At 61.3% G+C, this 223755-nt stretch carries 211 protein-coding genes, 1 other RNA gene and 4 pseudogenes (2 of these 216 running past the window's edge); 114 read left to right on the forward strand and 102 right to left on the reverse strand.

All coding sequences use genetic code 11. The annotated features are described in order from the left end of the window. From C4Q27_RS11720 to C4Q27_RS11730, 3 genes are all read left to right on the forward strand, one after another. Positions 1-286: the final stretch of an efflux RND transporter permease subunit gene (locus C4Q27_RS11720; RefSeq protein WP_104886860.1), read on the forward strand. Its footprint begins 2873 nt before the window's first position; the window shows 286 of its 3159 coding nt (coding positions 2874-3159); its start codon lies beyond the left edge, outside the window; its stop codon occupies positions 284-286. Then, positions 283-636 (forward strand): copper-binding protein, encoded by a 354-nt coding sequence (locus C4Q27_RS11725; protein WP_104886861.1) that lies wholly within the window; start codon positions 283-285, stop codon positions 634-636. Before C4Q27_RS11720 ends, C4Q27_RS11725 begins: the two co-directional genes overlap by 4 nt. Positions 637-795: 159 nt before the next feature. Next, positions 796-1122, forward strand: a complete 327-nt coding sequence (locus C4Q27_RS11730; RefSeq protein ID WP_104886862.1) for a four-helix bundle copper-binding protein — start codon at positions 796-798, stop codon at positions 1120-1122. Positions 1123-2293: 1171 nt separating this feature from the next. Here the strand turns inward: C4Q27_RS11730 and C4Q27_RS11740 are convergent. Next, on the reverse strand, positions 2294-2968 hold the full coding sequence (locus C4Q27_RS11740) for a heavy metal response regulator transcription factor (protein ID WP_013974882.1): 675 nt from the start codon (positions 2966-2968) through the stop codon (positions 2294-2296). A gap of 490 nt (positions 2969-3458) precedes the next feature. Then, positions 3459-4802 carry an OprD family porin gene (locus C4Q27_RS11745; RefSeq protein WP_013974881.1) on the reverse strand — a complete coding sequence of 448 codons (1344 nt, stop codon included), beginning with the start codon at positions 4800-4802 and terminating at the stop codon, positions 3459-3461. 402 nt (positions 4803-5204) lie between these two features. On the opposite strand from C4Q27_RS11745, the gene C4Q27_RS11750 reads away from it, so the two are divergent. From C4Q27_RS11750 to C4Q27_RS30000, 6 genes and pseudogenes are all read left to right on the forward strand, one after another. Further along, positions 5205-6476 carry a TolC family protein gene (locus C4Q27_RS11750; protein WP_080563836.1) on the forward strand — a complete coding sequence of 424 codons (1272 nt, stop codon included), beginning with the start codon at positions 5205-5207 and terminating at the stop codon, positions 6474-6476. Between the two features lie 69 nt (positions 6477-6545). Next, positions 6546-7826, forward strand: coding sequence for an efflux RND transporter periplasmic adaptor subunit (locus tag C4Q27_RS11755; RefSeq protein WP_013974879.1), 1281 nt, complete (start codon positions 6546-6548; stop codon positions 7824-7826). A gap of 24 nt (positions 7827-7850) precedes the next feature. Then, the gene (locus tag C4Q27_RS11760; RefSeq protein WP_104886863.1) at positions 7851-11012 is read left to right on the forward strand and encodes a CusA/CzcA family heavy metal efflux RND transporter; all 3162 of its coding nucleotides are present in this window, start codon (positions 7851-7853) and stop codon (positions 11010-11012) included. 160 nt (positions 11013-11172) lie between these two features. Then, on the forward strand, positions 11173-11496 hold the full coding sequence (locus tag C4Q27_RS11765) for a DUF2790 domain-containing protein (RefSeq protein ID WP_013974877.1): 324 nt from the start codon (positions 11173-11175) through the stop codon (positions 11494-11496). Positions 11497-11702: 206 nt separating this feature from the next. Next, positions 11703-11891, forward strand: a pseudogene (locus tag C4Q27_RS11770) (hypothetical protein); the annotation flags it as partial. Further along, positions 11879-12351, forward strand: a pseudogene (locus tag C4Q27_RS30000) (phospholipid carrier-dependent glycosyltransferase); the annotation flags it as partial. The pseudogenes C4Q27_RS11770 and C4Q27_RS30000, both read left to right, overlap by 13 nt. 86 nt (positions 12352-12437) lie before the next feature. On the opposite strand, the gene C4Q27_RS11780 reads toward C4Q27_RS30000, so the two are convergent. Beyond that, a complete protein-coding gene (locus C4Q27_RS11780; protein ID WP_104886864.1) occupies positions 12438-12659 on the reverse strand; it encodes a hypothetical protein in 222 nt (73 codons plus the stop codon). Positions 12660-12917: 258 nt separating this feature from the next. Between C4Q27_RS11780 and C4Q27_RS29420 the strand changes: the two genes are divergently transcribed. Next, positions 12918-13241 (forward strand): hypothetical protein, encoded by a 324-nt coding sequence (locus tag C4Q27_RS29420; RefSeq protein ID WP_177410001.1) that lies wholly within the window; start codon positions 12918-12920, stop codon positions 13239-13241. A gap of 2 nt (positions 13242-13243) precedes the next feature. Then, entirely contained in the window at positions 13244-13393 is a 150-nt protein-coding gene (locus tag C4Q27_RS29425) for a hypothetical protein (RefSeq protein ID WP_177410002.1), read from the forward strand. A gap of 167 nt (positions 13394-13560) precedes the next feature. Here C4Q27_RS29425 and C4Q27_RS11790 read toward each other — a convergent pair whose 3' ends face one another. From C4Q27_RS11790 to C4Q27_RS29780, 5 genes are all read right to left on the reverse strand, one after another. Further along, positions 13561-14952, reverse strand: a complete 1392-nt coding sequence (locus tag C4Q27_RS11790) for a heavy metal sensor histidine kinase (RefSeq protein WP_104886865.1) — start codon at positions 14950-14952, stop codon at positions 13561-13563. Further along, complete coding sequence (locus C4Q27_RS11795) at positions 14949-15623, reverse strand: heavy metal response regulator transcription factor (protein ID WP_104886866.1); 675 nt, start codon at positions 15621-15623, stop codon at positions 14949-14951. Before C4Q27_RS11795 ends, C4Q27_RS11790 begins: the two co-directional genes overlap by 4 nt. Positions 15624-16581: 958 nt before the next feature. After that, on the reverse strand, positions 16582-16932 hold the full coding sequence (locus C4Q27_RS11805; RefSeq protein WP_104886867.1) for a DUF3147 family protein: 351 nt from the start codon (positions 16930-16932) through the stop codon (positions 16582-16584). Positions 16933-17089: 157 nt separating this feature from the next. Continuing rightward, entirely contained in the window at positions 17090-17995 is a 906-nt protein-coding gene (locus C4Q27_RS11810) for a cation diffusion facilitator family transporter (RefSeq protein ID WP_104886868.1), read from the reverse strand. A gap of 55 nt (positions 17996-18050) precedes the next feature. Then, positions 18051-18251, reverse strand: a complete 201-nt coding sequence (locus C4Q27_RS29780) for a zinc ribbon domain-containing protein (RefSeq protein WP_241799402.1) — start codon at positions 18249-18251, stop codon at positions 18051-18053. Here C4Q27_RS29780 and C4Q27_RS29785 point away from each other — a divergent pair. Both C4Q27_RS29785 and C4Q27_RS11820 read left to right on the forward strand, forming a co-directional pair. Next, on the forward strand, positions 18189-18380 hold the full coding sequence (locus C4Q27_RS29785) for a hypothetical protein (protein WP_241799404.1): 192 nt from the start codon (positions 18189-18191) through the stop codon (positions 18378-18380). The genes C4Q27_RS29780 and C4Q27_RS29785 overlap by 63 nt on opposite strands. Positions 18381-18882: 502 nt before the next feature. Beyond that, on the forward strand, positions 18883-20577 hold the full coding sequence (locus tag C4Q27_RS11820; RefSeq protein ID WP_104886870.1) for a phosphoethanolamine transferase: 1695 nt from the start codon (positions 18883-18885) through the stop codon (positions 20575-20577). A 209-nt stretch (positions 20578-20786) separates the two neighbouring features. On the opposite strand, the gene C4Q27_RS11825 is transcribed toward C4Q27_RS11820, so the two are convergent. Both C4Q27_RS11825 and C4Q27_RS11830 read right to left on the reverse strand, forming a co-directional pair. Continuing rightward, positions 20787-21329, reverse strand: a complete 543-nt coding sequence (locus tag C4Q27_RS11825) for an NAD(P)/FAD-dependent oxidoreductase (RefSeq protein ID WP_231386153.1) — start codon at positions 21327-21329, stop codon at positions 20787-20789. A gap of 42 nt (positions 21330-21371) precedes the next feature. Next, positions 21372-21710 carry a helix-turn-helix transcriptional regulator gene (locus C4Q27_RS11830; RefSeq protein ID WP_013974863.1) on the reverse strand — a complete coding sequence of 113 codons (339 nt, stop codon included), beginning with the start codon at positions 21708-21710 and terminating at the stop codon, positions 21372-21374. A gap of 115 nt (positions 21711-21825) precedes the next feature. Here C4Q27_RS11830 and C4Q27_RS11835 point away from each other — a divergent pair, with 115 nt between their 5' ends. The 8 genes from C4Q27_RS11835 to arsJ are packed head-to-tail and all read left to right on the forward strand — an operon-like array spanning position 21826 to position 27689. Beyond that, positions 21826-22239: an arsenate reductase ArsC gene (locus C4Q27_RS11835; protein ID WP_104886871.1), complete on the forward strand. Its 414-nt coding sequence runs from the start codon at positions 21826-21828 to the stop codon at positions 22237-22239. A gap of 8 nt (positions 22240-22247) precedes the next feature. Next, positions 22248-22604 carry a metalloregulator ArsR/SmtB family transcription factor gene (locus tag C4Q27_RS11840; protein ID WP_104886872.1) on the forward strand — a complete coding sequence of 119 codons (357 nt, stop codon included), beginning with the start codon at positions 22248-22250 and terminating at the stop codon, positions 22602-22604. Between the two features lie 19 nt (positions 22605-22623). Next, positions 22624-23094: an arsenate reductase ArsC gene (locus C4Q27_RS11845; protein ID WP_104886873.1), complete on the forward strand. Its 471-nt coding sequence runs from the start codon at positions 22624-22626 to the stop codon at positions 23092-23094. Positions 23095-23112: 18 nt separating this feature from the next. Further along, positions 23113-24174 (forward strand): ACR3 family arsenite efflux transporter, encoded by a 1062-nt coding sequence (arsB, locus tag C4Q27_RS11850; RefSeq protein WP_104886874.1) that lies wholly within the window; start codon positions 23113-23115, stop codon positions 24172-24174. Positions 24175-24177: 3 nt separating this feature from the next. Then, a complete protein-coding gene (gene arsH / locus C4Q27_RS11855) occupies positions 24178-24894 on the forward strand; it encodes an arsenical resistance protein ArsH (RefSeq protein WP_013974858.1) in 717 nt (238 codons plus the stop codon). Between the two features lie 12 nt (positions 24895-24906). Beyond that, positions 24907-25410, forward strand: a complete 504-nt coding sequence (locus C4Q27_RS11860) for a cyclin-dependent kinase inhibitor 3 family protein (RefSeq protein ID WP_013974857.1) — start codon at positions 24907-24909, stop codon at positions 25408-25410. 32 nt (positions 25411-25442) lie between these two features. Further along, positions 25443-26447: an ArsJ-associated glyceraldehyde-3-phosphate dehydrogenase gene (locus C4Q27_RS11865; protein ID WP_104886875.1), complete on the forward strand. Its 1005-nt coding sequence runs from the start codon at positions 25443-25445 to the stop codon at positions 26445-26447. Positions 26448-26456: 9 nt separating this feature from the next. Next, complete coding sequence (gene arsJ, locus C4Q27_RS11870; RefSeq protein ID WP_104887857.1) at positions 26457-27689, forward strand: organoarsenical effux MFS transporter ArsJ; 1233 nt, start codon at positions 26457-26459, stop codon at positions 27687-27689. A 23-nt stretch (positions 27690-27712) separates the two neighbouring features. Here the strand turns inward: arsJ and C4Q27_RS11875 are convergent, their stop codons facing one another. Beyond that, positions 27713-28789, reverse strand: coding sequence for an ArsO family NAD(P)H-dependent flavin-containing monooxygenase (locus C4Q27_RS11875; protein ID WP_104886876.1), 1077 nt, complete (start codon positions 28787-28789; stop codon positions 27713-27715). 555 nt (positions 28790-29344) lie between these two features. On the opposite strand from C4Q27_RS11875, the gene C4Q27_RS11885 reads away from it, so the two are divergent. From C4Q27_RS11885 to C4Q27_RS11895, 3 genes are all read left to right on the forward strand, one after another. Continuing rightward, entirely contained in the window at positions 29345-29677 is a 333-nt protein-coding gene (locus C4Q27_RS11885) for a transposase (protein ID WP_104886878.1), read from the forward strand. Continuing rightward, positions 29674-30009 carry an IS66 family insertion sequence element accessory protein TnpB gene (gene tnpB, locus C4Q27_RS29790; protein WP_146050519.1) on the forward strand — a complete coding sequence of 112 codons (336 nt, stop codon included), beginning with the start codon at positions 29674-29676 and terminating at the stop codon, positions 30007-30009. Before C4Q27_RS11885 ends, tnpB begins: the two co-directional genes overlap by 4 nt. Positions 30010-30070: 61 nt before the next feature. Next, on the forward strand, positions 30071-31606 hold the full coding sequence (locus tag C4Q27_RS11895; RefSeq protein ID WP_104886879.1) for an IS66 family transposase: 1536 nt from the start codon (positions 30071-30073) through the stop codon (positions 31604-31606). A gap of 33 nt (positions 31607-31639) precedes the next feature. Here C4Q27_RS11895 and C4Q27_RS11900 read toward each other — a convergent pair whose 3' ends face one another. The 3 genes from C4Q27_RS11900 to C4Q27_RS11910 form a co-directional block, all read right to left on the reverse strand. Continuing rightward, entirely contained in the window at positions 31640-32173 is a 534-nt protein-coding gene (locus C4Q27_RS11900; protein WP_104886880.1) for an NUDIX hydrolase, read from the reverse strand. 91 nt (positions 32174-32264) lie between these two features. Beyond that, a complete protein-coding gene (locus C4Q27_RS11905) occupies positions 32265-33116 on the reverse strand; it encodes a universal stress protein (protein WP_104886881.1) in 852 nt (283 codons plus the stop codon). Positions 33117-33127: 11 nt separating this feature from the next. After that, positions 33128-34615: a SulP family inorganic anion transporter gene (locus C4Q27_RS11910; RefSeq protein WP_034133707.1), complete on the reverse strand. Its 1488-nt coding sequence runs from the start codon at positions 34613-34615 to the stop codon at positions 33128-33130. A gap of 428 nt (positions 34616-35043) precedes the next feature. Between C4Q27_RS11910 and C4Q27_RS11920 the strand changes: the two genes are divergently transcribed. Both C4Q27_RS11920 and C4Q27_RS29795 read left to right on the forward strand, forming a co-directional pair. Continuing rightward, positions 35044-35439, forward strand: coding sequence for a response regulator (locus C4Q27_RS11920; protein ID WP_104886882.1), 396 nt, complete (start codon positions 35044-35046; stop codon positions 35437-35439). A 303-nt stretch (positions 35440-35742) separates the two neighbouring features. Next, positions 35743-35994 carry a hypothetical protein gene (locus C4Q27_RS29795; protein ID WP_104886883.1) on the forward strand — a complete coding sequence of 84 codons (252 nt, stop codon included), beginning with the start codon at positions 35743-35745 and terminating at the stop codon, positions 35992-35994. Between the two features lie 288 nt (positions 35995-36282). Here C4Q27_RS29795 and C4Q27_RS11930 read toward each other — a convergent pair whose 3' ends face one another. The 3 genes from C4Q27_RS11930 to C4Q27_RS11940 all read right to left on the reverse strand — a co-directional run bounded on the left by C4Q27_RS11930 (position 36283) and on the right by C4Q27_RS11940 (position 38308). Beyond that, positions 36283-36606 (reverse strand): hypothetical protein, encoded by a 324-nt coding sequence (locus tag C4Q27_RS11930; RefSeq protein ID WP_104886884.1) that lies wholly within the window; start codon positions 36604-36606, stop codon positions 36283-36285. Continuing rightward, positions 36603-36824 (reverse strand): hypothetical protein, encoded by a 222-nt coding sequence (locus tag C4Q27_RS11935; protein WP_177410003.1) that lies wholly within the window; start codon positions 36822-36824, stop codon positions 36603-36605. The genes C4Q27_RS11930 and C4Q27_RS11935 overlap by 4 nt, the downstream gene beginning before the upstream one ends. Before the next feature lie 566 nt (positions 36825-37390). Next, positions 37391-38308: a LysR substrate-binding domain-containing protein gene (locus C4Q27_RS11940; RefSeq protein WP_104886885.1), complete on the reverse strand. Its 918-nt coding sequence runs from the start codon at positions 38306-38308 to the stop codon at positions 37391-37393. Between the two features lie 195 nt (positions 38309-38503). On the opposite strand from C4Q27_RS11940, the gene C4Q27_RS11945 reads away from it, so the two are divergent. From C4Q27_RS11945 to C4Q27_RS11960, 4 genes are all read left to right on the forward strand, one after another. Then, entirely contained in the window at positions 38504-39253 is a 750-nt protein-coding gene (locus C4Q27_RS11945; RefSeq protein ID WP_014754902.1) for an SDR family NAD(P)-dependent oxidoreductase, read from the forward strand. Between the two features lie 67 nt (positions 39254-39320). Further along, positions 39321-40622, forward strand: a complete 1302-nt coding sequence (locus tag C4Q27_RS11950; RefSeq protein WP_104886886.1) for an MFS transporter — start codon at positions 39321-39323, stop codon at positions 40620-40622. An 18-nt stretch (positions 40623-40640) separates the two neighbouring features. Then, complete coding sequence (locus C4Q27_RS11955; protein WP_064491863.1) at positions 40641-41489, forward strand: transketolase; 849 nt, start codon at positions 40641-40643, stop codon at positions 41487-41489. After that, positions 41486-42493 carry a transketolase family protein gene (locus tag C4Q27_RS11960; RefSeq protein WP_064491864.1) on the forward strand — a complete coding sequence of 336 codons (1008 nt, stop codon included), beginning with the start codon at positions 41486-41488 and terminating at the stop codon, positions 42491-42493. Before C4Q27_RS11955 ends, C4Q27_RS11960 begins: the two co-directional genes overlap by 4 nt. 111 nt (positions 42494-42604) lie before the next feature. Here the strand turns inward: C4Q27_RS11960 and lpdA are convergent, their stop codons facing one another. Then, on the reverse strand, positions 42605-44005 hold the full coding sequence (gene lpdA / locus C4Q27_RS11965; RefSeq protein WP_014589177.1) for a dihydrolipoyl dehydrogenase: 1401 nt from the start codon (positions 44003-44005) through the stop codon (positions 42605-42607). A 207-nt stretch (positions 44006-44212) separates the two neighbouring features. Here lpdA and cfaB point away from each other — a divergent pair, with 207 nt between their 5' ends. Then, positions 44213-45397, forward strand: a complete 1185-nt coding sequence (cfaB, locus tag C4Q27_RS11970; RefSeq protein WP_104886887.1) for a C17 cyclopropane fatty acid synthase CfaB — start codon at positions 44213-44215, stop codon at positions 45395-45397. A gap of 87 nt (positions 45398-45484) precedes the next feature. Here the strand turns inward: cfaB and cls are convergent, their stop codons facing one another. Beyond that, positions 45485-46924, reverse strand: coding sequence for a cardiolipin synthase (gene cls / locus C4Q27_RS11975; protein WP_064491866.1), 1440 nt, complete (start codon positions 46922-46924; stop codon positions 45485-45487). Between the two features lie 132 nt (positions 46925-47056). Here cls and C4Q27_RS11980 point away from each other — a divergent pair, with 132 nt between their 5' ends. Further along, on the forward strand, positions 47057-47584 hold the full coding sequence (locus C4Q27_RS11980) for a DUF3617 domain-containing protein (protein ID WP_064491867.1): 528 nt from the start codon (positions 47057-47059) through the stop codon (positions 47582-47584). Positions 47585-47796: 212 nt separating this feature from the next. On the opposite strand, the gene C4Q27_RS11985 is transcribed toward C4Q27_RS11980, so the two are convergent. After that, the gene (locus C4Q27_RS11985) at positions 47797-48177 is read right to left on the reverse strand and encodes a glutamine synthetase (protein WP_104886888.1); all 381 of its coding nucleotides are present in this window, start codon (positions 48175-48177) and stop codon (positions 47797-47799) included. Between the two features lie 114 nt (positions 48178-48291). Here C4Q27_RS11985 and zigA point away from each other — a divergent pair, with 114 nt between their 5' ends. From zigA to C4Q27_RS12000, 3 genes are read left to right on the forward strand one after another with little or no spacing between them, the layout of a single operon-like run. After that, a complete protein-coding gene (zigA, locus tag C4Q27_RS11990) occupies positions 48292-49500 on the forward strand; it encodes a zinc metallochaperone GTPase ZigA (protein WP_064491869.1) in 1209 nt (402 codons plus the stop codon). Beyond that, the gene (locus C4Q27_RS11995) at positions 49497-50123 is read left to right on the forward strand and encodes a DUF1826 domain-containing protein (protein WP_104886889.1); all 627 of its coding nucleotides are present in this window, start codon (positions 49497-49499) and stop codon (positions 50121-50123) included. Before zigA ends, C4Q27_RS11995 begins: the two co-directional genes overlap by 4 nt. A gap of 40 nt (positions 50124-50163) precedes the next feature. Continuing rightward, a complete protein-coding gene (locus tag C4Q27_RS12000; RefSeq protein WP_104886890.1) occupies positions 50164-51135 on the forward strand; it encodes a GTP-binding protein in 972 nt (323 codons plus the stop codon). Here C4Q27_RS12000 and C4Q27_RS12005 read toward each other — a convergent pair whose 3' ends face one another. Beyond that, a complete protein-coding gene (locus C4Q27_RS12005; protein ID WP_003253259.1) occupies positions 51136-51528 on the reverse strand; it encodes a DUF3301 domain-containing protein in 393 nt (130 codons plus the stop codon). Between the two features lie 120 nt (positions 51529-51648). Here C4Q27_RS12005 and pdxY point away from each other — a divergent pair, with 120 nt between their 5' ends. Next, positions 51649-52521: a pyridoxal kinase PdxY gene (pdxY, locus tag C4Q27_RS12010; RefSeq protein WP_003253261.1), complete on the forward strand. Its 873-nt coding sequence runs from the start codon at positions 51649-51651 to the stop codon at positions 52519-52521. On the opposite strand, the gene C4Q27_RS12015 is transcribed toward pdxY, so the two are convergent. Further along, the gene (locus C4Q27_RS12015) at positions 52518-53003 is read right to left on the reverse strand and encodes an acyl-CoA thioesterase (RefSeq protein ID WP_003253263.1); all 486 of its coding nucleotides are present in this window, start codon (positions 53001-53003) and stop codon (positions 52518-52520) included. The two genes, pdxY and C4Q27_RS12015, sit on opposite strands and share 4 nt — an antisense overlap. Before the next feature lie 339 nt (positions 53004-53342). On the opposite strand from C4Q27_RS12015, the gene C4Q27_RS12020 reads away from it, so the two are divergent. Further along, the gene (locus tag C4Q27_RS12020; protein WP_104886891.1) at positions 53343-55103 is read left to right on the forward strand and encodes a cation:proton antiporter; all 1761 of its coding nucleotides are present in this window, start codon (positions 53343-53345) and stop codon (positions 55101-55103) included. A 154-nt stretch (positions 55104-55257) separates the two neighbouring features. On the opposite strand, the gene C4Q27_RS12025 is transcribed toward C4Q27_RS12020, so the two are convergent. The 4 genes from C4Q27_RS12025 to zwf form a co-directional block, all read right to left on the reverse strand. Next, entirely contained in the window at positions 55258-55665 is a 408-nt protein-coding gene (locus C4Q27_RS12025) for an SMI1/KNR4 family protein (RefSeq protein ID WP_010955839.1), read from the reverse strand. Positions 55666-55778: 113 nt separating this feature from the next. Continuing rightward, the gene (locus C4Q27_RS12030) at positions 55779-56633 is read right to left on the reverse strand and encodes a Tim44 domain-containing protein (RefSeq protein ID WP_104886892.1); all 855 of its coding nucleotides are present in this window, start codon (positions 56631-56633) and stop codon (positions 55779-55781) included. Positions 56634-56765: 132 nt separating this feature from the next. Next, on the reverse strand, positions 56766-58952 hold the full coding sequence (uvrD, locus tag C4Q27_RS12035) for a DNA helicase II (RefSeq protein ID WP_010955837.1): 2187 nt from the start codon (positions 58950-58952) through the stop codon (positions 56766-56768). A gap of 213 nt (positions 58953-59165) precedes the next feature. Further along, a complete protein-coding gene (zwf, locus tag C4Q27_RS12040) occupies positions 59166-60608 on the reverse strand; it encodes a glucose-6-phosphate dehydrogenase (protein WP_003253271.1) in 1443 nt (480 codons plus the stop codon). A 103-nt stretch (positions 60609-60711) separates the two neighbouring features. Here zwf and hexR point away from each other — a divergent pair, with 103 nt between their 5' ends. Both hexR and C4Q27_RS12050 read left to right on the forward strand, forming a co-directional pair. Beyond that, positions 60712-61578 carry a transcriptional regulator HexR gene (gene hexR, locus C4Q27_RS12045; protein ID WP_003253273.1) on the forward strand — a complete coding sequence of 289 codons (867 nt, stop codon included), beginning with the start codon at positions 60712-60714 and terminating at the stop codon, positions 61576-61578. A gap of 212 nt (positions 61579-61790) precedes the next feature. Beyond that, positions 61791-62009, forward strand: a complete 219-nt coding sequence (locus C4Q27_RS12050) for a PA3496 family putative envelope integrity protein (protein WP_061405728.1) — start codon at positions 61791-61793, stop codon at positions 62007-62009. On the opposite strand, the gene C4Q27_RS12055 is transcribed toward C4Q27_RS12050, so the two are convergent. Beyond that, on the reverse strand, positions 61951-62913 hold the full coding sequence (locus C4Q27_RS12055; RefSeq protein WP_104886893.1) for a LysR family transcriptional regulator: 963 nt from the start codon (positions 62911-62913) through the stop codon (positions 61951-61953). The genes C4Q27_RS12050 and C4Q27_RS12055 overlap by 59 nt on opposite strands. Before the next feature lie 189 nt (positions 62914-63102). Here C4Q27_RS12055 and C4Q27_RS12060 point away from each other — a divergent pair, with 189 nt between their 5' ends. Then, the gene (locus C4Q27_RS12060) at positions 63103-64518 is read left to right on the forward strand and encodes an acetyl-CoA carboxylase biotin carboxylase subunit (protein WP_003253279.1); all 1416 of its coding nucleotides are present in this window, start codon (positions 63103-63105) and stop codon (positions 64516-64518) included. A gap of 11 nt (positions 64519-64529) precedes the next feature. Beyond that, positions 64530-66338, forward strand: coding sequence for a sodium-extruding oxaloacetate decarboxylase subunit alpha (oadA, locus tag C4Q27_RS12065; RefSeq protein WP_020191103.1), 1809 nt, complete (start codon positions 64530-64532; stop codon positions 66336-66338). A 121-nt stretch (positions 66339-66459) separates the two neighbouring features. Here oadA and C4Q27_RS12070 read toward each other — a convergent pair whose 3' ends face one another. The 3 genes from C4Q27_RS12070 to C4Q27_RS12080 are packed head-to-tail and all read right to left on the reverse strand — an operon-like array spanning position 66460 to position 68226. Continuing rightward, positions 66460-67131 (reverse strand): GNAT family N-acetyltransferase, encoded by a 672-nt coding sequence (locus tag C4Q27_RS12070; protein WP_104886894.1) that lies wholly within the window; start codon positions 67129-67131, stop codon positions 66460-66462. Between the two features lie 7 nt (positions 67132-67138). Beyond that, positions 67139-67585 (reverse strand): GNAT family N-acetyltransferase, encoded by a 447-nt coding sequence (locus C4Q27_RS12075; protein WP_003253286.1) that lies wholly within the window; start codon positions 67583-67585, stop codon positions 67139-67141. A gap of 11 nt (positions 67586-67596) precedes the next feature. Further along, positions 67597-68226, reverse strand: a complete 630-nt coding sequence (locus C4Q27_RS12080) for an FMN-binding negative transcriptional regulator (RefSeq protein ID WP_010955832.1) — start codon at positions 68224-68226, stop codon at positions 67597-67599. Positions 68227-68315: 89 nt separating this feature from the next. On the opposite strand from C4Q27_RS12080, the gene C4Q27_RS12085 reads away from it, so the two are divergent. Further along, positions 68316-69845, forward strand: a complete 1530-nt coding sequence (locus tag C4Q27_RS12085; protein ID WP_104886895.1) for a PLP-dependent aminotransferase family protein — start codon at positions 68316-68318, stop codon at positions 69843-69845. A 32-nt stretch (positions 69846-69877) separates the two neighbouring features. Here C4Q27_RS12085 and C4Q27_RS12090 read toward each other — a convergent pair whose 3' ends face one another. The 4 genes from C4Q27_RS12090 to aspA form a co-directional block, all read right to left on the reverse strand. Next, entirely contained in the window at positions 69878-70981 is a 1104-nt protein-coding gene (locus C4Q27_RS12090) for a polyamine ABC transporter substrate-binding protein (protein WP_010955830.1), read from the reverse strand. Continuing rightward, positions 70981-72024, reverse strand: a complete 1044-nt coding sequence (locus C4Q27_RS12095; protein ID WP_064491875.1) for a histone deacetylase family protein — start codon at positions 72022-72024, stop codon at positions 70981-70983. Before C4Q27_RS12095 ends, C4Q27_RS12090 begins: the two co-directional genes overlap by 1 nt. 295 nt (positions 72025-72319) lie before the next feature. Beyond that, positions 72320-73312: an AraC family transcriptional regulator gene (locus C4Q27_RS12100; RefSeq protein WP_020191297.1), complete on the reverse strand. Its 993-nt coding sequence runs from the start codon at positions 73310-73312 to the stop codon at positions 72320-72322. Positions 73313-73541: 229 nt separating this feature from the next. Continuing rightward, complete coding sequence (gene aspA, locus C4Q27_RS12105; protein ID WP_029380744.1) at positions 73542-74966, reverse strand: aspartate ammonia-lyase; 1425 nt, start codon at positions 74964-74966, stop codon at positions 73542-73544. 182 nt (positions 74967-75148) lie between these two features. On the opposite strand from aspA, the gene C4Q27_RS12110 reads away from it, so the two are divergent. Next, positions 75149-76066, forward strand: coding sequence for a LysR substrate-binding domain-containing protein (locus C4Q27_RS12110; RefSeq protein WP_003253299.1), 918 nt, complete (start codon positions 75149-75151; stop codon positions 76064-76066). Here the strand turns inward: C4Q27_RS12110 and C4Q27_RS12115 are convergent. Beyond that, the gene (locus C4Q27_RS12115; protein ID WP_003253301.1) at positions 76058-76684 is read right to left on the reverse strand and encodes a zinc-dependent metalloprotease family protein; all 627 of its coding nucleotides are present in this window, start codon (positions 76682-76684) and stop codon (positions 76058-76060) included. The two genes, C4Q27_RS12110 and C4Q27_RS12115, sit on opposite strands and share 9 nt — an antisense overlap. A gap of 270 nt (positions 76685-76954) precedes the next feature. Here C4Q27_RS12115 and purE point away from each other — a divergent pair, with 270 nt between their 5' ends. The 4 genes from purE (at position 76955) to C4Q27_RS12135 (ending at position 79475) form a co-directional block, all read left to right on the forward strand. After that, positions 76955-77446, forward strand: a complete 492-nt coding sequence (purE, locus tag C4Q27_RS12120) for a 5-(carboxyamino)imidazole ribonucleotide mutase (protein WP_003253304.1) — start codon at positions 76955-76957, stop codon at positions 77444-77446. 10 nt (positions 77447-77456) lie between these two features. Then, a complete protein-coding gene (locus tag C4Q27_RS12125) occupies positions 77457-78539 on the forward strand; it encodes a 5-(carboxyamino)imidazole ribonucleotide synthase (RefSeq protein ID WP_104886896.1) in 1083 nt (360 codons plus the stop codon). A 108-nt stretch (positions 78540-78647) separates the two neighbouring features. Next, positions 78648-78893, forward strand: coding sequence for a GlsB/YeaQ/YmgE family stress response membrane protein (locus C4Q27_RS12130; RefSeq protein WP_003253308.1), 246 nt, complete (start codon positions 78648-78650; stop codon positions 78891-78893). Between the two features lie 48 nt (positions 78894-78941). Further along, positions 78942-79475 (forward strand): DUF3299 domain-containing protein, encoded by a 534-nt coding sequence (locus C4Q27_RS12135; protein WP_177410004.1) that lies wholly within the window; start codon positions 78942-78944, stop codon positions 79473-79475. Positions 79476-79597: 122 nt separating this feature from the next. Here C4Q27_RS12135 and C4Q27_RS12140 read toward each other — a convergent pair whose 3' ends face one another. Together C4Q27_RS12140 and C4Q27_RS12145 are read right to left on the reverse strand one after the other, a co-directional pair. Continuing rightward, the gene (locus C4Q27_RS12140) at positions 79598-80494 is read right to left on the reverse strand and encodes a D-hexose-6-phosphate mutarotase (protein ID WP_104886897.1); all 897 of its coding nucleotides are present in this window, start codon (positions 80492-80494) and stop codon (positions 79598-79600) included. Between the two features lie 71 nt (positions 80495-80565). Then, complete coding sequence (locus tag C4Q27_RS12145) at positions 80566-80964, reverse strand: acyl-CoA thioesterase (RefSeq protein ID WP_003253317.1); 399 nt, start codon at positions 80962-80964, stop codon at positions 80566-80568. A 361-nt stretch (positions 80965-81325) separates the two neighbouring features. Here C4Q27_RS12145 and C4Q27_RS12150 point away from each other — a divergent pair, with 361 nt between their 5' ends. The 8 genes from C4Q27_RS12150 (at position 81326) to C4Q27_RS12185 (ending at position 91839) form a co-directional block, all read left to right on the forward strand. Continuing rightward, the gene (locus tag C4Q27_RS12150; protein WP_014592874.1) at positions 81326-82615 is read left to right on the forward strand and encodes an MFS transporter; all 1290 of its coding nucleotides are present in this window, start codon (positions 81326-81328) and stop codon (positions 82613-82615) included. A gap of 236 nt (positions 82616-82851) precedes the next feature. Then, positions 82852-83850 (forward strand): phosphate ABC transporter substrate-binding protein PstS, encoded by a 999-nt coding sequence (locus tag C4Q27_RS12155; RefSeq protein ID WP_010955820.1) that lies wholly within the window; start codon positions 82852-82854, stop codon positions 83848-83850. 138 nt (positions 83851-83988) lie between these two features. Further along, on the forward strand, positions 83989-86277 hold the full coding sequence (locus tag C4Q27_RS12160; RefSeq protein WP_104886898.1) for an ABC transporter permease subunit: 2289 nt from the start codon (positions 83989-83991) through the stop codon (positions 86275-86277). Between the two features lie 71 nt (positions 86278-86348). Beyond that, entirely contained in the window at positions 86349-87965 is a 1617-nt protein-coding gene (pstA, locus tag C4Q27_RS12165) for a phosphate ABC transporter permease PstA (protein WP_177410036.1), read from the forward strand. 72 nt (positions 87966-88037) lie between these two features. Next, positions 88038-88871: a phosphate ABC transporter ATP-binding protein PstB gene (pstB, locus tag C4Q27_RS12170; protein ID WP_003253327.1), complete on the forward strand. Its 834-nt coding sequence runs from the start codon at positions 88038-88040 to the stop codon at positions 88869-88871. A 101-nt stretch (positions 88872-88972) separates the two neighbouring features. Next, positions 88973-89743 (forward strand): phosphate signaling complex protein PhoU, encoded by a 771-nt coding sequence (gene phoU / locus C4Q27_RS12175; RefSeq protein WP_003253329.1) that lies wholly within the window; start codon positions 88973-88975, stop codon positions 89741-89743. A 162-nt stretch (positions 89744-89905) separates the two neighbouring features. Next, positions 89906-90796 carry a response regulator gene (locus C4Q27_RS12180; RefSeq protein WP_010955816.1) on the forward strand — a complete coding sequence of 297 codons (891 nt, stop codon included), beginning with the start codon at positions 89906-89908 and terminating at the stop codon, positions 90794-90796. A gap of 146 nt (positions 90797-90942) precedes the next feature. After that, the gene (locus tag C4Q27_RS12185; RefSeq protein WP_010955815.1) at positions 90943-91839 is read left to right on the forward strand and encodes a peptidoglycan DD-metalloendopeptidase family protein; all 897 of its coding nucleotides are present in this window, start codon (positions 90943-90945) and stop codon (positions 91837-91839) included. Between the two features lie 12 nt (positions 91840-91851). Here the strand turns inward: C4Q27_RS12185 and C4Q27_RS12190 are convergent, their stop codons facing one another. The 3 genes from C4Q27_RS12190 to phoB all read right to left on the reverse strand — a co-directional run bounded on the left by C4Q27_RS12190 (position 91852) and on the right by phoB (position 95411). After that, complete coding sequence (locus C4Q27_RS12190; RefSeq protein ID WP_104886899.1) at positions 91852-93192, reverse strand: hemolysin family protein; 1341 nt, start codon at positions 93190-93192, stop codon at positions 91852-91854. A gap of 173 nt (positions 93193-93365) precedes the next feature. Continuing rightward, positions 93366-94673 carry a phosphate regulon sensor histidine kinase PhoR gene (gene phoR, locus C4Q27_RS12195; RefSeq protein ID WP_020190122.1) on the reverse strand — a complete coding sequence of 436 codons (1308 nt, stop codon included), beginning with the start codon at positions 94671-94673 and terminating at the stop codon, positions 93366-93368. 48 nt (positions 94674-94721) lie between these two features. Then, on the reverse strand, positions 94722-95411 hold the full coding sequence (phoB, locus tag C4Q27_RS12200; protein ID WP_003253341.1) for a phosphate regulon transcriptional regulator PhoB: 690 nt from the start codon (positions 95409-95411) through the stop codon (positions 94722-94724). A gap of 174 nt (positions 95412-95585) precedes the next feature. On the opposite strand from phoB, the gene C4Q27_RS12205 reads away from it, so the two are divergent. Beyond that, positions 95586-95957, forward strand: a complete 372-nt coding sequence (locus C4Q27_RS12205; protein ID WP_020190123.1) for a hypothetical protein — start codon at positions 95586-95588, stop codon at positions 95955-95957. 120 nt (positions 95958-96077) lie between these two features. Here the strand turns inward: C4Q27_RS12205 and ubiA are convergent, their stop codons facing one another. Beyond that, a complete protein-coding gene (gene ubiA, locus C4Q27_RS12210; protein WP_064491882.1) occupies positions 96078-96968 on the reverse strand; it encodes a 4-hydroxybenzoate octaprenyltransferase in 891 nt (296 codons plus the stop codon). Further along, positions 96968-97525, reverse strand: a complete 558-nt coding sequence (locus C4Q27_RS12215; protein WP_104886900.1) for a chorismate lyase — start codon at positions 97523-97525, stop codon at positions 96968-96970. The genes ubiA and C4Q27_RS12215 overlap by 1 nt, the downstream gene beginning before the upstream one ends. A 224-nt stretch (positions 97526-97749) precedes the next feature. On the opposite strand from C4Q27_RS12215, the gene C4Q27_RS12220 reads away from it, so the two are divergent. The 4 genes from C4Q27_RS12220 (at position 97750) to C4Q27_RS12235 (ending at position 100092) form a co-directional block, all read left to right on the forward strand. Then, positions 97750-97917, forward strand: a complete 168-nt coding sequence (locus tag C4Q27_RS12220; protein ID WP_003253349.1) for a rubredoxin — start codon at positions 97750-97752, stop codon at positions 97915-97917. A gap of 16 nt (positions 97918-97933) precedes the next feature. Next, entirely contained in the window at positions 97934-99082 is a 1149-nt protein-coding gene (locus tag C4Q27_RS12225; RefSeq protein ID WP_104886901.1) for an NAD(P)/FAD-dependent oxidoreductase, read from the forward strand. Positions 99083-99269: 187 nt separating this feature from the next. Then, positions 99270-99569: an HU family DNA-binding protein gene (locus C4Q27_RS12230; RefSeq protein ID WP_003253355.1), complete on the forward strand. Its 300-nt coding sequence runs from the start codon at positions 99270-99272 to the stop codon at positions 99567-99569. 148 nt (positions 99570-99717) lie between these two features. Next, positions 99718-100092 carry an SCP2 sterol-binding domain-containing protein gene (locus C4Q27_RS12235; RefSeq protein WP_010955807.1) on the forward strand — a complete coding sequence of 125 codons (375 nt, stop codon included), beginning with the start codon at positions 99718-99720 and terminating at the stop codon, positions 100090-100092. A 178-nt stretch (positions 100093-100270) separates the two neighbouring features. On the opposite strand, the gene C4Q27_RS12245 is transcribed toward C4Q27_RS12235, so the two are convergent. The 6 genes from C4Q27_RS12245 to exbB all read right to left on the reverse strand — a co-directional run bounded on the left by C4Q27_RS12245 (position 100271) and on the right by exbB (position 106978). Further along, entirely contained in the window at positions 100271-101674 is a 1404-nt protein-coding gene (locus C4Q27_RS12245; RefSeq protein ID WP_010955806.1) for an aminoacyl-tRNA deacylase and HDOD domain-containing protein, read from the reverse strand. A 78-nt stretch (positions 101675-101752) separates the two neighbouring features. After that, positions 101753-103831 carry an ATP-dependent DNA helicase RecG gene (gene recG / locus C4Q27_RS12250; RefSeq protein WP_064493087.1) on the reverse strand — a complete coding sequence of 693 codons (2079 nt, stop codon included), beginning with the start codon at positions 103829-103831 and terminating at the stop codon, positions 101753-101755. Between the two features lie 3 nt (positions 103832-103834). Continuing rightward, complete coding sequence (locus C4Q27_RS12255) at positions 103835-104761, reverse strand: hydrogen peroxide-inducible genes activator (RefSeq protein WP_003253362.1); 927 nt, start codon at positions 104759-104761, stop codon at positions 103835-103837. A gap of 94 nt (positions 104762-104855) precedes the next feature. Beyond that, positions 104856-105587, reverse strand: a complete 732-nt coding sequence (locus C4Q27_RS12260) for an energy transducer TonB (protein ID WP_010955804.1) — start codon at positions 105585-105587, stop codon at positions 104856-104858. After that, on the reverse strand, positions 105584-106012 hold the full coding sequence (gene exbD, locus C4Q27_RS12265; protein WP_003253367.1) for a TonB system transport protein ExbD: 429 nt from the start codon (positions 106010-106012) through the stop codon (positions 105584-105586). The genes C4Q27_RS12260 and exbD overlap by 4 nt, the downstream gene beginning before the upstream one ends. A 3-nt stretch (positions 106013-106015) precedes the next feature. Further along, on the reverse strand, positions 106016-106978 hold the full coding sequence (gene exbB, locus C4Q27_RS12270) for a tonB-system energizer ExbB (protein WP_020192139.1): 963 nt from the start codon (positions 106976-106978) through the stop codon (positions 106016-106018). A gap of 189 nt (positions 106979-107167) precedes the next feature. Between exbB and C4Q27_RS12275 the strand changes: the two genes are divergently transcribed. Beyond that, positions 107168-108025 (forward strand): NAD-dependent epimerase/dehydratase family protein, encoded by an 858-nt coding sequence (locus C4Q27_RS12275; RefSeq protein WP_104886903.1) that lies wholly within the window; start codon positions 107168-107170, stop codon positions 108023-108025. A 169-nt stretch (positions 108026-108194) separates the two neighbouring features. On the opposite strand, the gene C4Q27_RS12280 is transcribed toward C4Q27_RS12275, so the two are convergent. From C4Q27_RS12280 to C4Q27_RS12300, 5 genes are all read right to left on the reverse strand, one after another. Further along, entirely contained in the window at positions 108195-108926 is a 732-nt protein-coding gene (locus C4Q27_RS12280) for a lipoprotein (RefSeq protein WP_010955801.1), read from the reverse strand. 56 nt (positions 108927-108982) lie between these two features. Next, positions 108983-109363: a RidA family protein gene (locus C4Q27_RS12285; RefSeq protein ID WP_009684531.1), complete on the reverse strand. Its 381-nt coding sequence runs from the start codon at positions 109361-109363 to the stop codon at positions 108983-108985. Between the two features lie 23 nt (positions 109364-109386). Next, positions 109387-111495, reverse strand: a complete 2109-nt coding sequence (spoT, locus tag C4Q27_RS12290; RefSeq protein WP_010955800.1) for a bifunctional GTP diphosphokinase/guanosine-3',5'-bis pyrophosphate 3'-pyrophosphohydrolase — start codon at positions 111493-111495, stop codon at positions 109387-109389. Positions 111496-111554: 59 nt separating this feature from the next. Further along, on the reverse strand, positions 111555-111818 hold the full coding sequence (gene rpoZ / locus C4Q27_RS12295; RefSeq protein WP_003253383.1) for a DNA-directed RNA polymerase subunit omega: 264 nt from the start codon (positions 111816-111818) through the stop codon (positions 111555-111557). A gap of 240 nt (positions 111819-112058) precedes the next feature. Beyond that, complete coding sequence (locus tag C4Q27_RS12300; RefSeq protein WP_003253385.1) at positions 112059-112931, reverse strand: LysR family transcriptional regulator; 873 nt, start codon at positions 112929-112931, stop codon at positions 112059-112061. Positions 112932-113136: 205 nt separating this feature from the next. On the opposite strand from C4Q27_RS12300, the gene C4Q27_RS12305 reads away from it, so the two are divergent. The 3 genes from C4Q27_RS12305 (at position 113137) to C4Q27_RS12315 (ending at position 116952) form a co-directional block, all read left to right on the forward strand. Continuing rightward, entirely contained in the window at positions 113137-114519 is a 1383-nt protein-coding gene (locus tag C4Q27_RS12305) for a glutamine synthetase family protein (RefSeq protein ID WP_064493085.1), read from the forward strand. Between the two features lie 4 nt (positions 114520-114523). After that, positions 114524-115291 (forward strand): gamma-glutamyl-gamma-aminobutyrate hydrolase family protein, encoded by a 768-nt coding sequence (locus C4Q27_RS12310; RefSeq protein WP_020192234.1) that lies wholly within the window; start codon positions 114524-114526, stop codon positions 115289-115291. A 119-nt stretch (positions 115292-115410) separates the two neighbouring features. Then, the gene (locus C4Q27_RS12315) at positions 115411-116952 is read left to right on the forward strand and encodes an APC family permease (RefSeq protein ID WP_014592854.1); all 1542 of its coding nucleotides are present in this window, start codon (positions 115411-115413) and stop codon (positions 116950-116952) included. 131 nt (positions 116953-117083) lie between these two features. On the opposite strand, the gene gmk is transcribed toward C4Q27_RS12315, so the two are convergent. Next, positions 117084-117704, reverse strand: coding sequence for a guanylate kinase (gmk, locus tag C4Q27_RS12320; protein ID WP_010955795.1), 621 nt, complete (start codon positions 117702-117704; stop codon positions 117084-117086). 13 nt (positions 117705-117717) lie between these two features. After that, complete coding sequence (locus C4Q27_RS12325; protein WP_064493084.1) at positions 117718-118581, reverse strand: YicC/YloC family endoribonuclease; 864 nt, start codon at positions 118579-118581, stop codon at positions 117718-117720. A 227-nt stretch (positions 118582-118808) separates the two neighbouring features. Between C4Q27_RS12325 and rph the strand changes: the two genes are divergently transcribed. Next, entirely contained in the window at positions 118809-119531 is a 723-nt protein-coding gene (gene rph, locus C4Q27_RS12330; RefSeq protein WP_003253397.1) for a ribonuclease PH, read from the forward strand. 23 nt (positions 119532-119554) lie between these two features. Next, positions 119555-119923: a DUF4870 domain-containing protein gene (locus tag C4Q27_RS12335; protein ID WP_003253399.1), complete on the forward strand. Its 369-nt coding sequence runs from the start codon at positions 119555-119557 to the stop codon at positions 119921-119923. A 33-nt stretch (positions 119924-119956) separates the two neighbouring features. Here C4Q27_RS12335 and C4Q27_RS12340 read toward each other — a convergent pair whose 3' ends face one another. Further along, positions 119957-120736, reverse strand: coding sequence for an exodeoxyribonuclease III (locus C4Q27_RS12340; protein WP_003253401.1), 780 nt, complete (start codon positions 120734-120736; stop codon positions 119957-119959). Positions 120737-120816: 80 nt separating this feature from the next. Between C4Q27_RS12340 and pyrE the strand changes: the two genes are divergently transcribed. Then, the gene (gene pyrE / locus C4Q27_RS12345) at positions 120817-121458 is read left to right on the forward strand and encodes an orotate phosphoribosyltransferase (RefSeq protein ID WP_003253405.1); all 642 of its coding nucleotides are present in this window, start codon (positions 120817-120819) and stop codon (positions 121456-121458) included. Positions 121459-121617: 159 nt separating this feature from the next. On the opposite strand, the gene argB is transcribed toward pyrE, so the two are convergent. The 4 genes and pseudogenes from argB to coaBC form a co-directional block, all read right to left on the reverse strand. After that, a complete protein-coding gene (gene argB, locus C4Q27_RS12350; RefSeq protein WP_004575216.1) occupies positions 121618-122523 on the reverse strand; it encodes an acetylglutamate kinase in 906 nt (301 codons plus the stop codon). A 30-nt stretch (positions 122524-122553) separates the two neighbouring features. Beyond that, positions 122554-123921: pseudogene (locus C4Q27_RS12355) on the reverse strand (phosphomannomutase/phosphoglucomutase); the annotation flags it as partial. 144 nt (positions 123922-124065) lie between these two features. Continuing rightward, positions 124066-124521 (reverse strand): dUTP diphosphatase, encoded by a 456-nt coding sequence (gene dut, locus C4Q27_RS12360; protein WP_064493082.1) that lies wholly within the window; start codon positions 124519-124521, stop codon positions 124066-124068. 5 nt (positions 124522-124526) lie between these two features. Beyond that, positions 124527-125738 (reverse strand): bifunctional phosphopantothenoylcysteine decarboxylase/phosphopantothenate--cysteine ligase CoaBC, encoded by a 1212-nt coding sequence (gene coaBC, locus C4Q27_RS12365; protein WP_003253409.1) that lies wholly within the window; start codon positions 125736-125738, stop codon positions 124527-124529. Between the two features lie 125 nt (positions 125739-125863). Between coaBC and radC the strand changes: the two genes are divergently transcribed. Further along, positions 125864-126544: a DNA repair protein RadC gene (gene radC / locus C4Q27_RS12370; RefSeq protein ID WP_064493081.1), complete on the forward strand. Its 681-nt coding sequence runs from the start codon at positions 125864-125866 to the stop codon at positions 126542-126544. Positions 126545-126678: 134 nt separating this feature from the next. On the opposite strand, the gene C4Q27_RS12375 is transcribed toward radC, so the two are convergent. After that, complete coding sequence (locus tag C4Q27_RS12375; RefSeq protein ID WP_064493080.1) at positions 126679-128268, reverse strand: ABC transporter substrate-binding protein; 1590 nt, start codon at positions 128266-128268, stop codon at positions 126679-126681. A gap of 361 nt (positions 128269-128629) precedes the next feature. Between C4Q27_RS12375 and rpmB the strand changes: the two genes are divergently transcribed. Together rpmB and rpmG are read left to right on the forward strand one after the other, a co-directional pair. After that, a complete protein-coding gene (gene rpmB / locus C4Q27_RS12380; protein WP_003253504.1) occupies positions 128630-128866 on the forward strand; it encodes a 50S ribosomal protein L28 in 237 nt (78 codons plus the stop codon). Positions 128867-128877: 11 nt separating this feature from the next. Then, positions 128878-129033, forward strand: coding sequence for a 50S ribosomal protein L33 (rpmG, locus tag C4Q27_RS12385; RefSeq protein ID WP_003253507.1), 156 nt, complete (start codon positions 128878-128880; stop codon positions 129031-129033). Between the two features lie 67 nt (positions 129034-129100). Here the strand turns inward: rpmG and C4Q27_RS12390 are convergent, their stop codons facing one another. Together C4Q27_RS12390 and C4Q27_RS12395 are read right to left on the reverse strand one after the other, a co-directional pair. Continuing rightward, a complete protein-coding gene (locus C4Q27_RS12390; protein ID WP_064493079.1) occupies positions 129101-129304 on the reverse strand; it encodes a hypothetical protein in 204 nt (67 codons plus the stop codon). Between the two features lie 83 nt (positions 129305-129387). Continuing rightward, positions 129388-129747: a cupin domain-containing protein gene (locus tag C4Q27_RS12395; RefSeq protein WP_051096395.1), complete on the reverse strand. Its 360-nt coding sequence runs from the start codon at positions 129745-129747 to the stop codon at positions 129388-129390. A gap of 196 nt (positions 129748-129943) precedes the next feature. On the opposite strand from C4Q27_RS12395, the gene C4Q27_RS12400 reads away from it, so the two are divergent. Both C4Q27_RS12400 and C4Q27_RS12405 read left to right on the forward strand, forming a co-directional pair. Beyond that, entirely contained in the window at positions 129944-131437 is a 1494-nt protein-coding gene (locus tag C4Q27_RS12400) for an aldehyde dehydrogenase (protein ID WP_010955785.1), read from the forward strand. A gap of 110 nt (positions 131438-131547) precedes the next feature. After that, positions 131548-132687, forward strand: coding sequence for an MFS transporter (locus tag C4Q27_RS12405; RefSeq protein WP_064493078.1), 1140 nt, complete (start codon positions 131548-131550; stop codon positions 132685-132687). A 34-nt stretch (positions 132688-132721) separates the two neighbouring features. Here C4Q27_RS12405 and C4Q27_RS12410 read toward each other — a convergent pair whose 3' ends face one another. After that, the gene (locus tag C4Q27_RS12410) at positions 132722-134275 is read right to left on the reverse strand and encodes a phospholipase D family protein (protein WP_104886905.1); all 1554 of its coding nucleotides are present in this window, start codon (positions 134273-134275) and stop codon (positions 132722-132724) included. Between the two features lie 61 nt (positions 134276-134336). Beyond that, positions 134337-135767, reverse strand: coding sequence for a PLP-dependent aminotransferase family protein (locus tag C4Q27_RS12415; protein ID WP_162497232.1), 1431 nt, complete (start codon positions 135765-135767; stop codon positions 134337-134339). A gap of 178 nt (positions 135768-135945) precedes the next feature. On the opposite strand from C4Q27_RS12415, the gene C4Q27_RS12420 reads away from it, so the two are divergent. Next, positions 135946-136176 (forward strand): DUF1127 domain-containing protein, encoded by a 231-nt coding sequence (locus C4Q27_RS12420; RefSeq protein WP_017148026.1) that lies wholly within the window; start codon positions 135946-135948, stop codon positions 136174-136176. A gap of 200 nt (positions 136177-136376) precedes the next feature. On the opposite strand, the gene C4Q27_RS12425 is transcribed toward C4Q27_RS12420, so the two are convergent. Next, positions 136377-137669: an FAD-binding oxidoreductase gene (locus C4Q27_RS12425; protein WP_104886907.1), complete on the reverse strand. Its 1293-nt coding sequence runs from the start codon at positions 137667-137669 to the stop codon at positions 136377-136379. 143 nt (positions 137670-137812) lie between these two features. On the opposite strand from C4Q27_RS12425, the gene C4Q27_RS12430 reads away from it, so the two are divergent. Beyond that, the gene (locus C4Q27_RS12430) at positions 137813-138166 is read left to right on the forward strand and encodes a YkgJ family cysteine cluster protein (protein ID WP_003253518.1); all 354 of its coding nucleotides are present in this window, start codon (positions 137813-137815) and stop codon (positions 138164-138166) included. 2 nt (positions 138167-138168) lie between these two features. Here C4Q27_RS12430 and C4Q27_RS12435 read toward each other — a convergent pair whose 3' ends face one another. Continuing rightward, a complete protein-coding gene (locus C4Q27_RS12435; RefSeq protein WP_003253520.1) occupies positions 138169-138657 on the reverse strand; it encodes an Lrp/AsnC ligand binding domain-containing protein in 489 nt (162 codons plus the stop codon). A 156-nt stretch (positions 138658-138813) separates the two neighbouring features. On the opposite strand from C4Q27_RS12435, the gene dadA reads away from it, so the two are divergent. The 5 genes from dadA to C4Q27_RS12465 all read left to right on the forward strand — a co-directional run bounded on the left by dadA (position 138814) and on the right by C4Q27_RS12465 (position 144637). After that, the gene (gene dadA / locus C4Q27_RS12440) at positions 138814-140118 is read left to right on the forward strand and encodes a D-amino acid dehydrogenase (RefSeq protein ID WP_064493073.1); all 1305 of its coding nucleotides are present in this window, start codon (positions 138814-138816) and stop codon (positions 140116-140118) included. 144 nt (positions 140119-140262) lie between these two features. Next, complete coding sequence (alr, locus tag C4Q27_RS12445) at positions 140263-141336, forward strand: alanine racemase (protein WP_064493072.1); 1074 nt, start codon at positions 140263-140265, stop codon at positions 141334-141336. Between the two features lie 107 nt (positions 141337-141443). Further along, entirely contained in the window at positions 141444-141992 is a 549-nt protein-coding gene (locus C4Q27_RS12450) for a cupin domain-containing protein (RefSeq protein ID WP_003253526.1), read from the forward strand. Between the two features lie 154 nt (positions 141993-142146). Continuing rightward, on the forward strand, positions 142147-142551 hold the full coding sequence (locus C4Q27_RS12455; RefSeq protein ID WP_033723760.1) for a cytochrome c5 family protein: 405 nt from the start codon (positions 142147-142149) through the stop codon (positions 142549-142551). Between the two features lie 226 nt (positions 142552-142777). Then, positions 142778-144637, forward strand: coding sequence for an acetyl-CoA hydrolase/transferase C-terminal domain-containing protein (locus C4Q27_RS12465; protein WP_064493071.1), 1860 nt, complete (start codon positions 142778-142780; stop codon positions 144635-144637). 110 nt (positions 144638-144747) lie between these two features. On the opposite strand, the gene C4Q27_RS12470 is transcribed toward C4Q27_RS12465, so the two are convergent. Further along, the gene (locus tag C4Q27_RS12470; protein WP_003253535.1) at positions 144748-145320 is read right to left on the reverse strand and encodes a xanthine phosphoribosyltransferase; all 573 of its coding nucleotides are present in this window, start codon (positions 145318-145320) and stop codon (positions 144748-144750) included. 111 nt (positions 145321-145431) lie between these two features. Beyond that, positions 145432-147441, reverse strand: a complete 2010-nt coding sequence (gene rep, locus C4Q27_RS12475; protein ID WP_104886908.1) for a DNA helicase Rep — start codon at positions 147439-147441, stop codon at positions 145432-145434. A 296-nt stretch (positions 147442-147737) separates the two neighbouring features. Between rep and C4Q27_RS12480 the strand changes: the two genes are divergently transcribed. After that, positions 147738-149405: a bifunctional diguanylate cyclase/phosphodiesterase gene (locus C4Q27_RS12480; RefSeq protein WP_014592838.1), complete on the forward strand. Its 1668-nt coding sequence runs from the start codon at positions 147738-147740 to the stop codon at positions 149403-149405. Positions 149406-149557: 152 nt separating this feature from the next. Here C4Q27_RS12480 and C4Q27_RS12485 read toward each other — a convergent pair whose 3' ends face one another. Continuing rightward, entirely contained in the window at positions 149558-150946 is a 1389-nt protein-coding gene (locus tag C4Q27_RS12485) for a NorM family multidrug efflux MATE transporter (RefSeq protein WP_014592837.1), read from the reverse strand. A gap of 157 nt (positions 150947-151103) precedes the next feature. Here C4Q27_RS12485 and C4Q27_RS12490 point away from each other — a divergent pair, with 157 nt between their 5' ends. Further along, positions 151104-152030 carry a LysR substrate-binding domain-containing protein gene (locus C4Q27_RS12490; protein ID WP_020193762.1) on the forward strand — a complete coding sequence of 309 codons (927 nt, stop codon included), beginning with the start codon at positions 151104-151106 and terminating at the stop codon, positions 152028-152030. 98 nt (positions 152031-152128) lie between these two features. On the opposite strand, the gene C4Q27_RS12495 is transcribed toward C4Q27_RS12490, so the two are convergent. Together C4Q27_RS12495 and C4Q27_RS12500 are read right to left on the reverse strand one after the other, a co-directional pair. Further along, positions 152129-153523 carry a VOC family protein gene (locus C4Q27_RS12495; RefSeq protein WP_019436536.1) on the reverse strand — a complete coding sequence of 465 codons (1395 nt, stop codon included), beginning with the start codon at positions 153521-153523 and terminating at the stop codon, positions 152129-152131. A gap of 175 nt (positions 153524-153698) precedes the next feature. Further along, complete coding sequence (locus C4Q27_RS12500) at positions 153699-154589, reverse strand: LysR family transcriptional regulator (protein ID WP_010955772.1); 891 nt, start codon at positions 154587-154589, stop codon at positions 153699-153701. A gap of 135 nt (positions 154590-154724) precedes the next feature. Between C4Q27_RS12500 and C4Q27_RS12505 the strand changes: the two genes are divergently transcribed. Then, entirely contained in the window at positions 154725-156215 is a 1491-nt protein-coding gene (locus tag C4Q27_RS12505) for an aldehyde dehydrogenase family protein (RefSeq protein ID WP_003253547.1), read from the forward strand. 157 nt (positions 156216-156372) lie between these two features. Continuing rightward, the gene (locus C4Q27_RS12510; RefSeq protein WP_004575229.1) at positions 156373-157659 is read left to right on the forward strand and encodes an FAD-binding oxidoreductase; all 1287 of its coding nucleotides are present in this window, start codon (positions 156373-156375) and stop codon (positions 157657-157659) included. Between the two features lie 108 nt (positions 157660-157767). On the opposite strand, the gene C4Q27_RS12515 is transcribed toward C4Q27_RS12510, so the two are convergent. Beyond that, entirely contained in the window at positions 157768-159195 is a 1428-nt protein-coding gene (locus tag C4Q27_RS12515) for a mechanosensitive ion channel family protein (RefSeq protein ID WP_064491284.1), read from the reverse strand. Positions 159196-159515: 320 nt separating this feature from the next. Between C4Q27_RS12515 and ycaC (C4Q27_RS12520) the strand changes: the two genes are divergently transcribed. From ycaC (C4Q27_RS12520) to C4Q27_RS12535, 4 genes are all read left to right on the forward strand, one after another. After that, positions 159516-160145: an isochorismate family cysteine hydrolase YcaC gene (ycaC, locus tag C4Q27_RS12520; RefSeq protein WP_003253552.1), complete on the forward strand. Its 630-nt coding sequence runs from the start codon at positions 159516-159518 to the stop codon at positions 160143-160145. A gap of 117 nt (positions 160146-160262) precedes the next feature. Then, complete coding sequence (locus C4Q27_RS12525; protein WP_020193757.1) at positions 160263-160571, forward strand: hypothetical protein; 309 nt, start codon at positions 160263-160265, stop codon at positions 160569-160571. A 40-nt stretch (positions 160572-160611) separates the two neighbouring features. Continuing rightward, positions 160612-161430: an alpha/beta fold hydrolase gene (locus tag C4Q27_RS12530; RefSeq protein ID WP_010955768.1), complete on the forward strand. Its 819-nt coding sequence runs from the start codon at positions 160612-160614 to the stop codon at positions 161428-161430. Positions 161431-161770: 340 nt separating this feature from the next. Next, entirely contained in the window at positions 161771-163612 is a 1842-nt protein-coding gene (locus tag C4Q27_RS12535; protein ID WP_177410037.1) for an amidohydrolase, read from the forward strand. 177 nt (positions 163613-163789) lie between these two features. Here C4Q27_RS12535 and C4Q27_RS12540 read toward each other — a convergent pair whose 3' ends face one another. The 3 genes from C4Q27_RS12540 to C4Q27_RS12550 all read right to left on the reverse strand — a co-directional run bounded on the left by C4Q27_RS12540 (position 163790) and on the right by C4Q27_RS12550 (position 167767). Then, positions 163790-165388, reverse strand: coding sequence for an MFS transporter (locus C4Q27_RS12540; RefSeq protein WP_104886910.1), 1599 nt, complete (start codon positions 165386-165388; stop codon positions 163790-163792). Between the two features lies 1 nt (position 165389). Further along, positions 165390-166652, reverse strand: coding sequence for an OprD family porin (locus C4Q27_RS12545; protein WP_104886911.1), 1263 nt, complete (start codon positions 166650-166652; stop codon positions 165390-165392). Positions 166653-166855: 203 nt separating this feature from the next. After that, a complete protein-coding gene (locus tag C4Q27_RS12550; RefSeq protein WP_010955764.1) occupies positions 166856-167767 on the reverse strand; it encodes a LysR substrate-binding domain-containing protein in 912 nt (303 codons plus the stop codon). A gap of 229 nt (positions 167768-167996) precedes the next feature. On the opposite strand from C4Q27_RS12550, the gene ycaC (C4Q27_RS12555) reads away from it, so the two are divergent. Then, positions 167997-168626 carry an isochorismate family cysteine hydrolase YcaC gene (ycaC, locus tag C4Q27_RS12555; RefSeq protein WP_010955763.1) on the forward strand — a complete coding sequence of 210 codons (630 nt, stop codon included), beginning with the start codon at positions 167997-167999 and terminating at the stop codon, positions 168624-168626. Between the two features lie 176 nt (positions 168627-168802). On the opposite strand, the gene C4Q27_RS12560 is transcribed toward ycaC (C4Q27_RS12555), so the two are convergent. The 3 genes from C4Q27_RS12560 to C4Q27_RS12580 all read right to left on the reverse strand — a co-directional run bounded on the left by C4Q27_RS12560 (position 168803) and on the right by C4Q27_RS12580 (position 172758). Next, on the reverse strand, positions 168803-169096 hold the full coding sequence (locus C4Q27_RS12560) for a hypothetical protein (protein WP_019437354.1): 294 nt from the start codon (positions 169094-169096) through the stop codon (positions 168803-168805). A gap of 690 nt (positions 169097-169786) precedes the next feature. Continuing rightward, entirely contained in the window at positions 169787-171574 is a 1788-nt protein-coding gene (locus tag C4Q27_RS12575; RefSeq protein ID WP_020192889.1) for a monovalent cation:proton antiporter-2 (CPA2) family protein, read from the reverse strand. Between the two features lie 197 nt (positions 171575-171771). Next, positions 171772-172758 carry a GlxA family transcriptional regulator gene (locus C4Q27_RS12580; RefSeq protein ID WP_014592824.1) on the reverse strand — a complete coding sequence of 329 codons (987 nt, stop codon included), beginning with the start codon at positions 172756-172758 and terminating at the stop codon, positions 171772-171774. A gap of 180 nt (positions 172759-172938) precedes the next feature. On the opposite strand from C4Q27_RS12580, the gene C4Q27_RS12585 reads away from it, so the two are divergent. Then, the gene (locus C4Q27_RS12585) at positions 172939-173301 is read left to right on the forward strand and encodes an AraC family transcriptional regulator (RefSeq protein WP_064491278.1); all 363 of its coding nucleotides are present in this window, start codon (positions 172939-172941) and stop codon (positions 173299-173301) included. Positions 173302-173374: 73 nt separating this feature from the next. Further along, positions 173375-174001: an isochorismate family cysteine hydrolase YcaC gene (ycaC, locus tag C4Q27_RS12590; RefSeq protein WP_003253573.1), complete on the forward strand. Its 627-nt coding sequence runs from the start codon at positions 173375-173377 to the stop codon at positions 173999-174001. Positions 174002-174094: 93 nt separating this feature from the next. Here the strand turns inward: ycaC (C4Q27_RS12590) and C4Q27_RS12595 are convergent, their stop codons facing one another. Continuing rightward, positions 174095-179143 (reverse strand): ATP-binding sensor histidine kinase, encoded by a 5049-nt coding sequence (locus tag C4Q27_RS12595; RefSeq protein WP_104886912.1) that lies wholly within the window; start codon positions 179141-179143, stop codon positions 174095-174097. 239 nt (positions 179144-179382) lie between these two features. On the opposite strand from C4Q27_RS12595, the gene C4Q27_RS12600 reads away from it, so the two are divergent. Further along, entirely contained in the window at positions 179383-180375 is a 993-nt protein-coding gene (locus C4Q27_RS12600) for a response regulator (RefSeq protein WP_104886913.1), read from the forward strand. Next, the gene (locus C4Q27_RS12605; protein ID WP_177410005.1) at positions 180372-180740 is read left to right on the forward strand and encodes a response regulator transcription factor; all 369 of its coding nucleotides are present in this window, start codon (positions 180372-180374) and stop codon (positions 180738-180740) included. The genes C4Q27_RS12600 and C4Q27_RS12605 overlap by 4 nt, the downstream gene beginning before the upstream one ends. Before the next feature lie 68 nt (positions 180741-180808). Here C4Q27_RS12605 and C4Q27_RS12610 read toward each other — a convergent pair whose 3' ends face one another. Then, positions 180809-182299 carry a YifB family Mg chelatase-like AAA ATPase gene (locus C4Q27_RS12610; RefSeq protein ID WP_064491287.1) on the reverse strand — a complete coding sequence of 497 codons (1491 nt, stop codon included), beginning with the start codon at positions 182297-182299 and terminating at the stop codon, positions 180809-180811. 262 nt (positions 182300-182561) lie between these two features. Here C4Q27_RS12610 and C4Q27_RS12615 point away from each other — a divergent pair, with 262 nt between their 5' ends. Beyond that, positions 182562-184631 carry a DUF4034 domain-containing protein gene (locus tag C4Q27_RS12615; RefSeq protein WP_081273160.1) on the forward strand — a complete coding sequence of 690 codons (2070 nt, stop codon included), beginning with the start codon at positions 182562-182564 and terminating at the stop codon, positions 184629-184631. Here C4Q27_RS12615 and C4Q27_RS12620 read toward each other — a convergent pair. Together C4Q27_RS12620 and C4Q27_RS12625 are read right to left on the reverse strand one after the other, a co-directional pair. Then, positions 184585-184938 carry a gamma-glutamylcyclotransferase family protein gene (locus C4Q27_RS12620; protein WP_020190994.1) on the reverse strand — a complete coding sequence of 118 codons (354 nt, stop codon included), beginning with the start codon at positions 184936-184938 and terminating at the stop codon, positions 184585-184587. The genes C4Q27_RS12615 and C4Q27_RS12620 overlap by 47 nt on opposite strands. Continuing rightward, entirely contained in the window at positions 184939-185205 is a 267-nt protein-coding gene (locus C4Q27_RS12625; RefSeq protein WP_014592818.1) for an accessory factor UbiK family protein, read from the reverse strand. Positions 185206-185741: 536 nt separating this feature from the next. Here C4Q27_RS12625 and glnK point away from each other — a divergent pair. The 3 genes from glnK to sutA all read left to right on the forward strand — a co-directional run bounded on the left by glnK (position 185742) and on the right by sutA (position 188217). Beyond that, complete coding sequence (gene glnK, locus C4Q27_RS12630) at positions 185742-186080, forward strand: P-II family nitrogen regulator (RefSeq protein ID WP_002555808.1); 339 nt, start codon at positions 185742-185744, stop codon at positions 186078-186080. 46 nt (positions 186081-186126) lie between these two features. Continuing rightward, entirely contained in the window at positions 186127-187458 is a 1332-nt protein-coding gene (locus tag C4Q27_RS12635; RefSeq protein ID WP_003253642.1) for an ammonium transporter, read from the forward strand. A 429-nt stretch (positions 187459-187887) separates the two neighbouring features. Beyond that, the gene (gene sutA, locus C4Q27_RS12640; RefSeq protein WP_003253643.1) at positions 187888-188217 is read left to right on the forward strand and encodes a transcriptional regulator SutA; all 330 of its coding nucleotides are present in this window, start codon (positions 187888-187890) and stop codon (positions 188215-188217) included. A gap of 181 nt (positions 188218-188398) precedes the next feature. Here sutA and C4Q27_RS12650 read toward each other — a convergent pair whose 3' ends face one another. The 6 genes from C4Q27_RS12650 to C4Q27_RS12675 are packed head-to-tail and all read right to left on the reverse strand — an operon-like array spanning position 188399 to position 193024. Further along, entirely contained in the window at positions 188399-189094 is a 696-nt protein-coding gene (locus C4Q27_RS12650; protein WP_010955750.1) for an HAD family hydrolase, read from the reverse strand. Continuing rightward, positions 189091-189990, reverse strand: a complete 900-nt coding sequence (gene xerC / locus C4Q27_RS12655) for a tyrosine recombinase XerC (protein ID WP_064491273.1) — start codon at positions 189988-189990, stop codon at positions 189091-189093. Before xerC ends, C4Q27_RS12650 begins: the two co-directional genes overlap by 4 nt. Further along, positions 189990-190700 (reverse strand): DUF484 family protein, encoded by a 711-nt coding sequence (locus tag C4Q27_RS12660; RefSeq protein ID WP_014592815.1) that lies wholly within the window; start codon positions 190698-190700, stop codon positions 189990-189992. Before C4Q27_RS12660 ends, xerC begins: the two co-directional genes overlap by 1 nt. A 13-nt stretch (positions 190701-190713) precedes the next feature. Next, complete coding sequence (gene dapF, locus C4Q27_RS12665; RefSeq protein ID WP_014592814.1) at positions 190714-191544, reverse strand: diaminopimelate epimerase; 831 nt, start codon at positions 191542-191544, stop codon at positions 190714-190716. 4 nt (positions 191545-191548) lie between these two features. Further along, positions 191549-192796 (reverse strand): diaminopimelate decarboxylase, encoded by a 1248-nt coding sequence (lysA, locus tag C4Q27_RS12670; RefSeq protein WP_010955746.1) that lies wholly within the window; start codon positions 192794-192796, stop codon positions 191549-191551. A 9-nt stretch (positions 192797-192805) separates the two neighbouring features. Continuing rightward, on the reverse strand, positions 192806-193024 hold the full coding sequence (locus C4Q27_RS12675) for a lipoprotein (RefSeq protein ID WP_010955745.1): 219 nt from the start codon (positions 193022-193024) through the stop codon (positions 192806-192808). 239 nt (positions 193025-193263) lie between these two features. On the opposite strand from C4Q27_RS12675, the gene cyaY reads away from it, so the two are divergent. From cyaY to rnk, 3 genes are all read left to right on the forward strand, one after another. Then, positions 193264-193596 carry an iron donor protein CyaY gene (cyaY, locus tag C4Q27_RS12680; RefSeq protein WP_004575827.1) on the forward strand — a complete coding sequence of 111 codons (333 nt, stop codon included), beginning with the start codon at positions 193264-193266 and terminating at the stop codon, positions 193594-193596. A 1-nt stretch (position 193597) separates the two neighbouring features. Then, entirely contained in the window at positions 193598-193822 is a 225-nt protein-coding gene (locus tag C4Q27_RS12685) for a DUF1289 domain-containing protein (RefSeq protein WP_064491272.1), read from the forward strand. A gap of 146 nt (positions 193823-193968) precedes the next feature. Further along, positions 193969-194379, forward strand: a complete 411-nt coding sequence (rnk, locus tag C4Q27_RS12690; RefSeq protein ID WP_003253652.1) for a nucleoside diphosphate kinase regulator — start codon at positions 193969-193971, stop codon at positions 194377-194379. 69 nt (positions 194380-194448) lie between these two features. Here the strand turns inward: rnk and C4Q27_RS12695 are convergent, their stop codons facing one another. Beyond that, the gene (locus tag C4Q27_RS12695; protein ID WP_104886914.1) at positions 194449-197304 is read right to left on the reverse strand and encodes a class I adenylate cyclase; all 2856 of its coding nucleotides are present in this window, start codon (positions 197302-197304) and stop codon (positions 194449-194451) included. Between the two features lie 166 nt (positions 197305-197470). On the opposite strand from C4Q27_RS12695, the gene C4Q27_RS12700 reads away from it, so the two are divergent. After that, the gene (locus C4Q27_RS12700; RefSeq protein WP_014592810.1) at positions 197471-197923 is read left to right on the forward strand and encodes a YaiI/YqxD family protein; all 453 of its coding nucleotides are present in this window, start codon (positions 197471-197473) and stop codon (positions 197921-197923) included. A 203-nt stretch (positions 197924-198126) separates the two neighbouring features. On the opposite strand, the gene elbB is transcribed toward C4Q27_RS12700, so the two are convergent. Next, entirely contained in the window at positions 198127-198786 is a 660-nt protein-coding gene (gene elbB / locus C4Q27_RS12705) for an isoprenoid biosynthesis glyoxalase ElbB (RefSeq protein WP_104886915.1), read from the reverse strand. Between the two features lie 112 nt (positions 198787-198898). On the opposite strand from elbB, the pseudogene C4Q27_RS29800 reads away from it, so the two are divergent. After that, positions 198899-199477, forward strand: a pseudogene (locus C4Q27_RS29800) (sterol desaturase family protein); the annotation flags it as partial. 549 nt (positions 199478-200026) lie between these two features. Here the strand turns inward: C4Q27_RS29800 and C4Q27_RS12715 are convergent. Beyond that, the gene (locus C4Q27_RS12715) at positions 200027-200671 is read right to left on the reverse strand and encodes a DedA family protein (protein ID WP_177410006.1); all 645 of its coding nucleotides are present in this window, start codon (positions 200669-200671) and stop codon (positions 200027-200029) included. 213 nt (positions 200672-200884) lie between these two features. Here C4Q27_RS12715 and ppk1 point away from each other — a divergent pair, with 213 nt between their 5' ends. Then, positions 200885-203128 carry a polyphosphate kinase 1 gene (ppk1, locus tag C4Q27_RS12720; RefSeq protein WP_064491269.1) on the forward strand — a complete coding sequence of 748 codons (2244 nt, stop codon included), beginning with the start codon at positions 200885-200887 and terminating at the stop codon, positions 203126-203128. On the opposite strand, the gene ppx is transcribed toward ppk1, so the two are convergent. After that, entirely contained in the window at positions 203115-204617 is a 1503-nt protein-coding gene (ppx, locus tag C4Q27_RS12725; protein ID WP_104886916.1) for an exopolyphosphatase, read from the reverse strand. The genes ppk1 and ppx overlap by 14 nt on opposite strands. 253 nt (positions 204618-204870) lie before the next feature. On the opposite strand from ppx, the gene trxA reads away from it, so the two are divergent. The 5 genes from trxA to C4Q27_RS12755 all read left to right on the forward strand — a co-directional run bounded on the left by trxA (position 204871) and on the right by C4Q27_RS12755 (position 210222). Beyond that, positions 204871-205200, forward strand: a complete 330-nt coding sequence (gene trxA / locus C4Q27_RS12730) for a thioredoxin TrxA (protein ID WP_003253660.1) — start codon at positions 204871-204873, stop codon at positions 205198-205200. Between the two features lie 227 nt (positions 205201-205427). Beyond that, a complete protein-coding gene (gene rho, locus C4Q27_RS12735) occupies positions 205428-206687 on the forward strand; it encodes a transcription termination factor Rho (protein ID WP_003253661.1) in 1260 nt (419 codons plus the stop codon). A 203-nt stretch (positions 206688-206890) separates the two neighbouring features. Then, positions 206891-208357: a 4-hydroxy-3-polyprenylbenzoate decarboxylase gene (gene ubiD / locus C4Q27_RS12745; protein ID WP_020192776.1), complete on the forward strand. Its 1467-nt coding sequence runs from the start codon at positions 206891-206893 to the stop codon at positions 208355-208357. Then, the gene (locus tag C4Q27_RS12750; RefSeq protein ID WP_003253665.1) at positions 208357-209325 is read left to right on the forward strand and encodes a CDP-6-deoxy-delta-3,4-glucoseen reductase; all 969 of its coding nucleotides are present in this window, start codon (positions 208357-208359) and stop codon (positions 209323-209325) included. Before ubiD ends, C4Q27_RS12750 begins: the two co-directional genes overlap by 1 nt. A gap of 246 nt (positions 209326-209571) precedes the next feature. Next, the gene (locus tag C4Q27_RS12755) at positions 209572-210222 is read left to right on the forward strand and encodes a gamma-glutamylcyclotransferase (RefSeq protein WP_012054059.1); all 651 of its coding nucleotides are present in this window, start codon (positions 209572-209574) and stop codon (positions 210220-210222) included. A gap of 165 nt (positions 210223-210387) precedes the next feature. Here C4Q27_RS12755 and C4Q27_RS12760 read toward each other — a convergent pair whose 3' ends face one another. Then, positions 210388-211365, reverse strand: a complete 978-nt coding sequence (locus tag C4Q27_RS12760) for an NADPH:quinone oxidoreductase family protein (RefSeq protein ID WP_012054058.1) — start codon at positions 211363-211365, stop codon at positions 210388-210390. 157 nt (positions 211366-211522) lie between these two features. Between C4Q27_RS12760 and C4Q27_RS12765 the strand changes: the two genes are divergently transcribed. Next, the gene (locus tag C4Q27_RS12765) at positions 211523-211927 is read left to right on the forward strand and encodes a flagellar basal body-associated protein FliL (RefSeq protein ID WP_003253671.1); all 405 of its coding nucleotides are present in this window, start codon (positions 211523-211525) and stop codon (positions 211925-211927) included. Positions 211928-211982: 55 nt separating this feature from the next. On the opposite strand, the gene C4Q27_RS12770 is transcribed toward C4Q27_RS12765, so the two are convergent. The 4 genes from C4Q27_RS12770 to C4Q27_RS12785 form a co-directional block, all read right to left on the reverse strand. Continuing rightward, complete coding sequence (locus C4Q27_RS12770) at positions 211983-213095, reverse strand: ABC transporter permease (RefSeq protein WP_064491267.1); 1113 nt, start codon at positions 213093-213095, stop codon at positions 211983-211985. A gap of 1 nt (position 213096) precedes the next feature. Beyond that, positions 213097-215817 (reverse strand): ribosome-associated ATPase/putative transporter RbbA, encoded by a 2721-nt coding sequence (gene rbbA, locus C4Q27_RS12775; RefSeq protein ID WP_104886918.1) that lies wholly within the window; start codon positions 215815-215817, stop codon positions 213097-213099. Then, positions 215814-216773 carry an HlyD family secretion protein gene (locus C4Q27_RS12780; protein ID WP_064491265.1) on the reverse strand — a complete coding sequence of 320 codons (960 nt, stop codon included), beginning with the start codon at positions 216771-216773 and terminating at the stop codon, positions 215814-215816. The genes rbbA and C4Q27_RS12780 overlap by 4 nt, the downstream gene beginning before the upstream one ends. 95 nt (positions 216774-216868) lie before the next feature. Next, the gene (locus C4Q27_RS12785) at positions 216869-217318 is read right to left on the reverse strand and encodes an EVE domain-containing protein (RefSeq protein WP_010955729.1); all 450 of its coding nucleotides are present in this window, start codon (positions 217316-217318) and stop codon (positions 216869-216871) included. A 178-nt stretch (positions 217319-217496) separates the two neighbouring features. Between C4Q27_RS12785 and C4Q27_RS29430 the strand changes: the two genes are divergently transcribed. After that, positions 217497-217649 carry a hypothetical protein gene (locus tag C4Q27_RS29430; RefSeq protein ID WP_003253683.1) on the forward strand — a complete coding sequence of 51 codons (153 nt, stop codon included), beginning with the start codon at positions 217497-217499 and terminating at the stop codon, positions 217647-217649. Between the two features lie 20 nt (positions 217650-217669). Here the strand turns inward: C4Q27_RS29430 and C4Q27_RS12790 are convergent, their stop codons facing one another. From C4Q27_RS12790 to C4Q27_RS12805, 4 genes are all read right to left on the reverse strand, one after another. Beyond that, entirely contained in the window at positions 217670-218278 is a 609-nt protein-coding gene (locus tag C4Q27_RS12790; RefSeq protein WP_010955727.1) for a 5-formyltetrahydrofolate cyclo-ligase, read from the reverse strand. Between the two features lie 125 nt (positions 218279-218403). Next, positions 218404-218583, reverse strand: a non-coding RNA gene (gene ssrS / locus C4Q27_RS12795) — 6S RNA. A 17-nt stretch (positions 218584-218600) separates the two neighbouring features. Continuing rightward, positions 218601-218921, reverse strand: coding sequence for a cell division protein ZapA (locus C4Q27_RS12800; protein WP_010955726.1), 321 nt, complete (start codon positions 218919-218921; stop codon positions 218601-218603). After that, a complete protein-coding gene (locus tag C4Q27_RS12805) occupies positions 218918-219100 on the reverse strand; it encodes a TIGR02449 family protein (RefSeq protein ID WP_029886233.1) in 183 nt (60 codons plus the stop codon). Before C4Q27_RS12805 ends, C4Q27_RS12800 begins: the two co-directional genes overlap by 4 nt. 181 nt (positions 219101-219281) lie before the next feature. Here C4Q27_RS12805 and C4Q27_RS12810 point away from each other — a divergent pair, with 181 nt between their 5' ends. The 5 genes in view from C4Q27_RS12810 to C4Q27_RS12830 are tightly spaced (at most 21 nt apart) and all read left to right on the forward strand, a layout consistent with a single transcriptional unit that may run on beyond the window. Continuing rightward, the gene (locus C4Q27_RS12810; RefSeq protein ID WP_010955725.1) at positions 219282-219836 is read left to right on the forward strand and encodes a YecA family protein; all 555 of its coding nucleotides are present in this window, start codon (positions 219282-219284) and stop codon (positions 219834-219836) included. A 21-nt stretch (positions 219837-219857) separates the two neighbouring features. Beyond that, on the forward strand, positions 219858-221192 hold the full coding sequence (pepP, locus tag C4Q27_RS12815; protein WP_003253692.1) for a Xaa-Pro aminopeptidase: 1335 nt from the start codon (positions 219858-219860) through the stop codon (positions 221190-221192). Beyond that, entirely contained in the window at positions 221189-222388 is a 1200-nt protein-coding gene (ubiH, locus tag C4Q27_RS12820; protein ID WP_014592796.1) for a 2-octaprenyl-6-methoxyphenyl hydroxylase, read from the forward strand. Before pepP ends, ubiH begins: the two co-directional genes overlap by 4 nt. Beyond that, positions 222385-222867: a DUF4442 domain-containing protein gene (locus C4Q27_RS12825; protein ID WP_010955722.1), complete on the forward strand. Its 483-nt coding sequence runs from the start codon at positions 222385-222387 to the stop codon at positions 222865-222867. The genes ubiH and C4Q27_RS12825 overlap by 4 nt, the downstream gene beginning before the upstream one ends. A 9-nt stretch (positions 222868-222876) precedes the next feature. Continuing rightward, positions 222877-223755, forward strand: the 5' portion of a protein-coding gene (locus C4Q27_RS12830; RefSeq protein ID WP_177410038.1) for a 2-octaprenyl-3-methyl-6-methoxy-1,4-benzoquinol hydroxylase. 339 nt of this gene lie beyond the right edge of the window; 879 of the gene's 1218 nt are visible here — the first part of the coding sequence; it begins with the start codon at positions 222877-222879; its stop codon lies beyond the right edge, outside the window.

Raw genomic sequence — 223755 nt, forward strand, 5'->3', positions numbered from 1 at the left:
AGGCGAAACCACACGAACAGCGCTGCTCGACGCGATCCGTGAGGGCGCGGTGCAACGCATCAGGCCCAAGGCAATGACTGTGGCGGTCATCGTTGCAGGCCTGCTGCCCATCCTCTGGAGCAGCGGTACCGGCAGCGAGGTCATGAGCCGCATCGCGGTGCCCATGGTGGGCGGCATGCTCACCGCCCCCTTGCTTTCACTTTTTGTAATCCCTGCGGCGTACTGGCTGATCCGTCGCCGCGAACTTGCTGTAACTACCCCCAACCTCTCAGGAGAAATCCAATGAAAAAGCTAATTGTCATCGCAGGCCTGGTCACAGCTTTCGCCGCCAGTGTGCATGCCCAGGACATGGATGGTATGGACATGAAGAAAATGCCAGCCTCCGCCGAGGGTGACCAAGGCAGCCAGGCGGCACCCATTGCGCATGCTGAGGGGACAATAAAGGCGCTGGATCCTCAAAGCGGGAAAATCACCTTGGCGCACGGCCCGGTAGCAGAGCTCAAATGGCCGGCAATGACCATGGGTTTCCAAGCTGAACCTGCGCATCTGAAGGGCTTGAACGTAGGAGACAAGGTGAAATTTGGGTTCCGTATGGAAGGAAGCACCGCGAGGATCGTGAGCATCCAGGAACAATGACTCTCCAGCCTTGAATGATTGGGCAGGCCTTCACACGAGATGATTCGGACAAGCTTACAGAAATGTAATCAATCTTCAGGAACCCGTCAGGTCGAACGCTACATACCGTCATGAGACGGTGCATTGGCATCACATCGACCCGATACCGGAGATATGACCATGACCAGTCGCTTTGAAGAATGCATCTCGGAATGCCTGCGCTGTGCGCTGGCCTGTGAAGGCTGCGCGGCAGCCTGCCTGCAAGAACAAGATGTAAAAATGATGGCTGACTGCATCAAGCTGGACAGGGATTGCGCAGATATGTGCAAGCTGGCGGCTACCTTGATGGCACGAGAAAGCATGCTCGCCAACGAATTTTGTGCACTTTGCGCCAGGATTTGCCGCGCTTGCGGGGAGGAGTGCGGTAAGCATAAGGCAGACCACTGTCAGCATTGCGCACAGGCCTGTATGGCCTGTGCAGCATCCTGCGAAGCAATGGCTGCGTAAGCATATCTCGCCCAGTCTCCCGTCGGGCTAAGGAGACGTGTAGACCGCTGGTGATGAGCATGCGCTCTGGCGGAGCCTAGCTTGGGCAGCTGCCAACAAAGGCGCTGCCTTACGGATCTGGTAACAAGAAGCCCGCCTCGGCGGCGGGCTATCAGATGTCTCCAAGGGGAGGCTGTAGGCCAACAAGTCTCGGAGCAAGCATTTGTAGGATACGCCTCTTGGCTCACGCCCACCAGCCAGCTTCGGCCGGAGCGAATGGTTCTACGTCGAGGGCATTAGAAACGGCTTATGTAGGCCCCGTCAATTGGCAGGGCAATCCGCAAAGACAAAGCAGGCCGATTATCCCCTGGCGGTATACCCCCAGGCAGAGTCAAAGGCAAAGCTAGGGGGGAAATCTAGCGGGCACCCCGATTTGAGGGCAGAATCACCAGCTTCACCTACGTTGCACTGGGTTGAGGGGCAGTTTGAAACTGCTATCTAGCGCGACAGCGACCATCGCCGCCATGAGCAAGAGCACAGGTGCGCCTTGAGTACTCAGCACAAAGGCCGTAGCAAACGGCCCCGTGGCCTGCGCCAAGACCATTGGGCGAGCTAATGCTCCCATGCGTGCGCGATACCCTTGCCAAACAGCACCAGAGGCAAGATGACTCTGGCAATAGTGAGAATCCCGATGCCGGCGCCCTACAGCGCTGCTGCAGGGAATGCCAGCCAAGGCACGCGAGGAATGAATAAGCAGATGCCGATGAAGCTCACCAACACGCCGGCACGGCCGACCAGGTTGGGTGAAGATGCCGAGCAAGCGAGAACTCCAATACTCTTGCCACCACCTGGGCCGGCCCAAGGACCATCCCCACCGCCAACACCGTGACCGTTGGAAGGCCAAGTTCCTTGAGCGAGGTGAGAAGATGCACAGAGAGGGTGGCCATGACGAAGGCAATGACCGTGAGTAGCCCTGCAACGAACCAGAAAAGCCGGCGGGCGCCATCATCGTTGAGCGGCGACTGAGCCTGCTTGGTGCTGTAGTCGGGAGGTTAACCTCATCGCCGGCGCACCTTATGTCCAGCACACCTCATACGTTTAGTGAGGAAACGCGCGCTAAGGGTCAAAAACAGTATGGCTCGACTTACATGCATGATCCCTGGCTCTGTTTTCATGACTAAGTAGCGGGCGATCAACGCTTCTCAAGCACATAGCCCACACCGCGAAGCGTATGGATCAGCTTCGTCTCGAAAGGGTCATCGATCTTGGCTCTAAGTCTTCGAATCGACACTTCTACAACGTTTGTATCGCAGTCGAAGTTCATATCCCAGACCTGTGAGATGATCTGTGTGCGGCTGAGCACCACGCCGGTATTGCGCATTAGGTAGTGCAGAAGTGCAAACTCTTTCGTCGTCAGATCAATACGCTGGCCGTCCCTGAAGGCCCTGTGACGGCTCTGGTCTAGCTCCAGGTCAGCGACACGAATGATCTCCACAGATGCAGGGTGTTCAGACCTGCGCATTAAGGCGCGAACCCGGGCTAGCAGTTCTGGGAACTCAAATGGTTTGATCAGGTAGTCATCTGCACCGTTCTCCAAACCCCGGACCTTATCTGCCAAACGACTTCTCGCCGTGAGCATCATGATGCGGGAGGGGCAATTTTTACGCCTCAAAAGCTCAAGTACCTGCCACCCATCCATTTCTGGCAGATTGATATCAAGAATAATCAACTCGTATTCGTGTTGCTTGGCTAGGAATAGCCCATCTGACCCGGTATGCACGCAATCGACGACATAACCGCATTCTGTAAGGCCTTGACGCACATATTCCGCAGTTTTTACTTCGTCCTCAATTACCAGAATTCGCATGGGATTGTGTCTCGATATCACTGAGCAATTAACCGCGCACGCGCGCCGGCATTATTGAAAGGAATGGTAAATCAAAATGAGCTGGGCGGGGCCTAAATGACGGATTTGTAATTTCCAGGTAATATGATTGATAGTCTGGAGGTATATCTTTTCGCGGTTTGGGTTTGACAGGTGCGGGCCCTCTCTCCAATAGGTAATTTGACCTTATGAAGTATGTGGTTGTTTTCTTCTTTGTGTTGACTTTGTTCCGTTCAGATGACGGCGAAGTTACTCATGTCGAGGAAACTGGTCATTGGTGCAGCCATGAGTTTCACCGGCATGCAATGCGTACACTCGAACGGTTGATTGAATTTTAGGTAAAAAAAAGGCGCCCAAAGGGCGCCAAATATCCACCTTTTACCAAAGGAGCACTTAAGCCACTCAAGGTGAATTCGTAATGCACATTTTTCTGAAGAGACCAGTTTACGAATAAACTGATCCCCTTAGAGAATCACAGGATCGAAAGCGGGTACTCAATGATCACACGAGTTTCATCCAGATCCGATTCGAATGCAGTGGCACGCGTGGTGGCCTGGCGCAACCGGAAGGACAGGTCTTTTGCTGGACCAGTTTGCACGACATATTTAACCTCTACGTCACGCTCCCAACGTTTCTGATTGGTGAGCGGATCACCGTTGGCGTCGGTGCGCATGTAGAACTGGTTGGCGTTCGAGTAGTCTGCGCCCGAGCCTCTGGCGTAGCGGGTCATGAACGTCAGACCAGGAATGCCGTAGCTGGTGAAGTTCAGGTCGTAGCGCAGCATCCAGGAACGCTCTTTCGGCGAGTTGAAGTCGCTGTACTGGATAGAGTTGTCGACGAAAATCGAGTCTGACTGACGCAGGTAGTCGAAATCATCGTCGCCGTTGTTGCGTTGGTGCGACAGGGCCAGGGTGTGAGCGCCGTAACGGACCCCGACCTTGGCACTCCAGATATCGTTGTCAAACTCGCCTAGGCGCTGCTTCCCTTCATCCACGGCTTTGTAATAGTTGAAGCCGCCAATCAGCGCAAGGTCGTCATTCAGTGGATAGGCGAAGCTGGTGCCAGCGTAGTACTGGTTCCAGACTTCTTTCAACTGACTGGCGTATACGCTCACGGTCCAGTTATCGTTGATCGCGTAATCACCGCCACCGTAGCCTACCCAAGGCGAGTTAACCGGGCCACCGTAGAAAGTTGCGAAGTTATCATTCAGATTGCTGGAGACCGGCTGGCTCATCGCATGCAGTCGGCCACCCTGCAGGGTGAGGCCCTGGATGCTGGTGTTCTCAACGGTCACACCGCGGAAGCTTTCAGGCAACAGGCGCGAGTCGCCTGATGCAACAACTGGCGTCGACGGGAAAACATCACCCACTTTCACGACCGTATCAAACAAGCGAACTTTAGCCGCCCCGCCAACCTTGGTGTATTCGTCGCGAGCTTCGCCTTTGTTATCAACAGGCATGACGTCGAATGAACTACGACCGCCGTTGCGCCCGTCACCAGTATCGAGCTTAAGCCCTATCATGGCAAAGGCATCAACACCAACGCCGACCGTCCCTTGGGTAAAACCAGAGTTGAATTTGGTGATGATCCCGTGCGCCCAGGCCTCGGAGTAGCCATTGGTGTTGCCCTTGCCGCTGTTGTAAGTGGGAGCTGAGCTGTCGCGGTTATCACGATTGAAATAGAAGTTGCGGTTGAGCACTGTAAGGCTGCTACCTTCGATGAAACCTTCGGGCTTATCTTCAGCTTGAGCAGTAACTGCATAGCTTCCAGACAGCGCCGAAACTGCCGCCAAATACAGTGGTACTTTGATTTTCATCCGATGCTCCTTTGATTTACGGCAGTTTTTATTATGTTTTCCGGCGCGGGTGTCGTTATAAGTTCTGAGCCGGCGGCGCGCCTCGCGTAGCGCCGAGCTCATATTTGCAGGCGGAAGATAACGGGATGGTGATAGGAAAATTACAATTTCGTCATCTGGTCGTTATTTTGGTCATTGACGCCGCATGCTAGCCATCTCTCGCGTTCGCAATGAAATTCGGTGGTTCGACTGTGTCATCAGCGTTTTCGGGCATTACAAGCTTTTCTTACGAAATTGTAATTTTCTAGCCACCCCTCTGATAGCTACCGCTCTTTAGAGTGCCATCACCTAATCCAGTGGGGCTTGGCAGCTATTTCGGCGTTCTGGCCAAGCTAACGAAGTTTGTGCACGAGGACCAAGAAAGTGCTCCGGTATAACCGCAATGTCTTATCCAAGACCTACGTCTCACCGTGGAAAATTGCCGCTCTCTGTGCGGTGATTTCCGGGTTGCTGGCACCCACCGCATTTGCCCAAAGCATCAGCTTGCCCCAAGCGCTGTCGACGGCAATGGATGCCAACCCAGACCTCGCGGCGGCACGTCAGGAAATCGGCATCGCGGACGGTGCGCGCAAGCAAGCCGGGCTGATTCCAAACCCCGAAATCTCGTATGAGATGGAGGACACACGGCGTAACACCAGCACAACGACCGTTACGCTAAGTCAGACCTTGGAGCTCGGTGGTAAGCGGGGAGCCCGCGTAGATGTCGCCACATACGGCCAGAGTGTTGCACAACTGGAACTGGACCGACGCGTGAATGGTCTGCGTGCAGACGTCGTGCAGGCGTTTTACGCTGCATTACGAGCCCAAACCGGACTCGACCTCGCTAAACAATCCCTTGAACTTACTGAGCGCGGCCTTCGCATTGTCGATGGTCGAGTTCGCGCAGGTAAATCTTCACCTGTGGAGGCTACCCGCGCCCAGGTTCAACTGGCTGAAGCCCGGTTGCAGGTCCGTCGCGCCGAAACGGAAAAAGCGAATGCTTACCAGCAACTCGCCCAAGTCACGGGGAGTTCTGTGACCATATTCGATCGCCTTGAATCACCAACCTTGTCTCCTGGCTTGCCGCCGCGCACTGAAGAGTTGCTGGCAAAGCTCGATCAGACTCCGGAAATGCGGCAGGCAGTGGTGGAGATTGATAAGAGCGATGCCTCGCTTGGCGCAGAAAAAGCTCAGCGTATTCCAAACCTCACGGTAAGCGTGGGTAGCCAGTACGACCGCTCGGTGCGCGAGCGAGTCAATGTCGTTGGTCTGTCCATGCCTTTGCCGCTGTTTGATCGTAACCAAGGCAACATTCTTTCCGCTTCTCGACGTGCCGATCAGGCCCGCGACCTGCGTAACGCTGTCGAGTTGAGACTGCGCGCCCAAACCCAAACCGCGCTGAACCAGTGGTCCACCGCCATGCAAGAAGTTGAGTCCTACGACAAGACCATTCTGCCCTCAGCCCAGCAGGCCGTGGATACCGCAACCCGCGGATTCGAGATGGGGAAATTCGGCTTTATCGAAGTACTGGACGCCCAGCGCACCTTGATCCTTGCTCGTGGCCAGTATCTCGACTCGCTGGCAGCGGCGACCAATGCGCGTGCGCAAGTAGAAAGGGTTTATGGCGAAGTAGGCTCGACCGCCGGCGCACGCTGAACGGGGCATACATTTTTCTCGGCACTCGGCGTTTAAACCTGCCGGTGCCTACGATCAGCAGGAGTAGCAATGGAAAACAAACGCAAGATCGCCCTCGCGGTAGCCGCTGTGGCAATCCTTGGATTTGGCAGCCTCGCCTGGAACAGCAGTTCCGATCAACAAGCGGCGACTAACGCAGAACATGGTGCTGACGATGGTCATGGCCATGACAAGAAGGCCGGATCAGCTAACAAAGAGAACAGTGAAGCGGAGCATAGTGAAGATGGGCACGGTGAAGAAGGTCATGGCGAGGAGGGCCACAGTGAAGAGGGCGGTGAGGAAGAAGGTAAGCTAACCCTTAGTGCTGAACAGATCAAAGCAGCTGGCGTGACTCTGGAATCGGCAGCGCCTCGTGATTTGGGAACCGTCGTGAGCTTCCCGGGTGAGATTCGTTTTGACGAGGACCGCACTGCGCACGTTGTTCCTCGCGTTCCAGGCGTTGTCGAAACAGTCCAGGCGAATTTGGGTGAGTCCGTCAAGAAGGGTCAAGTCCTTGCGGTGATTGCCAGCCAGCAGATCTCTGACCTGCGCAGCGAGCAACAAGCCGCTCAGCGTCGTGTCGAACTTGCGCGCGTGACTTTTAGCCGAGAGAAGCAGCTCTGGCAGGACAAGATTTCTGCGGAGCAGGACTACCTCCAGGCTCGCCAGGCGCTGCAGGAAGCCGAAATCTCTCTGGCCAACGCCAAGCAAAAAGTCAGCGCGATCGGTGCCTCGGTCAATTCGGTAGGCGGTAACCGTTACGAACTCAGGGCTCCCTTTGACGCCGTAGTGGTGGAGAAACACTTGACCGTCGGGGAAGTCGTCAGCGAGGCGACTAACGCCTTTATTCTGTCCGACCTTAACCAAGTTTGGGCCACTTTCGCTGTACCGCCTACCGATTTGGCCAAGGTCACTACCGGCCGCGCCGTGAAGGTTTCCTCACCTGACATGAACGTGGAGGTCGAGGGCAAGGTGGGTTATGTCGGCAGCCTGTTGGGCGAGCAAAACCGAGCAGCGACCGTCCGCGTTACGTTGACCAATCCCAACGGGGCCTGGCGTCCTGGTCTTTTCGTGAACATCGCAGTCACGTCCCAGACTGATCGCGTGGCGGTGGCTGTCCCGGAACACGCCGTGCAGACCGTTGAGGACAAACCATCGGTCTTCGTACGCACCGCCGAGGGCTTCGACACCCGCCCAGTAAAGCTGGGCCGCCGTGACAGTGGGTACGTGGAAATCACGGACGGCATCGAAGCGGGCGCTCAAGTGGCTACCAATGGCAGCTTCACACTCAAGTCTGAGCTCGGCAAAGCCTCTGCCGAGCACAGTCACTGATGCGAACTGACAGGATGATTTCTCATGTTTGAACGTATCATCAGATTTGCCATTGAACAGCGGATCGTTGTGATGATCGCTGTCCTGATCATGGCCGGTATCGGCATCTACAGCTACCAGAAACTGCCGATCGATGCCGTTCCTGACATCACCAACGTCCAGGTGCAGATCAATACTGCAGCGCCTGGCTATTCCCCATTGGAAACTGAGCAGCGGATCACGTTTCCAGTTGAAACAGCCATGGCTGGTCTTCCAGGCCTTCAGCAGACCCGTTCCCTGTCTCGCTCTGGCCTGTCTCAGGTCACCGTGATCTTCAAGGATGGCACCGACATTTTCTTTGCCCGCCAGCTGATTAACGAGCGGCTGCAGGTTGCCAAGGAACAGCTGCCAGAGGGTGTAGAAGCTGTCATGGGGCCGGTATCCACCGGGCTCGGGGAGATCTTCCTGTGGACCGTAGAAGCCGAAGATGGCGCGGTCAAAGAAGACGGTACGCCCTACACGCCCACCGACCTGCGGGTGATCCAGGACTGGATCATCAAGCCTCAGCTGCGCAACGTACCCGGCGTTGCAGAGATCAACACCATCGGTGGCTTTGCCAAACAGTTCCTTGTTGCCCCGGATCCGAAGCGCCTGGCTACCTACAAGCTGACCCTGAATGATTTGGTCGCAGCGTTGGAAAGCAACAACGCCAACGTCGGCGCCGGTTACATCGAGCGTAATGGCGAGCAGCTGCTCATCCGTGCACCTGGCCAAGTCCGCGATATCGAAGACATCGCCAGCATCGTAATCACCAGTGTGGATGGTGCACCGATTCGCATCAGCAATGTTGCCGACGTCAGTATCGGTAAAGAGCTCCGTACGGGTGCTGCTACCGAGAATGGCCGCGAGGTCGTGCTCGGTACCGTGTTTATGCTTATCGGTGAGAACAGCCGTACTGTGTCCCAAGCTGTCGCCGCGAAGCTCGCGGATATCAACCGTACCCTGCCAAAGGGCGTGGTTGCCGTCACCGTTTACGACCGTACCAACTTGGTTGAAAAAGCCATTGCGACGGTGAAGAAGAACCTGGTGGAAGGCGCGATCCTGGTTATCGCCATCCTCTTCCTGTTCCTCGGCAACATCCGTGCTGCGCTGATTACCGCGATGGTCATCCCACTCTCCATGCTGTTCACCTTCACTGGCATGTTCAACAACAAGGTCAGTGCCAACCTGATGAGTCTGGGAGCACTCGACTTCGGCATCATCGTAGATGGGGCCGTGGTTATCGTGGAGAACGCGATCCGTCGATTGGCCCATGCGCAGCACAAACATGGCCGTATGCTCACCAAAACCGAACGCTTCCATGAGGTCTTTGCCGCTGCCCGCGAAGCGCGTCGGCCACTGATCTTCGGGCAGCTGATCATTATGGTGGTGTACCTGCCCATCTTCGCCCTCACCGGCGTGGAGGGCAAAATGTTCCACCCCATGGCATTCACCGTTGTGATGGCGCTATTGGGTGCAATGATCCTCTCCGTTACCTTCGTGCCGGCAGCGATCGCCATGTTCGTCACTGGCAAGGTCAAGGAGGAAGAGGGCGTTGTTATGCGCACTGCGCGGCTGCGTTATGAGCCTGTGCTGCAGTGGGTGCTTGGGCATCGGAATATCGCTTTCTCCGCCGCACTAGCACTGGTCGTTCTCAGCGGTGTACTTGCCAGTCGCATGGGGAGCGAGTTCATCCCAAGTCTCAGTGAGGGGGACTTCGCTCTTCAAGCCTTGCGCGTACCTGGTACTAGCCTCAGCCAGTCGGTGGACATGCAGGAGCGTTTGGAAAAAGCAGTCATCGAGCAGGTACCGGAAGTTGAGCGTATGTTCGGCCGAACCGGTACGGCTGAAATCGCCTCTGACCCAATGCCACCGAATATCTCCGATGCTTACGTCATGCTCAAACCAAAGGACCAATGGGCCGATCCCGACAAGTCGCGGGAGGAGCTCATTGCCGAGGTTCAAAAGGCGGCAGCCAGTGTCCCGGGCAGTAACTATGAACTCTCCCAGCCTATCCAGCTTCGTTTCAACGAACTGATCTCCGGGGTGCGCAGCGATGTTGCGGTGAAGGTTTATGGTGACGACATGGATGTGCTCAACAGCACGGCCAATAAGATCGCCGCAGCGCTCAAAGCGGTACCAGGCTCCTCGGAGGTCAAGGTTGAGCAGACCACAGGTCTGCCAGTGCTGACCATTAACATCGACCGGGAAAAAGCAGCACGCTACGGCCTGAACATTGCGGACGTGCAGAATTCGATCGCGATTGCTGTGGGTGGTCGTACAGCGGGAACGTTGTACGAGGGTGATCGCCGATTCGACATGGTGGTGCGCCTGCCTGAGGCCGTACGTACCGACGTCGCGGGTATGTCTAGCTTGTTGATTCCTGTGCCTGCCAATGCGGCTCAGGGCGCCAATCAGATCGGTTTCATTCCACTTTCGCAGGTCGCTAAGCTGGACTTGCAGTTGGGCCCGAACCAGATCAGCCGCGAGAACGGTAAGCGCTTGGTTATTGTAAGCGCCAACGTTCGGGGCCGTGACCTTGGGTCGTTCGTTGATGAGGCGGCATCTACCCTGTCAACGAAAGTGGAAATCCCAGCAGGTTACTGGACCAGTTGGGGCGGCCAGTTCGAGCAGTTGCAGTCTGCAGCCAAGCGCCTGCAGATTGTGGTACCAGTAGCCTTGCTGCTGGTAATGACCTTGCTGTTCTTGATGTTCAACAACCTGAAGGACGGCATGCTGGTCTTCACCGGTATTCCATTCGCTCTCACTGGCGGGGTCGTGGCCCTTTGGCTGCGTGATATCCCGCTCTCGATCTCGGCAGGGGTAGGCTTCATCGCTCTCTCCGGCGTCGCGGTACTGAACGGCCTGGTGATGATTGCCTTCATTCGCGGGTTGCGAGAAGAGGGACGAACGCTCAGGCAGGCCGTTGACGAAGGAGCTCTGACCCGACTGCGACCTGTGCTGATGACTGCGCTGGTGGCTTCCCTGGGCTTCATTCCGATGGCCTTGGCCACCGGTACAGGTGCCGAGGTTCAACGGCCGCTGGCAACGGTGGTGATTGGCGGGATTCTGTCCTCCACCGCGTTGACCTTGCTGGTACTGCCTGCTCTGTATCATTGGGCACATCGCAAGGATGAAGACGGCGACGAGGCAGAAGCCGTAAGCTGATTCCCCCAGATACAAAAAACCCACAACACGCGTTGTGGGTTTTTTGTTTTATATGAAATAGATGCACTTACCTTTCAAAATTGTAAGTTTCTCGTCATGCCGGTGATGCCTCTGCGTTGCTAAAGTTACGCCCGAGATGATTTGAATTTGAGAGGTTCCTATGAAAAAGCTAATTGTTGCTGCTGCACTTGTTATGTTCTCGATGGCTTCGCAGGCTTATACTTACTCTGAAAGCAAGCAGCTGCAATACATCAAGGAGCATCAGACTGCTGTAGCGAATTATGCCGAGAGAAATGGCAAACCGATGCCGGAGATCCAGGACTACAATTACGGCATGAAGATCGATGTTGCGAAATTCGTGCGTCAGTCCCAAGACCCGCGCACCTGCCAAGTTTACCCGCGATTGATGACCTTTGAGGACTCTCAGGGTACGCTTAAGACGGTTCGCTACTCCATGTACTCGCAATGCATCAACAACAAGTAGTAATTGCTGTGAGTAGAATACTTAGAGAATTCATAAATGCCAGGCAGTGCCTGGCATTTTTTATTGAGCTCGATGAACGTCATTTAGGCTAGATGCTTTAATGACTGCCCCTGGGTTAGCTGGGAAATAAATCTCAACTACACAACAGTAATGTCTTCCAACTGCATAGGGCAGTTTATAGTCTTGCCCCCCAGAAGGGACGAGTTATGAAAAGTTCGCTTGAACGCCCAGATGACCAAGCAGAGCATGAAGGGCTGAGCCATGAGCACGACGGCATCTTTGGCATGAACACCGAGCTGGTTTTCGCGCTGATCTGTGGTGCCCTGCTCGGAGCCGGAGCGCTCGCAGGAAAACTAGGGCTGATCGACTGGCTGCCGCTGGTTCTGTACCTGTCTCGGCGTTGCTCCTGTCCGGTCGGATCAATGAGGTTGGCCGAAGGATCACCAGGGCGCCGCCGCGAGCGTTGATACTGCCAATCATCGGCGTCGACATCATCTATGCCGGGGTGTTGATGCAGAGGCCTCAGAACCAGCGAGATGTCGTTCAGGCCTGGTTGAATGTGCTCAATCGGCCCCTCTGATCTACCCTGGTCGCCGCTCGAATTCCTCGGAGTTCTACAGCAGCGGGAAGTCCGAAAACATCCAGTACCCAGCAAAGTGGCCTCGTGACAGCTCATTCTACCTGTCCCGGCGCTTACTCGACAGCAATGCTGAGCTGCCTGCCAACCTGGGCTGTGTCGAGATCACCGAAGCGAACGCCAGTCAGCTGTTGCTGTGCCGTTGGAAAGACGCCAGGCAAGGTACCGAAGGTCTGGTCGGAGACAGTAATGCGGAAACGCCTCGTACAAACGAAGGTAAGATTCCAGACACAAAAAAAACCAGGTTTTACCCTGGCTTTTTTGTCGATTGCTTTCGTCATTTAAAGTCCTATTTAATCGCCGTTTAGTTATCAGCTTTTTCCTTACCATTCTTGCTTTCTTTCTTTTGCTCTTGGGCAATTTGTTGTTTGTTCTGATCCGAAGAGTCATCGCTCCATAGGCGAGCCTGTTCATTTCGGAAGTTTTCCTGGAACTGTTTCGCTCGCTCGTAACCACCTTCAGCGTAAGCGGTACTCACGAGACCAAGCAGCAGGCTGCCAATAGCGATAGATTTAGCAAATTTCATTGTGTGCCTCGGTTCTCACTAGGCCTACCTGACTGGCGGCCTTTGTTGGTTTGTAGTTTAGGAGCGCGAAGCTAACGACAAGGTGAGTCAAGAATTACAATTCCGTAATTTAGGCGGCTGGCGAGATGCGCCAAATCTGCAAACCTGGAAGGATCATGTCTATCTCGCTTGTGTCGAGGGTCACGTTGATATCTAAACAAATAAACCACTGCGGCGTTACCGGCCGCTCGGGGAGATAGCCATGAATGAGATTGAGCCTTGGCTGTTGCCATCGGTGACTTCCGTCGAAGCACTGAAAAACTCACCTTTCAGCTCGATGAGCTGGCTTCCCAAACCAGGGCTTGCAGCGCCGTTCTGGAAAAGTCGAGTGAGCTTGTGGAGGAGGTTGATCTCGTCAGTAGGCAGATTCAGGAGGAGGTGCGAAAGGCTGAGAAAGCCTGGTCCAATGCCGAAGAGGTCGCCATACGCGCTGCTGCAGAGGCATATTCCGCTGCCGCTCGTGGCGTCGAGACCGCCATCCAACCGCTGATTTCGGAGCTTACTGTCGCGACAAATCAGCGGATGCCTCGATCCTGGAGCTAACGGTGCTGGCTAAGCGTTATGTCATGGTAGTGGCGACAGCATTCTTCATACTGGCACTGATCTATGTGTACTCGACCATGCAGTCCATAGAGGCCGCCGGCAGTGTGAGCGCTCAGGAAAAAGTGAATGCCCAATACTTCTCCCACCTGTGAAGAAACGCTAATCCAGAAGAGCAAAAGATTATAAAGTCGGTAATTCTGCGGTCGCCCATGGACCCTGTGGTGCTTAGGCATTGATGCATTGCATCAGACAAAAGGCCCGTCGATTGACGGGCCTTTGCAAGTGAGCGCGGTTCAATCAGCGGTCATTGTTGGCTGCTTTAGCTGAGCTTCGGGAAGTGGAGGTGGAACCAGGTGAAATTTTCCTCGGTCACTTCCACGCTCGCCGAGCCTTGATGTAGGCCCATGATCGACTGCACGATGGCAAGGCCAAGACCGGTCCCCCCTTCGCTTCGTGCTCGGCTCTTATCCACGCGGTAGAACCGTTCAAACAAATGCGCATGGTGTTCCTTGGCGATCCCGCGGCCCGGGTTGCCAACACTCAAGGTCGTGCCGCTACCACCGTGTTGCACTTTCACATAGACCGTACGACCGCGAGGGCAGTAGCGAATCGCATTCGACACCAGATTCGAGACGGCGCGTTGAATCATCAGGCGGTTCCCGCGCACCACGTCATCACTGCCAGAGATCTGCAGCTGGATCTCGCCTTCCTCTGCCGAAATGCTGAAGAGATCGCACACTCGCTTAACCTCGTCGACTAGGGACACGGGTTCAAACTCCACCATGGATGCCGGATGACTGACCTGAGCAAGGAACAGCATGTCGGAAACCATGCGGCTCATGCGGTCCAGCTCTTCTGTGCACGACTCCAGCACCTCCCTGTACTCGGAAAGCGATCGTTCTCTGGTTAGCGCAACTTGGGCTTTACCCATCAGGTTGGAAAGCGGCGCTCGCAGTTCGTGAGCAAGGTCGTCAGAAAACTGCGAGAGCTGCTGAACTCCGTCATCCAGGCGAGCCAGCATGATGTTGATACCGTCGGCGAGCTCTTTGAGTTCTGCCGGCATCCCATTAGTCGGCAGACGATGGTCAAGGCTCTCGGTGGAGATCTTCGAAGCGACCTTCAGGAACTTGGTCAGAGGCAGCAGACTTCTGCGGACTGTCCACCAGCCGATTGCGAGGATCAGCGCGATGATGAGCGGGGAAATCATCAGGGCCCAGGTGAGCAATGCATCAAGCAGCGCTTCATTGGACGACTGGTCCATGGTCATGTAGACACTGACTTCGGTTCCGTCGCCCAAACTCATGGTGCGAGAAGCTGTCAGCAAGGGGCGGTCCTGGGTGTCGCGCCACTCATGCTCCTTCGGCTGTGCGGATGGTTGGAACTTGTGCACCTCCACGTTCACCTGCTTCGAGCCGATCGAGAGAAGAGGCGTTTCACTCTGCGCCGACTCGAAGATGCTGACGTACAGGTTGTTGTGGCCCATCACCAGATCCACAAGCTGATGTGCGTCTGCGTTGACGCCTGAGATGTCGGAGATCATAGACAGGTTGTGAGCCATGCCCGCCATCTTGACTTCCAGGTCACTGCGAGCATTACGCTCTAGCGCCTGGCCTACCATCAGATACCCGAAGGTGGCGAATAGAAGCAGCAACGCTGCGCTCATCAACCCCACTTTTAATCCCAGCTTTGCAGCCAGGCTGAAAGGCCTCATGCGCGTTCCTCAAAAACGTACCCTACGCCACGAAGCGTGTGAATGAGCTTGGTTTCAAACGGGTCATCGATCTTTGAGCGAAGGCGCCGGATAGCGACATCGATGACGTTGGTATCGCAGTCAAAATTCATGTCCCAGACCAACGAAATGATCTGAGAACGAGTCAGCGCTTCGCCCGTCCTGCTCATCAGCAGGTGCAGGAGCGTAAATTCCTTTGTGGTGAGATCGATGCGTGTGCCAGCGCGGAAAACGCGATGGCGCACTGAGTCGAGTTCTAAATCGGCAATTTTTAGCGATCTCTTCTCGACTAATTCATCACCACGCCGCTGCAGCGAACGGATACGAGCGAGCAGCTCTGGGAATTCAAAGGGTTTGACAAGGTAGTCGTCAGCGCCGCCATCCAAGCCTTTGAGCTTGTCGTTGATGCGACCGCGGGCGGTTAGCATGATGATGCGGACCCGGCTGGTTTTCCTGATGGTTTCCAAAAGGTCCCAACCGTCGATGCCTGGAAGGTTGACGTCCAGCAGAACCAATGAATAGACGTTAGTATTGAACAAGTGCAGGGCGTCGACACCATTGTGCACGATATCTACGACATACCCGCTTTCGGATAAGCCCTGCTGAAGATATTCGGCAGTTTTAATTTCGTCTTCCACAACTAGAACGCGCATAACTTATCTCAAGGTGTGAGGAAGGATTTGCCTAATCCGTCAAGACTATGGTTGGAGGCAGTTTGAAGGTTCGGCTGATATGCATGGCATCTGGAAGTCGCTACCTTTGTCCATACGCCGGGGTCACCTGAGGACGCTTGAATCTTAACGCGAAGACGCTGGCCGCGGCGAAATCCTACAAATTTGTAATGTAGCCGCAAGATTGCTGACAGTCATGACGGCTCTCCCTAGTGAGCTTAGCGGATTCTGTGGCCTTCAGCGGTTTGCAGCCTTCACGCCTGACAAGCGAATTCGGCCGAGAGGGGTGGTGTTTCTGCCAAGCTGCTCTGCTTTGTGGCGTTTAATCCTTCAAGCTCAAGCTACGAGTGATGACAAGCCACCGATCATTCTACCCATTGAAACGGGCTTCAACCGGCGATCATGCTTGGCTTTTCATCTTACTTGAGCAAGGATAATTACTTTACAAACTATTACATGTCCAAATTGTAATTTCACAATCATCTTATCGTTAGCCGCTTTTGCTAGTTTAACAACAGCACACAGGCAGCGCTGCTTTGGGCCAGTCTCATCTGAAGCAGCATGGCGGGAGTAACGGAACCCTGCTCACGCCAATGCATTCACCTTGGAACCATACGCTCCTTTGGTAAGGTGAATTTTAGCGCCCCGCCATGGGCGCTTTTTTATTAATGGACTTCTCATGAAAGCAACTATATCGGCTATTGCTGCGTTCATGCTTTCTCTGCACTGCCGAAAAATGCCCAAAGTAGCGTTCAGATCAACGACGATCTTGAGCAGTCTGCCAGAAAGGCCAGAAAGGCTACAGAACGCTATGCTCAGAGCGTGAAGAAACCCATTCCCGAGCTTTAAGACTAAGGGCGAACTGCACATGGTTCGCTACCTCGTAAGGTGAGTGCATCAACAACCGGTAAGCGGACACCGATTGCTTTCTGCACCCGGGTTATAGCAACTCGATGCCAAAACGCCTTAGGAGCAGGGCAAATCCTCCGAAGCTTGCCATAGTGATGAGGATGCTGGTGATAAGTGTCGGCCAGAAGCCCAACTTGGGCAGCAGTGCCGGAAATGCGATAAACATCGGCAGCGTTGGAATCACATACCAGAACGTGTACCACGCATGGTTGGAAATCTTCTCCATGCTTTGGTTGTCCAAGTAAAGCCAGATGAGCGTCAATACGGTGACCAATGGCAGGGCGGCAACCAAGCCGCCCAGCTTGTCACTGCGCTTTGCCAGCTCAGACACGAGCACCACTATTGCGGCAGTGACTAAGTATTTCGTGATGATCCAAGACATCGCTGAACCTACTTGAGCTAGTGGAATGGGTCTGCCGGGATCATTCACCAGGCACTCATGAAGTGCTTCTGCTATCGCCAATCCATCCTTACCTCATCCTCGACCACACTACCCCCGACGTTGAAGGCGGTGTGTTGATCAGGTGTCTACCGGCCGATCAATGCGACGGCGAAGGGACGTTCTCGTGGAAAGCTGCGCGCTCGATCTGAATGGTGCAGTGATGGATTTCGAACGCGTCGCTGACTGCATCCACGACGGCCGCTAGCACAGCATCTCCATCTGCTGCGTCTCGGACGACCACGTGCGACGTCATCACGTTGCTTCCGCTGCTGACGGCCCAAACGTGCAAGTCATGGACATCCGTGACGCCGTCGACCTTGAGGATCGTGGCCTCGATTGCCGCCACGTTGAGTCCCCGGGGTACACCTTCCATAAGAATTCCCAAGCTCTCTCGAAGCAATTGCCAAGTCCGCGGCAATACCCAAAGGCCGATCGCTACGGCGACAACCGTGTCGACCCAGGTCCAGCCGGTAAAGCGGATAATGAGGGCGGCGATGATCACACCCAACGATCCGAGCATGTCGCTCCAGACTTCGAGGTAGGCGCCTTTGACGTTGAGGCTCTCGTTGCTGGCAGATGCCAGCAGTCGCATTGAAATCAGGTTGATGATCAGGCCGGCAATCGCGATCCACATCATTGTCCCGGTGGCGATCTCCGCTGGCATGAAGAAGCGCTGGTAGGCCTCGTACAAGATGTACATCGCCACCAGGAAGAGCAGCACGGCGTTGAACGTGGAGGCTAGGATCTCCAACCGCGCATAGCCAAAGGTTCTTTTCTGATCCGCCGGCCGCTTGGCGATCTGAAGCGCAATCAACGAAATTGCCAAAGCGGCTGTGTCGGTGAACATGTGAGACGCATCCGACAGCAACGCCAGGCTGCCGGTAATCCATGCGCCGATCACTTCAGCGATCATGAAACTACCGGTCAGGACCAATGCCATGACTAGTTTCTTCTGATGCCCCTCACGAACCGCGGCGCTGCCATGATCATGATTCGATCCCACGTATTTCTCCTTCCACAGGGTGGTGGTCGCGTTGGATTTCCAGTGTGGCCAAGCGCTAAGGGGTTGCCTGGCCGCACTGGCTGCAGAATTTTGCTCCTGCTGTCAGGGACGAGCCGCAGGCCGTGCAATCACTCGATAGTGGTGTTCCGCAGTTTAGACAAAAGCGTGCAGACGGGGCGTTCGCGGTCCGGCAGTGCTTGCAAGTCTGCAGATCTTTGACTGGGGCTTGAGCTATTGCGCGCCCACCCCCAATCACCTGGTCATTACCGTCGCAGGTTTGCTGCTGCTCATAACGACCATGCCGGTCATGTCGATCACTCCAGTGCCCACTACCGTGGTGCTTGCCACCGCCGTGGGTTCCGCGGCCGTGGTGGCCCCCCAGTAAATTTTTGAGAAAACTCATGGTATTCGTCCCTCATCGACAGGTGACATCAGCACGGGCAAAGGTGAAAGAAATGTTCTGCTCGCTAGAATGACTTTTAAGTTAAAGTAAAGGTTCAAAATTAGCGTATGGCAAAACGTAGCTGGTTTGTTTGTGAATTTTAATTTAATTAATCGGGCGGCATTAACCACCCAAAGAGTCAGACCTATCCATTTTTTATCATAGCCTGGGCAGTTCCAATCAAAAAAGTCATTATCGCGATCATGTCAGCATTGTAATCGCGAAGTCATCATGACGTTATCGTGTAGCGGAAATAATGCGCCTGGCGAGAGTTTATTTCTCATCAATCCCATGCCTCACACATCTTAAGCGTCCTCAGGCTAAAGGGACCAAGGTCTCAGACCTTCTCTACGCCCTGATTCGCTATGTCTGTCGGAGGCTTGCCATTTAGCTCCCGGCTATTCATGACCAGCGCCATGGATGAGCAGCTTCTTAGAGTTTGATAATGACACCTTCTAAATCCATTCATACCCTGTTCAGTAAATGGATCCATGCTATTCGCAATGTTAGACAGGAAGGCATCAGCACCAACTTACTCATCGCGCTAGTAACTTTCTGGTTGTTGCTATTCGCGAACGCTGAGTTTTGGCGTGTGCTCTGGCGCCTGGCATTCAACACCGAGGAAGTAAACTGGCCGCTCGCCGCCAGCCTGCCAGTCGTGGTATTCGTTTGGGTGTTCACCGTACTTAGCTTGGGGTCATGGTCAAGATTCGCAAAACCTATGCTATGTCTAGTGCTGATCAGCGCGGCGTTAGCCAGCTACTTCATGAGTGCTTACGGAATTGTCATTGATTACACGATGTTCACCAACGTCGTGGAGACCGACGTCAGTGAGGTATCTGAGCTACTGAACTGGAAACTTGGCCTTTGGGTGGCAATGGTAGGGGTATTGCCCGTCTACCTGATCTGTCTGGTGCCCCTGCGACGCAAGCCCTGGACCAACGCGTTGGGTAGCAGACTCATCGTCCTGGCGCTCGCACTGGTAGCCCTTGCTGGTATCGTGCTGAGCCAGTACCAATCTTATGCCTCCCTCCTACGCAACAACCGGGAGATCCGGCTCATTCTGGTTCCCACCAATTTGTTTGCTGCCGGTCATGGTTACCTGAAACGCAAGCTGGCCACACCGAAAGCGCTGACCTCCATCGGTACCGACGCCGTGGTGACCAGGCAGGGAGCGGCTCGTAAACCCAAGCTGCTGGTACTGGCAGTCGGGGAGACCGCACGTTCCGCCAACTTCTCCCTGAATGGCTACTCCCGCGATACCAATCCTGAGCTGGAAAAGCGCAATGTCATCAGCTTCTCGAATGTGAGTTCTTGCGGCACCGCCACCGCGGTTTCGCTGCCATGCATGTTCTTGGACGTCGGTAGGGATGATTACAAGGACGGGTTGGCCAAGAGCCGCGAAGGGCTGCTCGATGTGCTTCAGCGCGCAGGCATCAGTATCATGTGGGCTGATAACAATTCGGGCTGCAAAGGGGTCTGTGATCGGGTGCCAAACCACAAGGCTACCCAACACGCAGATGCTCAGCTGTGCAGTAGCGACGAGTGCAAGGACGGTGTATTGCTCTCTGAGATGGAGGGCTTCATCAAGCGTCAGGAAGGCGATGCAGTCCTGGTGCTCCACTACAAGGGTAGTCACGGCCCGGCCTACTACAAGCGCTACCCCACGCAGTTCGAGAAATTCGGGCCGGTTTGCGAGACCAATGAGCTCGACAAATGTGAGCAGCAGGAAGTGATCAATGCCTATGACAATTCGATCCTCTACACCGACTACGTCACGGCTGGGCTGATCGATATTCTGGCCGCGAACAGCAAATTCGACACTGCGCTGATGTACGTTTCGGACCACGGGGAGTCACTGGGAGAGGGTGGTCTTTACCTGCATGGGCTGCCCTATGCGATGGCCCCAGATGAGCAAACCAAGGTGCCATTGGTGCTCTGGATGTCTGATTCTCTCGCGAAAAGCGAACGCCTCAATGTGGGCTGCTTGAAAGCACAGACGAGCTCGCCACTGAGCCACGACAACCTGTTCCACACCGTACTCGGGATGATGAACGTCCAGACATCCTCGTATCGCTCAGCTCTTGATTTTACTGCCCCTTGCAAGACTTTGACCGGAAGCACCTACTCAGGCCTCTAATGCTGCAACAGGCTGAACACGTGAGGTCGATAGCGATTCCACATCGAGCTGCTTTGACAGCAGCCAGAAGCTCGACTAACTACATAGCAGTACTCAACAACCCAAGCGGAAAAGGAAATTTGCATGAGCATCAAGCCAGGCCCTAAACGCACCAACGAAGATGGCACTCCGGACAAGAGGCAGCGGGTCACGCCTGAGAAGCAGAAGGATCACCCAGACCTGAAACCCCACAAGCATAAAAAGGGGGAGTAGGGCAGAAAAGCAGCTCTTCGGAGCTGCTTTTTTATCTGCAGACAGTGTCCTGAAAAGCTCTCTAGCCCAGGAATGTCAGGCATGAAAGGACGGCTGAAGCCACCTGATGCCACTACCACAGCACGCGTAGTGAAATTCGCTCCGTTGGCGGTGCGAACCTCAAATGCCTTGCCCTTCTGTACGACCGCCACCACTCGGGTACCGCCCTGAAAAGGGAGCTGAAACTCGGCGGCGTATGCCTCCAGGTACTGCACCACTTCATTTCGCACCGGGTAGTCCTTGGGATCGCCAAGAAACGCTCGCCCCGGCAGCGCTGAGTACTCCGATGGTGAGAACAACTGCAAGCTTTCGTAGTAGTTACGCCAGTTACCGCCCGGGGATGTCTGCTCATCCAAGATGAGGTAATCCAAGCCGTGCTGCTGTAAATGCCAGCCAGTCGCCAAACCTGCTTGCCCACCACCGATAACGACCACATCCAGAACGCGATCCAACTCATTCATATATGCGCACTCATGCATATTTAAAGGCAAAAAAAGGCCGGACTACGGACAGCAGATCGATACTAGACCTTTGGTTCGCTGGAGCAGGCCCTCCAGTCGCTCGACGATCGACCCACCATTTACTTCATAGAACACCTGCCGACCCACCTTGGTGGCCTTCACGATCTTGGCGTCATGCAATACCTGCAGGTGCCTGGAGATCACCGAGCGCTCCTGTGGCAGCTCTTTGGCGATTTCGCCGACATCCGCCCGGCCGAGCAAAAGTACGCGCTTGAAAACCGCGACTCTGGAAGGCTCGCAAAGCGCTTTGAAGAAGGTCTCGTCTAGCGACTCGATGGCGGCTTCGATGGCTTGAGCACGGAGATTTTGGTTGGTCGTCATGCAGCCAATATATGTGCATGAACGCGCACATGTAAAGCCACCCATCATCGAGGGGTTGCGACACATTCGAAAAAGCGTATATTCGAAAAACCATATACACTCAGGGTACCAAGTGATGACTGGCAAGACCCGCGTTCTGCTTGTTTGCACCGCAAACGCCGCTCGCTCCCAGCTCGCCGAAGCTTTGCTCCGGCACACAGACCCTGTGCATTTCGAAGCTTTTAGCGCAGGTACCCAGCCTGGCCAAGTCGATCCGCGCACCTATGACGCCCTCGAATATCTCGATATCGATACCAAGGCTCTACGCAGCAAGTCCATCGACGAGTTTGCAGGGGAACGGTTCGACTACTTGATTACGCTCTGCGACAAGGCAGCCCAAGAGTGCCTTACTTTGCCTGCCCTCGGCGAGGTTCTGGCGTGGAACTTCGAAGACCCTGTTACCAGTGACCAACACGATGCCTTCCGACGCAAGCTTCACAAGATTCATGAGCGCATCAAAATGTTCGTCCTCGTGAAAACTAAACACTGAGAATTGCTATGACTGACTCGCTGACACCTACCAAGGTTTTCAAATGCCTCGCCGACGAGAACCGCATTCGGATGATGCTGCTGATCGCTCGCGAGGTAGAACTCTGCGTCTGTGAACTGACCTGCGCGCTGGAAGAAAGCCAGCCCAAGGTTTCCCGCCACCTGGCGCAACTGCGCACGTGTGACCTGCTGGAAGACCGGCGTCAGGGCCAGTGGGTTTATTACCGCCTGCATCCATCGCTTCCCGGCTGGGTACGTGAGGTCCTGGCGACGACGCTGGAGGCCAACCGCGAATGGCTGAGTGCTAGCACTAAACGACTGGACACAATGGGTGACCGCCCTCAACGCGTCGCCTCCTGCTGCTGATCATTGCCGAGAAAAACCGATGAAAGTTCTGTTCCTCTGCACCGCCAATAGCTGCCGCAGCATCCTCTCCGAGGCTGTTTTCAATCATCTGGCCCCGGCCGGCATGAAGGCCTACAGCGCCGGCAGCCAGCCAAAGGGTGGTGTGCACCCGCTGTCCATCACCGCGCTGCAGCGTGCTGGTATCTCCACCGAGGGCCTCAGCAGCAAGTCAAGTGACGCGCATGCCGAGCTGGCACCGGACTTTGTCATCACCGTCTGCGACAAGGCCGCTGGCGAAGCCTGCCCCGTGTTCTTCGGACCAGCAGTGAAAGCCCACTGGGGGCTTTCTGACCCTTCTGACCAGCAGGGCAACACCGCCGAACTGGACGCAGCGTTCGACGTCACGCTTGAGCAGATCAAACGACGCCTCAATGCATTCCTCGCGCTGCCTTTCGAACAATTGGATGCCGCCCAGCTTAAGGCCGAGCTGGCCCGTATCGGAACGCTCTGACGTTTAGGGAGATCCACCATGAGCAAAAGCCGACTTTCCTTTCTAGACCGCTACCTGACGGTGTGGATCTTTCTGGCCATGGGCCTGGGCATTGGTCTGGGCAGCCTGTTCCAGGGATTGCCTGCGTGGCTGAATAGCCTGTCGGTAGGCTCGACAAACATCCCCATCGCCATTGGCCTCATCGTAATGATGTACCCACCTCTGGCGAAGGTGAAATACGAGGAGTTGCCACAGGTATTCAAGGACAAGCGCATCCTTGCCCTGTCGCTGATCCAGAACTGGGTGATCGGCCCGGTCCTGATGTTCGGGCTGGCCGTTGTCTTCCTTTCCGACAAGCCTGAGTACATGACCGGCCTGATCCTCATCGGCTTGGCACGCTGCATCGCCATGGTGCTGGTGTGGAACCAGATCGCCGGTGGCAACAACCAGTACGTGGCGGGTCTGGTCGCCTTCAACAGCATTTTCCAGATCCTGTTCTTTAGCGTGTACGCCTGGATCTTCCTGGGGCTGTTGCCGCCGCTGTTTGGCCTTGAAGGTAGCGTCATTGAGACCAGCTTCCTCGATATCGCCCAATCGGTGCTGATCTACCTGGGCATCCCGTTCCTGGCTGGTTTCCTGACCCGCAAGATCCTGATCAGCAGCAAGGGCGAGACCTGGTACCTGGAGCGATTCATCCCGAAGATCAGCCCGCTGACCCTCGTGGCGTTGCTGCTGACCATCGTCGCCATGTTCAGCCTGAAAGGCGACATGGTGCTGCAACTGCCGCTGGATGTGCTGCGCATCGCTATCCCGCTGACCATCTACTTTGTGGTGATGTTCTTCATCAGCTTCTGGATGGGCAAGCTGTTGGAAGCTGACTACCCACGTACCACTGCGCTGGCGTTCACTGCAGCGAGCAACAATTTCGAACTGGCCATTGCCGTGGCCATCGCCACCTTCGGCCTTGCCTCGCCGGTCGCGTTTGCCACCGTCATCGGGCCCTTGGTGGAAGTGCCGGTACTGATCTCCCTGGTGGGCGTGGCCTTGTGGCTCAAGCGCCGCTGGTTCGATCAGCCATCTGGCGCCTTGACTCAGGAGTAAATCATGACCGAACACCATATCCCGAATATCGACAACGATCTGGTCGACCTGCCGACAGCAGACAAACTGGCAGTCGAGCAAAAGTCCACCCATAACCCTCGCATCCTGCTGCTGTACGGATCGACCCGCGAACGCTCGTTCAGCCGCCTGCTGACGGAAGAAGCGGCACGCCTGCTGGAGCACTTCGGTGCCGAGACGCGGATCTTCAATCCGACCGGGCTGCCACTGGCGGATGACGTGCCCGATGACCACCCCATAGTCAAGGAGCTGCGCGACCTGGTGCTGTGGTCGGAAGGCATGGTCTGGTGCTCGCCAGAGCGCCACGGCGCGATGACTGGCGTGTTCAAGTCGCAGATCGACTGGATTCCACTGAGCATGGGCGCCGTGCGCCCCACTCAAGGCAAAACCCTCGCGGTGATGCAGGTCTGCGGCGGCTCGCAGTCTTTCAACGTGGTCAACCAGCTGCGCGTCCTCGGCCGCTGGATGCGCATGTTCACCATCCCTAACCAGTCGTCCGTGCCGAAGGCCTATCTGGAATTCGACGAGGCGGGTCGCATGAAACCCTCTTCGTACTACGACCGTGTTGTCGACGTAATGGAGGAGCTGGTGAAGTTCACCCTGCTGCTTCGTGATCGCTCCGACTACCTGGTCGATCGCTACTCCGAACGTAAAGAGTCGGCTGAAGAACTATCCAAGCGTGTCAATCAACGATCCATTTGAGGCTTTGTGAGCATGCAATTGCACCCGTATTCAGTGTTGGCTAATTCCGAACTGGTCGGCCAGCTGATCTTCACTCCGTGCCCAGGTACCAAGGAGACATCGGTATCTCAGGCTCTGGCAACGTTGCACGATGCCGGCGCAAGCGCGCTGGTAACCCTGATGCCGAGTGAAGAACTGCTGCAGAACGAGATCGATCTGCTTCCCGAGGAGTGCCAACTGCTGGGCCTCGAATGGTTCCACCTGCCGGTCGAGGATGACGAAGCGCCCGGTGAGCCGTTTGCGGCCGCCTGGAAGGCTCACCGGGAACGCCTGAAAGAGCTGGTGATGACCGGTAAGACGATCGCCATTCACTGCAAGGGCGGCTCTGGCCGCACCGGCCTGTTTGCCGCCCGCCTGATGATCGAGTGCGGCATCCCTGTGCAGGAAGCTGTTTCCCAGGTCCAGGCCCTGCGTCCACGTGCGATCCAGAACCCTGCGCACGTTGGGTATATCAACCAGTTCAGCGACACCCTCTGACCTTTCGCTAATCGCGATTCGAGAACAAGAACATGGCTATCAAAGTAGGTATCAATGGGTTTGGCCGTATTGGTCGCTTGGGGCTTCGCGCCTCCTGGGACTGGCCGGAATTCGAGTTTGTGCAGATCAATGACCCGGCCGGTGACGCCGAGACCCATGCCCATCTGATCAACTTCGATTCGATCCACGGACGCTGGCACCGTGAAGCCCGCGCAGAGGGCGACGCGGTAGTGATCGAGGGCAAGCGCATCAAGGTCACCGCCAACAAGACCATCGCGGACACCGACTGGTCGGGCTGCGACTTGGTCATCGAGGCCAGCGGCAAGATGAAGTCGGTAGCCGTACTCCAGGCCTACCTGGATCAAGGCGTCAAACGTGTGGTCGTCTGCGCTCCAGTGAAGGAGAAAGGCGCACTGAACGTGGTGATGGGCGTCAACCAGCACCTATTCGACCCGGCGCAGCATCGTATCGTCACCGCCGCTTCCTGCACCACTAACTGCCTGGCCCCGGTGGTCAAGGTGATTCACGAGAACCTGGGCATACGCCACGGCTCGATCACCACCATTCACGACCTCACCAATACCCAGAGCATTCTGGATACACCGCACAAGGACCTGCGTCGCGCCCGAGCCTCGGGCATGAGCCTGATCCCGACCACCACGGGATCTGCCACCGCAATCGCCGAGATCTTCCCCGAGCTACGCGGCAAGCTGAATGGTCACGCCGTACGTGTACCACTGGCCAACGCCTCGCTGACCGACTGCGTGTTCGAAGTGGAACGTGAGACAACGGCTGAAGAGGTCAACGCGCTGCTGAAAGCCGCAACCGAAGGACCGCTGAAGGACATCCTGGGCTACGAAGAACGCCCCTTGGTGTCCATCGACTACCGCACCGATCCGCGGTCCTCGATCATCGATGCGCTGTCCACCCTCGTAGTCAACGGTACCCAAGTGAAGATCTACGCCTGGTACGACAACGAGTGGGGCTACGCCAACCGTGCGGTTGAACTAGCACGCCTGGTCGGCGCAGCGGAGTAAATGGCGATCATGAAGGCGTTGTCAGCCCTGTCTGCGGAAGTGCGTCAGTACCTGCTGGTTACCGGCAATTACTGGGCCTTCACCCTTACCGACGGCGCTTTGCGCATGCTGGTGGTACTGCACTTCCATTCGCTGGGCTACACCCCGTTGCAGATCGCGGCGCTGTTCCTGTTCTACGAAGTGTTCGGCGTGATCACCAACCTCGTGGGCGGCTACCTCGGCGCCCGCCTGGGGCTCAACCGCACCATGAACATCGGTCTTGGCATGCAGGTTGTCGCCCTGCTGATGCTCACGGTACCAGCAGCCTCGCTAACGGTGCCGTGGGTGATGGCCGCCCAGGCGCTCTCCGGCATCGCCAAGGACCTGAACAAGATGAGCGCCAAGAGCTCCATCAAGCTCCTGGTACCGGACAGCCAGCAAGGCACCCTCTACAAATGGGTGGCCATCCTAACGGGCTCGAAAAACGCCCTCAAAGGTGTGGGTTTCTTCCTCGGGGGAGCATTGCTAGCGCTGCTCGGTTTCACCCTGGCGGTGCTGGCCATGGCAGCAGCCTTGGCCCTCATTTGGATCTGCAGCTTGATCCTGCTGAAAAAGGACTTGGGCAAAGCCAAGGCCAAACCGAAGTTCCGCGACATGCTGTCCAAGAGCCGGGCGATCAACATTCTCTCGGCCGCACGGCTGTTTTTGTTCGGTGCGCGGGATGTCTGGTTTGTTGTGGCACTGCCGGTGTACCTGAGCTCTACGTTTGGCTGGGACTTCTGGCTGGTCGGCGGTTTCTTGGCCGCGTGGGTCATCGGCTACGGCATCGTCCAGTCGTTTGCTCCACATATCACCGGTAAGAAGCGCGGACATGTCCCCGATGGTCGAGCAGCCTTCATCTGGGCAATCGCCCTGGCCGGGCTGCCTGCGCTCATTGCCGTGGGCCTGGCGGCAGGCTGGTCAGCGCAGGTAGTCTTGCTCGGCGGGTTGATGCTGTTCGGCGTGCTGTTCGCCGTGAACTCATCGCTGCACAGCTACCTGATCGTCAGTTACGCCAAGGAAGACGGCGTGTCCTTGGATGTGGGCTTCTACTACATGTCCAACGCCCTCGGGCGCTTGGTCGGCACGCTGCTGTCAGGTTGGGTATTCCAAGCCTATGGGTTGGAAGCTTGTTTGTGGGTCTCCAGCATCCTCGTATTGGCTGCCGCGCTCATCTCGATCGCACTGCCCAGGCACAGCGAAATGGCACAGCAGACGCACTGATCCGTGAGGAAATGCGGAGGCCATCAGGCCTCCGCTTTCACCACAAACTGCTCGATCTCAGTTGCACTACTGCGGGCAGTGCGGGTCACCCCGATCAAGGTTGCTGATGCAGAACCTGTCCACTCGCCATAGCCCACCAACCAAAGTCTCGGCTCACTCACAGATCGGGTCCCTTCGACCTCTACACGTCCTTGCTCAGTAACAACCCCAAGGCTGGCGAGGTGTCCCAAGGCGGGTTTGAACCCGGTGCACCAGATCACTGCATCCACTGCGGTTTCCGAGCCGTCTGCCCAGACCACGCCGTTAGGGGTGAAACGAACGAAGGGTCTCACCGCGTGCAGAACGTCTCGCTCACGCGCCTCCACCACAGGCGGGACCATTACCACATCGCCCAACCCGCCGACCGGCTGCTCAATTACACGCCCCTCCACCTGCGCTTTCCAGCGCTCTGTGGCCCGCTCGAACAGCACTCGGCCATCTACATCATCAGGTAGGAAAACTGGATCGGTAGGGGTTACCCAGGTCGCAGCAGCTACTTTGGAAACCTCTGCGAGAATCTGAGCGCCGGAGTTGCCGCCGCCGACGACTAGCACGCGCTTGCCCGAGAAGGCCTGCGGTTCAACGTAGTGAGCCGAATGCAGCTGCTGGCCACGGAACAGCTCAGCGTCGGGGTAGGCAGGTATGTTCGGATTGCTCCAAGTGCCTGTGGCACTGACCACAGCTTTGGCATCCCAATGGCCAGACACTGAATGGACACGTAACGCGCCCGCTACGCGCTCGACTGAGGTGACACGTACCGGCCGTTTAATCGGAAACTGATAGCGCGCCTCATACTGGGTGAGGTAGTCGATGACATGTTCGCGAGACGGATAGCCATCCTGAGCAGGCGGCATCATCCAACCGGGAATGGAGCTCCAGGTGGCTGGCGAGAACAGCCGCAGCGAATCCCAGCCGTGTCGCCAAGCCCCGCCGGCGCCCTGCTCGGCATCGAGGATGATGAGCGAGAGATCTGTCCGGCGCAGGAAGTACGCCGTTGCCAGGGCGGCTTGTCCTCCGCCAATGATGACTACATCCCACAAGCGCTCTGCATGGGCTTTCATTTCACTCCCTCCGGCCATGGTCAGGCCCCATTTTCTCAGGTGCTGCGGTAAGTGACTTGATGTAGGTCGTCTGAAGCCAGAGTCTGACAAAGAGCTGGACGTACTAGCAGGGGAGTATGTACTGCTTGTCGACCGAGCAACATGTCATGCTGACCGAACGCCTGGCCACCGATACCTTTCTGCGACTAGCCGTGGATGGCTTTCTCCGGCCTATCTCCAATTGATATGCGTATGCTCTCCAAAAGCGAGGAACTCTATACTCAAACTAGGAGTCAAAATGCCATTACAGCGCGCTGTGGTGCGTCAGGTAACAGTCATCTCTTGAAGGGAGGCTGGTTGAGGCCTAGCGCGTCAACGTATGGTGCTCGCTCCGTCATGGTCGTCATTGGCACCCCGGTGCTGCTTGCCACTGCTAGCTCAAGAGCCAAAAACATGAAATCGGAACACGAAATGTAACCGTCCGGCCAACTCATCTTCCTGACCCCGACGCCAAAGGCGATGGTGTCCACCTAATTTAAGTGGACACCATTTCTAGCCTTTTAAGCGGGTCTTTCCATGCAGTCACAACGTCGTTCCTATTCAAAATACTTCAAGGCCCAAGTTGTCCAAGAGTGCGCCCAGCCCGGCGCCTCGATTGCCAGCGTCGCGCAGAAGCACAGCCTTAACGCGAACCTCGTCCATAAATGGATTAGGGTGCTCACGAACAAAACCATGGCGCTGCAACCTGCTTTCATTCCAGTGCCCTTGCCGCTAGCCGGAGGACATTCGCAGGCAGCTTCATCAAGTATCTGCATTGAAATCCAGCACCCGCGTGGCACCGTCAAAGTGAACTGGCCGACCGAAAGCGCTGTCGCCTGTGCCGCCTTTCTGCGAGACCTGTTGGTATGATTCGGATCGATGCCATCTGGCTTGCCACCGAGCCTATGGACATGCGCGCCGGTACCGAGACCGCGCTGGCCAGGGTGATCGCGGTATTCGGTGTGGCGAAGCCGCACTGCGCATACCTCTTCGCTAATCGCCGTGCCAACCGAATGAAAGTCTTGGTGCATGACGGTGTGGGCATTTGGCTGGCAGCGCGACGATTGAACCAAGGCAAATTTCATTGGCCCGGCATCCGGCACGGATCGGAAGTCGAACTTGATAACGAGCAACTTCAAGCCTTGATACTGGGTTTGCCGTGGCAGCGGGTCGGCGCAGGCAGCGCGATCACAGTGCTTTAGCTCCTGCCATTAGCCCATCGGTTTATCGCTGTTGACGACCTGCTCTGACACAATCAGCGGCATGACTTCCTCGCCCAATCTCGACCAGATGACACCGGAACAGCTGCGCGGCTTGGCCGAACAGGCTATGCAGTTGCTGTCCCAGGTCGACTCCATGAGCCAGAAAATCCAACGCCTCGAAACGGTCAACGAGCAACTGGCTCATGAAATCGCCATCCTCAAGCGACACAAGTTCGCCAAGCGCAGCGAGCAACTGAGCCCCGATCAAGGCAGTCTGCTCGATGATCTGCTCGATACCGATATCGCAGCTATCGAAGCCGAGTTGAAGGCAGCCAATCCGCCGGCCGCACCGGCCGAGCCACGTAATAAGCCCAAGCGTGCACCACTGCCGCCGCAGTTTCCGCGAACCGTGATCCGTCACGAGCCAGCGAATACTCAGTGCGTGTGCGGCTGCCAGCTTCAGCGAATCGGCGAAGACGTCAGCGAGAAGCTCGATTACACTCCGGGCGTGTTCACCATTGAGCAGCATGTGCGTGGAAAGTGGACGTGCCGTCAGTGTGAAACACTGATCCAGGCGCCTGTACCGGCCCAAGTGATCGACAAAGGCATCCCGACCGCAGGCCTGTTGGCCCACGTGATGGTGGCGAAGTTCGCCGACCATTTACCGCTGTACCGGCAGGAGAAGATTTTTGGCCGGGCCGGACTGGCAATTGCTCGCTCGACACTGGCGCAATGGGTCGGACAGACCGGTGTGCAACTCCAGCCTCTGGTCGATGCGCTACGTAAGCAAGTGTTGGCCCAGGGCGTGATCCACGCCGATGAGACCCCGGTTCAGATGCTCGCACCAGGCGAAAAGAAAACGCACCGCGCTTACGTGTGGGCCTATAGCACCACGCCTTTCTCGGCTCTAAAGGCCGTGGTCTACGACTTCAGCCCCAGCCGTGCCGGCGAACATGCGCGTAACTTCCTGGGCAAGTGGAACGGTAAGCTGGTCTGTGATGATTTCGCCGGCTACAAGGCCAGCTTCGAGCTGGGCATCACCGAAATCGGCTGCATGGCCCATGCACGCCGCAAATTCTTTGACCTGCATGCAGCCAATAAAAGCCAGTTGGCGGAGCAGGCGCTTCACTCGATTGGCGGGTTGTATGAAGTCGAGCGACACGCCAAGGAAATGAGCGACGAAGACCGCTGGCGATTACGTCAGGAAGCAGCGGTGCCCATCGCTGAAAAACTGTATGAGTGGATGTTGGCCCAACGCGAACTTGTGCCCGAGGGTTCGGCCACGGCCAAGGCCCTGGATTACAGCCTTAAACGCTGGGTAGCGCTGACGCGCTACCTGGAAGATGGTGCTGTGCCCATCGACAATAACCAGATCGAGAATTTGATCCGACCCTGGGCGCTTGGGCGCTCGAACTGGTTATTTGCCGGGTCGCTGCGCAGTGGAAAAAGGGCAGCGGCAATCATGAGCCTGATCCAGTCGGCGCGTATGAATGGGCACGATCCATATGCCTATCTCAAGGATGTGCTGATGCGGCTGCCGACACAGCGGGCGAGCGAAATCACGCAATTACTCCCGCAGCATTGGGTGCTTGCCTGAGACAGACTAAGTGGACTTCGCCAAATAGTCAGCTCAAATGCTGATGGGAATCAACAATTCGGAAGCGACTTTTCTCAGCATGTAGGTTTCGCGCAGAATTGATTGCCCCATCGAAGACTCGTGACGCTGCATGACGGCTTCATTGTGCGTGATGGCTTCATGCAGGTTGATCCAGACAGGCCGCATACCATTAGCGATTTCGTGGCTTTCCATTCTCACGGGCTCTAGCTGGGGCGCTACTTCGCATTGATAAACATGCGAGGTCATGTGCATCAGGTCGTACTGTGGTTTCCAGTAGGGTCGGTACTCCTCGATGTAACCGTAATGCTGGAGCACCTGTATCTCACGAGCACCAGTCTCTTCCTCAAGCTCACGCTTCAGGCCTGTGACAATGTCCTCGCCACCATCAAGGCCGCCTCCAGGAAAGCTGAAGTCGTTATAGCGCTCGGTGAACAGCAACAGGATCTGTTCACCCCGCATCACGATGCCGCGTGCGGCATGTCGAGGGAATACTCTGCCCTGCTTGGATTTCAGCTCGGGGTGAACAATTTCAGTTATGAGTCGCATATGGTCTCGTTACGGCAAGATCAGTTAGTCATCGTCCAGGGTGGCCACGGCATTTCCGCAGTTCTGGAAATATGTGGCCAGTGGAACTGGCTCAGCGAAGCAGCAATACGGGTACAGTGGATGTACGCAGCATCGTCGTGGTCGTGCTGCCTATCAGAAACTGCCTAATGCGTGAGTGCCCGTACGCTCCCATGACCAAGAGGTCAATGCCGTGCTCTGCCTGATACGCATGCAGTGTCGACTCTACTTCGCCTGGGCGGATCTCGGTATGCACCCGCGAGCCAGAAGAGGCAAGCGTGGTTCGTGCTTTCTCCAGCGCGTTCTGGTTGTCTTCAGAATCCGTTCCAACCATGACGATATGAATTGGCAGGCCTTTGCACAGCGGGCTTGAAGCAAGGGTCTGCACAGTCTTGCGGCCTGTCGCGCTGCCGTCAAATGCCACCATGACCGTTTCTGGCTTCTTAAAGTGGCTGGTTGTAATCAAGATGGGACGGTGGATGGTTCGGACTACCGCTTCAATCTGGCTGCCAAGGCTCTGGGGTTTGCGCGTGCTGTCCTCACCGACTCTCCCAATCACCAATAATCGAATATCCTCTTGCAGGTCGCTCAGGCTCTCGACGAGATGGCCATGGCGCTGCTTCAGATCAGGTGACATGGCGCCAGAGATGACTGTACGCTCGCGAGCTTTTTCAAGCATGTGCTGCCCATGCTCCAGGGCCAGTTTTGCCCGCTGCGCATCCAGCTTAGCCAACTCTTCCAGTAGATGTTCTCTGCTACCGAGACCGATATTGCCACTGAGGTCAGCGGATGCAGGAAATTTCTCCCTATCCAGTACATGAAGCAGGGTCAGGGGAGCGCTGAGTCGTTGCGAGGCCCATGCTGCGTAATCGCAGACCGCCAATGAGGATTGTGAGTTATCAATGCATGCCATTACGTGGGTCATTGTCGTTCTCCTTAGTGGCTCATGAGCTTGTCGATGGCACCGGGTTTGTCATGCACGCCGAAGCGGTCAACGATTGTTGCGCTGGCTTCATTAAGACCGAGCACTTCAACCTCAGCGCCTTCACGGCGGAACTTGATCACGACCTTATCCAGCGCTGCGACCGCGGTGATATCCCAGAAATGCGCCTGCGTGAGATCGATGGTGACCTTGTTGAGCGCTTCCTTGAAGTCAAAAACCTCAGTGAACTTGTCTGCAGAGCTAAAGAACACTTGGCCCACGACGTGGTAAGTCCGATGCGATTTTGACTCTTCCAGAGTGCTCTTGATATCCAGGTAGTGCCCGACCTTGTTTGCGAAGAACAGGGAGGCCAGCAGCACACCTACCAGTACGCCGTAGGCCAGGTTATGAGTGGCCACGACGACCACGACGGTCGCCACCATGACGAGGTTGGTCGACAGCGGATGCTCTTTCAGATTACGCAAAGAATCCCAGCTAAAGGTGCCGATGGACACCATGATCATCACAGCCACGAGTGCCGCCATAGGGATTTTGGAGAGCCATTCGCCAAGAAATACCACCATCAGCAGCAGGAAAACCCCGGCACACAATGTCGAGAGACGGGTGCGGCCACCAGATTTCACGTTGATGATCGACTGGCCGATCATGGCGCAACCTGCCATGCCGCCAAGCATGCCGGCAGCGATGTTGGCCACACCCTGGCCTTTGCACTCGCGGTTTTTGTTGCTGGTGGTATCGGTAAGATCGTCGACGATGGTCGCGGTCATCATTGATTCGAGTAGACCCACTACTGCCAACGCAGCCGAATACGGGAAAATGATGCGTAGGGTTTCAAAATTCAGCGGAACTTCAGGCCAGAGGAAGATCGGGAGCGTATCAGGCAGTTGGCCCATGTCACCGACGGTGCGGATATCCAAACCGAGGTAAATGGCGATGGCAGTCAGCGTCAGAATGCACACCAATGGAGAGGGGATCAGCTTGCCGATTTTCGGTACATACGGAAACAGGTAGATGATTCCCAGGCCCGCAGCGGTCATGGCATAGACATGCCAGGTGACATTGGTCAGCTCAGGCAATTGCGCCATAAAAATCAGAATCGCCAATGCGTTTACGAAGCCGGTGACTACCGAGCGTGAAACAAAGCGCATCAACGAGCCAAGCTTCAGGTAGCCGGCAAGGATTTGAAGTACGCCACATAGTAGAGTCGCGGCCAGCAGGTACTGGAGTCCATGCTCTCTTACCAGCGTAACCATCAACAGTGCCATGGCGCCTGTCGCCGCCGAGATCATTCCGGGGCGTCCGCCGACAAAGGCGATGACAGCACAGATACAGAAGGAGGCGTAGAGACCGACTTTGGGATCTACCCCGGCGATGATGGAAAAGGCGATGGCTTCCGGGATCAGCGCGAGTGCGACCACCAGTCCCGCAAGCACGTCGCCACGGACGTTGGAAAACCACGTTTGTCTAAGTTTTTGCAGCATAGAAAATATCCAAGGCAAAGCATCGCGCACGCCAAGGGAATGGCGAGCGAATCGATACAAATTCAAATTTTGAGGATTTTTTGCTGTGTGCTTAAGGTGTAAAACCAGGCGTACAGCAGTGCGCACCCGCGAGCGAGGCTAGCGGAAGCAGGGTGTTGCGAGGGGGCGTAGCGCTAAGGCGGCGTAGGCTGCCAGTAGATCGTTTGGAGTACAGTCATACTGATGTTCCTGTAGCTCAAGGGGTATGCGGAGCAGAAGTATACAACGAAGCCATCGTCTATTGCGACCCGCTGCCAAGCTCAGCATGGGCTAAGTCAGATACAGGCTTATTCAATGGGTATACCTGCGGCCAAGGCTTTTTTTCCACTCGCTCTTGTTTGAGCTGGTCTGTGTGCTGAGGGGTGAGTTGGCCAGACGGTTACCACGAAATGCTCGGACTCCTCCTGATCGTCGAGGACGAGCCAATTCTGCGATCAATGATTGTTGAGGTACTGCAGGATTCGGGCTTTCTACTTCTCGCCGTAGCTACAGCAGACGAAGGTTTGGAGATACTCAAACGAACACCAGTGACCATGCTCATTACTGATGTAGAAACGCCCGGACAAATGAATGGCTGGGAACTTGCTCAGATCGCTAGCCAGCAGGATCCCAAAACCTCGATAGTCATTTCTAGCGGATGCGTCAGACATGAAACGGACCTCATACCCGAAGGCGCTCAGTTCCTCGCGAAGCCATGGTCAATTGACCTACTCCTGAGCCTAGTGACCGAACACCGGCAGCTCCTTTTGCAAAAATCAACCTCGGGAGAGCATGGGGACTCATAGCCGCATTCCCATAGGCCAACCATGCCAACGTGTCGAGCGAAGGCAAAACGGCTAGAGAGACTGCTGGACATCATCTTGAAGTGCCCGTTGCCAAGGTACCGGTAAGGTGCATACACAATATCAAAGCCTTGACGGCTCCACCTCAAGCACGGTCAGAAAGAAAGCCCCACATCATCCTGCGTCATTTCTTGTGATAGTGATACTTCGAGGCACTAAGCGTCATTGATTCGTCTCGATGAGTCATATTGATGCTTTTCAATCTTGGGACTAAGACTAAGGTATATGCTTGGAGAGACACGCGCCATGCAAAAGAGATTTGTTATCGTTCCGGCTGTGCCGATCGACAAAGAATGCTTCCAATCTGGTTCTCGATACTATGCCGCTACCGTATCAGGCGGATTCGACATTTACGACAATCAGGAAAAATTACGATTGAAGCCAAGCTACTCCACGAGGTCGCTCGCAGAAGCCACCTGTGAGGAGTTGAACGGGGAATGCGGCAATCCAGACGAACTTTTTCCATTCTTGCGGGTGGACTGCTCTCCCAATGAATAGTGATGTGGGCTGGCGACTGTGGGCGCTCACAACATAGTTTGACACAAGCAGACAGGAGTCCGATCTTGTTCATTACGGAGTACGATATTCGGTGAAGCCACCCTCGAGCCGACCTCTATGAGTCAGCCATTACGTATGACAGTGAAATGCTAGGACCCTGGGGACACGGCTAAGGAGATTTCATCGTCGAGCTACCTCCGGAAGTCCTGAGGTAGCTCGGTGTCACAGTTGGTGACCAGAGCATCGAACTCATCGCTGGCGTAATTGTCCTGAAGCCAGTCTATATAGCTACTCCTGAGTAGCTGCTGGCTCTTGCTGACTGATTTCACTGAGTGGGGTCTGGGCACGAACCTCTATCATTTCGATCAGCTCCAAATGCTTGGGGAACTCACGCTTCAGCCAATCGCTGGGCACAAAGTGATGATCTAGGTGCACCGCCGTGCTCTGTCCGTCATCGCAAGCACAGAGCATTACGTTCATCTCCGTCTCATCACCCGCCATTGCTGCAGGTACAAATATAGTACCGCTGTCACTGACGCCAAACGACCGGCGCCACTCGGGAAAGCGCTTGCCGTCTGGGTTGGAAACCGCGAACCAATTGATCTTGTTCATTTGTCATTCTCGAATGGAATTAGAGTGGAGTACGGAAGCTCTTCGTCTTCGACCGCAGCAAACACCTGATCCAGCACTGCAGTTGGGGCATCAAAAGCTCCAAGGATCACGTATAGCTCGCACATGAGGTTAGCCTTGGCCTGCCGGTCAAAACCAGCATCACCGGCTACCTTTTCAGCCGAGTCGAATGCCTGGCTTACTGACGTTTCTGCGATCAAGTAGCGAGCACCGCAGTCACACAGCAACGGGTGGTTTGATCGAGGGGCAGTGCTCGCAGGAGCGGAGGAGAGAGGCCTCACCGGCTCCTGCGACAGTTTTAATTCTCTAAATCCAACGATGCAAGAGCGCCCACACGGGTTACCCATCCCAAAAAGATACCATCATAATTTTTTTGGGGGTTTTGCACGGTACATTCCTGCGATTTTTCTGTGGCTGAACCTTTGCTGTGACAACCTTTATTGTTGTGACAACCTTTATTAAACGAAAAACCCCGAGAATTTTTGAAAAGCTATGCTTTGTGACAACCTTTATTTTCTCTTCCCCAGTATCAATCTCCCCGCTAGGCCGCGAATTTCAAGAGGTTTTGGGACAAAGTTTATTAATCAGCAACATCAGCTTGTGGATTTAGAGAATTAAAGCTGACGCAGGATAATTAAAACTGTCGCAGGAGGCGGTGAGTCCACCGCACCGCCGCCTGCAATGTTCCTGCTCCTTGAAGTTGCCTCACTCGTTCGACGCTGGCTTTTGGGCAATGACGTCAACATGCACGCGATCATCCGCATGCCTAAAACACGAAGCCATGCCCGAGCTCTCGCTCCATCCACGCCAAGAAACGCCTGACCCGTTCGAACCCGGAATGCGCTTTCGGAAACACCAGATGATGGGCCGCCACAGGCGCGCTGAAGATGTGTGGCACGACTTCCACCAGTGTTCCGGTTGCAAGGTACTTCTGCGCTAACAACGTACTTTCGAGTGCAAAACCCAGCCCGTGACTGGCGGCCTCCAGGGACATGTAGGAACGATCGAAGCTCAACGCGTAGGGCTTTTCCGGGCGGGCGAGACCGTGTCGAGCGAACCAGGCCGGCCATTTCAACAATGTGGCTTCGGAGAGAATCAAGTCCCGACGCAGTAGATCCGACGCGTCGTCGATCCTATGCCGGGCCAGCAGTTTCGGTGAGGCCAGCACGGCAAATGCCTCATTGCCTAAAGTGCGCACCTCGTAGCTAGGCCAATTGGGTTCGCCATGGCGAATGTCTACGTCAATCTTGTCTCGACTGAAATGCAGAGATTCATAAGAGCACGACAAGTTGATCTGGATATCCGGGTGCGCCATCCGAAATGCTTCCAGCCTTGGCATTAGCCACAGCAGGCCGAAACTCGGTGACGAATGCAAACGCAGGCAATCGAGGCTGACGTCGCTGCTGGCCCGTTCTGCGGCGACGGAAAGACTGTGCAGAATGCCGGAAACGTCTTTCAGATACTGCTCGCCAACGGGGGTCAGGCTGACGCCTCGCGCCGCGCGAAAGAACAGTTGTCGACCAATCATTGCTTCGAGCTTGGCCAATTGATGACTGACAGCCGAAGGGGTGAGGTCTAGCACTTCCGCTGCGCGGGCAACATTACCGAAGCGAGCAGTTTGCTCAAAGGCCTGAATCGCTCTCAGGGGTGGAAGGGCCGGCGCGGTATCGTCAACAGATCGCATATCAGTCACTTCGCTCGCAGCGCATATTTTTATTGGGGACCTTCATTCAATCATTTAGCAATCAGGGTGACGAGTGCTGAATTTTTTTCAGCACCCAATGATTTTTGCGTTATTGCTCAGGGCCTGGGCCGAGACCAAAGTAGGCCCATCGATTCCGCTGAATCGACCCTATAAAAACAATCAGAGGTCACACCCATGCTTCTTCAAGGCAAAGTCGCAATCATCACTGGCGCCGCATCGGCACGCGGGATCGGCCGGGCAACTGCGGCCACATTCGCTGCTCAAGGTGCCCGCGTGGTGATCCTCGATCTGGATGAAGCCGCTGCCCGCGATGCCGCAGCGTCTCTTGGCGAAGGACATCTCGGCCTGGCCGCCAACGTCGCCGATCAGGCACAGGTAAACCAGGCCGTTGCGCAGATCATCGAGCACTTTGGCCGCATCGACGTGCTGGTCAACAACGCTGGCATCACCCAACCCCTCAAGACCCTGGACATCAAGCACAGCGACTACGACAAGGTGCTCGACGTCAGCCTGCGCGGCACTCTGCTGATGTCTCAGGCCGTCATTCCCCTGATGCGCGAGCAGCGTTCGGGCAGCATTGTCTGCATGTCCTCGGTATCGGCACAGCGTGGCGGCGGCATCTTCGGTGGCCCGCACTACAGCGCAGCGAAAGCCGGGGTACTGGGCCTGGCCAAGGCCATGGCACGAGAGCTGGGGCCGGATAACGTGCGCGTGAACGCCATCGCCCCGGGTCTGATTCACACGGACATCACTGGCGGTTTGATGCAGGACGATCGTCGCCACGCAATCATCGACGGTATTCCACTGGGCCGTCTGGGCGAAGCGCAAGACGTCGCTAACGCCGCTTTGTTCCTGGCCAGCGATCTGTCGACCTACCTGACCGGAATCACCCTGGATGTAAACGGCGGCATGCTCATTCACTGATGCACATTGCGTCAGCCCGTGCGGCTGACGCTGTTCTGAATCGATAAAAACAAGAGATCAGACCATCATGATTACCACCCTGTCATTGGACGCGGTTTCGGCCGTGCGCTCCAACGCATACCGCAAGACTGCCTGGCGACTGATGCCGTTCCTGATGCTGTGCTACCTGTGTGCCTATCTGGACCGGGTGAACGTGGGCTTCGCCAAGTTGCAGATGATGAGCGACCTGTCCCTAAGCGAGGCCGTTTATGGCCTGGGCGCCGGCATGTTCTTCATTGGCTACTTTCTCTGCGAAGTGCCCAGCAATCTGATCCTGCACAGGGTCGGCGCACGCCGCTGGATCGCCCGGATCATGATTTCCTGGGGGATCATTTCCGCCCTCTTTGCCTTCGTTGAAACCGCCTGGCAGTTTTATGCCCTGCGTTTTCTGCTTGGCATCGCTGAAGCGGGTCTGGCTCCGGGCCTGTTGTTGTACCTGACCTACTGGTTCCCGTCCTACCGTCGCGCAAAGATGACCGTGCTTTGGTTCGTCGCGATTCCATTGTCGGGGATGATTGGCGGCCCACTGTCAGGTTGGATCATGAATCAGTTCGCAGGTTTTCATGGCTGGGCGGGCTGGCAGTGGATGTTCGTCATCGAGGCAATTCCAACCGTCATCGTCGGCTTGTTGGTACTGACCTATCTCAAAGATGGCGTGCATCAGGCCACCTGGCTGACCGATGAAGAAAAGGAACTGGTTACCAAGGAGCTCGCCGAGGACAACGCCCACAAGGTCACTCATGCCTCACCTCGGGAATTCATCCGCGATCGCCGCCTATGGCTGCTGGCCTGCATCTACTTCTGTGTAGTCATGGGCCAGTACGCGATTACCTTCTGGCTGCCGACCCTGATCCGCAATGCCGGGGTATCGGACCCACTGCACATCGGCATGCTGACCAGCCTGCCTTACATGTGCGCCATCGTCGCCATGCTGCTGATGGGCCGTAGCGGCGACAAGCATCGCGAACGTCGCTGGCACCTGGTTGCCCCGATGATCGCAGGCGCCATCGGCCTGACACTGGCGGCGCTGCTGGGTGGCAACCTGCTGCTGTCGGTACTCAGCCTGTGCCTTGCAGCAGCTGGCGTGCTCTCGGCTTCCTCACTGTTCTGGATGCTGCCCACTACGCTGCTCGGCGGTGTGTCAGCCGCAGCAGGTATCGCCGGTATCAACAGTTTCGCCAACCTTGCCGGGTTCTGCTCGCCTTACCTGATCGGTTGGATCACCACTTCCACCGGTTCCAGTGCCATCGGCATGTACCTGATCACCGCAGTGCTGCTCGCGGGGGCCACGTTGGTCCTGCGCATTCCCGCCGCATCGGTCAATCGTTAACTCGCTGGAGTAGTCACCATGACTGTCAACGCACCCGACACTTCGCTCTCGGCGCTCGCCGAACGCGCGTACAACATTCGCCGCCATGCCCTGCGCATGGGGCAGGTCCAGGGCCAGGGTTATGTCGGCCAGGCCCTCGGCGCCGCTGACTTGCTGGCCGTGTCGTACTTCCATGCGCTGCGCTATCAGCCCCACAACCCCGAATGGGAGCAACGCGACCGCTTTTACCTGTCCATCGGTCACTACGCCATCGCCCTGTATGCAGCGCTGATCGAAGCCGGCGTGATCCCCCTGGAGGAACTGGAAACCTATGGTTCGGACGACAGCCGCCTGCCGATGTCGGGCATGGCCGCCTACACGCCGGGCATGGAAATAACCGGGGGGTCGCTCGGCCACGGCTTGGGCATAGCGGTCGGCGCTTGCCTGGGCCTGAAACGCAAGAACTCGGGTTCGTTTGTCTACAACCTGCTTTCGGACGGCGAATTGAACGAAGGATCAACCTGGGAAGCCGCGATGTCGGCCTCACATTGGAAACTGAACAACCTCATCGCAATCATCGACGTCAACAACCAGCAAGCCGACGGCTACTCCAGCGAAGTGCTGACATTCGAGCCCATCGTTGACCGTTGGCAGGCGTTTGGCTGGTTTACCCAGCGCGTGGACGGCAACGACATCGGCGCCCTGGTCGCCGCGTTCGACGCCGCACGCAACCATCAAGGGGCACAGCCGCGGGTCATCATCTGCGATACCAAGATGGGCAAGGGTGTGGACTTTCTCGAGTCACGTGAAAAAACCCACTTCATCCGCGTCGATGAAAACGAGTGGGATCTGGCATTGCAAAACCTTCAGGTCGGGAGAATCGTATGAGCCGCGTAAACACCACCGAAACCGGCAAGAAGCGCCTGACAACCTCGGCCATGATCGCTTCGATCGCTGCCGAGGGCCAGGCCACCCGCTCAGCGCCGTTCGGTCATGCGTTGGCGGCACTGGCCGAACAGCGTTCGGACATCGTTGGCCTGTCGGCGGACCTGTCCAAGTACACCGATCTGCATATTTTCGCGAAGGCGCACCCGGACCGTTTCTATCAGATGGGCATGGCCGAGCAATTGCTGATGAGTGCAGCCGCTGGCCTGGCACGCGAAGGCTGCGTGCCGTTCGCCACCACGTACGCGGTATTCGCTTCGCGTAGGGCCTATGATTTTATCTGCATGGCCATTGCCGAGGAGAACCTCAACGTCAAGATCGTCTGCGGGTTGCCGGGCTTGACCACCGGTTACGGCCCCAGCCACCAGGCTACGGATGATCTGGCAATCTTCCGCGCCATGCCGAACCTGATGATCGTCGACCCATGCGACGCTCTGGAGATCGAGCAGGCGGTGCCCGCTATCGCCGCCCATCAGGGACCGGTGTACATGCGCCTGCTGCGCGGCAACGTGCCGCTGGTATTGGACGAATATGGCTACAAGTTCGAGATCGGCAAGGCCAAGACCCTGCGCACCGGAAAGGACGTGGTGATCATCTCCACCGGTCTGATGACCATGCGCTCGCTAGAGGCCGCAGCGCAGTTGCAGAAGGATGGCGTCGATGTGGCAGTACTACACGTACCCACCATCAAGCCACTGGACGAACAGACGATTCTGGCTGAGGCACGCAAGTCTGGACGGCTGGTGGTCACCGCCGAAAACCATTCGATCATCGGCGGCCTGGGCGAGGCGGTGGCGGGACTGCTGCTGCGCAACGGGGTAACGCCGACATTCCGCCAGATCGCTTTGCCCGATGCCTTCCTCGATGCCGGCGCCCTGCCGACGCTGCATGACCGCTACGGCATCTCCACCGATGCAGTGAGCGCGCAGATCAAGGCTTGGCTGTGACGTGATACCTGAAGATAGAGCCGGCCGGAATTAAAGGCGGCTCTATCCCTGTATGCCCGCCAAGCGAATGCCGAAGGCAAGGGCATGGCCTGACGCAGCGAATGGGGCTCGTCAGATTTGCATGGCCATGCCATCCACATTCATCGCCGCCTGGCGCAGGGCCTCGGAGCGCGTCGGGTGCGGGTGGCAGGTGAGGGCGATATCTTCCGCCGAGGCCGAGAACTCCATAGCCACGCAGAACTCACCAATCATCTCGCTGACGCTTGGGCCCACCAGGTGCACACCCAGTACTTCATCGGTTTCGGCATCGGCGATGACCTTGGCGAAGCCTTCGGTCTCGTGGTTGATCTTGGCACGGCTGTTGGCGGTGAAGGGGAACTTGCCAACCTTGTAGGCACGTCCTTCGGCCTTGAGCTGCTCTTCGGTCTTGCCCACGGTGGCCATCTCCGGGCGGGTATAGATCACGCCAGGGATGAGGTTGTAGTTGACCTCGTGGGGCTTGCCGGCGATGCGTTCAATACAGGCCACTGCTTCGTCTTCGGCCTTGTGCGCCAGCATCGGGCCCGAAGTGACGTCGCCAATCACCCAGACACCCGGCACCGAGGTACGGTGGTGCTCGTTGCCGAGCATGCCGCGCTTGTCGGCTTCCAGGCCCACGCTTTCCAGGTTCAGCCCTTTGGTATAAGGGCGGCGGCCGATAGCCACCAGCACGTAATCGGCTTGCAGCGATTCTGCGGTACCACCGGCGGCAGGCTCCAGCGTCAGGCTGACGCCATCGGCACCTGCGGTAGCCTGAGTCACTTTACTGCCCAGCTTGAACACCATGCCTTGCTTGGCGAGAGCCTTCTGCAGGGTCTTGGCCGTTTCCGTGTCAGTGCCTGGGCAGATGCGGTCCAGGTATTCGATGACAGTGACCTGGCTACCCAGGCGGCGCCAGACCGAACCCAGCTCAAGACCGATCACGCCAGCACCGATGACGACCAGGTGCTTGGGCACTTGCGGCAGCGACAGCGCGCCGGTCGAGTCAATGATGCGCTGGTTGTCGACGGTCACACCTGGCAGAGGGGTGGGCTCAGAGCCGGTGGCAATGACGATGTCCTTGGCCTGCAACGCGGTTTCGCTACCGTCTTCGGCCTTGACCACGACCTTGCCGATGCCATCCAGGCGGCCCCAGCCTTTGATCCACTCGACCTTGTTCTTGCGAAACAGGTATTCGATGCCCTTGGTCAGGCCTGTCACGCTCTCATCCTTCTGTTTCATCATCTGGGCGAGGTTGAGGGTGGGCTTTACTTCGATACCGAGGTGGGCGAACTCGTCACCGCTGGCAGCTTCGTAAAGCTCCGAAGCATGCAGCAGCGCCTTGGATGGCATGCAGCCGACGTTCAGGCAGGTACCGCCCAAGGTCGAGCGGCCTTCCACGCAGGCAACGCTCAGGCCCAACTGGCCAGCACGGATGGCTGCGTTGTAGCCGCCAGGGCCACCGCCGATGATCACCACGTCATAGGATTTCATGGGTTCAACTCCAGGATGTAGAAGCGCGAGAGGGCACAAGGTTAAGCTGAGATGCAGTGATTGTATACAATCTGCTGTGTGGATAAGATCAGTTGGTTCTAGACCATGGTCTTGCTTAGAGGAAACATCCTACAGATGAACTACTCTGATCCGGTGACGTTCGAAATATTAGGCGTCGTGGCCAATTAAGGACAGGAGGGGTGTTTCATGCTTGCTCAACTTCCACCTGCATTGCAGAGCTTGCATCTGCCGCTGAGGCTGAAGCTGTGGGACGGTAACCAGTTTGATCTTGGGCCTAGTCCTCAGGTCACCATTCTGGTGAAGGAGCCGCAGCTGATCAGCCAGTTGACCCACCCAAGCATGGACCAGCTAGGCACCGCATTCGTCGAAGGCAAGCTGGAGCTGGAAGGCGATATCGGTGAGGCCATCCGCGTGTGCGACGAGCTGAGCGAAGCGCTGCTGGCGGATGAGGATGAAACGCCGCCGCCACGTGTGTCTCATGACAAGAGCACCGACGCCGAGGCAATCTCCTACCACTATGACGTGTCCAACGCGTTCTACCAGCTTTGGCTGGACCAGGACATGGCCTATTCCTGCGCCTACTTCCGTGAGCCGGACAATACGCTCGACCAGGCGCAGCAGGACAAGTTCGACCACCTGTGCCGCAAGCTGCGTCTGGATGCCGGTGACTACCTGCTCGATGTTGGCTGTGGCTGGGGCGGGCTGGCGCGGTTCGCTGCCCGTGAATATGGCGCCAAGGTGTTCGGCATTACCCTGAGCAAGGAGCAATTGAAGCTCGGCCGCAAGCGTGTGCAAGCGGAAGGGCTTGCCGACAAGGTCGAGCTGCAGATTCTCGATTATCGCGATCTGCCCCAGGATGGTCGCTTCGACAAGGTTGTCAGCGTGGGTATGTTCGAGCATGTCGGGCATGCCAACCTGGCGCTGTACTGCCAGAAGCTGTTCGGGGCGGTGAGGGAAGGGGGGCTGGTGATGAACCACGGCATCACTGCCAAGCACGTCGATGGCCGACCGGTCGGGCGTGGGGCGGGTGAGTTCATCGATCGCTATGTATTCCCCCACGGCGAGCTGCCGCACCTGTCGATGATCAGCGCCAGTATCTGTGAAGCCGGGCTGGAGGTGGTGGACGTGGAGAGCCTGCGCCTGCACTACGCTAAAACCTTGCACCACTGGAGCGAGAACCTGGAGAACCAGTTGCACAAGGCGGCAGCGCTGGTGCCTGAGAAGACCCTGCGGATCTGGCGTTTGTACTTGGCCGGGTGCGCCTACGCCTTTCAGAAGGGCTGGATCAACCTGCACCAGATATTGGCCGTGAAGCCATACGCCGACGGGCATCATGACCTGCCTTGGACGCGGGAAGACCTGTACCGTTGAAATCGTAAGTGTCACCGCCCTGATAGGGCGGGCTGCGCAGGAGCGGCCTTTAGCGCGAAAAGGCCGCTTTCAACGGGTGTGCTCACCCTAAAGAATCGGCGATATCAGCCGCGCAATCCGCATCCCCAATTGCTGCAGTCGATGGGTATCTTGGGTGTCTTCTGCAGTAATTTCCCGCGCTTGTTCGAAGTCTTCCTGGAGCATGTGCTCGACCTGGTCGGCGAAGCCGCGATCGACTGTCAGCAGGGTAATCTCGAAGTTCAGGCGGAACGATCGGTTGTCCAGGTTGGCACTCCCAATCGCGCTGACGTCATCATCCACCAGCACCACCTTCTGATGCAGAAACCCGGGTTGGTAACGGAACATACGTACCCCCGCGCGCACCGCTTCGAAGGCAAACAGGCTGGAGGCAGCGTAGACGATGCGGTGGTCCGGCCGTGACGGGATGAGCACCCGCACATCGACTCCTCGTAGTACCGCCAGCCGCAAGGCGGCGAACACGGCCTCGTCAGGGATGAAGTAGGGGCTGGTGATCCACACCCTGCGGGTGGCCGAATGAATCGCCTCAAGGAAGAACAGCGAGCAGGTTTCTTGTGGGTCTGCCGGGCCGCTGGCCAGGGCCTGACACAGTACGCCGTTATCCGGGTACGTATCGGGCAGGATCAGCGGCGGTAGCTGGCGCGTGGCCCAGTACCAGTCCTCAGCGAACGACTCTTGCAAGCAGGCCAGCACCGGTCCGCTGATCTGTACGTGGGTGTCACGCCAGGGGGAAAGCTGTGGATGTTCACCCAGGTACTCGTCTCCCACATTGTGGCCGCCGATGAAGCCGAGCAACCCATCCACCACCACAATCTTGCGATGGTTGCGGAAGTTCACCTGGAAGCGATTGAACCAGCCGCGACGGGTGGCGAATGCGTGGATCTGTACACCGCCGTCACGCAGCACCTGGCTGTAGCTGGACGGCAAGGCATGGCTACCGACACGGTCGTACAGCATGAACACCTGCACGCCTTCGGCGGCTTTGCGTAGCAAGAGTTGCTGCAGTGCCTTGCCGAGGGTGTCGTCATGAATGATGAAGAACTGTACCAATACCACATCGCGTGCTTTTTCGATGGCTGCGAAGATGGCATCGAAGGTGGCCTTGCCATTGATCAGCAGTTTTACCTGGTTATTTGCCAGGCATGGCATGCGACCCAGCTTGGGCATCGCTCGCAACGCGGCGTAGCTTTCGGACTCGCGGGCGGTAAGGGCTTCTTCAACCCAAGGTCGCCAGTTGAGGTTGGCCATGGCCACGTGCATTTCCTGGTTGGCCTGACGCCGAGCCTTGATGTAGGCGTAGAACGAGCGGGCGCCGAAGATCAGGTAGGGGATCAAGGTGAGGTAGGGGATGAAGAGCAAGGGCATCGCCCACGCAATGGCACCCTGAGCTGTCCGCACGGTGAACAGCGCATGCAGTGCGGCGACAATACCCAGCAGATGGATCAGGCCGAGTAGGTAACCAAAGAAGTAGGGGCTGTGGTAATCCATATGCATCCTGCTTGCCGAGTACACTTGAGGTAACAGAACACGTTCCCGGTCCGCCTGCAACCCGCAGGCGGATTTGGCGTCTAAGGCTCAGTCCGGCCCGTTTGACCGGCTTTTTTCCAGGAGCGTTCGTCCATGAAGATTCGTCTGCCACTGTTGGCGTTGGCCCTAGGCATGAGCAGTCCACTGGTACAAGCCCAGATGCTGCAACCGGGGTTGTGGGAGCTGACCACCAGCAACATGCAGGTCGATGGCAAGCCGCTACCCGACATGGAATTCATGCTCGGCCAGTTGAAGAACCTGCCGCCAGAGCAGCGTGCAATGATGGAAGGGGTGTTGGCCAAACAAGGGGTCAGTGTAGGTGGTAAGGGGGTGCGTTCGTGCCTGACGCCGGAACAGGTGGCAACGAATGACATTCCGCTGCAGGACCCGAAATCGGGCTGCACGCAGAAGATTACCGACCGTACCGGTAACGTGTGGAAATTCCAGTTCAGTTGCCCGAAAGCACAGGGTAATGGCCAGGCTACATTCCTCAGTGATCGGGAATTCACCACCCAGGTCAGTGGCACGTTCAACGCTTCGGGTGTGCAGCAGCAAGGCAGCATGAACACGCGTGCGGTGTGGCTAGGCAATGACTGCGGGACGGTCAAACCGCGCAGCTGAAATTCACACTGGTGAGTGGCAACCGCGTCGTGGGCATGCAGGCTCGGATAGTTCCACGTGGAACATTTCATTTCGATCCTTGCCTCGACGCGGTTACGGCATAGCTTTTCGGTCTGACAAAGGGCTGGTCAAGGCTGGTGTTTTCAGCGCGTGCTCGAAGCTGACTTACAAAATAGGCAGCAGAGAAAAAGCGTTCAAAATGAAAGGAGGCGTCAACGGCACCCCTCGATCAAGCTGCAATGCAGCTTGAAGCGCTCCCCGCTGGAACTGGATACGCGGTTCAAGGTGGTCCAGCCTACGCGGCGGCTGTAACCCACCCAGGCCTCACCATCGCTGGCCAGGCCGGTAAAAAAAGTCAATGTGCCATAGCGGCTGTTGGTTTGTGCCCACAGCCGACGGCTGCTGAAGTCGTAGCCGCGAAGGTAGAAGGTGCTGCCTTCAGTACGCACACTGTAGTAAGTGCCTTTGCCGTCCTGGCAAGCGAGCAGCGTCGCACTTCGCGTACAAAGGACCAGTGTTTGGTTTTGTGGCATGGCCAACTGCGAAGCAGGCATGGTGAGTAACAGCAATGCCATGACGCGTGGCAAATTCATTTTTCATCCTCTGTGAGCACTCGTCCGTCGAGAACCACTTGGCGAAAGTGTATTGTTATCTTATAACATTATGCAATGCATCGTTTCGAATGCGTCTGCCTGAAGAGGTTCGCCATGTCCAATCGTCTTCCCGTCACCGTGCTGTCCGGCTTTCTGGGCGCCGGCAAGAGCACGCTGCTCAACCATGTGCTGCGCAACCGCGACAACCTGCGGGTGGCGGTAATCGTCAACGATATGAGTGAAATCAACATCGATGCCAGTGAGGTGCAGCGCAATGTCAGCCTCAACCGCGCTGAAGAGAAACTGGTCGAGATGAGCAACGGCTGCATTTGCTGCACGTTGCGCGAAGACCTGCTTGAGGAGGTTGCGCGACTGGCCGAAGAGGGGCGTTTCGATTATTTGCTGATCGAGTCCACCGGTATCTCTGAGCCACTGCCAGTGGCTGAGACTTTCACTTTCCGCGACGAGCAGGGTCGCAGTCTGTCCGATATGGCGCGACTGGACACCATGGTCACCGTGGTCGATGGCTTGAACTTCCTGCGCGACTATCAAGCAGCAGACAGCCTAGCCAGCCGCGGCGAAACGTTGGGCGAAGAAGACGAGCGGTCGATCAGTGATTTGCTGATCGAGCAGGTCGAGTTCGCAGATGTGCTGCTGCTGAGCAAGATCGACCTGATCAGCCAACATGAGCGCGAAGAACTCATCGCTATTTTGCGCAGTCTCAATGCCCGAGCGCAGATCGTACCCATGGTCATGGGCCAAGTGCCGTTGGCACGTATCCTCAACACCGGGCTGTTCGACTTCGATCAGGCGGCCCAGGCACCAGGCTGGTTGCAGGAGCTGCGCGGTGAACATGTACCAGAAACCGAAGAGTACGGTATCGCGGCCATGACCTGGCAGGCCCGACGCCCGCTTCATCCACAGCGCTTTTACGACTTTATCCACAAGGACTGGGAAAACGGAAGGCTGCTGCGTTCCAAAGGCTTTTTCTGGTTGGCCAGCAAATATCAGGAAGCTGGCAGCTGGTCGCAAGCGGGCGGCATGATGCGCCATGGTCTGGCTGGCCGCTGGTGGCGCTTCGTGCCACGCGAGCAGTGGCCACAGGATGTGGATAACACGAATGCGATCTTGAAACACTGGACCGCCGACACCGGTGACTGCCGACAGGAGTTGGTGTTTATCGGGCAGAATATCGACTTCGAAAAATTATCCACAGCCCTCGATGCATGCCTGTTGACGGATCAAGAAATGGACTTGGGCCACATGGGCTGGTTGCGCCTACCTGACCCATTTGGCCCATGGCATGAGGAGGCGGCAGCATGAACCTGGCGCACCGACCTGTGGATATCTTTCAGGTGTTTGGCGAGACGCCCCAGGTGCTGGCCGAAGTGCTGCAGGATGGCGTGAACCTGGCCGTATGGCGGCGGCGCTTGCCGGCCCAACTGGAGGACTTTGCCGCACTGGTGATCAGCCTTGGCCAGCCCTTGGCTGATCAGCGGGTAATTGATGTGGACGAGGAACAGAAGCCGGTATTGCCAGATCTGCTGCGTGAAGCGGCGGATTTGCATGGATATGAAGCTTTCGTTGCTGATGTGACCTGGTTGGTGGCGGCTTATACCTGCCTGGTTGGCGCACGTCGGGTCGGTTTGCGCTTGCGCGTTCTGGACGGTCCCATGTGTCCACGCTTCCATGTGGATAACGTACCTTTGCGCCTGCTCACCACCTACGTCGGCCCAGGTAGCGAATGGTTGCAAGAACGGGATAGCGGTCGTGGTGAGTTACACACAGCTAAACCATCTGTGGATAACATCCAGCAACTGCAAGCCGGTGAGGTGGCGATACTCAAAGGTGAAAAATGGCAGGGTAATGAAGGGGCAGGCCTGGTTCATCGGTCCCCTTCGGCACAGCAGGGGCGTTTGCTGCTCAGCCTTGACTGGCTGGCCTGACAGCGCATAGTGAGGCATCACCGCCGCCTGAAGCCACGCCATGTTGCAGAACATTCCCACCCATGTAATTGCTGGCCCGCTGGGTGCTGGCAAGACCACTTTGATCCGTCAACTGCTGGCCCAGCGACCCGCAAACGAGCGCTGGGCGGTATTGATCAACGAGTTCGGCCTTGTCGGCCTGGATGCAGCCTTACTTAGCCGTGACGAGGACGGCATCGCCATCGGCGAGGTTGCAGGCGGCTGCCTGTGCTGCGTCAACGGCATGCCGTTCCAGGTGGGCCTGGGCCGATTGCTACGCAAATCGCGGCCTGACCGGCTGTTTATCGAACCTTCCGGCCTGGGCCATCCGTTGCAGCTGCTGGCTCAGTTGCAACAAGCGCCTTGGGTTGGAGTGCTGACAATTCAGCCACTCTTGATGGTTGTGGATGCCCAGGCCATGGCTCGAAACAAGCCGCTTCCAGAGGCTCAACAGCAGGCTTTCAATGCCTCTGAACACGTGGTTTTCAATAAATCAGAGGCTGTGGATGAACAACATAAGTTGTTGATAACTAATAAATTTAAAGAAAAGAGCATCATGTGGACCGTGCAAGGGCAACTGCCGCTGTCCGGCCTCCCGACGGCATCTCCACAGATTGTTGACAGCTCATTACTGGAAAACCAGATTGTCGACAATCTTGGAATAGCCCCCGCAGTATTGTGGACAGACCCCCGTCAGCCTATCTGCCTTGCCCAGCAAGGGGAGGGCGGTTGGAGTATTGGCTGGCGGTGGCACCCTGGCCAAGAGTTTTATCCACAGCGGCTGAAAGCTTTCTTGTCTGCTTTGCCATGGCGACGGGCCAAGGGAGTTATCCACAGCATGGAGGGCTGGTGGTCATTCAATGGGCTGAATGGGGATATGCCCGCTTGGCAGCCCAGTGACTGGCGCAGGGACAGCCGTATCGAGCTGATTTTCGATCAGCCGCAACCGCAACCCGCGTTGCAAGCCGGGTTGAATGAATGTCGCGTCAGTTGATCAGTTGCGCCAGCGGTTGTGCTCCTGGCGCCATTGCTGCATCTCTATGACGTTGTCGGCGCGTGGTGGGGTCTTGATTTCGAACGGGTAGGGCGCCAGTTCGATCTGCACGCTGTGGGCGCCGAACTGGGTCGCGGTGCCGGGGTGACGTTGCTCACCCGTGACGGTGAATTCGAAGGCATAGACGCGTGCCAGGCGCTTGCGGCCATTGGCATCCCGGACAAAGGCGATGCGCTTGAGCGCTACGGCATCGTCAAGCAACTCCAGGTCGAGTTTGGCGCAATGCTGTTTGACCCGTTCCAAGGCCTTTTCACGCAACCCATGGTTGTGCCACAACCAGGCGCCTGCCGTGGCTACCAGCATCAGGACGAAGAGGTTCTCCAGGGTCAACATTTGCATATGCTCCAAACAGGTAGATCCAGCTTAACTGCGTTCCTGGCCTGTCGTACAGGTGGCAATCGAGTTCATACTGCGCTGCGCACAATCCTTGAAACAGCTTTGGAAACCTCCCGCATGAAACGTACCCCGCACCTGCTCGCCATTCAGTCCCACGTGGTGTTCGGCCACGCCGGCAACAGCGCCGCGGTATTCCCCATGCAGCGTATCGGGGTCAATGCCTGGCCGCTCAATACCGTGCAGTTCTCCAATCACACACAGTATGGCCAGTGGGCGGGTGAAGTGCTTGCTCCAGCGCAAATTCCTGCGTTGGTGGAAGGCATTTCCAACATCGGCGAGCTGGGCCATTGCGATGCGGTGCTTTCCGGCTACCTGGGCAGTGCCGAACAAGGGCGAGCGATCCTGGCCGGTGTCGAGCGGATCAAGGCGGTAAACCCAAAAGCGTTATACCTGTGCGACCCGGTCATGGGGCACCCGGAAAAGGGCTGCATCGTGCCGCCCGAAGTCAGTGAGTTTCTGCTTGACGAGGCTGCAGCCACAGCGGACATCCTGTGCCCCAACCAGTTGGAGCTGGACAGTTTCTGTGGGCGCCGCGCCCAGTCGCTGGAGGATTGCGTGAACATGGCGCGCAGCCTGCTGCAGCGTGGGCCGCAGGTTGTACTGGTCAAGCACCTGGCGTACCCCGGGCGGGCCGAAGAACAGTTCGAAATGTTGCTGGTGACCGCCGAGCACAGCTGGCACTTGCGCCGCCCACTGCTGGCGTTTCCGCGTCAGCCGGTGGGGGTGGGTGACCTGACCTCAGGCTTGTTCCTGGCGCGTGTACTGCTCGGCGACAGCTGGGTGCAGGCATTCGAATTCACGGCTGCGGCAGTGCATGAAGTGCTGCTGGAAACCCAGGCCTGCGCCAGCTACGAATTGCAGTTGGTACGGGCCCAGGACCGCATTGCGCACCCACGGGTGCGCTTCGAAGCGCAGTTACTGGCGCTTTAAATGGCGTCGGTTTTCAAGTCCTGATAGCGCTTTTCCAGTTCCTGGCGGATCTGCCGGCGCTGCTGGCCTTGCAGGAAGCGGCGCTTTTCTTCGCTGCTGTGCGGCTGGCGTGGTGGCACCGGCACCGGGCGGCGGTTGTCGTCGACCGCGACCATGGTGAAGAAGCAGCTGTTGGAATGGCGCACCGAGCGCTCGCGAATGTTCTCGGTCACCACTTTGATGCCAACTTCCATCGAAGTGTTGCCGGTGTAGTTGACCGACGCCAGGAAGGTCACCAGTTCACCCACGTGCACGGGTTCACGGAAGATCACCTGGTCGACCGACAGGGTCACCACATAACTGCCGGCATAACGGCTGGCGCATGCATAAGCCACTTCGTCGAGGTACTTGAGCAGGGTGCCGCCATGTACGTTGCCAGAAAAGTTGGCCATGTCCGGGGTCATCAGGACGGTCATGCTCAGCTGGGCGTTTCCAGGTTCCATAGTGTGCTCACGGTGAGGTTGCGCTGAATCGGGCGAATGGAGGGCGTTATCTGCTGACACTGCTGTTCCCCTCTTTTGAATGTGCCTTGCTGATACGGGACGTTGGCTGGCGCATCATCGTCACGCTGATCATGCCATCAGCGGCGCTTTTCCAGCCGATCTGTTTCTGCATATTGCACTGGCTTTTTGCGGCGGAGTGCGATGTTAACCTGAGTACGCCCATGCAACATGGGTGTTCCCGGATTCAATACAGTATGTACTTGCTGCTCGCTCAGGTTTGCCTCGGCAGAGGAGCGGTCTGCCCAGGCATTCACAAGACGAGAAAAGGAGTATCACGCCATGCATGCCATCAGCTTCATCCAGGACCTGGCAGTCATCATGCTGGTCGCTGGCGTGGTCACCATTCTTTTTCACCGTTTCAAGCAGCCGGTGGTGCTGGGCTACATTGTCGCCGGCTTCATCATTGGCCCGCACACTCCGCCGTTCGGCCTGATTCATGACGAAGACACCATCAAGACCCTCGCCGAACTGGGGGTGATCTTCCTGATGTTCTGCCTGGGGCTCGAGTTCAGCTTGCGCAAGCTGTTCAAGGTCGGTGCCACGGCGTTCATCGCAGCGTTCCTGGAAATCGTCCTGATGATCTGGATCGGTTTCGAGATTGGCCGCTGGTTTGGCTGGAGCACCATGGATTCACTGTTCCTGGGCGCCATTCTGGCCATTTCCTCCACCACCATCATCGTCAAGGCGCTCAACGACTTGAAGATGAAGAACGAGCGCTTTGCCCAGCTGATCTTCGGCGTGCTGATCGTCGAGGACATTCTGGGTATCGGTATCATTGCCCTGCTGTCGGGCATCGCGGTCAGCGGCACGGTCAGCTCGGGCGAAGTGTTCTCCACTGTCGGCAAGCTGTCGCTGTTCATGATCGTCGCCTTGGTCATCGGTATTTTGCTGGTGCCGCGGTTACTGGCCTATGTCGCCAAGTTCGAAAGCAACGAAATGTTGCTGATCACTGTTCTGGGCCTGTGTTTCGGCTTCTGCCTGCTGGTTGTGAAGCTGGAGTACAGCATGGTGCTAGGCGCTTTCCTGATTGGCGCAATCATGGCCGAATCACGCCAGTTGCTGAAGATCGAACGCCTGATCGAGCCTGTACGCGACCTGTTCAGTGCCATCTTCTTCGTCGCCATCGGCCTGATGATCGACCCTCAGGTACTGATCGACTATGCCTGGCCTATCGTTGTCATCACCCTGGCGGTGGTGCTGGGCAAAATGCTGTCTTGCGGCATGGGGGCGTTCATTGCCGGCAATGACGGGCGTACGTCTTTGCGTGTGGGCATGGGGCTTTCGCAGATTGGCGAGTTCTCCTTCATCATTGCCGCGCTGGGCATGACCCTGCAGGTGACCAGCGACTTCCTTTACCCGGTGGCGGTGGCGGTATCGGCAATCACCACGTTGCTGACACCCTATCTGATCCGCGCGGCTGACCCGTTGTCGCAGAAACTGGGCAATGTGGTGCCCGCCCGCCTCGCACGCGTGTTGTCGTTGTATGGCGAGTGGTTACGCAACATCCAGCCGCAGGGCGAGAGTGCCATGCTGGCGGCGATGATCCGGCGTATCCTGTTGCAGGTCGGGGTGAACCTGGCGCTGGTGATCGCCATCTTCTTCAGTGGCGGCTACTTTGCAGGGCGTATCGGCAATTGGCTCAGTGAGTGGGTCAGCGATGTCAGCCAGCAGAAGGCCGTCATATGGGGGGCTGCTTTGTTGCTGTCACTGCCATTCCTGATCGCTGCGTACCGCAAGCTAAAGGCACTCTCGATGCTGCTGGCAGAGATGGGCGTGAAGCCGGAAATGGCCGGGCGACATACCCAGCGCGTGCGCCGTGTGATCGCCGAAGTGATCCCGCTGTTGTCGCTGTTGGTGATTTTCCTGCTGCTGTCGGCATTGTCCGCCAGCATTCTGCCCACCAGCGAATTGCTGCTGGTGATTGCCGTGGTAGCTGCGGTGGTGGTGGCGTTGTTGTGGCGCTGGCTCATCCGCGTGCACACGCGCATGCAGATCGCGTTGCTGGAGACGCTGGAGAACAGTCGCGAGAACTCGCACTGAGGGGGGCTGCCCCGGGCAAAGTATCTCACCCGCCCGAGGAGATGGGGCTATAGCGATGTCGCCAGGCGCAAAAAGCCTGGCGATTTTAACGACCTTGAGTCGCTAAGACGTCATTTTCCTGCCTCAAATCGCGCATCTATAAGGGCGTTAGCGATCAGCTCTCCAGCCAAACATCTCGCGCCCAGTGCCACACCGATTCCCAACTGTCTTCGCCGACACCTTCCTCTTCGGCATCCCACAGCACCACGGTGCCATCTTCTTCCACGCAATAGTAATTGTCGCCGTCCTGGCACAGCGGAATCAGGTCACGCGGTACGCCGGCATCCCAAGCGTTGGAGGCCACATCTGGCAGGTAGGTGTGCGAGTGCGGATCAGTGACGGTAACTGGCTCAAGGGAGCCGTAAACCACATCACTTACGGTCAGCAGAAACTCTTTGAACACGAATGGAATATTGATGAACAGCTGCTCTTCGATTTCTACCAGCTGGTCTTCGTCGGGAAGCTCCAGGGGCACCGGTACCGGCTCATTCGCTTCACGGAGTTGTTCGATCACTTCTTCCACGGTTCACTTCCTCTGACCTAGATGACAACGCTGCGCCTTATACCCTAGTAGCCCACTTTGGCAAAAGCAAAAACCCCGGGCAAGCCCGGGGTTCTGTGTTTAGCACGCAGCGATTAGCTGTTTTGACGGATACCGGCTACCAGCCAAGGCTGGTTCTCGCCTTGGGCGCGAACCATGTGCCAGCTTTCGCTGAACACTTCGCCCTGGTCGAAGCGCGAATTCTTCGACACGCCACGGAAGGTCAGGGTAGCGTCGGTGCGGTCGGCGCGGTCATCGACACCGTCCAGTTGCACTTCCAGGTTATCGATGTAGGTAGACTGGAAGCCATCACCCAGCTCAGCACGCTCACGCTTGAGGAACTCAAGCATTTGCGGGGTAACGAACTCGCTGATCTTGTCCATTTCATTGGCATCCCAGTGCTGCTGCAGCGACTGGAAGTGGTTACGGGCTGCCGCCAGGAAGCTCTGCTCGTTGAACCAGGCCGGCGCGTTGATCACCGGTGCGGCTGCGGCAGCAGGTGCCGCCGAACCACCGAAAATCGACGGCTGCGCAGGCTGCGCGTGAGCCTCACGCTGCATCGGCGCATGGCCTGGCATGGCCATTTGTGGCTGCTGCTGGCGACGGCGCGCGGCGATGAAGCGGAACACGAGGAAGGCGATGAGCGCCACGATCAGGAAGTCCATGATCTGGAAGCCTTCGAAACCGTCGCCCATGAACATGGAAGCCAGCAGGCCACCGGCGGCGAGGCCGGCCAGTGGGCCCAACCAGCGCGAAGCACCGCTGGCGGCAGCCGGTGCACGGCCAGGTGCGGTCGGCGCGGCAGCAGGCGTGGTTGGCGTAGCCTGGCGGGTCTGGTGGATAGGCGCGGAGCCCGAGCTCTTGCCGCCGCCGAAACGCTTGGCGCTGGCGTCCAGGCTCAGCGTCAGGCCGACGCAGAGCGCCAGTGCGATGCTAAGAAAACGTTGCATAAGTGGGATATCCCCTGTTGTGGATTGCACGCGCGTCATGGTGCACAGGTTCCCGGGCACATGACCAGCGACATAGTGTTTCGAGCTTTTGCTTGAATGTTACAAAGTTGGCAGGCCCGACCCTTGCGGGCTTTAGACAGCCTCGAGCTTGGCATACCCCAGCATCAGCCATTTGCTACCTTCGGCAAAATTCACCTGCACCCGCGCCTGAGCGCCAGAACCCTCGAAGTTGAGGATCACACCTTCGCCGAATACCGCATGCTGCACACGCTGGCCAAGGTTGAACGCGGTCTGCGGAATGCTGGCATTGGCGAACAGGTTGCTGTTGGTGGCCGTCTTGGCCCCGCCGAACGGGCGGCTGACGCTGTTGGACAGGCGTACTTCCTGAACCAGGCCTGCCGGAATTTCACGTACGAAACGCGACACCTTGTTGTAAGTCTCGCTGCCATAAAGGCGGCGTGTTTCGGCATAGGTCATGACTAGCTGGCGCATGGCGCGGGTGATGCCTACATAGGCCAGGCGTCGTTCCTCCTCCAGGCGGCCGGGTTCTTCCAGGCTCATCTTGTGCGGGAACAAGCCTTCTTCCATGCCCACCAGGAACACATATGGGAACTCAAGGCCTTTGGCGCTGTGCAGGGTCATCAGCTGGATGCTGTCTTCATGCTCGTCAGCCTGAGTATCGCCAGCTTCGAGTGAGGCGTGGCCAAGGAAGGCCGAGAGCGGGGAAAGGTCTGCGTCTTCGTCGGTGGACTCGAAGTTGCGCGCCGCACTGACCAGTTCCTCAAGGTTTTCTACCCGTGCCTGGCCCTTTTCACCCTTTTCTTCCTGGTGATAGGTGATCAGGCCGGACTGTTCGATGGTGGTCTGGGTCATGGTATGCAGCGGCATGTCCACAACCTTGGCAGCCAGCCCCTCGATCAGCTCGATAAAGGCCCCCAGGGCACTGGCGGCGCGGCCTTTCAGGGCCTTGGCAGCGATCAGCTGGCACATGGCCTCCCACATGGACAGCTGGCTGTGGCGGGCGTGCTCGCGGATGGCTTCGACGGTTTTTTCGCCAATACCGCGCGGCGGCACGTTGATCACCCGCTCCAGAGCGGCATCGTTGCCACGCCCTTCGATCAGGCGCAGGTAAGCCATGGCATTCTTGATTTCGGCGCGCTCGAAGAAGCGCTGGCCGCCATAGATGCGGTAGGGGATGCGCTCGCGCAGCAGGGCCTCTTCCAGCACGCGCGACTGGGCGTTGGAACGGTACAGGATGGCGATCTCGTTGCGCGCATTGCCCTGCTTGACCAGGCTCTCGATGGTTTCCACGACATAGCGCGCTTCGTCGTGCTCGTTGTAGGCCGCGTACAGGGTCAGTGGTTCGCCTTCGCCCATGTCGGTCCACAGTTCCTTGCCCAGACGCCCGCTGTTGTTGGCGATCAGCGCGTTGGCCGCCTTGAGGATGCCGCCGGTGGAGCGGTAGTTCTGCTCCAGGCGGATCATTTCGGCGTCGGGGAAGTCGGCGGTGTACTGGTGAATGTTTTCGATCTTGGCGCCGCGCCAGCCGTAGATCGACTGGTCGTCATCGCCTACCGCCATCAGGCTGTCGCCACCGCGTGCCAGCAGGCGCAACCAGGCGTACTGCACGGCGTTGGTATCCTGGAACTCGTCCACCAGCACGTGGCGGAAGCGTCGCTGATAGTGCTCCAGCAGGCCCGGGTGGTCACGCCACAGGTCCAGGGCGCGAAGCAGCAGCTCGGAGAAATCGATGACACCGGCGCGCTCGCACGCCTGCTCGTAGGCCGTATAGACCTCGCGCATGGTCGCCAGGAACAGGTCGCCCCCCGCCTGGATATGCTGCGGGCGCAGGCCTTCGTCTTTCTGCCCGTTGATGAACCATTGGGCCTGGCGTGCCGGCCACTTCTGCTCGTCCAGGCCCAACTCGCGCATGACCCGCTTGATCAGGCGCTGCTGGTCGTCGCTGTCGAGGATCTGGAAGTTCTGCACCAGCCGCGCTTCCTGCCAGTGGGCCCGCAACAGGCGATGGGCCAGGCCGTGGAAGGTGCCTACCCACATGCCTGCCGGGTTGATGCCCAGCAGTTGCTCGATCCGCTGGCGCATTTCTGCTGCGGCCTTGTTGGTGAACGTCACCGACAGGATCGAGTGCGGCGACGCCTGCTCGACCTGGATCAGCCAGGCGATGCGGTGTACCAGCACGCGGGTTTTACCGGAACCGGCGCCGGCAAGCACCAGTTGACGCCCGAGCGTGGCCGCTACGGCCTGGCGTTGGGCATCGTTGAGGGAATTCAGCAGGAGAGAGAGGTCGTCTGTGCGCATCGGGCCATTCTAGGGCGATGCCGGGTGAGGGGCAAATATCTACTGTATGAATATTCACCTGGCGGCATCCCGCTCATCGGTCCGGGGCCAGGTCACGGCCTGCGCGAGCTGGCTGAGGCATGGTCAGGCGCTGGCCTTCAAGTGACGGATTTCGCACCTTCGACTTTTTCTGCTCCTGTTTCGAATTAAAGATCGCGCCATCGCGCAGGTCATTCAGCCATGCCAATGCCTGCCATGCCTGGCGAGCAGGCTGTTGGCTTGCTCGGGCCCGAAACTGCCAGCCGGGTAGGGGCGGGGCGCCTGGAAGTGCTCTTCACAGCCCTTGATGATTGGATCTACCCAGGCCCAGGCTGCTTCCACTTCATCGCGGCGCATGAACAGTGTCGAATCACCTTCGAGCACATCCAGCAGCAGACGCTCGTAGGCTTCCCAGCGGCGAGTCTGGCTGAACACCTGGGCCAGATTAAGGTCCAGGTCCACGGGTTCCAGGCGCATGCCCTTGCCTGGGCTCTTGGTCATCATGCGCAGGCTGATGCGTTCGTCCGGTTGCAGCTGTATCAGCAACTGGTTGACCTGGCCGCCGCTGAACAGTTCGTGAGGCACTGGCTTGAACTGGATGACGATCTGCGAAGCGCGCCGCGCCATGCGTTTGCCGGTGCGCAGATAGAAAGGCACGCCCGCCCAGCGCCAGTTGTCGATGTGCGCCTCGATGGCCACGAAAGTTTCGGTATCGCTGTCGTTGTCGACGTCCTTTTCAAAGTAGTAGGCCGGCACTTCCTGGCCGCCGATACGCCCGGCACCATACTGGCCGCGTACCGTCTTGTCCTGCACATCCTGGCCGGTGATCGGCTTGAGGGCGCGCAGGATTTTCACCTTTTCGTCGCGTACCGCTTCGGCCTCGAACTGCGCGGGTGGCTCCATGGCCACCAGGCAAAGCAGTTGCAGCAGGTGGTTCTGCAGCATGTCGCGAATAGCCCCGGCGCGATCGTAGTAGGCACCGCGGTTTTCTACGCCCAGTGTCTCGCAAACGCTGATCTGGACATGGTCGACCTGGTTGTTGCGCCACACCGGCTCCAGCAGGGCATTGGCAAAACGCAGGGCCATCAGGTTCTGCACGGTTTCCTTGCCCAGGTAGTGGTCGATGCGAAACACCTGTCTTTCTTCGAACACCGTGCCAATCGCTTCATTGATGGCAGTGGCCGATTCCAGCGAATGGCCGATCGGTTTTTCCAGCACGATGCGCGCTTCGGTGTCGGCCAGTCCGGCAATGCGCAGGTGGTTGGCAATCGGCACGAACAGGTTGGGAGCGGTGGCCAGGTAGAAGATGCGCGTCAGCCCACCGGGTTCGCCCAGGTAGCGTGCCAGGCGGCCGAAGTCGGCGCTCTGTGAGGCATCCATCGGGAAGTAGTCGACCCGTGCGGAAAACCGCTGCCACACCTCTTCGTCGAAGTCGCTGCGGGCAATCTGTGCCCGACAATGGCGTTCGGCGAGCTTCAGATAGTCGATGCGTGGCAGATTGCGCCTGGCCAGTGCGATGACCCGCACGGCAGGGTTCAGACGGGCCTCGCGAAACAGGTGGTAGAGCGCCGGAAGCAATTTGTGCAGGGCCAGATCACCGGTGCCGCCGAAGACCAGAATGTCGCAAGGAATAGTCAAACCACCACTCTCCACGTTCGTTTAACTGGGCGGGTTGGCGTCCATGTAGTATAACTACAAGAAAGCTACAACCCGGCAAGCCGATCATAACCGAGTCCCGCCTGTGAATCTGTTGCAACATATCGCCCAATCGCGCCACTTGCTGCGCAAATCGGAACTGAAAGTGGCCGACCACGTGCTGCTCGACCCGGCTGCCGTCATGCACAGCTCCATGGCCGATTTGGCGCACAGCGTGGGTATCAGTGAGCCGACCATCGTGCGTTTCTGCCGGGCCATTGGCTGCTCGGGCTTTCAGGACCTGAAGCTGAAGCTGGCGCAAAGCCTGGCTGCCGGGGCCAGCTTCGGTCAGTTCGCCATCCACGAAGACGACTCGGTCGCCGACTACAGCCTGAAGATTTTCGACACCACCCTGCACACCCTGATGGAAGTGCGCGAGCACCTTGATCCGCAGGCGCTGCAACAAGCCGTGAGCGCCATGGCCCAGGCGCAGCGGGTAGAGTTCTATGGCTTTGGCGCGTCCGGTGCGGTTGCGGCCGATGCCCAGCACAAGTTCTTCCGCCTGCTGCTCAGCGCGGCAGCGTATTCCGACCCGCACATGCAAGCGATGTCGGCCGTTACCCTGAAACCGGGCGATGTGGCGGTGTGTATTTCCCAGTCGGGCCGTTCCAAGGACCTGCTGATCACTGCCAACCTGGTGCGTGAGAGCGGCGCCAACCTGATTACCCTGTGCCCCAGCCAGACGCCGCTGGCCGAGCTATCGACGGTCAACCTGGCGATCGACGTGCATGAAGACACCGAGATCTACACCCCACTGACCTCGCGTATTGCCCACCTGGTGGTGATCGACGTGCTGGCGATGGGCGTTGCCATGGCGCGCGGGCCTAGCCTGGTCAACCACCTGAAGAGCGTGAAACGCAGCTTGCGCAGCTTGCGTCTGTCGCCCAAGTCGATCAAGGCTACCGACGACTGAATTCAACCTGTACTGGCGTCTTCGCGGGCTTGCCCGCTCCCACAGGTACTGTGCACCTCTATAAATCGGTGCAATTCCCGTGTGAGCGGGGCAAGCCCGCGAAGAGGCCGGTACAGGCAGTGAAAATTCACGATTCTGTCACCATTACACCGCCAAACGGTAAACCATCAAGGCCAGTCTGAAACTCCCGCATACTATCTGGGAGACAGGCAATGGCTCGTGACTTCGACGGTACGTACCAACCCAACGCCAAGGCTCGCAAGCAGCAGGAAAAGGATCAGCGCCGTATGGAATACCGCCGCGCGATCGAGAGCTATTGCGACCAACGTCAATTGCTCCGCGACCTGGCGGACTACCCCGAGCTGCAAGCACTCACTGTATGGCAGTCGTCGGCGGCAACTTCCCCGAAAAACGTTCAACAAGCGCGCTGATAAGAGCACGTTCGCCGCGTATGAATGCAAGAAACGCCAAGGCCACCGGCGACTGCCGCTTGGCCTTGGCCTGCACCACGCACCAGCTACGGTACAGCGGTAGCTCCTCGACCGGTAATTCCTTCAGCATCCCGGTAGCCAATTCCAGGTTGACTGCGTGACGGGTCAACAGGGCGATCCCCAGCCCGGCGATCACGCATTCGCGCTGGGCATCGGCCGAGGCTACTTCAAGCGTCTGGGCGAAATGCACGCGCTTGTCCTTGAAGTACTCTTCGCACGCCTTGCGTGTTCCCGAACCTTGCTCGCGGACCAGCAGGGTATGTGGCTCCAGGTCCTGCATGCGCAACTGCTCCAGCTTGCACAGCGGGTGCTGTGGCGGCGCAACCGCAACGATCGGGTTGTTGAGGAACGGCAGAAACTCCAGGCCCATGTCTTGCGGCACCATCGACATGATGATCAGGTCGTCGCGGTTATCCGAAAGGCGGCGGATGGCTTGGGCACGGTTGACTACCGTCAGGGTCAGGTTGACTTCCGGGTGACGCTGCTTGAAGGCGGCGAACAAGTGTGGCACGAAGTACTTGGCACTGGACTCGATCGCCAGTTTCAACTGACCTTGCAGTGAGCCCTGCATGTCCGACAGCTGCATGTCCAGGCTCTCCAGGCGCCCGAAGATATCGTGGCTGGCGCGCTGCAGGGCCTCGGCCGCCTCGGTCAGGTAGAGCTTCTTGCCCACGTACTCGAACAATGGCTGGCCGATCAGCTCTTCAAGCTGGCGGATCTGTAGACTAACGGCGGGTTGCGTCAGCGCCATCTCCTCCGCAGCACGGCTGTACGACCGCAAATCGCACACCTCATTGAAGATCTGGAGTTGACGCAATGTCATACGCATCAAGGACTTACGCATTTTAATCAGCTCTTCGGCAACACCTTGTTACCCAACTATAAGCTTTTGCTAATACAGCCTCTAACAAATATTGATTTTTGTTTATCGACCTACAGCGCTAGGGTGAATACGCGACTGGCCAGCAACGTCTGGTCACGCGCCGACCGGTAGAACCGGCTCGACTGTTCCTACGGCTTTGGGAAGACTCCAGTGATAAAAAAAATCCTGATCGCCAACCGAGGTGAAATCGCAGTTCGGATCGTGCGTGCTTGCGCCGAGATGGGCATTCGCTCGGTAGCGATCTTTTCCGACGCCGACCGGCATGCCTTGCACGTCAAGCGCGCTGACGAAGCACACAGCATCGGTGCCGAGCCGCTGGCCGGTTACCTCAACCCGCGCAAGCTGGTGAACCTGGCTGTGGAAACCGGCTGTGATGCCCTGCACCCAGGCTATGGTTTCCTTTCGGAAAACGCTGAACTGGCAGAAATTTGCGCCGAGCGCGGGATCAAGTTCATCGGCCCGGCCGCCGACGTGATTCGCCGTATGGGCGACAAGACCGAAGCGCGCCGCACCATGATCGCCGCCGGTGTGCCGGTAACCCCGGGCACCGAAGGCAACGTTGCCGATATTCATGAAGCCCTGAGCGAAGGTGATCGCATCGGTTATCCGGTGATGCTCAAGGCCACCTCCGGTGGTGGCGGCCGTGGTATTCGCCGTTGCAATAGCCGCGAAGAACTGGAACAGAACTTCCCACGGGTCATTTCCGAGGCGACCAAGGCATTCGGTTCGGCCGAAGTGTTCCTGGAGAAATGCATCGTCAACCCTAAGCACATCGAGGCGCAAATTCTCGGTGACAGCTTCGGTAACGTAGTGCACCTGTTCGAGCGCGACTGCTCTATCCAGCGCCGTAACCAGAAGCTCATCGAAATTGCCCCCAGCCCACAGCTCACTCCTGAGCAGCGCGCCTACATCGGCGACCTGGCGGTGCGTGCGGCCAAAGCGGTGAATTACGAGAACGCCGGTACCGTGGAGTTCCTGCTCGCCGATGGCGAAGTGTACTTCATGGAAATGAACACCCGGGTGCAGGTGGAACACACCATTACCGAGGAAATCACCGGTATCGACATCGTTCGTGAGCAGATCCGCATCGCCTCGGGGCTGCCACTGTCGGTCAAGCAGGAAGACATTCAGCACCGCGGCTACGCCCTGCAGTTCCGTATCAATGCTGAAGACCCGAAAAACAACTTCCTGCCCAGCTTCGGCAAGATCACCCGTTACTACGCCCCCGGCGGCCCGGGCGTGCGCACCGACACGGCGATCTACACCGGCTATACCATTCCACCGTTCTACGACTCCATGTGCCTGAAACTGGTGGTGTGGGCGTTGACCTGGGAAGAAGCCATGGACCGCGGCCTGCGGGCCCTGGACGACATGCGCGTGCAAGGGGTGAAGACCACCGCCGCGTACTACCAGGAAATCCTGCGCAATCCGGAATTCCGTAGCGGCCAGTTCAATACCAGCTTTGTCGAAAGCCACCCTGAATTGACCAACTACTCGATCAAGCGCAAACCCGAAGAGCTGGCCCTGGCCATCGCCGCCGCCATCGCCGCCCACGCAGGCCTGTGAGGAACCCTATAATGTCCAAGAAAATTCACGTAACCGACACGATCCTGCGCGACGCTCACCAGTCCCTGCTGGCTACCCGCATGCGTACCGAAGACATGCTGCCGATCTGCGACAAGCTCGACAAGGTTGGCTACTGGTCGCTGGAAGTCTGGGGTGGTGCAACCTTCGACGCCTGCGTGCGCTTCCTCAAGGAAGACCCGTGGGAGCGCCTGCGCAAGCTGCGCGCAGCGCTGCCAAACACCCGCCTGCAAATGCTGCTGCGCGGCCAGAACCTGTTGGGCTACCGTCATTACAGCGACGACGTGGTCAAGGCCTTCGTCGCCAAGGCGGCGGTCAACGGCATCGATGTGTTCCGCATTTTCGACGCCATGAACGACGTGCGTAACCTGCGCGTGGCCATCGAAGCGGTCAAGGCCGCCGGCAAGCACGCCCAGGGCACCATCGCTTACACCACCAGCCCGGTACACACCATCGAAGCCTTCGTGAACCAGGCCAAGCAGATGGAAGCCATGGGTTGCGACTCGGTGGCGATCAAGGACATGGCCGGCCTGCTGACCCCGTTCGCCACTGGCGAGCTGGTCAAGGCGCTGAAGGCAGAACAGTCGCTGCCGGTGTTCATTCACTCCCACGATACCGCCGGCCTGGCAGCCATGTGCCAGCTCAAGGCTGTGGAAAATGGCGCGGACCACATCGACACCGCCATCTCCAGCTTCGCCTGGGGCACCAGCCATCCGGGTACCGAGTCGATGGTTGCTGCACTCAAGGGCAGCGAGTTCGACACCGGCCTGGACCTGGAGCTTCTGCAAGAGATCGGCTTGTACTTCTACGCCGTGCGCAAGAAGTACCACCAGTTCGAAAGCGAGTTCACCGCGGTAGACACCCGGGTGCAGGTCAACCAGGTACCGGGCGGCATGATTTCCAACCTGGCCAACCAGCTCAAGGAGCAGGGCGCCCTCAACCGCATGAACGAAGTGCTGGCCGAAATCCCGCGTGTGCGTGAAGACCTCGGCTTCCCGCCGCTGGTCACCCCGACCTCGCAGATCGTCGGCACCCAGGCGTTCTTCAACGTGCTGGCGGGTGAGCGCTACAAAACCATCACCAATGAGGTGAAGCTGTACCTGCAAGGTGGTTATGGCAAGGCCCCAGGTGTGGTCAACGAGCAACTGCGTCGCCAGGCTATCGGCAGTGAAGAAGTGATCGATGTGCGCCCGGCTGACCTGCTGAAGCCGGAAATGGCCAAGTTGCGTAGCGACATCGGTGCCCTGGCCCGTTGCGAAGAAGACGTGCTGACCTACGCCATGTTCCCGGACATTGGCCGCAAGTTCCTCGAAGAACGCGAAGCTGGCACCTTGACGCCTGAAGTTCTGCTGCCGATTCCGGAAGCCGGTGCCGTGGCTGCCCCAGGCGGTGAAGGCGTGCCGACCGAGTTCGTCATTGACGTACACGGCGAAACCTACCGCGTCGACATCACCGGTGTGGGCGTTAAGGCCGAAGGCAAGCGTCACTTCTATCTGTCGATCGACGGCATGCCGGAGGAAGTGGTATTCGAGCCACTCAACGAGTTCGTCAGCGGTGGCGGCAGCAAGCGCAAGCAAGCGACCGACCCTGGCCACGTGAGCACCACCATGCCAGGGAACATCGTTGATGTGCTGGTCAAGGAAGGTGACATGGTCAAGGCCGGCCAGGCGGTCCTGATCACCGAAGCCATGAAGATGGAAACCGAAGTGCAGGCGGCCATCGCCGGTAAGGTCGTGGCCATCCATGTGGCCAAGGGTGATCGCGTGACGCCGGGTGAGATCCTCATCGAGATCGAGGGCTGATTTAAGCCCTCATCTACAAGTGGTTAACCTCTGGGGAGCGGATGCTCCCCTTTTTTTGTGCCGGACTCACCCGCACCTCACAACGCGCATCCCTTGTAGGAGAGCTGATTCAGCACACCGCTCAACCTTTGCGGCACATCTCAAGGCTTTCCACCTGGCCACCTGGCTGCTGGTTCTCTTCACTCAACCACCGCTCAAACCCGGCAGCCACCGCCGGCCATTCATCATCGGTAATCGAATACCACGCCGTATCGCGGTTATGGTCCTTCACCACCAGGTGCTTGCGGAACACCCCTTCGTAGACGAAGCCGAATCGCTCCGCCGCACGTTTGGAGCGGGCGTTGGCGTTATTGCACTTCCACTCCAGCCGTCGATTACCCAGCGCGAAGCCCAGCTTGCCCAGCAGGTACACCGCCTCGGTACCCTTGGGCGTGCGCTGCATGGCGGCACCGAAGGCAATGTGGCCGATCTCGATCCGGCCGTGTTCAGGCACGATCGACATCAGGCTGAGGATGCCTTGGGCCTGGCCACTGGCGCGGTCGATGACGGTGTAGAAAAGCGGGTCGCGGCCAGCAGTGTTGCCTTCCAGCCAGCGGTCGAAGGCGACGCGTTCGGCGAACGGGCCGTAGGGCAGGTAGTCCCACAGCACCGGATCGGAGGCCGGCCCCTGCAGTGCCTCCCAGAGGTCTTCGCCATGGCGCCCTGGATCGAGCTTCTCCAGGCGGATGAAGCGGCCTTCAATGGGCTCGGCCTTGGGGGTTGCGGCGGGTTTCCAGTTCAATGCGTCTGTCATGTGCGGCCTACAAGCCTTTGCGGAATTGGATGAAGCCCGAGCGCTCGGCAACCTGCTGGTACAGGCTGATGGCGGTGGCGTTGGTTTCGTGGGTCAGCCAGTGCACCTTGATGCAGTTGTCGGCCTTGGCAGTGGTGTAGACGTGCTCGATCAACTGTCGACCAATGCCCAGGCCACGTTGCGTGCTGTCCACATACAGGTCCTGCAGGTAGCAGGAATTCTCGATACTCCAGTTGGAACGATGGTAGATGAAGTTGACCATCCCCACCGCCTTGCCGTCGACCCAGGCCAGTGCCGAATGGGTTGGCTCGCTGGGGTCGAGCAGGCGTTGCCAGGTGCTCAGGCTGACGGCATCGGCCAACTCGGTCTCGTAGAAGTGCAGGTAGGCCTGCCACAGGGCGTGCCAGGCTGCGTGATCTTGGGCCGTGACAGGGCGCAGGGTAAGGTTGGGCATGGGCTATTCCTTCAGAGTTGGCGCATGTGCGCCGCGAGTTGATTGTCCAGTTGATCGGGGCTGGCGCTCAGGCCTTCGCGCACACCAGCGATGTCTTGCCCGGAGCGGTTCTGGCTGAGCTTGCGCGCACCTTGCAGGCGCGCGATGGGCAGGCGGATGCCGACGATGGCGCGGAGCATGCCCTCGATGTAGTCGGCAGGGGCGTCGGTGACTTTCCATGGTTCGCTGCGACCCTGTTCGTGGCGGTCGGTCAGGCGGCTTACGATAGCCAGTAGCGGCTCGGCCTCATGGATAACTTCGGCCGGGCCATAAGCGTGCACCGCCAGGTAGTTCCAGGTTGGCACCACCTTGGGGTTTTCGGCCTTGCTTGGGTAATAGCCGGGGCTGACATAGGCATCGGCGCCGGGGAATACCAGCAGTGCTTCGCCGCCGTGCTGCAGGTCTTGCCATTGGCGGTTGGCCCGGGCCAGGTGGGCATACACGGTGCCGAAATCGCCCTCGGCGGTATCGACCAGCACCGGCAGGTGCGTGGCCAGAAGGCCCTGTTCGCCCTGGCTGACCAGAACGGCCAGGCGGGTGTCTAGCATGTGCTGGTGCAAGCGGGTGAGGTCGTGTTCCTGGTGCGGCTTACTGTTGTACATGGCGGGATCCTTGTCGAATGGTTCCATCCTAGGCAGGCTATTGGTTCTGGGTAAGATCCATTAATGCCTGTTTTCATAGGTCCAATATCATGCGCGAGTCGCCCCTCATACTGCCTTTCGACCCTGCCGGGATCGCCCTGGATCGCAGCCGCGGGCTTAGCCAGCAGCTATATCAGGCGTTGCGAGCGCGGGTACTGGATGGGCGCCTGAGCAGTGGTACTCGTCTGCCGGCTACGCGCGACTTGGCTGCCATGTTGGCTCTTTCACGCAACAGCGTGGTGCGCGCGTACGATCAACTGTATGCCGAGGGCTTCATCGAAAGCAGGGTCGGTGATGGCACCTACGTTAGCCGGCTGCCAAAACTGTCCACACAAGTATCCACAGGGTTATCCCTGGGCTTATCAACAGGTTTATCCACATTTCGTGAAGAAAATACTGAGGATTTATCCAGCGGGAGGCTTATCAGCGCGCCTCTGCAGCGCCTGAAAAACAACCATTTGCCACCGCCCAGAAGCGGTGCGCCGCGTGCTTTTCGCGTTGGTATTCCAGCATTCGACCTGTTCCCGTTTGACGTCTGGGCCAAGCTACAGGCGGGTTTCTGGCGCAACCCATCGCCTGCACAACTGGGCTATGGTGACCCCGCTGGCGAGCCGGCTTTGCGCGATCTGATAGCGGCCTATCTACGCCGCTCGCGGGGGCTGAGCTGTACGGCTGAACAAATTGTGATCACAAGCGGTGCGCAGCAGGCCATCAGCCTTTGTGCACAGCTGCTGCTGCAACCGGGCGACGGTGTGGCTGTGGAAAACCCAGGCTATCGGGCGGCCGCTCATGCCTTCACGCTAGCGGGCGGCCGGGTGTGTGGCGTGCCTGTGGATGAAGACGGGCTGGACTGCGGCCGGCTGGAACAGTTGACCGATTGCCGACTGACCTATGTCACGCCTGCACACCAATACCCGACAGGGGTGACCATGAGCCTTGCACGTCGCCTGGCATTGCTTGCCTGGGCTGAACGCAGTGACGGCTGGATCATCGAGGACGACTACGACGGCGAATATCGCTACAGCGGTGCGCCGCTGGCCCCGCTGGCATCGCTCGACCGGCACGGGCGGGTGCTGTATGTCGGCACCTTCGGCAAGATCGCCTTCCCGGCGTTGCGTCTAGGCTACCTGGTGCTTCCGTCGAAACTGGTGCAGGCCTTCAGCCAGGGCAGAGCTATAGCGGTGCGGCATTCGGAGGTCAGCAGCCAGTGCGTGATGGCCGAGTTCATGGCCCGTGGACATTTTCAGCGGCATATCCGCCGTATGCGCAAGGCGGCATTGAAGCGGCGCGATGTGCTCAAGGCCGGTTGGCCTGTGGATATTCCGGGGTTGGGTGCAATGCCGGAAGTGGCGGCTGGGCTGCATGTGAAGGTCGATGTGGATAACTTTGCTCGGGAGCAGGAGTTGGTGGCCAAGGCTGAGGCGGTGGGAGTGGAAGTGACGCCACTGAGCAATTTCTGGTTGGCGGACTGCGAGGTGCCTGTGGATAAGCGGGCGGGTCTGGTGCTGGGCTTCGCGGCGGTGCCGGAGGGCGAGATAGCCGAAGCCTTGATGAAATTACGCAAAGTCTGGAGAAAATGAAGGGGGGCTGCAAAGCAGCCCCCGGTTCAACATCACGTACCGGACTTTATCCGCGTCCAGGCGCGGGTCCTGGCCCGTTCGGCATTTCGCGTCAAAGGCTTGAGGGTATACAGCTTGGCCATCGCCTCTGCCGTCGGATACAGGTTGGGGTTGTTGCGAATCGTCGGATTCACCTTGTCGGTCGCATCCTTGTTCGGGTTCGGATACCCCACGAAGTCGCTGATCGGCGCAATCACCTCTGGCCGCAGCAGGTAATTGATGAACGTATGCGCATCCTCCGGGTTCGCAGCGCCCTTTGGAATCGCCAGCATGTCGAACCAGATCGGTGCGCCTTCCTTGGGCAGGCGCATGTCCACCACCACGCCGTTGTTCGCCTCACGGGCGCGGTTGGCTGCCTGCGAGAAGCTGCCGCTGTAGCCCACTGCCACACAGATGTCGCCATTGGCGATGTCTGCCATGTACTTCGAGGAGTGGAAGTAGGTGATATGCGGACGAATCTTCAGCATCAGTTCCTCGGCCTTCTTGTAGTCCGCCGGTTTGTCGCTGTTCGGCGGCAAGCCCAGGTACTGCAGCGCCAGCGGTAGAATCTCCGACGGCGAGTCGAGCAGGGCCACGCCGCACTGCTTGAGCTTGGCGATGTTCTCTTCCTTGAAGATCAGGTCCCAGCTGTCCACCGGCGCGTTGTCGCCGAGTGCAGCCTTGACCTTGGCCGGGTTGAAGCCGATCAGCACGGTGCCGTACATATACGGCACGGCAAACTTGTTGCCCGGGTCGTTAGCTTCGATCAGCTTCATCAGTGCCGGGTCCAGGTGTTGCCAGTTCGGCAGCTTGCTGCGATCCAGCGGCTGGAACACCCCTGCTTCGATCTGCTTGGCGAGGAACACGTTGGACGGTACTACCACGTCATAGCCGGAGTTGCCGGTCAGCAGCTTGGCTTCCAGCGCCTCGTTGGTGTCGAAGATGTCGTACACCAGCTTCACGCCGCTGTCCTTCTGGAAGGCAGTCAAGGTCTGCGGGGTGATGTAATCGAACCAGTTATATACACGCAGGGTGCGCTGCTCGGCTTGCGCATGCAGGGCGCCTGCGAACAGGGTGGCAGCGATGAATGGGGCGAGCAGACGTTTGAGTCGGACCATTATCGGGCTCCTGACTGGGCGCGCTGGAAGCCTTCCAGCACATTGACCGCGTTGATGCCGATTTCTTCCACAGCGTAGCCGCCTTCCATCACGAACAGGGTCGGCTTGCCGAGTTGGCCGATGCGCTTGCCCATTTCCAGGTAGTCCGGGCTGTCCAGCTTGAACTGCGAGATGGGGTCATCCTTGAAGGTGTCCACACCCAGGGAGATGACCAGCACGTCGGCGTCATAGCTGGCGATGCGCTTGCAGGCATCCTCCAGGGCTGCGCTCCAGGCGGCCCAGTCGCTACCGGCGGGCAAGGGGTAGTTGATGTTGTAGCCCTGGCCTGCGCCTTCGCCGGTTTCATCGGCATAGCCGAGGAAGAACGGGAATTCGTCCTGCGGGTCGCCGTGGATCGAGGCGAAGAGCACGTCGTCGCGGTTGTAGAAGATGTCCTGCGTACCGTTGCCGTGGTGGTAGTCGACGTCAAGGATGGCGACCTTGCGTCGGCCTTGGTCGAGGAAGGCCTGGGCGGCGATGGCGGCATTATTCAGATAGCAGTAGCCGCCCATCACTTCGCCGGCAGCGTGGTGCCCTGGCGGACGGCACAGGGCGAACGCGGCATGGGCGCCTTGCTGAATCGCTGCCTGGGCGGTCAGGGCAACTTGCGCAGCACTGTAGGCCGCCTGCCAGGTACCCGCGGTGATGGGGGCGCCGGCATCGAAACTGTAGTAACCCAGTTCGCCATGCAGGCCGGTCGGCTTGACCTGGCGCAGTGTGCGGGCCGGCCAGGTGAAGGGCAGCAGGTCACCCTCGTGGCCCAGTGCAGCCCAGCGGGCCCAGGCGCCTTCGAAGAAATCCAGGTAATCGGCGCTGTGAATGCGCAGCAACGGCGCACGGCCGAAGTCGGTCGGGCCCTGGATGTCGCCAAGGTTGCGTTTTTTCACCTGGTCGAGCACATGGTCGGCGCGCGAAGGCATTTCGAAACAGGGCATCAGCTTGCCATCGATCAGCTCGCAGCGGCCGTGGTGCAGGCGGTGGTCATCGGAATAGATCGTCAGCATTGTTGTTCTCCGGTGGGACTGGCGTGGGTCCATTGTCATGGGCTGATCAGCAGGGGAGAACGACGCAAACGGCCAAAAGGGGATCGATATGGCCAAGGTCTTTGGGCGGATGGGTGGTGACCTATCCGGCCTTTTCGCGGGTAAGGTAGTGGCGGCGACGGTGAACAGCCTTTGGACATTGGCAGGCAGGCCCGGCCCTTTCGCGGGTGAACCCGCTCCTACAATGGCCACCAGGGCGTCAGGGGTTGTGACACCCCTGTTGGAGCGGGTTTACCCGCGAAGAGGCCAGAACAGGTCAACCACGAAAATGGCTGGGCGCCACGCCACTCCAGCGCTGGAAGGCATGCCGAAAACTGGCCGTCTCACTGAACCCCAAAGTCTCCGCAATCCGGTAGATCGGCATCTGTTCATCGGCCAGCAACTGCTTGGCCCGCTCGAACCTCAGCTCGTCCAGCAGCTGTTGATAACTGCTGCCCAGCGCCTGCAAATGCCGGCGCAGGGTGCGCGAAGAGCAGTTCATCTGCCGCGCAAGCCCTTCCAGCCCGGGCGCTGCGTCCAGTTGCTGCGCCAGCAGCTGGCGAATCCGTCCCAGCCATGCCTGGCGACCGGTGAATTCAAGGTTCAGGCGCCGGCAGCGCTCGCTCATGGCTTTGTGAGTAATCGGGTCGGCCAGCGGCAGCGGCATATCCAGCCATCGCCGTTCGAAGGCAAAGGCATTGTCCTCGGCGGCGAAACCGATCGGGCATTGAAACGCTCCGGCATAGAGCGCGTGGTAACCAGGGCGAGGGTGTTCGAAGCGTGCGCCAAGCAGCGGCAACGGGCGGCCAAGCAGGTCGTCACAGATGACTTTCAGCGACACCAGGCAGAACTCGGCGTTGAAAGCGCTCAGCGCCGGGCTGTCCTGGTAATCGCTGGCGCTGAACCAGACACGTTGGCCGTCGTCGAGCAAGCGCAGCTTGAAGACTGTTCCCAGCAGTGCCGGATACTGCAGCGCCAGGCGTAGGGCGTCACCCAAAGTGGCACTGGAGAGCAGCGCGTAACCGAGCATGCCGTAGCACGACACGCGCATGCGCTGGCCCAGTTCCAGGCCAATGTCCTCGCGCCGGGCCACAGCATTGGCGCAAACCTGCAGCTCCTGCTGGGTGGTGATGCGCGCATCGGCATGCCCCAGGTCTGCCGGGCCAATGCCGCTGCCGGCCAGCAACGCCGACGCCTCGCAACCGTCTGCCTGGAAGACGTTGAGGATCAGCGAAACTGCGTTGAGGGTGGTCAGGTGGCTGTGCAGCATGCTGGGTAATCCCGTTGGACTGGGACGCATTATGGAGCAAGTTGTGTGCCGATATCCGAGGCTGCAGGCAAACCACATACCCTGCCGGCGCGCCGGGTGTCGCAAAGGCCTGCAAAGCGCCCTCTAAAACCTTCAGGCAAAAAAAAGGCCCGAAGCAAGCGCTCGGGCCTTGGAAAGGTTGAGAGGTGTCTAGTCCCTCGACCTGGTGAGACTGTTTACAGCGGCCTGATTACGCCTTCAGCGGAACCAGACGTGGAGCGATCATGTTTTCCGGACGCAGGATGTCGTCGAGCATCGCGTCGTCCAGCAGCTTCTCTTCGCGCACCAGTTCCAGTACGCCGCGGCCGCTTTCCAGGGCAACGCGGGCGATACGGGTGGCGTTCTCGTAGCCGATGTACGGGTTCAGTGCGGTAACCAGGCCGATCGAGTGCTCGACCAGTTCACGGCAGCGCTGTTCGTTGGCGGTGATGCCGACGATGCAGTGCTCGCGCAGCATGTCCATGGCGCGTTGCAGCAGGCGGATCGAGTCGAAGATCTTGTAGGCGATCAGCGGCTCCATTACGTTCAGCTGCAGCTGGCCACCTTCGGCGGCGACGGTCAGGGCCAGGTCGTTGCCCATGATGGCGAAGGCCACTTGGTTCACAGCTTCTGGAATAACCGGGTTGACCTTGCCTGGCATGATCGAGCTGCCTGGCTGACGCGCTGGCAGGTTGATCTCGTTGATGCCGGTGCGCGGGCCGCTGGACAGCAGGCGCAGGTCGTTGCAGATCTTCGACAGCTTGACCGCGGTGCGCTTGAGCATGCCGGAGAACAGCACGAAGGCGCCCATGTCGGAGGTGGCTTCGATCAGGTCGGCAGCCGGTACCAGCGGGTGGCCGCTGATGGTGGCCAGGCGCTGTACGGCCAAGGCCTGGTAGCCAGGGTCGGCGTTGATGCCAGTACCGATGGCGGTACCGCCCAGGTTGATTTCGGTCAGCAGTTCCGGAGCCAGCGAGCGCAGGCGCTGCAGGTCTTCAGTCATGGTGGTGGCGAAGGCGCGGAATTCCTGGCCCAGGGTCATCGGTACGGCGTCCTGCAGCTGGGTACGGCCCATCTTCAGTACGTGGTCGAATTCTTTACCCTTGGCAGCGAAGGCCTGGATCAGGCTATCAAGGCTGGCCAGCAGCGCGTCGTGACCCAGCAACAGGCCCAGGCGGATTGCGGTCGGGTAGGCGTCGTTGGTCGACTGCGCCATGTTCACGTCGTTGTTAGGGTGCAGGTACTGGTACTCACCCTTCTGGTGGCCCATGGCCTCCAGCGCAACGTTGGCAATGACTTCGTTGGCGTTCATGTTGGTAGAAGTACCAGCACCGCCCTGGATCATGTCTACCACGAACTGGTCGTGGAAATCGCCTTTGATCAGGCGGGCGCAGGCTGCGGAAATGGCAGCGTGCTTGGCATCGCTCAGGTGACCCAGCTCACGGTTGGCGTCGGCAGCGGCCTGCTTGACCATGGCCAGGGCCACGACCAGCTTCGGGTAGTGCGACAGCGGAACACCGGAGAGGTGGAAGTTGTTGGCAGCGCGCAGGGTCTGGATGCCGTAGTAGGCATCTGCAGGAACTTCAAGGGTACCCAACAAGTCTTTTTCGACGCGGAACGATGCAGCAGAGGACATGATGTATATCATCTCGATTTTGACCCGGCACATGCCGGAATGGCGCCAATCCTAGGCCTGAAGGTGTTTTTGCGGCCAATGCTATTGCACGCTAACCTATGCACAAACGGCATAGTGTTTCATGTGACGCCAATTGATATTCGAGCGTGTTCCATTTTGGTGCGCGCCGGGAGATGTGCTTCGTGAACCTTGAAAGCAAATGGCTGGAAGACTTCAGTGCTCTGGCCGCTACCCGCAGTTTTTCCCAGGCCGCAGAGCGGCGTTTCGTGACCCAACCGGCCTTCAGCCGGCGCATTCGCAGCCTTGAGGCGGCGTTAGGCCTGCAACTGGTGAACCGCTCTCGCACACCCATCGAGCTGACCGAGGCAGGTCAGCTATTTCTCGTCACAGCGCGTACTGTTGTCGACCAGTTGAGCGAAATTCTCCGCCATTTGCATCACTTGGAAGGCGGGCAGGGCGAAGTGGTGCAGGTAGCTGCGGCACACTCCTTGGCGTCGGGTTTCTTCCCCCGTTGGGTGGCCCAGCTGCGCAACGACGGTTTGAACATCGCCACCCGCCTGGTTGCGACTAACGTCGGAGATGCTGTGCATGCACTGCGCGAAGGCGGCTGCGACCTGATGCTGGCGTTCTATGACCCGGACGCGGCCTTGCAGATGGATGCCGAGATCTTCCCGTCGCTGCACATGGGCACCACTGAAATGCTGCCGGTGTGCGCCGTGGATGCCGATGGCAAGCCGTTGTTCGACCTGGAGGGCGAGGGCAGTGTGCCGTTGCTAGCCTACACCGCCGGCGCATTCCTCGGCCGCTCGGTCAACTTGCTGTTGCGCCAGCGCAACCTGCGTTATACCACCGTCTACGAAACCGCCATGGCCGACAGCCTCAAGAGCATGGCCCTGGAGGGCATGGGCATCGCTTGGGTGCCGCGCCTGTCGATGCGTGGCGAGCTCGAACGCGGTGAACTGGCGATCTGCGGCGGTAGCCAATGGCATGTGCCGCTGGAAATCCGCCTGTACCGCTGTGCTTTGGTGCGTAAGGCTAACGTCCGCTTGCTATGGCGCAAGCTGGAGTCGTCTGGCGCACAAGGTGAAGCGTCAATTTGAGTTGTATGTCAGGTAATCAGTGATATTTGCACGATTCCTGTCGCTGTAGCGGTAGCAGTTGGATCGTGCCGGTACACGGGGGTGCGTGTACGTTTCGCACACCCAGCCATTGAACTTCAGTTCGGCGTCTTCATGCGTGGCGCCTAGCAGATGGCCAATTTCATGAGCGGCAGCACCGTATGCGGCCACAGAGGCAATGGCCGTTTTCTGCTTGAAATAGGCCAAGCCGGCGTTGTAGTTCAGGCCGCTATGATCGTAGCTGTTGCGAGTGAGCAGGAGATGTTTGTCCATGAGTGAGTAGAGCCGGTGTCGCTGTTGTGCATACACCTGCTGGCTGAAAGCTTCCAGGAGCTTTTCGGACGGCATTCCTGCATAAGCAATATCGGTTATGTGTTTTACATTGCGTTGAAATATCACTTCGATGGGATGTTGGCTGAAACGGCGCATTTCGTTCAGCCAATGCTGGAAGAAGTCTTCGTTCAATTGCCCGTCGTGCATATCGGCCAGGTCGTCGTGCACATAGACGGTGACGGTGAGCGAGTGGGCCGCCGAAGCACTTGGCAATTGCAAGCTGAGTACCAGGCCAAACGAAAGTGCGAAAAAGCATGGAGTTTTCATGTAGACGTACCAAAGTGCGCGAGTTAAGGGCTGCGAGCGTGCAGCACTCGTCGACCCCGAGGCAGCAGGAAAAAGTTGTCCCACGAGACAGCTTGCCCTTTGATCCGGCATGTGCTTGTAGGGGTGGGCGGCCAGCCTTTAAATACGTTACAATCCCGCGCCTTCGGCCGACCTGGTCGATTCAGAATCCGTATGACAAGCCACGCCGGCCCACCTGCGTGGCTTGTTGCTTTTAGCGCGCCAGAAGGCGCTTGCAGGAGAGGCTCGACGATGAGTGCACTGGTTGGCGTGATCATGGGCTCCAAGTCCGATTGGTCCACCCTTAGCCACACCGCCGATATGCTGGAAAAACTCGGCATTCCCTACGAAGTGAAGGTGGTTTCCGCCCACCGCACCCCGGATCTGCTGTTCCAGTATGCCGAGGAGGCTGAGGGCCGTGGCATCGAGGTGATCATCGCCGGTGCCGGTGGCGCAGCCCACCTGCCAGGCATGTGCGCCGCCAAGACCCACCTGCCGGTGCTGGGCGTGCCGGTGCAGTCGTCGATGCTGTCGGGCGTCGATTCGCTGCTGTCGATCGTGCAGATGCCTGCCGGTGTACCGGTTGCCACCCTGGCCATCGGCCGTGCCGGTGCGGTCAACGCTGCCCTGTTGTCGGCCAGCATTCTGGGCGCCAAGTACCCGCAGTACCACGCGGCGTTGAAGCAGTTCCGCACGGAACAGACCGACACTGTGCTGGACAACCCAGACCCGCGCCAGGCTTGAGGCTCAACCCATGAAGATCGGTGTAATCGGTGGCGGCCAGCTGGGCCGCATGCTGGCCCTGGCGGGTACCCCGCTGGGCATGAACTTCGCCTTCCTCGACCCGGCACCGGACGCCTGCGCTGCGCCCCTGGGCGAGCACCTGCGTGCCGACTACGGCGATCAGGACCACCTGCGTCAGCTGGCCGACGAAGTCGACCTGGTCACCTTCGAGTTCGAAAGCGTCCCGGCCGAGACCGTGGCCTTCCTCTCGCAGTTCGTGCCGGTATATCCCAGCGCCGAATCGCTGCGCATCGCCCGTGACCGCCTGTTCGAAAAGAGCATGTTCCGCGACCTGGGCATCCCCACCCCGGCCTTCGCCGACATCCTCTCGCAGTCCGATCTGGACGCCGCAGTGGCCAGCATCGGCCTGCCGGCCGTGCTGAAAACCCGCACCCTGGGTTACGACGGCAAGGGCCAGAAGGTGCTGCGCACGCCAGAAGACGTGGTGGGTACCTTCGCCGAGCTGGGCAGCGTGCCATGCCTGCTGGAAGGCTTCGTGCCGTTCACTGGCGAAGTGTCGCTGGTGGCCGTGCGTGGCCGCGATGGCGAAACCCGCTTCTACCCGCTGGTGCACAACACCCACGAGAGCGGCATCCTGCGCTTGTCGGTGGCCAGCCAGGCACACCCGCTGCAGGCTCTGGCCGAAGATTACGTCGGCCGCGTGTTGCAGAAGCTGGATTACGTTGGCGTGATGGCCTTCGAGTTCTTCGAAGTTGATGGTGGCTTGAAGGCCAACGAAATCGCCCCGCGCGTGCACAACTCCGGGCACTGGACCATCGAAGGCGCCGAGTGCAGCCAGTTCGAGAACCATCTGCGTGCCGTGGCCGGCCTGCCACTTGGCTCGACCGCCAAGGTGGGCGAGAGCGCGATGCTCAACTTCATCGGTGAAGTGCCGGCCGTGGACAAGGTTGTCGCCATCGGGGACTGCCACCTGCACCACTACGGCAAGGCCTTCAAGGTTGGCCGCAAGGTAGGACACGCCACCCTGCGCTGCCCTGACATGGCCACCCTCGAGCGCAAGATTGCCGAAGTAGAGGCGCTGATCAGCAACTGATCGGGCTTCGAATCGAACTTCTGCAAGCGGCATGCCCTCTGAATGTGGCAACAAGCCGAAGCCCGTCTAGGCTTTGGCTTGTTCCAACTTCACTGCAGAGGGATTGCCATGGGTATCATTGGAACCATCTTCATCGGCCTCATCGTCGGCCTGCTGGCCCGCTTCATCAAGCCGGGCGATGACAGCATGGGCTGGATCATGACCATCCTGCTGGGTATTGCCGGCTCCTTGTTGGCTACCTATGGCGGTCAGGCGCTGGGTATATACCAGGCTGGGCAAGCGGCGGGCTTCCTTGGCGCGCTGGTCGGTGCCGTGGTGCTGCTGGTGATCTACGGATTCATCAAGAAACGCTGATTACTGGTTAGAATGCTCGGCAATTCATTCGAGTTGCCGAGCATTTTCATGCGTGCCTTTTTCCTCGTCCCCTTGCTGTTGGCCAGTACCCTGGCCCATGCCGAACTGCCCGAAACCGACTGGCTGGAGCTGATGCCCAAGTCGGACCAGAAGGCGCTGGAACAAATGCCTGAAATCGACCACAACTCGCCGGAAGCCATGGGCACCTTTACCGCCAAGGGTGGCCTCAAGCAGAGCAAGGGCCTGCCTGCGGTGATGTACTCGACCAAGACCGTTGCAGCCATGAATGGCAAGGATATCCGCCTAGGTGGCTACCCTGTGCCGCTGGAGAGTGACGCCAAGGGCAACAGTACGTTGTTCTTCCTGGTGCCGTACCCGGGGGCGTGCATCCATGTGCCGCCACCGCCGCCGAACCAGCTGGTGCTTGTGCGCTACCCGAAAGGGTTGAAGATCGACGACATCTACACACCGCTGTGGGTCAGCGGCAAGCTGAAGGTGGAGAAGGTCAGCAATGACCTGGCCGACGCGGCCTATGCGCTGGATGCGGGGAAGGTGAGGGTGGTGGAAGACGCAGACCTTTGATAATTGCCCCGGCCTCTTCGCGGGCTTGCCCGCTCCCACAGGTAACCCACAATTTCGAGGCTTGTGGAGAACCTGTGGGAGCGGGCAAGCCCGCGAAGAGGCCGGTAATAAAAGAGCAGGGCTCAGATATTTTCACAACCGATCTGGACGCCCAGTGAATGACTCGCCCCAGGCTTCAACTCCACCAGGTCATCCCACACATTCGCCGTCTCGATGCACAGCATTCGCTGCCATCCATCGTCAGCCATGTCCGCCAGCTCCTTCGCCCGCTCGGTCCACGGGTTCCAGATCACCGCCGAGCGCGAGCCGCTGCTGGCCAAGGTAATCCGCCGATTCCAATGCGGGTCGACGATGCTGAGGGTCTGCGGGGTGTTCAGGTAGATCCGGTCCGTCTCCCCGGCAAACATCAGTGCCCCTTGCTGCTGGCGCTGTTCCCAGTTCGCCAGGGTCTCGATATAACCCAGCCCGTCGACACCCTCGACCCGCGTCTGGCGCACATCGCTGACCGCGAAGTAGCTATGCAGGGCCTGGCTGATGGTCACGGGGGTATTGCCCATGTTGCGGCTGGTCAGGCTCAGTGTCAGGTCTGCGCCCATCTCCACCACCAGTTTCAGCTCGACATCATGGGGCCAACCGGGCAGGTCGCCCCGCGCTTCAGGCAGTTCGAACTCGATCCGCAGGGTTTCGCCCACTTCCTCGATACCCAGCAATTGCCAGTCACGCGTGCGCGCAAGCCCGTGGGCAGGCGCCGGTGTTCCCTGGTACATGGCCTGGACGGCTTGAGGGTTGCGCTGCAGGTTGCCAAACCATGGCCAGCACACCGGTACCCCGGCGCGTACCGACTTGCCCTGGCGGAAGATGGCCTGGTCGCTCAGCCACAGCAGCGGCGGTTCGCCTACCTGCTGGTAGCTGAGGACCTGTGCGCCCTGCTGGGCGATCAGGAGTTCGGCACGGTCACTGCTGATACGCCAGCAGTTGAGTTCGCCATGTTGCTCGGTTACGACCTGAAAGGTAGCCATTGCGTTCTTCTCATTGATTGCCAGTGGGCCTTGGACCCGGGCAGATGCAATGAGTTTACCGCCAGCGTGGCTCAGCGACGAGGCACCGAGCGGGTACGACCACTGCCGTCGATGGCGACGAAGACGAATACCGCTTCGGTGACCTTGCGCCATTCGCTGGACAGCGGGTCGTCGCTCCACACCTCGACCATCATCTGGATCGAGCTGCGGCCGATTTCCAGGGTCTGGGTATAGAAAGACAGCTGTGCGCCGACCGCGACGGGCACCAGGAAAGCCATGCGGTCGATGGCGACGGTGGCTACGCGGCCGCCGGCGACACGGCTGGCCATGGCCGTGCCTGCCAGGTCCATCTGCGCAACCAGCCAACCGCCGAAAATATCGCCAAACCCGTTGGTTTCTCGCGGCAATGCGGTGATTTGCAAGGCCAGGTCGCCTTGCGGGATTGGATCTTCTTGTTCGAGCTCAATCATGCGATGGGGCCTCTGACCCGTGACGCTTTTCGTTGGTGTGGCGCAAAGGCCGGGTAAACGATTCAGCTTGAAACATACTACGCCGATTTCGTTTCACTGGGCGGCCGTAGGGAAACTCTGCGAAACCGCCTGACAATAGTGACCGGCGTTTTCGCACAACATCCCACGTTAGGAGCAACATAATCCTACGAATTGCCAGTATATAGGGCATAACGGCCAGCGACGACCGCGCATTCACGAATATCTGTGTGGATTTTGTATCGCTTTCGGCGTAGCTCGGCAATTTGCTATCTTCGCCTGTCTCCAATCCAGAAGCCGCGCGCCAAGCGGCCTGCATGCCCTACAAAGAGAACAACGAGCGATGACTTCCGTGCCCAGCAGTATCGAGCAGCCCTCGCGGCCGCTGACCCGCAGCGACTACAAGACCCTCTCACTGTCCGCCCTGGGCGGTGCGCTGGAGTTCTACGATTTCATCATCTTCGTGTTCTTCGCCACGGTGGTGGGCAAGTTGTTCTTCCCGGCCGACATGCCCGAGTGGCTGCGGCTGATGCAAACGTTCGGCATCTTCGCCGCCGGCTACCTGGCGCGGCCGCTGGGCGGCATCATCATGGCCCATTTCGGCGACTTGCTCGGGCGCAAGAAGATGTTCACCCTGAGCATCTTCATGATGGCCCTGCCGACCCTGATCATGGGCCTGCTGCCGACGTATGCGCAGATCGGCATGTGGGCACCGATCCTGCTGTTGCTGATGCGCGTGATCCAGGGCGCGGCAATCGGCGGCGAAGTACCGGGCGCATGGGTGTTCGTCTCTGAACACGTGCCGGCTCGCAACACCGGCTATGCCTGCGGCACCCTGACCGCCGGCCTGACCGCCGGCATTCTGCTGGGCTCGCTGGTAGCGACCTTGATCAACAGCGTGTACAGCGCGGAAGAAGTGGCTGACTACGCCTGGCGTATCCCGTTCCTGCTTGGCGGTGTGTTCGGCCTGTTCTCGGTGTACCTGCGCCGCTGGCTGCACGAAACCCCGGTGTTCGCCGAAATGCAGCAACGCAAGGCACTGGCCGAGGAGTTGCCTCTGCGCGCCGTGCTGCGTGACCACCGTGGTCCGATCATCCTGTCGATGCTGCTGACCTGGATGCTTTCGGCCGGCATCGTGGTGGTCATCCTGATGACCCCGGCGCTGCTGCAGAGCATCTACCACATCAGCCCGACCGACTCGCTCAAGGCCAACAGCCTGGCCATCGTGTTGCTCAGCTTCGGCTGTATTGGTGCCGGCAGCCTGGCCGACCGCTATGGTGCGGGCCGGGTGTTCGTGATCGGCAGCCTGCTTTTGCTGGCCAGCTCCTGGGTCTTCTACCATAGCCTGCCGACCCGTCCCGAGTTGCTGTTCCCGCTGTATGCCGTGACCGGCCTGTGCGTGGGTGTGATTGGCGCGGTGCCTTATGTGATGGTCAAGGCATTCCCGGCGGTGGTCCGCTTTAGCGGGCTGTCGTTCTCGTACAACGTGGCCTACGCGATCTTTGGCGGGCTGACGCCGATGGTGGTGACCGCACTGCTGAAGGTGAGCCCGATGGCGCCTGCCTACTACGTGGCAGGCCTGTGCGCCGTCGGTCTGGCCGTGGGCCTGTACCTGCTCGCCAACAAGCGCTGATCTGCGCTTCGGCTACTGGCCTCTTCGCGGCTAAAGCCGCTCCTACAGGGTTTTGCACAAGCCTCAAGGCCGACACCAAACCTGTAGGAGCGGCTTTAGCCGCGAAGAGGCCAGACCTGCTTCCCGTGATGGCCTTTCATCCAATTGTCACAATGAAGTCATATCGTATTCATGCGGCCTGCCGATACTTGGGCCCGTTCCATCCAACACACCAATATTCCTGCTAGGAGCAAGGCATGAAACTGAAGCGTTTGATGGCGGCCCTTACCTTTGCCGCCGCTGGCGTTGCAACCGCCAACGCGGTAGCCGCTGTCGATCCTGCGATCCCGACCTACACCAAGACCACTGGTGTTTCGGGCAACCTCTCCAGCGTTGGTTCCGACACCCTCGCGAACCTCATGACTCTGTGGGCCGAGGCCTACAAGAAGGAATATCCGAACGTAAACATCCAGATCCAGGCTGCCGGCTCCTCTACCGCGCCACCCGCGCTGACCGAAGGCACCGCCAACCTCGGCCCGATGAGCCGCAAGATGAAGGACGTCGAGCTGCAAGCCTTCGAGCAGAAGTACGGCTACAAGCCGACCGCCATCCCGGTCGCCGTCGACGCCCTGGCCGTGTTCGTGCACAAGGACAACCCAATCAAGGGCCTGACCATGGCTCAGGTCGACGCCATCTTCTCCTCCACTCGCCTGTGCGGTGGCAAGGCCGACATCAAGACCTGGGGTGACGTCGGTGTGACGGGCGATCTGGCCAACAAGCCAATCCAGCTGTTCGGCCGCAATTCGGTATCGGGCACCTACGGTTACTTCAAGGAAGAAGCCCTGTGCAAAGGCGACTTCAAGCCTAACGTCAACGAACAGCCTGGCTCGGCTTCGGTCGTGCAGTCGATCAGCTCCTCGCTGAACGGCATCGGCTACTCGGGTATTGGTTACAAGACCGCCAGCGTCAAGACCGTACCCCTGGCCAAGAAAGAAGGCGGCGAGTTTGTTGAAGACAACGAAGCCAACGCCCTGAACGGCACCTACCCGCTGTCGCGCTTCCTGTACGTCTACGTCAACAAGGCGCCGAACAAGCCTCTGGCCCCGCTGGAAGCCGAGTTCGTCAAGCTGGTGCTGTCGCAAGCGGGCCAGCAGGTGGTGGTGAAGGATGGCTACATTCCGCTGCCGGCCAAAGTCGTCGACAAGACCCTGGCTGACCTGGGCCTGTCGCACACCGGTAACGTTGCAAAGAAGTAAGTAATTAAGAAGAGGCCGGTGCCACTGCCCGGTCTCTTCCACGAATTTCCAGTCCGAAGCCAGGTTCCCTGTGCGGCGGGCTTTCGCGCGTCACCACTTTGTAATGTTTTTGTCACACGGGACCGCTAGGGTGTGCGCATGAATGATCTGGCCAATTCCAACATGACCCAAAACTCCCAGCCCGTGCGCATTGATTTCAATACGCCCGAGTTGCAACGCAAGCGCCGCATGCGCGCCCTCAAGGACCGCCTGACCCGCTGGTATGTGCTGGTAGGCGGGCTTGCCGTATTGGCGGCAATCACGTTGATCTTCTTCTACCTGGCTTATGTGGTGCTGCCACTGTTCCAGGGCGCCGAGCTGACCAGCAAGAAAGCCCTGGAGCCGACCTGGCTGCAGCAGGATGCCGGTAGGCCACTGATGATCGCGCTTGAAGAGCAGAATCAGGTGGGGATGCGTGTTTCGGACAAGGGCCAGGCATTGTTCTTCGATACCAAGACCGGTAACGAACTCAAGCGTGTCGAGCTACCCGTGCCGGCAGACACCCAGGTCACGTCCATCAGTACTGACCAGCCGGGCAGCGCGCTGGTGGTGCTGGGCCTGTCCAATGGCCAGGCGCTGGTTTTCCAGCACACCTACAAGATCACCTACCCGGACAACAAGAAAACCATCACCCCTGGCATCGACTACCCTTACGGCGAGCAATCGTTCGTGCTCGACGAGCAAGGGCGTGCGCTGGACCACGTCAGCGTCAACGTCAATGGCGACACCCTGCTGCTGGCCGGCTCTACCGGTGCTCATCTGCAGGTGGTCGAGCTGACCCGCACGGAAAACATGATGACCGAAGAGGTCACCACCGAGCAGAACCGCATCGAACTGCCGCAAATGACCGAGACGGTGAAGAATATCTTCATCGACCCGCGCCAGCACTGGCTGTACGTGATCAACGGCCGCGCCACGGCCGACGTGTTCAGCCTGCGCGACAAGAGCCTCAACGGCCGTTACAAGTTGTCTGATAGCGCCGACACCGACATCACTGCCACAGCCCAGCTGGTTGGCGGCATTTCGCTGATCATCGGTGACTCCAAGGGGGGGCTGGCCCAGTGGTTCATGGCCCGTGACCCGGATGGCGAATCGCGCTTCAAGCAGATCCGTACCTTCCAGATGGGCAAGGCGCCGATCGTGCAGATCGACGCCGAAGAGCGCCGCAAGGGCTTCATCGCCCTGGATGCCGAAGGCAAACTGGGCGTGTTCCACAGCACTGCACACCGAACCCTGCTGGTAGAGCCGGCTGCCGAAGGCCCTGGCACGCTGGCCCTGTCGCCACGCGCCAACCGCATCATCATCGAAGAAGGCGGCAAGTTGTTGCCGTTGAGCCTGCGCAACCCGCACCCGGAAATTTCGTTCAGCGCGCTGTGGGGCAAGGTGTGGTACGAGAACTACGACGAGCCGAAATACGTCTGGCAATCGACTGCGTCGAACACTGACTTCGAGCCCAAACTGAGCCTGTCGCCGCTGACCTTCGGAACCCTGAAGGCCGCGTTCTACGCCATGATCCTGGCCGCCCCGCTGGCCATTGCCGCAGCCATCTATACCGCCTACTTCATGGCCCCGCGCATGCGCCGCAAGGTCAAGCCGGTGATCGAGCTGATGGAAGCGATGCCGACGGTGATCCTCGGCTTCTTCGCTGGCCTGTTCCTGGCCCCGTACCTGGAAGGCCACCTGCCCGGTGTGTTCAGCCTGTTCCTGCTGATGCCGATCGGTATCCTGCTGGCCGGCTTCTTCTGGAGCCGGTTGCCGGAGTCGATCCGCCTGCGTGTACCGGATGGTTGGGAAGCGGCGATCCTGATTCCGGTCATCCTGTTCACTGGCTGGTTCGCCCTGACCATGAGCCCGCACCTGGAAAGCTGGTTCTTCGGCGGCGACATGCGCCTGTGGATCACCAACGATTTAGGCATCACCTACGACCAGCGCAACGCCCTGGTAGTCGGTATCGCCATGGGCTTCGCGGTCATCCCGAACATCTATTCGATTGCCGAAGATGCCGTGTTCAGTGTGCCGCGCAGTCTGACCCTGGGCTCGCTGGCACTGGGGGCGACGCCTTGGCAGACCCTGACCCGCGTGGTCATCCTCACCGCCAGCCCGGGCATCTTCTCGGCGTTGATGATCGGCATGGGCCGTGCGGTAGGCGAGACCATGATCGTGCTGATGGCTACCGGCAACACGCCGGTGATGGAGATGAACCTGTTCGAGGGCATGCGCACCCTGGCCGCCAACGTGGCTGTGGAAATGCCGGAATCGGAAGTCGGTGGCAGCCACTATCGCGTGCTGTTCCTGGCCGCCCTGGTGCTGCTGATGTTCACCTTCATCATGAATACCTTGGCCGAGCTGATTCGCCAGCGTCTGCGCAAGAAATACTCGTCGCTTTGATAGAAAGGTAGCGATCCGTGAAAAAGGATTCCCTCAAAGGCTGGTTCAAGAGCGGCGCCCCAGGCGTCTGGATGAGCGGCGGCGCGGTGGCCATGGCCGTGATCATGACCGTCGGCCTGCTGGCGGTGATCGCCGTGCGCGGCCTGGGCCACTTCTGGCCAGCCGATCTTGTCCAGGCCACCTACAAGGTGCCAGGCCAGGCCGATCACGTCGTCATTGGCGAAGTGGTGCAGAAGGAGGAAGTACCCCGAGCTCGTCTGAAGGGGGCTGGCCTGCCAGTGCCTGACCAGGGCCCGGAGTTCATGACCCGCGAGCTGATCAAGGTGGGTAACCGCGACCTCTACGGCAGCGACTTTACCTGGGTGGTCGGCGACTGGCTGGTCGACGAACAGCGCCCGGCTGACCTGATGGCCCTTGAGCGCCGCGAGTGGGGCAACTTCTATGGCTACCTGGTCAGCGTCAAGGAACAAGGCCGCGTGGTTGCCGAAGGCCCCGCTGCCTGGAACGAACTGCAGGCCCGCCTCAAGCGTGCCAACCAGCTCAACAGCGAGCTGCAGCAGCTGGAGAAAAAGGACATCGGTGCCATCAACCATGGCCTTGAGCGCCTGCGCTTGCAAGCGCGCAAGCTGGAGCTGGACGGCAAGCTGGACGCCGCCGCCCAGGCCGACATGGACGCCGACCGTGCCGAACTCAACAGCCGCTACAAGGCTATCGAAGACCGCCTGACCGGCCTGCACCAGGCGTTCTCCCGCGACAGCCTGGTGGCCCGGGATGGCAACGGCCGTGAAGTGGAAATCAACCTGAGCAAGGTGGTGCATGCCGTTCAGCCGAACGGCATGTCGGCGCTCACCAAGTTGGGCACCTACTTCGGCAAGGTCTGGGAGTTCCTCAGCGACGACCCGCGTGAAGCCAACACCGAGGGCGGTATCTTCCCGGCCATCTTCGGTACCGTGATGATGACCCTGATCATGGCCGTGATCGTTACCCCGTTCGGCGTGCTGGCTGCCGTGTACCTGCGTGAATACGCCAGGCAGGGCCCGGTCACCCGGCTTATCCGCATTGCGGTGAACAACCTGGCCGGTGTTCCTGCGATCGTCTACGGTGTGTTCGGTCTGGGCTTCTTCGTCTATGTGCTGGGCGGCTCGATCGACCGCCTGTTCTTCCCCGAAGCGCTGCCGGCGCCGACCCTGGGTACCCCGGGCCTGCTGTGGGCATCGCTGACCCTGGCATTGCTGGCGGTGCCGGTGGTGATCGTGGCCACCGAAGAAGGCCTGGCGCGAATCCCGCGCACCGTGCGTGAAGGCTCGCTGGCGTTGGGCGCAACCAAGGCCGAGACCCTGTGGAAAATCGTCCTGCCCATGGCCAGCCCGGCCATGATGACCGGCATGATCCTCGCCGTGGCCCGTGCCGCCGGCGAAGTGGCGCCGCTGATGCTGGTAGGTGTGGTGAAGCTGGCGCCGTCGCTGCCGGTGGATGGAAACTACCCGTACCTGCACCTGGACCAGAAGATCATGCACCTGGGCTTCCACATCTATGACGTCGGCTTCCAGAGCCCGAACGTCGAAGCCGCGCGGCCGCTGGTTTATGCCACTGCGCTGCTGCTGGTGCTGGTGATCGCGACCCTCAACCTCTCTGCCGTGTGGATTCGCAACCACCTGCGCGAGAAGTACAAGGCGCTGGACGGCTGACCCTGATTGCAAGCGTGCCGCCCGTAAGCCGGGCGGCCCTTTGAAACGACTTGATAGCGTATGGAGTTGACCATGCAGCAAGATTCCCACACCCATGGCATCGACATGTCTGCCCTGGGCCGCAACAAGCAGAGCCTGCGGATGGCTGAAGAAACCGTGGCCATCGAAGTGCCGGGCCTGAGCCTGTTCTATGGCGACAAGCAAGCGCTGTTCGACGTGCAGATGAACATCCCGAAGCAGCGCGTGACCGCCTTCATCGGCCCATCCGGCTGCGGCAAGTCGACCCTGCTGCGCACCTTCAACCGGATGAACGACCTGGTTGACGGTTGCCGTGTGGAAGGTGCCATCAACCTGTACGGCAACAATATCTACCGCAAGGGCGAAGACGTTGCCGAACTGCGCCGGCGTGTGGGCATGGTGTTCCAGAAGCCGAACCCGTTCCCCAAGACCATCTACGAGAACGTGGTCTACGGCCTGCGCATCCAGGGCATCAACAAGAAGCGCGTGCTCGATGAAGCCGTCGAGTGGGCGTTGAAGGGCGCGGCCTTGTGGGATGAGGTCAAGGACCGCCTGCACGAGTCGGCGCTGGGCCTGTCCGGTGGCCAGCAGCAGCGTCTGGTCATCGCCCGCACCATTGCCGTTGAACCGGAGGTGCTGCTGCTTGACGAACCCTGCTCGGCGCTGGACCCGATCTCGACCTTGAAGGTCGAAGAACTGATCTATGAATTGAAATCCAAGTACACCATCGTCATCGTGACCCACAACATGCAGCAAGCGGCGCGTGTTTCGGATTACACCGCGTTCATGTACATGGGCAAACTGGTCGAATTCGGTGATACCGATACCCTGTTCACCAACCCGGCGAAGAAGCAGACGGAAGACTACATCACCGGTCGCTACGGCTAAGCGCCGCTCGCGAAACAGGCACCTCGGTGTCTGGCACCGGCGTTGCCGGTGTTCGCGGGTGAACCCGCTCCTACAGGGCCGCGCTACCAAAGGACAAAACGATGATCAACAAAGAAAGCCTTACCCATCACATTTCCCAGCAGTTCAACGCCGAGCTCGAAGAGGTGCGCAGCCACCTGCTGGCCATGGGCGGGCTGGTGGAAAAGCAGGTCAACGACGCGGTTACCGCGCTGATCGAAGCCGACTCTGGTCTGGCCCAGCAGGTGCGCGAGGTTGACGAGCAGATCAACCAGATGGAGCGCAACATCGACGAGGAGTGCTTGCGCATCCTCGCCCGCCGCCAGCCAGCGGCCTCGGACCTGCGCCTGATCATCAGCATTTCCAAGTCGGTGATCGACCTGGAACGCATCGGTGACGAGTCGACCAAGATCGCCCGCCGCGCCATCCAGCTGTGCGAAGAGGGCGAGTCGCCGCGTGGTTATGTCGAGGTTCGCCACATTGGCGACCAGGTGCGCAACATGGTCCGGGATGCGCTGGATGCCTTTGCCCGCTTCGACGCCGACCTGGCGCTGTCGGTGGCCCAGTACGACAAGACCATCGACCGCGAATACAAGACCGCGCTGCGTGAGCTGGTGACCTACATGATGGAAGACCCGCGCTCTATCTCGCGGGTGCTGAGCGTGATCTGGGTGCTGCGCTCGCTGGAGCGTATTGGCGACCATGCGCGCAACATCTCCGAACTGGTGATCTACCTGGTGCGCGGCACCGACGTGCGCCACATGGGCCTCAAGCGCATGACGGCAGAAGTGCAGGGCACTGCTGTCGCCAACGGCGAAAAGGCTAATGTTCCGGGTGAATCTGACGATAAGTAAGGTTGCTCCCGAGCATCGACGCCCGGCCTTGGCCGGGCGTTTTCGTTTGCGGTCGAGAGCCGGCAGGCACCCGCGAACGATGTGAAGAAGTCCCGGCGTGACCAGGTTGTAGCAAGTGGCCATCATTGGCAGTAGGCTAGTCGGGATTCAAAAGGAGTATCGATGAGTAAAGTGAATGTGCTGGTCGTGGATGACGCCCCGTTTATCCGTGATCTGGTCCGCAAGTGTCTGCGTAATGCCTTCCCGGGTATGGCCATCGACGACGCTATCAACGGTCGCAAGGCCATGGCCATGCTCGGCAAGGAAGCGTTCGACCTGGTCCTGTGCGACTGGGAAATGCCGGAAATGTCTGGCTTGGAATTGCTGACCTGGTGCCGTCAGCAGCCTGCACTGAAGAACCTGCAGTTCATCATGGTGACCAGCCGTGGCGACAAGGAGAACGTCATTCAGGCGATCCAGGCGGGTGTTTCCGATTTTGTAGGCAAGCCGTTCACCAACGAGCAACTGCTGACCAAGGTAAAGAAAGCCCTGACCAAGATCGGTAAGCTCGACAGCCTGATGGCCATCGGCCCGGCGCGAGCCAACCCGGCGTTTGCCAACGACTCGTTGAACGCGCTGACTGCGGGCAAGCCCGAAGCGGTCAAGGTGGCGGCGCCGACACCGGCACCGGCCAAGCCTTTGGTCGCGGCGCCCGCACCTGCCGCCCCCGCGCCGAGCGGCCGTGGCCAGGGCCAGCTGCGCCTGGCCAGTGGCATGCAGCCATGCGTGATCAAGGCGTTGAGCCTGAAAGAGGCACTGCTGGTGGTACGCCGCAGCGAAGCGCTGCCACAGGTGCTGGAAGGTGCGGTGCTGGACCTGGAGCAGGGCGAAAGTGCCGAAGTCGCTCGCCTGAACGGCTACCTCCATGCTGTCGCGGCGCTGGAGCCAAAACCTGACAGCGACTGGTTGCAGTTGACGTTCAAGTTTGTCGACCAGGATGCCCAGAAGCTCGACTACCTGTCTCGGTTGATTGCCCGCGGCACAGCGCAGAAGCACTTCACCCCCGGTGCCTGACCCCGGCCCCGCGCCATGCTTTGGGCAGGAGCAGCACAAGGCTGCTTCTGCCCAAGCCCGAGTTGCCCCATCCGACCAACTGCAATACCTACCGTAAAACCCGCTGCTAGGCTTCGACAGATCATAACTGTCAAAAAGCCACTATCATGCCCGCGCGCCTGCTGCTGTTCTGTGCATTGCTCATGGCCTCAGCGTCGAGCCAGGGCGTGACCCTCTACAAGATCACCGACGATTCCGGTGTCATCTCCTATTCCGATCGCCCTGGCCCCGGCGCCAAGCCCTTGGTGTTGCTCGAGCCCATGGTCGAAACGCTCGAAGGCCAGGTACTGCTGAACGCGAAAACCTTCGACGGTGGCGTGAGCTTTTCGGCACGAAACGAGCTGCATGTGCCGGTAGAGGTAGAGTTGCGGCTGGACAACCTGGTCAACGCACAAGGCGGCGATGCCCCGCGCATCGTGCGCCGGCTGCTGCCGCCGCGCACCACGCAGATGCTAAGTGTGCTCAGGGGGCGGCCCGGGCTGCTGCTGAACTACCGTTCGACCCTGCTGCAGGCCATGGGTGACCCGGGTAAACGGCCCCAGGGCTTCCGCTATGCGTTCCCGTGGATTGGCGGGCCGTTCCGCGTCACTCAGGGCCCCAATGGCCGCGTCAGCCATTTTGGACCCAAAGGGCGCTACGCCATGGATATCGCCATGCCCGAAGGCACGCCCATCATCGCAGCGCGGGAAGGGGTGGTGGTGAAGACGCAGAACAGCCAGAGCGGGCGCGGCCCCAACCCCTCGGGTAACTTTGTCAGGATTTTGCACCCGGATGGCACCATGGGCGTATACCTTCACCTGATGCGTGGTTCGGTGGTGGTGGCGGAGGGGCAACGGGTACGGCAGGGCCAGATGCTGGCCAAGTCGGGAAATACCGGCAACAGCACTGGGCCGCACCTGCATTTTGTGGTGCAGCGCAATGTGGGGTTGGCGCTGGAATCGATACCTTACCGCTTCGACAGACCGATCAGCGGATTGCCGGATTTCACTGCCGGCAACCCCTGACCGATTTGGCCATCAATCCAGCTTCAGCACTTTGGCCAGGACGATCTTGGGCCCTTTCATCTTCTTGATGATGATGCGCAGCCCTTCGACCTCCAGCACTTCCTCTTCTTCAGGCACGCGCTTGAGCGTCTCGTAGATCAACCCGGCCAGGGTTTCGGCCTCGATGTGGTCAAGGTCGATACCCAGCAGGCGCTCGACCTTGAACAGTGGGGTGTCGCCACGCACCAGCAGCTTGCCCGGCTGGTAGGCGAGAATGCCACGCTCGGTCTTGCGGTGCTCGTCCTGGATGTCGCCTACCAGCACTTCCAGCACGTCTTCCATGGTCAGGTAGCCGATCACCTTGCCATCGGCTTCCTCGACCAGCACGAAGTGCGCGCCGCCCTTACGGAACTGCTCCAGCAACTGTGCCAGCGGCATGTGCCGCGACACGCGTTCGAGTGGCCGGGCAAGGTCCTCCAGGTCGATGGTCTCTGGCAAGTGCTCCAGCTCAGCCAGCTCCAGCAGCAGGTCCTTGATGTGCAGCAGGCCGGTGAATTCTTCGCGCTCGGCGTCGTACACCGGGTAGCGGCTGAACTTGTGGCGGCGCACCAGGCCCAGGATCTGCTTCAGAGGCGCATGGGCGTCGATGCTGATCATGTCCTCACGCGAGTTGGCCCAGTCGACCACTTCCAGCTCGCCCATTTCCACGGCCGAGGCCAGCACGCGCATGCCTTGGTCGCTTGGGTCCTGACCACGGCTGGAGTGCAGGATCAGCTTGAGTTCTTCGCGGCTGTAGTGGTGCTCATGGTGCGGGCCAGGCTCGCCCTGGCCGGCAATGCGCAGGATGGTGTTGGCGCTGGCATTGAGCAGGTAGATGGCCGGGTACATCGCCCAGTAGAACAGGTAAAGCGGCACGGCGGTCCAAAGCGACAGCAGCTCTGGCTTGCGGATAGCCCAGGACTTGGGGGCCAGCTCGCCGACGACGATGTGCAGGTACGAGATGACGAAGAAGGCGACGAAGAACGAGATCGCCTTGACCAGCTCGGCGCTGTCCACGCCGAAATAGGCCAGCAATGGTTCCAGCAGGTGGGCGAAGGCGGGCTCACCCACCCAGCCCAGGCCCAGCGAGGCGAGGGTAATGCCCAATTGGCATGCCGACAGGTAGGCGTCGAGCTGGTTGTGAACCTTGCGCAGGATGTTGCCACGCCAGCCGTGCTTTTCGGCGATGGCCTCTACGCGTGTAGCGCGCAGCTTGACCATGGCGAACTCCGCAGCAACGAAGAAGCCGTTGAGCAGCACCAGCAGTAAGGCAAAGATGATCATGCCGAAGTCGGCGAATAGCGAGGTGAGGCTAATACCAGAGGAAGGGTCCATGATGGAGTTTTTTCGGGGTCCGTCTTTGAGATAGAGAGAAAAAAAGTGCCAGCTTTTGCTGGCACAGGGGATCCAATGTAGCGGCTGGGGCTGTAAAAGCAAAGGGCAGCGGACTCATTGCGGGCCCAGTGGCAGCCGGCATGCCCGCGAAGGGCTGCGCCGCAGCCCCAATCTCAAGCCTTTTCGTTGGCCAATTGTGCTGGCGGAAAGTGACAGGTAAAGGTGCTGCCATGCCCCGGTACACTGCTGATTTCCAGCTTGCCGCGGTGGCGCATCAGCACATGCTTGACGATTGCCAGCCCCAGCCCGGTACCGCCGGTATTCGAAGCACGGCTGGAGTCTACCCGGTAGAAGCGCTCGGTCAGGCGTGGCAAGTGCTTGGCATCGATGCCCACCCCCGAGTCCTGTACCGACAGGTGTGCGCCCTGGGCATCGACCCACCAGCGGATGCGGATGTTGCCTTCGTCCTGGGTGTACTTGACCGCATTGAACACCAGATTGGAAAAGGCACTGCGCAGTTCCGACTCGCTGCCCTTCAGCTTGACGCCAGGCGCCGCTTCCAGGCTGATGCGCTGGTTGCGCGGCCCGGACAAGGCCTGGGCGTCGTTCTTGATGGCGGCGAGCAGGGCATCGACTGCCACCGGCTGGTTGTCCGATGGGTAATCGGTGGCTTCCAGTTTGGCCAGCAGCAACAAATCGTTGAGCAGGGTTTGCATGCGCGAGCCTTGCTGGCTCATCTGCTGCAGGGCGCGGCTCCACCGCGGGTTCACGTCCTCGACGTTGTCCAGCAGGGTTTCCAGGTAGCCGGTGATTACCGTCAGCGGCGTGCGCAGCTCGTGGGACACGTTGGCGACGAAGTCCTTGCGCATCTGTTCCAGCTGGTGAATGCGGGTGACATCGCGCACCAGCATCAGGTGTTCATTGTTGCCGTAGCGGGTGATGTGCAACTGCACTCGCATGCGGTCATTGATCGGCGAAGGGATTTCCAGCGGTTCGAGGTAGTTTTCTGCCTCGAAGTACTCTTTGAAGAGCGGGTGGCGCACCAGATTGGTCACTTGCTGGCCGCCGTCCTGTGGGGTCTTGAAGCCCAGCAGAGTCTCGGCGGCGCGGTTCCACCATTCCAGGTTGCCGTCGCTGTCGAGCATGATCACCGCGTCACGCAGCGCAGCGGTGGACTCCTGCACCCGGTCGATCACTGCCTGCAGGCGGCCCCGTACGCGCTGGTCGCGGCGTTGCAGGTGGTAGATGCTATCGAATACCTCGCCCCACAGGCCGTAGCCATCGGGCGGTGCTTCGTCGGGTTGGTGATTGCGCAGCCAGTCGTGCAAGCGCAGCAGTTGCTTGAGGGTCCAGCCCAGATAGAGCGCCAGGCCAATGGCCAGGCTCCAGCCGTAGTAGCCGCTGACCAGCCCGCCGATCAGGCAGACGGTAATCAGCAACAGCAGATGGCGAATCAGGGTTGCGTGCCAGTTCTGGTTCAATTGACGGTCCTTGTACAACGACGTGCAGCTTGGCGCTCGGGAACTCGATCAGCTCTTGGTCGAGAAACGGTAGCCAGTGCCCCGGACGGTTTGTACCAGATTCTCGTAAGCTTCACCCAATGCCTTGCGCAGGCGACGGATGTGCACGTCGACGGTACGTTCCTCGACATAGACGTTGCCGCCCCACACCTGGTCCAGCAGTTGGCCGCGGGTATAGGCGCGCTCCTGGTGGGTCATGAAAAACTGCAGCAGGCGGTATTCGGTAGGGCCCATCTCGGCCGGCTTACCGTCGATGGTCACACGGTGGCTGATCGGGTCGAGCAGCAGGCCGCCGACCTCGATCGGCGCCTCGCTGTCGCTCGGGCCGGTGCGGCGCAGCACGGCTTTCAGTCGCGCTACCAGTTCACGCGGCGAGAACGGCTTGGTGATGTAGTCGTCGGCGCCCACTTCCAGGCCCTGGATCTTGTTGTCTTCTTCACCCTTGGCGGTGAGCATGATGATCGGAATATCACCGGTCAGCTCGTCGCGCTTCAGGCGGCGGGCCAGCTCGATGCCGGAGGTGCCCGGCAGCATCCAGTCGAGCAGGATCAGGTCCGGTTTGCGGTCGACGATGATCGCGTGGGCCTGTTGGGAGTTTTCCGCTTCCAGGCAGTCATAGCCGGCCATTTCCAGGGCAACGGCGATCATCTCGCGAATGGGCGCTTCGTCGTCGACGATCAGAATGTTCCTGCCTACCATGCTCAAAACCTCTCCTGGATTCGGTGTCTTGGCCCGCATTAGATAACGGAATTATTGCAGCTGTGTGACAGGGTGTTGGCCGTTCTGGCGACATTCCGTGACTGAACTAGGCTACAGAGGGCCGCTTTGATGGCAACCCGAACTCATTTCCCCCCCGAAACAATGGTGAATCCAATGACACGACATACGCTGAGCTGGATGGCCCTTTTCACTGCGTTGGCGCTCCCGGGGGTGGCGTTGGCCCACCATGCCATGGAGAAGGATGGCATGTGGGTCGATCATGCCGGCATGACCCTGTACACCTTTGACAAGGATGCGGGTGGCAAGTCGATGTGCAATGGCGAGTGCGCCAAGAACTGGCCACCGTTGATGGTCAAGAAAGAAGACGAAGCACCGAAGGATAAATGGACCCATGTAACGCGTGACGACGGTTCGATGCAGTGGGCTTACGACGGCAAGCCGCTGTATACCTTCATCAAGGACAAGAAGGCCGGTGACATGACCGGTGACGGCATGAAAGACGTCTGGCACGTTGCCAAGCCTTGAGATAGCCGGGGCCGCTGTGCGGCCCATCGCGACACAAGGCCGCTCCCACATGGTTCGACGTACGCCGATCAATGTGTGCGGCCTTGTGTCGCGATGGGCTGCGCAGCAGCCCCAAACTACTCAGCGCAACGCGTAATCCAGCACCACCCCGATAAACACCAGCATCCCCGCCCAGTGGTTGTGCAGAAACGCCTTGAAGCACGATTCCCGGTCCAGCTTGCGCGTTGACCAGTATTCCCAGGCAAAGCAAGCCGCCGCACCCAGCAACCCAAGGTGGAACCAGCCACCCAGGTCGAAGCGGCTACCGGCCAGCAACAGGCAGCCCAGCGACAGCAACTGCAGGGTCAGGATGATGCTGCGATCAGCGTCGCCGAACAGGATCGCAGTGGATTTCACACCAATTTTCAGGTCGTCATCGCGGTCGACCATGGCGTAATAGGTGTCATAACCCACCGTCCACAGCAGGTTGGCGATATACAGCAGCCAGGCGCCGGCCGGCAACTCACCGCCAGCGGCTGTGAAAGCCATGGGAATGCCCCACGAATACGCCGCCCCCAGCACCACCTGCGGGTAGTAGGTGTAGCGCTTCATGAACGGGTAGCAGAACGCCAAGGCCACCGCCCCGAACGACAGCCAGACGGTGCGGTTGTTGGTGCACAGCACCAGCAGGAAACTCACCCCGACCAGAATCGCGAACAGTGTCAGCGCCTCGCGTGGCCGCACCCGGCCACTGGCCAGGGGGCGGTCGGCGGTCCGCTTGACGTGGCCGTCAACCTTGCGGTCGGCAAAGTCGTTGATGCAGCAGCCGGCCGCGCGCATCAGCACCACACCAAGGCCGAAGATGAGCACATTGGCCAGGGTGGGTGACCCATTGCCGGCAATCCACACTGCCGACAGGGTCGGCCACAACAGCAGGTAGATGCCTATCGGCCGGTCCATACGGCTGAGCTGGACGAAGTCCCAGGCCCGTGGATGCAGGCGGTTGAGCGACTTGAGCAGTTGCAGGTACATCAGCGGATTTCCTCCTTGGCCGCTTGCCACAATGCCGGCAGAAACACTTCTGCCACCAGCAGGTCCAGACCGTTGCGCTCGAAGCGCGAGCGGCGGCCCCAAAGCGCCGCATGTGCAGCTTCGGTCGGCAGCCAAGCCTGTGGATAAGTGCACACTTCGAGTGGATGACGGATGAACGCCTGGTCGCAGAACAGCAGCTCGCCCAGCGAGCGGCTGCCCAAGGTTTCCAGGTCCAGGCCACCACGTTCCAGGGCGCTGCGGCTGGCCACGCTGCGGGCGAATACCCAAGGTTGGCCATGGCCGCGCAGATACACTTCGCGCACCCAGCCTTCGGCGCCGGCAGCGATGCCCAGCGCCTGGCATTCGTCATCGCGCAGCGGCTGCCAGCCCTCGAACAACGGGGTAACGGAAAAGTGATCGATGGACAGACGGGTCAGGCGGCGGGTCAGCGAGCCCTCGTCGAACAGCCAGTCAAGGGTGGGCTGGTCGATGTCGGTCGCCAGCTGTGAATACGGCAGCCACGCGACAGCGGCTGCTTGCGGGGATTCGTACGACACGTCGGTATGCTTTGTTACAGCCAGAGAGGCGGCGAGCTTAGCATGATTGCCCCAACTGCTTGCATACTGCCGGCAGGGCCGCTACAAAGCCCCCACGCATTGCGCGCTGGCCCTGTTCGCGGGCAAGCCCGCCAGGCCTGCGCGGTCACTGTAGGAGCGGCTTGCCCGCGAAGAGGCCATCAGCAGCAACACAAGCCCCAGCCTGAACCGAGGAAATAGACCTGATGAAAAAGTGGCAATGTATTGTCTGTGGCCTGATCTACGACGAAGCCGAAGGCTGGCCCGACGACGGCATCGCCCCCGGCACCCGTTGGGAGGATGTGCCTGAAGACTGGCTGTGCCCCGACTGCGGTGTCGGCAAAAGCGACTTTGAAATGATCTCCATCGGTTAATCGAGGAAAGCACGACATGACGTCCCCTGTGGTAATCATCGGTACCGGCCTTGCGGGCTACAACCTGGCCCGTGAATTTCGCAAGCTCGATACGCAGACGCCGCTGTTGCTGATCACCGCCGACGATGGTCGTTCGTACTCCAAGCCGATGCTTTCCATGGGCTTTGCCAAGCAGAAGGACGCCGACGGCCTGTGCATGGCCGAGGCGGGCGCCATGGCCGAGCAATTGAACGCCGAGATCCGTACCCATACCCGCATCAGCGGCATCGACCCGGGCCACAAGCGGCTGTGGATCGGCGAAGAGGCCGTGGAATACCGCGACCTGGTGCTGGCCTGGGGGGCGCAGACCGTGCAGGTGCCGATCGAGGGTGACGGCGGCCATCTGGTATTCCCGATCAACGACCTGGAAGACTACGCACGCTTCCGTGCTGCCGCCGCTGGCAAGCAGCGAGTCCTGATCCTCGGCGCCGGCCTGATCGGCTGCGAATTCGCAAACGACATGAGCCTGGGCGGCTTCAAGGTCGACGTTGTGGCACCGTGTGAACAGATCATGCCGACCCTGCTGCACCCGGCCGCTGCGGCGGCTGTGCAGGGTGGGCTGGAGGGCTTGGGTGTACGCTTCCACCTGGGGCCGGTGCTGACCCGTCTTCAGCAGGTGACTCAAGGCCTGGAGGCGCACCTGTCGGACGGCAGCGTGATCGCCTGCGACCTGGTGGTTTCGGCCATCGGCCTGCGCCCACGTACCGACCTGGCTGCCGCGGCCGGCCTGCAGACCAACCGTGGCGTAAGCGTAGACCGCGAGCTGCGTACTTCACACGCCAACATCTTTGCCCTTGGCGACTGTGCCGAAGTCGATGGCATCAACCTGCTGTACGTGATGCCGCTGATGAGCTGTGCCCGGGCGCTGGCGCAAACCCTGGCCGGCAAGCCGACGGCAGTTTCCTACGGGCCGATGCCTATCACCGTGAAAACCCCGGCCTGTCCGCTGGTGGTCTCGCCAGCGCCACAGGGCTGCGAAGGCATCTGGCAGGTAGAGGGGCAGGGCACTGACCTCAAGGTGCTCTGCCTTGATGCCGACGGCAAGCTGCTGGGCTACGCCCTGACCGGAGCGGCGGTGATGGAGAAACTGGCGCTGAATCGTCAGTTGCCACCGGTTATGGCGTAAATAGCGCGCGTTCTGTCGGATTTATCCTGTTGTTGCCTGCACAATGGCCGCCCAGATACTGGCGCGGCCCCAGAGCTCGTGCCATTCTCACTCCCGTCTGCCGCAGATTAGAGCCTGCGGTGCCTTGAGCGCTGCTCCCAGAGGCAGCACGGCATAACAACAAGAATTCCGTCAAAGAGGCTTCACTATGCGCAAACCAGAACTCGCCGCCGTCATCGCCGATAAGGCTGATCTGACCAAGGAAAAGGCCAATCAGGTTTTGAACGCGATTCTCGACAGCATCACCGGTGCCCTGGACAAGGACACTGTGACCCTGGTCGGTTTCGGCACCTTCGAAAAACGTCATCGCGGTGCGCGTACCGGCAAGAACCCGCAAACTGGGGAACCGGTCAAGATCAAGGCCAGCAATACAGTGGCCTTCAAGCCTGGCAAGAACCTGCGTGACAGCGTTAACGCCCCCGCCAAGCCAGCCAAGAAAGGCAAGTGATCGCTCTCTGACAACCCCAGTGTCGGCCAAGCGGGCGCCCCAAGGCGCCCGTTGTGCTTTCTGCAGGCAAAATGTCTCGAACTTGCATAAATAGTTCTGGAAAAGGATAAACTGCGCGCCTTAGTCACTTTTCATTCGAGGCGCGTTGATGAAGTTCCGTTTTCTTCTCTGGGCCATGGGGCTGTTGATGGCCAGGGCCAGCCGTAATAACCCCGCATTCCAGCAGCAGCTCAAGGGCAAGGACCTGGTGTTCCAGATGCAGACCCTGGACGGCAAGGTCGCCCGGCACTTCATCGTCAACAACGAGCGCATCAGCAGCAAGGGCGGCGCGCACCCACAGCCGGCATTCGCCATTGCCTTCAAGGACGCCGCCTATGGCTTCGCCACCATGCAGGCGGGTAACAAGCAGCTGGCGTTCATGCAGGGGATTCAGGACAAGCACATCCAGATCAAGGGCAACCCGGCGCTGGTGATGTGGTTCCAGGGGTTGATGAAATACCTGAAACCGAAGAAGAAAGGCTGAAACCCAACGGGGATGCCGATGCTTTACCTGTGGGAGCGGGCGTGCCCGCGAAACAAGCGACGCGGTGCATGGCACCGGCTTTGCCGGTGTTCGCGGGCAAGCCCGCTTCCACAGTCCAATCGCGCCAGCTTTTAGAAATTGAGCAAGACAGTTGCTCCCACAGGCTATGTGTTAATGCTTAATGCGGTGCATGGAACTGCGAAGCCAGCTCACGCAACAGGTTCTCGGCTTCGAGCACCTTGTTCACCACATCCTCGGCCTTGTCCCGGGTAATGCTCAGGCGTTCCAGCAGTTCGTCAGGTATCTCTTCCTGCGGCCCTGAGCCTATACCTCGCGAGCGCAGCAGGCGGGTGGCCAGGCACACCAAGTTGGGGAACGCGAAATATTCGCCGTCGTAGGCCGGATCGTGCTGGAAGCGCAAGGCAGTCGACAGCTCTTCTGGCATGTCCCACAGCTTCATCAGCCAGGCACCGATCTGTTCGCGGCTGATGCCCAGCAAGTGTTGCTCCACATAGGTGTGGTTCAAATGCGGGTTGACCTCAAGGTGGCGGCAAATCAGCGAGAAGTGCGGCGGGAACACGTGCGCCAGCAGCAGGTAGCCAAAGTTGTGCAGTAGCCCGGCCAGGTAAGTCAGCCCGGCCTCGGGGCGTTCTGCGCGCGGCATGGCGCGGGTCAGGCCTTCGATGATCGCGGCGGTGTAGATCGATTGTTGCCAGTAGGGCGTGGCCTGCTGCGGTTGGTCTTTGGGTAGGCTCAAGGTCTTGCCCAGCGCCAGGCCCAGGGCCAGGTTGATCACCAGGTCGAAACCCAGCACACGCACGATGGCGTCTTCCACCGAGCGGATCTTGCCCGGCGAACCATAGTAGGGCGATGCAGCCCAGCTCACCACCTGTGCCGCCAGCGCCGGGTCGGTTTCGACCACGCCGGTGATGTCGTCGATGCTGGCGTTGGGATCTACCCGCAGCTTGATGATCTTCTGCGCGGTGTCGGCGAGCGGTGGAATTTCGATGGTTTCTTCCAGGCGTTTCTGAATGCGCCGGGCAGTGAAGGCCTGGACCGCATCGGTGATTTCCCGGGTGTCGTCATCGGGGCGGTCGAGATTGGGACTGATCGCTTCGACTTGCTGGCCGAAGCTGCTGGCGCTGGCCTTGGCCAGCATGCGCTTGAAATGTGCGCGTTCGATTTCCAGCAACAGGCCGGCTTCGCCTGACTGGATAAAGACAGTTTCAGCGTCGAGCAGGCTCTTTTCGTACTGACATGGCGAGCTGGTCAGCGCCGGGATGCCCGGCAGGGCCTTGAGGTGGTGCTTGTCGAGCATCTGCTTCAGGCGCGGCACCGACACGGCGGTCAGCTTGCGCCCGGTCAGCTCGGCCAGCCGGTTGAGGTCCAGCAGGTGGCTCTGCGGGAACAGCACCATGAGGGCGCCGACCTCGTCGTCGAGAAGGACAGCCTGCACCCGCGAAGCCGCAGGCAGGTGCGAGTGTTCGACCACCTGGCGGTAGGGCACGCCGAGTTTGTCGAGCAGCAGCCTGATGACGGAGGGGGCGTGTGGGGTTGCGGTGTCCAGGGCAACTTCAGTCATGGTCCGTATCCACTGTATCTTTTAAACGCGAAGTATAACCAGCCTGCGAGCAAATCTGGATCCATTCTGGGACTAGCGTCACACTTGGCCATATTGTTGGCCGTGGCGCAGCCAGCGGTCCAGCAGCGGGCTGACGTGTTCCGGCCAGCGTGATACCAAGGCCTGGGCCGCGTCGCGCACGGCCGGCAGCAGGTCGGCGTCGCGCATCAGGTCGGCGACCTTGAACTGCAGTAGACCGGTCTGGCGGGTGCCGAGCATCTCGCCCGGGCCACGCAGTTCAAGGTCTTTTTCGGCGATGATGAAGCCGTCGTTGGTCTCTCGCATGATCCCCAAGCGCTCGCGGCCGATCTGCGACAGCGGCGGGTGGTACAGCAGCACGCAATGGCTCACGGCGCTGCCCCGGCCAACCCTGCCTCGCAGCTGGTGCAACTGTGCAAGGCCCAGGCGCTCGGGGTTCTCGATGATCATCAGGCTGGCGTTGGGCACGTCCACGCCCACCTCGATGACCGTGGTGGCGACCAGAAGCTGCAGGTTGCCAGCCTTGAACTCGGCCATGATCTCGGCTTTTTCTGCCGGTTTCATGCGCCCATGGATCAACCCCACCTTCAGTTCACCCAGCGCACTGCCAAGCTCCTCATAGGTGCTTTCGGCGGCCTGGCAGGTGAGTTCTTCGGACTCTTCGATCAGCGTGCATACCCAATAGGCCTGGCGCCCCTCGGCGCAGGCGGCGCGTACCCGCTCGACCACTTCGAAGCGGCGGCTGTCGGCCACCAGCACGGTGTTCACCGGCGTACGCCCTGGCGGCAATTCGTCGAGCACCGAGGTGTCCAGGTCGGCGTAGGCGCTCATGGCCAGGGTGCGCGGAATAGGCGTGGCGGTCATGATCAGTTGGTGCGGGCACAGCTCGCCGGCCACGCCCTTCTTGCGCAGGGCCAGGCGTTGCTGCACGCCGAACCTGTGCTGTTCGTCGATGATCGCAAGGGCCAGGTGCTTGAACCTTACCTCTTCCTGGAACAGTGCGTGGGTGCCGACCACCATGGGTGCGCCGTTGGCGATCTGCTCCAGGGAGGCTGCCCGGGCCTTGCCCTTGAGTTTGCCGGCTAGCCAGGCAACTTCGATGCCCAGCGGTTCCAGCCAGCGCTTGAAGGTAATGTAGTGCTGCTCGGCGAGGATCTCGGTGGGTGCCATCAATGCCACCTGGTAGCCCGCTTCCAGCGCCTGCAACGCGGCCAGTGCAGCGACCACGGTCTTGCCGGCACCCACGTCGCCCTGCACCAGACGCATCATCGGTTCGTGCTGGCTAAGGTCGTAGGCAATTTCGTTGGCTACCCGCTGCTGCGCGCCGGTCGGCTGGAAGCCCAGGTTAGCCAGGTATTGCGCCTGCAGGCGCGTGGCCCTGGGCAGTACCGGCGCACGCAGGCTGCGCAGGCTTTCGCGCAGGCGTTGCTGCGACAGCTGATGGGTCAGCAATTCTTCGAAAGCCAGGCGATGCTGGGCCCAGTGCTGGCCTTCGGCAAGCTCTTCGAGGTCGGCGTCGGCCGGCGGGTTGTGCAGGTAGCGGATGGCTTCGTCCAGGGGTGCCAGCTGGTAGTCCCGGGCAAGTTCATCAGGCAGCCAGTCGGGCAGGCTACGCGGGCCAAGCAGCGCGAGGCTCTGCTGGCACAACAGGCGCAGGCGTTGCTGGGTAAGGCCTTCGGTGGACGGGTAAATTGGCGTCAGGGTCTGCTCCACCGGTGGTGGTGGCTCGTTGCCGTTCAGCGCACGGTACTCCGGGTGGTAGATTTCCAGGCCTGAAGCGCCGGGTCGGGCTTCTCCGTAGCAGCGCAGGTGGGTGCCCCGCTTCAGGCCCTCTTTCTGCGCGTTGCTGAAGTGGTAGAAGCGCAATGTCAGCACACCGCTGCCGTCGCCCAGGCGCACCACCAGGCTGCGGCGCTTGCCCATGGTCACATCGGCACCACTGACCACACCCTCGATAACCGCATCCTGGCCGGGACGCAGCTGGCCGATTGGCACCACGCGCGTGCGGTCCTGGTAGCGCAGGGGCAGGTGGAACAACACGTCCTGCAGGTTTTCCAGGCCGACCTTGGCGAGTTTCTCCGCCATCGCCTCGCCCACACCTTTCAGTACTGTGACCGGGACCTTCGACAGCTCACTCATGACTCAGGCCGGTTGTTCCGCAGGGTTTTTGGCGACCGAGCACAGGCGGATCGAATCGGCGAGGATCTCGATGGCCTTTGGCCGCGGGAAGCTGGCGCGCCAGGCGATGGCTACCGTGCGGAACGGTGCCGGTGCCGTCAGCGGGCGCACTTCGATGACGCCGGGGGCATAGTGATGGCTGTGCACTGCCGACAGCGGCAGGATCGATACGCCAAGGCCGGAAGCCACCATGTGACGGATGGTTTCCAGCGAGCTGGATTCGACCGTGGTGTGCCTTGAGCCTTCACCCCCCTTGTTCAGGGTAGGGCAGGCTTCCAGTACCTGGTCACGGAAGCAGTGGCCCTCACCAAGCAGCAACAGGCTCTTGTCATTGAGCATGGCGGTGTCGATGGTCTTTTTCGCCGTCCATGGGTGGTCGGCAGGCATCAGGGCGCAGAACGGTTCGTCGTATAGCGGTAGCGTCAGCACGTCGGCTTCGTTGAACGGCAGGGCGATGATCACCGCGTCCAGTTCGCCGTTGCGCAGCTTTTCGCGCAGTACGTGGGTGAAGTTTTCTTCGATGTACAGCGGCATTTGCGGCGCCACGCGGTGCAGCTGCGGGATCAGGTGCGGGAACAGGTAGGGGCCGACGGTGTAGATGGCGCCGACCTTGAGCGGAGCGGTCAGCTGATTCTTGCCGGCCTGGGCCAGCTCGCGAATGCCCTGGGCCTGCTCCAGTACCTTCTGCGCTTGGGCGACGATGTTTTCGCCGACCGGGGTCAGGCGTACTGCGCTTTTGCTGCGCTCGAAGATCAGAACGCCAAGCTCGTCCTCGAGCTTCTTCACACCGACCGACAGGGTGGGTTGGCTCACGTGACAGCGCTCGGCGGCATGGCCGAAGTGCTGTTCCTGGGCGAGTGTGACGATGTAGCGTAATTCTGTAAGGGTCATAACGTGCGTCCATGAAGTTGCGGGCCCAGCATAGCGGCTGCAATCGATAGACGCACGTTATCAGACTTGCCGAATTGTGACAGAAGCAAAAGTCTTAGCGGCGGTCCAGTGAGTAGACGAACGGTGCCACGACTTCAATCGTGCCATTGTTCAGCAACTCGGGTGGCGGCTTGGGTACCGTGCCGGCCCGACGGATCATTTCCAGGGTCGCCCGGTCAAGTGCGGCACTGCCTGAGCCACCGGCCATGGAGTACGACACGACCTTGCCTTCGGCGTCGACCACGAAGCGCAGGCGGTTCATGCCTTGCAGGCCGCGACGGCGCGCGTCTTCCGGGTAACGCTTGTACTTGGCAAGGTGGCGCAGCAGGTCGCTCTGCCAGGTTGGCAAGGCGTTGCTGTTGGACGCAATGCTCGGTGCCGGTGCCGCGGACTTCTGCGGTGGCGAGTTGCTGGGCGGTGCGTCCACCGTTTGCTCGGTGGGTGGTGCTTCCTTCGGCGGCTCAGGCTTTTTCTCGGGCTTGGGCGGCTGGGGCTTGGCCTTCGGCTTGGGCGGCTTGGGGATGGCGATCTTGGGCTTGGGCGCTTCTGCCAGCTTCGGCAACGGTGGTTCCTCGACCGGGGCCGGTGGCTGCGGAGCTGCCTTTGGGGGTGGTGGTGGCGCAGGCTCCGGCAACGGTGCCAGTTCGACCATCATCGCTGCCGGGGGCAGCTCGATGGCCTGTGGCACCGACCAGTTGAGCGTCAGCAGCACGGCGACCACGTGCACACCCAGCACGATCGCCAGGCTGCCACCGTAGCGCGCCATGTTAGAGCGCGTTTTCATCATTTCTTGGCTGCCGTCTCGAGACCTACCAGACCGACTTTCAGGTAGCCGGCCGCGCGCATGTTGTTCATCACTTCCATCAGGTCGCCGTAATCCACGCCTTTGTCAGCCTGGAAGAAGATGGTGGTTTCCTTGTCACCCTTGGTCTTGGCGTCGAGCATCGGGCCAAGCTGATCGGGTGCAGCAACCTGATCGTCGCCGACATACAGCTTCTGGTCGGCCTTGACGCTGACGAACACCGGTTTCTCCGGCCTTGGCGCCGGTTTGGCGGTTGAGGCCGGCAGGTCGACCTTGATGTCGACCGTAGCCAAGGGGGCGGCGACCATGAAGATGATCAGCAGCACCAGCATCACGTCGATGAACGGCGTAACGTTGATTTCGTGGTTTTCGGCGAGGTCGTCGCCACCTTCGTTGAGATGCAGGCCCATGGCTTACCCCACTTTCACCATGTGCGGGGCGGCGCGCTCGCTACCCTGGTGGTCCAGATCACGGCTGACCAGCAGCAGTACCTGGGCGGAGGCATCGGACACCTGCGCCTTGTAACCGGCAATGGAGCGGGCGAAGACGTTGTAGATGACCACGGCCGGGATTGCCGCGACCAGGCCCAGAGCAGTGGCCAGCAGCGCTTCGGCGATACCTGGGGCAACGACGGCCAGGTTGGTGGTCTGGGTCTTGGCGATGCCGATGAAGCTGTTCATGATGCCCCATACGGTACCGAACAGGCCGACGAACGGCGCGGTGGAGCCGATGGTTGCGAGGACGCCGGTGCCGCTGCTCATGGTGCGGCCGCTGGCATGCACCAGTCGCTCCAGACGGAAGCTGACGCGTTCCTTGATACCTTCTTTTTCGCGAGCGTTAGCCGAAAGACGCATCTCTTCGAGGGCGTCGTGGACCAGGGTGTGGGCCAGGGTGCCTTCCTTGTTGGTGACCTCGCTGGCTTCTTTCAGGGTGGTGGACTTCTTCAGCTGGGCGATTTCACCACGCAGGCGACGCTTGGCGCCCATCAGCTCGAAGCCTTTGGCAATCCAGATGGTCCAGGTGATGATGGAGGCGATGGCCAGGCCGATCATGACGATCTTCACCACGATGTCGGCGTTCTTGTACATGCCCCATGGGGACAGGTCATGGGCCATGCCCAGCGAGGTGTCTTCGACCAGGGCTTGAACGCTCGGGTCTGCTGCGGCCGGGTTGCTGGCAGTGGCATCAGGCGCCGGTGCATCCGCCGGGGCAGCAGCAGGTGCGGCCGGGGCAGTGGCAGCAGCAGGTGTGGCGGCGTTGGTGGTTGGCTCATCGGCCATGGCCACCGGGGCCAGCACCAGGCTGAGTGTCAGCGCGGCGATGGCGCGCCAGGCGCGCGACGGGGTTGGCGAAGCGGAAGGTTGAGTACGTGTCATGCTGGCCGGACCTGATGAAGAAAAAGTGAACGTTCTCCAAGGCCTCGATGTAGGCCGAGAACAATTTGGCCGCCATTATTGCAAGTAATTCTTGTTAACAAAAGTAATATTGTAGCTTTTTTCGCCTATGGTCTAGCCGCCCATCGTGTAGCGTGGCCAGGCTGATCTATTGGTCTAGGGAGTTTAGAGATGTCAGACCTTTCCGTGATGGTGGTGGGTTGTGGTGATGTGGGTGGGCGTCTGGCCAGGCAGATGTTGGCTAAAGGCTGGCAGGTGAGCGGCCTGCGCCGTTCTGTTGGTCAGCTGCCCGCAGGGGTTCAGCCGGTTGCCGCAGATTTGGCCGAACCGTCGATACCGCAGGCCTGGCCACAGGGCCCGCTGGACTACCTTGTGTACTGCGTGGCGGCCAGCCAGCACGATGAGGCGGGTTACCAAGCAGCCTATGTCGATGGTTTGCGCCATGTGTTGGCCTGGTTGGCCAAGCGTGGCCAACGCCCGCGCCGGCTATTGTTCGTCTCCAGCAGCAGCGTGTATGCGCAGAAGGACGGCGAGTGGATAGCTGAGGGCGCTGCCACCGAGCCCGAGGGCTATTCCGGGCGTGTGATGCTGGAGGCTGAACGGTTGGCACTGGCCAGCGGCATCCCGGCGAGCGTGGTCCGCCTGACCGGTATCTATGGCCCAGGGCGCGAGTGGTTGCTGAGCCAGGTGCGTCAGGGTTACCGCGTTGCCGAGGAGCCGCCGCTGTATGGCAACCGCATTCATGCCGAAGATGCCGCCAGCCTGCTGGCGTTTCTGCTGCAGGCCGATGCTGATGGCAAGGCTCTGGACGACTGCTACATTGGCGTCGATGATGACCCGGCGCCGCTGGCCGATGTTGTGGCCTGGCTGCGGGCGTATATGGGCGTTACCGAATGGTCCGATGAGCAGCGGGTGCGGCGTACTGGCAGCAAGCGCTGCAGCAATGCCCGGGCGCGGGCGCTGGGCTGGGCGCCGGTATATCCGAGCTACAAGGAAGGCTACGCCGCGATACTGGCAGGAAAAGCCTAGCTGGCAACTGGCGCGATGCCTTGTGGGAGCAACTGTCTTGCTCAATTTCTAAAAGCTGGCGCGATCCCTGTGGGAGCGGGCTTGCCCGCGAACACGGGCGAAGCCCGTGCCATCCACCGCGGTGTCTTCTTCGCGGGTAAACCCGATCCTACAGGGACCGCGCATCATCTCAGCTGCGCTCCAGCGTCCACTGACGCTTGCCCGCTGCCAGCTCTGGCATTTCATCCGGCTGTGCACGGTTCACTGCCTGGAAAATCTCCAGCTTGTCACCATCGCGCTTGATGATGAACGGTGCACCACGCTGGTTGCGCTCCAGCCACAGGCTGTCATTGTTGCCACCCATGGTCGCGCAATCACCTGCCAGGCACAGGGCGAAGCGGTCCGGTCCGGGTAGGCCGGTGACGTTGCCGGTGTCGCTGAAGCGCACGCTGGCGCCCTTGCCTTGGCCTTCGACGATCTTCCAGTTACCACCCAGGTAGGCTTGGTAAAGCGCTTTCTCGAAGCTGCTGCCCAGTGGTGCATTGGCTGCAGCCTGCGCCTTGGCGCGCACAAAGGTTTGCTTGGTGCCGTTCTGGTCGACGGCCAGCAGCTCGTCGCCATCGAGCGAAAGCTGCTCGGTCTGGCCGCCTTGGAAACGGGCCTGCCATTGCTTTTCATTGGCGCTCAGCTGGCCGTCAGCGGCCTCGAAACCATTGCTATAGCTAGCTTGCTGATTGGCCACGTCGAGCTTCCACTCGAACACTGGGCCGTGCTCATTCAGCGCCTGGCGCAGGCTGCCGGCTTTGACCGCCGCAGTGATGGCTTCCTGGTTGATCCAGATGCCGTTGAAATCTTCGGGTTTGTGGCTGGTGCAGCCGCCCAGTAGCAGGGCTGCCAGCGCGAAGGGCAGTGCTTGACGCATGACGGGGTAACCTTGCAGAGGAAGGAGGGTGACGGGCAGGGCCCGTCACCAGGGCATCATTCGATGACCAGGATGGCGTCCATTTCGACCTGGGCGCCTTTCGGCAGTGCGGCAACGCCGATGGCGGCGCGGGCCGGGTAGGGCTGTTCGAAGTAGCGGCCCATCACCTCGTTTACCTTGGCGAAGTGGCTCAGGTCGGTGAGGAAGATGTTCAGTTTCACGATGTCCTTGAACGAACCGCCAGCAGCTTCAGCCACGGCCTTGAGGTTCTCGAACACCTGCACGGTCTGGGCTTCGAAGCCTTCGACCAGCTCCATGGTCTTCGGGTCCAGAGGGATCTGGCCCGACATGTACACGGTGTTGCCGGCCTTGATCGCCTGCGAGTAGGTGCCGATGGCGGCAGGGGCCTTGTCGCTGTTGATGACGGTTTTGCTCATGATGACTCCTTGCGGTTGGCGGACTACGTACGCATGCGGGTGATGCGGACCACACCGGTCAGGGTACGCAGCTTCTTGATCACACGCGCCAGGTGCACGCGGTCGTGCACGCTGACCACCAGTTGGACCACGCTGATACGGCCGTCGCGTTCGTCCATGCTGATCTTCTCAATGTTGCCGTCGGCGGCGTTGACGCTGCTGGCCAGCAGGGCGATCAGCCCGCGCTGGTGTTCCAGTTCGACACGCAGTTCGACATTGAACTCGCCAGTGATGTCCTTGGCCCAGGAGAGTTGCACGCACTTTTCGGGGTTGTGGCGGATTTCACTGATGTTGCGGCAGTTCTCCAGGTGCACGACCATGCCCTTGCCTGCTGACAGGTGGCCGACAATCGGGTCGCCCGGGATCGGCGTGCAGCACTTGGCGTAGCTGAGCACCAGGCCTTCGGTGCCGCGGATCGCCAGCGGGCCTTCTGGCGCCGGCAGCTGTTCGCCTTCGGCCGACAGCAGGCGGCGCGCGACCACGTAGGCCATGCGGTTGCCCAGGCCGATGTCTTCGAGCAGGTCTTCTATCAGCTCCAGGCGGTACTCGGCGAGAATAGACTGGATGCGTTCCTGGGGGATTTTCTCCAGGCTGCTGTCGAAGCCAGTGAGTACCTTGTTCAGCAAGCGTTCGCCCAGGCTGATGGACTCCGAGCGGCGCTGTTGCTTGAGCGCGTGGCGGATATTCGTGCGCGCCTTGCCCGAGACCACAAAGTTGAGCCAGGCCGGGTTTGGCCGAGCGCCCGGGGCGCTGACGATTTCCACTGTCGAGCCGCTTTGTAGCGGTTCGGACAGCGGCGCCAGGCGGCGGTTGATGCGGCACGCGATGCAACTGTTGCCGACGTCGGTGTGCACCGCGTAGGCGAAGTCGACGGCCGTGGAGCCTTTGGGCAACTCCATGATCCGGCCTTTGGGCGTGAACACGTAGACCTCGTCCGGGAACAGGTCGATCTTCACGCTCTCGATGAATTCCAGGGAGTTGCCGGCACGTTGCTGCAGTTCAAGGATACCCTTGACCCACTGGCGGGCGCGCGCGTGGCTGCCCTTGGGCTGCTCGTCGTCGTTTGACTTGTATAGCCAGTGCGCGGCGATGCCGTTGTTGGCCATCTCTTCCATTTCGCGTGTGCGGATCTGGATTTCGATGGGCACGCCGTGCATGCCGAACAGAGTGGTGTGCAACGACTGGTAGCCGTTGGCCTTGGGGATCGCGATGTAATCCTTGAAGCGTCCGGGCAGCGGCTTGTACAGGTTGTGTACGGCGCCGAGCACGCGGTAACAGGTGTCAACCTTGTCGACGATGATGCGGAAGGCATACACGTCCATGATCTCGTTGAAGGCACGGCGCTTGCCGCGCATCTTCTTGTAGATGCCATAGAGGTGTTTCTGTCGACCGCTGACCTCGCCCTCGATGCCGTCGGCGGCCAGGCAGTTGGCCAGCGAGTGCTCGATCTTGGCGACGATCTCTTTGCGGTTGCCGCGCGCGCTCTTCACTGCTCGATGAATCAGCGACGAGCGCATCGGGTGCATGGCCTTGAAGCCAAGGTCTTCGAACTCTACGCGCACGGTGTGCATCCCCAGGCGGTTGGCGATGGGGGCGTAGATCTCGAGGGTTTCCTTGGCGATGCGCCGGCGTTTTTCGCCAGACAGCACTTCCAGGGTGCGCATGTTGTGCAGGCGGTCGGCCAGCTTGACCAGGATCACGCGGATATCGCGGGCCATGGCCATGGCCATCTTCTGGAAGTTTTCCGCCTGCGCCTCGGCCTTGGTCTCGAAATTCATCTGGGTCAGCTTGCTGACCCCATCGACCAGTTCGGCCACGGTCTCGCCAAACTGCTGGCTGAGGGCTTCCTTGGCGATGCCGGTGTCTTCGATCACATCGTGCAGCATGGCCGCCATCAGGCTCTGATGGTCCATGTGCATGTCGGCGAGGATGCTGGCCACGGCCAGCGGGTGGGTCACGTAGGGCTCGCCACTGCGGCGGCGTTGCCCATCGTGGGCCTGTTCGGCGTAGAAATAGGCGCGCCGGACCAGGTTGACCTGTTCGGGGCCAAGATAGGTCGAAAGCCGTTCGGCCAAGGCTTCTATACCCGGCATGGGTTCACCTCCTGCCGAGGAAGAGGGCCTTGCGCCGTACGACGTCGACCTGGCATCAATCAGACAGCCTCGTTGTTCTCGTCCTCGAATGCGGCGAACACCGGATCCTCGGTGACGATCTCTTCAGCGGCGATGAACTCGTTGGTGACGATGCCTTCGGCAATTTCACGCAGGGCAACAACGGTTGGCTTGTCGTTTTCCCACGCAACGCGTGGCTCTTTGCCGCCGGTCGCCAGCTGGCGAGCGCGCTTGGTCGAGAGCATGACCAGCTCAAAGCGGTTATCCACGTGTTCCAGGCAGTCTTCAACAGTTACGCGGGCCATGGTCTTCCTCAGTAGCAATTGCGGTGGGCGTGCAGCCCATTAATGGGCAGGCGGACTCGATAGTATAAAAATTCACCAGCCAATAGGGAAGCGCTGTTTTGCCGGGCGGTAGCTGCAAACCCTGCGCTGCCTTCTTCGCGGGTGAACCCGCTCCTACAGGGGCCGCGTAGCTTGTAGCGGCGGGTTTACCCGCGAAAGGGCCGGAACAGACACCCTCAGTGCATGAGCCTGACGATAACCTCAGAGCATCGCGTCACGCAACCGCGGGGTCAGCTCTTCGAACAAGGTTTGCACCGAGCGCAACGCCCGGCAATCCGGCCGGGTCAGCAACCACAACTGAGTGTCGCAGCCGGGCAGGGGGCCGCTGAGTGCATCCACCCCGGGCAGCGCATGCACCATGTAGTCCGGCAGTGCTGCCACGCCCAGGCCGGCCATTACCAACTGGGCGATGGTCGACATGCTGCTGCACTGGTAGCGCGGGCTCAGGCCCGGGTGTTGCTGGTTGCGCCAGACCACCGTAGGGTGGTCCTGCATCGAGTCGTCTGGTGCGATCCACGGCACGCTGGCGGGGGACTCGCTCAGGCGCTCGCGCCACTGTGGCTGGCCGCAGACCACATAGGAGGTCGAACCCAGGTTGCGGCCCACCAGGTGCTCCGGTGGCGTATTGGTCAGGCGCAGGGCGATGTCGGCGTCGCGCCGGCTGAGGTTGGCGAAGGTGTTGGAGGTGCCCATCTCCAGCGACAAGGCCGGGTAGTTGGACATGAACTCGGCCAGTGCGGGCAGCAACAGGCTGTGCATCACCGCCTCTGTGCAGGTCAGGCGCACCGTGCCGCTGACCACTTGCTCGCCACTGGTCATGGCAATGCGCGCTGCTTCCAGCGCCTGCTCGGCACGTTCGGCCTGCTCGGCCAAGGCCTGGGCGGTGTCAGTCGGCAGATAGCCCTTTCGGCTCTTGACGAACAAGGCGGTGCCCAGCGCCGACTCCAATCGGCGGATCGAGCGGAACACGGTCGAAACGTCGACTTTGAGCAGTTCGGCGGCTTTGGCCAGCGAGCGGCCACGTTCCAGTGCCAGGACCAGAGAGAGGTCTGCGTGGGTTATCTGATATTGCATTGATGCACGCTCTGCTTGCCAAATTGCCAATGTCTGTTGCGTCTGGGCCATTTTATAGTGAAACGGCCCCCCGGAATCAATGCGCCCGGTCGGGTAACCAGTCCCCACGATGGGAAAGTGAAAACAACAACAGCTGCAACCATCGTCGCCCGTGAGGCGCCAGCCGTATCCCCACATCGCCGCAGCACATCAAAGGATGTACACCATGACGTCGGTAACCCCGTGCGCCAGTTCTTCCAGCGAGATGAATGACTTCCTCCAGGCCCATCCGGACACGCAGTACGTAGACCTGCTGATCTCCGACATGAATGGCGTGGTACGTGGCAAGCGCATCGAGCGGGCCAGCCTGCACAAGGTGTACGAGAAGGGCATCAACCTGCCCGCATCGCTGTTCGCCCTTGATATCAACGGTTCCACTGTCGAAAGCACCGGCCTTGGCCTGGACATCGGCGACGCCGACCGCATCTGCTTCCCGATCCCCGGCACGCTGTCGGACGAGCCGTGGCAAAAGCGCCCCACCGCCCAGCTGCTGATGACCATGCACGAGCTGGATGGCCAGCCGTTCTTCGCCGACCCGCGTGAAGTGCTGCGCCAGGTGGTGAGCAAGTTCGACGACCTGGGCCTGGATATTTGCGCCGCGTTCGAACTGGAGTTCTACCTGATCGACCAGGACAACCTCAACGGCCGCCCGCAGCCGCCGCGCTCGCCGATCTCCGGCAAGCGCCCGCAGTCGACCCAGGTGTACCTGATCGACGACCTCGACGAGTACGCTGACTGCTTGCAGGACATGCTCGAAGCTGCCAAGGAACAGGGCCTGCCCGCCGACGCCATCGTCAAGGAAAGCGCCCCGGCGCAGTTCGAGGTCAACTTGCACCACGTGGCGGATCCGCTGAAGGCCTGCGATTACGCGATCCTGCTCAAGCGCCTGATCAAGAACATCGCCTACGACCATGAAATGGACACCACCTTCATGGCCAAGCCCTACCCGGGCCAGGCAGGCAACGGCCTGCATGTGCACATTTCATTGCTGGACAAGAAAACCGGCAAGAACATCTTCGCCAGTGACGATCCGCTGCAAAGCGATACGCTGCGCCACGCCATCGGTGGCGTGTTGGAAACCATGCCGGCGTCGATGGCCTTCCTGTGCCCCAACATCAACTCCTACCGCCGCTTCGGTGCGCAGTTCTACGTGCCCAATGCGCCGAGCTGGGGCCTGGACAACCGCACCGTGGCCGTACGCGTGCCCACCGACAGCAGCGAAAACGTGCGCCTTGAGCACCGTGTAGCCGGCGCCGATGCCAACCCGTACCTGATGCTCGCGGCGATCCTTGCCGGCGTTCACCATGGCCTGACCAACAAGGTCGAGCCCGAGGCGCCGATCGAAGGCAACTCCTACGAGCAGCTGGAGCAAAGCCTGCCGAACAACCTGCGCGATGCCCTGCGCGCGCTGGATGACAGCGAAGTCCTCAACCAATACATCAGCCCGGACTACATCGATATCTTCGTGGCCTGCAAGGAAAGCGAACTGGCCGAGTTCGAAGTGTCGATTTCCGATCTCGAGTACAACTGGTACCTGCACACGGTGTAAGCCCATGAGCGCAAATGCGGTCCCTTTGATCGGTGTCAGCGCCTGCCGTCAGCAGGTAGGGAAGAACTCCTCGCACACGGTCGGCGACAAGTATGTCGAGGCGGCCGGCTTTGCCGGCTTGCCACTGATCTTGCCGGCCCGTGATGGCGGCAGCGACACGCAAGCGCTGCTGGCTCGCCTGCACGGCATTGTTTTTACCGGCTCGCCTTCAAATATCGAGCCGCATCATTACAATGGCGCCCCCAGTGTGGCGGGTACCCGGCATGATCTGGCGCGTGATCGCCTGACCCTGCCGCTGCTGCAGGCAGCCATTGCCGTCGGTGTGCCCGTATTCTGCATCTGCCGAGGCTACCAGGAGCTGAACGTGGCCCTTGGCGGCAGCCTGCACCAGCGTGTGCAGGAGCTGCCTGGCTACCTTGACCACCGCGAACCTGAGGATGCCCCCCTGGAGGTGCAATACAGCCCTCGCCACTCGGTCAGTATCGAGCCTGGCGGGTTGTTCGAGCGCCTGGGCCTGGCGGCGCAGTTCGAGGTCAATTCGCTGCACAGCCAGGGCATCGACCGTCTGGCCCCGGGCCTGCGCGTCGAGGCACGGGCCCCGGATGGCCTGATCGAGGCGGTGTCCATGCCTGCGGCGCCGGGCTTTGTGCTTGGGGTGCAGTGGCACCCGGAGTGGCGCTTCAACGAAAACCCGGTTTCGCTGCGTCTGTTTCAGGCGTTTCGCGAGGCCTGCAATGCCTACGCAGCACGGGAGGGCTTACGGCAGGAATGATTCTGACGTCAGCCGAAGGTCTCGGATGACTCGTCCCCGATAGCAAGCTTTCAATGAGTGAAAGCGAGCCTTGTACCCAAGGCTTGTTAAAACAATTCCAAAATTTACGGCAAATACTCATGAGCAATTACACAGAAGCCGGCCGCCCACCCGATGTGGCGGCCGACGCGGGCAACACTCAGCGCAGCAAAGGCCTGGCCAAGGGTCGCTTGGGGCTGCTGGCCAGCGTGGTGCTGGGCATTTCCACCATCGCCCCGGTCTATACCCTGACCGGCGCCCTTGGCCCTACCGTGCGTGAGGTGGGCGCCCACCTGCCGGCCGTGTTCATCGTGGGCTTCTTGCCGATGCTGCTGGTGGCCCTGGGCTATCGCGAGCTGAACTCGGCGGAGCCTGACAGCGGTACTTCGTTTACCTGGTCGGCGCGTGCATTCGGCCCGATGATCGGCTGGATCGGCGGCTGGGGACTGGTGGTTGCCACCACGATCGTGCTGTCGAACCTGGCAGGTGTGGCGGTGGATTTCTTCTACCTGTTCCTTGGCCAGATCACCGGCAAGCATGAGCTGGCAGCGTTGGCCGACAATCTGTTGATCAACATCGTTACCTGTTGCGTGTTCATTGGCCTGGCAGTGTGGATCTGCTGTCGGGGTATCGCCACCACAATGACCGTGCAGTACGGCTTGGTGGCCCTGCAGCTGTTGGTGTTGATCGGCTTTGCGTTCGCCGCTTTCGGCGGCACCACCGCGCCGCCACCGCTGGCGTTCGATTTCGCCTGGTTCAACCCATTCGGTGTCGAGTCGTTCTCGGCCTTTGCCGCTGGCCTGTCATTGTCGATCTTCATCTTCTGGGGCTGGGACACTTGTCTGACCGTCAGTGAAGAGTCGGTGGGCAGCGAGGAGGTGCCGGGCAAGGCCGCTACCTGGACCGTGATGTTGATTCTCGGCCTGTACCTGTTCACCGCGATCGCCACCCTGCAGTTTGCCGGTATCAGCGAAACGGGTCTGGGCCTGAACAACCCGCGCATCCAGGAGAACGTCTTTGCCCACCTGGCCGGCCCGGTCATGGGGCCGCTGGCGATCCTGATGTCCATCGCCGTGCTGGCCAGTACGGCGGCGTCGCTGCAGTCCACCTTCGTGGCGCCGGCGCGCACCCTGTTGGCCATGGGTTATTACGGTGCGGTACCGCAGAAGTTCGCCAGCGTCTGCCCGCGCTCGCAAACGCCGCGCTATGCCACCATCTGCGCCGGCCTGGCCGCAGGCCTGTTCTACGTGACCATGCGTACGCTGAGCGAGAACGTGCTGGCAGATACCATCACGGCGTTGGGCATGATGATCTGCTTCTACTATTCGCTGACCGCGTTTGCCTGCGTCTGGTATTTCCGCGGCAGCCTGTTCGACAGCCTGCGCCACTTCATCATGCGCGGCCTGTGCCCGCTGGTGGGGGGTGTTATCTTGTCGGTGATCTTCGTGCGCACCGCCATCGACAGTGCTTCGCCGGACTTTGGCAGCGGCTCGCATGTGGGCGGGTTGGGGCTGGTGTTCGTGATTGCCGCGATCATCTCGGTGCTTGGCATCGGCCTGATGATGCTGTCGCGCATGCGTGCGCCGGCGTACTTCCTCGGGGCTACCCTGCGTCAGCAGGCTACCTTGCCGCTGCAGGACTAAACCATTGGGGCCGCTCTGCGGCCCTTCGCGGGCACGCCCGCTCCCACAGGTGCGGCACAAGCCTCAAGGCAGTGATCAATCCGTGGGAGCGGGCGTGCCCGCGAAGGGCTGCAATGCAGCCCCATCGATCTTCAGCCGATCATTTGCTTGAGCAATGCCGCATGACGCTGCTGCTGCTTCTTCAGCAGCAGCCGATTCGAGCGGAACACTGCTTTCAAGTCTGCCAGCGCCGTGTCGAAATCATCATTGATGATGACGTAGTCATACTCGTCGTAGTGCACCATCTCGCTGACCGCTTCCTTCATGCGCCCGGCAATGATCTCTTCGCTGTCCTGCCCGCGTCCGTCCAGGCGGTGGCGAAGCGCCTCCTGGCTTGGAGGCAGGATGAACACCGACAGCGCCTGTGGCATCAGCTTGCGCACTTGCTGTGCACCTTGCCAGTCGATTTCCAGAATCAGGTCGTAGCCCTGGTCCAGGGTCTGCTGCAGCGCGCTGCGTGAAGTGCCGTAGAAGTTGCCGAACACTTCGGCATGCTCCAGAAAGTCACCTTGCGCGATCAGCGCCTTGAATTCCTCGTGGACGACGAAGTGATAGTTCACCCCGTGCTGCTCGCCCGGGCGCATGGCGCGAGTGGTGTGCGAGACCGAGACGCGGATCTGCTGGTCGTCTTTGGTCAGGGCGGTGACCAGGCTGGTCTTGCCGGCACCCGAAGGGGCCGAAACGATGTAGAGGGTGCCGCTGCTGTGGTTCATGGTCGGGGTGGCCTTACTCGATGTTCTGTACTTGTTCACGCATCTGTTCGATCAATACCTTCAGGTTGACCGCCGCTTGCGTGCTGCGTGGGTCGAAGGCCTTGGAGCCGAGGGTGTTGGCCTCGCGGTTGAGTTCCTGCATCAGGAAGTCCAGGCGCCGGCCTGCGGCGCCGCCACCCTTGAGCACGCGGCGCACTTCGGTGACGTGGGTGCTGAGGCGGTCGAGTTCCTCTGCCACGTCGCTTTTCTGGGCCAGCAGTACCATCTCCTGCTCCAGGCGCTGTGGGTCCAGCTCGGCTTGCATGTCGCCGAAGCGGTCGAGAATCTTCTGCCGCTGCGCCGCCAGCATCTGCGGCACCAGGGCGCGCAGGGTAGTGACTTCGCTGGCCATGTTGTCCAGGCGTTCGTTGATCAGCCGGGCCAGTTCCTGGCCTTCGCGCTGGCGCCCGGCCTTGAGTTCGGCCAGCGCTTCGTCGAACAGCGCCATGGCTTCGGCGTTCAGTGCCTGGGGGTCGCTGGTGTCGGCCACCAGCACGCCTGGCCATGACAGCACTTCCAGCGGGTTCAGGGGGGCCGGCTGCTTGATCAGGCCAGCCACTTCCTCGGCGGCGGCAACCAGATGCGCGGCGCGCTCATGGTCCACTTTCAGCGGTTTGCCATTGCTGTCTTCGTTGAGGCGCAAGGTGCATTCCACCTTGCCGCGTGACAGGCCCTGGCGCAGGCCTTCACGTACACCGCCTTCGAGGTCGCGCAGGGCCTCGGGCAGGCGTAGGTGCGGCTCCAGGTAACGGTGGTTGACCGAACGCAGCTCCCAGACCAGGGTGCCTTGGCTGCCGGCGCGCTCGACACGAGCAAAAGCGGTCATGCTGTGCACCATGGGGAGTACCTCGCGTAATGAATGAACGGTGGGAGCCTCTCGGCTGCAAGGCGCAGGATTGTAGCGCAGTGTCGCCGTGGCGCCCAATCCGCCTATGTTACTGACGGGTGGCTACTGCGGTAGGAAAAGGCGACGGGCTGTGCCGGGCGCGACAATAGGCATGTCTTCCCCGGGCTGCGGGCTCTATAATGCTCGGCAGATTCAAAGTCCCAGTACAGGTATCCCAGATGAAACGTCCAAGTGGTCGCGTTGCCGATCAGCTCCGCTCGATCCGCATCACCCGCAACTACACCAAGCACGCCGAAGGGTCGGTACTGGTCGAGTTCGGTGACACCAAAGTCATCTGCACGGTCAGCGTTGAAAACGGTGTACCGCGCTTCCTCAAAGGCCAGGGCCAAGGCTGGCTGACCGCCGAGTATGGCATGCTGCCGCGCTCCACCGGCGAACGTAACCAGCGCGAAGCCAGCCGTGGCAAGCAGGGTGGCCGCACCCTGGAAATCCAGCGCCTGATCGGCCGTTCGCTGCGCGCCGCGCTGGACATGAGCAAGCTCGGTGACATCACCCTGTACGTCGATTGCGACGTGATCCAGGCCGATGGCGGTACCCGTACCGCGTCCATCACCGGCGCCATGGTTGCCTTGTGCGACGCTTTGGCAGTGATCAAGAAGCGCGGCGGCCTCAAGGGCGGCAACCCGCTCAAGCACATGATCGCTGCCGTGTCGGTAGGCATGTACCAGGGCGAAGCGGTGCTCGACCTGGACTACCTGGAAGACTCCGCAGCCGAAACCGACCTGAATGTGGTCATGACCAGCGCTGGTGGTTTCATCGAAGTGCAGGGTACTGCCGAAGGCGCACCGTTCCAGCCGGAAGATTTCAACGCCATGCTCGCTTTGGCGCAGAAGGGCATGAACGAGATTTTCGAACTGCAGCAGGCAGCACTGGCTGACTGAAACCAGCCAAGGAGGTGCGGGGCATGAGCGATTCGAACCTGTCGATCACCCCGCCCAATGCCGAAATCCGGCAATGGGCGATGTTCTGCCACCTCTCCGCGCTGTTGGGCCTGGTAGTGCCGCTTGGGCACCTGCTGGGCCCGCTGGTGCTATGGCACCTCAAGCGCGAGCAAGACCCTTTTATCGACGCCCAGGGCAAAGAGGCGCTGAACTTTCAGATCAGCGTGACCATTGCCGGGTTCATCTGCTTCCTGCTGATGTTCGTGTTTATCGGGCTGGTGCTGTTTGCCATGCTCACGGTGGCAGTGATGATATTGATCATCATTGCGGCGGTGCGGGCGAATGAGGGCAAGCCTTATCGCTACCCGATGATCTGGCGGCCGATCAAATAACCATTGGGGCTGCAACGCAGCCCCAATGGCCTTTTAGATGGTCAGCGTCCAGTCATAGTCGACGATCAGCGGCGCATGCTGGGAGAAGCGTGGCTGACGCGGCAGGCGAGCGTTGCGCACGAAGCGGCGCAGGCCCGGGGTCAGGATCTGGTAGTCGAACCGATACCCCAGGTTGAGCATCTCGGCCTGCTCGTTGTCCGGCCACCAGCTGTACTGGTCGCCTTCACGGCTGACTTCGCGCAAGGCATCGACATACCCCATCTCGCCAGTGATCGCATCCATCCAGGCGCGTTCTGGCGCCAGGAAGCCCGGCGACTGCTGGCTGTCACGCCAATTCTTGATGTCGAGCTTCTGCTGCGCCACGTAGAACGAGCCGCAATAGATGTATTCGCGACGCTTGCGACGCTGCTTGTCCAGGTACTTGGCGAAGTCGTCCATCAACTTGAACTTCTGGTTCAAGTCTTCGTCGCCGTTCATGCCCGAAGGCAGCAGCAGGCTGGCAATACTGACTTTGTCGAAATCTGCTTGCAGGTAACGCCCGTAGCGGTCGGCTGTCTCGAAGCCCAGGCCGGTGATGACTGCCTTGGGCTGCATGCGCGAGTAAAGGGCCACACCACCTTGGGCAGGCACCTCCGCGTCGCAGGCATAAAGGAAATAGCCATCGAGCTGGAAAGCTGGGTCGTCGAGTTCAAAGGCCGAGGCGCGGGTATCCTGAAGGCAGATGACGTCGGCATTCTGGGCTTGCAGCCAGCTGAGCAAACCACGCTCGGCCGCAGCCTGAATGCCATTTACGTTCACACTGATGATCCGCATAAATGGCCCCAAAAATCTCGTGCGTGTATGATACCCGAGCTCAACCCATTTAGCTAAATCCGTGGTGTCCGGGACTATTCATGCAGCCGTATCAGCGCGACTTTATCCGTTTTGCCATCGATCGCGGGGTACTGCGTTTCGGTGAATTCACCCTGAAATCGGGGCGTACCAGCCCGTATTTCTTCAATGCCGGCTTGTTCAACACCGGCTCCGCACTGGCTGAGCTGGGGCGTTGCTACGCCGCCGCCATCGTCGACAGCAAGATCCCGTTCGATGTGCTGTTCGGCCCGGCCTACAAGGGTATCCCTTTGGCGGCGACTACCGCCGTGGCCCTTGCCGACCAGCATCAGCTGGACGTGCCATGGTGCTTCAACCGCAAGGAAGCCAAGGACCATGGCGAAGGTGGCAGCCTGGTCGGCGCGCCGCTGGCCGGTGACGTGCTGATCATCGACGACGTGATTACTGCCGGTACCGCCATTCGTGAGGTCATGCAGATCATCAACGCCCAGCAGGCCAAGGCCGCTGGTGTACTGATCGCGCTGAACCGTGAAGAGCGCGGCAATGGCGAACTGTCGGCGATCCAGGAAGTGGAACGCGACTTCGGTATCCCGGTGGTCAGCATTGTTTCGCTGACCCAGGTGCTGGAGTTCCTGGCTGACGATCCACAGCTGAAACAGCATCTGCCGGCTGTCGAGGCCTACCGGGCGCAGTACGGGATCTGATCCTGGCCCAGGAATGAAAAAGGCGACCTTCTTCAGAGGGTCGCCTTTTTTTGTGCCGCCTGATCTGGCCCTTTCGCGGGTAAACCCGCTCCTACATGGGGATTTCCTTTGTAGGAGCGGGTTTACCCGCGAAGAGGCCAGTGCAGGCTAACCGATCAATCAGCGCGGCTTGCGGTTGGTAATCAGGGTGCCCACGCCGCTGTCGGTGAAGATCTCCAGCAGCACTGCATTCGGCACGCGGCCATCGATGATGTGCGAGCTGTTCACGCCGCCCTGCACCGCATCCAGCGCGCACTTGATCTTCGGCAGCATGCCGCCATAAATGGTGCCGTCAGCGATCAGTTCGTTGACCTGCTCGGTGGTCAGGCCAGTCAGCACCTGACCCTGTTTGTCCATCAGGCCGGCGATGTTGGTCAGCAGCATCAGCTTCTCGGCCTTCAGCGCTTCGGCCACCTTGCCCGCCACCAGGTCGGCGTTGATGTTGTACGACTCGCCGTTGGCACCCACGCCGATTGGCGCGATGACAGGGATGAAGTCGCCCTTCACCAGCATGTTCAACAGGTCGGTGTTCACGCTCACCACTTCGCCCACGTGGCCGATGTCGATGATTTCCGGAGTGGTCATCTCAGGCGTCTGGCGGCTGACAGTCAGCTTGCGGGCGCGAATCAGCTCCGCGTCCTTGCCGGTCAGGCCGATGGCGCTGCCGCCGTGGCGGTTGATCAGGTTGACGATGTCCTTGTTGACCTGGCCGCCCAGCACCATCTCCACAACGTCCATGGTCGCCGAATCGGTGACGCGCATGCCGTCGATGAAGTGGCTTTCGATCGACAGGCGCTTGAGCAGGTCACCGATCTGCGGGCCACCGCCGTGGACTACCACCGGGTTGATGCCCACAGCCTTCATCAGCACGATGTCACGGGCGAAGCCCGTCTTGAGCTCCTCGCTCTCCATCGCGTTGCCGCCGTACTTGATCACCAGGGTCTTGCCGACAAAGCGGCGAATGTAAGGCAGTGCTTCGGACAAAACCTCGGCTACATGGGAAGCGGCATCGCGATCGAGGGTCATGCAGGGCTCCTGTAAGGAACAGATAGTCGGTCAGAACGGCAGTTGCAGCTCAGGCTCTACCCGCAGCAACTGGGTGCGGAAAACATCCTTGATACGTTGCAATTCGGCGTCGCTGTCGGCCTCGAAACGCAGCACCAGCACCGGGGTGGTGTTGGAGGCGCGAACCAGGCCCCAGCCGTTGGCGTAGTCGACCCGCACACCGTCGATGGTGGTCAGGTTGGCTTCGCCCCAGTCGGCGTCGCGTTGCAGTGCATCAATGATGCTGAATTTACCCTCGTCGGTCACATCAATATTGATTTCCGGCGTGGAAATGTCGTTCGGGAAGGCGGCAAACAGGTTTTCGGCGCTCTGCTCGGTCTTGCTGAGGATCTCCAGCAGGCGCGCGGCGCTATAGATGCCGTCGTCAAAACCGTACCAGCGTTCCTTGATGAAGATGTGACCGCTCATCTCGCCTGCCAGCAGCGAACCGGTCTGCTTCATCTTCTTCTTGATCAGCGAATGGCCGGTTTTCCACATCAAGGCGCGGCCACCGTGCTGTTCGATCAACGGGGTCAGGCGGCGGGTGCATTTGACGTCGAAGATGATCTCGGCGCCCGGGTTGCGCGACAGCACGTCCTGGGCAAACAGCATCAGCAGGCGGTCGGGGTAGACGATGCTGCCGGTGTTGGTCACCACGCCGACGCGGTCGCCGTCACCGTCGAAGGCCAGACCGATATCGGCACCGGTTTCCTTGACCTTGGCGATCAGGTCCTCGAGGTTTTCCGGCTTGCCCGGGTCCGGGTGGTGGTTGGGGAAGTTGCCGTCGACCTCGCAGAACAGCGGGATCACTTCGCAGCCCAGGGCTTCGATCAGTTGCGGTGCAACCACGCCAGCGGCGCCGTTGCCGCAGTCCACCACCACCTTGAGCTTTTTTGCCAGCTTCACGTCGCCGACAATCTGCTTGAAGTAGCGGTCGAGGATCTCGACCTTTTCCACGCGGCCTTGGGCCAGGGTCAGGTCGTTGGTTTTCAGGCGGGCCAGCAGGGCCTGGATCTGTTCGTTGGCCAGGGTGTCACCGGCGATGACGATCTTGAAACCGTTGTAGTCCGACGGGTTGTGGCTGCCGGTCAGCATCACACCGGACTTGCCGGCCAGCACGTTGGCTGCGTAGTACAGCGCCGGGGTAGGCACCAGGCCGACGTCGCTGACGTGGCAGTCCGCATCGACCAGGCCTTTGATCAGCTGTTCCACCAGCATCGGGCCCGACAGGCGGCCATCGCGCCCTACCGAAACCTGCGGTTCGCCCTGGGCCAGGCTTTGCGCGCCGATGGCGCGGCCGATCCAGTAGGCGGTTTCGGCGTGAAGGGTCTTGCCGACCACGCCGCGGATGTCATATGCGCGGAAAATGCTGTCGGGCAATGCGGCGGGGACCAGGTGGGCCATGTCGTTCATCTCTGGAAGCTCCATTAGTCAAAGGCTTTCTGGGCAGGCGCAAACTGAACGCTTGGACGGTGGTTTCGCCAGAGAGTTCGCCATCCTTGGCCTGAACGGTCATTTGCCGGCTCAGTGGCTGCCGGAGTGACCGAAGCCGCCAGCGCCACGCTGGCTTTCGTCGAACGCTTCGACGATTTCGAAGTGAGCCTGCACCACCGGCACCAGCACCAGCTGGGCGATGCGCTCGCCAACCGCGATGGTGAACGGTGTGTTGCCGCGGTTCCAGCACGACACCATCAGTTCGCCCTGGTAGTCCGAATCGATCAGGCCGACCAGGTTGCCCAGCACGATGCCGTGCTTATGGCCCAGGCCCGAGCGCGGCAGGATGACTGCCGCCAGGCCCGGGTCGCCGATGTAGATCGACAGGCCGGTAGGAATCAGAATGGTCTGGCCCGGTTCGAGGATGGTGTCTTCCTTGAGCAGGGCGCGCAGGTCGAGGCCGGCGGAGCCGGGGGTAGCGTATGCGGGTAGCGGGAATTCGCTGCCCAGGCGTGGGTCGAGGATCTTGGCTTGAAGAGCGTGCATGTAACTTATTGAACCTGGTTGAGCCGTTCGGCGATGAAGGCGACCAGTTGCCGGGCGATCTTGCCCTTGCTGGTCTGCGCGAAGAGGGTCTGGTGCTGCTGGCGGTCGATCACGGTCAAGGCGTTTTCTTCGCTGTTGAAGCCGATGCTGGGGTTGGCCACATCATTGGCGACGATCAGGTCGAGGTTCTTGTCCTTGAGCTTGCGCGTGGCGTAATCGAGCAGGTGCTCGGTTTCGGCGGCAAAGCCGACGCTGAACGGGCGGTCGGCGCGGCCAGCAATGGTGGCAAGGATATCGGGATTACGCACCATCTGCAGCAGCATGCCGTCGCCGGTCGTAGGATCTTTCTTCAGTTTTTGTGTGGCAACCACTTCGGGGCGGTAGTCCGCAACCGCTGCCGAGGCAATGAACAGGTCGCACGGCATGGCCGCTTCACAGGCCGCGAGCATGTCCCGCGCGCTGACGACGTCGATGCGGCTGACCCGGTCAGGGGTTGGCAAGTGCACAGGGCCTGTGACGAGGGTCACCCGAGCCCCTGCTTCGGCGGCCGCTTCGGCCAGGGCGAAGCCCATCTTGCCGGAGCTATGATTGGTGATGTAGCGCACCGGGTCGATGTTTTCCTGGGTCGGCCCGGCGGTGATCAGCACGTGCTTGCCGGTCAGTGCCTGGCGCTTGAAGCTTTCCGCGGCGCACCAGGCCAGGTCGGTGGCTTCGAGCATGCGCCCCAGGCCGACGTCGCCACAGGCCTGGCTGCCGGATGCCGGGCCGAACACCTGAATGCCACGGCTCTTGAGCAGCTCGAGGTTGGCTTGGGTGGCCGGGTCACGCCACATGGCCTGGTTCATCGCCGGCGCCACGGCGACGGTGGCGTCAGTGGCCAGCACCAGCGTGGTCAGCAGGTCGTCTGCCATGCCCTGGGCCATGCGTGCCATGAGGTCGGCGGTAGCTGGGGCGATCAGCACCAGGTCCGCCCACTTGGCCAGTTCGATATGGCCCATGGCAGCTTCGGCGGCCGGGTCGAGCAGGTCCATGTGTACGGGGTGGCCCGACAGCGCCTGCAGGGTCAGCGGGGTGATGAATTCTGCACCACCCCGGGTCATGACGACGCGCACCTGCGCGCCGTGCTCCAGGAGACGGCGAATCAGCTCGGCGCTTTTGTAGGCGGCAATGCCGCCACCCACGCCGAGAACGATGCGCTTGCGATACAGCCGCTGCATAGGCTTGCCTTTTTCCAGTGAGAGCGGGCGACGACGTTTGAAATGCCTGCGGCGGAACGTCGCATGTACGAGGCGAAATAGATTAACACAGGGCCGAAATGGGCCGCAGCAAAGGCAGGGGTGGAATGAACATCAGGGAGTGGCCGGCGGAAGAACGGCCTAGGGAGAAGTTGTTGCAGCGAGGGGCAGGGAGCCTGACAGATACGGAGCTGCTGGCCGTTTTTCTCGGCTCAGGCGTACGTGGGCGTAATGTCGTGGAGCTTTCGCGAGGCTTGTTGGTGAAGTTCGGCAGCTTGCGCCGGTTGCTGGAGGCTGACCGCGAGGCCTTCGTCGGCGAGCTTGGGTTGGGCCCGGTGAGGTACAGCCAGCTGCAGGCACTGCTTGAGATCGGCCGCAGGCACCTTGCAACGTCGATTGAGCGGGAGTCTGCCATGGACAGCCCGGCAGCGGTGCGACGCTACTTGAAAGCCATGCTCAGGCATGAGGCCAGCGAGGTGTTCGGGTGTCTGTTTCTCGATACCAAGCACCGGCCACTGGCATTTGAGATCCTGTTCAGGGGCACGATAGATCGGGCGAGTGTCTATCCGCGAGAGGTGGTGCGGCGGGCGTTGGTGCACAACGCTGCGGCATTGATCCTGTGCCACAACCATCCTTCAGGGATCAGTGAACCGAGTCAGGACGATGTGCATTTGACCCTGACGTTGAAGCGGGGGTTGGCGTTGATCGACGTGCGGGTGCTGGATCACATCATCATCGGTGACGGGGAGCCATTGTCGATGGTCGAGCATGGGTGGATTGTGGCCTGAGGGAGTACTGAGAGCCTTATAGGGTCAGTACGGGCCCTTTCGCGGGTAAACCCGCTCCTACAGGGGTAGCGCCAACTGCCAGGCTGGCGCTGTCCTGTAGGAGCGGGTTTACCCGCGAAGAGGCCGGTACAGGCTTACTTGGTCACCGTCACCTTGCTGAAATCCAGCCGCCCGAACGGGCTCACCTGGTACCCCTCGACGCCTTGGCGCAGCAAGGTCGCTGCCGTCGGGTGCGCCAGTGGCACCCACAGCGCCTGCTGCTGGATCAGTGTCTGCGCCTGCTGGTACAGCCGGCTGCGTACGCTCTGGTCGTTGGTGGTGCGCCCGGCGCTGATCAGCTGGTCGAGGCGGCTGTCGCAGAAGCGTGCGAAGTTGGTCCCTGACTCGACCGCCGCACAGGAAAACTGCGGGCTGAGGAAGTTGTCCGGATCGCCGTTGTCGCCCGCCCAGCCCATGAACAGCAAGTCATGCTCGCCGGCCTTGGCGCGGCGGATAAGCTCGCCCCATTCGATCACGCGGATTTCAGCCTTGATACCAATCTTGGCCAGGTCGGCTTGCAGCATCTGCGCGCCAAGGCTGGGGTTGGGGTTGAGCAGGCTACCCGAGGGCCGGGTCCAGATGGTGGTACTGAAGCCTTCGGCCAGGCCGGCCTTGGCCAGCAGGGCCTTGGCTTTCTTCAGGTCCAGCGGGTAGCCGGGCAGGTCCTTGGCGTAGCTCCAGGTATTGGGCGGGTAGGGGCCATTGGCAGCCACCGCAGAGTCTTCGAACACGGCCTTGAGGTAGGCTTGCTTGTCGAAGGCCAGGTTGATCGCCTGACGCACTTCCGGCTTGTCCAGCGGCGGGTGCTGGCTGTTGATGGCGACGAAGGCAGTCATGAATGCCGGGGTGGTAGCCACCTTGAGGTTACCGTCCTGGCCCGCTTCGGCAATGTCCAATGGCTTGGGCGACAGGGCAACCTGGCACTCGCCACGCTTGAGCTTCTGCAGGCGCACATTGGCATCGGTGGTGATGGCGAAGATCAGCGGGTCGACCGCCGGCTTGCCGGCGAAGTAGTCCGGGTTGGCGCGGTAGCGCACCACGGCGTCTTTCTGGAAACGCTGGAACACGAACGGCCCGGTGCCGATCGGTTGGTTGTTGAGCTTCTCCGGCGTACCGGCCTTGAGCAGCTTGTCGGCGTATTCGGCGGAGTAGATCGAGGCGAAGCCCATGCTCAGGGTGGCCAGGAAGGTGGCGTCCGGGTGGCTGAGGGTGAAGCGCACGGTGTTCGGCGACGGTGCCTCGATCGCTTTGATCAGGCTGCCCAGCTGTAGCGATTGGGCATGCGGGTAGCCGCCCGGCGCAGTCTTGTGCCAGGCATGGGCCGGGTAGAGCATGCGCTGGAAGCTGAACAGCACGTCGTCGGCATTCAGCTTGCGGCTTGGCTTGAAGTAGGGGGTGCTGTGAAACTTGACGTCATCGCGCAGGGTGAAGTCATACACCAGGCCGTCGGCCGATACCGTCCAGCTGGTCGCCAGGCTCGGCACCACCTTGCCTTGTGCCGCATCGAACTCCACCAGGCGGTTCATCAGCACGTCGGCGGTGGCGTTGGTGGTGGTGAGCGAATTGTACTGCACCACGTCGAAGCCTTCGGGGCTGGCCTCGCTGCAAACGCTCAGCGGAGCGGCCTGGGCAGCGCCAGCGGCGAACAGGGTGGTGAACAATAAGGAAAGTGCGGCGACACGCATGGTGGCTCCTTGGCTGTCAGTGGCCCATCTGCCAGTGCAGTCTGGAAAAGGCTTACCCTAGTGCGCCCGCCGGCAAATGACCACACCCTTTTTTGCAAATCTTGCGACGAGCGGTCGACGACTGGCGGGGCCTGCCGCTATGCTGGCCCGGCGCGTTCTGGCTAGCGGTAATGTGCATCTACTGTTGTTGCAGCCAAGTCTTTCTGGTATAAAGCAGCGCTCTTTTCTAGGGGCTCGGCCTGTCGCATAAGCGGATCCGGTCGATAAGGCCTCCAGAATCACGGCGCCCAGGCGCCAAAGACTGAGAGATTAAGCGGCCAACCCATGCCGGGTTGGGCATGTGGTTTTAGAGGGCTGAGTCATGTCGAGAGTCTGTCAAGTTACTGGTAAGGGTCCAGTAACCGGGAACAACATTTCCCACGCAAACAACAAAACCCGTCGTCGTTTCCTGCCGAACCTGCAGCACCACCGTTTCTGGGTTGAATCCGAGAAGCGTTTCGTGCGTCTGCGCGTTTCCGCCAAAGGCATGCGTATCATCGACAAGCGCGGCATCGACGCCGTTCTGGTTGACATCCGTAAAGCTGGCGCCAAGGTTTAAGGGAGAGCATCATGCGTGAATTGATCCGTCTGGTTTCGAGTGCCGGTACCGGCCACTTCTACACCACCGACAAGAACAAGCGCACCACCCCGGACAAAATCGAGATCAAGAAATATGATCCGGTTGTTCGCAAGCACGTGGTGTACAAGGAAGCCAAGATCAAGTAATTGATCGGCGACCTGAAAAAAACCCGCATCCGAAAGGAAGCGGGTTTTTTTTTAGCTACTGTCAGGGTCAGTTGAAGCTGAAGCTCTGGATCATCAGGTCGGCGTCGGCCTTGATCTGGATGCGCGCGGCGTCGTAGTCGCGGGTGGATATCTCGTTGGGGCCTACAACGCGAGCGCGCCCTGTGAGGGCGCGGATGGTTTCTTTCAGCTCCGGCACGTAGCGGGTGCCGACCAGGTGGGCGAGGGTTTGCAGAACTTCTTCGTTGGTCATGCTGATTTTCCTTGTGAGGCTGAATGGCCCGAAACGGGCAGGGTCATCCTCACGCATGCCTGCAAACTCCCTGCGCTACATAGTTACTTCTGCTCGAACATCACATAGATCTTGCGGCACGGCTCCAGCACCTCCCAAGTGCCTTTGAAGCCGGCGGGGATGACGAACCGATCGCCGGCACGCAGGGTTTTCGCCCCACCGTCCTGGTCGCGCAGCACCGAAACGCCCTGAACGATCTCGCAGTATTCGTGCTCGGTGTAGTTCACTGTCCACTGGCCCACCTCACCTTCCCATACGCCAGCGGCAAACTGCCCGCACGGGCTGGAATAGTGGTTGTAGACCGCCTGGTCCGGCTCGCCCTTGAGGATTTTCTCTGCAGCCGGGCGGTAGCGTTCGGCCTCGGTGATGGCCTGCGCGAAGTCGATGATGCTATCAATACTCATGGTTCGGCTCCTGTTGTTGTTTAATAAAATTAACATCAGTAGGCTTTTGAGCCTCTCGTGTCAAATATATTGATAGTTTACACCGGCTGGTTTAGGGTATCGCTTGCCAGTGTGCGCGTGGCGCCCGGCCAGAATTCTGACAACGCCTGTGAGTCCTCAGTGCGGCGTTGCACCTAAACAAGAGGAGGAGTTTCGTATGACCACCCTGACCCGTGCGGACTGGGAACAACGTGCCCAGCAACTGAAGATCGAAGGCCGTGCCTTCATCAACGGCGAATACACCGATGCCGTATCCGGTGAAACCTTCGAGTGCCTGAGCCCGGTCGACGGACGCTTCCTGGCCAAGGTTGCCAGCTGCGACCTGGCCGATGCCAACCGCGCTGTTGAAAACGCCCGTGCCACCTTCAACTCCGGCGTGTGGTCGCAGCTGGCCCCCGCCAAGCGCAAGGCCAAGCTGATCCGCTTCGCCGACCTGCTGCGCAAGAACGTTGAAGAGCTGGCGCTGTTGGAAACGCTGGACATGGGCAAGCCGATCGGCGACTCCTCCAGCATCGACATCCCAGGTGCGGCCCAAGCCATTCACTGGACTGCCGAAGCCATCGACAAGGTCTACGACGAAGTTGCCCCGACCCCGCATGACCAGCTTGGCCTGGTTACCCGCGAACCCGTGGGTGTGGTTGGTGCCATCGTGCCGTGGAACTTCCCGCTGCTGATGGCCTGCTGGAAACTCGGCCCTGCACTGGCCACCGGTAACTCGGTCGTGCTCAAACCGTCCGAAAAATCGCCGCTGACTGCCATCCGCATCGCCCAACTGGCGATCGAAGCCGGTATCCCGGCTGGCGTGCTGAACGTGCTGCCAGGCTATGGCCACACCGTGGGCAAGGCACTGGCCCTGCACATGGACGTGGACACCCTGGTGTTCACCGGTTCGACCAAGATCGCCAAGCAGCTGATGGTTTACGCGGGCGAATCGAACATGAAACGCATCTGGCTGGAAGCCGGTGGCAAGAGCCCGAACATCGTCTTTGCCGACGCCCCGGACCTGCAAGCTGCCGCCGAGGCCGCCGCCAGCGCCATCGCCTTCAACCAGGGCGAAGTGTGCACTGCAGGTTCCCGCCTGCTGGTCGAGCGTTCGATCAAGGACAAGTTCCTGCCGATGGTGGTAGAGGCCCTGAAGGGCTGGAAGCCAGGCAACCCGCTGGACCCGCAGACCACTGTCGGTGCCTTGGTCGATACCCAGCAGATGAACACCGTGCTGTCGTACATCGAGGCTGGCCACAAGGACGGCGCCAAGCTGCTGGCCGGCGGCAAGCGCACCCTGGAAGAGACCGGCGGCACCTACGTCGAGCCGACCATCTTCGACGGCGTGACTAACGCCATGCGCATTGCCCAGGAAGAAATCTTCGGCCCGGTGCTGTCGGTGATTGCATTCGACACCGCCGAAGAAGCCGTGGCCATTGCCAACGACACCCCGTATGGCCTGGCCGCTGGTATCTGGACTTCGGACATTTCCAAAGCCCACAAGACCGCCCGTGCCGTGCGTGCAGGCAGCGTCTGGGTCAACCAGTACGATGGTGGCGACATGACCGCGCCGTTCGGTGGCTTCAAACAGTCGGGCAACGGCCGTGACAAGTCGCTGCACGCACTGGAGAAGTACACCGAGCTGAAGGCGACCTGGATCAAGCTGTAACCCGGTAGGTCCTTTTCGCGGGCAAGCCCGCTCCTGCAGGTCTTCGCGACCGTTGCAGGAGCGGGCTTGCCCGCAAATGGGCCCCTGGAAATATTGGCTGGGAGGCTGTAATGCGTTGGGGTACCTACTTCGCCGTACTGGCATCGGTGCTCAGTGTCGGGCTGGCGCTTGGCGTGAGCATGCCGCTGGTGTCCCTGCGCCTGGAGGCCTGGGGCTACGGCAGCTTCGCCATCGGCGTGATGGCGGCAATGCCGGCGTTGGGCGTACTGGCCGGCGCCAGCCTGGCCAGCCGCCTGGCAGGTTGGGTTGGCGTACCTTCGGCGATGCGCCTGTGCCTGTGGGGCGGGGCGCTGTCGATTGGCCTACTCGCGCTGCTGCCTAGTTACCCGTTATGGCTGCTGCTGCGGCTGATGATCGGCATGTCTCTGACCGTGGTGTTCATCCTCGGCGAAAGCTGGATCAACCAACTGGTGGTCGAACAGTGGCGTGGCCGGTTGGTGGCGCTGTATGGCAGCAGCTACGCCCTGAGCCAGTTGGCCGGGCCGTTGGTGCTGGGTTTCCTCGGCTCTGATGACGACTTCGGCTTCTGGGCGGCGACCGGCCTGCTGCTGGCCGCCCCGCTGGTTCTGCTGGGGCGTGGTGGAGCGCCGAGCACGGAAGCCTGCAGTGTCACCTTTGGCGACCTGTTCGGCTTCTGCCGACGCTTGCCGGTAATTGCCTGGGCCATTGCCCTGTTCGCCTCGTTCGAGGCGATGATCCTCACCTTGCTGCCGGTGTATTGCCTGCAGCAGGGTTTCAGCACCGAAATCGCCTTGTTCATGGTGAGTACCGTGGTGGTGGGTGATGCGGTGCTGCAATTGCCCATCGGCGCGCTGGCCGACCATATGTCGCGACGTACCCTGTTCACTGGCTGTGCGGTGACCCTGCTGGTGTCCAGCCTGGCGATCCCGCTGCTGTTGCACACCCCGGTTATCTGGCCGTTGTGGGTGTTGTTCGGCGCCAGTGCCGGCGGCTTGTTCACCTTGTCGCTGGTGCTGATCGGTGAGCGCTACCGCGATGATGAGTTGGTACGGGCCAATGCCCACGTGGCCCAGCTGTGGGGCATTGGCTGTTTGCTCGGTCCGTTGTTGGCGGGAGCGGGGAGCCAGTGGATCAGCGGGCATGCGTTGCTGTTCCTGATGGCGGCCGGGGCTGCGGGGTTGGTGGTATTGACCCGGCGGCGCGGAGCCTTTGAGCCGGTTTCTGCCTGATGATTTTGGGGGCCGCAAGGCCCCGGAATCGCCGCTATAGCATCTTCTCCAAGCCAACCGCCTTGCTGATCCAGGCATTGAACCGCCGCCAGACCCCACCCGGCTCAGACGTCAGCACGTGCCGTTGGCCATTGTCCTCGGTCGCCCACACCAGCTTGTTGCCTATCAGTTTCACCTGATAGCTCAGCGCAGGCGCCATACCCTGCTGGGCCAGCTCGCGGGTGTATTCGGCCAGCTCCGGGCTGTCCACCAGTACCCCGACCTCGGTGTTCCACAATACCGAGCGCGGGTCGAAGTTGAACGAGCCGATAAAGGTCTTGCGCCGGTCGAACACGATCGCCTTGGTGTGAAGGCTCGAATCCGAGCTGCCACGAAAACTCAATCGCCCCGCGCTGGGGTCGCCTGGCTGGCGGCGAAGCTCGTAAAGCTGCACCCCGTGCTCAAGCAAGGCTCGACGATAGGGGGCATAGCCGCCATGCACTGCCGGCACGTCGGTGGCTTCAAGCGAGTTGGTCAGCAACTTCACCGAAACGCCAGCGTCGGCGCGGCCGGTCAGGTACAGCAGCCCCGGTTCGCCCGGTACAAAGTAGGCCGATGCCAGGACCAACTCGCGGTGCACGTTAGCCAGGTCCGGAGCCAGTTGCTGGCTCAGCAGTAATTGCGGGTCCGGTTCGTCTTCGGCCAACACCTTGCTGGGCGCATCCCAGAGCGCCTGTGCGTGAGCCCAGATCAACTCGTTGCGCCACACATCCAGACGCGGCTGCGACTGATAGGCCATCAAGCGGTCGTACAGGGCCTTGCGCTGGGTCCTGGCTTTGGCCAGCGACACTTCCAGGCGCTGGCGGCTGGCCCGCAGGTCGTTGGCATCCGGGTCATGCCAGAGGAAATCGGTGATCGGCCGGCTGAGGGCGCTGTTCCAGTACTGGTCGAAGCTGTGCCCCAGCTGCTCGGCCACCGGGCCCACGCCCAGCAGGTCGATGTCGGTGAAGTTGAGGTTGGGCTCGGCATCGAAATACTCGTCGCCCAGGTTGCGACCGCCGACGATGGCCATGCTGTTGTCCACCAGGAACAGCTTGTTGTGCATGCGTCGGTGCTGGCGCGACAAGTTGAACAGCCGGCCCACGGCGCGCGTAACGCCGGTACTGCGCCCCAGATGCAGTGGGTTGAACACGCGAATGTGGATGTTCGGGTGGGCATCGAGGGTGCCCATGACGGTGTCCAGGCCGTCGCTGGTGGTGTCGTCGAGCAGGATGCGCACGCGCACGCCACGGTCGGCGGCGCGCAGCAGTTCATGCACAAGGGCGCGGGTACTGAGGCCGTCGTGGACGATGTAGTACTGCAGGTCGATGCTCGCCTGGGCGTTGCGTATCAGTTCGGCGCGGGCGCGAAATGCCTCGTTGCTGTTGGGCAGCAGGCGAAAGCCCGAGCGGCCGCCATAGGGCGCGGCCTGGCGCAGCACCGAGCGGCCAAAGGCCGATTCGTGGGCAGGCAACGCCTGGCTGGTTTCCCGGGGCGCGCTGATGCTTGTGCAACCGGCAAGGCCGAGCAACAACACCAGCAGCAGAGGCAAGGCTCGCTGGAGTCTCAAGGGTGGACCGTCCTGTTACAGCAAGGGCTTTAGGGGTTTGACCGTGACGGGCGGCGCAAAGTTACGCGTCGGCGCTTTCGTCATCCAGTAGACGAAGGGCGGTTTCACCAACCTTGCGCACGGAGGCTTCGATTTGCGGCGTTGGCCTGGCGGCGAAATTCATGCGCAGGCAGTGGCGAAACTTGCCCGAGGCCGAAAAGATGCTGCCCACGGCAACCTGCACGCCCTGCTCCAGTAAAGCGCGGTTCAGCCGAAGCGTATCGAGATGTTCGGGTAATTCCACCCACAGCATGAAGCCGCCCTGGGGCCGGCTGACCCGGGTGCCCGCCGGGAAGTAGCGGGTCACCCAGTCGCCCATCAGGTCGCGGCCACGCTGGTACTGGCTGCGCATGCGCCGTACATGGGGCTGGTAGTGCCCGGCGGCGATGAAGTCAGCGATGGCCAGCTGAGGCTGGCTGGCGGTGCTGCCGGTGCTGATGTATTTCATGTGCAGCACGCGCTCCAGGTAGCGCCCAGGCGCCACCCAGCCGATCCGCAGGCCGGGCGCGAGGGTTTTGGAGAACGAACTGCAGAGCAGCACGCGGCCATCGTCGTCGAACGACTTCAGGGTGCGTGGGCGTGGGTAGGTATAGGCCAGGTCGCCGTACACATCGTCTTCCAGAATCGCCACGTCATAGCGTTGGGCGAGGCTCAGCAGGGCCTTCTTGCGTGCCTCAGGCATGATGTAGCCCAGCGGGTTGTTGCAGCTGGGGGTGATCTGGATGAGCTTGATCGGCCACTGCTCCAGGGCCAGCTCCAGCGCCTCCAGGCTGATGCCGGTGACCGGGTCGGTGGGGATTTCCAGCGCTTTCATGCCCAAGCCCTTGAGGGTTTGCATGGCGCCGTGGAAGCTGGGCGAGTCGACCGCGACGATGTCGCCTGGCTCGCAGACTGCGCGGATGCTGCATGACAGCGCCTCATGGCAGCCGGTGGTGATCACCAGGTCGGCCGGCCCCAGGCGGCAGCCGGAGTCGAGCATCAGCCGGGCCACCTGTTCGCGCAGGGCCAGGTTACCGTGGATGTTGTCGTAGTACAGGCCAGGCATGTCCTGGCGCCGGCTCAACTGGGCAAGGCTGCGCAGCAGCGGCTTCAGGGTAGGGCTGTCGATGTCGGGCATGCCGCGGCCGAGTTGCACCACATCATGGCGCGGCGTACTGCGCACCAGCTCCAGCACCTGTTCCCACTGCGAGATGTCCACCGGGCGCTGGGCCGGGCGGCTGACTGCGGGCAGTGCCGGCAACTGCCGTTGGTCGCTGACGAAGTAGCCGGACTTGGGCCGCGGCGAGACCATGCCGCTGTCTTCGAGCATGCGATAGGCCTGCTGCACGGTGCTCAGGCTGACCCCGTGCTCCTCACTCAGTGCGCGTACAGACGGCAGGCGCTGGCCAGGGCGATAGAGGCCCTGCTCGATGCGGGCGCCGAGTATTTCGGCGAGATTCAGGTAGAGGGTCAAGGCATACTCCTGCGCTGCATTGGCATAGCGACCGGTACAGTTGGGCTGAAAATACAGCATTCAGTCGGCCAACGGCCAATTCTGTATGGGAATAATAAGGCTGTATTGGATCTGTATTGTCGAGGGTGCCGACGCGCATGCTTTCTCCACGGTAGCAACTGAACGGGAGGATGCGGTGATGGGTGGCATGAGCGATGTGCGCTTGCAACTGTTGGCCAAGGAACTGGAAGCCGGGCAGCAGGCCAAGGTGTTCAACGCGCCAGAGGGTTTGGGGCGTTGGGGGCTGATGCTGCATCGCTGGCATACCCGCAGGGCGTTGCTGCAGCTGACCGATGACGAGTTGCGCGATGTCGGGCTGAGCTGGGAGCAGGCCCGGATCGAAGGGCGGAAACCCTTCTGGAAGGAATGACACGATGGTCGCAGGAGGGCCTGTTGTGCCCCAGACTTAAAACTTGCACCGACCCTGTGGGAGCGGGCATGCCCGCGAAGCAGAAGTCGCGGAGGATGGCACGGGCTTCGCCCGTGTTCGCGGGCACGCCCGCTCCCACAGGGGGCGCGTCAGCTTTTAGATTTTAAGCAAGACAGTTGCTGCCACAAGGATGGGGACTTTCAGGCCAGCTCTTTCAGGCGATGCCACAGCATCCCCAGCGCCAGCAGTGGCGAGCGCAGGTGCTTGCCGCCAGGGAAGGTGATGTGCGGCACCTTGTTGAAAAGGTCGAAGCGCCCGCTTTCCTGGCCACTGATGGCTTCACCCAGCAGGCGCGCGGCCAGGTGGGTGGCGTTGAGCCCATGGCCCGAGTAGGCCTGGGCGTAATACACGTTTGGCTGGCTGGCCAGGCGGCCAACCTGCGGCAGGCGATTGGCACCAATGCCGATCATGCCGCCCCACTGGTAGTCGATGCGCACGTCGGCAAGCTGCGGGAACACCTTGAGCATCTTCGGCCGCATATAGGCTGCGATGTCCTTCGGGTCGCGGCCTGAATAGTGGCAGGCACCGCCAAACAGCAGGCGGTGGTCGGCGGACAGGCGGTAGTAGTCCAGCGCCACGCGCTGGTCACACACCGCCATATTCTGCGGCAGCAATGCGCGTGCGCGTTCTTCGCCCAGCGGCTCGGTGGCGATGATGTAGCTGCCGGCCGGCAGCACCTTGCCGCCCAGCTCGCGATTGAGGTCGTTGTGGTAGGCGTTGCAGCACAGTACCAGGGTCTTGGCGCGTACCCGGCCTTGGGCGGTATGCACCTGCACTTCAGTGCCATAGTCGATGCGGGTGACTTCGGATTGCTCGAACAACTTCACGCCCAGGCGGGCGGCTGCGGCGGCTTCACCCAGTGCCAGATTGAGCGGATGCAGATGCCCGGAGCCCATGTCGACCAGCCCCCCCACATAGCAGTCGGCACCCACCACGCTGTGGATATCGTCCTTGCCGACCAGCCGCAGCTCATGTGCATAGCCCAGACTGCGCAGCTCCTCAGCGTCTTCGGCAAAGCCCAGCAGCTCGGCGGGTTTGTTGGCCAGGTCGCAGTAGCCCCAGGCCAGGTCGCAGGCGATAGCATGCTTTTCTACCCGCTCGCGCACGATCTGTACGGCCTCCAGGCCCATCAGCTTCATGGTGCGCACGCCTTCTTCGCCGATGACCGGGAGGAACTGCTCCAGACCATGGCCGACCCCTCGGATCAATTGCCCGCCATTGCGCCCACTGGCGCCCCAGCCAAGTTTGCGCGCTTCCAGCAGGATGACCGAGAAACCACGCTCTGCCAGCTCGATGGCGGTGTTCAGGCCCGAGTAGCCGCCGCCGATGATGCACACGTCGGCGTTGTGTTCGCCTTGCAGGTAGGCGTGGTCGGGGTGTGGCGCGCTGCTGGCGGCGTAATAGGAGGCGGCGTGCTGCGCGCTGTGGATCATTGGGGCGGCCCTGAAAAATGGAGGGGGGACGAGGATAAGCTGTGCCATCGCGGCCGGGCAACCAGCGAGGGCTTCATACTCGTTCGCGGGTGAACCCGCGAATAAGCCTATAATCCAATCACTTTGTCAGCTTGTATCCCGTCATGTCCTGCAACCGCCACAAGATCCACTTCCTGCGCGAACTCATCCCCTCTTTCGAGTGCGAGCCCGGCTGCCACGACTGCTGCGGCCCGGTCACCACCTCGGCGGAGGAAATGGCCCGCCTGCCGCGCAAGTCCCAGGCCGAGCAGGACGCTGCTCTGGAGCGTCTGGACTGCGTGCACCTGGGCCCCAACGGCTGCACGGTGTATGAAGAGCGGCCGATGATCTGCCGGCTGTTCGGCACCACCCCGCGCATGGCCTGCCCGCGTGGTCGTGGCCCTGAACCGATGATCGACCCCGCCGCTGAACAGTTGGTCCACCAGTTCATTGCCACCACCCGCCAGGTGCTGGTCTAGCCTCAGTCCGGGATCGGCAGGCAAAGGCTCTCCTTCACCTCTTCCATCACGATGTAGCTCTTCGATTCGCGCACGTGCGGCAGTTTCAGCAGGATGTCGCCGAGCAGCTTGCGGTATGAGGCCATTTCCGAAATACGCGCTTTAACCAGGTAGTCGAAATCACCCGACACCAGGTGGCATTCCAGCACGTGGGGCAGCTTCAAGACCGCGCGGCGGAACTCCTCGAAGGTGTCGCCCGACTTGTAGTCCAGGCTGATTTCCACGAACACCAGCAGGCTGCCCTTGAGGTGCTGCGGGTTCAGGCGGGCGTTGTAGCCCATGATGATGCCCTCGCGCTCCAGGCGGCGAACCCGCTCGGTACAAGGGGTGGTGGACAGCCCAACTTTCTCGCCCAGTTCGGTGAAGGAGATACGCCCGTCATTCTGCAGGATACGCAGGATGTTGCGGTCGATCTTGTCCAGTTCACGCTTGGTCTGGTGCTGGGTTCTCATAGGGGATGCCCCTCCGTGAAAGGCGATTTTGCCGAGAATTCTCGCCAATAATAGGCTTTTATATAGTGAATTGCACTGGTCTCAAATTCCTATACTGCGCCCATTCATGCCATTTCAATAAAAGTGTGCGGCGCGCCGCGTGTGAGGGATAAAACGATGCGAGTTCTGGTACTTGGTAGCGGTGTAATCGGAACCGCCAGTGCCTATTACCTGGCCCGGCAAGGTTTCGAAGTCACGGTGGTCGACCGCCAGCCGGCGGTGGCCATGGAAACCAGCTTTGCCAACGCCGGCCAGATCTCGCCCGGCTATGCCTCGCCCTGGGCTGCCCCTGGTGTACCGCTCAAAGCCATCAAGTGGCTGCTGGAACGTCACGCTCCCCTGGCCATCAAGCTCACGGGCGATGTCGACCAGTACCTGTGGATGGCACAGATGCTGCGCAACTGCACTGCCAGCCGCTACGCGGTGAACAAGGAGCGCATGGTGCGCCTGTCCGAGTACAGCCGTGACTGCCTCGACGAACTGCGCGCCGAAACCGGCATCAACTACGAAAACCGCAGCCTGGGCACCACCCAGCTGTTCCGCACCCAGGCCCAGGTCGATGCTGCGGCCAAGGACATTGCCGTACTCGAACAGTCCGGTGTGCCCTACGAGCTGCTCGACCGCGACGGCATTGCCCGCGTCGAACCCGCCCTGGCCGGCGTGAAAGATATCCTGGCCGGCGCCCTGCGCCTGCCGAACGACCAGACTGGCGACTGCCAGCTGTTTACCACCAAGCTTGCCGACATGGCGTTGAAGCTGGGCGTGGAGTTCCGCTTCGGCCAGGATATCCAGCGCCTGGACTTCGCGGGTGACCGCATCAATGGCGTGTGGATCGACGGCAAGCTGGAAACGGCAGACCGCTACGTGCTGGCGCTGGGCAGCTACTCGCCACAGATGCTCAAGCCGCTGGGCATCAAGGCTCCGGTGTATCCGCTGAAAGGCTATTCGCTGACCGTGCCGATCACCAACAGCGACATGGCCCCGACTTCGACCATTCTCGACGAGACCTACAAGGTTGCCATCACCCGTTTCGACAATCGCATCCGCGTAGGGGGCATGGCTGAAATCGCTGGTTTTGACCTGTCGCTGAACCCGCGTCGGCGCGAAACGCTGGAGATGATCGTCAACGACCTTTATCCTCGCGGCGGTGACCTGAGCCAGGCCAGCTTCTGGACCGGCTTGCGCCCGGCGACCCCGGACGGCACACCGATCGTGGGTGCCACGGCGTTCCGCAACCTGTTCCTGAACACCGGTCACGGTACCTTGGGCTGGACCATGGCGTGCGGTTCCGGTCGCCTGCTGGCCGACCTGATTGCGCGCAAGAAGCCGCAGATCAGTGCCGAAGGCCTGGATATCTCCCGTTATGGCAACAGCCGGGAAGTGACCAAGCACGGGCAAAGCGCGCCGGTTCACCAGCAGTAATAGCCTGTGCCGGCCCATTCGCGGGCTTGCCCGCTCCCACAGGAACACCACCGCTTTTGAAAGCTGTGCACGACCTGTGGGAGCGGGCAAGCCCGCGAAGAATCCACCACCGATTTCAACCCGAACCACCATAAGGCAGCCGCCATGCGTCCCGCCCGCGCCCTGATCGACCTCCAGGCCCTGCGCCACAACTACCGTCTGGCCCGTGAACTGACGGGTGCCAAAGCCCTCGCCGTGATCAAGGCCGATGCCTACGGCCACGGCGCCGTGCGCTGCGCCCTGGCCCTGGAGGCCGAAGCCGACGGCTTTGCCGTGGCCTGCATCGAAGAGGCGCTGGAACTGCGCGCCGCCGGTATCAAAGCCCCGGTACTGCTGCTGGAAGGTTTTTTCGAAGCCAGCGAACTGGCGCTGATCGCCGAGCACGACCTGTGGTGCGTGGTGCACTCGCTGTGGCAACTGGAAGCCATCGAGAAAACCCCGCTGCACAAACCGCTCAACGTCTGGCTGAAGCTGGACAGTGGCATGCACCGCGTTGGCCTGCACCCCAAGGACTACCAAGATGCCTACCAGCGACTGCTGGCCAGCGGCAAGGTTTCGCGCATCGTGTTGATGAGCCACTTCGCTCGCGCCGACGAACTGGACGCTGACGCTACCTCCCAGCAAATCGCCGTGTTCGAAGCTGCCCGACAGGGCCTGGCCGCCGAATGCAGCCTGCGTAACTCGCCCGGCGTGCTGGGCTGGCCGCAAGCGCCCAGCGACTGGGTGCGCCCAGGCCTGATGCTGTACGGCGCCACGCCGTTCGAAGTGGCGCAGGCCGAGGCCGCACGCCTGCAACCGGTGATGACCCTGCAATCGCGGGTGATCAGCGTGCGCGAGCTGCCTGCCGGCGAGCCGGTTGGCTATGGTGCCAAGTTCGTCAGCCCTCGGCCGACCCGCGTGGGTGTGGTCGCCATGGGCTATGCCGATGGCTACCCGCGCCAGGCGCCTAACGGCACCCCGGTGCTGGTCGCTGGCAAGCGCACCCAGCTGATCGGGCGGGTGTCGATGGACATGCTCAGCATCGACCTCACCGACGTACCGCAAGCCACTGTCGGCAGCCCGGTCGAATTCTGGGGCAAGCAGGTGCTGGCCAGTGAAGTGGCCGCACATGCGGGCACTATTCCCTATCAGATCTTCTGTAACCTGAAGCGGGTACCACGGGACTACATCGGCGAATGAGACGCTGAAGCGGACAGGTTGGGGGCGGTGTGTTGTAAATACTGAACGGCATTGCCATGATATCGTTCACATCCACCCCCCTTTCACCGTTTCAGGAGGCTCCAGCTTTGGACGTCGGCGAACGACTGCAAGCCATCCGCAAGCTCAAGGGCCTGTCGCAGCGCGAACTCGCCAAGCGTGCTGGCGTGACCAACAGCACCATCTCGATGATCGAGAAGAACAGCGTAAGCCCCTCTATCAGCTCGCTGCGCAAAGTGCTGAGCGGCATTCCCATGTCCATGGTCGAATTCTTTTCGGTCGAGCTGGAGCCCCAAAGCCCCACTCAGATCGTCTACAAGGCCCATGAGCTGATCGATATCTCGGACGGTGCGGTGACCATGAAGCTGGTGGGCAAGTCGCACCCCAACCGTGCCATCGCTTTTCTGACCGAGGTGTACCCGCCAGGTGCGGACACCGGTGCCGAGATGCTCACCCACGACGGCGAGGAGACCGGTATCCTGCTTGAAGGCCGCCTGGAGCTGGTGGTCGGCAACGAGATTTTCGTTCTCGAAGAAGGCGACAGCTACTACTTCGAAAGCACCCGCCCGCACCGCTTCCGCAACCCATTCGACCAGCCGGCGCGGCTGATCAGTGCGGCGACGCCTTCAAACTTTTGATCCAGCGCAGTGCATTGATTCGGCAATACCCCTTTCCTGTGTGGGGTCGTTTCACGGCCTCTGGGTTCCCGCTATACTTTTCAACGCTCGCCGATCCGTGGCCGCGAGCGTGATTAGCCACCATGAGGGTGTTCGCGTGAATCAAATCAAGAAGATGCTGGCCGTACCAGCAGCCGTATTCGCCCTCTGGGCAATGAGCGCAACCGCTGCGACCAATGACGACATTGCCAAACGCCTGGAGCCGGTTGGCCAGGTGTGCGTCCAGGGCCAGGAGTGCAAAGGCATGGAAGTGGCCGCTGCAGCAGGTGGCGGGGGAGCCAAGACACCGGATGAAATCATCGCCAAGCACTGCAATGCCTGCCATGGCAGCGGCTTGCTCGGCGCGCCTAAAATTGGTGACACCGCCGCGTGGAAAGAACGCGCCGACCACCAGGGCGGTCTGGACGGCATTCTGGCCAAGGCCATTACTGGCATCAACGCCATGCCGCCAAAGGGCACCTGTGCAGACTGCTCGGATGAAGACCTGAAAGGGGCGATCAAGAAAATGTCCGGGCTGTGATTTACAGCTGAATTGCATGAGGCCCGCCGTTGATGGCGGGCTTTGTTTTTTTGTTGCCTGGGCCGGCCTCTTCGCGGGCAAGCCCGCTCCCACAGGTACCCCACAGGACCTGAAGGTTGTGTTAATCCTGTGGGAGCGGGCTTGCCCGCGAAAGGGCCGGTACAGGCAACCAATTACTTCAGCCCTATGTCCAACTCCTGAACCAATGGATGATTCAGGAGGCCCCATGCACCTCTGCTCCATCGACCAGGCTGTCGAGCAGGTCTTGTCCCGGCTGCCAGCCCATATCCATATGGGCCTGCCTTTGGGCCTGGGGAAACCCAACGCCTTCGTCAACGCACTTTACGCCCGCGTACGCGAGCTGCCCGAACGGCGCCTGACCATCTACACCGCACTTTCCCTCGGCCGCCCGCCACTGGGCGATGGCCTGCAGCGGCGCTTTCTCGAACCCTTCGTCGAGCGAGTGTTCGCTGACTACGAAGAGCTCAGTTACCTCGCAGACCTGCGCAACGACACGTTGCCACCCAATATTCGGGTCGAACAGTTCTTCATGCAGCCCGGTAGCCTGCTGCACAGCGAATCGGCGCAGCAGGACTACGTCAGCAGCAACTACAGCCACGCCGCACGGGATATCAACGCCAAAGGCCTGAACCTGATCGCCCAGTTGGTGGCCGCCACCCCCGAAAAGCCCGTGCACTTGAGCCTAGCCTGCAACCCAGACATCACCCTCGACCTGCTGCCGATGATCGCCAAGCGCCGCGCGGCTGGCGAAACCATCCTTATGCTGGGCCAGGTGCATGCCGAACTGCCCTACATGCCGGGTGATGCGGAGCTGCCTATCGATGCGTTCGACCTGCTGCTCGATGAAGCCGAGCAACGTCGGCTGTTTTCCACGCCAAACATGCCGGTCGGCATCCAGGACCACTGCATCGGCCTGCACGCCAGCAGCCTGGTACGCGATGGCGGTACGCTGCAGATCGGCATTGGTGCCATGGGCGATGCGGTTGCCGCGGCATTGCTGGCACGTCAGGGCGACAACGCCGGTTACCGTGCGGTGCTCAAGGCGCTGGATGTCGGACCGTGGCAGACATTGATCGAGCGAGAAGGGGGCCTGGACACCTTTGCCCATGGCTTGTACGGCTGCAGCGAGATGTTCGTCAACGGCCTGCTGGTGCTGGCTGAAGCAGGGCTGCTACGACGCCCGGCGGACGAGCAGGGCGCAATACTGCATGGCGGCTTTTTCCTCGGCCCGCAAGCGTTCTACCAGCGCTTGCGCGAGATGCCGCTGGAGCAGCGCGCGCAGTTTGCCATGACCCGTATCAGCTTCATCAACGAGCTATATGGGCAGGAGGCACTCAAGCGCCGACAACGTCGTGATGCGCGCTTCATCAACACCGCGTTCGGCATGACCCTGCTCGGTGCCGGGGTGGCTGACCAGCTTGAAGACGGCCGCGTGCTCAGTGGCGTGGGCGGGCAGTACAACTTCGTTGCCCAGGGCCATGCGCTGGAGGGCGGGCGTTCGATCCTGCTATTGCGCAGTTGGCGCGAGGCAGGCGGGGAGGTGACCTCGAACCTGTTCTGGACCTATGGCCACTGCACCATTCCCCGGCACCTGCGCGATATCGTGGTGACCGAGTACGGCATTGCGGACTTGCGTGGGCAGACTGACAGCGAAGTGATAGCGCGGTTGTTGGCGGTGAGCGATTCGCGGTTCCAGCCGGGCCTGATCAAGCAGGCAAAAGAAGCTGGCAAGCTTGCCGACGACTTTCAGCTGGAGGCGCGCTTTACCGACAATACCCCGCAACGCCTGGAGGCGATCAGGGCACAGCATGCGCGGCTGTTCCCGGAGTATCCGATGGGCACCGACTTTACGGCCGAGGAGCGGGATCTGTTGCGGGCGCTGAACTGGTTGAAGAGCAAGTTCAAGCTGAGCGAGGTGTTGGAGCTGGGCAAGGCAGCGTTGGATGCACCGGGCCCGGAAGGGTATGAGCGGCATCTGGCGCGGATGGGGCTGGAGGTTCCGCAAGGGTTGAAAGAGGAGCTTTATCAGCGGCTACTGCTGGCAGGCTTACAGGCTACAAGTTAATCGCTTGCGCACACTGGCCCCGTGTAGGAGCGGGTTTACCCGCGAATGCGATATTGAATCTGCGATCGCATTCGCAGGTAAATCTGCTCCTACGCCGGGACGGTGAGGCCTTACTCGATGAAGCTGACCACACCACCTTCCAGCGACTTCACCCGGGCCAGCGATTCAACGCGGTAGCCCTGGCTGTCCAGTTCGGCACGGCCGCCCTGGAACGACTTCTCGATCACGATACCCAGGCCCGCCACGGTGGCACCTGCCTGCTTGATGATCGAAATCAGCGCCTGCGAGGCCTTGCCGTTGGCCAGGAAGTCGTCGATCACCAGCACGCGGTCGCTGCTGTTGAGGTGACGCGGCGAAATGGCTACGGTGTTCTCGGTCTGCTTGGTGAAGGAATACACCGAGGCGGTCAGCAGGTTCTCGGTCAGGGTCAGCGACTGGTGCTTGCGAGCGAAGATGACCGGCACACCCAGTTTCAGACCGGTCATCACCGCCGGGGCAATGCCCGAGGCTTCGATGGTGACGATCTTGGTCACGCCGGCATCGGCGAACAGGCGAGCGAACTCGTCACCGATCAGCTGCATCAGCGCCGGATCGATCTGGTGGTTGAGAAACGCGTCGACTTTGAGAACCTGATCGGAAAGCACGATGCCTTCTTCGCGAATCTTCTGATGCAGTGCTTCCACTGTGATTTCCTCGATGTAGATAGTGGTCTGTATGGCCGATCTGTGAGCTCAAATCGGCCATACAAACCACCGTGGCCGCTAAAAGCGGCAAAGTTAAAGAGTAATGGTTGATCAGCGTTTGAGCATTGCCCGGATATCGGCCAGGGCGTTGTTGCCGCGAGCGGCCTTCACCTCGACCGGCGCGTCGTCCAGGCCCTCCCAGACCAGGTCGTCCGGAGGCAGTTCGTCGAGGAACCGGCTGGGCGTGCAGTCGATGATTTCACCGTACTGCTTGCGCTTGGCGGCGAAGGTGAAGGCCAGGGTCTGGCGCGCGCGGGTGATGCCCACGTAGGCCAGGCGGCGTTCCTCTTCGATGGTGTCGGCCTCGATGCTGGAGCGGTGCGGGAGGATTTCCTCTTCCATGCCCATGATGAACACGTAGGGAAATTCCAGGCCCTTGGAGGCATGCAGGGTCATCATCTGCACACCTTCGGCGTTCTCTTCTTCTTCCTGCTGGCGCTCGAGCATGTCGCGCAGCACCAACTTGCCGATGGCGTCTTCGATGGTCATGTCACCCTCTTCGTCCTTCTCGAGGGTGTTTTTCAGCGCTTCCACCAGGAACCAGACGTTGCTGATGCGGAATTCTGCAGCCTTGTCGCTGGCGGTCTGCTGGCGGATCCAGTTCTCGTAGTCGATGTCGCGGATCATCTCGTGCAGCGCGGCAATCGGGTCTTCCAGGGCGACCTTGTGGCGCACCCCATCCAGCCAATGCTTGAAGCGCTGCAAACGCTCGGTGTAGCGCGCGTCCAGGTGCTCGCCCAGGCCCAGTTCCTCGCTGGCGGCGTACATCGAAATGCCGCGCTCGGTGGCGTAGTTGCCGAGCTTTTCCAGGGTGGTGGAGCCGATTTCCCGGCGCGGTACGTTGATTACCCGCAAATAGGCGTTGTCGTCGTCCGGGTTCACCAGCAAGCGCAGGTAGGCCATCAGGTCCTTGACCTCCTGGCGGCCGAAGAAACTGTTGCCACCCGACAGGCGATACGGCACCTGGTGATGCTGCAGCTTCAGCTCGATCAGCTTGGCCTGGTAGTTGCCGCGGTAGAGGATGGCGAAGTCGCTGTACGGGCGGTTGGTGCGCAGGTGCAAGGTGAGGATTTCCATGGCCACGCGTTCGGCCTCGGCTTCCTCGTTCTTGCAGCGGATCACGCGGATCTCGTCGCCCACGCCCATTTCGCTCCACAGCTGCTTTTCGAACGCATGCGGATTGTTGGCGATCAACACGTTGGCGCAGCGCAGGATGCGGCTGGTGGAGCGGTAGTTCTGCTCGAGCATGACGATCTTCAGGGAGGGGTAGTCCTCCTTGAGCAGCATCAGGTTCTCAGGGCGTGCGCCGCGCCAGGCGTAGATCGACTGGTCGTCGTCGCCCACCACGGTGAACTGGTTGCGCATGCCGATCAGCATCTTCACCAGCAGGTACTGGCTGGCGTTGGTGTCCTGGTATTCGTCCACCAGCAGGTAGCGCACGCGGTTCTGCCAACGCTCCAGCACCTCGGGGTGCTCCTGGAACAGTTTGACCGGCTGCAGGATCAGGTCGTCGAAGTCCACCGCGTTGAACGCCTTGAGCGTGCGCTGATAGTGGGTGTAGACGATGGCGGCGGTCTGCTCGCGTGGGTTGCGCGCCTTTTCCAGGGCCTCTGGTGGCAGGACGAGGTCGTTCTTCCAGGCACCGATCATGTTCTTGATCTCGTCGATGCCGTCGTCGCCGGAGTATTCCTTCTGCATGATGTCCGACAGCAACGCCTTGATGTCGGACTCGTCGAAGATCGAGAAACCCGGCTTGTAGCCCAGGCGCTCGTGTTCCTTGCGGATGATGTTCAGGCCCAGGTTGTGGAACGTACACACGGTCAGGCCACGGCCTTCCCCCGGGCGCAGCAAGGTGGCGACCCGCTCCTTCATCTCGCGCGCGGCCTTGTTGGTGAAGGTCATCGCCACGATGTACTGGGCGCGGATGCCGCAGTTCTGGATGAGGTGGGCAATCTTGCGCGTGATCACGCTGGTCTTGCCCGAACCTGCACCGGCGAGCACCAAAAGAGGGCCGCCGACATAGTCACGGGCTTCCTGCTGCCGGGGATTGAGTCGGGACATGCTAGAAACCGGGGGTCGCCAGAAAATAGCCGCGCATTCTAACAGGCATGGGGCCGTTGTGGCGCGACCGTCTGACGTCTGAGTCAGACTTTTGTCCGTCTAATTATTAGTGTCACTAATGCTAGTAGCTGAAAAAATCATATTTGCCGGTTTGATTCGTTTCGCGCAGGATGCACGACAAAATACGTCGGAATGCTGCGGTCGAAAAAACATGCATAAAAGTGAAAATCATTTTCATTGAATGCAGTAGCATGCCCACCAGATCTCGTTGCACCGTCAAGCCCTAAGGAGCCCGCTTGTCCACGCCTGTCGAACCTCTGCGTTTGCTGCTGTTGGCCGATGAGCCGGAATGGGCTGCCTCGTTGCACGCGTGCATGCCTGCACTGGGTGGCAGCGCCGTGCTATTGACTGCGCCAAACTGGGAGGCGGTCGACAGCCTGTTCAGCCATGATCGCCAGGCCGTCGTGCTGGCAACGCCAGGCTTGCAGCCTGCCCCCGGGCGTTGCGAGCTGCCGACCATCCTGCTGCTTGACCACGAGCCTGAGGCCGCGCCCAGCGCTGTCAGCGACTGGCTGGTGCGCGACCAGCTCAACGCCGATACCCTGCGCCGCTCACTGCGCCATGTGCGAGAGCGCGGGGTGCTGGTCGCCACCTTGCAGCGCCTTGCCGAGCAGGACCCGCTGACCGGCATCGCCAACCGCCAGGGCTTCCAGGCTTTGCTCAATGCACGCCTGGCCGAAAACGAAGGCCGTGGTGTTGCGCTTGGCCACCTGGACCTGGACAACTTCCGCCACGTCAACGACGCCCTGGGCCACCAGAGCGGTGACCGGTTGATCCTGCAGGTGGTGGCACGGCTGAAGCATCAGCTGGAGGCGGGTGACCAGCTGGCACGTCTGGGTAGCGACGAGTTCGCCCTGCTGATCGACACCCGTCGCGATGCCAATCGCGCCGAATGGATTGCCGAACGCATCGTCGAGGCCTTGGCCGAGCCCTACTGGATCGACGGCGAGAGCCTGCTGCTGGGCTGCAGCCTGGGCCTTGCACATGCTCGCGCGCAGAGCGGCGCCGATCCGCTGATGTGGCACGCGCACATCGCCATGCGTCAGGCCAAGGGCAGCCAGGGCTGCACCTTCCATGTGTTCAACGAACGCATCAACCGCAACGCCCGCAGCCTTGCCGACCTGGAAAGCGAGTTGCGCCGCGCCCTGCGCCGCGACGAACTGGAGCTGCACTATCAGCCCCGGCTGAACCTGGCTGACGGGCGCATTGTAGGCCTGGAGGCGCTGGTGCGCTGGCGCCATGCCGAGCGCGGGCTGCTGCCGCCCAGCGAGTTCGTGCCACTGGCCGAGCAGAGCGGCCTGATCGTGCCCTTGGGTTATTGGGTTATTTCCCGTGCCCTGCGTGACATGCAGGCATTGTGCGAGCGTGGCCTGGAACCGCTGCACATGGCGGTCAACCTGAGTTTCCGCCAGTTCCAGGACAGCCAGCTACTGGCCACGTTGAGTCGCCTGATCCTTGAGCACGGTGTGGATGCCCGCTGGCTTGAGTTCGAGCTGACCGAGACGGCGGTGATGCGCCGCAACGAGGTGGTGCGCCAGACCATGGACGCGCTGGGCCGCCTGGGCGTGCGCTTCTCGCTCGATGATTTCGGCACCGGGTTTTCTTCGTTCGTGCACCTCAACAGCCTGCCGATCACCTTGCTCAAGGTGGACCGCAGCTTTGTTGCGGAAATGGAAATGCGCGAAGAGAACCGCAAGCTGGTGCACGCCATGATCAACCTGGCGCACAACCTCAACCTCGAGGTGGTGGCCGAGGGTGTGGAGAGTGAAGAGCAGCTGGCGTTGTTGCGCGGGTTTGGCTGCGACCAGGTGCAAGGCTTCCTGGTCAGCAAACCGCTACCGATAGGGGAATTGATGGCGTATTTGCTGCAGGCGCCCGGACGCCAGTTGGAGGCCGTCCTGTAGGAGCGGGTTTACCCGCGAATGGGCCGGGCCTGCTGGCCAATCTCCACCAGACGTTCACTGTTGCCGCCACCACCGTATTCGCGGGTAAACCCGCTCCTACAAGGGCCGCGCAATCCTGTAGGAGCGGGTTTACCCGCGAAGAGGCCCCCACGTCAGGCCGAAGCCGTCGCCTTCCCGGCAGCCCAAGCCTTCCCCAACAACCGCTTCATCCGCCACTCAAAGCCAAACGTCAGCGCCACCGCCGCACATGCCAGCCCCAGCGCCAGCCCCCACCAGATCCCTACTGCACCACCGCCCAGGGTAAAGGTGAACAACCAGGCGCTCGGCGCCCCCACCAGCCAGTAGCACACCAGCCCGATCAGGAAGGTGGTCTTGGCGTCTTTCAGGCCACGGATCGAGCCCATGGCAATCGTCTGCATGCCGTCGAACAGTTCGAACCACGCCGCCACCATCAACAACTGCACGGCCACCTGGAAGATCGCGGCAAAGGCCGGGTCATTACGGTCGATGAACAGCCCTACCAGTGCTTCGGGCAGCAGCAGGAACAGCGCGGCGAAGGCAAACATGATCATGGCCCCAAACCCGATGCCCACCCGCCCGGCGCTGCGCGCCGCCAGCAGGTTGCCAGCGCCGTAGTACAGGCCGACGCGCATGGTCACCGCATAGGACAAGCCAGTCGGCACCATGAATGCCGTGGACACGATCTGCAGGGCAATCTGGTGCGCCGCCAGTTCGGTGCTGCCCAGCACGCCCATGCACAGCGCGGCGAAGGCGAACAGGCCCACTTCCACCATGTAGGTACCGCCAATCGGCAGGCCCAGCCGCCACAGCTCGCGCAGGGCCGCCAGTGATGGGCGTGACAGGCCCTTGCGCAGCGGGTAGGCGGTATAGGCCGGATGCCAGCGGATATACAACGCCAAGGCAATGGCCATGCCCATCGACACCACTGCAGTGACCAGACCGATACCCATCAGGCCCAGCTTGGGCAGGCCGAACATGCCTTCGATCAGTGCCACGTTGAACAGGTAGTTGAGCACCGTGCCGAACAAACTGATGACCATCACCGGGGTCGAGCGGCCCAGCGCGCTGGTGAAGCCACGCAAGGCCATGAAGGTCAGATAGCCGGGCAGGGCCAGTGGCAGCAGGGTGAGAAATTCGGCGGCCGAGGCCACGTTCTCGGGCTTCTGCCCGAAAAGCAGCAGCACAGGTTCAAGATTCCACAGCACCAGCGCGGCGAACAGCGCCAAGGCCCAGGCTAGCCACAGGCCGTTCTGCGCCAGTCGGGTGGCGCCTTCGATGTCGTTGGCACCCTTGCGAATGGCCACCAACGTGCCGACGGCGGCGATCACGCCCAGGCAGAAGATCGATACGAACGAATAGCTGGCTGCCCCCAGGCCACCACCCGCCAAAGCCTGAGGGCTGATGCGGGCCATCATCAGGGTATCGGTCAGCACCATCAGCATGTGCGCCAACTGCGAGGCAATCAGCGGCCCGGCCAGGCGCAGCAAAGCCTTGAGTTCTGTGGTGGGCGCGACGTGCATGGGGGCAGTCCTTCATTCTGGGGTGATCAACGAAGGGCGATTCTGAGGCTTCGGTCAACTTTGCACAAAAGGATAAATGCGATAGTTGGCATGAGTTGAACTCATGTATATAGGTTTCTCGGGGATTTGCCCCACACGCCCATATTGCAGGTGCCTCATGCCACGCCAGCTACCACCGCTGTATGCCTTGCGCGCATTCGAAGCTGCCGCGCGGCTAAGTTCTTTCACCCGTGCAGGCGAAGAGCTGTCCATCACCCAAAGCGCCATCAGCCGGCATATCCGTACGCTGGAGGAGCATTTTGCCTGTCGCCTGTTCGTGCGCAGTGGCCGCAGCCTGCAACTTACCGAAGCGGGGCGGGTACTGCTGCCGGGCGTGCGCGAGGGCTTCGCGGCGTTTGAGCGGGCCTGTGAAACCTTGTGTGGTGAAGACGACATACTGCGCATGAAAGCCCCCTCGACCCTGACCATGCGCTGGTTGCTGGCGTGCCTTAGCCGCTTTCGGCATCTGCAGCCGGGCAATGAAGTGCAGCTGACCAGCGCCTGGATGGATGTCGACCATGTGGATTTCAACCAGGAGCCGTTCGATTGCGCGGTGTTGCTCAGCGACGGGGTATTCCCGCCGGAGTGGGAGGTGCGCAAGCTGTTCCCTGAGCTTCTGATCCCGGTCGGCGCGCCGGACCTGCTCGACGAGGAGCCCTGGGATGTGTGCAGGCTGGCCTCTGTCGAACTGCTGCACCCCACGGTGGACAAGCGTGACTGGCGGGAATGGCTGGAGCGTATGGGGCTTGGCGACCAGGTGTCGCTCAAGGGCGGCCAGGTGTTCGATACCCTGGAGCTAGGCATGATTGCCGCAGCGCGTGGCTACGGGATATCCATGGGCGACCTGCTGATGGTGGCCGAAGATGTGGCGCAGAAGCGCTTGAGCCTGCCATGGCCGACGGCGGTGCCCAGCGGCATGGATTACTACCTGGTATGGCCGCGTACTCGCCCGAGTGGCGAGCGTTTGCGGCGGTTGAGTGCGTTTCTGGAAGACGAGGTGGCGGCGATGGATTTGCCGGATGTGGAAATCCTGCCGCGTCTTTGATCACCTGCACCGGCCTCTTCGCGGGCTCGCCCGCTCCCACAGGTCGTATGCCCTGTACCTGTGGGAGCGGGCGAGCCCGCGAAGAGGCCGGTACAGATTTACATCGAACCCAGGTTCAACGCCTGTGCACAGGCCTGCAGCGACCGGCGCTCGCTTTGCGCATACAGCGCCAGCTCATCCTGTACCTGCAACCCCAGCGCAGCTTCGAACGCTTCGCGGTTGGCGTTGCTGCCGTATTCGGCCTGCGCATCGTCGCCCAGGTTGGACTGGAAGATCCCCGCCGCACTCACCGGCAGGAAGTCCTCGTACACCAGCGCCTCGAAGTGCACGTGGCCCGCGTCGATCAAGCCTTGCAGGGTGGTCGGGCGGCCTTCCTGGTCGCGTGCGGCCAGGCCTTTCTCGGTGGCGAAGTAGCGGAAGTACGCCAAGCCCTGTTCACGCATCTGCGCCAGGTCATCCGGGAACTCGGCAAAGTTTGCCTGTAGCAGCGCCATGTAACGCTCGGCATTGGCTTCGGCTGGAGCGCCACCCAGCGCAGCGCGGGTAGCGTCGAGCAACTTGTCGTAAAGCTGGCGACCTTTCGGGGTCAGCGCCGCGCCGCGTTGCTCGATTTCGCCAAAGCGCGCGGTGTGGCTGCCTTCGCGGCCTTGCTGGTCGCGGAAGGCGACCGTTTCCTGCAGGGCCTTGAAGCTGGTCTGGCGCAGCAGGATCGGGTGGCGGCGGGTGGGCGGGCCTTCAACCACGGCCTTCGGTGGGATGCCCTTGGCAGGCATGCCGAGCTGGATTGCATCGATATCCAGGGTACGCGGGGTCAGGTGGTTGATGTGCGGGCCCTTGAAGGCCACCACATCGGCGATCAGGCGGTGTTGGTCGTGCAGCTGCTGGTATTGCTCGGCCGTGACGGTAGCGTCCTGGTGCCAGCGGAAGGTGTGCAGCGCTTCCTGCACGAACGTCTCTGCATCCGCGGCGTCAAGGCCACCTTCGCGCTCACACTGGGCGATCAGTTCGAGGGCGCGGGAGGTGAAGATCTGGCGCTTGGCCAGGATGCCCTGTGCCAGCTCGCGCAACTGTGGGTTGTCGATCAATTCCAGGCGCAGCAGCGAGGTGAACACACGGAACGGGCTGACATGCAGCGATTGCTCGTGCACCGCGCGGAAGGCAGTGGAATGCACCGGTACGCCAGCGGAGCTGAGGTCATAGTAGCCGACCGGCTGCATGCCCATGACGGCGAACAGGCGGGCGATGGTGGCCAGTTCTTCGGCGGTGCCGACGCGGATGGCGCCGTGACGTTCCTGGTCCAGGCGCTCGATTTCGCCGGTCCAGCGCAGGGCCTCTGCTACTTCGGGTTGCTGGGCCATGACCTGCTGGTTGATTTCGCTCACCAGCTCCAGCAGCGTGCCGTACAGCGGCACTTCCTGTTTGTACATGAGCGACATGGCGGCAGAGAACTGCGCGCGGATGCTGTCTGGGCTGACGAAATCGTTGGCGGGCATCGCTAGCTTCCTGGTTGGGTTCGGACGCTTACATGAAAGCTGGGAATGCACTTTGCTCACAAGCGAAAAAAAGTGAGTGTGTCATTCCTTTTTTGATCGACCTCGACGGCCCTTTCGCGGCTAAAACCGCTTCTACGCGGTCCCCGTAGGAGCGGCTTTAGCCGCGAAGAGGCCGTCAAACCTGCAACTGCTCGCCAATCCATTCCACCAGCGCCCGCACCTTTGGCACCTCCGCCGCATGCTCGGCATACGCCAGGTAATGCGCCCCGGCACTGCGCATCGCATGGTTCCACGGCACCACCAGGCTACCGTCGGCCAGTTCCTTCGCCGCCAGGTAGCGCGGCACCAGCGCTACCCCGCACCCGGCCTGTGCTGCGCTCAACGCCATATAGAACGTATCGAAGCGCGGCCCGTGGTAGGCGCTGACGCTCTGCAGGTCCTGCTCCAGGAACCACTCATGCCAGGCCTCCGGCCGCGAGGTGCTTTGCAGCAGCACCAGCTCGGCCAGCTCCTCGGCACCGGCCAGCTTGCGCCCGGCCAGCAGCTCTGGCGCACACACCGGCACCACCTCTTCGCGGAACAACTCCACGCAAGTGGCCCCCGGCCAAGTGCCCTGGCCATAGAAGAACACCACGTCAGCCGAGCCTTGCAGCAGGGCGAACGGCTCCATCTCGTTGCGAATGTCCAGGTGGATATTGCCGTGCCGTTTGCCAAAACCTTTCAGATGCGGGATCAACCAGCGCACGCCAAAACTCGGTTGAGTGGCTACCTTCAATATCTCAGTCTGCTCGCCGTAGGTGAGTACGTAGCGGCTGGACATGTCCACCTGAGTGAGGATTTTGTTGACCTCGGCCAGGTACAGGCTGCCGGCCGGGGTCAGCTGCAAGCGCCGGCGGATGCGCAGGAACAGGTGGTGGCGCAGCATGTCTTCCAGCTGCGCCACCTGCTTGCTGACCGCGCTCTGGGTCAGGTGCAGTTCTTCAGCGGCACGGGTAAAACTCAGATGGCGGGCTGCAGCTTCAAAGCACTGCAGGGCGGTCATGGAGGGTACCAGGCGTTTTGACATAGCGGTCTCTGCGGCTCAAATCATTACCTGACGGAATGATATGCGGAATAAAGGTCGTTTGTTGTACCTATGTGATCGGATTAATACTGATCCACATCATTTTTCCACCCCATCACCGATGTAGGAGATGCACAAATGGTTGCTGGATTGCTCGAGCGCCTTGGCGTTGCCGCCGAGGCTTACACCCAGGGCGACTACCCTGTTCACACGCCGATCGACGGCAGCCAGATCGCCTCGGTGAAACTGCTCGGCAAGGCCGAGACCATCGCCCGCATCGATCAGGCCCAGAGCGCCTTCGAAGCCTGGCGCAGTGTGCCAGCTCCGCGCCGTGGCGAACTGGTGCGCCTGTTCGGCGAAGTGCTGCGTGAGCACAAGGCCGACCTCGGCGAGCTGGTCTCGATCGAAGCCGGCAAGATCACTCAGGAAGGCCTGGGTGAAGTGCAGGAAATGATCGACATCTGCGACTTCGCCGTTGGCCTGTCGCGCCAGCTGTACGGCCTGACCATCGCTTCCGAGCGCCCGGGCCACCACATGCGTGAAACCTGGCACCCGCTGGGTGTGGTCGGCGTGATCAGCGCCTTCAACTTCCCGGTTGCCGTGTGGGCCTGGAACACCGCCCTGGCCCTGGTGGCCGGCAACTCGGTGGTATGGAAACCGTCCGAGAAAACTCCGCTGACCGCCCTGGCCTGCCAGGCGCTGTTCGAAAAAGCCCTGAAAGCCTTCGGCGATGCTCCGGCTGGCTTGGCACAACTGGTGATCGGCGGCCGTGAAGCTGGCGAAGCCATGGTCGACGACCCGCGCGTACCGCTGGTCAGCGCCACCGGCAGCACCCGCATGGGTCGCGAAGTCGGCCCACGCGTTGCTGCCCGCTTCGGCCGCAGCATCCTGGAACTGGGCGGCAACAACGCCATGATCCTGGCCCCGAGCGCCGACCTGGACCTGGCCGTGCGCGGCATCCTGTTCTCGGCTGTCGGCACTGCCGGCCAGCGTTGCACCACCCTGCGCCGCCTGATCGTGCACCGTTCGATCAAGGACGAAGTGGTTGCCCGCGTCAAAGCCGCCTACGGCAAAGTGCGCATCGGCGACCCACGTAAAGACAACCTGGTCGGCCCGCTGATCGACAAGCAGTCGTTCGACGCCATGCAGGGTGCACTGGCCAAGGCCCGCGACGAAGGTGGCCAGGTATTCGGTGGCGAGCGTCAGCTGGCCGACCAGTACCCGAACGCCTACTACGTTTCGCCAGCCATTGCTGAAATGCCGGCGCAAAGTGACGTGGTGCGCCACGAAACCTTCGCACCGATCCTGTACGTGCTGGCCTACGACGACTTCGAGGAGGCCCTGCGCCTGAACAACGAAGTGCCACAAGGCCTGTCGTCGTGCATTTTCACCACCGACATCCGTGAAGCCGAGCGCTTCCAGAGCGCCTCGGGCAGCGACTGCGGCATCGCCAACGTCAACATCGGTACCAGCGGCGCCGAGATTGGTGGTGCGTTTGGTGGCGAGAAGGAAACCGGCGGTGGCCGTGAGTCGGGCTCGGATGCCTGGAAAGGCTACATGCGTCGCCAGACCAACACCGTGAACTACTCGCGCGAGCTGCCGCTGGCGCAGGGTATCGTATTCGACTGATGGATTGATGCTGCATGGCCGGGGGCCTGGCCCCCGGTTCGCGGGTAGACCCGCTCCTACAGGGTTCGTCCAAGCGACACCGACCCCTGTAGGAGCGGGTTTACCCGCGAAAGGGCCGCCCTGCGGCCCCAACAAGAACAAATTGCTGGAGCCGGCCATGTCCGAACTGCGTCAACAATGCTTGTGGGAACACGTCAGCAAACCGACCGTCGCCGCCCAGGCCCTGGCCGGTGAGCACAAGGCCGATGTCTGTGTGATCGGCGGCGGCATTACCGGCCTGTCGGCGGCCATCCACCTGCTCGAACAGGGCAAGTCGGTGATCGTGCTGGAGGCCTGGAAGATCGGCCACGGTGGCTCCGGGCGCAACGTCGGCCTGGTCAACGCCGGCACGTGGATCCGACCCGACGACGTCGAGGCCACCCTTGGCCAGAAGCAGGGCAGCCGCCTGAACAAGGTGCTTGGCGAAGCCCCGGCTGAAGTGTTCGCCATGATCGAGCGCCTCGGCATCGACTGCCAGGCCCAGCACAAAGGCACGCTGCACATGGCGCACAACGCCACCGGTATCGCCGACCTCGAAGCGCGTCACGAACAATGGCGCCGCCGAGGTGCCGACGTCGAGCTGCTGACCGGTGCCCAGTGCCAGGAATACTGCGGTACCGACAAGATTTCCGCTGCGCTGCTTGATCGCCGTGCCGGCACTATCAACCCCATGGGCTACACCCAGGGCCTGGCGGCTGCCGTGGCGCGCCTGGGCGGCAAAATTTTCCAGCAGTCTTCGGTCGAAGGCCTGGAGCGTGAAGGTGATGGCTGGCGGGTGAAGACTGCGCGTGGCGCTGTGCGCGCCGAAAAGGTGGTGATTTCCACCGGCGCCTACACCGAAGGCGACTGGAGCAACCTGCAGAAGCAGTTCTTCCGCGGTTATTACTATCAGGTAGCCTCCAAACCGCTGCAGGGCACCGCAGCCGACAAGGTGCTGCCACATGGCCAAGGTTCGTGGGACACCCGCACCGTGCTCAGCAGCATCCGCCGCGACGATCAGGGCCGCCTGCTGCTCGGCAGCCTGGGCCGGGTCGACAACAAGCCGGCGTGGTTCGTGCGCAGCTGGGCCGACCGCATCCAGGGCCATTACTACCCGGAGCTGGGCAAGGTCGAGTGGGAAATGCACTGGACGGGCTGCATCGACTTCACCCCTGATCACCTGATGCGCCTGTTCGAGCCGGCGCCTGGGTTGGTGGCGGTGACTGGGTACAACGGGCGCGGTAACACAACCGGCACCGTGATCGGGCGTGCGTTTGCCGAGTTCCTGCTCAAGGGCGAGGCGGACAGCCTGCCGATTCCGTTTTCGCCGATGAGCGGTGTGAGCGCGCCTTCGCTGCGCACGGCGTTCTATGAGTCCGGTTTTTCGCTGTACCACGCGGGGCAGTGCCTGAGGGTTGTGTTGTAAGTACTGGCCTCTTCGCGGGTAAACCCGCTCCTACAGGTTCACCACAGCCCTCTCAGGCGGTGAACAACTTGTAGGAGCGGGTTTACCCGCGAAGAGGCCGGCACAGTCTCACTTGTGCAACCAACTCAGGAAGCCACCTTTCTTGATCAGGGCCGGCTTCTGCAACAACAACGACTCCCGGCTCTGCCGCCGGAACCGCTGCAATTTGCTCAACGCCGTCTGCACTTCGCCACGTTGCTGCAAACAACTCTTCACCTGTTCCTTGTCGATCCGGTACAGCACGCAACTGGTCAGCGTGCGGAATTCGGCCAGCGAGTCTTCGTCGTCGATGATCCCCTCGATCCCAAGTACCTCTCCCGGCCCCATGCGTCCGGCCTCCAGCCGCTTGTCTCCATCGCGCACGGATGCCGACACCACACCGCTGCCAATCACCAGCAGATGATCGGAATGCTCGCCCACCCCCAGGATCACCTGGTCCGCCAGGTACTCGACTGCAGTCATGCGCTGGCTCAACGCATCGCGCTCTTCGTCACTCAGCGAGCGGAACACTCGCACCTCATCCAGCACCTCGCGCTGGCGGCTGCGCGGCGGCACGGCCAGGTCGACGTTCCACATCACCCCGCTGGCTTCCAGGTGCCGGTGCGCCAGGTCGAACAGCTGGTTACGTGCATCGCCCTTGGCGCCCGCATCGGCCACGAAGCCGCTGGCCTCGTACTCCACCGACTCCAGAGTCGAGGCCTTTACCGTCACCTTCGGCTTCGGGGTCGCAAGGATGGCACTGACGCCCTGCAAGGCTTTTTCCAGCGCATCGAACACACGCTTTGGCCGCACCTTGGCCGGGACCACCACGCTGATCGATACCCCGTGCACATCGGCCGGGCGACTGTGGTTGAGCAGCCGCGCCTTGGCCGCTACCGAGTTGGGGATCACCGCCAGGCTGCCGGTACCGGTCAGCAGGCGCGTGGCGCGCCAGTCGATATCCAGGACCTTGCCTTCGGTACCGTCGATGGAGATTGAGTCGCCAATCTGATAGGGCCGCGTGGTGTTCAGCACGATGCCGCTGAAGACGTCAGCCAGTGTGCTCTGCAGCGCCAGGCCGATGACGATGGCCATTACCCCGGAGGTGGCCAGCAGGCCCTTCACCGGCAGTTGCAGCACATAGCCTGCGGCCGCGACCACGGCGGCGAGGAAGATCAACGCCCCCAGCACATCCTGCAGCAAGCGCCCGCCATGGCTGCCACGGGCCACCAGCAACAGGCCGAACACCACGGTCACCGTGCGCGCACCGAACAGCCACCAGCCGATGGCCAATACCGTGGCCATCAGGTTGCGCGAAAGATCGTCGGGCCACGGCGGTGGTTGCAGCGGGCTCATGCCGGCGGCCATCAGCACCGCGCTGAACAGCAGGAAGATCACCAGACGCGCGCTGATGCGCCAGGCATGACGCTGAATGGGGATCAGTTGCCAAAGCACGAGGTCGAGCAGGATCAGGGCGCAACCGAGCAACAACGGGGACGACTGGATGAACGCCAGCATGGTGATCTCGGGGGTGAGGGGAGGGCTGTGGGTAGTAATAGAGCAGGTTTGCCGGGCAGGCAATGCAAGCCTGTGCTGGCCCCTTCGCGACTTGCCCGTTCCCACAGGTAAAGCGCTGGTTTTGAATCTTGTGCGATCCCTGTGGGAGCGGGCGAGCCCGCGAAGACGCCAGCAAAACCAACGCCAATCTATCGTTCCTCAAACAGAACGCTAAAGGCAAAAACCGCTATCTACCGCTCCAAAGGTGGTGGTTTTAATCTTCTCCCATCAACGCGAAACACCCAACTTACTGAACATCAAAACCCTTAGGAGCTACCCCCATGACCCACTTCAAATACAACCGCCTGAACAAAGACGACGCCGCTGTACTGCTGGTCGACCACCAGGCGGGCCTGCTGTCCCTGGTGCGCGACATCGAGCCGGACGCGTTCAAGAACAACGTGCTGGCCCTGGCCGACCTGGCCAAGTTCTTCAACCTGCCGACCATTCTTACCACCAGCTTCGAGCAAGGCCCCAACGGCCCACTGGTGCCAGAGCTGAAAGCCCTGTTCCCGGACGCCCCGTACATTGCCCGCCCTGGCCAGATCAACGCCTGGGACAACGAAGACTTCGTCAAGGCCGTGAAGGCCACTGGCAAGAAGCAACTGATCATCGCCGGCGTTGTGACTGAAGTGTGCGTAGCTTTCCCGGCCCTGTCGGCCTTGGAAGAAGAGTTCGACGTGTTCGTGGTCACTGATGCCTCCGGTACCTTCAACGCCATGACCCGCGACGCCGCCCACGACCGCATGAGCCAGGCGGGTGCGCAATTGATGACCTGGTTCGGCGTGGCCTGCGAGCTGCACCGCGACTGGCGCAACGACATCGAAGGCCTGGCCGCACTGTGCTCCAACCACATCCCGGATTACCGCAACCTGATGACCAGCTACAACGCCTTCAACGCCAACAAGTAAGCCCAATCGCCGCGGGCACCGCCAATCGGTGCCCGCCCAGGGCAGCACACCTATCCAATCCAGCGCCCGTCCGCCGTTGCACAGTGGATGCGGGCAAGCTCATCCCAAGGAACGCCGATGAACACCGCACTCCATGACAACCGCGAAGTGGTGACCGTATGCCTGCAACACAAGGTGCTTGATGGCTCGCCGGGCACCCCGGCAGCGCAACCGCCGCGCTGGAAGCAGGCACTGCTGACCTACCTGGTGATCTGCCCGATGACCATGGTCATCCCGCAACTGCTGGCGCCGCTGTTTGCGCGCTTCCCGCAGCTGGGCGGCGTGATTACCGGCAACCTGATCGTCAACCTGTTCGTCATCCTGCCCGTGGTGTTCTACATCATGCCTTGGGTAACCCGCCGCTGCGCCAACTGGCTGCGCGGCTGAGCCGACGCCTTCATCTCGACACTTTCAAGGAGATACCGCTATGAGCACGTTCGTTACCCGCGATGGCACTTCGATCTATTTCAAGGACTGGGGCAGCGGCAAGCCCGTGCTGTTCAGCCACGGCTGGCCGCTGGATGCCGACATGTGGGATTCGCAGATGGAGTTCCTGGCCAGCCGCGGTTACCGCGCCATCGCCTTCGACCGCCGGGGTTTCGGCCGCTCGAGCCAGCCGTGGAACGGTTACGACTACGACACCTTCGCCGATGACATTGCCCAGCTGATCGAGCACCTCGACCTGCGCGATGTCACCCTGGTGGGCTTCTCGATGGGGGGCGGTGATGTCAGCCGCTACATCGCCCGCCACGGCAGCGAGCGGGTGGCCGGGCTGGTGTTGCTGGGCGCGGTGACGCCAGTGTTCGGCAAGCGTGACGATAATCCTGACGGTGTCGACCTGTCGGTGTTCGAGGGCATCCGGGCCGGCCTGCGTGCTGACCGCGCGCAGTTCATCGCCGATTTCGCCACGCCGTTCTACGGCCTGAACCATGGGCAGCAGGTGTCCCAGGGTGTGCAGACGCAGACCCTGAACATTGCGCTGATGGCGTCCATCAAAGGCACCCTGGATTGTGTGACGGCCTTCTCGGAGACCGATTTCCGTCCCGACATGGCCAAGGTCGATGTGCCGACGTTGGTGATCCATGGCGATGACGACCAGATCGTGCCGTTCGAGACCACTGGCAAGCAGGCGGCGGAGCTGATTCGCGGTGCCGAGCTGAAGGTGTATGCCGGGGCGCCGCACGGGTTTGCGGTGACCCATGCGCAGCAGCTGAATGAGGACTTGCTGGCGTTCCTTCAGCGGTAATTGTGGGAAACATTCGCGGGTAAACCCGCCCCTACAGACGTTGTAGGAGCGGGTTTACCCGCGAAGAGGCCGGCCCAGGCAGCAAAAAGCTTGACCAGGGCTAACCTTCTTCAACCCACCGCACATCCATTCAAGCCCAGGCCTTGCATCAACCGGCATGCTTCGCAGTCCCCCTGCCGGCCCCTAGTCGGAGAAGCCCATGTCCCAGGATCGCAACGACAAGACCCGTCGCCAGTTCCTCGCCACCAGCACTGTGCTCGGTGCCGCTGGCGCGCTCTGGTCCGCATTGCCTTTTACCGGCCAAGCCGGTTCCGCTCACGCATCCACGCAAGGAGGTTCCATGACCGCCGACCTGATTCTGTTCAACGGCAAACTGCACACCGTTGACCGCGAAAAGCCCACCGCGACCGCCGTCGCCATCAAGGACGGCCGCTTCATCGCCGTGGGTAGCGACGCCGAGGCCATGGCCCACAAGGGCGCCGCCACGCAAATCATCGACCTCAAGCAGCGCACGGTGATCCCGGGCCTCAATGACTCGCACCTGCACCTGATCCGTGGCGGTCTTAACTACAACCTCGAGCTGCGTTGGGAAGGGGTGCCGTCAGTCGCCGATGCCCTGCGCATGCTCAAGGACCAGGCTGCACGCACGCCTACCCCGCAGTGGGTGCGCGTGGTCGGTGGCTGGAACGAGTTCCAGTTCGCCGAAAAGCGCATGCCCACCCTGGAAGAAATCAACCAGGCTGCGCCCGACACCCCGGTGTTCCTGTTGCACCTGTATGACCGCGCGCTGCTCAACCGCGCTGCGCTCAAGGCCGTCGGCTACGACAAGAGCACCCCGAACCCGCCAGGTGGCGAAATCCAGCGTGACAAGTTCGGCAACCCGACCGGCATGCTGATCGCCCGCCCCAACGCGATGATCCTTTACGCCACGCTGGCCAAGGGGCCTAAGCTGCCGCTGGAGTATCAGGTCAACTCCACTCGCCAGTTCATGCGTGAGCTCAACCGGCTGGGCCTGACCAGCGCCATCGACGCCGGTGGCGGCTACCAGAACTTCCCCGATGACTACTCGGTGATCCAGGAGCTGGCCGACAACGATCAGCTGACCGTACGCATCGCCTACAACCTGTTCACCCAGAAGCCCAAGGAAGAACTGGACGACTTCAAGAAGTGGACCTCCAGCGTCAAGCTGCACAGCGGTACCGACTTCTTGCGCCACAACGGCGCTGGCGAAATGCTGGTGTTCTCTGCCGCCGACTTCGAGGACTTCCTCGAGCCGCGCCCGGACCTGCCGCAGACCATGGAAGAGGAACTGGAGCCGGTGGTGCGCCACCTGGTCGAGCAGCGCTGGCCATTCCGCCTGCACGCCACCTACAACGAATCGATCACGCGCATGCTCGACGTGTTCGAGAAGGTCAACCGCGACATTCCATTCAACGGCCTGCCCTGGTTCTTCGACCACGCTGAAACCATCACCCCGCAGAACATCGAGCGTGTGCGTGCGCTGGGCGGTGGTATTGCCATCCAGGACCGCATGGCCTTCCAGGGTGAGTACTTCGTCGACCGCTACGGCGCCAAGGCCGCCGAGCAGACCCCGCCGATCAAACGCATGCTCGAGATGGGCGTGCCGGTGGGCGCGGGTACCGATGCCACTCGGGTGTCCAGCTACAACCCATGGACCTCACTGTACTGGCTGGTCAGCGGCAAGACGGTCGGTGGCATGGAGCTGTACCCGGAAGGCCTGAGCCGTGACACCGCGCTGCAACTGTTCACCCAGGGCAGCGCCTGGTTCTCCAGTGAGCAAGGCAAGAAAGGCCAGATCAAGGTGGGCCAGCTGGCTGACCTGGCAGCATTGTCGCTGGACTTCTTCAGTGTCGATGAGGAAGCGATCAAGGGTATCGAATCAGTGTTGACCATCGTTGATGGCAAGGTGGTGTACGGTGCTGGCGAGTTCGACAAGCTTGGCCCGCCGCAGGTGCCGGTGCTGCCCGAGTGGTCGCCGGTGACCAAGGTGCCGGGGCACTGGCGCGTCGGTACGCCATCGTTGGCAGCCACCGTGCACCAGTGCTCGGGGCCGTGCGGGGTGCATGCACACAGCCATGACAAGGCGCGCAAATCGAGTGTCCCGGTCAATGATTTCCAGGGCTTCTGGGGGGCGCTGGGCTGTTCGTGCTTCGCCTTCTGAGGTGAGCTGATGTGAAGAACGGGGGCCAATAACTGGCCCCTTTTTTGTGTTTTCAGTGCCGGCCCTTTCGCGGGTAAACCCGCTCCTACAACGGCCTGTTTCCAACGTCCGGTGTGTGTCTACCGCAGATCATGTGTAGGAGCGGGTTCACCCGCGAATGGGCCGTAAGGGCCGGCATCAATGGTGTGCCTTATGCTCCCCACCAGCCAATAGATGCCGAATCCGCACCTCAACCCCATCGGTCTGCAGCATCCTGACCCGCGCCTCGATCTTCAGTTCACCACGGGTCACCCGGTGGTGATGCCGCAGATGCTCCAGCCACGATTCCTCGAAGAAGAACTCCAGCCACAACGCCGGATCAGCACTGTCCCGCATCAACCCCCACGACAATGCGCCATTGCGCTTGCGCATCGCTTCCAGCTCCCGCGCCGCCTGCTGGAAGGCCTCGGCCTTGGTGGGGGCGATGTGGTACTCGATGGTGACCATCACCGGTCCGGCGTCCTTGTCCATGTCATCGCTCAACACCGGCACCGGCCAATGCAGCGACGGCGTCAGCTCCTCTGCTTCGGTTTCCGGCAGCGCCACCTTGCAGGTCAGCAAGGTACCCAGCGCCAGGCCGCCTGCGGCCACCAGCAGGCTGAAGGTGAGCGTTGCATGGCTGGCCAGCGTGCCCCACAGCAGGCCACCACAGGCCATGGCGCCGAAGAAAATCAGAATGTATACCGACAAAGCCCGCGCCCTTACCCAGGCTGGCACCGAAGTCTGCGCAGCCACTTGCAGGTTGGACAGCACCGCGATCCACGCCGCGCCGCTGAGCAGCATCGCTGGCAGCAGCGCATAGAAGTTGCGCACCAACGCCAGGGCCAGCAGGAACAGGGCATACAGCAGGCTGGCCAGTAACACCAGGCGGTCACGGCTGATGTGCTCACGCAGGCGCGGCAGCAAGGTGGCACCCGCCACTGCGCCAATACCGATGGCCGCTAGCAGCAGGCCGAAGTCCGCTGCAGTGCCGTGCATCTCGCCACGCACGATCAGTGGCAGCAGCGAAGTGCCGGCGCTGGCGCAGAAAAAGAACGCCAACGCGCGTAGCATCACGGCCTGCAAAGGCTTGGCACTGCGGGCAAAGCGCAACCCGGTGCGCATGGCGCCAACGAAGCGTTCGGCGGGCAGCAGTGGTTCCTTCACCTCGCGCTTCCACAGGAACAACACCAGGATCACACCCGCGAACGAGATGGCATTCAGGGCAAAGGTCAGCCACGGGCCGACCATGCTCACCACCACCCCCGCCAGTGCCGGGCCGATGGCCCGTGACACGTTGATGCCGACACTGGAGAGCGCCACCGCGTTGGCCAGGTCCTCCTTGCCCACCAGTTCCGGTGTCAGTGCGCTCCACGCCGGCATCATCAGCGCTGTACCAATGCCCAGTGCCAGGGTCAGCACCAGCAGCAAGGTGACGTTCATCATCCCGAGCAGGGTCAGGGCCGCCAGCACGACCGCTACGCAAGACATCCACAGCTGCACCAGCAACAGGTAGCGGCGTTTGTCGACGATGTCCGCCGCTGCGCCCGCCGGCAGGGCCAGGAAGAACATCGGCAACGAGCCGGCTACCTGGATCAACGCCACGTGCAGCGGGCTGGCCGACAGCGTGGTCATCAGCCAGCCGGCGCCCACCTCGTGCATCCAGGTGCCGATGTTGGAGGCGATGGTGGCGATCCACAGCATGCGGAAGGTGGTGTTACGCAACGGGCTCCAGGCACCTGAAGGTGATGTGCTCATGTCAGAAGCTGCCTTTGAGTGGGTATTCGATGATCAGGTAGATGCGGTCGATATCATCGCCCGCCTGGGCCTGGTTGGCGCGGTGGCTGACGTGGGAGAGCGACAGGCTCAGGTCCCTGGCAGCCCCCGACTGCACCACGTATTTCAGGTCGATGTCGCGTTCCCAGTGCTTGCCGCCGTCGCCGTACTGGTTCACATAGGCGCCGCCCGCAGGCGCATGGCTGCCGTCGATGCCGCGGCCGCTGACATAGCGGCCCATCAGGCTCAGGCCAGGTGCGCCGAGGGTGGCGAAATTCAGGTCATAGCGCAGTTGCCACGAGTGCTCGCCAGGGCCGTTGAAGTCGGCGTACTTGATCGCGTTGGCCAGATAGATGGAGTCGCCGCCGACGAAGTCGAACGGGGTGTCGCCCTCGACCTTCTGGTAGGCCACGCTCAGCGCCTGGGCGCCGAAGCTGTACTTGGCCAGCAGGCTATAGGCGAGGGTGTCGATCGCCCCGGCGCTGGCGTTGCCGGTGTCGCGGGTTTTGTACAGGTTGCCGTCCAGGCGCCAGTTGCCTTGGGCCAGGTTCAGGTTGAGGTAGGCCTGGCGCCAGGTGTTTTCCAGTTGCCCGACATACAGTGCGGCGCCGAACGGCCCGTTGGGTGCGAAGGTGGCACCGGCCAGGCTGATGGCCCGGTTTTGGGTGGTCGCGCCGTAGCCACTGAAGTCGTCGTGGGTGGAGCTGTTGTCCTGGTTGTTGAAGGCAGTGAAACGCCCGGCCTGCACGCGCCAGTCGGGCTGGTCGGTGTTTTCCACCCACCAGCCGGTGGCGTATTCCGGGTGCAGGCGTTTGTCACCGGTGTCGAATACCGGGGTTTCCACCATCATCTCGCCATAGCGCAGTTGGGTGTTGCCTAACTGCATTTTGAGCGCGGCACCGGCACTGGAGTACTCGGGCTCGGCGCGGCTGTCGCTGTCGCGTGGCTGCAGGCCGGTGCCGCTATGGCCGCGGCCGCCGTCGAGCTTGAGGCCAAGAAAGCCATGGGCATCGATGCCGACGCCGACAGTGCCTTCGGTGAAACCGGAACGCACCTCGCCGATGAAGCCTTGGGCCCATTCCTGGCGGTAGTTCTGGCCGCTGCCGGAGGGCGAGCGGAAGTCACTGTGCAGGAAATAGTTGCGGCTGAGCAGCGACCAGCCGGGCGCTTCGGCGTGGCTCAGCGCCGGCCAGAGGGCGAGGGTGGCGAGCAGGGCGCGGCCTGGTCCGTGTGTGGCGCGGATCATGAGGGGCTCCGGGGGATGATCCGGGAGTGTGGAGCAAGGATAGGCCAGGGGTCTTGTAAGGGTGTGCTGGGGGAGCGGTTTACCTATGCAGGCCTTTTCGCGGGTGCGCCCGTTCCCACGGGTTTGCCACTGGCCCCGAGCCTTGTGCAATACCTATGGGAGCGGGCATGCCCGCGAAGAGGCCGGCTCAGCCAGCCAGGCACTCAAGCCATGTCGCTGATGGCGAACTCCTCAGCCAGATGATCGATCAGCGCTCGCACCGAAGGCAGCAACCCACGTCGCGATGGGAAGATCGCATGCACGATGCCGCAACGCGGGTGCCAGTCTGGAATCAGCTCAACCAGGCGTCCTGCCGCCAGGTCCTCACGCACCGCCACCCGCGGCAAGTGTGCAATCCCCACTCCGGCTACCACGAAGTGGCGCAAGGCAAACAGGTCATCAGTCACCATGCGTGGTGTATGCGGGATGACGATGCTGCGGCTGTTGTCCTCACCCTGGAACAGTTCCCACTGGTACTCGCGCTGTGCACTGCCCCAATGCACGCTGGGTAGTGTGCCCAGCAGCTGTGGGTCAAACCCTTTGGGCAGTTGCGCCAGGTATTGAGGCTGGCCGACCAGGCACTGGGTGCTGTTGCTCAGCACCTTCATCACCATGTCAGTGTTCTCCAGCGGCGGAAAGCGCACCCGCAGAGCAATATCGAAGCCCTCGTGCAACAGGTCGACACGGCGGTTGGTACTTTCGATGAACAGCTCCACCTGCGGGTACTTGAGCATGTAGCGGGTCAGCATCGGCCCGACCCAGGAGTTGAGCAGGGTGGTCGGGCAACTGATGCGCACCAGGCCGCGCGGTTCGCTGCGGTTGCGCTCGATGATTTCCGCTGCGCCCTCGGCCTCCACGCGCATGGCCAGGCAGCGGTTGTAATAGGCCTGGCCGATTTCGGTCAGCGAGCAGTGGCGGCTGGTGCGGTTCAACAGTCGCACACCCAGGCGGTCTTCAAGGTCGGCGATTCGCCGGCTGAGCTTCGACTTGGGCATGTCCAGCGCCCGCCCGGCCGGGGCGAAGCCGCCATGTTCGACGACCTGGGTGAAGTAGTAGAGGGAGTTGAGGTCTTCCAATGGTCGGTCTCCGGGTATTTGGTTGCCTGTGCCGGCCTCTTCGCTTGTAGGAGCGGCTTTAGCCGCGAAGAGGCCGGCACAGCCCCCTACAAATCCATCGTTCATAAATCAGAACGCTAAAGCCAGATTCTGCTAACTACCGCCGCAAAGGTGATGATTTTAATCTGTGCCCATCAACGCGAAACACCCCGGATTGCTGAAAAATTCATAACCCTTAGGAGCACAGACCATGAGCAAATTCACCTACAACCGCCTGAACAAAGACGACGCTGCCGTACTGCTGGTTGACCACCAGGCTGGCCTGCTGTCGCTGGTGCGCGATATCGAGCCGGACAAGTTCAAGAACAACGTGCTCGCGCTGGCTGACCTGGCCAAGTTCTTCAACCTGCCGACCATCCTCACCACCAGCTTCGAGCAAGGCCCCAACGGCCCGCTGGTGCCGGAACTGAAAGCCCTGTTCCCGGATGCGCCGTACATTGCCCGCCCTGGCCAGATCAACGCCTGGGACAACGAGGATTTCGTCAAGGCGGTGAAGGCGACCGGCAAGAAGCAGCTGATCATTGCAGGTGTTGTGACCGAGGTTTGCGTGGCGTTCCCGGCGCTGTCGGCCTTGGAGGAAGAATTTGAGGTGTTCGTGGTGACCGATGCTTCCGGCACCTTCAATGAAATGACCCGTGATGCCGCGCATGACCGCATGAGCCAGGCGGGCGCCCAACTGATGACCTGGTTCGGCGTGGCCTGCGAGCTGCACCGCGACTGGCGCAACGATGTCGAAGGGCTGGCTGCACTCTGCTCCAACCACATTCCGGATTATCGCAACCTGATGACCAGCTATAACGCGCTGACTGCGGGTAAGTAATCAACCATCAGCAACGCGCACAAAGGCCGGCTCTCTCTATAGGGAGCCGGCCTTTTTTGTTTGCTGTACCGGCCTCTTCGCGGGCAAGCCCGGTCCCACAGGGATCGCGCAAGATTCAACGCCAGTGCAGTACCTGTGGGAGCGGGCATGCCCGCGAAAGGGCCGGTGCAGGCGACTCAGTTCATGGGCTGTGACTCAATCCCATCCAGCAATGCCTCAACCAACCCTTCTGCCATTTCGAGTGCGTTCAGGTTGCTCCAGAACAGGCTCTTGCCTGTGTCATCCAGATGCTCCAAGGCTTTGTAGCCACAGTCGTAGGCACCGCGCAGGTATTGGGCGACATGCACCAGGGCATCGTGGGCGGAAACGCCTGGGTTTACGGTGAACAATGGGGGATGGCCGGCATCGCAGCGGCTGAAAGAGCGTTGTGTGGTGTTGGGGAGGGGTGGATCGGGGACAATCTTTTTCATAGCCAAACTCCGATAGAGGTTGGCCGGCACCATCCGTTTCCACGCGAAGGGTGGCGGCTGCACGCGGGGTGGAAAGCCGGGCTATCGGAACCCCGGCAGGCCATTCGGCCTCCCGCGCGCAGCTGCCATGACAACTGCCATTCCGATTACCTGCCGGGTTTCCACACCCGATCGCTGAACCGACAGCGACCTGGTCAGCCTAGAGAGCTGGCCTTCCCCGGACAATCAGACGGGCGTCGACACGGTGTGTAGGATAATTCCTTGGGATTGGCGTGAACGTAGGAAATGGTTCGCGGGGAAGTAGGACCCAGCTGAGAATTAGACGATTTGTGATGGTTTTTGTGAGTTCGCGTAATGGCGGCGAGGTGATCGTCAGGAAATTGCATGATGGCTTCCAGGTGCCTGGCGATAGTTTTTGGGCGCCCGTGAGATCGAGCGCCGCCCGCGCGGCGCTTCGCGGGTAAACCCGCTCCTACGTCTGTTTCGGGCCAGTCCCTCCTGTGCCAGGCGCGCGCGACCGCCTTGTTTGTACGACGCGATATCGAGGCGTGCGCCAGGGGGCTCGTGTGCGCGTCCCACAGGAATAACTGGCCCGAAACAGACGTAGGAGCGGGTTTACCCGCGAAGCGCCGCGCGGGCGGCGCTCGATCTCACAGGCACTACAACCCTCGAGGCATGCGCCAAAAGGCCTCAGTCCGCATCCGAATCAAACAACCGCTCCAGCTCCACCCGCGCCTCCTTGGCCGTCTGCATCACCTTGGCCCGGTCATCACGCACTTGCCCCTGGGCCTCCAGCACCTCTTCGTCATGCTGGGTAAACCGTGCAATGCGGTCCGCCGCCTGTTCATCGCTCAGGCCCAACCCCACCAGTGCCCGGCGGGTCATTTCCAGGCTGGAGTAGAACGTCTCGCGAATCGGCTCGGCGCCCACATCCGCCAGTTTGTGCACATGCTGGCGGTTGCGCGCCCGGGCCAGCACCTTCAGGTGTGGGTACAGGCGCTTCACCCGTGCGGCGGTATGAATGGCGGCTTCAGGGTCATCAATGGTGATGATGAAATACTCCGCTTCACCCACCTTGGCGGCGTGCAACACCTCCGGGCGCAGCGGGTCGCCGTAGAACACCGGTACCTGTTCGAACATGCGGGTCATCTCGATGGTGTCCACCGAGGTTTCCAGGGCAATGAACGGGATCTTCTGCGCCCGCAGGATGCGCGCGACGATCTGGCCCATGCGGCCCATGCCGACGATCACCACCCGCGGCGTATCAGTCTGGATCTGCTTGTACTGCTCGGGCACTTCACGCGCCGGCTGCGGGCGCTTGAGGACGCGGGCGCAACCCAGCATCAGCAGCGGGGTGATGGCCATCGACAGGGTAATGGTCATCAGCAGCAGGTCGTAGGTCTGGGTATCGAACAGGCCTTGGTCCTTGCCCAGCTTGAACACCACGAAGGCGAACTCGCCACCGGCCGCCAATACCATGCCCAGGCGCAGGGCGCTGGCGCTGTTCAGGCCACCGACCAGGCGGCCGACGCCTATCAGCAACAGCAGCTTAACGGCCACCAGCAACAGGGTCAGGCCCAGCACCACCAGCGGCATTTCCAGTAACAGGTGCAGGTTGGCGCCCATGCCCACGCTGATGAAGAACAGCCCCAGCAGCAGGCCCTTGAAGGGTTCGATCTGCGATTCCAGCTCGTGACGGTATTCCGAGTCGGCCAGCAGCAGGCCGGCGAGGAAAGCGCCAAGGGCCATGGAGATACCCGCTTCTTCCATCAGCCAGGCGGTGCCGATCACCACCAGCAGTGCGGTGGCAGTAGACACTTCCGGCAGGCCGGTGCGAGCCACGGTGCGGAACACTGGGCGCAACAGGTAGCGACCGCCGATGATCACCACGGCGATGCTGGCGAATACCTTCAGGCCGTGTTGCAGGCTGTCGCCTTGGCTGGTGTCCGGGCCACTGGCGGCCAGCAGCGGTACCAAGGCGATCAGCGGGATCGCGGCGATGTCCTGGAACAACAGGATGGCGAACGCCAGACGGCCGTGCGGTGCATTGAGCTGCTTGCTCTCGGCCAGGCTCTGCAGGCCAAGGGCGGTGGACGAAAGCGCCAGGCCCAGACCGAGCACGATGGCGGCTGGTAGCGTCTGGCTGAAGCCGAACAGGGCGATGGCGCCGATGACTGCGCCGGTCAGCACCACTTGGGCAGTGCCGACACCAAACACCGACTTGCGCATCAGCCACAAGCGTTTGGGCGACAGTTCCAGGCCGATGATGAACAGCAGCAAGACCACGCCCAGTTCGGAAATGTGCGCCACGCTTTCTGTGTCGCGGATCAGGCCAAGTGCTTGCGGGCCGATGACCACACCGGCGAGCAGGTAGCCGAGCACGGCACCCAGTTGCAGGCGCTTGGCCAGGGGGACGGCGAGGACGGCGGCAAGCAGGAAGATCACCGCGGTTTGCAGAAGGCTGCCTTCGTGTGGCATTGGCTCGTACTCCATGAGCTGCCGGGGCAGCGTTCGAACAGTTTGACGGACAATTCTGAGGGGTAGGGTGGCGTCAGACAATCATCTGACGGGAAGAAACATTGTCCTTTTCAGAGTGACAATCAGTGCCGGCGCTTACCTGGGCTCAAGGCCTGTGCTATCTCTGTGGGAGGGGCGCGCCCGCGAAGAAGGCAGCGCTAATCCGACTGTTCACCGCCACCAAACTGTGCCCGATACTGCGCCGGCGTCATGCCAATTCGCTCAAAGAATACCTTGCGCATGTGTCGGTCACTGCCAAACCCGCACTGCGCCGCAACCACCTTCATCGGCAGGTCACCGCATTCGAGCAGCTTGCGCGCACGATCGATGCGCGCATTCTGCAGGTACTGCAGCGGCGTAATGCCCACCTCGCGCAGAAACGTCCGGGCAAAGTTACGCCCGCTCATGGCCACCAGTTCGGCCATTTTCTGCACGGTGAACGCCTGCTCGATGTGGTCGACGATATAGGCCTGCACCCGGGCAATCGGCGAGTCATCGCGTGGTACCGCAGCCAGCAGCGGCCCGTAGGGTGTCTGCCCACCCTGACGGTGGCGGGCTACCAGCAGTACCTTGGCTACTTCCAGGGCCAGCGCCTTGCCATGGTCCTCGGCGACCACCGCCAGTGCCAGGTCGATCCCTGCAGTGATACCGCCCGAGGTGATCAGGCAGCGGTCCATCACGTAAATCTGCTCGGTCTCCACCTTGGCTTCGGGAAACGCCTGTGCCAGGCGCTCCACGTAATTCCAGTGGGTGGTGCAGCGATAGCCATTGAGTAACCCGGCCCGCCCCAGCAGGAACACCCCGGTGCAGATGGCACCGAAGCGCTTCGCCTGGCGCACGGCCTTGGGCAGCCAGCGCTCGATCCCTGGCAGGGCGATGTCATAGGCCCCAGGGCCGCCCGGCACCAGCAACAGGTCGACGGCCTCCGGCAAGTCTTCCAGGCGCCGGTCGGCCACTACCTTCAGGCCGCATGAGCCGCGTACCACTGCTTGCCCCTCGGCCAAGGTCAGCAGCCGATATTGCCGTGCTGCAGGCAAGAACCGGTTGGCGATGGCGAATGCATCCATGGGGCCGGTGACATCCAGCAGTAGCACATCATTGAACAGCACCATGGCCACGGTGCGGTGGGCGGGTTTTTCCTGCATACCTCTTTCGCCTTGAATGCCGGCCGCGGGTAGCGGCCAGAAGCTGAATACGAAACGCATCTTAAGGTATCGGCAAAACGCCCAGGGCCAGCAGCGCACAATTAACAACAATTCAGGTTTGGCTCAGGACTTCGTCATGTGCCGGGGGCGAGACTTTCCGTATTGAACAGGAGAGTCGCCATGTACCCTGGGACGCCCGAAGCGCCGCTGCAAACCCCCGGCGCACTCACGCCCGCGCGGCTGCGCCGGGCCAAGGAGCTGATGTTGCATAGCCCGTTGTCGATCATCGAGATCGCCGCGGTATGCAACCTTACCCGCAGCCATTTTTCCCGCGCGTTCAAAGTCAACACCGGCTTTTCGCCGCAGGCCTGGCGCCTGCTGGCGCGCATGGAAAAGGCCAAGCGCTTGCTTGCCACCGAGGCGCCTATCACCCACGTGAGCCTGGAATGCGGCTTTTGTGACCAGGCCCATTTCACCCGTGCTTTCAGCCGCCTGGTCGGCCAGCCACCCAAGGCCTGGCGGCAGGCGCAGACACTTTCTTAAGCCAAAGCTATCCACCGGTATAACCCCCTGCGGACAGGGCCGGCCCGTTATCCCAACCCAAGGAGTCACCCCCATGAGCCAACCCGATTACAAGCGCCTGAACAAAGACGACGCCGTGGTGCTGCTGGTCGACCACCAGACCGGCCTGATCTCGCTGGTGCAGGATTTTTCGCCCAATGAATTCAAGAACAACGTGCTGGCTTTGGGCGACCTGGCCAAGTTCTTTGGCCTGCCGACCATCCTCACCACCAGCTTCGAGCAAGGCCCGAATGGCCCGCTGGTGCCCGAGCTGAAAGAAATGTTCCCGGATGCGCCGTACATTGCCCGTCCGGGCCAGATCAACGCCTGGGACAACGAAGACTTCGTCAAGGCAATCAAGGCCACGGGCCGCAAGCAACTGATCATCGCCGGTGTGGTGACCGATGTGTGCGTCGCCTTCCCGACCCTGTCGGCGCTGGCGGAAGGCTTTGAAGTGTTCGTGGTGACCGATGCCTCGGGCACCTTCAACGAAACCGTGCAGCAAGCGGCTTGGGTGCGCATGACCCAGGCGGGTGCGCAGATGATGAACTGGTTCTCGGTGGCCTGCGAACTGCACCGCGACTGGCGCAACGACATCGAAGGGCTGGGTAACCTGCTGTCGCAGCGTATCCCCAACTACCGCAACCTGATGAACAGCTACGCAGCGCTGGCCTCGCGTTGATGTAAACCTGTACTGGCCTCTTCGCGGGTAAACCCGCTCCTACAGCCGCGCCGACCGTAGGAGCGGGTTTACCCGCGAAGAGGCCGGCACAGGCTATGCGTGATTCAAAGGCAGACTGACACGAATCCGGCATCCACCCAACTGCGACACCAGCGCCTGCAGCTGCCCGCCGTGGGCCTGGGCGACCGAACTGCAGATCGCCAAGCCCATCCCCATGCCACCGGTCTTGGTGGTATGAAACGCATCGAATACGCGCTCACGCTCGTCCGCCGCGATCCCCGGCCCGTTGTCGTCCACGCAGATCTCCACCTCGTCCTCGACTACCGCCGACGTAATCTTCAGCACCCCGTCACAGCGATACCCCGCCAACGCTTCCAGGGCATTGGTAATCAGGTTGAACACCAGCTGCTGCAACTGCACAGGGTCGGCTGTCACGCACACCCCGGCCTTCAACCGTGTCTGCACATCCACCTTGCCCTTGGCGGCGTCGGCCGAGGTCAGGCGCACCACCTCGCGGATCAATTCGTCCAGCTTCACCGCCCTGAGTTGCATCGGTGACTGCTTGGCCAGGGACCGCAGCGCCCGCACGATGTTGCCGGCCCGTTCGCTGTCGTTGCGGATGTCTTCCAGGCCGGCAATCGCTTCTTCCAGGTCGGGTTTGGCGCGTTTCAGCCAGCGCAGGCTGGCCGCGGCATTGGAGGCGATGCCCAGGAGCGGCTGGCTGATCTCGTGGGCGATGGACGCTGACAGCTCATTCATCGCCTGCAAGTGCGCACTGCGCGCCAGTTCCGCACGCGAGCGGCGCAACTCAGCCTCCATCTGGGTGCGGATCTGGTTTTCCTCGGCCAGGCGCGTGTAGAACTTGGCCGTTTGTAGCGACACCGCTGCCTGCGAGGCGAGGATTTCCAGCATGGCCAGGCGCTGACTGCCGAACAGGTTCGGCACGAGGCGGTTTTCCAGGTACACCAGGCCGATCAGCACGCCCTGGATCACCAGCGGCAGGCACAGCACCGAGCGGGCGTTGCGCGCCTGCAGCTGTTGGCGGAAGGCCTCCGGGCACTCACTGAGGGCATCGTTGAGCACCAGCGGTTTGCGGGTGCGCATGGTGGTGTTGATGACTGACAGCGGTGCCTGGGTCATGAACTTCTGGCAGTTGTCCATGCTCACGTGCAGCCCGGCATCGTCGATGTAGGCCAGGGCGGCCATCTGGAATTCGGCGCCGCTTACAATCAGCAGCGCGCCATGGTCGGCACCGGAGTGCTGGGTCAGATGGCCCATCAGAGTTTCGATCAGGCCTTCGAGCAGCACTTCCTCGGACAGCGCCCGCGCGGCTTCGATGCCGGCTTCGAGGTCCAGCCTGGCCTGATGGGTGGCGCGATAGGTCTCCTGAATCGGCTGGGTACGCAAAAACGGATGCAACGTCTCCAGCTGGTGCACCTTGCCGGTCGCGCCCCAGATGTGGAAGCAGTCGCGGGCAATGCGCAGGTGCAGGTTGGCGCCCGAGATCAGACCGCTGGGGATGCACACCTCGGCCAGCTGTTCATGGGCCAGCGCCTGCTCGTGGATGAAGCCGGCAGCGGTGGCGGCGATTTGCGCCTGGTCGAAGCAGCGGATCGCGGCCAGGCCGTCGCCTTCGAGCTTGGCGATGACGCCCTCGATCAGCAACTGCTTGCTGCGGAAGGTGGCCGGGTTGAAGCCGGCCCAGCGACTGAAGCGCTCGCGCAGGGCCTGCAGCTCGCGCAGCTTGTCGGCAAGGCTGCCGTGCGCCTCGGGGCTGCCCAGGGCCAGGCCGCGGAACAGGTGATAGTCGGCCAGGTTGATGTGCGCCGGTGCGGCCCAGGTGTTGTCGCCGGCCAATGCCAGGTCGCGCATGGCCTTCGGGATATTGCCCATGTAGAAGGCGCACATGGCGGCGAACAGGTGTTGGAAGAACCGCGTGGTGGGCGACCTCGAGGCGGTGGCCGGGGCGGGGCAGGGCGTGCCGCTCAGGTTGGCGACGAACGCTTGCTGGGCCAGCAGGATCTGCTCGATATCGCCGTAGCCGTGACGACGCACAGTGGCCAGGCCTTGCGCCACTTCCTCGACCACGTCCGGCAGGTAGCGGCCCATGAACAGCGAATCTGAAACCAGGTGGTTGCAGGCATAGCAGCTCATCGCCAGGTCACCGCTCAGGCGCGCCGAGTCAACCGCGTCCAGCGCGGTACGTCGGGCGAATTCCATGGGCGAGGTCCAGGCGCTGACCTGGTCCAGGGCCAGCAACGCGCTGGTCAGATCAGCGTCGAAACCGTGCCGTTCGATCAGCTTGAGCGCGGCCAGGCAACAGGCATGGCCATCATGGTAAGCGCCAAAACGCTCGGCAATCATCACGCCGTACCAGGCCATGCCGTAGGTGCTGCCAGGGGCAACGCCGTGCAGTAGCGACATCTCCATGAGCTTGGCCAGGTGCAGGAAGCAGATGTCGTCCTTCACGAAGAATGATGATGACAGAGTGGCCAGCAGGCTGATGGCAACCGTCACATCCTCCGAATCGGTGCGCGGCAGTGACTCCAGGCAATGCCGGTCCTTCTGTTCGATCAACGCCTGCACATGGGCATGACTGGCCTCGACCTGTTGCCAGTCGAGGCCCCGCACCGGGCTGATGCCCAGCAAGTCCAGGCCGGCCAGGGCGCTGTCGATAGCCGCTTGATAGTCACCGCGCAAGGTGTACAGCAGTGCCTGCAGCCGGCACGCCCGCGCCTGGTCCAACACCGAGCGGGCACGCTGGCGGCATTCAGTGAGGCGGGCCTCGGCCGCGATCGTGCGTGACAGTTGCATGTCGCACTCCGTCGCCATGCAGGCGATGGCAAAGCCATGCGTGGCGCGGCTTTCCAGCGTGGCGCTGTGCTGCAGCAACTGCTCGGCGGTGTGCAGGTAACCAGCGGCCTGCTCGAAGGTGCCGGCGTCGCGTGCGCATGATGCGGCTTCGCGTAAAAGCTGCAGGAACGCTTCGCAGTCATCCGCTGCAAACCCGCATGGGGTGGCGCGTTGTAGCTGGCTGGCGAGCTCGAACAACACCTCGTGCGTTCGCCCTGGCCAAGCCTGGCGCATGGCCAGGGCGATACGTGCATGCAGCGAGGCGCGCTGGTGCACGGGCGTGAGTGCATAGGCGGCCTCCATCACCCGATCATGAGTGAAGCCCAAGCCGTTCTGGCCCGGTTGCAGGAAGCCAGCCCCAATCAAGGCTTTCAAGGGTTCGCCTGGCGGTTGGGCGAGCACTTGCCGAAGCAGGTGTTCATCGCAGTGGCTGCCCGCCGCGCTGACGACCCGCAACAGGTCGCGTTGCGGTGCCGGCAGGCGCTCCAGACGGTGGACCATCAGGTCGGCGACATTGTCGGAGTAGCAGTGCCGGGCCACGGCCTGCAGGCACCAAGACCAGCGCATGGCCTGGGTGTCGAAGATGAACAGCTGGTCTTCGACCATGGCCCTGAGGATCTGGTTGATGAAAAACGGATTGCCCGCCGTCTTGCCATGCACCCGTTTGGCCAGTTGAAATGCGGCCTCGGGGGCAACATGGAAGCGCTCGCCAATCAGCTCGGCCACCGCCCCAACGGCCAGCGGCCGCAGGTTCAGCGTGGTGCTGCGCACCGCTGCGGGTATGGCCAGCGGTGCGCTGGTGGTGGGCGTATCGTTGCACCGAGCGAAAATCGGCAGCAGGTTGGCCGGCGCTTCAGCCAGCAGTTGGGCCAATAGTTGCCGGGTGGCGTCGTCGGCCCATTGCAGGTCGTCGAAGAACAGCACCAGCGGTTGGCCAGGCCGGCTGAAAACCTGCAGGAATTCAATGATCGCGTGCAGTTCCTTCTGCAACGCAAGGCGCGTGGGCTTGGCGGGTAATTGGGGCAGGGGGCCGAGAATCAGTTGCAGGTCCGGGGCCAGCTTGCCGAGCAGACGACCATGACTTTTGATGCGGCGCTGGATCTCGCGGCGCAGGGTGACGAGGTCCTGACTGTTCTTGGCCAGCAACTGGGTAGTCAGGGCACCGAGTATTTCGATCCAGGGCGTGTAGGGCACTGCTTGGGTGTGGCTGTTGCATTTGCCGACGGCCCAGTAACCTTCGGCGTTGGCCTTGAGAGCGGCTTCGACCAGGCTCGACTTGCCCATGCCAGCAGCGCCGTTGATGACCAGGGCTTGTGGTTTGCTATCGCGATGCAAGGCCTTGAGCAGCAGGGTGATAGCCTTTTGCTCGGCGCCGCGGCCAAACAGGCGCGCGTGGCCGGGCGCTACCGGGTCGGCGCAGCCTGGGGTGAAGGGCGCCATGGTTTTGTGGGCGGCCCACTGCCGCTGGCAGTGAGCCAAGTCCACTGCAAGGGCGCGCGCGCTCTGGTAGCGGGCGTCCGGCTCTTTGGCCAAGGCCTTTGCCAGGACCAGGCTGAGGGGGTGCGGCACCTTGCTGTCCGCTTCGCTGGCCGCCCGCGGCTGCACACCAGCATGCAGCTGTCGCCAGTGCAGGGTGTCGCGCCCGGCCAGCGGCAGTTCGCCTACCAGTAACTGGTAGAGGATTGCCCCCAGGGCATAGATGTCACTGCGTCGGTCGCTGCTGCTACCGTGCGGGCAAACCTGCTCCGGCGCCAGGTAGGCCCAGTTGCCGAGGGGGGTGCCCTGTTCGCTGATCCGCTCTGCTGGGTCGGCACGAAAGAAGCCCAGGCGCACCCGCTGGTGGGCGCGCAGGTATACATGTTCAGGCTGCAATGTACCGTGCAGCACATTGCGTTCGTGCGCTTGCGCCAACGCATGGGCAGCGTTCACCGCGATGTCGAGAAACGGCTCCAGTGCAGCAGGGCCTTCAGCGATCAGGTCGGCGACTGAGCGCCCGGCCGGGTACACCAGCAACGGGCCTTCGGCCGAGCGCACGAACGCCGAGGGGATCACCGCCCACTGCGGGTCCAGTTGCAGGCGGTAGTCACGTTCCAGGCGCTGACAGGCGGAAGGAGCCTCGAGCGGCGCGCGCACGGCGATCCAGGCCTGATTTGTGGCTGGGTCGCGCAGGCGGAAATAGCTGAGTTCACCTTCCTGGCCCAGCGCGCTGATCTCGCACCGCTTCAGCCAGCCCTCGTCGATTGACTGGTCGTAATCGATGGGCCTGTGGGCAAGGCGTTCATCGAGCATAAAGCACCCCCGCTAGCGACATCCTGAGGCGCGAGTATACGCAGCGGGCCCAGCATGGATGCGGGTTACAGCCTGCTTGGCAGGAACGGGCACGCTGTTGTCCGTTATCGTCCCCTTGGGGCAGGCGGGCTTTTGTATAGTCCTTGGGCCAACCTATCCCTCGGGATAATTGTCTGAACGCCAACGCTGGCCTAGGCTGCCCAGGGCAGCGAAAACGCCCGTGCCCGCGCGAGGAAGCCATGATCCGAATAGGCAATGCCCAGGTGTCGCTGGAGCGGCGCGAAGTCTTTGTCGATGGCAAGCCGATCCTGTTGGGTGGGCGTGCTTTCGACGTGCTGGCCACGCTGATCAGGGCCAAGGGCCGCGTGGTCGGCAAGGACGAGTTGTTCAGCCAGGTGTGGTCCGGCACGGTGGTCGAGGACAATAACTTGCAGGTTCAGGTGTCCTTGCTGCGCAAGGCCTTTGGCGACCGTGGCCTGATCCAGACCGTGCCGCGCCGGGGCTATCGCCTGGCCGCGCAGATCAGCCTCGAGGAGCCTGGTGAGGCATTGGGCAGGTCGTTGCTGCGCAGCCTGGCCGAGACTGTCGAGCCGCTCGATGAGCGCGTGAATGTGCCGGTGTTGGTGGTGGATGACGACTCGTCGGTGCGCACCGCGTTGGGCCGGCTGTTGCGCTCGCAGGACATCCCGCACCACTTGTTTGCCAGTGCCGAGGCGCTGTTCGAGGCTCGCCTGGAAACCCCCTGTGCCTGCCTGCTGCTGGACATGCACTTGCCTGGCACAAGTGGCCTGGAGGTACAGGATGCGCTGTGCCGGCTGGCGCTGCCCTGGCCGATCGTGTTCATGACTGGTTTCGGCACCATCCCGATGACCGTCCAGGCCATGCGCGCCGGGGCGGTGGAGTTTCTGACCAAGCCGTTCGATGAAGACCAGTTGCTGACCCTGTTGCAGACAGTGCGCGCCCGGGCCGTGGCCGAAGGCCGCAAGTGGCTGCAGGCGCGGCAGGTCGAGGAAAAGTACCAGCGCCTGACTCAGCGTGAGCGCCAGGTCTTCTCGCTGGTGGTAGGCGGCTTGTCGCACAAGCAGATCGCCAGGCAGATCGGCACCAGCGAGGTGACGACCAAGGTGCACAAGAAGAACATCATGAACAAGATGCAGTCCCGCTCGCTGCTGGAGCTTGCGGCCATGCACAACCTCCTCGGAGCGCGGTCTGCGAGCCTGGGCGGCGCATGAGCAGAGAGGTGTGCATCGTCGACGACGATGCCTCGGTGCGCAAAAGCCTGGCCAACCTGCTGCGCTCGGCGGGGTTCGAGACCTTGTCGTTTTCCGCCGGGCACGCATTCCTGGCTTCGCCACTGGCGGGCGAGGCGGGCTGTGTGTTGCTGGACCTGAAAATGCCGGGGATGAGCGGGCTGGAGGTACAGCGTGAGCTGGCACAGCGGGGGTGGCGCTTGCCGGTGATCTGCATGTCGGCACATTGGGACGATGGCTCGGTACGGGCAGCGATGGGCCTTGGGGCACTGGCCTGCCTGGGCAAGCCGTTTTCTGAAGAGGTGCTGCTGAAGGTGGTTGAAGAGGCTTTGGCTGGCGGTCAGTGAGGTATGGCTGTGCCGGCCTCTTCGCGGGTGAACCCGCTCCTGCAGGGGGGCATCACAACCCTGGCAATCTAACTGCTCCCCGGTCGGTACTGCAGGGCCTCGGCCAGGTGCGCCCGGCCAATCGTCTCGCATCCCTCCAGGTCCGCCAGTGTCCGCGCCACCTTCAACAACCGGTGCGCCGCCCGTAGCGACAAGGTCAGCCGCTCGCAGGCCCCTTCCAGCCAGACCTGATCCGCCGCTACCAACCCACAGTGGTGCCTTAAACCTTCAAGGTCGAGAAATGCATTCGCACACCCTTGTCGCCTGTGCTGCAGCTCCCGCGCTTCAGCCACCCTGACGGCGACATCGGCACTGGTTTCACCACAAGGCTGGTTGTTCAACGTAGTGCTCTCGCGAGCCACGGTCAGGTGCAGGTCGATGCGGTCCAGCAGTGGCCCGGACAGCTTGTTGCGATAGCGCGCGATCTGCTCGGTGCTGCAGCGGCAGCGGCCAGTGGGGTCGCCCAGGTAGCCGCAAGGGCAGGGGTTCATCGCTGCCACCAGCTGGAAGCGCGCGGGGAAACGCACTTTGTCGCGGGCACGGGCAATCACGATTTCACCTGACTCCAGTGGCTCGCGAAGCACTTCCAGTACGCGCCGCTCAAACTCCGGAAGTTCGTCGAGAAACAACACGCCGTGATGGGCTAGCGTGATCTCACCTGGTTGCGGTCGGCTACCGCCACCGACCAGCGCCGGGCCGGACGCAGAGTGATGGGGGTGGCGAAAGGGTCGCTGTGGCCAGCTGTTCAGCGGCGCTTTCCCGCTGACCGACTGGATTGCCGCCACTTCCAGCGCTTCGTGCTCGTCCAGCGGTGGCAGCAGCCCGGGAAGGCGGCTGGCGAGCAAGGTCTTGCCGGTGCCGGGCGGCCCGGTGAACAGCAGGTTGTGCGCACCGGCCGCAGCCAGCAGCAAGGCACGCTTGGCTGCCAGTTGGCCCTGCACTTCGCTCAAATCCGGGTAGGGGCGTTGCTGCAGGATCAGGCCGTTGGCAGCGTAGGGCGGCAGCGGCACCTGGCCGTTCAGGTGGGCGACCAACTCCAGCAGGTGGCCCACCGCATACACCACCAACCCGCCGGCCAGGCTGGCTTCCTCGGCATTTTCCCGTGGTACTACCAGCGCCCGGCCTGCTTCGCGTGCCGCGAGTGCCGCAGGCAGCACGCCCTGCACTGGGCGCAATTTCCCCGACAGCGCCAGTTCGCCCAGGCATTCCATATCGGTCAGGGTGGCAATCGGCACCTGGCCGTCGGCGGCGAGGATGCCCAGGGCGATGGCCAGGTCATATCGGCCGCCATCCTTGGGCAGGTCGGCGGGGGCGAGGTTCTGGGTAATGCGCCGCTGTGGGTACTTCAGCCCGGAGTTGACGATGGCGCTGCGCACCCGGTCCTTGCTTTCCTTGACCGTGGTTTCCGGCAGGCCGACCAGGGTGAGATGAGGCAGGCCGTTGGCCAGGTGGGTTTCGACGCTGACCGCCGGTGCCTGCACGCCTACCTGGGCGCGGCTGTGGACGAGGGCTAGGGACATGAACACTCCGTTGTTGCTGGAAAATGCCGCTTCCTGCGGCTGGGCAAAGAATAGCCAGTGCTGCCACGGCAGGCGCAACAAGTGTGCGTCGTGGTTTTTCAGGGCAGGGGTTTTCCCTGCGTTTTCATGCGGTTCGGCAAAAATGGATCCAATAGGCTTTGCGCAGGCGTCAGGTATGACTTAGTGTTGTTGGGCAACCGCAGTTGCCATGGGATGGCACTGCGTCTTCTTTCAAATGGACTTGAGGTATTGCACCGTGCAAATGCTCACCCGCACGCACCAGGTAATGCGCGAACTGGTGCAGGCCAGTGCATTCGTTGAACTCAACCGCTTTTTCGACAGGCTTGAGGCTCAGTGGCGTCAGGCCCCGCCCGGCGAGTTCCCGGCCTACCTGGCGGCCATTGACGGGCACATGCTGCTCGACCAGGAAAACCAGGGCGACAGGGCCCTGAGCCAAGTGCTCAGAGCCTGGATTGACGCGTGCCCCAGGGCTTACCACCCACAAGTGGTAATGGGTATGCACTGCTTCCACCGAGCCTGCCAGGTGCAGGTTGATGGCCCACGCAACGCTGCACGCTTGCTGGCGGTCGCGCAAATTTGTGAATCCGCCACCGCGCACCTGTTGCGTGCAATGGACCGCTCTGCGCACCCCGTGGCAGCGGCCATTGGCATGCTGCGCATCAGTGCGCAGTTCCATGAGCCTGGTTGGTTGCTCCAACTGTTCCAGGGGGAGCCTGCACGCTTCAGGCCCAGTGCCCATGCCGATGTAGAGGTACAGGAAGCTGCAGCGCCGTTGCTGGTGAGGCATGGGCTTTTGCCCTTGGCCGAGCTGCCACAGGCGCTGCCGCGCTACCTGGGCAAGCGGGTCGACCATGAAAACGAGGACCCTCGCTATTACTGGCTGCGCCATGCGCTGATCGCCCGCCCCGGCTGCTTCGAAGCGATCCAGGCCCTTGCTGTGTACCTGCTGCCACGCTGGGGCGGCAGCCTCGATGCGTTCGAGCTGTTGATCAATGGCCCGTTGTGCGCAACCTGGGACGAGCCTTTGCGTAATGCGCTGCACTGGATGGCCGTCGAAGGCCGGCTGATGCTGCCACAGGCTGATCCGTTGCAAGCCGTCGCCGACTGGCAGCACGTGTTCGAAGACTGGTCACAACGCCCGTTGAGGCCCAGGGAACGTGCTGTCGTTCTGGCATGGCGGGGGGCGCTGCGCAGCGGGGCATCGGGCGACCATGCTGGCGCTATGCGCGACTTTGCCGCGAGCTTGGCGTGCAATGCCGATCTCGGCGCCATCCGCGCCATGGGCGTGCCGTTTCGCTGTTTGGCCGAGCTGATACTGCGCAATGGCATGGCAGATGAGAGGCAACTGTTACACAGCGCCATTGAGCGCCTGTGTGACGGCCGTTCACATGCTGCTGCCTGTGCATTACGCGCTGTCGGGCACCGTTTCGGGCTGTGGGCGCTGCCACGCTCGGCCGAGCAGGCAAGGCTATGGTTGCAACGGGCGGTGAGTCGCCAGTTCGCGGGCCAGGCACCGGGGTTCGAAGTGCTTGAAGTGGCGCGATTGCTGTGGGCAGCCAACCGGCATGAAGTGGCCTGCTACCTGTATGAACGCTGCGCCGAACTGAACCTGCCGGGTGCTGCCCTGGCCTTGTATGAGCTGCACCATGGCGGCCTGGCCAACACCCCGGCGCATTACCTGGACGACGAAGCAGCCGGGTACTGGCTGCAGCGTGCGGTGGAGGCGGGCAGCAGGCAGGCCAAGTACAACCTGGCCTGCCTGCGCATGGACGGCGATGAGGATCTGAACGAGCGCAGTGCCATGCTGGCGGTCAGGCGCCTGCTTGTCGACGCGCTGGGCAACGGGCAGACCAATGCGTGTGCGCGGTTGCACCTGGGGATTTTGTTACGCCGGTTTGGTGAGGCGCAGGAGCGAAGTGAGGCGGTTGCTTACCTGCTGAGCCTGGTCGAGCACCCGGACCCGTGGCTTGCAGGGCGTGCCAGCGCCGAACTGGGGCTGGCCTGGATGCAGGGGCGTGGCACCCGCAAGCAAAGCCGCTTTGCCGCCATCCAATGGGTCAACCGAGCGGCCAGCTTGCAACCAAGGGATTCGGCCATTGGTGATATCCAGGCCCAGATCCTCAATTCGCACAGCCGGGTGAAGACGTTGTTTACTCAGTGCGGGGCGGCATTGTTCCGCGGCACACTGCATGCAAGTGAGCTACCACCGAAACAGGCCTTTACCCACGCCGAGTCGTTGCGGGTTCAACCTGCATCGGACGGGCTCAGGCGCGCACATAAACCCAGGCTGTCAGGCCCGATGCAAGGGTGACTGCGACGCGCTTGTAGTCGGCAACTTCATAGCGGTCCGCCGCTGCCAGTTCGTCTTCGCTGATCTGGAAGACCATGCCGGCCACGCTGTCGTTGGCCTGGCTGCTGGGGGAAACGATGGGGTGATGAGACTTGCCGCTGGTCGCCAGTACGCCCGGGTCGGTGATCTCGACCCAGTCCAGGCGGTAGCCCGGCATACGGTCGGCCTGGCCGTTCAGCTCACGGCCAAAGTTGGCCAACTGCACGGCTTTATCCTGCAAGGTGCCGTAGGAAAACAACAGTACCGGGTATGCGCTGGAGGGCTGCATTCATTCATCCTGTGAAGTTGGGTTCAGCCGGGCTTCCAGCTCGGCTACCTGTTTTTCCAAGGCCTCAAGGCGTGCGCGGGTACGCGCCAGTACAACCATCTGGCTGTCGAACTCATCGCGGCTGACCAGGTCCAGCTTGCTGAAGGCGCCTTGCATCAACACTTTGAACTGGCTTTCGAGTTCCGCACGGGGCTGGGCGGCATCGCTGCTGAACAGGCGCGAGGCCTGTTCGCTCAGGGCATCGAGAAGGGCTTTGGGCGGGAGCATGGGGCTGTCCACTGAAACTGAGAAATGGCCGCCAGTGTAGCACGCACAAACCTGGCGCCTGAGTGCACATTGGCCTTCGTAGGAGCGGGTTTACCCGCGAAGAAAACACCGCGGTGGATGGCAAGGGCTTCGCCCGTGTTCGCGGGCAAGCCCGCTCCCACAGCGATCGCGCCAACTTTTAGAAATTGAGCAAGACAGTTGCTCACGAAAAAGAATGATCTGCGGTTTCTAATCCGTTGCACATTTTTCGCGCAACTTGCCCCGCTGCTGCGCACCGAAATTGTGCATGTTTCCCATGCTGGCGACTGGCCAATCCCGAGCAAATCACATAACGCGCTGTTTTTCGGCGCTTTGTCGGAACTGGCAAGGTTTCTGCAAAGACCTGTACGAGCCATGCACTGAAGCAGTTCCTTGTGACCAGGCAGTGCGCACGCGGAGCCGGATGCCGACGACGCGTTACAAAGCCAACCGCTGCGCTTAGACTTGAGACGGGTTTGTTTTCCTGGGGCAAGTCCACCAAATCGGGAGAGAGTTTCATGAAGCTAGTCACAGCCATCATCAAGCCGTTCAAGCTGGACGACGTGCGCGAGTCGCTGTCGGAAATCGGCGTGCAGGGCATCACCGTCACCGAAGTCAAAGGTTTCGGTCGGCAGAAGGGCCACACCGAGCTGTATCGCGGTGCTGAATATGTGGTCGATTTCCTGCCCAAGGTGAAGATCGATGTCGCCATCGATGACAAAGACCTTGATCGGGTAATCGAAGCCATCACCAAGGCAGCCAACACCGGCAAGATCGGTGACGGCAAGATTTTCGTGGTGAATCTGGAGCAGGCGATCCGCATCCGTACCGGCGAAACCGATACCGACGCGATCTAAGCAGCAAAAAAGCCTCACCAAACCCAACGCCCCAGGAGAAAACAACATGACTCTGCGTAAGATCGCAGGGCTAGGAGCCCTATTGTCCCTCGTAATGCCCGGGCTTGCCCTGGCAGAGGAAGCTGCCCCAGCGCTTAATTCCGGCGACACCGCCTGGATGCTGACCGCAACGGCGCTGGTGCTGTTCATGACCATTCCGGGCCTGGCCCTGTTCTATGGCGGCATGGTGCGATCCAAGAACGTGCTGTCGGTGATGATGCAGTGCTTTGCAATCACCGGCCTGATGAGCATTCTCTGGGTCGTCTACGGCTACAGCATGGCCTTCGATACCGCCGGTATGGAAAAGGGCGTGCTTAACTTCAACTCCTTCGTTGGCGGCTTCTCCAAGGCCTTCCTCAGCGGCGTCACGCCCAACAGCCTGACCTCGGCCACCGCGCTGTTCCCTGAAGCGGTGTTCATCACCTTCCAGATGACGTTCGCCATCATCACCCCGGCGTTGATCGTCGGTGCCTTTGCCGAGCGCATGAAGTTCTCGGCGATGCTCGTATTCATGGGTATCTGGTTCACCCTGGTGTATGCGCCGATCGCCCACATGGTGTGGAGCGGTGACGGTGCCCTGATGTGGGACTGGGGCGTACTGGACTTCGCTGGTGGCACCGTGGTGCACATCAACGCCGGTATCGCAGGCCTGGTCTGCTGCCTGGTACTGGGCAAGCGCAAGGGCTACCCGACCACGCCGATGGCCCCGCACAACCTCGGCTATACCCTGATGGGCGCAGCGATGCTGTGGATCGGCTGGTTCGGTTTCAACGCAGGCTCTGCTGCTGCCGCCAATGGTACTGCCGGCATGGCCATGCTGGTCACTCAGATCGCTACCGCCGCCGCCGCCCTGGGCTGGATGTTCGCCGAGTGGGTCGGTCACGGTAAGCCAAGTGCTCTGGGCATCGCTTCGGGCGTGGTTGCTGGCCTGGTCGCCATCACCCCGGCTGCGGGCACCGTCGGGCCGATTGGCGCGCTGATCATCGGCCTGGTTTCGGGTGTGCTCTGCTACTTCTGCGCCACCACGCTCAAGCGCAAACTCGGCTATGACGATTCGCTGGATGCCTTCGGCGTGCACGGTGTTGGCGGCATCATCGGCGCCATCCTCACGGGTGTATTCGCGGCTCCGGCGCTGGGCGGCTTCGGTACCGTCACCGACATCGGCATGCAAGTCTGGATCCAGGCCAAAGGTGTGATTTTCACCGTGGTCTACACCGCCATCGTCACCTACGTGATTCTCAAGGTGCTGGATGTGGTGATGGGCCTGCGGGTCAACGAAGAAGAAGAGTCGGTCGGCCTCGACCTGGCTCAGCACAACGAGCGCGGCTACAACCTGTAACTGCGACGCGGTAAAAACTTGCCCGGCTTGCCGGGCATTTTTTTGCCAGTTTTTCAGCATTTCCCGCACGGCAAACGGTTTATTCGACACGTTCGTGACGTAGGTAAAAAACTTACAAGCCGCAGGGCGTTTATGGTGCTTTGCTTTTTCCACGGGCGCGCTAGAATGCGCGCCGAAGGGTGTTTGACGAGTAGTCCACACACTTCGCCAGCCTTTGCTAGGCTTGCCAATAGCGTGTGGCCAGCAGGGGCTAATGGATTTGTCAGGTCCTGCCAGGAGCAGGGCCTGCTGGGTGCCGCCTCCCATCAGGAGTGCCGACCCAAGGGCAGTGGCCTAACCCACGGCCAGTTGAATTTTCACTGGTGGCTGCCGGTCTACGGCTGCACTGGTCTATAACCAACCTGCTTTTCGCAAGTCATGAGGTAGAACATGAGCGACGACGATCTGGAAAATGATGACCTCGAAGTAGGCGACGAAGACGAGGGTGATGAGGTCCTTGAAGGGGCGGCTGACGACGGCGTGGAAGACGCTGGCGATGACGACAGCAGCCCGGCACCCGTTGCCAAGGGCAAATCCAAGGCAGCAGTCTCGGTAGACGAGATGCCGAGCATGGAAGCCAAGCAGAAAGAGCGTGATGCACTGGCCAAGGCGATGGAAGAATTCCTTTCTCGCGGTGGCAAGGTGCAGGAAGTCGAGGCCAACGTGGTCGCTGACCCGCCCAAGAAGCCAGACAACAAGTACGGCAGCCGCCCTATCTGAGTGGCTGATCGCAAAAAAGCCCGCCGTCGCTGCGGGCTTTTTTATGCCTGTGGGTTTTGTGTTGCCTGTGCCGGCCTCTTCGCGGGCATGCCCGCTCCCACAGGTTCACCACAGGGTCCAGGGCCTGCGCGGTCCCTGTGGGAGCGGGCGTGCCCGCGAATGGGCCGCAAAGCGGCCTCCGTCAGCGCCAGCGCGCGAGCACGTCGGGCAGCTGCGACAGGCGCTGGATTTCGGCATCCGGCGCCTGATCGCCAGTCCAGGCCTTGCCCTGCGGGTTGAACCACACCGCGCGCAAACCGGCGCGCTGAGCACCGGCAATGTCATCGCCAGGGTGATCGCCGATGTGCACCGCCGCACCCGCGTCCACCTCGCCGCGGCGCAACGCTTCGAGGAACGGCGCCGGGTCTGGCTTGCCAATGCCCAGGTCCTCGGCGCACAGGGCAAAGCGGAAGTAATCGGCCAGCCCCAGCCGGCTGACGTCGGCATTGCCGTTGGTGACCACGCCCAGGATGTATTGATGGCGCAAGATCTCAAGCACCGGTTGTACCTCTGGGAAGATCTCCACCTGGTGGCGCGCATGCAGGAACACTTCGAAGCCTTCGTTGGCCAGCGCCTGTGCGTGCTGCTCGCTGTAGCCGACCTCTTCCAGGGCATGGAACAGCACGCGCCTGCGCAGGGCGCTGATGCGGTGCTTGAGGCCGGGCTCTGCTTGCACCAGGCGCTCGCGGATGGCGAACAGGTGTTCCACCGGCACGCTGCCGAGGGTTGGTGCGTTGGCTTCGAGCCAGTCGCGCAGCACGACTTCCGCGGTGGCAATCACCGGCGCGGTGTCCCACAGGGTATCGTCGAGGTCGAAGGTGATCAGCTTGATGCTCATGAGTCTGTGCCTTTGCTGCGTTTGGCCCGAGGGTGGGCGCTGTCGTACACCGCGGCCAGGTGCTGGAAGTCCAGGTGGGTGTAGATTTGCGTCGTGCTGATGTCGGCGTGGCCGAGCATCTCCTGCACCGCGCGCAGGTCCTGGGATGATTCCAGCACATGGCTGGCGAAGGAATGGCGAAGCATGTGCGGGTGCAGGTGTTGGCCCAGCTCACGCTCACCGGCAACCTTTACCCGCAGCCTCACTGCCCGGGGGCTGATGCGATTGCCCTGGCGGGTAATGAACACTGCACGGTCGCGTGGGTTGCCGATGCCGCGCAAACGGTACCAGGCCTGCAACGCCTCGCGAGCCTTGCGACCCACCGGCAGTACGCGGGCTTTTCCACCCTTGCCCAGTACCTGCACCAGGCCGGCGGCGAGGTCGAGGTGATCAAGATCGAGGTTGGTCAGTTCCGATAGGCGTAGGCCCGAGGAATAGAACAGTTCGAGGATCGCCTGGTCCCGCCGGGCGATGAAGTCGTCGTCGACGCCACCATCGAGCAGCTGCAGTGCGCGGTCGGTATCCAGTACCTTGGGCAGCCGCCGCTCACCTTTGGGCGCGCTCAGGCCGTTGGCCGGGTCGTGCTGGCACAGGCCTTCGCGGTTGAGGTAGCGGTACAGGCCGCGCACTGCCGACAGCAGGCGTGCCAGGCTGCGCGGAGATTGGCCATGGTGGTGCAAGCGGGCGATCAGCTGGCGCAGCTGCTGGATTTGCAGCGCCTGCCAATCGGCAATGCCGTGTTCTGCGCAGTAGGCGATGACTTTTTCCAGGTCGCGACGGTAGCCCTGCGAGGTGTGCTCCGACACCTGGCGCTCGTTGCGCAGGTGTGCGCAATAAGCCTCCAGCTGGCGTTTCATCAGCGTACCGGGCGCAGGGTCTGGGTAACGCGTGGCACAACGCGGCCAAGCACCTCGGCGATATAGCCGAGGAAAAGGGTACCGACGCTGCTCTTGTAGTGTTGCGGGTCGCGGCTGCCGATGGCCAGAACCCCATGCAGCCCTTGGTACTCAAGAGCTGCCACGGCGCTGGAGCCTACTTCCCGGCGCTGTTCTTCACCGAACAGGAACGCCAGCTCGTGCTCGCGCAGGTTGCCACTGACGGTCTTGCCACCGCCCAGCAGGGCACCGATGGCTTGCTGCGCCTCGGCATTGCTGACCCAGCGCCCGACCGGCGCGACGTTGTCGCCGAACAGGATCAGGCTGACGAAGGGCACCTGGAATTCCTGGCGCAGGCTGTCTTCGACCGCCATTACCACTTCTTCCAGGCTACCGGCATCGAGCAGGTCAAGGATCAGCCGGCGGGTCTTGTCGAACAGCCGGTCGTTGTCGCGGGCCACGTCCATCAGTTGCGACAGGCGATGGCGCATTTCGATGTTGCGGTCACGCAGCAGCTTGAGCTGGCGTTCCACCAGCGACACGCTGTCTCCTCGCTGATGCGGGATGTGCTGTTCGATCAGCAGCTCGTCGTGCTCGGCGAAGAAGGTGGGGTGGGCGCGCAGGTAGGCGACCACCGCTTCGGCATCGAGCTCGGCGGACTGCTTGGGTACAACCTTGGGCTGATCGGTCATGGCGGTTACTCGTTTAGAGACGAACCTGTCCTTCATAGACGCGTACGGCCGGGCCAGTCATCATCACGGGCTTGCCGGGGCCGGCCCATTCGATGTGCAGGCGGCCACCGGGCAGGTCGAGGGACACCGGGGAGTCCATCCAGCCCTGGCTGATCGCCGCCACGGCCGCGGCGCAGGCGCCGGTGCCGCAAGCCTGGGTTTCGCCGGCGCCGCGTTCCCACACGCGCAGGTTGGCGCGGTGGCGGTCGATGACTTGAATGAAGCCGGCATTCACCCGCTGTGGGAAGCGTGGGTGGTTTTCGATCTTCGGGCCCAGCTCGTGCACGGGGGCAGTATGCACGTCGTCGACACGCAGCACGGCGTGCGGGTTACCCATGGACACGGCGGCTATGGAATGCAGCTGGCCGTCGACCTCCAGTGGGTAGCTCAGCGCCTGCGCGTCAGCAACGAAGGGGATTTCGGCAGGGATGAAGCGGGGTGGGCCCATGTCGACACTCACCTGGCCGTCGTTCTGCACGTCCAGCACGATGATGCCGCTCTTGGTTTCCACGCGGATGCGCTTTTTCGCGGTCAGGCGCTTGTCCAGCACGAAGCGGGCAAAGCAGCGCGCACCGTTGCCGCATTGCTCGACCTCGGAGCCGTCGGCGTTGAAGATGCGGTAGCGGAAGTCCACTTCCGGGTTGTTCGGCGCCTCGACGATCAGCAACTGGTCGAAGCCGACACCGGTATGGCGGTCACCCCATTGCTTGGCGTGCTTGGGCTGGATGTGCGCGTGCTGGCTGACCAGGTCCAGGACCATGAAGTCGTTGCCCAGCCCATGCATCTTGGTAAAACGCAGCAGCATGGGCTTACTCCGGCAGCAGGCTTTCGCCAGCATACAGTTCGGCGACGGTCTCGCGGCGGCGTACTTCGAACGCCTGGTCGCCGTCGACCAGGATTTCAGCGCAACGGCCGCGGGTGTTGTAGTTGGAGCTCATGACAAAACCATAGGCGCCCGCGGACTCTACGGCCAGCAGGTCACCTTCGGCCAGGTTGAGTACGCGGTCCTTGCCGAGGAAGTCGCCAGTCTCGCAGATAGGGCCGACCAGGTCATAGGCACGGCCTTCGCCTGCACGTGGCTTGACCGCGCTGACACCCATCCAGGCCTGGTACAGGGCCGGGCGGATCAGGTCGTTCATCGCTGCATCGATGATGGCGAAGTCCTTGTGTTCGGTGTGCTTGAGGTATTCCACGCGGGTCAGCAGCACGCCAGCGTTGGCGACGATGTAGCGGCCTGGTTCGAACACCAGGGCCAGGTCGCGCTCGCCCACGCGCTCGCGGATGGCCTTGATGTAGTCGGCCACCCGTGGTGGCTGTTCGTCGCGGTAGCGCACGCCGACACCGCCACCCAGGTCCAGGTGGCGCAGGTGTATGCCGCACTCGGCCAGGCGGTCGACCAGCACCAGCAGGCGGTCGAGGGCGTCGAGGAATGGCTCGACGGTGGTCAGCTGCGAGCCGATGTGGCAGTCGACACCGACCACTTCCAGGTTCGGTAGCTGTGCGGCGCGTACGTAGATGGCCTCGGCATCGGCAATGGCGATGCCGAACTTGTTTTCTTTGAGGCCAGTGGAGATGTACGGGTGGGTACCGGCATCGACGTCCGGGTTGACCCGCAGCGACACCGGGGCAACCTTGCCCATTTCGGCGGCGACTACTTGCAGGCGCTCCAGCTCGTCGGTGGATTCGACGTTGAAGCAGTGCACGCCAACTTCCAGGGCGCGGCGCATGTCTTCACGGGTTTTGCCGACGCCGGAGAACACCACGCGGTCGGCACGCCCGCCAGCGGCCAGCACACGTTCCAGTTCACCACCGGAGACGATGTCGAAGCCTGCGCCCAGGCGCGCCAGCACGTTCAGCACGCCAAGGTTGGAGTTGGCCTTGACCGCGAAGCACACCAGGTGCTCGGTGCCTTGCAGGGCGTCTGCGTAGCTACGGTACTGGGCCTCGATGTGGGCGCGCGAGTACACGTAGGTGGGGGTGCCGTAACGTTCAGCAATGGCCGACAGGGCCACGCCTTCCGCGAACAGCTCACCGTCGCGGTAGTTGAAAGCGTTCATCTGGTTTCCTTACTGCGCTGGCGACTGCTCGGGCTCGGACTCGGACTGCAGCTCGGGCTGCTGTTCTTGTGCCGGGGCCGGCTTGGCTTTTGGCTGGTGCTGGTGCGACGTGTGCGCTTTGCCGTTATCGCCATCTTCAGGCAGATACAGCGGGCCTTTCTGGCCACAGGCCGAAACGAGGCAGGCAACAGCGACCAGCGCCGCGAAGGAGGAAATCAGGCGCTTCATGGGTGAAATCCTTAGAAAAATGCAGTATTGCGCCCGAGTATACCGAGCGACCGGCGGCTTGCCTATGCAAGGACCGGTCCGCCGGGCGGGCTATGCTTAGCCCCTGCGCAGCCCCCCGTAGGAGCGGGCTCGCCCGCGAAGAGGCCGGTGAACGCAACGGCTAAACCTTTGCATTCGGCGGCAAGCGCCCGTATCTTGCCCGGCTTGCCTGTAACGCAGCCAATTTCGAGGTTCCTGCAATGAGTTTGAGTGAAGCGCGTTTCCATGATCTGGTCGACGCGACCCAACAGGCCCTGGAAGATCTGTTCGACGAGAGCGGTCTGGACCTGGACATGGAGAACTCAGCCGGTGTCCTGACCGTCAAGTTCGAGGGCGGTGCCCAGCTGATCTTCAGCCGTCAGGAGCCACTGCGCCAGCTGTGGCTTGCCGACCGCTCCGGTGGTTTCCACTTCGATTACGACGAAGACAGTGGCAAGTGGGTGTGCGAAAAGAGCGAAGAGTTGCTGGGTGAAATGCTCGAGCGTATCGTCTGGGAGCGGGCCGGCGAGAAGCTGGACTTCGACGAAATCTGACATGAGTAACGCCCAGGCCCGGCCGCCCAAGCCGCTTTACAGCAACGTCAGCCCTGCAGTGCCGTCACCGTGCATCAGCGTATGCCGGCTGGACGAACAGCGGGTGTGTACCGGTTGCCATCGGCATGTCGAGCACATTCGCGAATGGCGCTCGGCCGATGACGAACGGCGCCGGCAGATCTGCCGCGAGGCCCAGGTCTTGCGCGAGCAGGCTAAGGCACACTGAGCGCAGGGGCTTGAGTATTTGCCCGGCTGTGGTAGTGTCGGGTTCTGCGTCGGTGACGCCAAAGCCTTCTCAAACCCCGCCCTTGGGCGGGGTTTTGCTTTATTTGCACATTGAAAACTGCCTGTTCAAAGGAGTCTGACTGGATCATGAGCACCAAGCCTTCCCTCATCCTCACCCGATTGGACGTACAGCGTCTGGAGCGTCTGATCGACAGCCTCGACGAGAGTACGCCGGGTGTGCTCGCCCTGCAGGACGAGCTTGACCGCGCCGAGCAGGTGGTCGGTCACGAGGAAGTGCCGGCGGGCGTGGTGACCATGAACTCGCGGGTGCACTGCCGTGAGGAAGCCAGCGGCAAGGACTACCACCTGACACTGGTGTACCCCAAGGATGCCGGGCCGGAAGGCAAGGTCTCGATCCTGGCGCCGATTGGCTGCGCCTTGCTGGGGCTGTCGGTGGGCGAGCAGATCGACTGGCCGGCGCCGGGGGGCAAGACCCTCAAGCTGAAGCTGCTGGAAGTGGAGTACCAGCCGGAAGCAGCGGGCGATTACGACCTGTAAGGGCCAGGGGGCCGCTGCGCGGCCCGATTGCAGCACAAGGCTGTTCCACAGCAGTCTTGTGCTGCGAGTTCAGGCGCCCTGCGCCAAAACCTGTTCCAGCCCCTCATTCAAAGCCTGCTCCAGCACCCGCTTGTAGCTCAGGTAGATCTGCGTTGCCCCCAGCCGGTCATCCAGCAGCTCGGACAAATCCAGGTCGGTGATATAGCACCGGTACCGCTCTGCGCCACGGCGCTGACCGATGATCTGCCGGGCCACCACCGCGTACAGCTGCTCACCATGTTCCAGTTCGGAAAACTCCTGCTGGTCGCAGTACAACGTCACATGCGCCACACCCGCCACACCGGCCTGGATAATCGCCTGTACCTCATAGTAAGGCTGGTCGCTGCCCTCGGCCGGGGCCAGGCGCGGCTCGATGCTGCGTGCCTTGCCTGGGCCGGTGGGCAACAGCTGCGCGAAGTGGATATCCAGCGAGGCGGGCCGCAGGCTATCGAGGGGCAGGCGTGCATCGCGGCGCATCACCACCGAGCGCAGAAAGCGTTGCAGTGGCAACAGCAGATGCGCTTCGTCATGCAGCGGCAGGCGTTGTTGCCACAATGCGTTGTATTCATCCAGCACATACACGTCGGCCCAGCCGCCCTGCAGGCGGTAGAACACCTGAATGCAGGCTGGCCGGCCTTGCTCCAGCACCAGGCGCAGGTCGTGATCCTGCAGGGCATTGGCATCCAGGTACAGCGGGCTGTAGGCACTGCGTTCTTCGCCCAGGTAGGCCAGCAGCGCCTCATGCTCGGCCAGGGTCGTCAGGCTGACATGCTCGGGCAAAAGCTCCAGCACATGGGTGTGTTGGGCCACTTGTAGCAGGTAGCGGTGGTGGAGCCCTTGGTCCCGCAGCAGCTGCACAGTGTCGAAAATTTCCTCTACGCGCTGGCCGATAGGCTGGGCGCGGCTTTGGCAGAAGCAGCGTACCCGCACCCGTGGCCGGTGGCCGCGCTGCGCCGGGCTGTTGAGGAAGTCGCGCAGGCAGCGCACCAGCGCGTGTTCGCCGTCATAGCGCTGGACCAGCACCTCGTTCCAGCTGTTGACGGTGACCTGGTCCAGGGTCAGCACCAGGTTTTCGCGCACGCCAGCGTAGCTCAACGCGTCGGTGCGCTCTGTGGTCATCAGCACGTTCAGGTCGCGGTGGTGGCGCAGCGGGTCGACGCCGACGTTGACCAGCAACAACACCTCATCGGCAACGCTGGGCTGCAAAAGGCGCACTTCGCTGACGGTCGGCAAGGGCAGGGGGATACTTTGCCGCAGACAGCCCAGCAGGTTGAACAGCTCGAACTCCCCGAGGTCGCTGGCCCCTGGATGCAGCGCCATGCGGGTGCTGCTGTCGATCACCCCGTTGCGATGGGCCCAGGTCAGCAGTTCGAGTAGCTCGCGGCAGCGCTTCATCGGGCTGAAGTGCTGTACTTCATGGGTGCTCAGGTTGCCGCTGTACAGCTCCCAGTGGTAGCTGCCCGGCTCCTTGCGGTTGGGTGCCTGGACCAGCGTCAGGGTGTCTTCGGCGAGGTCAGGGGCGATGCCGGGGTTAATCACTTCGACCTTGCCGGCGCGGCGCTCGAAGGCGGCGTACAGGCGCCGGCCCAGCACATTGAGGTCGCGCTGGTCGGCGCGGCTGCTGGCGTTCTGGGTGCGGGCGAACTGGCTGAGGAAGCGATAACTGAGGTTAAGCTCGGCCACCAGCTCACGCCGCTCGACGGCGACCTGCTGCACTTTCCATCGGCTGCGGCTGTCCAGCAGGGCCAACTGGCGCTGGTCCCAGCCCCATTCGTCGGCCAGGCGCTGCAGCAGCCGACGTTGCCAGCCATGGCTGCGGCCCTGGTCGCTGAGCTTCTTGTTCACCTTCAGGTACAGGCTGCGTCTTACCAGCTCCAGGCGCGCGGTTTCGCCGCGTTGCAGCAGGTAACGTTCGATGCGCCGGTAGACCATCACGTAGGGGTCCAGCTCGTCGAGGTCGAGCTGGTTGGCAAACACTGCCTGCTTGTAGTCCAGGCTCAGGCAGCGCACCGCAGGGTGTTCGCTGGCGTAGGCTTCGGTCAGCAGCAGTTTGAGCAGCGATTTGTAGGGCGAGTCGATGCCTTTGAACAATTGCCACAGGCCTGCGCCGACGAACTCACCGGGCGGAATGTGCGCCAGGTTGCCGAGGTCAAGGGCTTCCTGGCTGCGGATGAAGCGCTTGGACAGCAACGTCTGGGTGTAGCTGTAGTAGTTGTGTTCCTCGTACACCGGTACCAGCCACCACAGCGGCGTACGCCCGGCCAGCCACAGGGTGGTGCGGTAGAACTCGTCCAGCAGCAGGTAGTGCTGGGTGGTGCCGCAGTCGTCGGAGCCGAGCTGGCCATCGCGCTGACCCTGGGCGAAGCCCTGTGTGTCGATCAGGAAAAAGTGTGCTTCGGCGCCCAGGCTTGCCGCCCAGGCCTCCAGCAGCTGGCACTTGCGGCGCAGCTCACCCAGCAGCTGTTCGGGCAAGCCGGGTGCATGGCACACCCACAGGTCCATGTCGCTGTGCTCGGCCTGCGCCAGCGAGCCCAGGCTGCCCATCAGGAACAGGCCGTGGATCGGGCGTGGCGGGTTGCCATGCTGGGCCTTGTAGGTGAACGAGCGGGCCAGGCGTTGGGCATCTGCCACCAGCTCGGCGCTTGGCTCGTAAGCCGATACGCCCGCGGGGGTGCTGCCGGAAACGTAACCCGGCAATAGCGGGTGGTTCACGTGAAACAGCAGCGGCAGCAATGACAGTACCTGTTGCTGGCGCGTTGACAGGCCTTCCTTTGCCCGCTGCAGTCGGCCCTGGTTCAGATGCAGGAAGCGCGCACGCAATGTCGCCAGGACCTTGCGGTCGATGCCTTCGTCCAGGTCAGGGCGGATTTCGTGAGGGTGGTTCATTGCGCGCTCGGGCAGGCCATTGAAGCTGTGGCGAGTTTAGCCTGAGTGGCGGGGTCGGATAAGCGGTAATTGAAATTTTGGCGCCATTTTTCCAGCGCGGGCCTGCTCCAGCTTTCGCTGCGCTTCAGGCATGATGGGCGCATTGAGTTCATGTAGAGAGTGTCCAATGCGTGTATGGATCGATGCCGACGCCTGCCCCAAGGCGGCCAAGGATCTGATCGTCAAGTTCGCCCTCAAGCGCAAGTTCGAGGTGGTGATGGTGGCGGGGCAGGCGGTGGCCAAGCCGGCGTTCGCGATCGTGCGCCTGATCGTGGTGCCCAGCGGCATGGATGCGGCCGACGATTACATTGTGGAGCACGCCGTGCCGGGCGAGCTGGTGATCTGCAGTGACGTGCCGCTGGCCGACCGCCTGGTGAAAAAGGGCGTGGCCGCGCTGGACCCGCGTGGGCGCGAGTTCGACGAGCGCAACATGGGCGACCGCCTGGCGGCGCGCAACCTGTTCACCGAGCTGCGTGAGCAGGGCCAGGTGGGGGGCGGGCAGGCGGCCTATGGCGAACGTGAGAAACAGGCGTTTGCCAATGCACTGGACCGGATCATTGCCCGGCTCTCGAAAGGCTGACAGATTCCTGTAGGCGACAGCCCAGGCTGGCGCGGTGGATGGCACCGGCTCTGCCGGTGTTCGCGGGTAAACCCGCTCCTACAAGCGATCGCGCAGTTGCCCCACAGGCTATCGCGCAGTTGCCCCACAGGTACCGCGTGGCCTTGAAGCCTGCGCTGGACCTGTGGGAGCGGGCATGCCCGCGAAGAAGCCAACGCAGTAACTTACTCGTGCGTCAGCTCCAGCACTCGGTCCACCAGCTTGTAGATCCCGCCCGCCGCCTCGCTGATCGACTTGGCCTCCATGTACGCCGGGGTAGTCACGAGCTTACGCTGGGTGTCTTCGACAATGTCGTGTACATCGCATTCTTCATGGGTGCCGCCCATCTTTTCGACAGCCGCCGCAGTGCCGGCATCGCGCCCGATGGTGCAGACCACGCCCGGCCCGTAGATCTTCGCCGCCAGCGCCGGCGAGATGCAGATCAGGCCTACGGGTTTGCAGGCGTCGGCAAAGGCTTCGGCCAAGGCCAGCACGTCTGGGTTCACGCTGCAGTTGGCGCCTTCCACGGCAAAGTTGGAGAGGTTTTTTGCTGCCCCGAAACCGCCCGGCACGATCAGCGCATCGAAGTCTTCGGCCTTGGCCTCACGGATATCCCTGACCTCGCCGCGGGCGATGCGCGCCGACTCCACCAGCACATTGCGCGATTCGGGCATTTCTTCGCCGGTCAGATGGTTGATTACATGCATCTGTGCGATGTTCGGCGCGAAGCACTGCACCTGCGCACCGCGCTGGTCGAGGCGCAGCAGCGTGATCACGCTTTCGTGGATTTCGGCGCCGTCATACACGCCACAGCCGGAAAGAATCACCGCTACTTTTTTTGTCATGCTCATTACTCCAGTGTCGAGGCGCTAAATGTCCTCTAGTTTGGCAGATGTCGCCATAGGGATTCCTGCGGGGGCGGCCTAATCTTGGTGGATAACACCTGAGGTCGCGCCCATGGACCTGATACTGCTGGCCGTGCCGTTCTTTTTTGTGCTGATAGCCGTTGAGCTGGTCGCCGACCGCGTGCGCGGCCAGCACAATTTCACCCTGGCCGACTCGATCAACAGCCTGAGTACCGGCGCACTGTCGACCAGTACCGGCCTGCTGACCAAAGGCGTAGGGTTGGTCACCTATGCCCTTGCCTTCGAGCACCTGGCGCTGCTGCAATTGCCGGTGCAGGCAGGGTGGGTCTGGTTGCTGGCCTTTGTCCTGTACGACTTCTGTTACTACTGGCTGCACCGCCTGGGGCATGAGCGCAACGTGCTGTGGGCTGCGCACTCGGTGCATCACCAGAGCGAGGAGTACAACCTCACCACGGCGCTGCGCCAGACCAGTAGTGGGTTCATCTTCTCGTGGCTGTTCTACCTGCCGCTGGCGCTGCTGGGCGTGCCGCCACTGGTGTTCATTACCGTGGCCTCGCTCAACCTGCTGTATCAGTTCTGGGTACATACCCGGCATATTCCCAAGCTTGGCTGGCTGGAGTGGGTGTTGATCACGCCGTCCAATCATCGCGTCCACCATGCGCAAAACCCTGCTTACTTGGATCGCAATTACGGTGGTGTGTTCATTCTCTGGGACCGTCTGTTCGGCACTTTCAAGGAGGAGGACCCGGCCGAGCCGGTGGTGTTCGGGGTGACCACGCCGCTGGCCAGCTGGAACCCGCTATGGGCCAACCTGCAGTTCTATGCCCAGCTCTGGCATGACGCCCGGCGCACCACCAGCCTGTGGGACAAGCTGCGTATCTGGTTCATGCCTACCGGCTGGCGCCCGGCCGATGTGGCCGCACGCTACCCACAGGCCAAGCAGGACCTGGCGCTGTTTCGCAAGTTCGAGATTGCCCTGGGGCGCGGGCAGCAAGCCTATGTGGCGGCGCAGTTCGTGGTTTATGTGGCCTTGGGCAGCTACCTGATGGACGTGGCCGACCGCGTGCCGGCCGCCGCGCTGGTGCTCGGCTGGTCACTGATGGCGTTCGGTTTGTTCGTGCTGGGCGCGTTGCTGGAGAACCGGCCCTGGTCTGCACGCCTGGAGTTGGCGCGGTTGTGTCTGAATGCGCCGGCATTGTACCTGGCCGGCGCCTTGGGCTTAGCGGTGGTCGCGCCGCTGGCCTGGCTTCTGCTCGTGGCCTACAGCCTGCTCAGCCTCTGGGGGCTGGGCCTGGCTCGCCGCCCTGCGCTCCGCGCGCAGAGTACGGAAGCGCCGGCGCAGCCACAGCAGGCCGCCCAGCGCCACCAGGCCGCCAAGCACCCATAGCTCGTAACGTTTGACGTTGCCCAGCAAGCCTTCGAGGATGGCGCCGAAGTGGTAGGCGGCGGCGCCCAAGGCCACTGCCCAGATGCCCGCGCCAATCCCGTTCAACAGCAGGTAACGGCGTGGCGGGTAACCCGACAGGCCGATGGCCACAGGCATGACCGTGCGTAAACCATAGACAAAGCGGAAGCTCAGCACCCAGATATCGGGGTGGCGGCGGATGTGGTCCAGCGCCCGGTCACCCATTGCCTGCCAGCGCGGCTTGCGCGCCAGGATCCTGCGCCCGTGGCGTCGGCCCATGAAATACCACAACTGGTCGCCCGCGTAGCTGCCGAAGAAGGCCACCAGGCATACCAGATTGATATCCATGTAACCGCGGAACGCAAGGAATCCCGCAAGCACCAGAATGGTCTCGCCTTCAAAGAAGGTGCCTAGAAAAAGGGCGAAGTAGCCGAAATCCTGCAGGAATTGTTGAAGCATTTTCTGAGGTGCTGGCGAAATGAACGCGCAGCCTACCCCTTCGCGCGCGTTCGTGAAAGTGTCCAAATGTGTCTCGACGTGAACATTTCCAGCGCAGACAATGCCACAAGCCACTTGCCACGGCTTGCCCATGTGTGTAACACGGGCGTCATAATGAGCGCTTATCTTGCCGCTCAATAGATGATAGGGCGTTAACGTCCTCAGGAACGCCAGATGAATAATGAAGTGCTAAGCCCTGTCGCGATCAAGGATGCTCAGGAGCTCCCAGAAGAGATGCTGCAGACCCCGCCAGACCTGCCTCCGGTGGCCGAGCCTGTAGCGGAACAGGTGGTCGAGCCTGTGGCTCCGGTGCCCGCGCCGTCCCCGGCCATCGCCGTCCCTGGCCTGGACGACAGCAGCCTGTACATTCATCGCGAACTCTCGCAACTGCAGTTCAATATCCGGGTGCTGGAGCAGGCACTGGACGAGAACTACCCGCTGCTGGAACGCCTCAAGTTCCTGTTGATCTTCTCCAGCAACCTCGACGAGTTCTTTGAGATTCGCGTCGCCGGCCTGAAGAAGCAGATCAACTTCGCCCGTGAACAGGCCGGCGCCGATGGCCTGCAGCCGCACCAGGCGCTGGCGCGTATCAGCGAACTGGTGCACACCGAGGTAGAGCGCCAGTACGCGATCCTCAACGACGTGCTGCTGCCTGAGCTGGAAAAGCACCAGATCCGCTTCATCCGCCGCCGCTACTGGACACCCAAGCTCAAGACCTGGGTACGCCGCTACTTCCGCGACGAAATTGCTCCGATCATTACCCCGATTGGCCTCGACCCGACTCACCCGTTCCCGCTGCTGGTGAACAAGAGCCTCAACTTCATAGTCGAGCTCGAGGGGGTGGACGCCTTCGGTCGCGACTCGGGCCTGGCGATCATTCCGGCGCCACGCCTGCTGCCGCGGGTTATTCGCGTGCCGGAAGAGGTGGGCGGCCCAGGCGCAAACTACGTGTTCCTGTCGTCGATGATCCACGCGCATGCCGACGACCTGTTCCAGGGCATGAAGGTGAAGGGCTGCTACCAGTTCCGTCTGACGCGCAACGCCGACCTGGCGCTGGACTCTGAAGAGGTCGACGACCTGGCCCGCGCGCTGCGCGGCGAGCTGTTCTCGCGCCGCTACGGTGACGCCGTGCGCCTGGAAGTGGCCGACACCTGCCCGAAACACCTGTCGGACTACCTGTTGAAGCAGTTCAGCCTCAGCGAAAGCGAGCTGTACCAGGTCAATGGCCCGGTCAACCTCACCCGCCTGTTCAGCATCACCGGCCTGGACAGCCACCCGGAACTGCAATACACACCGTTCACCCCGGCGATCCCCAAGCTGCTGGCGAACGCTGACAACATTTTCAGTGTGATCAGCAAGCAGGACATCCTGCTGATGCACCCGTTCGAGTCCTTCACGCCAGTGGTCGACCTGCTGCGCCAGGCCGCCAAGGACCCGCACGTGCTCGCCGTGCGCCAGACCCTGTACCGCTCGGGGGCTAACTCGGAAATCGTCGACGCCCTGGTGGACGCGGCGCGTAACGGCAAGGAGGTCACTGCGGTGATCGAGTTGCGTGCGCGTTTTGACGAAGAGTCCAACCTGCAGATGGCCAGCCGCCTGCAAGCGGCTGGTGCGGTAGTGATCTACGGTGTGGTTGGCTTCAAGACCCACGCCAAGATGATGCTGATTCTGCGCCGCGAGCAGGGCGAGATCGTGCGTTACGCGCACCTGGGCACCGGTAACTACCACGCCGGCAACGCCCGCCTGTACACCGACTACAGCCTGCTGACTTCTGACGATGCGCTCACCGAAGACGTCGGCAAGCTGTTCAGCCAGCTGATCGGCATGGGCAAGACCCTGCGCATGAAGAAGCTGCTGCATGCGCCGTTCACCCTGAAAAAGGGCATGCTCGACATGATCGCGCGGGAAACCCAGTTTGCCCTCGAAGGCAAGCCGGCGCACATCATTGCCAAGTTCAACTCGCTGACCGACGCCAAAGTCATCAAGGCGCTGTACAAGGCCAGCCAGTCGGGCGTGAAAATCGACTTGGTGGTGCGTGGCATGTGCTGCCTGCGCCCGGGCATTCCGGGGGTTTCGCACAACATTCAGGTGCGCTCGATCATTGGCCGCTTCCTCGAGCACACGCGGGTGTTCTACTTCCTCAATGGCGGCGAAGAGCAGATCTACCTGTCCAGCGCCGACTGGATGGAGCGCAACCTCGACAAACGTGTCGAGACCTGCTTCCCGGTGGAAGGCAAGAAACTGTTGCTGCGGGTGAAGAAGGAGCTGGAAGGCTACCTGACCGACAATACCCACGCCTGGACCTTGCAGCCAGACGGGCGCTATGTGCGCAGCACCCCGACCGGCAACCAGAACCCGCGCAGCGTTCAGGCGACCCTGCTGGAGCGCCTGAGCAACCCGGTCCTCAACGTACGCTGAGGACGAAGCCGACCCGGGCCAGCCACTCCGCCTCGTTGGCGAAGTCGGCCTGGGTCAGCTGGTTCTGCTGCAGCCAACCGTCAGGGAAGGCTACATCCAGGCTGTTGTCCCCGCCGTTCAGTTCTACCTTTGGCATTTGCTGAGTGCCGCGGATGTGGTGGAACAGGATGGCAAAGCGCAGCAGCACGCACAGGCGCAGCAGCTTGACCCCTTCATCACCCAGTTCGGCGTAACGGTCCTTGGGGATGTTGCGGCGGTGGCCACGCACCAGCAGGGCCATCATCTGCTGATCTTCCCGGGAAAAGCCTGCCAGGTCCGAGTGCTCGATCAGGTAGGCGCCGTGCTTGTGGTAGTGATAATGGGCAATGTCCAGCCCGATTTCGTGCACTTTCGCGGCCCAGCCCAGTAGATCGCGCCAGTTTCCGTCTTTCAGGTCCCAAGCGTCGGCCACCTGGTCGAATGCGTGCAACGCCTTGCGCTCGACGCGCGCAGCCTGGCCCTGGTCCACGTGATAGCGCTCCATCAGCGAGTTCAGGGTGCGTTCGCGCACGTCTTCGTGGTGGTGGCGGCCAAGCAGATCGAACAGCACACCTTCGCGCAGGGCGCCGTCGCAGTGGTCCATGCGGTTCAGTTCAAGGGCATCGAAGATGGCTTCGAGAATCGCCAAGCCCGCCGGGAAGATAGTGCGGCGGTCTGGCTTGACGCCGTCGAAGTCGATCTTGTCGACCTCGCCCAGCTTGAACAGCTTGCGTTTGACCCAGGCCAGCCCTTCGGCGTTGACCTCGCCATTGCCCAGGCCGCCGGCCTTGATGGCCGCGCCGATGGCGCGAATGGTGCCGGATGAGCCAATGGCCTCATCCCAGGTCAGGCGGTGCAGGGCATTTTCGATGCTCATCAGTTCCAGACGCGCGGCAGTGTAGGCCTGGGCATAGCGGGCCGGGGTGATCTTGCCGTCGCGGAAGTAGCGCTGGGTAAAGCTCACGCAACCCATCTGCAGGCTTTCGCGCAGCAGCGGCTCGAAGCGCTGGCCGATGATGAACTCGGTACTGCCGCCGCCGATGTCGGCCACCAGGCGCTTGCCGGGGGTGTCGGCCAGGGTGTGCGACACGCCCAGGTAGATCAGGCGCGCCTCTTCACGGCCAGAGATGACCTCCACCGGGTGGCCGAGGATGGCTTCGGCGCGCTGGATGAATTCGTTACGGTTGCGCGCTTCGCGCAAGGCGTTGGTGCCGACGATACGCACGGAGCCTGCCGGCATGCCGTTGATCAGCTGGGAAAAGCGCTTGAGGCAATCCAGGCCTCGTTCCATTGCCTCTTCACTGAGCATGCGCTCTTCGTCGATGCCTGCGGCCAGTTGAACCTTCTCGCCGAGCCGCTCAAGGATGCGGATTTCGGTATGGTGGGCCTTGGCCACGACCATGTGAAAACTGTTGGAGCCAAGGTCGATGGCGGCGATCAGGGACAGGTTCTTCGCGATGGTATGCGGCATGATCTGGTTGTTCTCGGTCGTTAACCTGGCAATCGTGCCACGATAGCAGGCTATCGCCAACGCGTGACACTCAGCCGTTGTACTGGCCTTGATGCAAGGCAATGTGCCATTCGATTCTATGACGGCCATATGACAGTTTCGATTCGCGGCGTCTTGCGCAACTATAGTTACACTCAATCGTCCGTGGCTTCCTGTCCGGCGTAGGTGCGGCTATCATGGGCCACGTTTTTTGCTTACGACCCTGGAGATATCCATGAGCAGCGATCTGATCAAACATGTCACCGACGCCTCCTTCGAAGCCGATGTCCTGAAGGCCGAAGGCGCGGTACTGGTCGACTACTGGGCTGAATGGTGCGGTCCATGCAAGATGATCGCTCCGGTTCTGGACGACATCGCTTCCACCTACGAGGGCAAACTGACCGTCGCCAAGCTGAACATCGACGAGAACCAGGAAACCCCGGCCAAGCACGGTGTGCGTGGTATCCCGACGCTGATGCTGTTCAAGAACGGCAACGTCGAAGCCACCAAGGTTGGTGCACTGTCCAAATCGCAGCTGGCCGCATTCCTCGACGCCCACCTGTGATGTGAAAAGGCCCCGCAAATGCGGGGCTTTTCTTTTTCAGAGCACTAGACGCAGAAAAAAGCAAGTGTTACATTCGGCCTCGCACTGCTTTTCCAGTGCCCTCTACATGCCGTCGCCGAAGCATCCCTAATTCGAATCAGTACGCGATCCTGTCGCCATCCAGCGGCGCGGCCTCATTAAGCCAGAAGCTTAATTCTCCCTTCTTACATGATTACGTCATTCCCCTTATGAACCTGACTGAACTCAAGCAAAAGCCGATTACCGATCTTTTGGAAATGGCCGAACAGATGGGCATCGAAAACATGGCCCGTTCGCGCAAACAGGACGTGATTTTCGCCCTGCTGAAGAAGCATGCGAAAAGCGGCGAAGAGATCTCGGGTGACGGCGTGCTGGAGATTCTCCAGGATGGTTTCGGTTTCCTGCGTTCGGCTGATGCGTCCTACCTGGCCGGCCCAGACGACATCTATGTCTCGCCCAGCCAGATCCGCCGTTTCAACCTGCGTACCGGCGACACCATCGTCGGCAAGATCCGCCCACCGAAGGAAGGGGAGCGTTACTTCGCCCTGCTGAAGGTCGATACCATCAACTTCGACCGCCCGGAAAACGCGAAGAACAAGATCCTGTTCGAAAACCTGACGCCGCTGTTCCCGAACAAGCGCCTGAAGATGGAGGCCGGTAACGGCTCCACCGAGGACTTGACCGGTCGCGTCATCGACCTGTGCGCCCCGATCGGCAAAGGCCAGCGCGGCCTGATCGTTGCCCCGCCGAAAGCCGGTAAGACGATCATGCTGCAGAACATTGCGGCCAACATCACCCGTAACAACCCTGAGTGCCACCTGATCGTCCTGCTGATCGACGAGCGCCCGGAAGAAGTGACCGAAATGCAGCGCACCGTGCGTGGCGAAGTGGTTGCTTCCACCTTCGACGAGCCGCCAACCCGCCACGTGCAGGTTGCCGAGATGGTGATCGAGAAGGCCAAGCGCCTGGTCGAGCACAAGAAAGATGTGGTTATCCTGCTGGACTCGATCACTCGACTGGCGCGTGCCTACAACACCGTGATCCCGAGCTCCGGCAAGGTGCTGACCGGTGGTGTCGACGCCCACGCCCTCGAGAAGCCCAAGCGCTTCTTCGGTGCTGCGCGTAACATCGAGGAAGGCGGTTCGCTTACCATTATCGCCACTGCGCTGGTTGAAACCGGCTCGAAGATGGACGAAGTGATCTACGAAGAGTTCAAGGGTACCGGCAACATGGAGCTGCCGCTGGACCGCCGCATCGCTGAGAAGCGTGTGTTCCCGGCCATCAACATCAACCGCTCCGGCACTCGCCGCGAAGAGTTGCTGACCGCTGACGACGAGCTGCAGCGTATGTGGATTCTGCGCAAGCTGCTGCACCCGATGGACGAAATCGCTGCCATCGAGTTCCTGGTCGACAAGCTCAAGCAGACCAAGACCAACGATGAGTTCTTCCTGTCGATGAAGCGCAAGTAAGCTTCCCGATCAGGCAGTAATTGGGGCCGCCTTGCGGCCCTTCGCGGGCACGCCCGCTCCCACAGGTTAAATACAATCCTTGTGGGGGCGGGCGTGCCTGCGAAGGGGCGCAAGGCGGCCCCAATGCATTTTCCCCCCCAAACAAGGCCCGAACGGCGCTACACTCTGCACCCCGACCGATACGGCCAACACGAGGCTCCTGCATGCAGTATCGCGACTTGCGCGACTTCATCCGTGGCCTGGAACAGCGCGGCGAGCTCAAGCGCATCCAGGTACCGATCTCCCCCGTCCTGGAAATGACCGAGGTCTGCGACCGCACCCTGCGCGCCAAGGGCCCGGCATTGTTGTTCGAAAAGCCCACCGGCTTCGACATCCCCGTGCTGGGCAACCTGTTCGGTACCCCGGAGCGGGTGGCCATGGGCATGGGCGCCGAGTCGGTCAGCGAACTGCGGGAAATCGGCAAGCTGCTGGCCTTCCTCAAGGAGCCCGAGCCGCCCAAGGGCCTGAAGGACGCCTGGTCGAAGTTGCCGATCTTCAAGAAGGTCGTGTCGATGGCGCCAAAAGTGGTCAAGGACGCGGTGTGCCAGGAAGTGGTGGTCGAGGGGGATGATGTCGACCTCGGCGCATTGCCGATTCAGCACTGCTGGCCTGGCGACGTGGCGCCGCTGATTACCTGGGGCCTCACCGTGACCCGTGGCCCGAACAAGGACCGCCAGAACCTGGGCATCTACCGCCAGCAGGTGATCGGCCGCAACAAGGTGATCATGCGCTGGCTCAGCCACCGTGGCGGCGCCCTCGACTACCGAGAGTGGTGCGAGAAGAACCCCGGCCAGCCGTTTCCGGTCGCCGTGGCGCTGGGCGCTGACCCGGCGACCATTCTCGGCGCCGTGACCCCGGTACCGGACACTCTTTCTGAGTACGCCTTCGCCGGCCTGCTGCGAGGCAATCGCACCGAGCTGGTCAAGTGCCGTGGCAGCAACCTGCAGGTACCGGCAACCGCCGAGATCATTCTGGAAGGGGTGATCCACCCGGGTGAAATGGCCCCGGAAGGCCCGTACGGCGATCACACGGGCTACTACAACGAAGTGGACAGTTTCCCGGTGTTCACCGTCGAGCGCATCACCCACCGGCAAAAACCGATCTACCACAGCACCTACACCGGCCGGCCGCCAGATGAGCCGGCCATTCTCGGCGTGGCGCTGAACGAAGTGTTCGTGCCGATCCTGCAGAAGCAGTTCCCGGAAATCACCGACTTCTACCTGCCGCCGGAAGGCTGCTCGTACCGCATGGCGGTGGTGACCATGAAGAAACAGTACCCCGGCCACGCCAAGCGCGTAATGCTGGGTGTGTGGTCGTTCCTGCGACAGTTCATGTACACCAAGTTCGTTATTGTCACCGATGACGATATCAACGCTCGTGACTGGAACGATGTGATCTGGGCCATTACCACGCGCATGGACCCCAAGCGTGATACGGTAATGATTGACAACACCCCGATCGACTACCTGGACTTTGCGTCACCGGTGTCGGGGCTGGGTTCGAAGATGGGCCTGGACGCTACTCACAAGTGGCCGGGCGAGACTACACGCGAATGGGGCCGGGTCATCGTCAAGGATGAGGCCGTCACCCGCCGTATCGATGAGCTGTGGGATCAGTTGGGAATAGATTGATGCAGGTAACGTTGCAGCCGTCCGGGGCGGTGCTGGCGCTTGAACCCGGGGAAAGGATCCTGGATGGAGCACGGCGGCTGGGCTATGACTGCCCAAACAGCTGCCGCAATGGCAATTGCCATGTTTGCGCCGCGTTGTTGGTTGAAGGACGGGTTCGCCAGGATGGTGAAGTCCGCGACCATGGCGAGTTGTTCACCTGCATTGCCGAACCGCTGGAGGACTGCGTGTTGCTCTGGGACGGTGTGCTTGCCTTGGGCGAGCTGCCAGTGCGCAAGCTGGCGTGCAGCGTCAGTGAGTGCGTCGACGTCGGCGGCGACGTCTGGCGGGTGCGCCTGCGTGCGCCTGCCGGTAAACCTCTGCGTTATCACGCGGGGCAATACCTGATGATCGAACGTGAGGGCGGCAAGCAGGCAGCTTTTTCGCTGGCGTCCGCGCCACATGCCGGGCGTGAACTGGAGCTGCATGTGCTGGCGCGTGAGCCCAGTGCGGTGCAACTGATCGACCAGCTGAGGCGAGATGGCCTGGCGCGCATTGAAATGCCGTTTGGCGACACCCACCTGGCCGAACTGCCCGACGGGCCGCTGGTGCTGATTGCCGCCGGCACTGGCATGGGCCAGATGCACAGCCTGGTCGAGCACTGCCGGGCTCAGGGCTTCAAGCACCCGGTACACCTGTACTGGGGGGTGCGCCGGCCGGAGGATTTCTATCAGATCGAGCACTGGGACGAATGGCAGCGTCTGCCTAACCTGTTCCTGCATCAAGTGGTCAGCGACCTGTGTGGCTGGGAAGGCCGCTGCGGCATGCTGCATGAAGCGGTCTGCGACGACATTGCCGACCTCAATAGCGTGCATGTGTATGCCAGCGGCTCACCGAACATGATCTATGCCACGCTCGACGCCTTGGTCGAAGCCGGTATGGATGCGCACCGCATGCGTGCCGATGTGTTCGCCTACGCGCCGCGCGGTTAATAACCGAAGTTTGAAAGTGTCGGTATAAGGCGGTAATTGTTACCGCCTTGGCCAATAACTTTCACCGCTGCTGAAACAGTACTTCCCAGTCGTCGGAGCCGTGTATGAAACGCGTGCTCAAGGGCTTGAGTATTCCTGCAATTCTGGCCTATGGTTACTGCAAGCGCCCTTGGTAAAGCGGCCTGGGGCCGCAGCGTAATCGAATCTCGCTACATCCGTAGTTCACAGGAATAATGGCGGCAGCTTATGTCGGCACTTGAAAGTATGTCTTGGGAAGTTTCATACCCTCCGGCACTTGATTTCGGTCAGCAACATACTCGCGAACAGTTGTTCAGCTCCATGAAAACAACCATGTCCAGGCATCAGGGTGGGCCGGTGTGGCTGTTTGCCTATGGTTCGTTGATCTGGCGCCCGGAGTGCAATTCGGTGGAGCGCCAGCGCGCGCGGGTACATGGTTATCACCGTGGCTTGTACCTGTGGTCCCATGAACATCGCGGTACCCCGGAAACGCCCGGCCTGGTGTTTGGCCTGGACCGCGGTGGTTCCTGCAGCGGCTTTGCCTACCGGCTGGATGAACGCAACCTGGACGACTCACTGATGGCCCTGTGGCAACGCGAGATGCCCTATCCGGCATACCGGCCGCACTGGCTCAACTGCCGCCTGGGCGACGGTAGCAAGGTGCAGGCCTTGGGCTTTGTACTGGAGCGTCATCTGCCGTGCTATGCCGGCAACTTGCCGGATACGTTGCTCAGCCAGATCCTGGCCAGTGCCAAGGGGCGTTATGGCACTACGCGTGACTATGTCGAGCAGACCTTGAATGCACTGCGCAGTCACCAGATGCCCGATCGCAACCTGGAAGCGCGATTCAGGCGTTGCCACAATCTGCGCGAAGTGTGAGCAACCTGTTCCGGCCTCTTCGCGGGTAATCCCTGCAGGCGCGGGTTTACCCGCGAATACGGTGGTGGCGACAACGGTGAACGGCGGGTGGAATTGGCCGGCAGGCCCGGCCCTTTCGCGGGTAAACCCGCTCCTACAGGCGACCGCGCAGAGGCCGGTACTGCCTTACCTGGCCAGCACCACCAACTTACCCACAGCCTGCCGTTGCCCCAGCTTCTCGATAGCAGCCCCGGCTTCTGCCAGTGGATAAGTCTGCGACACCAGCGGCTTCAACTTGCCCTCGGCATGCCAGGCAAACAGCTGGTGGAAGTTGGCCGCGTTGTCCTCCGGCTGGCGCTGGGCAAATGCCCCCCAGAACACGCCCAGTACCGCCGCGCCCTTGAGCAGCACCAGGTTGGCCGCCAGCTGTGGAATGCTGCCACTGGCAAAACCCACCACCAGCAGCCTGCCATTCCAGGCCAACCCGCGCACCGCTTGTTCGAACAGCTCGCCACCGACCGGGTCATAGATCACGTCCACGCCCTGGCCGCCGGTCAGGCGTTTGATTTCTTCGCGCAGGTTGGCCTGGCTGTAGTCGATCAGCTCATCCGCCCCGGCAGCCTTGGCCACGGCCAGTTTCTCGGCACTGCTGGCCGCTGCGATCACCCGCGCGCCCATGGCCTTGCCGATCTCCACCGCCGCCAGGCCCACCCCGCCGGAAGCGCCCAGTACCAGCAGGGTCTCGCCGGCTTGCAACTGGCCACGCTGGCGCAGGGCGTGCATCGAGGTACCGTAGGTCATGCCGAAGGCCGCTGCGGTGGTGAAGTCCATGCTCGCCGGGATCGGCAGAACGTTATAGAACGGCACCGCCACTTGCTCGGCGAACGCACCCCAGCCGGTGAGCGCCATGACCCGGTCGCCTACCTTGAACGCGCCGGCCTTTTCGCCGACGGCGGCCACCACGCCCGCTGCCTCGCCACCTGGAGAGAACGGCAGCGGTGGCTGGAACTGGTACTTGCCTTCGATGATCAAGGTGTCGGGGAAGTTGACCCCGGCAGCTTGCACGTCCAGCAGGATCTCGTTCTTCTTCGGCAGTGGGCTGGCCACCTCTTCCAGCACCAGGTTGCGCGCCGGACCCAGGGTTTTGCACAACACAGCTTTCATCGGGGCTATTCCTTTGCGGGTAGTGGCCGATAAGTGTAGGAGGGCCGCTTGGCAGGTCAACGAGCATGGCCCGCCCTGATGGGCCGGCATAAGCCCGGGCTTGGGTTTGAGCGGTGTGCTGGGTAAGCTGGCGCCAACTGTATTGAGGAGCGAATTCGTGAAAGCGTGGATCTTGATGGTGCTGGCGCTGCTGCTGCCGGCTGCGGCCATGGCCGAGGAAGCCAAGGAAGGGGTGCCCAAGGTCGCCTACATCAGTCTGAGCCCGCCCTTCGTTGGCAACTATGCGCTCGACGGCAGCCCGCGGCTGCGCGTGTACAAGGCTGACGTGGCCCTGCGCGTGACGGGCGACGAAGCGGCCAAGACGGTGAAGCACCACGAACCGCTGATCCGTAACCAGCTGGTGGCACTGTTCACCCAGCAGACGGTGGACAGCATGAGCAACGTCGAGGCCAAGGAGCATCTTCGCCAAGAGGCGCTGAAACAGGTGCAGCAGGTGCTGGAGGCGGAAGAGGGCAAGCCGATCGTTGAAGACTTGCTGTTCAACAACCTGATTGTGCAATAACCGCTGATAGTTGCCAGTCCGGCCCCGTGGGGATTGCGCAGGCCCTCGTCCTTGCTCAGGACGCCAGGGTACGGCGGAACCGCGCGAGGGCCACGCTGAAGAACACCAGGCCGATCAGCGTCAGCGCCAGGATATCCGGCCATACCACCGCCCACCCGGCATCCCTGAACAGGATTGCGGCACTCAGGCTGACAAAGTGCGTTGAGGGTGACCCTTGCATCACCCACTGCAGCCACTGCGGCATGCTGTCCAGTGGTGTGCTGCCGCCGGACAGCAACAGCATCGGGATGATCACCGGGATCGCCAGCAGGCCGAACTGCGGCGTCGAGCGCGCCAGGGTGGCGAGGAAAATGCCCAGCGATGTACTGGCGAACAGGTACAGCGCGGTCACGGCCAAAAACAGCCCCATCGAGCCAGACAGCGGCACGCCCAGTGCACCTTTGACGACTACCACCAACGAAATCCAGGTGCAGATCACCACCACCAGCGCGTTGCTGCCGATCTTGGCCAGCATGATCTCCAGCGCGGTCAGCGGCAGCACCAGCAGGTGGTCGAGGGTGCCATGCTCACGCTCGCGCAGCAGCGCGGTGCCAGTGAGGATGATCGCCAGGATGGTGATGTTGTTGACGATCTGGATCACGGCCAGAAACCAGCCCCCCTCCAGGTTGGGGTTGAACAGCGCCTTGGGGTTGATCAGCACCGGGCTTTGCTCGTTACCACGCTGGCTGTAGTCGAGCAGCTCACGCTCGAAGATCCGGCCGATGTAGCCGGCGCCCATGAACGCTTGGCTCATGGCCGTAGCATCGACATTGATCTGTAGTTCCGGCGAGCGCCCGGCCAGCAGGTCGCTCTGGAAGTTCACCGGCACGTTGATGACGAAGGTGTACTGGCCGCTGTCCATGGCCTGGTCCAGGCGCTGCGGAGGCAGCGGCACGGCTGGCTGGAACTCGGGCGGTTGCAGGGCTTCGCTGAGCTTGCGCGAGAGCAGGCTATGGTCTTCATCCACCACCGCCACGCTGGCGTTGTGTACGCCGATCACCGAGCCGGCTGCCGGCATGTAGATCGCCACGCTGAAGGCATATAGCAGGAACAGCAGCAGGACGCTGTCATGACGCAGGCTGGTCAGTTCTTTCAGGCCCAGGCGCAGGGTGTGGTTCAGGCGCGACATGTCAGGCCTCCTGCTTTTTCAGCATTGCCAGGCTCAGGCCGGTGAATGCGGCAAAGAAGCTCAGCAGGATCAGGCACTGCGGCCACAACTCGCGCAGGCCCAAGGCCTTGGTGAAGGTGCCGACTGCGATGTCGAGGAAGTATCCCGCCGGGAACAACTGGCCCATCACCGCTGCCGCGCCGTCCAACGACGAGCGTGGCACGATCAGCCCGGAAAACTGGATGGTCGGCAGGCTGGTAATGATCATGGTGCCGAGAATGGCGGCGATCTGGGTGCGGGTGAATGCCGAAATCAGCAGGCCAAGGCTGGTGGTTGCCAACAGGTAGGCCACGCCGCCACATGCCAAAGCCAGTACGCTGCCCTTGAGCGGTACGGCGAACAGCCAGCGGTTCATCGCCACCAGCAGCGCCAGGTTGACCAGGCTCACAGCCAGGTAGGGCATCTGCTTGCCAAGCAGGAATTCCAGGCGGGTGAGGGGGGTGGCGTAGAAGTTGGTGATGGAGCCGAGCTCCTTCTCGCGCACGATGCCCAGTGCCGTGAGCATGGCCGGAATGAAGGCCAGTATCAGTGCCATCACGCCCGGGCCGATGGCGTTCACGCTGACCACATCCTGGTTGTAGCGGAAACGCGTTTCCAGGCGCACCGGGTCCTGGCGCGGCTGCGGTTGTGGGCTGGCCTTTGCCAGTTGCTCCAGGTTGGCCTGGTGCACGGCTTCCACGTAGTTGCGGCTGGTTTCTGCGCGGAACGGCATGCCACCGTCGAGCCAGGCAGCCACCACCGGCTGGCGCCCTGCGTACAGGTCGCGGCCAAAGCCGGGCGGAATCTCCAGTGCCAGTTTGATTTCCGAGCGTTGCAGGCGCTGGTGCAGCTCGCTGCTGTCGCGGATCGGTGCCTGTTCGGCGAAGTAGCGTGAACCACGGAAGGCCTCGAGGTAGGCGCGACTTTGCGGGCTCTGGTCCTGATCGTGCACGGCAAAGGCGAGGTTCTCCACATCCAGTGAAATGCCGTAGCCGAAGATCACCATCATGAACACTGCACCCAGTAAGGCGAAGGCCAGGCGCACCTTGTCGCGCAGCAGCTCCTTGCCCTCACGGCCGGCCACTGCCAGCAGGCGGCGCAGGCTGAAGCCCTGGCGTAGCGGTAGGGTGGGGGTGGACGCCTGTTCCAGCACGCTGCTGTCGGTGGCGGCTGGCGCCAGTTCCTGGGCCTGTTCCAGGCAGCGGACGAACGCGTCCTCCAGCGTGTTGCCCTGGTACTTGTGCTGCAGGGCATCGGGCGTGTCGCAGGCCAGCACCCGCCCGGCGTGCATCAGCGAAATACGATCGCAGCGCTGGGCTTCGTTCATGAAGTGGGTGGAGAGGAAAATGGTCACGCCCTGCTCGCGGGACAGCTCTACCAGCAGGCGCCAGAAGTCGTCGCGGGCGGCGGGGTCGACGCCGGAGGTCGGTTCGTCGAGGATCAAGACTTCCGGGCGATGCAGAACCGCCACTGCCAGCGACAGGCGCTGGCGCAAACCAAGGGGCAGGGCGCCAGACGGTTGGTCGGCGATAGCGGCGAGGTCGAAGCGCTCGATCAGCTCATCGATGCGCTGGGCGCTCTCGGTTTTGGGCAAGTCGAAAAGGCGGGCATGCAGGGCCAGGTTCTGCCGGGTGCTGAGCTCGCCATACAGAGAGAAACTCTGCGACATGAAGCCGACCCGCTTGCGTGTGGCCAGGTCGCTTGCGTCCACCGGGCGACCCAGCAGGCTGGCGCTGCCCTCGCTGGCCGGCATCAGGCCGGTAAGCACTTTCATGGTGGTGGTCTTGCCGCAACCGTTGGAACCCAGGAAGCCGAAGATCTCCCCGCGGCCAATGGCGAAACTGACCTTGTTCACCGCTGTGAAGTCGCCAAAGCGCAGGGTCAGGTCGTGTGCCTCGATGGCGACCGGGCCGTCCGTGGCTTGGCGCGGCGGGATTGCCAGTGGTTGATGCTGCGCCTTGCCCGCGCCCTGGTAATGGGTAAAGGCGTCATCCAGCTTGCCGCTCGGGGTGACTGCAGCCAGTTCGTGGCTAGGGCCGGCGGCCAGCAGCCGGCCGCCATCGAGCATCAGACAATGCTCGAACTGTTCGGCTTCTTCCATGTAGGCAGTAGCCACCAGCAGGGTCAGTTGCGGGCGTTGTGCGCGAACCTGTTCAACCAGCTCCCAGAAGCGCCGCCGCGACAGTGGGTCGACGCCCGTGGTCGGCTCGTCCAGGATAAGCAGGTCTGGCTCGTGGATCAGCGCGCAGCAAAGGCCCAGCTTCTGCTTCATGCCACCCGACAGCTTGCCGGCCGGGCGCTGGGCAAAGCGCTGCAGGTCGGTGGCCTGCAACAGATTGGCCATGCGCTGCTCACTCTCGCGGCGCCCCAGCCCGAACAGGGTGGCGAAAAAACGAATGTTCTCGCTGATCGATAGTTCCGGGTACAGGTTGTTGCCCAGCCCCTGCGGCATGAACGCCACTTTGGGGTAGAGCGCCGTGCGATGGCGGCGTTGGCGGATCGAGCCGCCTAGCACCTGCAGCTCTCCCTGCTGTAGGCGTTTCACGCCGGCGATCAGCCCCAGCAGGGTCGATTTGCCAGCCCCGTCAGGGCCGATCAGCGCGCAGCGGGTACCCACAGGGAGGCTGAAGCCTAGTGGGTGGAGAGCTATCAGGTCGCCGTAACGGTGGCTGATGCCTTCGGCCAGCAGTGCCGGGGCGTTCATTGCAGGTTGGCCGGCCAGTCCACCTCAGCCGTTCGTACATAGCCGGCGCCTGGCATGCCTGGTTTGGCTTGCGGCACGGCGCCCGGGTCGCTCAGGCGCAGTTTGACCCGGAACACCAGCTTTTGCCGTTCGTCGCGGGTTTCCACCTGTTTGGGGGTGAACTGGGCCTTGGCTGCGACAAAGGCCACCTTGGCCGGCAGCGCGCGCTCGGGCAGGGCGTCGAGCACGATGCGCGCCTGGTCGCCTACGGTCAGCCGGCCGCTGGTGGACGCCGGCAGGTACAGGTTCATGTACTGGTCGCTGGGGTCGATCAGCATCAGCACACGGCCGCCGGCACCCAGCACTTCACCGGGTTCGGCCAGGCGCAGCTGGATGATGCCGCTGATGGGCGCACGCAAGCTGCTGTCGTCGATTTCACTGGTGAGCTGCGCCACTTGGGCTTCGGCGGCGCCAATGGCGGCCTTGATCGCTGCCAGTTGGGCGCGGGCAGCGACTACTGCTGCGTTGGCCGTGTCAAAGCGCGCCTGCTGTTGGTCGAGCAACTGCTGGCTGGCGAACTTGCGCTGGAAGATTTCGCGTACGCGCTTGAGCTCCTGGCTGGCCAACAGCAGTTCACTCTGGCGCAGTTGCACGCTGGCCTGTGCGGCGGCGTAGTTTTCCCGGGCGCGCAGCACTTCGGCTTCGGCCTGGCTGCGCTGGGCTTCCATGGTGCGTGTGTCGATGCGTGCCAGTAGCTGGCCACGGGTCACGTTGTCGCCTTCATCGACCAGTACTTCGGCCAGGCGACCGGGAATCTTGCTGGCGATCTGCACTTCGGTGGCTTCAAGGCGGCCGTTGCCCATGCTCAGGCCTTCGGGCAACTGGTCGTGAAGCGACTTCCAGTACCCCAGCCCGCCGGCTGCAGCGAGCAGTGCGATCAGTGCAGTGGCGAAGATTCTAGGGGCATATCGGTTCATCGTTCTGCATCCTTGCGGTCATGCACGGTACATCATGCCTGGCGGCCATGTGTGGCGTGTTGATATCGGTCAAGCCCTTGACCTTAGCTGCCCATTCAGCGCAACGCGACAATCACCGCCCATTGCTCGGGCGTTACCGGCATGACCGACAGGCGGCTGCCTTTTTGCACCAGCGGCAACTCGACCAGACCGGCCTGCTGTTTCAGCCGCCCCAGTTCCAGCACCCTTGGGAAGGTTTGTACGTGGGCCACATCCACCGCGCTCCACGGGTTCTTGTCGGTCGTGGCCTTGGCATCGTGATAATGGCTTTCCGGGTCCAGCGCGGTCGGGTCGGGGTAGGCCGCGCGGGTGATTCTGGCAATGCCGGCGATGCCGGGTTGCGGGCAGCTGGAGTGGTAGAAGAAGAATTCGTCACCCACGCTCATGGCCCGCAGAAAATTACGTGCCTGATAGTTGCGCACGCCGTCCCAGCGCGCTTCACCCAAGCGTGCGAGGGCTTCGATGGAGAGCTCGTCGGGCTCGGATTTCATCAGCCAGTAAGCCATGAATGCTGCTCCTGAAAAGGTTTGAAATAACCTGTTGCACGAAACCGACAGCCGGTTGGCGTCAAGGTTTGCGTGCGGACGCATGTTGTCGGAAAATGCGCCCCGTTTAAAGCGCGTGCGCCGGCGGTACCCAGAATATCGCCGAGTACTGAACAGTTTGCCTGGGGGGCAATCTTCGATGAATCAACGTAAAAAGCCGGATCTGCTGTGGATCCTGGTGTTCATTTTTGGCCTGGGTGTGGTCACTACCGGTTATGCGCAAGGCTTCTGGGAGCGCAAGCTGGACAACGCCTATCAGATGCCGGTCGACGCCAGCCAGCCACAACGTTGATACCCCCCCGCTGGCGCCGCTCAACGTGGCGCCAGGTACCAGCCACGGTCCGAGACCGTGCCCTGCAGCGGAACATCCCAACTGGCCTGCGCCAGCCGCTCGACCTTCTGGCATTCATGCGCCAGCCCCAGCAGCAAGGGTTTTTTCCAGGTTTGCCGACGCGCCTGGTAGGCCAGGCTGCGATCATAGAAGCCACCGCCCATACCCAGGCGGCCGCCCACTTCGTCAAACCCGACCAGCGGTAGCAGAATCAGATCCAGCGCCCAGATCGGCCGCTGGCGTTTGCGATCGATAATCGGCTCTGGAATACGGAAGCGGTTGGGCTTGAGCTTCTCACCCTGCTCAAAACGCTGGAACACCATGCGCGTGCGCGGCCAGGCATGCAGCACCGGCAGGTAGATGCACTTGCCGCGACGCTGGGCTTCGCGCATCAGCAGGCGAGGGTCGATTTCACCGTCGTTGGGCAGGTACAGGGCAATGTGGCGGGCGCGGCGGAACAAGGGGTGTTGCGCCAGCTGGCGGTACAGGCCGAGGGTGGCCTGGCGTTGCTGGGCAGGGGTAAGGGCGCGGCGGGCATTGCGAAGCAGGCGACGTAGCTGGGGGCGGGTGAGCGGCACGTTTTCGGTCATGGCACGGGCGATCCCAGATGTGCTGGCTTTAGTACGAACAGTGCCTGCGCGGTGAATCGTCGTACAAAGCTTGAATAAAGTCGGCCAAAACGAATTGCCCGCCGGGGGGGCGGGCAAGAAAATTCAGGCTCCCCGATAAGACCGCTATCGGTGTAGCCCTTGAACCCGAAAGTTCAAGGTGGAGATTGCAGGGGGCGTTAAGGCTTTCCGTCGGGCGGACATGCACACCGGCCCCAGCGTGCAACCCCCGTGGTTGTGCGTATCGGCTCAGGGACATAACCGACTGGCGCATCCCCCAGGGAGTGGCGCCAGTATACCAATCTCAGCCGATTTTGGTATCCGTGTCGTCGGACAAAGCCTTATCTACCCGATCCAGCAGGTCGCGCACCTGTTCGCGGTTCGTGCCGGTGACCGGCGCATCGTTGCGGTCTTCCTGGCGGTGCAGCATTTCGTGGGTAATGTTCAACGCTGCCATGACCGCGATGCGGTCGGCACCGATCACCTTGCCGCTGCTGCGAATCTCGCGCATCTTGCCGTCCAGGTAGCGCGCAGCGCTGACCAGGTTGTTGCGCTCTTCGGGCGGGCAGATGATCGAGTATTCCTTGTCGAGGATCTGCACGGTGACGCTATTGCTTGAACTCATGAGTCTTGCTCCAGAGCCTTGAGGCGTAAAATCATCGACTCGACTTTGCGCTTGGCGATCTCGTTCTTTTCGATGAGGTGGGCGCGCTCTTCGCGCCAGGATTTTTCCTGAGCTACTAGGAGTGCATTTTGCCGTTTTAGTTGCTCGACGCGTTCGATCAGCAACTCGAATCGGCTCATCAGTGCCTGCAGGTCGTTCTCTTGCGTGGGTTGCACTCGATTCGCTCCGTCGTTGACTCACCTGGCGATGATGCCTCTCCCTGGGCGGCAACGGCCAGTGCCGATGGTCTTGGCGCGCCTGCCGGTGCTAGGATACAAGGTCTTCATTCTAGACATTGCGCCGTCTGGCGCCTAGCTGCCCATGCCCAATACTCAATCGCCCTACAACGCTTTCGCCATGCTGCTCTCGAGCAATGGCCATCCTGTCACCCCGGCCGAACTGCACGGCCTGCTGATTGGCCGCAGCTGCGCCGGCGCCGGCTTCGATGCCGATGCCTGGCTGGCCGATGCCGCCCAACTGCTGGAAATCGAGCCTGGTGACAGTGTCCGCAATGCCTTGGTCGGCTTGCAGGAAATGGTCAAGGGCGAGCTAACCAGCGACGACATGGCGATCGTCCTGCTGCTGCCTACCGATGATGCTGCACTGAGCGACCGCGCCACCGCGCTGGGCCAGTGGTGCCAAGGCTTCGTGACCGGTTTCGGCCTGAACGCTGGCGGTAAGGACTTGTCCGACGAGGCCAAGGAAGTGCTGCAGGACCTGGTGGCCATTTCGCAGGTCCAGGAAGCGCTCGAAGAGTCCGAGGACGGTGAGAGCGACTACATGGAAGTCATGGAATACCTGCGCGTGGCGCCCCTGCTGCTGTTCTCCGAACTGGCCAAGCCGGCCGCACCCGCGCCCAAGCCCTCGCTGCACTGATCAACCAAGGGTAGTCTGCCCATGAGCCACATTCCCAAGGCCGAGTATGCCCGTCGGCGCAAGGCGCTGATGGCGCAGATGGTCCCCAACAGCATCGCCATTCTGCCCGCCGCTGCGGTTGCCATCCGCAACCGCGACGTCGAGCACGTGTACCGCCAGGACAGCGATTTCCAGTACCTCAGCGGCTTCCCGGAGCCCGAGGCGGTGATTGCTTTGATTCCAGGGCGCGAGCATGGCGAGTACGTGCTGTTCTGCCGTGAACGCAATCCTGAGCGCGAGCTGTGGGACGGCCTGCGGGCCGGCCAGGAAGGGGCGGTGCGTGATTTCGGCGCCGACGATGCCTTCCCCATCACGGATATCGACGAGATCCTGCCAGGCCTGATCGAAGGCCGCGAGCGGGTCTACAGCGCCATGGGCAGCAACCCGGAGTTCGACCGCCGGCTGATGGACTGGATCAATGTGATCCGCTCCAAGGCACGCCTGGGCGCCCAGCCACCGAACGAGTTCGTTGCGCTGGATCATCTGCTGCACGATATGCGCCTGTATAAATCGGCGGCGGAAGTGAAGGTGATGCGTGCTGCCGCGGACATTTCTGCGCGGGCCCATGTGCGGGCCATGCAGGCCTGCCGCGCCGGGCTGCACGAGTACAGCCTGGAAGCCGAGCTGGACTACGAATTCCGCAAGGGCGGGGCGAAGATGCCGGCCTACGGCTCGATCGTTGCGGCCGGGCGCAATGGCTGCATCCTGCACTATCAACAGAACGACGCGCCGCTTAAGGATGGCGACCTGGTGCTGATCGACGCCGGCTGCGAAATCGACTGCTATGCCAGCGACATCACCCGCACCTTCCCGGTCAGTGGGCGGTTTTCGCCCGAGCAGAAGGCCATCTACGAGCTGGTGCTCAAGGCTCAGGCGGCGGCGTTTGCCGAAATAGCCCCCGGCAAGCACTGGAACCACGCCCATGAAGCGACCGTGCGGGTCATCACCGCGGGCCTGGTGGAGCTGGGCTTGCTCGAAGGTGATGTGCAGGCGCTGATCGACAGCGAAGCCTATCGCGCCTTCTACATGCACCGCGCCGGGCACTGGCTGGGCATGGATGTGCACGACGTGGGCGAGTACAAGGTGGGCGGCGAGTGGCGGGTACTGGAACCCGGCATGGCGCTGACCGTGGAGCCGGGTATCTACATTGGCGCCGACAATCAGGCCGTGGCCAAAAAGTGGCGCGGCATTGGGGTAAGGATCGAGGACGACGTGGTAGTGACCAGGCAAGGTTGTGAAATCCTGACTTCGGGCGTGCCGCGTACGGTCGCCGAGATCGAGGCGCTGATGCAGGCTGCCCGCAAGGCCGTGGCATGAGCCGGGTAAACCTGGCGATCATCGGCGGTGGCCTGGTTGGCGCAAGCCTGGCGTTGGCCCTGCAGGCCGGCGCCAAGGCGCGCGGCTGGAAGATCCTGCTGATCGAGCCGTTCGCCCCCGGCGACAGCTACCAGCCCAGCTACGATGCGCGCTCGTCGGCGTTGTCATTCGGTACCCAGCAGATTTATCAGCAACTGGGCCTGTGGCAGGCCATCGGCCGCCGCGCCGAGCCTATTCGCCAGATTCACGTATCCGACCGTGGTCGCTTTGGCGCGACCCGCCTGGATGCCCTGGAAGAGGGCGTACCGGCGCTGGGTTATGTGGTGGAAAACGCCTGGCTCGGCCAGTGCCTGTGGCAAGGGCTGGACAGCGAGGTGGTGAGCTGGCGCTGCCCGGCCGAAGTGACCTCGATGCAGGCCATCGAACGCGGTTACCGCCTGCGGCTGAACGACGACACCCAGCTGGAATGTGACCTGGCGGTACTGGCCGATGGTGGCCGCTCTGGCCTGCGCGAGCAGTTGGGCATCCATGTGCGCCACACGCCTTACCAGCAGAGCGCGTTGATCGCCAACATTACCCCGGGTGAGGCCCACGGCGGCCAGGCTTTCGAGCGCTTCACCGAAGAGGGCCCCATGGCCTTGCTGCCGTTGCCGGAAAACCGCTGCGCACTGGTGTGGACCCGCCAGGGCATGGATGCGCGGCGCCTGGCCGACATCGACGAGCGCAGCTTCCTGCGCGAACTGCAGGGTGTGTTCGGGTACCGCCTGGGCGCGCTGCGGCAGGTGGGCGCACGGCACCTCTACCCGCTGTCCTTGATCGAGGCCCAGGAGCAGGTGCGGCCGCACCTGGTGGTACTGGGCAACGCAGCACACAGCCTGCACCCCATCGCGGGCCAGGGTTTCAATCTGTCGTTGCGTGACGTGCAGGCCCTGGCCGAAGCGCTGCTGGCGGGCCCACAGCAGCCTGGCGACCTGACCACGTTGCAGGCCTATCACCAGCGCCAGCGCCTGGACCAGGCGATGACCATCGGCTTCTCCGACCAGGTCACCCGCCTGTTCGGCAGCAATCAGCCGTTGCTGACGGCCGGGCGCAACCTTGGCCTGCTCGGGCTCGACCTGTTGCCACCGGCAAAAAGCTGGTTCGCCCGCCAGGCGATGGGCCTGGGCACCCGCCCTGATCCGCGGGGCCAGGCATGAGCAACCCGCGTAAACTGGCGCGCCGGGCGCGCATGCTGCGCTGGATGCTGAACCTCTACCCACCATACCTGGGTGCCGGTATCCGTGTGCAGCACATCAGCCCGGACCTGCGTAGCGTCAAGGTGGCGATGAAACTGACTCGCTGGAACCGCAATTACGTCGGCACCCAGTTCGGTGGCAGCCTGTATGCCATGGTCGATCCGTTCTACATGCTGCTGTTGATCGAGCAACTGGGGCGTGACTACATCGTCTGGGACAAGGCCGCCAGCATCGATTTCATCTCGCCGGGCAAAGGCCCGGTTTATGCCGAATTCCACGTCGATGATGCGCTGCTGGACGAAATCCGCCAGCAGGCCGCCACCGGCAAGAAATGCCTGCCGCGTTTGCAGGTCGATATCCGCGATGGCGCCGGCGAGTTGGTGGCGCGGGTCGATAAAACCCTATACGTGCGGCTCAAGCCGCAAGCGAGGCAGGCGTAAGGCATGGAAATGCGCGCAGATCTGTTGATTGTCGGTGCCGGTATGGTGGGCAGCGCCCTGGCCTTGGCGTTGCGCCACAGTGGCCTGCAAATTTTGTTGCTCGATGGTGGCCCGCTGACGGTCGTACCCTTCGATGCCCAGGCCCCGTTCGAGCCGCGTGTCAGCGCGCTATCGGCGGCCAGCCAGCGCATCCTCGAGCGCCTTGGCGCCTGGGATGGCATTGCCCAGCGGCGCGCCACGCCGTATTCCGACATGCATGTGTGGGATGGCAGCGGCACCGGGCAGATTCACTTCTCGGCGGCCAGTGTGCATGCCCAGGTGCTCGGCCATATCGTCGAGAACCGGGTGGTGCAGGACGGCCTGCTGGAGCGCCTGCACGACAGCGACATCGGCCTGCTGGCCAATGCGCGGCTGGAGCAATTGCGTCGCTCCGGCGATGAGTGGCTGCTGACCCTGGCGGATGGCCGGCAACTGCGGGCACCGTTGGTGATCGCTGCCGACGGTGCCAATTCGGCGGTGCGGCGTCTGGCCGGCTGCGAAACCCGCGAGTGGGATTACCTGCACCATGCCATTGTCACCAGCGTGCGTTGCAGCGCCGGGCACCAGGCCACGGCCTGGCAGCGCTTCACTGACGAAGGTCCACTGGCATTCCTGCCGTTGACCCGCGATGGCCAGCAGGACTGGTGCTCGATCGTCTGGTCGACCACCCCGGAGCATGCCGAGCAGCTGATGGCGATGGATGAAGTGGCCTTCCTGCAGGCCCTGGAGCGGGCCTTCGAAGGGCGTCTGGGCGAGGTGCTTCAGGCCGACCCACGGGTGTGCGTGCCGCTGCGCCAGCGTCACGCCAAGCGCTACGTGGATGAAGGCCTGGCCTTGATCGGTGATGCT

This window comes from Pseudomonas sp. SWI36 (assembly GCF_002948105.1).
GTDB classification, from domain to species: domain Bacteria; phylum Pseudomonadota; class Gammaproteobacteria; order Pseudomonadales; family Pseudomonadaceae; genus Aquipseudomonas; species Aquipseudomonas alloputida.

What these genes read in the sequence shown, in the direction of transcription:
- purE (WP_003253304.1), top strand. Translation starts at nt 76,955, where the DNA reads ATGAGTGCACTGGTTGGCGTGATCATGGGCTCCAAGTCCGATTGGTCC.
- C4Q27_RS12310 (WP_020192234.1), top strand. Translation starts at nt 114,524, where the DNA reads ATGAGCGCAAATGCGGTCCCTTTGATCGGTGTCAGCGCCTGCCGTCAG.
- C4Q27_RS12095 (WP_064491875.1), bottom strand. Translation starts at nt 72,024, where the DNA reads ATGCTGACGATCTATTCCGATGACCACCGCCTGCACCACGGCCGCTGC.
- C4Q27_RS11755 (WP_013974879.1), top strand. Translation starts at nt 6,546, where the DNA reads ATGGAAAACAAACGCAAGATCGCCCTCGCGGTAGCCGCTGTGGCAATC.
- ubiD (WP_020192776.1), top strand. Translation starts at nt 206,891, where the DNA reads ATGCAGTATCGCGACTTGCGCGACTTCATCCGTGGCCTGGAACAGCGC.
- C4Q27_RS12525 (WP_020193757.1), top strand. Translation starts at nt 160,263, where the DNA reads ATGAACACCGCACTCCATGACAACCGCGAAGTGGTGACCGTATGCCTG.
- phoU (WP_003253329.1), top strand. Translation starts at nt 88,973, where the DNA reads ATGATCAACAAAGAAAGCCTTACCCATCACATTTCCCAGCAGTTCAAC.
- C4Q27_RS12490 (WP_020193762.1), top strand. Translation starts at nt 151,104, where the DNA reads ATGCCACGCCAGCTACCACCGCTGTATGCCTTGCGCGCATTCGAAGCT.
- C4Q27_RS12315 (WP_014592854.1), top strand. Translation starts at nt 115,411, where the DNA reads ATGAGCAATTACACAGAAGCCGGCCGCCCACCCGATGTGGCGGCCGAC.
- C4Q27_RS12375 (WP_064493080.1), bottom strand. Translation starts at nt 128,268, where the DNA reads ATGCGTGTCGCCGCACTTTCCTTATTGTTCACCACCCTGTTCGCCGCT.
- C4Q27_RS12805 (WP_029886233.1), bottom strand. Translation starts at nt 219,100, where the DNA reads ATGAGCCGATTCGAGTTGCTGATCGAACGCGTCGAGCAACTAAAACGG.
- C4Q27_RS12080 (WP_010955832.1), bottom strand. Translation starts at nt 68,226, where the DNA reads ATGTACAACAGTAAGCCGCACCAGGAACACGACCTCACCCGCTTGCAC.
- C4Q27_RS12280 (WP_010955801.1), bottom strand. Translation starts at nt 108,926, where the DNA reads ATGCGTCAAGCACTGCCCTTCGCGCTGGCAGCCCTGCTACTGGGCGGC.
- C4Q27_RS11950 (WP_104886886.1), top strand. Translation starts at nt 39,321, where the DNA reads ATGATTACCACCCTGTCATTGGACGCGGTTTCGGCCGTGCGCTCCAAC.
- C4Q27_RS12050 (WP_061405728.1), top strand. Translation starts at nt 61,791, where the DNA reads ATGGCTCGTGACTTCGACGGTACGTACCAACCCAACGCCAAGGCTCGC.
- C4Q27_RS11875 (WP_104886876.1), bottom strand. Translation starts at nt 28,789, where the DNA reads ATGAAAGCCCATGCAGAGCGCTTGTGGGATGTAGTCATCATTGGCGGA.
- C4Q27_RS12015 (WP_003253263.1), bottom strand. Translation starts at nt 53,003, where the DNA reads ATGGAACCTGGAAACGCCCAGCTGAGCATGACCGTCCTGATGACCCCG.
- ycaC (WP_010955763.1), top strand. Translation starts at nt 167,997, where the DNA reads ATGAGCAAATTCACCTACAACCGCCTGAACAAAGACGACGCTGCCGTA.
- C4Q27_RS12300 (WP_003253385.1), bottom strand. Translation starts at nt 112,931, where the DNA reads ATGCAATATCAGATAACCCACGCAGACCTCTCTCTGGTCCTGGCACTG.
- C4Q27_RS12615 (WP_081273160.1), top strand. Translation starts at nt 182,562, where the DNA reads ATGCTCACCCGCACGCACCAGGTAATGCGCGAACTGGTGCAGGCCAGT.
- C4Q27_RS11745 (WP_013974881.1), bottom strand. Translation starts at nt 4,802, where the DNA reads ATGAAAATCAAAGTACCACTGTATTTGGCGGCAGTTTCGGCGCTGTCT.
- C4Q27_RS12425 (WP_104886907.1), bottom strand. Translation starts at nt 137,669, where the DNA reads ATGATCCACAGCGCGCAGCACGCCGCCTCCTATTACGCCGCCAGCAGC.
- rph (WP_003253397.1), top strand. Translation starts at nt 118,809, where the DNA reads ATGAAACGTCCAAGTGGTCGCGTTGCCGATCAGCTCCGCTCGATCCGC.
- C4Q27_RS11760 (WP_104886863.1), top strand. Translation starts at nt 7,851, where the DNA reads ATGTTTGAACGTATCATCAGATTTGCCATTGAACAGCGGATCGTTGTG.
- C4Q27_RS12510 (WP_004575229.1), top strand. Translation starts at nt 156,373, where the DNA reads ATGTCCGAACTGCGTCAACAATGCTTGTGGGAACACGTCAGCAAACCG.
- zigA (WP_064491869.1), top strand. Translation starts at nt 48,292, where the DNA reads ATGTCCAATCGTCTTCCCGTCACCGTGCTGTCCGGCTTTCTGGGCGCC.
- C4Q27_RS12465 (WP_064493071.1), top strand. Translation starts at nt 142,778, where the DNA reads ATGCACCTCTGCTCCATCGACCAGGCTGTCGAGCAGGTCTTGTCCCGG.
- C4Q27_RS12245 (WP_010955806.1), bottom strand. Translation starts at nt 101,674, where the DNA reads ATGACTGAAGTTGCCCTGGACACCGCAACCCCACACGCCCCCTCCGTC.
- rbbA (WP_104886918.1), bottom strand. Translation starts at nt 215,817, where the DNA reads ATGAACGCCCCGGCACTGCTGGCCGAAGGCATCAGCCACCGTTACGGC.
- C4Q27_RS12785 (WP_010955729.1), bottom strand. Translation starts at nt 217,318, where the DNA reads ATGGCTTACTGGCTGATGAAATCCGAGCCCGACGAGCTCTCCATCGAA.
- C4Q27_RS11740 (WP_013974882.1), bottom strand. Translation starts at nt 2,968, where the DNA reads ATGCGAATTCTGGTAATTGAGGACGAAGTAAAAACTGCGGAATATGTG.
- C4Q27_RS12285 (WP_009684531.1), bottom strand. Translation starts at nt 109,363, where the DNA reads ATGAGCAAAACCGTCATCAACAGCGACAAGGCCCCTGCCGCCATCGGC.
- C4Q27_RS12235 (WP_010955807.1), top strand. Translation starts at nt 99,718, where the DNA reads ATGAAGTTCCGTTTTCTTCTCTGGGCCATGGGGCTGTTGATGGCCAGG.
- C4Q27_RS12075 (WP_003253286.1), bottom strand. Translation starts at nt 67,585, where the DNA reads ATGCCCAACCTTACCCTGCGCCCTGTCACGGCCCAAGATCACGCAGCC.
- C4Q27_RS12610 (WP_064491287.1), bottom strand. Translation starts at nt 182,299, where the DNA reads ATGTCCCTAGCCCTCGTCCACAGCCGCGCCCAGGTAGGCGTGCAGGCA.
- C4Q27_RS12325 (WP_064493084.1), bottom strand. Translation starts at nt 118,581, where the DNA reads ATGGTGCACAGCATGACCGCTTTTGCTCGTGTCGAGCGCGCCGGCAGC.
- C4Q27_RS11905 (WP_104886881.1), bottom strand. Translation starts at nt 33,116, where the DNA reads ATGACCCACGTAATGGCATGCATTGATAACTCACAATCCTCATTGGCG.
- sutA (WP_003253643.1), top strand. Translation starts at nt 187,888, where the DNA reads ATGAGCGACGACGATCTGGAAAATGATGACCTCGAAGTAGGCGACGAA.
- rep (WP_104886908.1), bottom strand. Translation starts at nt 147,441, where the DNA reads ATGTCCCGACTCAATCCCCGGCAGCAGGAAGCCCGTGACTATGTCGGC.
- cfaB (WP_104886887.1), top strand. Translation starts at nt 44,213, where the DNA reads ATGCTTGCTCAACTTCCACCTGCATTGCAGAGCTTGCATCTGCCGCTG.
- C4Q27_RS12090 (WP_010955830.1), bottom strand. Translation starts at nt 70,981, where the DNA reads ATGGTCCGACTCAAACGTCTGCTCGCCCCATTCATCGCTGCCACCCTG.
- C4Q27_RS11945 (WP_014754902.1), top strand. Translation starts at nt 38,504, where the DNA reads ATGCTTCTTCAAGGCAAAGTCGCAATCATCACTGGCGCCGCATCGGCA.
- C4Q27_RS11900 (WP_104886880.1), bottom strand. Translation starts at nt 32,173, where the DNA reads ATGCGACTCATAACTGAAATTGTTCACCCCGAGCTGAAATCCAAGCAG.
- C4Q27_RS12790 (WP_010955727.1), bottom strand. Translation starts at nt 218,278, where the DNA reads ATGACCGAAAACGTGCCGCTCACCCGCCCCCAGCTACGTCGCCTGCTT.
- C4Q27_RS12580 (WP_014592824.1), bottom strand. Translation starts at nt 172,758, where the DNA reads ATGCAGGAAAAACCCGCCCACCGCACCGTGGCCATGGTGCTGTTCAAT.
- C4Q27_RS11895 (WP_104886879.1), top strand. Translation starts at nt 30,071, where the DNA reads ATGACTTCCTCGCCCAATCTCGACCAGATGACACCGGAACAGCTGCGC.
- phoB (WP_003253341.1), bottom strand. Translation starts at nt 95,411, where the DNA reads ATGGTAGGCAGGAACATTCTGATCGTCGACGACGAAGCGCCCATTCGC.
- C4Q27_RS11845 (WP_104886873.1), top strand. Translation starts at nt 22,624, where the DNA reads ATGAAAGTTCTGTTCCTCTGCACCGCCAATAGCTGCCGCAGCATCCTC.
- cls (WP_064491866.1), bottom strand. Translation starts at nt 46,924, where the DNA reads ATGGATTACCACAGCCCCTACTTCTTTGGTTACCTACTCGGCCTGATC.
- aspA (WP_029380744.1), bottom strand. Translation starts at nt 74,966, where the DNA reads ATGTCCTCTGCTGCATCGTTCCGCGTCGAAAAAGACTTGTTGGGTACC.
- C4Q27_RS12605 (WP_177410005.1), top strand. Translation starts at nt 180,372, where the DNA reads ATGAGCAGAGAGGTGTGCATCGTCGACGACGATGCCTCGGTGCGCAAA.
- C4Q27_RS29430 (WP_003253683.1), top strand. Translation starts at nt 217,497, where the DNA reads ATGAATCAACGTAAAAAGCCGGATCTGCTGTGGATCCTGGTGTTCATT.
- exbD (WP_003253367.1), bottom strand. Translation starts at nt 106,012, where the DNA reads ATGGGCCTGCATCTCAACGAAGGTGGCGACGACCTCGCCGAAAACCAC.
- tnpB (WP_146050519.1), top strand. Translation starts at nt 29,674, where the DNA reads ATGATTCGGATCGATGCCATCTGGCTTGCCACCGAGCCTATGGACATG.
- C4Q27_RS12485 (WP_014592837.1), bottom strand. Translation starts at nt 150,946, where the DNA reads ATGCACGTCGCGCCCACCACAGAACTCAAGGCTTTGCTGCGCCTGGCC.
- C4Q27_RS12585 (WP_064491278.1), top strand. Translation starts at nt 172,939, where the DNA reads ATGTACCCTGGGACGCCCGAAGCGCCGCTGCAAACCCCCGGCGCACTC.
- C4Q27_RS12335 (WP_003253399.1), top strand. Translation starts at nt 119,555, where the DNA reads ATGAGCGATTCGAACCTGTCGATCACCCCGCCCAATGCCGAAATCCGG.
- C4Q27_RS12505 (WP_003253547.1), top strand. Translation starts at nt 154,725, where the DNA reads ATGGTTGCTGGATTGCTCGAGCGCCTTGGCGTTGCCGCCGAGGCTTAC.
- C4Q27_RS12770 (WP_064491267.1), bottom strand. Translation starts at nt 213,095, where the DNA reads ATGTCGCGCCTGAACCACACCCTGCGCCTGGGCCTGAAAGAACTGACC.
- ubiH (WP_014592796.1), top strand. Translation starts at nt 221,189, where the DNA reads ATGAGCCGGGTAAACCTGGCGATCATCGGCGGTGGCCTGGTTGGCGCA.
- C4Q27_RS12000 (WP_104886890.1), top strand. Translation starts at nt 50,164, where the DNA reads ATGTTGCAGAACATTCCCACCCATGTAATTGCTGGCCCGCTGGGTGCT.
- C4Q27_RS12455 (WP_033723760.1), top strand. Translation starts at nt 142,147, where the DNA reads ATGCTGGCCGTACCAGCAGCCGTATTCGCCCTCTGGGCAATGAGCGCA.
- C4Q27_RS11980 (WP_064491867.1), top strand. Translation starts at nt 47,057, where the DNA reads ATGAAGATTCGTCTGCCACTGTTGGCGTTGGCCCTAGGCATGAGCAGT.
- dapF (WP_014592814.1), bottom strand. Translation starts at nt 191,544, where the DNA reads ATGCTGCTGCGTTTTACCAAGATGCATGGGCTGGGCAACGACTTCATG.
- C4Q27_RS11730 (WP_104886862.1), top strand. Translation starts at nt 796, where the DNA reads ATGACCAGTCGCTTTGAAGAATGCATCTCGGAATGCCTGCGCTGTGCG.
- C4Q27_RS29795 (WP_104886883.1), top strand. Translation starts at nt 35,743, where the DNA reads ATGCAAAAGAGATTTGTTATCGTTCCGGCTGTGCCGATCGACAAAGAA.
- C4Q27_RS12545 (WP_104886911.1), bottom strand. Translation starts at nt 166,652, where the DNA reads ATGATCCGCGCCACACACGGACCAGGCCGCGCCCTGCTCGCCACCCTC.
- elbB (WP_104886915.1), bottom strand. Translation starts at nt 198,786, where the DNA reads ATGACAAAAAAAGTAGCGGTGATTCTTTCCGGCTGTGGCGTGTATGAC.
- uvrD (WP_010955837.1), bottom strand. Translation starts at nt 58,952, where the DNA reads ATGCGCACAGACGACCTCTCTCTCCTGCTGAATTCCCTCAACGATGCC.
- C4Q27_RS11955 (WP_064491863.1), top strand. Translation starts at nt 40,641, where the DNA reads ATGACTGTCAACGCACCCGACACTTCGCTCTCGGCGCTCGCCGAACGC.
- C4Q27_RS11865 (WP_104886875.1), top strand. Translation starts at nt 25,443, where the DNA reads ATGGCTATCAAAGTAGGTATCAATGGGTTTGGCCGTATTGGTCGCTTG.
- C4Q27_RS11840 (WP_104886872.1), top strand. Translation starts at nt 22,248, where the DNA reads ATGACTGACTCGCTGACACCTACCAAGGTTTTCAAATGCCTCGCCGAC.
- C4Q27_RS12005 (WP_003253259.1), bottom strand. Translation starts at nt 51,528, where the DNA reads ATGTTGACCCTGGAGAACCTCTTCGTCCTGATGCTGGTAGCCACGGCA.
- C4Q27_RS12430 (WP_003253518.1), top strand. Translation starts at nt 137,813, where the DNA reads ATGTCCTGCAACCGCCACAAGATCCACTTCCTGCGCGAACTCATCCCC.
- ubiA (WP_064491882.1), bottom strand. Translation starts at nt 96,968, where the DNA reads ATGTACCTGCAACTGCTCAAGTCGCTCAACCGCCTGCATCCACGGGCC.
- C4Q27_RS12750 (WP_003253665.1), top strand. Translation starts at nt 208,357, where the DNA reads ATGCAGGTAACGTTGCAGCCGTCCGGGGCGGTGCTGGCGCTTGAACCC.
- C4Q27_RS12145 (WP_003253317.1), bottom strand. Translation starts at nt 80,964, where the DNA reads ATGATTGAGCTCGAACAAGAAGATCCAATCCCGCAAGGCGACCTGGCC.
- C4Q27_RS12135 (WP_177410004.1), top strand. Translation starts at nt 78,942, where the DNA reads ATGCGTGCCTTTTTCCTCGTCCCCTTGCTGTTGGCCAGTACCCTGGCC.
- ycaC (WP_003253573.1), top strand. Translation starts at nt 173,375, where the DNA reads ATGAGCCAACCCGATTACAAGCGCCTGAACAAAGACGACGCCGTGGTG.
- C4Q27_RS12100 (WP_020191297.1), bottom strand. Translation starts at nt 73,312, where the DNA reads ATGCTGCACAGCCACCTGACCACCCTCAACGCAGTTTCGCTGATCCTC.
- trxA (WP_003253660.1), top strand. Translation starts at nt 204,871, where the DNA reads ATGAGCAGCGATCTGATCAAACATGTCACCGACGCCTCCTTCGAAGCC.
- C4Q27_RS12595 (WP_104886912.1), bottom strand. Translation starts at nt 179,143, where the DNA reads ATGCTCGATGAACGCCTTGCCCACAGGCCCATCGATTACGACCAGTCA.
- C4Q27_RS12650 (WP_010955750.1), bottom strand. Translation starts at nt 189,094, where the DNA reads ATGAGCATCAAGCTGATCACCTTCGACCTCGACGATACCCTGTGGGAC.
- C4Q27_RS12825 (WP_010955722.1), top strand. Translation starts at nt 222,385, where the DNA reads ATGAGCAACCCGCGTAAACTGGCGCGCCGGGCGCGCATGCTGCGCTGG.
- ycaC (WP_003253552.1), top strand. Translation starts at nt 159,516, where the DNA reads ATGACCCACTTCAAATACAACCGCCTGAACAAAGACGACGCCGCTGTA.
- radC (WP_064493081.1), top strand. Translation starts at nt 125,864, where the DNA reads ATGAACATCAGGGAGTGGCCGGCGGAAGAACGGCCTAGGGAGAAGTTG.
- C4Q27_RS12260 (WP_010955804.1), bottom strand. Translation starts at nt 105,587, where the DNA reads ATGATGAAAACGCGCTCTAACATGGCGCGCTACGGTGGCAGCCTGGCG.
- C4Q27_RS11885 (WP_104886878.1), top strand. Translation starts at nt 29,345, where the DNA reads ATGCAGTCACAACGTCGTTCCTATTCAAAATACTTCAAGGCCCAAGTT.
- C4Q27_RS12495 (WP_019436536.1), bottom strand. Translation starts at nt 153,523, where the DNA reads ATGCCCGCCAACGATTTCGTCAGCCCAGACAGCATCCGCGCGCAGTTC.
- C4Q27_RS12800 (WP_010955726.1), bottom strand. Translation starts at nt 218,921, where the DNA reads ATGAGTTCAAGCAATAGCGTCACCGTGCAGATCCTCGACAAGGAATAC.
- C4Q27_RS12695 (WP_104886914.1), bottom strand. Translation starts at nt 197,304, where the DNA reads ATGAACCACCCTCACGAAATCCGCCCTGACCTGGACGAAGGCATCGAC.
- C4Q27_RS12255 (WP_003253362.1), bottom strand. Translation starts at nt 104,761, where the DNA reads ATGACCCTTACAGAATTACGCTACATCGTCACACTCGCCCAGGAACAG.
- C4Q27_RS11725 (WP_104886861.1), top strand. Translation starts at nt 283, where the DNA reads ATGAAAAAGCTAATTGTCATCGCAGGCCTGGTCACAGCTTTCGCCGCC.
- C4Q27_RS12275 (WP_104886903.1), top strand. Translation starts at nt 107,168, where the DNA reads ATGTCAGACCTTTCCGTGATGGTGGTGGGTTGTGGTGATGTGGGTGGG.
- C4Q27_RS11790 (WP_104886865.1), bottom strand. Translation starts at nt 14,952, where the DNA reads ATGAGGCCTTTCAGCCTGGCTGCAAAGCTGGGATTAAAAGTGGGGTTG.
- argB (WP_004575216.1), bottom strand. Translation starts at nt 122,523, where the DNA reads ATGACCCTCGATCGCGATGCCGCTTCCCATGTAGCCGAGGTTTTGTCC.
- C4Q27_RS12700 (WP_014592810.1), top strand. Translation starts at nt 197,471, where the DNA reads ATGCGTGTATGGATCGATGCCGACGCCTGCCCCAAGGCGGCCAAGGAT.
- C4Q27_RS12130 (WP_003253308.1), top strand. Translation starts at nt 78,648, where the DNA reads ATGGGTATCATTGGAACCATCTTCATCGGCCTCATCGTCGGCCTGCTG.
- C4Q27_RS12230 (WP_003253355.1), top strand. Translation starts at nt 99,270, where the DNA reads ATGCGCAAACCAGAACTCGCCGCCGTCATCGCCGATAAGGCTGATCTG.
- ppx (WP_104886916.1), bottom strand. Translation starts at nt 204,617, where the DNA reads ATGCCGCATACCATCGCGAAGAACCTGTCCCTGATCGCCGCCATCGAC.
- C4Q27_RS11780 (WP_104886864.1), bottom strand. Translation starts at nt 12,659, where the DNA reads ATGAAATTTGCTAAATCTATCGCTATTGGCAGCCTGCTGCTTGGTCTC.
- arsB (WP_104886874.1), top strand. Translation starts at nt 23,113, where the DNA reads ATGAGCAAAAGCCGACTTTCCTTTCTAGACCGCTACCTGACGGTGTGG.
- C4Q27_RS12390 (WP_064493079.1), bottom strand. Translation starts at nt 129,304, where the DNA reads ATGACCAACGAAGAAGTTCTGCAAACCCTCGCCCACCTGGTCGGCACC.
- C4Q27_RS12340 (WP_003253401.1), bottom strand. Translation starts at nt 120,736, where the DNA reads ATGCGGATCATCAGTGTGAACGTAAATGGCATTCAGGCTGCGGCCGAG.
- C4Q27_RS12420 (WP_017148026.1), top strand. Translation starts at nt 135,946, where the DNA reads ATGGGTGGCATGAGCGATGTGCGCTTGCAACTGTTGGCCAAGGAACTG.
- C4Q27_RS12225 (WP_104886901.1), top strand. Translation starts at nt 97,934, where the DNA reads ATGACGTCCCCTGTGGTAATCATCGGTACCGGCCTTGCGGGCTACAAC.
- C4Q27_RS12155 (WP_010955820.1), top strand. Translation starts at nt 82,852, where the DNA reads ATGAAACTGAAGCGTTTGATGGCGGCCCTTACCTTTGCCGCCGCTGGC.
- rpmG (WP_003253507.1), top strand. Translation starts at nt 128,878, where the DNA reads ATGCGTGAATTGATCCGTCTGGTTTCGAGTGCCGGTACCGGCCACTTC.
- C4Q27_RS12125 (WP_104886896.1), top strand. Translation starts at nt 77,457, where the DNA reads ATGAAGATCGGTGTAATCGGTGGCGGCCAGCTGGGCCGCATGCTGGCC.
- C4Q27_RS11835 (WP_104886871.1), top strand. Translation starts at nt 21,826, where the DNA reads ATGACTGGCAAGACCCGCGTTCTGCTTGTTTGCACCGCAAACGCCGCT.
- C4Q27_RS11960 (WP_064491864.1), top strand. Translation starts at nt 41,486, where the DNA reads ATGAGCCGCGTAAACACCACCGAAACCGGCAAGAAGCGCCTGACAACC.
- C4Q27_RS12675 (WP_010955745.1), bottom strand. Translation starts at nt 193,024, where the DNA reads ATGAAGCGCCTGATTTCCTCCTTCGCGGCGCTGGTCGCTGTTGCCTGC.
- C4Q27_RS12180 (WP_010955816.1), top strand. Translation starts at nt 89,906, where the DNA reads ATGAGTAAAGTGAATGTGCTGGTCGTGGATGACGCCCCGTTTATCCGT.
- C4Q27_RS12085 (WP_104886895.1), top strand. Translation starts at nt 68,316, where the DNA reads ATGCGCGAGTCGCCCCTCATACTGCCTTTCGACCCTGCCGGGATCGCC.
- C4Q27_RS12755 (WP_012054059.1), top strand. Translation starts at nt 209,572, where the DNA reads ATGTCGGCACTTGAAAGTATGTCTTGGGAAGTTTCATACCCTCCGGCA.
- C4Q27_RS12540 (WP_104886910.1), bottom strand. Translation starts at nt 165,388, where the DNA reads ATGAGCACATCACCTTCAGGTGCCTGGAGCCCGTTGCGTAACACCACC.
- C4Q27_RS12515 (WP_064491284.1), bottom strand. Translation starts at nt 159,195, where the DNA reads ATGCTGGCGTTCATCCAGTCGTCCCCGTTGTTGCTCGGTTGCGCCCTG.
- arsH (WP_013974858.1), top strand. Translation starts at nt 24,178, where the DNA reads ATGACCGAACACCATATCCCGAATATCGACAACGATCTGGTCGACCTG.
- C4Q27_RS12600 (WP_104886913.1), top strand. Translation starts at nt 179,383, where the DNA reads ATGATCCGAATAGGCAATGCCCAGGTGTCGCTGGAGCGGCGCGAAGTC.
- C4Q27_RS12715 (WP_177410006.1), bottom strand. Translation starts at nt 200,671, where the DNA reads ATGCTTCAACAATTCCTGCAGGATTTCGGCTACTTCGCCCTTTTTCTA.
- C4Q27_RS11765 (WP_013974877.1), top strand. Translation starts at nt 11,173, where the DNA reads ATGAAAAAGCTAATTGTTGCTGCTGCACTTGTTATGTTCTCGATGGCT.
- C4Q27_RS12575 (WP_020192889.1), bottom strand. Translation starts at nt 171,574, where the DNA reads ATGCCACACGAAGGCAGCCTTCTGCAAACCGCGGTGATCTTCCTGCTT.
- C4Q27_RS12150 (WP_014592874.1), top strand. Translation starts at nt 81,326, where the DNA reads ATGACTTCCGTGCCCAGCAGTATCGAGCAGCCCTCGCGGCCGCTGACC.
- rpoZ (WP_003253383.1), bottom strand. Translation starts at nt 111,818, where the DNA reads ATGGCCCGCGTAACTGTTGAAGACTGCCTGGAACACGTGGATAACCGC.
- dadA (WP_064493073.1), top strand. Translation starts at nt 138,814, where the DNA reads ATGCGAGTTCTGGTACTTGGTAGCGGTGTAATCGGAACCGCCAGTGCC.
- C4Q27_RS12205 (WP_020190123.1), top strand. Translation starts at nt 95,586, where the DNA reads ATGACACGACATACGCTGAGCTGGATGGCCCTTTTCACTGCGTTGGCG.
- C4Q27_RS11985 (WP_104886888.1), bottom strand. Translation starts at nt 48,177, where the DNA reads ATGAATTTGCCACGCGTCATGGCATTGCTGTTACTCACCATGCCTGCT.
- C4Q27_RS12160 (WP_104886898.1), top strand. Translation starts at nt 83,989, where the DNA reads ATGAATGATCTGGCCAATTCCAACATGACCCAAAACTCCCAGCCCGTG.
- coaBC (WP_003253409.1), bottom strand. Translation starts at nt 125,738, where the DNA reads ATGCAGCGGCTGTATCGCAAGCGCATCGTTCTCGGCGTGGGTGGCGGC.
- C4Q27_RS12405 (WP_064493078.1), top strand. Translation starts at nt 131,548, where the DNA reads ATGCGTTGGGGTACCTACTTCGCCGTACTGGCATCGGTGCTCAGTGTC.
- C4Q27_RS12500 (WP_010955772.1), bottom strand. Translation starts at nt 154,589, where the DNA reads ATGTCAAAACGCCTGGTACCCTCCATGACCGCCCTGCAGTGCTTTGAA.
- C4Q27_RS12625 (WP_014592818.1), bottom strand. Translation starts at nt 185,205, where the DNA reads ATGCTCCCGCCCAAAGCCCTTCTCGATGCCCTGAGCGAACAGGCCTCG.
- gmk (WP_010955795.1), bottom strand. Translation starts at nt 117,704, where the DNA reads ATGAACCACAGCAGCGGCACCCTCTACATCGTTTCGGCCCCTTCGGGT.
- C4Q27_RS11940 (WP_104886885.1), bottom strand. Translation starts at nt 38,308, where the DNA reads ATGCGATCTGTTGACGATACCGCGCCGGCCCTTCCACCCCTGAGAGCG.
- C4Q27_RS11820 (WP_104886870.1), top strand. Translation starts at nt 18,883, where the DNA reads ATGACACCTTCTAAATCCATTCATACCCTGTTCAGTAAATGGATCCAT.
- pepP (WP_003253692.1), top strand. Translation starts at nt 219,858, where the DNA reads ATGAGCCACATTCCCAAGGCCGAGTATGCCCGTCGGCGCAAGGCGCTG.
- C4Q27_RS12055 (WP_104886893.1), bottom strand. Translation starts at nt 62,913, where the DNA reads ATGCGTAAGTCCTTGATGCGTATGACATTGCGTCAACTCCAGATCTTC.
- C4Q27_RS12220 (WP_003253349.1), top strand. Translation starts at nt 97,750, where the DNA reads ATGAAAAAGTGGCAATGTATTGTCTGTGGCCTGATCTACGACGAAGCC.
- C4Q27_RS11825 (WP_231386153.1), bottom strand. Translation starts at nt 21,329, where the DNA reads ATGAATGAGTTGGATCGCGTTCTGGATGTGGTCGTTATCGGTGGTGGG.
- dut (WP_064493082.1), bottom strand. Translation starts at nt 124,521, where the DNA reads ATGCACGCTCTTCAAGCCAAGATCCTCGACCCACGCCTGGGCAGCGAA.
- C4Q27_RS11805 (WP_104886867.1), bottom strand. Translation starts at nt 16,932, where the DNA reads ATGTCTTGGATCATCACGAAATACTTAGTCACTGCCGCAATAGTGGTG.
- C4Q27_RS12760 (WP_012054058.1), bottom strand. Translation starts at nt 211,365, where the DNA reads ATGAAAGCTGTGTTGTGCAAAACCCTGGGTCCGGCGCGCAACCTGGTG.
- C4Q27_RS11830 (WP_013974863.1), bottom strand. Translation starts at nt 21,710, where the DNA reads ATGACGACCAACCAAAATCTCCGTGCTCAAGCCATCGAAGCCGCCATC.
- C4Q27_RS11930 (WP_104886884.1), bottom strand. Translation starts at nt 36,606, where the DNA reads ATGAACAAGATCAATTGGTTCGCGGTTTCCAACCCAGACGGCAAGCGC.
- exbB (WP_020192139.1), bottom strand. Translation starts at nt 106,978, where the DNA reads ATGACACGTACTCAACCTTCCGCTTCGCCAACCCCGTCGCGCGCCTGG.
- C4Q27_RS12685 (WP_064491272.1), top strand. Translation starts at nt 193,598, where the DNA reads ATGAGTAACGCCCAGGCCCGGCCGCCCAAGCCGCTTTACAGCAACGTC.
- C4Q27_RS12535 (WP_177410037.1), top strand. Translation starts at nt 161,771, where the DNA reads ATGACCGCCGACCTGATTCTGTTCAACGGCAAACTGCACACCGTTGAC.
- C4Q27_RS11920 (WP_104886882.1), top strand. Translation starts at nt 35,044, where the DNA reads ATGCTCGGACTCCTCCTGATCGTCGAGGACGAGCCAATTCTGCGATCA.
- C4Q27_RS12185 (WP_010955815.1), top strand. Translation starts at nt 90,943, where the DNA reads ATGCCCGCGCGCCTGCTGCTGTTCTGTGCATTGCTCATGGCCTCAGCG.
- pstA (WP_177410036.1), top strand. Translation starts at nt 86,349, where the DNA reads ATGAGCGGCGGCGCGGTGGCCATGGCCGTGATCATGACCGTCGGCCTG.
- C4Q27_RS11795 (WP_104886866.1), bottom strand. Translation starts at nt 15,623, where the DNA reads ATGCGCGTTCTAGTTGTGGAAGACGAAATTAAAACTGCCGAATATCTT.
- alr (WP_064493072.1), top strand. Translation starts at nt 140,263, where the DNA reads ATGCGTCCCGCCCGCGCCCTGATCGACCTCCAGGCCCTGCGCCACAAC.
- C4Q27_RS12810 (WP_010955725.1), top strand. Translation starts at nt 219,282, where the DNA reads ATGCCCAATACTCAATCGCCCTACAACGCTTTCGCCATGCTGCTCTCG.
- C4Q27_RS12620 (WP_020190994.1), bottom strand. Translation starts at nt 184,938, where the DNA reads ATGCAGCCCTCCAGCGCATACCCGGTACTGTTGTTTTCCTACGGCACC.
- C4Q27_RS12780 (WP_064491265.1), bottom strand. Translation starts at nt 216,773, where the DNA reads ATGAACCGATATGCCCCTAGAATCTTCGCCACTGCACTGATCGCACTG.
- recG (WP_064493087.1), bottom strand. Translation starts at nt 103,831, where the DNA reads ATGAGTGAGCTGTCGAAGGTCCCGGTCACAGTACTGAAAGGTGTGGGC.
- C4Q27_RS11860 (WP_013974857.1), top strand. Translation starts at nt 24,907, where the DNA reads ATGCAATTGCACCCGTATTCAGTGTTGGCTAATTCCGAACTGGTCGGC.
- ppk1 (WP_064491269.1), top strand. Translation starts at nt 200,885, where the DNA reads ATGAATAATGAAGTGCTAAGCCCTGTCGCGATCAAGGATGCTCAGGAG.
- C4Q27_RS12435 (WP_003253520.1), bottom strand. Translation starts at nt 138,657, where the DNA reads ATGAGAACCCAGCACCAGACCAAGCGTGAACTGGACAAGATCGACCGC.
- C4Q27_RS12635 (WP_003253642.1), top strand. Translation starts at nt 186,127, where the DNA reads ATGACTCTGCGTAAGATCGCAGGGCTAGGAGCCCTATTGTCCCTCGTA.
- C4Q27_RS12395 (WP_051096395.1), bottom strand. Translation starts at nt 129,747, where the DNA reads ATGAGTATTGATAGCATCATCGACTTCGCGCAGGCCATCACCGAGGCC.
- pdxY (WP_003253261.1), top strand. Translation starts at nt 51,649, where the DNA reads ATGAAACGTACCCCGCACCTGCTCGCCATTCAGTCCCACGTGGTGTTC.
- lpdA (WP_014589177.1), bottom strand. Translation starts at nt 44,005, where the DNA reads ATGAAATCCTATGACGTGGTGATCATCGGCGGTGGCCCTGGCGGCTAC.
- rpmB (WP_003253504.1), top strand. Translation starts at nt 128,630, where the DNA reads ATGTCGAGAGTCTGTCAAGTTACTGGTAAGGGTCCAGTAACCGGGAAC.
- glnK (WP_002555808.1), top strand. Translation starts at nt 185,742, where the DNA reads ATGAAGCTAGTCACAGCCATCATCAAGCCGTTCAAGCTGGACGACGTG.
- rnk (WP_003253652.1), top strand. Translation starts at nt 193,969, where the DNA reads ATGAGCACCAAGCCTTCCCTCATCCTCACCCGATTGGACGTACAGCGT.
- C4Q27_RS12400 (WP_010955785.1), top strand. Translation starts at nt 129,944, where the DNA reads ATGACCACCCTGACCCGTGCGGACTGGGAACAACGTGCCCAGCAACTG.
- C4Q27_RS12030 (WP_104886892.1), bottom strand. Translation starts at nt 56,633, where the DNA reads ATGCAACGTTTTCTTAGCATCGCACTGGCGCTCTGCGTCGGCCTGACG.
- C4Q27_RS12020 (WP_104886891.1), top strand. Translation starts at nt 53,343, where the DNA reads ATGCATGCCATCAGCTTCATCCAGGACCTGGCAGTCATCATGCTGGTC.
- spoT (WP_010955800.1), bottom strand. Translation starts at nt 111,495, where the DNA reads ATGCCGGGTATAGAAGCCTTGGCCGAACGGCTTTCGACCTATCTTGGC.
- C4Q27_RS12140 (WP_104886897.1), bottom strand. Translation starts at nt 80,494, where the DNA reads ATGGCTACCTTTCAGGTCGTAACCGAGCAACATGGCGAACTCAACTGC.
- C4Q27_RS12305 (WP_064493085.1), top strand. Translation starts at nt 113,137, where the DNA reads ATGACGTCGGTAACCCCGTGCGCCAGTTCTTCCAGCGAGATGAATGAC.
- rho (WP_003253661.1), top strand. Translation starts at nt 205,428, where the DNA reads ATGAACCTGACTGAACTCAAGCAAAAGCCGATTACCGATCTTTTGGAA.
- C4Q27_RS12530 (WP_010955768.1), top strand. Translation starts at nt 160,612, where the DNA reads ATGAGCACGTTCGTTACCCGCGATGGCACTTCGATCTATTTCAAGGAC.
- pstB (WP_003253327.1), top strand. Translation starts at nt 88,038, where the DNA reads ATGCAGCAAGATTCCCACACCCATGGCATCGACATGTCTGCCCTGGGC.
- arsJ (WP_104887857.1), top strand. Translation starts at nt 26,457, where the DNA reads ATGAAGGCGTTGTCAGCCCTGTCTGCGGAAGTGCGTCAGTACCTGCTG.
- C4Q27_RS11995 (WP_104886889.1), top strand. Translation starts at nt 49,497, where the DNA reads ATGAACCTGGCGCACCGACCTGTGGATATCTTTCAGGTGTTTGGCGAG.
- pyrE (WP_003253405.1), top strand. Translation starts at nt 120,817, where the DNA reads ATGCAGCCGTATCAGCGCGACTTTATCCGTTTTGCCATCGATCGCGGG.
- C4Q27_RS12190 (WP_104886899.1), bottom strand. Translation starts at nt 93,192, where the DNA reads ATGGACCCTTCCTCTGGTATTAGCCTCACCTCGCTATTCGCCGACTTC.
- C4Q27_RS12660 (WP_014592815.1), bottom strand. Translation starts at nt 190,700, where the DNA reads ATGACCGATCAGCCCAAGGTTGTACCCAAGCAGTCCGCCGAGCTCGAT.
- xerC (WP_064491273.1), bottom strand. Translation starts at nt 189,990, where the DNA reads ATGAAACGCCAGCTGGAGGCTTATTGCGCACACCTGCGCAACGAGCGC.
- oadA (WP_020191103.1), top strand. Translation starts at nt 64,530, where the DNA reads ATGTCCAAGAAAATTCACGTAACCGACACGATCCTGCGCGACGCTCAC.
- C4Q27_RS12115 (WP_003253301.1), bottom strand. Translation starts at nt 76,684, where the DNA reads ATGAAAACTCCATGCTTTTTCGCACTTTCGTTTGGCCTGGTACTCAGC.
- C4Q27_RS12560 (WP_019437354.1), bottom strand. Translation starts at nt 169,096, where the DNA reads ATGAAAAAGATTGTCCCCGATCCACCCCTCCCCAACACCACACAACGC.
- cyaY (WP_004575827.1), top strand. Translation starts at nt 193,264, where the DNA reads ATGAGTTTGAGTGAAGCGCGTTTCCATGATCTGGTCGACGCGACCCAA.
- C4Q27_RS11910 (WP_034133707.1), bottom strand. Translation starts at nt 34,615, where the DNA reads ATGCTGCAAAAACTTAGACAAACGTGGTTTTCCAACGTCCGTGGCGAC.
- lysA (WP_010955746.1), bottom strand. Translation starts at nt 192,796, where the DNA reads ATGAACGCTTTCAACTACCGCGACGGTGAGCTGTTCGCGGAAGGCGTG.
- C4Q27_RS12070 (WP_104886894.1), bottom strand. Translation starts at nt 67,131, where the DNA reads ATGACAGACGCATTGAACTGGAAACCCGCCGCAACCCCCAAGGCCGAG.